This is a genomic window from Rugosimonospora acidiphila, assembly GCF_039543385.1.
Taxonomy (GTDB): domain Bacteria; phylum Actinomycetota; class Actinomycetes; order Mycobacteriales; family Micromonosporaceae; genus Rugosimonospora; species Rugosimonospora acidiphila.
Window position 1 is genome coordinate 229,042 of sequence record NZ_BAABJQ010000006.1, and the last position, 190,723, is coordinate 419,764.

Annotated in this window: 159 protein-coding genes, 2 tRNA genes, 1 rRNA gene, 3 pseudogenes and 1 riboswitch (1 of these 166 cut by a window edge); of the genes and pseudogenes, 60 read left to right on the top strand and 105 right to left on the bottom strand. The window is 72.0% G+C overall.

All coding sequences use genetic code 11. From position 1 onward, the window contains the following. A protein-coding gene (locus ABEA87_RS13205) for an NADP-dependent oxidoreductase (protein ID WP_345629291.1) crosses the window boundary here: on the top strand, positions 1 to 887 show its 3' portion. 124 nt of this gene lie to the left of the window's left edge; the window shows 887 of its 1,011 coding nt (coding positions 125–1,011); the start codon falls outside the window, past its left edge; it ends in the stop codon at positions 885 to 887. Positions 888 to 1,132: 245 nt separating this feature from the next. On the opposite strand, the gene ABEA87_RS13210 is transcribed toward ABEA87_RS13205, so the two are convergent. Continuing rightward, the gene (locus tag ABEA87_RS13210; protein WP_345629292.1) at positions 1,133 to 2,173 is read right to left on the bottom strand and encodes a Gfo/Idh/MocA family protein; all 1,041 of its coding nucleotides are present in this window, start codon (positions 2,171 to 2,173) and stop codon (positions 1,133 to 1,135) included. A 197-nt stretch (positions 2,174 to 2,370) separates the two neighbouring features. After that, a complete protein-coding gene (locus tag ABEA87_RS13215; protein ID WP_345629294.1) occupies positions 2,371 to 3,255 on the bottom strand; it encodes a PP2C family protein-serine/threonine phosphatase in 885 nt (294 codons plus the stop codon). A 63-nt stretch (positions 3,256 to 3,318) separates the two neighbouring features. On the opposite strand from ABEA87_RS13215, the gene ABEA87_RS13220 reads away from it, so the two are divergent. Further along, on the top strand, positions 3,319 to 4,284 hold the full coding sequence (locus ABEA87_RS13220; protein ID WP_345629296.1) for a LuxR C-terminal-related transcriptional regulator: 966 nt from the start codon (positions 3,319 to 3,321) through the stop codon (positions 4,282 to 4,284). Between the two features lie 16 nt (positions 4,285 to 4,300). Here ABEA87_RS13220 and ABEA87_RS13225 read toward each other — a convergent pair whose 3' ends face one another. The 6 genes from ABEA87_RS13225 to ABEA87_RS13250 form a co-directional block, all read right to left on the bottom strand. Beyond that, positions 4,301 to 5,023, bottom strand: coding sequence for an HAD-IB family phosphatase (locus ABEA87_RS13225; RefSeq protein WP_345629298.1), 723 nt, complete (start codon positions 5,021 to 5,023; stop codon positions 4,301 to 4,303). 88 nt (positions 5,024 to 5,111) lie between these two features. After that, the gene (locus ABEA87_RS13230; protein ID WP_425570877.1) at positions 5,112 to 6,233 is read right to left on the bottom strand and encodes an MBL fold metallo-hydrolase; all 1,122 of its coding nucleotides are present in this window, start codon (positions 6,231 to 6,233) and stop codon (positions 5,112 to 5,114) included. Between the two features lie 115 nt (positions 6,234 to 6,348). Then, positions 6,349 to 8,514: an amylo-alpha-1,6-glucosidase gene (locus ABEA87_RS13235; protein ID WP_345629300.1), complete on the bottom strand. Its 2,166-nt coding sequence runs from the start codon at positions 8,512 to 8,514 to the stop codon at positions 6,349 to 6,351. A gap of 126 nt (positions 8,515 to 8,640) precedes the next feature. Beyond that, positions 8,641 to 9,921 carry a hydroxyacid-oxoacid transhydrogenase gene (locus tag ABEA87_RS13240; RefSeq protein WP_345629302.1) on the bottom strand — a complete coding sequence of 427 codons (1,281 nt, stop codon included), beginning with the start codon at positions 9,919 to 9,921 and terminating at the stop codon, positions 8,641 to 8,643. 31 nt (positions 9,922 to 9,952) lie between these two features. After that, positions 9,953 to 10,414 carry an acyl-CoA thioesterase gene (locus tag ABEA87_RS13245; protein WP_345629304.1) on the bottom strand — a complete coding sequence of 154 codons (462 nt, stop codon included), beginning with the start codon at positions 10,412 to 10,414 and terminating at the stop codon, positions 9,953 to 9,955. A gap of 55 nt (positions 10,415 to 10,469) precedes the next feature. Then, the gene (locus tag ABEA87_RS13250) at positions 10,470 to 11,252 is read right to left on the bottom strand and encodes a polyprenol monophosphomannose synthase (RefSeq protein WP_345629306.1); all 783 of its coding nucleotides are present in this window, start codon (positions 11,250 to 11,252) and stop codon (positions 10,470 to 10,472) included. A 483-nt stretch (positions 11,253 to 11,735) separates the two neighbouring features. Between ABEA87_RS13250 and ABEA87_RS13255 the strand changes: the two genes are divergently transcribed. Both ABEA87_RS13255 and ABEA87_RS13260 read left to right on the top strand, forming a co-directional pair. Continuing rightward, positions 11,736 to 13,559, top strand: coding sequence for a sensor histidine kinase (locus ABEA87_RS13255; protein WP_345629308.1), 1,824 nt, complete (start codon positions 11,736 to 11,738; stop codon positions 13,557 to 13,559). Beyond that, entirely contained in the window at positions 13,544 to 14,242 is a 699-nt protein-coding gene (locus tag ABEA87_RS13260; protein ID WP_345629310.1) for a response regulator transcription factor, read from the top strand. The genes ABEA87_RS13255 and ABEA87_RS13260 overlap by 16 nt, the downstream gene beginning before the upstream one ends. Before the next feature lie 66 nt (positions 14,243 to 14,308). Here the strand turns inward: ABEA87_RS13260 and ABEA87_RS13265 are convergent, their stop codons facing one another. The 3 genes from ABEA87_RS13265 to ABEA87_RS13275 all read right to left on the bottom strand — a co-directional run bounded on the left by ABEA87_RS13265 (position 14,309) and on the right by ABEA87_RS13275 (position 18,457). Next, positions 14,309 to 15,157, bottom strand: coding sequence for an ABC transporter permease (locus ABEA87_RS13265; RefSeq protein ID WP_345629311.1), 849 nt, complete (start codon positions 15,155 to 15,157; stop codon positions 14,309 to 14,311). Beyond that, positions 15,154 to 16,083 (bottom strand): ABC transporter ATP-binding protein, encoded by a 930-nt coding sequence (locus tag ABEA87_RS13270; RefSeq protein WP_345629313.1) that lies wholly within the window; start codon positions 16,081 to 16,083, stop codon positions 15,154 to 15,156. The genes ABEA87_RS13265 and ABEA87_RS13270 overlap by 4 nt, the downstream gene beginning before the upstream one ends. Positions 16,084 to 16,471: 388 nt before the next feature. Then, complete coding sequence (locus tag ABEA87_RS13275; RefSeq protein WP_345629315.1) at positions 16,472 to 18,457, bottom strand: tetratricopeptide repeat protein; 1,986 nt, start codon at positions 18,455 to 18,457, stop codon at positions 16,472 to 16,474. Positions 18,458 to 18,622: 165 nt separating this feature from the next. Here ABEA87_RS13275 and ABEA87_RS13280 point away from each other — a divergent pair, with 165 nt between their 5' ends. Then, positions 18,623 to 19,840, top strand: coding sequence for a M23 family metallopeptidase (locus ABEA87_RS13280; protein ID WP_345629317.1), 1,218 nt, complete (start codon positions 18,623 to 18,625; stop codon positions 19,838 to 19,840). Positions 19,841 to 20,021: 181 nt separating this feature from the next. Here the strand turns inward: ABEA87_RS13280 and ABEA87_RS13285 are convergent, their stop codons facing one another. From ABEA87_RS13285 to ABEA87_RS13295, 3 genes are all read right to left on the bottom strand, one after another. Further along, positions 20,022 to 21,092 carry a MerR family transcriptional regulator gene (locus ABEA87_RS13285; protein WP_345629319.1) on the bottom strand — a complete coding sequence of 357 codons (1,071 nt, stop codon included), beginning with the start codon at positions 21,090 to 21,092 and terminating at the stop codon, positions 20,022 to 20,024. Between the two features lie 123 nt (positions 21,093 to 21,215). Next, entirely contained in the window at positions 21,216 to 21,824 is a 609-nt protein-coding gene (locus tag ABEA87_RS13290; protein ID WP_345629321.1) for a GNAT family N-acetyltransferase, read from the bottom strand. Positions 21,825 to 21,854: 30 nt separating this feature from the next. After that, positions 21,855 to 22,745 carry an alpha/beta fold hydrolase gene (locus tag ABEA87_RS13295; RefSeq protein WP_345629323.1) on the bottom strand — a complete coding sequence of 297 codons (891 nt, stop codon included), beginning with the start codon at positions 22,743 to 22,745 and terminating at the stop codon, positions 21,855 to 21,857. A gap of 142 nt (positions 22,746 to 22,887) precedes the next feature. Between ABEA87_RS13295 and ABEA87_RS13300 the strand changes: the two genes are divergently transcribed. The 5 genes from ABEA87_RS13300 (at position 22,888) to ABEA87_RS13320 (ending at position 27,459) form a co-directional block, all read left to right on the top strand. Next, positions 22,888 to 23,499: a TetR/AcrR family transcriptional regulator gene (locus ABEA87_RS13300; protein ID WP_345629324.1), complete on the top strand. Its 612-nt coding sequence runs from the start codon at positions 22,888 to 22,890 to the stop codon at positions 23,497 to 23,499. Between the two features lie 42 nt (positions 23,500 to 23,541). Next, complete coding sequence (locus ABEA87_RS13305) at positions 23,542 to 24,528, top strand: oxidoreductase (RefSeq protein ID WP_345629326.1); 987 nt, start codon at positions 23,542 to 23,544, stop codon at positions 24,526 to 24,528. 33 nt (positions 24,529 to 24,561) lie between these two features. Beyond that, on the top strand, positions 24,562 to 25,143 hold the full coding sequence (locus ABEA87_RS13310; RefSeq protein ID WP_345629328.1) for a TetR/AcrR family transcriptional regulator: 582 nt from the start codon (positions 24,562 to 24,564) through the stop codon (positions 25,141 to 25,143). Positions 25,144 to 25,234: 91 nt separating this feature from the next. Next, entirely contained in the window at positions 25,235 to 26,701 is a 1,467-nt protein-coding gene (locus ABEA87_RS13315) for an MFS transporter (RefSeq protein WP_345629330.1), read from the top strand. Continuing rightward, complete coding sequence (locus ABEA87_RS13320) at positions 26,698 to 27,459, top strand: SDR family NAD(P)-dependent oxidoreductase (protein ID WP_345629332.1); 762 nt, start codon at positions 26,698 to 26,700, stop codon at positions 27,457 to 27,459. The genes ABEA87_RS13315 and ABEA87_RS13320 overlap by 4 nt, the downstream gene beginning before the upstream one ends. 56 nt (positions 27,460 to 27,515) lie before the next feature. Here ABEA87_RS13320 and ABEA87_RS13325 read toward each other — a convergent pair whose 3' ends face one another. Both ABEA87_RS13325 and ABEA87_RS13330 read right to left on the bottom strand, forming a co-directional pair. Next, entirely contained in the window at positions 27,516 to 28,274 is a 759-nt protein-coding gene (locus ABEA87_RS13325) for an aminoglycoside adenylyltransferase family protein (RefSeq protein WP_345629334.1), read from the bottom strand. A gap of 140 nt (positions 28,275 to 28,414) precedes the next feature. Continuing rightward, positions 28,415 to 29,470: a saccharopine dehydrogenase family protein gene (locus ABEA87_RS13330; RefSeq protein WP_345629336.1), complete on the bottom strand. Its 1,056-nt coding sequence runs from the start codon at positions 29,468 to 29,470 to the stop codon at positions 28,415 to 28,417. A gap of 101 nt (positions 29,471 to 29,571) precedes the next feature. Here ABEA87_RS13330 and ABEA87_RS13335 point away from each other — a divergent pair, with 101 nt between their 5' ends. Beyond that, positions 29,572 to 30,519 carry a helix-turn-helix domain-containing protein gene (locus ABEA87_RS13335; protein WP_345629338.1) on the top strand — a complete coding sequence of 316 codons (948 nt, stop codon included), beginning with the start codon at positions 29,572 to 29,574 and terminating at the stop codon, positions 30,517 to 30,519. Positions 30,520 to 30,532: 13 nt separating this feature from the next. On the opposite strand, the gene ABEA87_RS13340 is transcribed toward ABEA87_RS13335, so the two are convergent. The 12 genes from ABEA87_RS13340 to ABEA87_RS13395 all read right to left on the bottom strand — a co-directional run bounded on the left by ABEA87_RS13340 (position 30,533) and on the right by ABEA87_RS13395 (position 46,615). After that, positions 30,533 to 31,396 carry a phosphate ABC transporter ATP-binding protein gene (locus tag ABEA87_RS13340; protein WP_425570878.1) on the bottom strand — a complete coding sequence of 288 codons (864 nt, stop codon included), beginning with the start codon at positions 31,394 to 31,396 and terminating at the stop codon, positions 30,533 to 30,535. Positions 31,397 to 31,453: 57 nt separating this feature from the next. After that, positions 31,454 to 32,545, bottom strand: a complete 1,092-nt coding sequence (locus tag ABEA87_RS13345; protein WP_345629340.1) for a sortase — start codon at positions 32,543 to 32,545, stop codon at positions 31,454 to 31,456. Continuing rightward, complete coding sequence (locus ABEA87_RS13350; RefSeq protein ID WP_345629342.1) at positions 32,542 to 33,861, bottom strand: WxL protein peptidoglycan domain-containing protein; 1,320 nt, start codon at positions 33,859 to 33,861, stop codon at positions 32,542 to 32,544. Before ABEA87_RS13350 ends, ABEA87_RS13345 begins: the two co-directional genes overlap by 4 nt. Before the next feature lie 169 nt (positions 33,862 to 34,030). Beyond that, positions 34,031 to 35,308, bottom strand: coding sequence for an Ig-like domain-containing protein (locus tag ABEA87_RS13355; RefSeq protein WP_345629344.1), 1,278 nt, complete (start codon positions 35,306 to 35,308; stop codon positions 34,031 to 34,033). Between the two features lie 153 nt (positions 35,309 to 35,461). Then, on the bottom strand, positions 35,462 to 36,655 hold the full coding sequence (locus tag ABEA87_RS13360) for a substrate-binding domain-containing protein (RefSeq protein ID WP_345629346.1): 1,194 nt from the start codon (positions 36,653 to 36,655) through the stop codon (positions 35,462 to 35,464). A gap of 203 nt (positions 36,656 to 36,858) precedes the next feature. Further along, complete coding sequence (locus ABEA87_RS13365) at positions 36,859 to 39,486, bottom strand: hypothetical protein (RefSeq protein WP_345629348.1); 2,628 nt, start codon at positions 39,484 to 39,486, stop codon at positions 36,859 to 36,861. Further along, on the bottom strand, positions 39,483 to 41,273 hold the full coding sequence (locus tag ABEA87_RS13370; RefSeq protein WP_345629349.1) for a phosphate ABC transporter substrate-binding protein PstS: 1,791 nt from the start codon (positions 41,271 to 41,273) through the stop codon (positions 39,483 to 39,485). Before ABEA87_RS13370 ends, ABEA87_RS13365 begins: the two co-directional genes overlap by 4 nt. Next, positions 41,270 to 42,553 (bottom strand): phosphate ABC transporter permease PstA, encoded by a 1,284-nt coding sequence (pstA, locus tag ABEA87_RS13375; protein WP_345629350.1) that lies wholly within the window; start codon positions 42,551 to 42,553, stop codon positions 41,270 to 41,272. The genes ABEA87_RS13370 and pstA overlap by 4 nt, the downstream gene beginning before the upstream one ends. Next, positions 42,550 to 43,584, bottom strand: coding sequence for a phosphate ABC transporter permease subunit PstC (gene pstC / locus ABEA87_RS13380; RefSeq protein WP_345629352.1), 1,035 nt, complete (start codon positions 43,582 to 43,584; stop codon positions 42,550 to 42,552). Before pstC ends, pstA begins: the two co-directional genes overlap by 4 nt. Beyond that, positions 43,581 to 44,039: a YegP family protein gene (locus tag ABEA87_RS13385; RefSeq protein ID WP_345629353.1), complete on the bottom strand. Its 459-nt coding sequence runs from the start codon at positions 44,037 to 44,039 to the stop codon at positions 43,581 to 43,583. The genes pstC and ABEA87_RS13385 overlap by 4 nt, the downstream gene beginning before the upstream one ends. Before the next feature lie 325 nt (positions 44,040 to 44,364). Beyond that, positions 44,365 to 44,739: a hypothetical protein gene (locus ABEA87_RS13390; RefSeq protein ID WP_345629355.1), complete on the bottom strand. Its 375-nt coding sequence runs from the start codon at positions 44,737 to 44,739 to the stop codon at positions 44,365 to 44,367. Between the two features lie 517 nt (positions 44,740 to 45,256). Continuing rightward, the gene (locus ABEA87_RS13395; RefSeq protein ID WP_345629357.1) at positions 45,257 to 46,615 is read right to left on the bottom strand and encodes a DUF2786 domain-containing protein; all 1,359 of its coding nucleotides are present in this window, start codon (positions 46,613 to 46,615) and stop codon (positions 45,257 to 45,259) included. 180 nt (positions 46,616 to 46,795) lie between these two features. Here ABEA87_RS13395 and ABEA87_RS13400 point away from each other — a divergent pair, with 180 nt between their 5' ends. Next, the gene (locus ABEA87_RS13400) at positions 46,796 to 47,047 is read left to right on the top strand and encodes a type II toxin-antitoxin system Phd/YefM family antitoxin (protein ID WP_345629358.1); all 252 of its coding nucleotides are present in this window, start codon (positions 46,796 to 46,798) and stop codon (positions 47,045 to 47,047) included. 2 nt (positions 47,048 to 47,049) lie between these two features. After that, the gene (locus ABEA87_RS13405) at positions 47,050 to 47,424 is read left to right on the top strand and encodes a type II toxin-antitoxin system VapC family toxin (protein WP_345629360.1); all 375 of its coding nucleotides are present in this window, start codon (positions 47,050 to 47,052) and stop codon (positions 47,422 to 47,424) included. A 396-nt stretch (positions 47,425 to 47,820) separates the two neighbouring features. On the opposite strand, the gene ABEA87_RS13410 is transcribed toward ABEA87_RS13405, so the two are convergent. Continuing rightward, positions 47,821 to 47,897 (bottom strand) — tRNA-Ile (locus ABEA87_RS13410). Between the two features lie 217 nt (positions 47,898 to 48,114). Then, a tRNA-Asn gene (locus ABEA87_RS13415) sits at positions 48,115 to 48,187 on the bottom strand. 316 nt (positions 48,188 to 48,503) lie between these two features. On the opposite strand from ABEA87_RS13415, the gene ABEA87_RS13420 reads away from it, so the two are divergent. Further along, positions 48,504 to 48,821: a hypothetical protein gene (locus ABEA87_RS13420; RefSeq protein WP_345629362.1), complete on the top strand. Its 318-nt coding sequence runs from the start codon at positions 48,504 to 48,506 to the stop codon at positions 48,819 to 48,821. Positions 48,822 to 48,929: 108 nt separating this feature from the next. Here ABEA87_RS13420 and ABEA87_RS13425 read toward each other — a convergent pair whose 3' ends face one another. The 6 genes from ABEA87_RS13425 to dnaG form a co-directional block, all read right to left on the bottom strand. Beyond that, the gene (locus ABEA87_RS13425) at positions 48,930 to 50,024 is read right to left on the bottom strand and encodes a ThuA domain-containing protein (RefSeq protein ID WP_345629364.1); all 1,095 of its coding nucleotides are present in this window, start codon (positions 50,022 to 50,024) and stop codon (positions 48,930 to 48,932) included. Further along, on the bottom strand, positions 50,021 to 50,839 hold the full coding sequence (locus ABEA87_RS13430; protein WP_345629366.1) for an ABC transporter permease: 819 nt from the start codon (positions 50,837 to 50,839) through the stop codon (positions 50,021 to 50,023). Before ABEA87_RS13430 ends, ABEA87_RS13425 begins: the two co-directional genes overlap by 4 nt. A gap of 13 nt (positions 50,840 to 50,852) precedes the next feature. Continuing rightward, positions 50,853 to 51,623 (bottom strand): ABC transporter permease, encoded by a 771-nt coding sequence (locus tag ABEA87_RS13435; RefSeq protein WP_345629368.1) that lies wholly within the window; start codon positions 51,621 to 51,623, stop codon positions 50,853 to 50,855. Beyond that, complete coding sequence (locus ABEA87_RS13440; protein ID WP_345629595.1) at positions 51,623 to 52,564, bottom strand: ABC transporter ATP-binding protein; 942 nt, start codon at positions 52,562 to 52,564, stop codon at positions 51,623 to 51,625. The genes ABEA87_RS13435 and ABEA87_RS13440 overlap by 1 nt, the downstream gene beginning before the upstream one ends. A gap of 132 nt (positions 52,565 to 52,696) precedes the next feature. Beyond that, entirely contained in the window at positions 52,697 to 53,227 is a 531-nt protein-coding gene (locus ABEA87_RS13445; protein ID WP_345629370.1) for a hypothetical protein, read from the bottom strand. Between the two features lie 5 nt (positions 53,228 to 53,232). Then, the gene (dnaG, locus tag ABEA87_RS13450) at positions 53,233 to 55,077 is read right to left on the bottom strand and encodes a DNA primase (RefSeq protein WP_345629372.1); all 1,845 of its coding nucleotides are present in this window, start codon (positions 55,075 to 55,077) and stop codon (positions 53,233 to 53,235) included. A 197-nt stretch (positions 55,078 to 55,274) separates the two neighbouring features. Here dnaG and ABEA87_RS13455 point away from each other — a divergent pair, with 197 nt between their 5' ends. Next, entirely contained in the window at positions 55,275 to 55,601 is a 327-nt protein-coding gene (locus ABEA87_RS13455) for a hypothetical protein (protein ID WP_345629374.1), read from the top strand. A 37-nt stretch (positions 55,602 to 55,638) separates the two neighbouring features. On the opposite strand, the gene ABEA87_RS13460 is transcribed toward ABEA87_RS13455, so the two are convergent. Further along, on the bottom strand, positions 55,639 to 56,358 hold the full coding sequence (locus ABEA87_RS13460) for a hypothetical protein (RefSeq protein ID WP_345629376.1): 720 nt from the start codon (positions 56,356 to 56,358) through the stop codon (positions 55,639 to 55,641). 283 nt (positions 56,359 to 56,641) lie between these two features. On the opposite strand from ABEA87_RS13460, the gene ABEA87_RS13465 reads away from it, so the two are divergent. Beyond that, positions 56,642 to 57,859, top strand: coding sequence for a hypothetical protein (locus tag ABEA87_RS13465; protein WP_345629378.1), 1,218 nt, complete (start codon positions 56,642 to 56,644; stop codon positions 57,857 to 57,859). A gap of 27 nt (positions 57,860 to 57,886) precedes the next feature. Here the strand turns inward: ABEA87_RS13465 and ABEA87_RS13470 are convergent, their stop codons facing one another. Next, positions 57,887 to 58,729, bottom strand: coding sequence for an alpha/beta hydrolase (locus ABEA87_RS13470; protein ID WP_345629379.1), 843 nt, complete (start codon positions 58,727 to 58,729; stop codon positions 57,887 to 57,889). A gap of 81 nt (positions 58,730 to 58,810) precedes the next feature. Then, on the bottom strand, positions 58,811 to 59,290 hold the full coding sequence (locus tag ABEA87_RS13475) for a MarR family winged helix-turn-helix transcriptional regulator (protein WP_345629381.1): 480 nt from the start codon (positions 59,288 to 59,290) through the stop codon (positions 58,811 to 58,813). Positions 59,291 to 59,386: 96 nt separating this feature from the next. On the opposite strand from ABEA87_RS13475, the gene ABEA87_RS13480 reads away from it, so the two are divergent. From ABEA87_RS13480 to ABEA87_RS13495, 4 genes are all read left to right on the top strand, one after another. Beyond that, on the top strand, positions 59,387 to 60,376 hold the full coding sequence (locus ABEA87_RS13480) for a pirin family protein (RefSeq protein ID WP_345629382.1): 990 nt from the start codon (positions 59,387 to 59,389) through the stop codon (positions 60,374 to 60,376). A gap of 203 nt (positions 60,377 to 60,579) precedes the next feature. Beyond that, positions 60,580 to 61,470, top strand: a complete 891-nt coding sequence (locus ABEA87_RS13485; protein WP_345629384.1) for a helix-turn-helix domain-containing protein — start codon at positions 60,580 to 60,582, stop codon at positions 61,468 to 61,470. Between the two features lie 178 nt (positions 61,471 to 61,648). After that, positions 61,649 to 63,574 carry a maleylacetate reductase and hydroxyquinol 1,2-dioxygenase domain-containing protein gene (locus ABEA87_RS13490; RefSeq protein ID WP_345629385.1) on the top strand — a complete coding sequence of 642 codons (1,926 nt, stop codon included), beginning with the start codon at positions 61,649 to 61,651 and terminating at the stop codon, positions 63,572 to 63,574. Between the two features lie 94 nt (positions 63,575 to 63,668). Next, positions 63,669 to 65,420 (top strand): FAD-dependent oxidoreductase, encoded by a 1,752-nt coding sequence (locus ABEA87_RS13495; RefSeq protein ID WP_345629387.1) that lies wholly within the window; start codon positions 63,669 to 63,671, stop codon positions 65,418 to 65,420. Positions 65,421 to 65,548: 128 nt separating this feature from the next. On the opposite strand, the gene ABEA87_RS13500 is transcribed toward ABEA87_RS13495, so the two are convergent. Beyond that, positions 65,549 to 66,796: an MFS transporter gene (locus ABEA87_RS13500; protein WP_345629389.1), complete on the bottom strand. Its 1,248-nt coding sequence runs from the start codon at positions 66,794 to 66,796 to the stop codon at positions 65,549 to 65,551. A gap of 104 nt (positions 66,797 to 66,900) precedes the next feature. On the opposite strand from ABEA87_RS13500, the gene ABEA87_RS13505 reads away from it, so the two are divergent. The 4 genes from ABEA87_RS13505 (at position 66,901) to ABEA87_RS13520 (ending at position 69,851) form a co-directional block, all read left to right on the top strand. Then, entirely contained in the window at positions 66,901 to 67,386 is a 486-nt protein-coding gene (locus tag ABEA87_RS13505; RefSeq protein WP_345629391.1) for an ArsR/SmtB family transcription factor, read from the top strand. Positions 67,387 to 67,960: 574 nt separating this feature from the next. Continuing rightward, positions 67,961 to 68,329, top strand: coding sequence for a PadR family transcriptional regulator (locus ABEA87_RS13510; RefSeq protein WP_345629393.1), 369 nt, complete (start codon positions 67,961 to 67,963; stop codon positions 68,327 to 68,329). Beyond that, on the top strand, positions 68,326 to 69,156 hold the full coding sequence (locus ABEA87_RS13515; RefSeq protein WP_345629395.1) for an ATP-binding cassette domain-containing protein: 831 nt from the start codon (positions 68,326 to 68,328) through the stop codon (positions 69,154 to 69,156). Before ABEA87_RS13510 ends, ABEA87_RS13515 begins: the two co-directional genes overlap by 4 nt. Continuing rightward, positions 69,156 to 69,851 carry a hypothetical protein gene (locus ABEA87_RS13520; protein WP_345629397.1) on the top strand — a complete coding sequence of 232 codons (696 nt, stop codon included), beginning with the start codon at positions 69,156 to 69,158 and terminating at the stop codon, positions 69,849 to 69,851. The genes ABEA87_RS13515 and ABEA87_RS13520 overlap by 1 nt, the downstream gene beginning before the upstream one ends. A gap of 51 nt (positions 69,852 to 69,902) precedes the next feature. Here the strand turns inward: ABEA87_RS13520 and ABEA87_RS13525 are convergent, their stop codons facing one another. Next, complete coding sequence (locus ABEA87_RS13525) at positions 69,903 to 73,754, bottom strand: glycoside hydrolase family 2 TIM barrel-domain containing protein (RefSeq protein WP_345629399.1); 3,852 nt, start codon at positions 73,752 to 73,754, stop codon at positions 69,903 to 69,905. A 155-nt stretch (positions 73,755 to 73,909) separates the two neighbouring features. Here ABEA87_RS13525 and ABEA87_RS13530 point away from each other — a divergent pair, with 155 nt between their 5' ends. Beyond that, entirely contained in the window at positions 73,910 to 76,726 is a 2,817-nt protein-coding gene (locus ABEA87_RS13530) for an AfsR/SARP family transcriptional regulator (protein WP_345629401.1), read from the top strand. 19 nt (positions 76,727 to 76,745) lie between these two features. On the opposite strand, the gene ABEA87_RS13535 is transcribed toward ABEA87_RS13530, so the two are convergent. Continuing rightward, the gene (locus ABEA87_RS13535; protein ID WP_345629403.1) at positions 76,746 to 77,234 is read right to left on the bottom strand and encodes a carboxymuconolactone decarboxylase family protein; all 489 of its coding nucleotides are present in this window, start codon (positions 77,232 to 77,234) and stop codon (positions 76,746 to 76,748) included. A gap of 46 nt (positions 77,235 to 77,280) precedes the next feature. Here ABEA87_RS13535 and pdxR point away from each other — a divergent pair, with 46 nt between their 5' ends. The 3 genes from pdxR (at position 77,281) to ABEA87_RS13550 (ending at position 81,903) form a co-directional block, all read left to right on the top strand. Next, on the top strand, positions 77,281 to 78,687 hold the full coding sequence (gene pdxR, locus ABEA87_RS13540; RefSeq protein WP_345629404.1) for a MocR-like pyridoxine biosynthesis transcription factor PdxR: 1,407 nt from the start codon (positions 77,281 to 77,283) through the stop codon (positions 78,685 to 78,687). A gap of 221 nt (positions 78,688 to 78,908) precedes the next feature. Further along, entirely contained in the window at positions 78,909 to 81,200 is a 2,292-nt protein-coding gene (locus tag ABEA87_RS13545; RefSeq protein ID WP_425570879.1) for a rhamnogalacturonan lyase family protein, read from the top strand. Positions 81,201 to 81,342: 142 nt separating this feature from the next. Continuing rightward, positions 81,343 to 81,903, top strand: a complete 561-nt coding sequence (locus tag ABEA87_RS13550; protein ID WP_345629406.1) for an AAA family ATPase — start codon at positions 81,343 to 81,345, stop codon at positions 81,901 to 81,903. Between the two features lie 258 nt (positions 81,904 to 82,161). Here ABEA87_RS13550 and ABEA87_RS13555 read toward each other — a convergent pair whose 3' ends face one another. The 4 genes from ABEA87_RS13555 to ABEA87_RS13570 form a co-directional block, all read right to left on the bottom strand. Continuing rightward, positions 82,162 to 83,904, bottom strand: coding sequence for a sensor histidine kinase (locus tag ABEA87_RS13555; RefSeq protein WP_345629407.1), 1,743 nt, complete (start codon positions 83,902 to 83,904; stop codon positions 82,162 to 82,164). After that, on the bottom strand, positions 83,901 to 84,614 hold the full coding sequence (locus ABEA87_RS13560; protein ID WP_345629409.1) for a response regulator transcription factor: 714 nt from the start codon (positions 84,612 to 84,614) through the stop codon (positions 83,901 to 83,903). Before ABEA87_RS13560 ends, ABEA87_RS13555 begins: the two co-directional genes overlap by 4 nt. 279 nt (positions 84,615 to 84,893) lie before the next feature. Then, a complete protein-coding gene (locus tag ABEA87_RS13565; RefSeq protein ID WP_345629410.1) occupies positions 84,894 to 86,480 on the bottom strand; it encodes an ankyrin repeat domain-containing protein in 1,587 nt (528 codons plus the stop codon). Between the two features lie 183 nt (positions 86,481 to 86,663). Next, positions 86,664 to 87,296, bottom strand: a complete 633-nt coding sequence (locus ABEA87_RS13570) for a TetR/AcrR family transcriptional regulator (protein ID WP_345629412.1) — start codon at positions 87,294 to 87,296, stop codon at positions 86,664 to 86,666. 287 nt (positions 87,297 to 87,583) lie between these two features. Here ABEA87_RS13570 and ABEA87_RS13575 point away from each other — a divergent pair, with 287 nt between their 5' ends. From ABEA87_RS13575 to ABEA87_RS13585, 3 genes are all read left to right on the top strand, one after another. Then, positions 87,584 to 88,291, top strand: a complete 708-nt coding sequence (locus ABEA87_RS13575) for an SDR family NAD(P)-dependent oxidoreductase (RefSeq protein WP_345629414.1) — start codon at positions 87,584 to 87,586, stop codon at positions 88,289 to 88,291. A gap of 10 nt (positions 88,292 to 88,301) precedes the next feature. Further along, entirely contained in the window at positions 88,302 to 88,811 is a 510-nt protein-coding gene (locus ABEA87_RS13580; RefSeq protein ID WP_345629416.1) for an HIT family protein, read from the top strand. A 103-nt stretch (positions 88,812 to 88,914) separates the two neighbouring features. Next, positions 88,915 to 89,547, top strand: a complete 633-nt coding sequence (locus ABEA87_RS13585; protein WP_345629418.1) for an alpha-ketoglutarate-dependent dioxygenase AlkB — start codon at positions 88,915 to 88,917, stop codon at positions 89,545 to 89,547. 28 nt (positions 89,548 to 89,575) lie between these two features. Here the strand turns inward: ABEA87_RS13585 and ABEA87_RS13590 are convergent, their stop codons facing one another. Continuing rightward, the gene (locus ABEA87_RS13590) at positions 89,576 to 90,361 is read right to left on the bottom strand and encodes an alpha/beta hydrolase (protein ID WP_345629599.1); all 786 of its coding nucleotides are present in this window, start codon (positions 90,359 to 90,361) and stop codon (positions 89,576 to 89,578) included. A gap of 118 nt (positions 90,362 to 90,479) precedes the next feature. Here ABEA87_RS13590 and ABEA87_RS13595 point away from each other — a divergent pair, with 118 nt between their 5' ends. Together ABEA87_RS13595 and ABEA87_RS13600 are read left to right on the top strand one after the other, a co-directional pair. Beyond that, positions 90,480 to 94,046, top strand: coding sequence for an AfsR/SARP family transcriptional regulator (locus tag ABEA87_RS13595; RefSeq protein ID WP_345629420.1), 3,567 nt, complete (start codon positions 90,480 to 90,482; stop codon positions 94,044 to 94,046). A 20-nt stretch (positions 94,047 to 94,066) separates the two neighbouring features. Next, positions 94,067 to 94,534, top strand: a complete 468-nt coding sequence (locus tag ABEA87_RS13600; protein WP_345629422.1) for an MmcQ/YjbR family DNA-binding protein — start codon at positions 94,067 to 94,069, stop codon at positions 94,532 to 94,534. Positions 94,535 to 94,603: 69 nt separating this feature from the next. On the opposite strand, the gene ABEA87_RS13605 is transcribed toward ABEA87_RS13600, so the two are convergent. From ABEA87_RS13605 to ppdK, 5 genes are all read right to left on the bottom strand, one after another. Next, positions 94,604 to 95,857 (bottom strand): NAD(P)/FAD-dependent oxidoreductase, encoded by a 1,254-nt coding sequence (locus ABEA87_RS13605; RefSeq protein ID WP_345629424.1) that lies wholly within the window; start codon positions 95,855 to 95,857, stop codon positions 94,604 to 94,606. A 35-nt stretch (positions 95,858 to 95,892) separates the two neighbouring features. Beyond that, positions 95,893 to 97,299 carry a deoxyguanosinetriphosphate triphosphohydrolase gene (locus ABEA87_RS13610; protein ID WP_345629425.1) on the bottom strand — a complete coding sequence of 469 codons (1,407 nt, stop codon included), beginning with the start codon at positions 97,297 to 97,299 and terminating at the stop codon, positions 95,893 to 95,895. Further along, entirely contained in the window at positions 97,286 to 98,431 is a 1,146-nt protein-coding gene (locus ABEA87_RS13615) for an AI-2E family transporter (RefSeq protein ID WP_345629427.1), read from the bottom strand. Before ABEA87_RS13615 ends, ABEA87_RS13610 begins: the two co-directional genes overlap by 14 nt. A gap of 162 nt (positions 98,432 to 98,593) precedes the next feature. Beyond that, positions 98,594 to 98,947, bottom strand: coding sequence for a VOC family protein (locus tag ABEA87_RS13620; RefSeq protein WP_345629428.1), 354 nt, complete (start codon positions 98,945 to 98,947; stop codon positions 98,594 to 98,596). A 99-nt stretch (positions 98,948 to 99,046) separates the two neighbouring features. Beyond that, on the bottom strand, positions 99,047 to 101,725 hold the full coding sequence (gene ppdK, locus ABEA87_RS13625) for a pyruvate, phosphate dikinase (RefSeq protein WP_345629430.1): 2,679 nt from the start codon (positions 101,723 to 101,725) through the stop codon (positions 99,047 to 99,049). A 530-nt stretch (positions 101,726 to 102,255) separates the two neighbouring features. On the opposite strand from ppdK, the gene dusB reads away from it, so the two are divergent. After that, entirely contained in the window at positions 102,256 to 103,386 is a 1,131-nt protein-coding gene (gene dusB / locus ABEA87_RS13630) for a tRNA dihydrouridine synthase DusB (protein WP_345629601.1), read from the top strand. A gap of 103 nt (positions 103,387 to 103,489) precedes the next feature. Here the strand turns inward: dusB and ABEA87_RS13635 are convergent, their stop codons facing one another. The 5 genes and pseudogenes from ABEA87_RS13635 to ABEA87_RS13655 all read right to left on the bottom strand — a co-directional run. Next, on the bottom strand, positions 103,490 to 105,115 hold the full coding sequence (locus ABEA87_RS13635; protein WP_345629431.1) for an asparagine synthetase B family protein: 1,626 nt from the start codon (positions 105,113 to 105,115) through the stop codon (positions 103,490 to 103,492). A 1-nt stretch (position 105,116) separates the two neighbouring features. Next, on the bottom strand, positions 105,117 to 106,058 hold the full coding sequence (locus tag ABEA87_RS13640) for a DUF5715 family protein (protein ID WP_345629433.1): 942 nt from the start codon (positions 106,056 to 106,058) through the stop codon (positions 105,117 to 105,119). 231 nt (positions 106,059 to 106,289) lie between these two features. Next, on the bottom strand, positions 106,290 to 106,814 hold the full coding sequence (locus ABEA87_RS13645) for a universal stress protein (protein WP_345629435.1): 525 nt from the start codon (positions 106,812 to 106,814) through the stop codon (positions 106,290 to 106,292). 75 nt (positions 106,815 to 106,889) lie between these two features. After that, positions 106,890 to 109,964: pseudogene (gene hrpA / locus ABEA87_RS13650) on the bottom strand (ATP-dependent RNA helicase HrpA); the annotation flags it as partial. Between the two features lie 354 nt (positions 109,965 to 110,318). Then, positions 110,319 to 110,921: pseudogene (locus tag ABEA87_RS13655) on the bottom strand (DEAD/DEAH box helicase); the annotation flags it as partial. 110 nt (positions 110,922 to 111,031) lie between these two features. Between ABEA87_RS13655 and ABEA87_RS13660 the strand changes: the two are divergent. Further along, positions 111,032 to 111,517, top strand: a complete 486-nt coding sequence (locus ABEA87_RS13660; RefSeq protein WP_345629437.1) for an XdhC family protein — start codon at positions 111,032 to 111,034, stop codon at positions 111,515 to 111,517. 150 nt (positions 111,518 to 111,667) lie between these two features. Here ABEA87_RS13660 and ABEA87_RS13665 read toward each other — a convergent pair whose 3' ends face one another. The 4 genes from ABEA87_RS13665 to ABEA87_RS13680 all read right to left on the bottom strand — a co-directional run bounded on the left by ABEA87_RS13665 (position 111,668) and on the right by ABEA87_RS13680 (position 115,377). Beyond that, on the bottom strand, positions 111,668 to 112,486 hold the full coding sequence (locus ABEA87_RS13665) for an SGNH/GDSL hydrolase family protein (RefSeq protein ID WP_345629439.1): 819 nt from the start codon (positions 112,484 to 112,486) through the stop codon (positions 111,668 to 111,670). A 170-nt stretch (positions 112,487 to 112,656) separates the two neighbouring features. Beyond that, positions 112,657 to 114,036 (bottom strand): glycine--tRNA ligase, encoded by a 1,380-nt coding sequence (locus tag ABEA87_RS13670; RefSeq protein ID WP_345629441.1) that lies wholly within the window; start codon positions 114,034 to 114,036, stop codon positions 112,657 to 112,659. A gap of 115 nt (positions 114,037 to 114,151) precedes the next feature. Further along, positions 114,152 to 114,832 (bottom strand): hypothetical protein, encoded by a 681-nt coding sequence (locus ABEA87_RS13675; RefSeq protein ID WP_345629443.1) that lies wholly within the window; start codon positions 114,830 to 114,832, stop codon positions 114,152 to 114,154. Positions 114,833 to 115,014: 182 nt separating this feature from the next. Next, positions 115,015 to 115,377 (bottom strand): antibiotic biosynthesis monooxygenase family protein, encoded by a 363-nt coding sequence (locus ABEA87_RS13680; protein ID WP_345629445.1) that lies wholly within the window; start codon positions 115,375 to 115,377, stop codon positions 115,015 to 115,017. A 67-nt stretch (positions 115,378 to 115,444) separates the two neighbouring features. On the opposite strand from ABEA87_RS13680, the gene ABEA87_RS13685 reads away from it, so the two are divergent. The 3 genes and pseudogenes from ABEA87_RS13685 to ABEA87_RS13695 all read left to right on the top strand — a co-directional run bounded on the left by ABEA87_RS13685 (position 115,445) and on the right by ABEA87_RS13695 (position 116,802). Beyond that, positions 115,445 to 115,690 (top strand): hypothetical protein, encoded by a 246-nt coding sequence (locus tag ABEA87_RS13685; RefSeq protein WP_345629447.1) that lies wholly within the window; start codon positions 115,445 to 115,447, stop codon positions 115,688 to 115,690. A 19-nt stretch (positions 115,691 to 115,709) separates the two neighbouring features. Further along, positions 115,710 to 115,991: pseudogene (locus tag ABEA87_RS13690) on the top strand (ArsR/SmtB family transcription factor); the annotation flags it as partial. A 178-nt stretch (positions 115,992 to 116,169) separates the two neighbouring features. Beyond that, positions 116,170 to 116,802 (top strand): hypothetical protein, encoded by a 633-nt coding sequence (locus ABEA87_RS13695; protein WP_345629448.1) that lies wholly within the window; start codon positions 116,170 to 116,172, stop codon positions 116,800 to 116,802. Between the two features lie 91 nt (positions 116,803 to 116,893). Here the strand turns inward: ABEA87_RS13695 and ABEA87_RS13700 are convergent, their stop codons facing one another. Further along, positions 116,894 to 119,023, bottom strand: coding sequence for an acyl-CoA dehydrogenase family protein (locus ABEA87_RS13700; protein WP_345629450.1), 2,130 nt, complete (start codon positions 119,021 to 119,023; stop codon positions 116,894 to 116,896). A 161-nt stretch (positions 119,024 to 119,184) separates the two neighbouring features. Further along, positions 119,185 to 119,291: riboswitch (TPP riboswitch) on the top strand. Positions 119,292 to 119,361: 70 nt separating this feature from the next. Between ABEA87_RS13700 and ABEA87_RS13705 the strand changes: the two genes are divergently transcribed. The 3 genes from ABEA87_RS13705 (at position 119,362) to ABEA87_RS13715 (ending at position 122,263) form a co-directional block, all read left to right on the top strand. Beyond that, the gene (locus tag ABEA87_RS13705; RefSeq protein WP_345629603.1) at positions 119,362 to 119,940 is read left to right on the top strand and encodes an ECF transporter S component; all 579 of its coding nucleotides are present in this window, start codon (positions 119,362 to 119,364) and stop codon (positions 119,938 to 119,940) included. Beyond that, positions 119,937 to 121,391, top strand: a complete 1,455-nt coding sequence (locus ABEA87_RS13710) for an ABC transporter ATP-binding protein (protein WP_345629451.1) — start codon at positions 119,937 to 119,939, stop codon at positions 121,389 to 121,391. Before ABEA87_RS13705 ends, ABEA87_RS13710 begins: the two co-directional genes overlap by 4 nt. A gap of 161 nt (positions 121,392 to 121,552) precedes the next feature. Then, positions 121,553 to 122,263 (top strand): energy-coupling factor transporter transmembrane component T family protein, encoded by a 711-nt coding sequence (locus ABEA87_RS13715; RefSeq protein WP_345629605.1) that lies wholly within the window; start codon positions 121,553 to 121,555, stop codon positions 122,261 to 122,263. Positions 122,264 to 122,409: 146 nt separating this feature from the next. Here ABEA87_RS13715 and ABEA87_RS13720 read toward each other — a convergent pair whose 3' ends face one another. From ABEA87_RS13720 to ABEA87_RS13730, 3 genes are all read right to left on the bottom strand, one after another. After that, the gene (locus ABEA87_RS13720) at positions 122,410 to 123,210 is read right to left on the bottom strand and encodes an isoprenyl transferase (RefSeq protein WP_345629453.1); all 801 of its coding nucleotides are present in this window, start codon (positions 123,208 to 123,210) and stop codon (positions 122,410 to 122,412) included. Next, positions 123,207 to 124,034: a DNA repair protein RecO gene (recO, locus tag ABEA87_RS13725; protein ID WP_345629454.1), complete on the bottom strand. Its 828-nt coding sequence runs from the start codon at positions 124,032 to 124,034 to the stop codon at positions 123,207 to 123,209. Before recO ends, ABEA87_RS13720 begins: the two co-directional genes overlap by 4 nt. A 64-nt stretch (positions 124,035 to 124,098) precedes the next feature. After that, the gene (locus ABEA87_RS13730) at positions 124,099 to 124,254 is read right to left on the bottom strand and encodes a hypothetical protein (RefSeq protein ID WP_345629456.1); all 156 of its coding nucleotides are present in this window, start codon (positions 124,252 to 124,254) and stop codon (positions 124,099 to 124,101) included. Positions 124,255 to 124,426: 172 nt separating this feature from the next. On the opposite strand from ABEA87_RS13730, the gene ABEA87_RS13735 reads away from it, so the two are divergent. Further along, positions 124,427 to 124,849 carry a hypothetical protein gene (locus tag ABEA87_RS13735; protein ID WP_345629458.1) on the top strand — a complete coding sequence of 141 codons (423 nt, stop codon included), beginning with the start codon at positions 124,427 to 124,429 and terminating at the stop codon, positions 124,847 to 124,849. An 18-nt stretch (positions 124,850 to 124,867) separates the two neighbouring features. Here the strand turns inward: ABEA87_RS13735 and era are convergent, their stop codons facing one another. Continuing rightward, positions 124,868 to 125,749 (bottom strand): GTPase Era, encoded by an 882-nt coding sequence (gene era / locus ABEA87_RS13740; RefSeq protein WP_345629460.1) that lies wholly within the window; start codon positions 125,747 to 125,749, stop codon positions 124,868 to 124,870. 232 nt (positions 125,750 to 125,981) lie between these two features. On the opposite strand from era, the gene ABEA87_RS13745 reads away from it, so the two are divergent. Beyond that, positions 125,982 to 126,701, top strand: coding sequence for a DUF4232 domain-containing protein (locus ABEA87_RS13745; protein WP_345629462.1), 720 nt, complete (start codon positions 125,982 to 125,984; stop codon positions 126,699 to 126,701). 28 nt (positions 126,702 to 126,729) lie between these two features. On the opposite strand, the gene ABEA87_RS13750 is transcribed toward ABEA87_RS13745, so the two are convergent. The 6 genes from ABEA87_RS13750 to ABEA87_RS13775 all read right to left on the bottom strand — a co-directional run bounded on the left by ABEA87_RS13750 (position 126,730) and on the right by ABEA87_RS13775 (position 132,069). Continuing rightward, positions 126,730 to 127,107: a cytidine deaminase gene (locus ABEA87_RS13750; protein ID WP_345629464.1), complete on the bottom strand. Its 378-nt coding sequence runs from the start codon at positions 127,105 to 127,107 to the stop codon at positions 126,730 to 126,732. Then, positions 127,100 to 128,383 carry a hemolysin family protein gene (locus ABEA87_RS13755; protein ID WP_345629466.1) on the bottom strand — a complete coding sequence of 428 codons (1,284 nt, stop codon included), beginning with the start codon at positions 128,381 to 128,383 and terminating at the stop codon, positions 127,100 to 127,102. The genes ABEA87_RS13750 and ABEA87_RS13755 overlap by 8 nt, the downstream gene beginning before the upstream one ends. A gap of 6 nt (positions 128,384 to 128,389) precedes the next feature. Further along, positions 128,390 to 128,896, bottom strand: coding sequence for an rRNA maturation RNase YbeY (ybeY, locus tag ABEA87_RS13760; protein ID WP_345629468.1), 507 nt, complete (start codon positions 128,894 to 128,896; stop codon positions 128,390 to 128,392). 279 nt (positions 128,897 to 129,175) lie between these two features. After that, positions 129,176 to 130,258 (bottom strand): PhoH family protein, encoded by a 1,083-nt coding sequence (locus tag ABEA87_RS13765; protein ID WP_345629469.1) that lies wholly within the window; start codon positions 130,256 to 130,258, stop codon positions 129,176 to 129,178. 123 nt (positions 130,259 to 130,381) lie between these two features. After that, entirely contained in the window at positions 130,382 to 131,722 is a 1,341-nt protein-coding gene (locus ABEA87_RS13770; protein WP_345629471.1) for a serine hydrolase domain-containing protein, read from the bottom strand. Further along, positions 131,719 to 132,069 carry a histidine triad nucleotide-binding protein gene (locus tag ABEA87_RS13775; protein ID WP_345629472.1) on the bottom strand — a complete coding sequence of 117 codons (351 nt, stop codon included), beginning with the start codon at positions 132,067 to 132,069 and terminating at the stop codon, positions 131,719 to 131,721. The genes ABEA87_RS13770 and ABEA87_RS13775 overlap by 4 nt, the downstream gene beginning before the upstream one ends. A gap of 111 nt (positions 132,070 to 132,180) precedes the next feature. On the opposite strand from ABEA87_RS13775, the gene ABEA87_RS13780 reads away from it, so the two are divergent. Further along, positions 132,181 to 132,606 carry a MarR family winged helix-turn-helix transcriptional regulator gene (locus ABEA87_RS13780; RefSeq protein ID WP_345629474.1) on the top strand — a complete coding sequence of 142 codons (426 nt, stop codon included), beginning with the start codon at positions 132,181 to 132,183 and terminating at the stop codon, positions 132,604 to 132,606. Next, the gene (locus tag ABEA87_RS13785) at positions 132,603 to 133,346 is read left to right on the top strand and encodes an SDR family NAD(P)-dependent oxidoreductase (protein ID WP_345629475.1); all 744 of its coding nucleotides are present in this window, start codon (positions 132,603 to 132,605) and stop codon (positions 133,344 to 133,346) included. The genes ABEA87_RS13780 and ABEA87_RS13785 overlap by 4 nt, the downstream gene beginning before the upstream one ends. Before the next feature lie 28 nt (positions 133,347 to 133,374). On the opposite strand, the gene ABEA87_RS13790 is transcribed toward ABEA87_RS13785, so the two are convergent. The 3 genes from ABEA87_RS13790 to hrcA are packed head-to-tail and all read right to left on the bottom strand — an operon-like array spanning position 133,375 to position 136,293. Continuing rightward, complete coding sequence (locus tag ABEA87_RS13790) at positions 133,375 to 134,082, bottom strand: 16S rRNA (uracil(1498)-N(3))-methyltransferase (RefSeq protein WP_345629477.1); 708 nt, start codon at positions 134,080 to 134,082, stop codon at positions 133,375 to 133,377. A 28-nt stretch (positions 134,083 to 134,110) separates the two neighbouring features. Beyond that, complete coding sequence (gene dnaJ, locus ABEA87_RS13795; RefSeq protein WP_345629607.1) at positions 134,111 to 135,247, bottom strand: molecular chaperone DnaJ; 1,137 nt, start codon at positions 135,245 to 135,247, stop codon at positions 134,111 to 134,113. Positions 135,248 to 135,264: 17 nt separating this feature from the next. After that, on the bottom strand, positions 135,265 to 136,293 hold the full coding sequence (hrcA, locus tag ABEA87_RS13800; protein ID WP_345629479.1) for a heat-inducible transcriptional repressor HrcA: 1,029 nt from the start codon (positions 136,291 to 136,293) through the stop codon (positions 135,265 to 135,267). A gap of 154 nt (positions 136,294 to 136,447) precedes the next feature. On the opposite strand from hrcA, the gene ABEA87_RS13805 reads away from it, so the two are divergent. Continuing rightward, positions 136,448 to 137,146 carry a DUF4870 domain-containing protein gene (locus ABEA87_RS13805; RefSeq protein WP_345629481.1) on the top strand — a complete coding sequence of 233 codons (699 nt, stop codon included), beginning with the start codon at positions 136,448 to 136,450 and terminating at the stop codon, positions 137,144 to 137,146. A gap of 106 nt (positions 137,147 to 137,252) precedes the next feature. After that, a complete protein-coding gene (locus ABEA87_RS13810; RefSeq protein WP_345629483.1) occupies positions 137,253 to 137,876 on the top strand; it encodes a DUF4870 domain-containing protein in 624 nt (207 codons plus the stop codon). A gap of 72 nt (positions 137,877 to 137,948) precedes the next feature. Here the strand turns inward: ABEA87_RS13810 and hemW are convergent, their stop codons facing one another. Beyond that, positions 137,949 to 139,160: a radical SAM family heme chaperone HemW gene (hemW, locus tag ABEA87_RS13815; protein ID WP_345629485.1), complete on the bottom strand. Its 1,212-nt coding sequence runs from the start codon at positions 139,158 to 139,160 to the stop codon at positions 137,949 to 137,951. Between the two features lie 18 nt (positions 139,161 to 139,178). Here hemW and ABEA87_RS13820 point away from each other — a divergent pair, with 18 nt between their 5' ends. The 3 genes from ABEA87_RS13820 to ABEA87_RS13830 all read left to right on the top strand — a co-directional run bounded on the left by ABEA87_RS13820 (position 139,179) and on the right by ABEA87_RS13830 (position 142,136). Further along, positions 139,179 to 140,063, top strand: coding sequence for an enoyl-CoA hydratase-related protein (locus ABEA87_RS13820; protein WP_345629486.1), 885 nt, complete (start codon positions 139,179 to 139,181; stop codon positions 140,061 to 140,063). A gap of 87 nt (positions 140,064 to 140,150) precedes the next feature. Continuing rightward, on the top strand, positions 140,151 to 141,017 hold the full coding sequence (locus tag ABEA87_RS13825; protein ID WP_425570880.1) for a hypothetical protein: 867 nt from the start codon (positions 140,151 to 140,153) through the stop codon (positions 141,015 to 141,017). A gap of 195 nt (positions 141,018 to 141,212) precedes the next feature. After that, a complete protein-coding gene (locus ABEA87_RS13830; RefSeq protein WP_345629490.1) occupies positions 141,213 to 142,136 on the top strand; it encodes a phytanoyl-CoA dioxygenase family protein in 924 nt (307 codons plus the stop codon). A gap of 112 nt (positions 142,137 to 142,248) precedes the next feature. Here ABEA87_RS13830 and ABEA87_RS13835 read toward each other — a convergent pair whose 3' ends face one another. From ABEA87_RS13835 to lepA, 3 genes are all read right to left on the bottom strand, one after another. Beyond that, the gene (locus ABEA87_RS13835; protein ID WP_345629491.1) at positions 142,249 to 142,530 is read right to left on the bottom strand and encodes a GlsB/YeaQ/YmgE family stress response membrane protein; all 282 of its coding nucleotides are present in this window, start codon (positions 142,528 to 142,530) and stop codon (positions 142,249 to 142,251) included. A gap of 69 nt (positions 142,531 to 142,599) precedes the next feature. Next, entirely contained in the window at positions 142,600 to 143,097 is a 498-nt protein-coding gene (locus tag ABEA87_RS13840; RefSeq protein WP_345629493.1) for an NUDIX domain-containing protein, read from the bottom strand. Beyond that, the gene (lepA, locus tag ABEA87_RS13845) at positions 143,094 to 144,962 is read right to left on the bottom strand and encodes a translation elongation factor 4 (protein WP_345629495.1); all 1,869 of its coding nucleotides are present in this window, start codon (positions 144,960 to 144,962) and stop codon (positions 143,094 to 143,096) included. Before lepA ends, ABEA87_RS13840 begins: the two co-directional genes overlap by 4 nt. A 350-nt stretch (positions 144,963 to 145,312) precedes the next feature. Between lepA and ABEA87_RS13850 the strand changes: the two genes are divergently transcribed. Both ABEA87_RS13850 and rpsT read left to right on the top strand, forming a co-directional pair. Continuing rightward, complete coding sequence (locus ABEA87_RS13850) at positions 145,313 to 146,050, top strand: lysozyme (RefSeq protein ID WP_345629497.1); 738 nt, start codon at positions 145,313 to 145,315, stop codon at positions 146,048 to 146,050. A gap of 154 nt (positions 146,051 to 146,204) precedes the next feature. After that, on the top strand, positions 146,205 to 146,471 hold the full coding sequence (rpsT, locus tag ABEA87_RS13855) for a 30S ribosomal protein S20 (RefSeq protein ID WP_345629499.1): 267 nt from the start codon (positions 146,205 to 146,207) through the stop codon (positions 146,469 to 146,471). Between the two features lie 95 nt (positions 146,472 to 146,566). Here rpsT and ABEA87_RS13860 read toward each other — a convergent pair whose 3' ends face one another. The 9 genes from ABEA87_RS13860 to nadD all read right to left on the bottom strand — a co-directional run bounded on the left by ABEA87_RS13860 (position 146,567) and on the right by nadD (position 156,189). Continuing rightward, positions 146,567 to 147,730 carry a collagen-like domain-containing protein gene (locus ABEA87_RS13860; RefSeq protein ID WP_345629615.1) on the bottom strand — a complete coding sequence of 388 codons (1,164 nt, stop codon included), beginning with the start codon at positions 147,728 to 147,730 and terminating at the stop codon, positions 146,567 to 146,569. 40 nt (positions 147,731 to 147,770) lie between these two features. Next, positions 147,771 to 148,742, bottom strand: coding sequence for a DNA polymerase III subunit delta (gene holA, locus ABEA87_RS13865; protein WP_345629501.1), 972 nt, complete (start codon positions 148,740 to 148,742; stop codon positions 147,771 to 147,773). Between the two features lie 156 nt (positions 148,743 to 148,898). Further along, a complete protein-coding gene (locus tag ABEA87_RS13870) occupies positions 148,899 to 151,289 on the bottom strand; it encodes a ComEC/Rec2 family competence protein (protein WP_345629502.1) in 2,391 nt (796 codons plus the stop codon). Further along, the gene (locus ABEA87_RS13875; protein ID WP_345629504.1) at positions 151,286 to 152,203 is read right to left on the bottom strand and encodes a ComEA family DNA-binding protein; all 918 of its coding nucleotides are present in this window, start codon (positions 152,201 to 152,203) and stop codon (positions 151,286 to 151,288) included. The genes ABEA87_RS13870 and ABEA87_RS13875 overlap by 4 nt, the downstream gene beginning before the upstream one ends. A 518-nt stretch (positions 152,204 to 152,721) precedes the next feature. Next, entirely contained in the window at positions 152,722 to 153,561 is an 840-nt protein-coding gene (locus ABEA87_RS13880) for a DegV family protein (protein ID WP_345629506.1), read from the bottom strand. 326 nt (positions 153,562 to 153,887) lie between these two features. Next, positions 153,888 to 154,397, bottom strand: coding sequence for a hypothetical protein (locus tag ABEA87_RS13885; protein ID WP_345629507.1), 510 nt, complete (start codon positions 154,395 to 154,397; stop codon positions 153,888 to 153,890). Between the two features lie 47 nt (positions 154,398 to 154,444). Further along, complete coding sequence (locus ABEA87_RS13890) at positions 154,445 to 155,047, bottom strand: histidine phosphatase family protein (RefSeq protein WP_345629509.1); 603 nt, start codon at positions 155,045 to 155,047, stop codon at positions 154,445 to 154,447. After that, positions 155,044 to 155,451 (bottom strand): ribosome silencing factor, encoded by a 408-nt coding sequence (gene rsfS / locus ABEA87_RS13895; RefSeq protein WP_345629510.1) that lies wholly within the window; start codon positions 155,449 to 155,451, stop codon positions 155,044 to 155,046. The genes ABEA87_RS13890 and rsfS overlap by 4 nt, the downstream gene beginning before the upstream one ends. A 144-nt stretch (positions 155,452 to 155,595) precedes the next feature. After that, positions 155,596 to 156,189 (bottom strand): nicotinate-nucleotide adenylyltransferase, encoded by a 594-nt coding sequence (gene nadD, locus ABEA87_RS13900; RefSeq protein WP_345629512.1) that lies wholly within the window; start codon positions 156,187 to 156,189, stop codon positions 155,596 to 155,598. A gap of 367 nt (positions 156,190 to 156,556) precedes the next feature. On the opposite strand from nadD, the gene ABEA87_RS13905 reads away from it, so the two are divergent. Continuing rightward, positions 156,557 to 158,050 (top strand): NCS2 family permease, encoded by a 1,494-nt coding sequence (locus ABEA87_RS13905; protein WP_345629514.1) that lies wholly within the window; start codon positions 156,557 to 156,559, stop codon positions 158,048 to 158,050. Positions 158,051 to 158,124: 74 nt separating this feature from the next. Here ABEA87_RS13905 and ABEA87_RS13910 read toward each other — a convergent pair whose 3' ends face one another. Together ABEA87_RS13910 and pepN are read right to left on the bottom strand one after the other, a co-directional pair. Beyond that, positions 158,125 to 159,435, bottom strand: a complete 1,311-nt coding sequence (locus ABEA87_RS13910) for a phenylacetate--CoA ligase family protein (protein ID WP_345629516.1) — start codon at positions 159,433 to 159,435, stop codon at positions 158,125 to 158,127. Positions 159,436 to 159,510: 75 nt separating this feature from the next. Further along, positions 159,511 to 161,949 (bottom strand): aminopeptidase N, encoded by a 2,439-nt coding sequence (gene pepN / locus ABEA87_RS13915; RefSeq protein ID WP_345629518.1) that lies wholly within the window; start codon positions 161,947 to 161,949, stop codon positions 159,511 to 159,513. Positions 161,950 to 162,160: 211 nt separating this feature from the next. Between pepN and ABEA87_RS13920 the strand changes: the two genes are divergently transcribed. From ABEA87_RS13920 to ABEA87_RS13940, 5 genes are all read left to right on the top strand, one after another. Next, entirely contained in the window at positions 162,161 to 164,362 is a 2,202-nt protein-coding gene (locus tag ABEA87_RS13920; RefSeq protein WP_345629519.1) for a serine/threonine-protein kinase, read from the top strand. A 45-nt stretch (positions 164,363 to 164,407) separates the two neighbouring features. Continuing rightward, positions 164,408 to 165,064 carry a JAB domain-containing protein gene (locus ABEA87_RS13925; protein WP_345629521.1) on the top strand — a complete coding sequence of 219 codons (657 nt, stop codon included), beginning with the start codon at positions 164,408 to 164,410 and terminating at the stop codon, positions 165,062 to 165,064. Positions 165,065 to 165,228: 164 nt separating this feature from the next. Further along, the gene (trpS, locus tag ABEA87_RS13930; protein WP_345629523.1) at positions 165,229 to 166,209 is read left to right on the top strand and encodes a tryptophan--tRNA ligase; all 981 of its coding nucleotides are present in this window, start codon (positions 165,229 to 165,231) and stop codon (positions 166,207 to 166,209) included. 83 nt (positions 166,210 to 166,292) lie between these two features. After that, the gene (locus ABEA87_RS13935; RefSeq protein WP_345629524.1) at positions 166,293 to 166,844 is read left to right on the top strand and encodes a PadR family transcriptional regulator; all 552 of its coding nucleotides are present in this window, start codon (positions 166,293 to 166,295) and stop codon (positions 166,842 to 166,844) included. Further along, positions 166,841 to 168,484, top strand: coding sequence for a DHA2 family efflux MFS transporter permease subunit (locus ABEA87_RS13940; RefSeq protein WP_345629526.1), 1,644 nt, complete (start codon positions 166,841 to 166,843; stop codon positions 168,482 to 168,484). The genes ABEA87_RS13935 and ABEA87_RS13940 overlap by 4 nt, the downstream gene beginning before the upstream one ends. A 60-nt stretch (positions 168,485 to 168,544) precedes the next feature. Here the strand turns inward: ABEA87_RS13940 and ABEA87_RS13945 are convergent, their stop codons facing one another. From ABEA87_RS13945 to ndk, 11 genes are all read right to left on the bottom strand, one after another. Then, positions 168,545 to 168,994 carry a GNAT family N-acetyltransferase gene (locus tag ABEA87_RS13945; RefSeq protein WP_345629528.1) on the bottom strand — a complete coding sequence of 150 codons (450 nt, stop codon included), beginning with the start codon at positions 168,992 to 168,994 and terminating at the stop codon, positions 168,545 to 168,547. A 72-nt stretch (positions 168,995 to 169,066) separates the two neighbouring features. After that, a complete protein-coding gene (gene obgE, locus ABEA87_RS13950; protein WP_345629530.1) occupies positions 169,067 to 170,503 on the bottom strand; it encodes a GTPase ObgE in 1,437 nt (478 codons plus the stop codon). Positions 170,504 to 170,724: 221 nt separating this feature from the next. Next, the gene (gene rpmA, locus ABEA87_RS13955) at positions 170,725 to 170,982 is read right to left on the bottom strand and encodes a 50S ribosomal protein L27 (RefSeq protein ID WP_345629531.1); all 258 of its coding nucleotides are present in this window, start codon (positions 170,980 to 170,982) and stop codon (positions 170,725 to 170,727) included. 9 nt (positions 170,983 to 170,991) lie between these two features. Next, complete coding sequence (gene rplU, locus ABEA87_RS13960; RefSeq protein WP_345629532.1) at positions 170,992 to 171,306, bottom strand: 50S ribosomal protein L21; 315 nt, start codon at positions 171,304 to 171,306, stop codon at positions 170,992 to 170,994. A gap of 245 nt (positions 171,307 to 171,551) precedes the next feature. Further along, on the bottom strand, positions 171,552 to 172,082 hold the full coding sequence (locus ABEA87_RS13965) for a hypothetical protein (RefSeq protein ID WP_345629534.1): 531 nt from the start codon (positions 172,080 to 172,082) through the stop codon (positions 171,552 to 171,554). 75 nt (positions 172,083 to 172,157) lie between these two features. Next, entirely contained in the window at positions 172,158 to 174,959 is a 2,802-nt protein-coding gene (locus tag ABEA87_RS13970; RefSeq protein ID WP_345629536.1) for an Rne/Rng family ribonuclease, read from the bottom strand. 116 nt (positions 174,960 to 175,075) lie between these two features. After that, the gene (locus ABEA87_RS13975) at positions 175,076 to 175,849 is read right to left on the bottom strand and encodes a TIGR03936 family radical SAM-associated protein (RefSeq protein ID WP_345629538.1); all 774 of its coding nucleotides are present in this window, start codon (positions 175,847 to 175,849) and stop codon (positions 175,076 to 175,078) included. Then, positions 175,846 to 177,837, bottom strand: a complete 1,992-nt coding sequence (locus tag ABEA87_RS13980) for a TIGR03960 family B12-binding radical SAM protein (RefSeq protein ID WP_345629540.1) — start codon at positions 177,835 to 177,837, stop codon at positions 175,846 to 175,848. The genes ABEA87_RS13975 and ABEA87_RS13980 overlap by 4 nt, the downstream gene beginning before the upstream one ends. 86 nt (positions 177,838 to 177,923) lie before the next feature. Further along, positions 177,924 to 178,625: a lysophospholipid acyltransferase family protein gene (locus tag ABEA87_RS13985; protein ID WP_345629609.1), complete on the bottom strand. Its 702-nt coding sequence runs from the start codon at positions 178,623 to 178,625 to the stop codon at positions 177,924 to 177,926. A 93-nt stretch (positions 178,626 to 178,718) separates the two neighbouring features. After that, positions 178,719 to 181,871: an isoleucine--tRNA ligase gene (ileS, locus tag ABEA87_RS13990; protein ID WP_345629543.1), complete on the bottom strand. Its 3,153-nt coding sequence runs from the start codon at positions 181,869 to 181,871 to the stop codon at positions 178,719 to 178,721. A 161-nt stretch (positions 181,872 to 182,032) separates the two neighbouring features. Next, complete coding sequence (gene ndk / locus ABEA87_RS13995) at positions 182,033 to 182,446, bottom strand: nucleoside-diphosphate kinase (protein ID WP_345629544.1); 414 nt, start codon at positions 182,444 to 182,446, stop codon at positions 182,033 to 182,035. A gap of 321 nt (positions 182,447 to 182,767) precedes the next feature. Here ndk and ABEA87_RS14000 point away from each other — a divergent pair, with 321 nt between their 5' ends. Continuing rightward, positions 182,768 to 185,059 (top strand): VOC family protein, encoded by a 2,292-nt coding sequence (locus tag ABEA87_RS14000; RefSeq protein WP_345629546.1) that lies wholly within the window; start codon positions 182,768 to 182,770, stop codon positions 185,057 to 185,059. A gap of 43 nt (positions 185,060 to 185,102) precedes the next feature. Here the strand turns inward: ABEA87_RS14000 and ABEA87_RS14005 are convergent, their stop codons facing one another. The 3 genes from ABEA87_RS14005 to ABEA87_RS14015 all read right to left on the bottom strand — a co-directional run bounded on the left by ABEA87_RS14005 (position 185,103) and on the right by ABEA87_RS14015 (position 189,718). After that, a complete protein-coding gene (locus ABEA87_RS14005; protein ID WP_345629548.1) occupies positions 185,103 to 185,564 on the bottom strand; it encodes a DUF4233 domain-containing protein in 462 nt (153 codons plus the stop codon). A 76-nt stretch (positions 185,565 to 185,640) separates the two neighbouring features. Next, complete coding sequence (locus ABEA87_RS14010) at positions 185,641 to 186,912, bottom strand: bifunctional folylpolyglutamate synthase/dihydrofolate synthase (RefSeq protein ID WP_345629611.1); 1,272 nt, start codon at positions 186,910 to 186,912, stop codon at positions 185,641 to 185,643. A gap of 115 nt (positions 186,913 to 187,027) precedes the next feature. Beyond that, the gene (locus ABEA87_RS14015) at positions 187,028 to 189,718 is read right to left on the bottom strand and encodes a valine--tRNA ligase (protein ID WP_345629613.1); all 2,691 of its coding nucleotides are present in this window, start codon (positions 189,716 to 189,718) and stop codon (positions 187,028 to 187,030) included. Between the two features lie 140 nt (positions 189,719 to 189,858). Between ABEA87_RS14015 and ABEA87_RS14020 the strand changes: the two genes are divergently transcribed. Next, positions 189,859 to 190,476 (top strand): hypothetical protein, encoded by a 618-nt coding sequence (locus ABEA87_RS14020; RefSeq protein ID WP_345629550.1) that lies wholly within the window; start codon positions 189,859 to 189,861, stop codon positions 190,474 to 190,476. 120 nt (positions 190,477 to 190,596) lie between these two features. Here the strand turns inward: ABEA87_RS14020 and rrf are convergent. Continuing rightward, positions 190,597 to 190,713, bottom strand: a 5S ribosomal RNA gene (rrf, locus tag ABEA87_RS14025). Positions 190,714 to 190,723 lie beyond the last annotated feature (10 nt).

The window sequence follows — 190,723 nt, forward strand, 5'->3', positions numbered from 1 at the left end:
GAAACCGATTCCTGTCCGTTGACCCGTACATGCGCGGACGGATGAAGGACGCCGAATCGTACGTTCCGCCATACCGGGTCGGGGAGGTGATGGACGGCGCCGCCGTGGGCGAAGTCATCGAGTCCGAGGCGCCCGAACTGACGGCCGGCGAGCTGGTGCTGCACAGCCGCGGCTGGCGCGAGTACGCGGTGCTGGAGGCGACCAAGGTCACCGCGCTGCGCCCGCAGGCCGGGCTGAGCCCGTCGGTGTACCTGGGCGCGCTGGGCGTGCCCGGGCTGACCGCGTACGTCGGCGTGCTGGACATCGCCGGCATGCAACCGGGCGAGCGGGTCTTCGTCTCGTCCGCCGCCGGCGCGGTCGGCAGCCTGGCCGGGCAGATCGCCAAGCTGCGCGGGGCGAGCCGGGTGATCGGCAGCGCCGGGTCGGCGGCCAAGGTCCGGTACCTGGAGGGGCTGGGCTTCGACGCGGCGTTCAACTACCAGGACGCCCCGGTCGGCGAGTCGCTGGCGCTGGCCGCCCCGGACGGGATCGACGTGTACTTCGACAACGTCGGCGGGGATCACCTCGCGGCCGCGATCGACCGGCTGCGCCGGGGCGGCCGGGTGGCGGTGTGCGGCGCGATCTCGGTGTACAACGCCGACTCGCCGGTGCCCGGCCCGAGCAACCTGTCGCTGTTGATCGGAAAGCGGCTGACCCTGCGCGGCTTTCTGGTTGGCGATCATTGGAATCGAATGCCGGAATTCGTCGCGGAAATGAGCGGATGGCTACGCGAGGGCAAAATCCGGTTCGATGAGACCGTGGTGGACGGCATCGAGCACGCCGCCGACGCGTTTCTCGGCGTTCTGCAGGGCGACAACACCGGAAAGATGATCGTCCGGCTCGACTGAGACGAGTCGTGTTTACAACACCGACACAGCCCCGCGACGCGCTGGCCATCCGACCTCTGTACCGTAGGTCGTGCGGTCGGTACAGGGGTGTGGCCGGTCGCGGGCGGGAAAGACAACAACCCGTCCGGGGGGCGCGAGCGCGTCCTCCGGACGGGTCCGTTCATTCCAGGCCCGGTTCGGCCGCCCGCCGGACGCGGCGAGGGCGGCCGGACCGCATCCGGCCCCCCGGTCCGGTCCCGGGTGGGCTACCCGAGCCGGACGATCTCTGTGTTGCGTGCCGAACGCCGGGCCGCGTCGATGACCTCCAGCGCCCGCACCGCGTCCATCGGATCCACCGGCATCGGGCCGCCGTCGCGTAGGGCCGAGCCCACCGTGGAGTAGAAGGAGTCCCAGCGACCCCGCTCCGGATCCACCGACTCGCGCTCCGCCCCGCGCACCAACCAGCCGACCTTCGGCGCGGCCTCGCCCGCCGGCGCACCGGCGCGCAGGGAGTCCTCCTGGCCGTCCACCTCGTCCACGACGTAGCCGGCCGCCGAGCCCAGCACGCGCAGCCGGGGCCCGGCCGTCGCCGCGACGGAACTGCACCACAGGTGGGAGCGGGTACCGTCGGCATGCTCCAGGGCGACGAACGCGTCATCGTCGCCGGAGGCCACGGACAGCTCCGGCGGTTGCCCGCCGCGGCGGGTCGCCACCTCCCCGTACACGCTGCGCACCGGCCCGAACAGGGTCAACGCCTGGTCGACGAGGTGGCTGCCGAGGTCGAGCAGCACCCCGCCGCCCTCCGCCGGCCCGTTGATGTCGCGCCACCTGGCCGGATCGACCAGCGGTCGCCAGCGCTCCAGCCGCGACTCGTACCGCAGCACGTGCCCCAGCCGGTCGTGCGAGAGCAGCCGGCGCAGGGTGAGCTGGTCGGCGTCCCACCGGCGGTTCTGGAACACGGTCAGCGGGGTGTCGCCCGCCGCCGCGACTATCCCGGCGGCGGCGCCCGCGTCGACGGCGAGCGGCTTGTCCACCACGGTGGCCACGCCGGCGGACAGGCACTCGATCGCGTTGTCCGGATGGGCCGAGGGGACCGTCGCGACCACGGCGAGGTCGAGCCGCGCGGTGGCGAGCATCTCCCCCACGGTGCGGAAGCAGGTCAAGCCGGGAAAATCCCGCTCGGCGGCGGCCTGCCGCTCGGGGTCGCGGGTGGTCACGGCGACGACCTCGGCCGCCTCGGTGTGCGCCAGCAGCCGCCCGTGAAAGACCCGCCCGGCCAGCCCGTACCCGATGATCCCTACGCGCATGAGGTCATCGTGTCACGAACGCGTCCCGCGCACCCCGACCTCGCCGGAGGCGTTGGCCGGGACACGGTCGCCGGGGCGCCGCGCTCCTCACCCGGAGCCGATCTCCGCTCCCGTGACGCCTCCCCTGCGCCCAGGTGTCCATGCGCCCATCCGCTCATCCGCCCTTGCGTCCACAGTGGACGACCGGTCGGGCGGCGTCACACCGCGATCGGAGTCTCACCCGTCGGGGGGTCCTCGGCCGCGAATACCGTCGAGGGCGGTGCCGCGTCGTCGATGACGGCCGCGTCACCGTTGGCGGCGGCGTACACGTCGGCCACGACGACCGTGATGTTGTCCGGGCCGCCACCGTCCAGCGCGAGCCGGACGAGCTCCCGGGCGCACTCGTCGCGATCAGGGACGGTACGCAGAGTGAAACCGATCTGCCCGTCCTCCACCACATCAGACAGGCCGTCACTGCACAGCAGGAACCGGTCGCCCGGGTCCGGCCGCAACACCGTGTACGCCGGGCGGGCCGGGTGATCCTGGAGGACCTGGCTGACCAGCGAGCGCTGCGGGTGCACCCGGGCCTGCTCGGGCGTTATCGCGCCCTCGTCGATGAGCATCTGCACGTAGCTGTCGTCCCGGGTCAACTGGCCGAGCACGCCGCCGCGCAGCAGGTATGCCCGCGAGTCTCCAATGTGGACCATCGTGATCCGGTCGGCCACCATCAGCATCCCGGTCAGCGTGGTGCTCATGCCGGTCAGCGACGGGTCGCTGACGCTCGCCTCGCCGATGCGCGCGCGGGCGACCTCGACCGCGGCCTGCAACGCGTCCAGCGCACCCTGGCCGGACGGCAATTGCCGGTCGAGCCCGCTGAGCGTCTCGACGGCTATCTGGCTGGCGACCTCGCCGCCGGGCAGCCCGCCGACACCGTCGGCGAGCACTATCAGCCGCTGGCCGGCGTAGGCGGCATCCTCGTTGGAGTCCCGACGCAGACCACGGTCGGTCAGCACGACGGCACGCAGAATCACGGACGGAGCGGGGCCGGCAAGGCCTGCGGCGCCGGCGGACTGTGCGGAGCCGGCGAGGTCGGCAGCGTTCATGATGGACAGCTTGTCAAACAATGCTCGGAGAAGTCTGTACGCAGTACTACGTATGGTAGAGCGATGATCCCGGTGCCCATGGTCGGTCGGGCGGACGAGCTGGCCGAACTGACCAGCGTCTGGTCACGACTGTACCCGGCAATGGATCCGCAGGTAAGACGCGGGATAGCGGTCATCACCGGCGAGGCGGGCTCGGGCAAGAGCCTGCTCGTACGATGTGCGATCGACGCCATGCGGCCACGCCCCGGTACGGTACTCGCCGGCGGGGCGCGCGTGCACTCCCCGGCGCCGTACGACTGGTTGGCCGCGGTGCTCAGCGGCCGGGGCACCGCACAGCTCGACATCCCGCCCGACGCCCTGGCCTGGCTGGCACAGCAGCCGTCGGCGCCGGCCCGCCGGTACGCCCCCGGTGCGCTGCTGCGCCTGGCGGTGCAGACGGTACGTGCCCTGGCCGGCCCGGGGCCCACCGTCATCGTGGTCGAGGACCTGCACGCGCTGGACCCGGCCAGCCTCAACCTGGTCGGCGAGCTGGCCGCCGCGCCGAACCTGCCGGCCCTGCTCCTGGTCACCAGCCGGCTGCCCGGCCAGGCGCTGGCCCCGCAGCTGGTCGCCCGTACCCTGGCCAGGCTCACCGGTGGGCCCGACGCGATCCGCCAGCACCTGCACCCGCTCACCGAGCCGGAGGTGTCCACGCTGCTCCGCCAGGCGTACGGCACGCCGGTGGCGGCGCACATGGTCGAGGCGGCGTACCGCAGCACCGGCGGGAACCCGTACCGGCTGACCGAGTTGCTGGCCACCGAGCCGCGCCCGGAGCTCGCCGGAGCGCTGACCGCCCGGGAGGTAGAGGTGCTCGCCTGCCTCGCCGCGGGCATGTCCAACAAGCAGGTGGCGCGCTCGCTGGGCATCTCGATCCGTACCGTGACCGTGCACGTGTCGAACCTGTTGCGCAAGACCCGGTCCTCCTCGCGCACCGAGGCCGCGCTCTGGGCGGTGCGCCACCGGGTGGCCGATCAGTCCCGCGTTCCCTGACCGGCGCGCGGGGCGCTCAGCCGGCGGGCAGCACGCCGGTTCCGCTGTCCGGCCCGGCCGCGCCGGCTCGGCTGTCCGCCCCGGCCTCGGCCGCGCGGGGACGGGGCAGCAGCAGCGACCGGCCCAGCGCGTACGCCTCGGTCAGGTCGTCGCCCTGGTAGCTGGCCGCGGCGATCCCGATGAGATGGTGGTCGGCGTTGACCGCCACGGTCGCGTCGAGGTGCCGGAACAGCGGGGCGTCGGACATCGAGTCGCCGTACGCGACGCAGCGCGACCTGGGGATCCCGTAGCGTGCCAGCAGCTCGTCGACGACCGTGACCTTGTCGGCCGGGGCGAGCAGCCCGGACGGGTCGAGCGGCGCGGTCGAGGGCAGCGGCGGAAACCGCGAGGCCACCACCTCATCGAAGCCGCGCTCCAGCAGCAGGGTGGCGAAGAAGTCGGGCGACAGAGTGATCACCACCGACCGCTCGCCGCGCCGCCGGATGTCCGCGCACACCTCGTCGATCCCGCCCACCCACGGGCTGGCGGCGAACGCGGCCGCCACCGGCTCGGCCGTCAGCCCCTGCCACAGCGCGTGGACGGTGGCCGCGTACCCGATCGCGTCGATCTCCCCGGTGCTGAACTGGGTCTCCAACGCGATCAGCTCGGCGACGTTACCCAGCTGGCGGGCCACCTGAAGGCTGGCCGTGGTGCCGCGCAGCAGCGTTCCGTCCATGTCGAAGACGTGCAAGATCCCCATAAGGAAATTGTCGCCGACCGGTCGATGCGACCCCAGCGGTTGAGACGACGAACACTCCGCGAGGTGGCCCGCGACGGGCCGGCGGCGGCTACGCGATCGCCTGCCACCAGCCGTCCACGGGCGGCGGGGAGTCCACGTCGACGCGCTCGCCGGGCCGGGGCACGGCCAGGGTCACACCGCGCGCCTTGGCCTCCTGCCAGAGCCGGTCGACCGGCTCGGACCAGGCGTGGAAAGCCAGCACGAAGGTCGCCCAGTGCACCGGGATGAGCAGGCCGCCGCGCAGCTCGAGGTGGGCCTGGACGGCCTCCTCGGGGGTCATGTGAATCTCCGGCCAGCGCGCGTCGTAGGCGCCGACCTGGATCAGGGTGGCGTCGAACGGCCCGTACGCCTCGGCTATTCCCGGGTAGCCGTCGAAGTAGCCGGTATCGCCCGTGTAGTAGACGCGCCGGGTGACGCCGCCCGGCACCGGGGCGGAAACCACCCATGAGCACCACAGCGTGTAGTTGCGCTTGGTCAGCAGGCGGCCGGAGAAGTGCCGGGCCGGCGTGGCGGTCAGCCGCAGCCCGCCGGCCAACTCGACCGACCCGTCCCAGTCCAGCTCGATGATCCGCTCGGGCGGTACGCCCCACCGGTCCAGGTGCGCACCGACCCCGAGCGGTACCACGAACGGTGCGGACTGCGTGCCCACCAGCAACTGCACGGTCGGCATGTCCAGGTGGTCGTAGTGATCATGGGAGATGAGGATCGCGTCCAGCTCCGGCAGCAGGTCCAGCGGCACCGGCACCGGGTGCAGCCGGCGCGGGCCGGCCAGCGGGGAGGGAGAGCAGCGCGGGCTCCAGACCGGGTCCACGAGCACCCGCCGGTCCCCGATCTCCAGCAGCGCGGAGGCGTGACCGTACCAGGTGACCTGCAGGCCGGCACGGGCCGGCGCGGCCGGCGGGGCCAGCACCGGGATGGGGCCGGACGGCTTGCGTCGCTGCCCGCCGAAGAGCAGCTCGCGCAGCGTGCTCTGGCCGGTTTCGGGCATCAGGGTGCGGGTCTGTTCCCGGTTGTGGAACACGTTGCCACGCAGCTGAGGCGAGTGCGGGAGCCGCGCGCGGACCTGCTCCGGGCTCGCGCCGTAGGCGGCCGACACGTCGCGCGCCACCCAGGCCGCCGCGAGCCCGGCCACACCAGCCGCCGCCGCGGCCGCGGCCGCCACGCCGAGCAGCCGACGCGGCCCGGCCGCTCGCCGGCCCCGACCGGCACCGCCGGTGGGGTCCCTCGTGCTCCAGTCGGCTGCGCCACGGTCGCTCACGTCACAAGGATGGCACGCCCGGCGGCTCTCAGCGGGCCGGGCGGATCTCGCCTGTGGTGCCGCTGGCGTCGACGTCCCACTGCTTACCGAAGGCGTGCAGCCCGGAGATGTGGATGTGCTCGATGCCGTCGGGCAGGCACGGGTCCACCTCGACCCGGCCCTGGGTGGTACGCAGACCGAGCATGGTGCGCACGAACAGCAGCGGGGCGCCGCTGGCCCACGCCTGTGGACTACAGGCCGTCGGGAACGGGACCGGGAAGATGGCGCGTGAGCGCGGGTACCCGGAAAGCACCTCGGGCAGCCGGTACTCGGAGAATTCGGAGGCCTCCAGCATCGCCATGATGATCCGGTTCGCCTCCTCCCGGAACCCGTACCGGCCCAGGCCGACCGCGATGATCGAGTTGTCGTGCGGCCACACCGTGCCGTGGTGGTATCCGATCGGGTTGTACCCGGTGTCGAGCGCGGACAGCGTGCGCACTCCCCAGCCGGAGAACATCGCATCCGACATCAGCCGGTCGGCCACCGCCCGCGCCCGGTCCTCGGGCACGATCCCCGACCAGAGCAGATGGCCGATGTTGGAGGTCAGCGAATCGATCTTGCGCTTGTCGCCGTCCAGCCCGATCGCGTAGTAGCCGCCCCGGTCGTCAATCCAGAAGTCCCGGTTGAACCGCTCGAACAGCTCGCCGGCATCCCGGCGCAGCCGGGCCGCGAGTTCGGCGTCCCGCAGCGGGCCGTCGGCCAGCTCGGCCAGCCGCAGCTTGGCGTCGTAGACATACCCCTGGGTCTCGCAGGTCGCGATCGGCAGCACCGGGATCGAACCGTCCGCCGACTGCACCCCCTCCCAGGAGTCGCGCCAGCACTGGTTGCCCAGGCCCTGCGGCGAGCGGGTCTGGTACTCGACGTAACCGTCGCCGTCCCGGTCACCGTACTCATCGATCCAGTTCAACGCGGCCAGCGCGGTGTCGCGCATGGACCGGACGAACTCCTCGTCGAGGGTCCACCGCCAGAACTCGGAGAGCAGGATCAGCCACAGCGCGGTGGTGTCGACCCCGCCGTAGTACGGGCTGTAGGGCAGCTGTCCGAGCTGGGTCAGCTCGCCGCTACGGATCTCGTGCGGCATCTTGCCCGGTTCCTCGTCCCGGAAGTCGTCGCAGAACTTGCCCTGCTTCGAGGCGAGCGCGAGCAGGCCGCCCTTCGCCAGGGTGGTGCCGAGGCTGGACGTCTGGTACGCGGTGATGAGGGTGTCCCGGCCGAACGTGGTGAGGTACCAGGGCAGGCCGGCGGCCGGCATCAGGATTTTCGTCTCGTCGGCGGTGGCCCGGATGCGCAGCGAGACCAGGTCCCGGGTGGCGGTCCGGGTCGCCCTCTTGACCAGCTCCGAGTCGCTGGAGATGTGGGGCAGTTCCTCCCGCCACTTGGTCACCGGGTCACCGGCGGATCGCTCCATCTCGTCGAGGTTGCGCACCGGCGGCTCCGATTGCCGGGGCGAGTGGCTCAGCGGCACGTCCAGGTCGCAGCGCCACTCCTTGCCGGGCTCGAGGCGCAGCCGCCAGACCAGGTCGTCACCGTCGATCAGGGTGGCCGCCGGGTACGCGTCGACGACCGTGTGCGCCTCGAACTGCTCGTTGCGGTAGCTCAGGTGTACCCGGCAGTTGTCGGGGGCGTGGTCGCGTTCGATCTGCGCGGACCGGTCGCGCACCCTGCTCTTCATCTCGAACAGGTCGGCGAAGTCATTGCCGATGGCGATCCGCAGCTCAAGGTCGAGCGGCTCCTCGGCGAAGGAGCGGATCTCGATCTCCTCCCGGAACCCGTCGCCCAGCAGCCGGCGACGGCGCACCCCCAGGGTGTTGGCGAGCAGGCCGGGCATCGGCGGATTGGTGAGCAGGAACGAGGCGCCGAAGTGCTCGACCACCCCCGAGCGCAGCGAGTACAGCGGGATCCCGTTGATGGTGAGGATCCATTTGTTGAGCAGCCTGGTGTCGGCGTGGACCAGGCCACCGATGGTGCCGGCCGGGATGTCACCGACGTGGTTGGAGTACATGAAGGTGCGCCCGGCGACCACCGCGATGGCGTCCGACCCCAGTTCGGGTGGCAGGTTGCGCGCGTCGCGCGGGGGCAGACTCTCGTCCTTGGAGACCCCCGGCATGGGATCGGCGGGCGTAGCGCGGCGAACCTGAGTCTGCTGCCCGGCCATACCACCCCTCCTGGCGTCGGCTCCAGTGTCGCCGGGCTGACGCCGTGAGGCGGTGAGAAGCCGCCGGGCTCATCCGATCCGGGTGAGCCCGGCCGGGTGTTTCTCACCCGGACCCGTGCTCGGGCGCTACCAGAGGGTGAGCGAGCGGCGGAAGATGCCGGCCAGATCGTCCTCGTTCGCGGCCCGGGGCGCGGTGGCCAGCAGCCGCTGCTGTTGCTGGGCCCCGCTCACCAGGGTGTCGATGTCGCCTTCCCGGTAGCCGACCGCACCGATCCCGTTCGGCATGCCGATGTCACGCATCAGGTTCAGCAGGATGGACGGCAACCGCTCAGCCGGATCGTCCACAGTAGACGAGTCCACAGTGGAGGCATCGACGAGCAGATCCGCGGCGTCCAGATGGCGGGCCGGATCGGCGCCGAAGGTGAAGCGCAGCGCCTCCGGTGCGGTCAGGGCCACCGCCATCCCGTGCGGCACCATCGGTTCGGCGTCCGGGTACCCACCCGGCCGAAACTCGCGCACCCCGCCGGCGATCGGGTACGCGTTGGCGTGCGGCAGGTGCACTCCGGCGTTGCCGAAGCCCATGCCGGCGAAGGTGGCCGCCATCGCCATGTCCGTGCGCGCGCCCACATCCGAGCCGTCGAGCACGGCCGTGCGCAGCGAGCGCGCCAGCAGCCGGAGCGCGCGCTCGGCCCACATGTCCGCCACCGGATTCGCCCCGCAGTACGGCACCCGCTGCTCCGGCCGCTTGCGCTCGAACGCGGTGTAGGGCTTGGCCGTCCAGCTCTCCAGCGCGTGGCACAGGATGTCCATGCCGCACGCGGCGGTCACCTCGGGCGGTTGGGTCAGGCTCAGCAGCGGGTCGACCACCGCCAGCGTGGGGCGCAGCCGCGCGTGGCTGATGCCCGTCTTCACCTTCAGGTGCAGCACGTCCAGCACGCAGATCGTGGTGCTCTCCGACCCCGTACCGGTGGTCGTCGGCACCGCCACCAGGGGGCGCAGCGGCTCGCTCGGCGCCCGGCCGGCCCCGACCGGTGGGTTCACGTAGTCCATCAACTCGCCCGGGTTCGTGGTGAGCAGGTTGACGGCCTTGGCCGTGTCGATGCTCGAGCCCCCGCCGACCGCGACGAACCCGTCCCAGGGCCCCTCCGCCCGGGCCGCCTCGATGGCATCGCGCAGCGACGCGTCGGTCGGCTCCACCCGCACGCCGGTGAACACCCGCGCGTCGATGCCGTGCTCACGGATGCCCGCCGCGACGCGGTCCGGCGCGCCGGTGGCCGCCACCCCCTCGTCGGTGATCACGAGGACCCGACGGCACCCGTACTGGCTCAGGTCGTGGCCCACCTCGTCCGCGGCGCCCGCGCCGAACTTCAGCTGTGGCGCCCCGTAGGTGAAGACGGTCTCATGCACCGGATTCTCCCTTGTTCAGTTGTCGGGCGATTCAGTCGTGGGCGTCGCGCCCCAGTTGGGTCAGCGCGGCGCGGATCGGGTCGGGGACCGGTACCGGCCGCCGCGAGGTGCGGTCCACGTAGACATGCACGAACCGGCCCGCCGCGGCGGGCTGCTCGGCGTGCTGCCCGAACAGCGCGAGCCGGTACACCACGCTGGTGTTACCGAGCCGTTCGAGCCCGATGCCCGCGGTCACCACCTCGGGGAAGCGCAGCTCGGCGAAGTACCGGCAGGAGGTCTCGACGACCAGCCCGATCGCGGGCAGCGACCGGATGTCGGTGCCGCTCGCCTCGATCAGCCAGCCGTTGACCGCGGTGTCGAACATCAAATAATGGACCACGTTGTTCACATGGCCATAGGTGTCGTCGTCGGACCAGCGGGTGGGCAGCTCACGCAGCACCGCGAAATCCGCCCTGCGCAGCGCGCGCGGGTCGGCGACATCCACCGGATCCATCACCGCAGCGTAGCGGTGATCACCCCCGGTGGGCCAAGGCGGTCGACCGGGACGGTCAGCGTTCGCGCTTGCCGAACCGCAACTGGAGCGGGATCTTCGCCGACTCGATCTTCACCTTGGTCGACATCTTGCTGGCTCCCGAGTGCCGCTCCTCGAAGTGGATCGGGATCTCGACCAGCGGGAAGCCGAGGTGCTTGCACTCGTAGTTCATCTCCACCTGGAAGCTGTAGCCATCGCTGCGCAGCTTTGCCAACGGGATCCGCTCCAGCACGTCGCGGCGCCACAGCTTGAACCCGGCAGTGGCATCTCTCACGCCCATGCCGAGGATCATGTTGACGTAGAAGTTGGCCCACCCCGACAGCAGCCGGCGGTGCAGCTTCCACTCGTCGGCCAGCGATCCGCCGGCCACGTAGCGGCTGCCGATGACGACCCCGGCCTCGGTGGACATCAGCACCCCGAGCATCTGCGGGATGTACTCCGGGGCGTGGCTGAGGTCGGCGTCGAGCTGCGCGACGAACTCCGCGCCCTGCTCCAGGGCCACCTTCATGCCCGCGATATATGCCCTGCCCAGACCATCTTTGCTGGTGCGGCGGACGACATGGAGCATGTCCTCGTGGGGCTTGCCCAGCCCGCGCACGATCTCCTCGGCGATGTCCGCGGTCCCATCCGGGGAGTTGTCATCGACGAGGATGACCCGGAGGTTAGGAAGCGGCAGGTCAGCCAGGCGCTTCAGCATCTCCTGCATATTCGCGGCCTCGTTGTAGGTCGGCACGACCGCGGTGACGCGGGCCTCCGACCACGGAGCCGGCAATCGCAGTGTTTGAGAAGTGTCCTGCACAGGCCGTGAGTCCTTCCTCGATCTTGCATGCTGGGAGACCCGAGGGTCTAATGTACGGCGGGGCGGTCGCCGCCCCCTGTTGACGCGCGTGGTCGCATCGCGCGTTCGTCACCGTGAGTATCGGCCCGAACCCCCGATCCGGGACCTCGCGGTGGCCGCCATCTTAAAGGACGTCCCTCGGAATCCGCAGCATGGCGGCCAAACGGCGCGCACTCGTGCCGCGCCGGATGACGCGCCGACCGCCGGATGGGTGCTATCGGCGCCGCTCGCCCCCTTGATCAGCCCGATCGGCGACCCAGAGGATCACCCGGCACCCCGGCCCGCGGGCGCAGCGCAGCATGATCCGAGTAGACCGGACGCTTACGTAAGGTAACCGCGGCCCTCCGTAGCGCGGCCATGTGCCCCCGGTACCCGGTCCGGCCCGGCTGACACCTGCCTTTCGGCAGTGCCGGCGCCGGCCGGGGCACTTGTACTCTCTGCACGGTGGTCGGTTGGACGGGTCTGAGCAGGTGGCGGCCGTGGCTGCCGGACGTACTGCTGTGGGTCGCGCTGTCGCTTCCGGTAGCGCTGGCCGCGATCTCGCCGCACGGAATCGACTCCGGCTGGCGCCCGGCCCTGTCCCTGCTGGTGATGGCTGTGGCGGTCGCGACCGGCCGGCGCTACCCGCTCGTCGCGCTCGTGATCATCGTGGGTTGGACGCTGCGGGACGGCAACTTCGCGTTCGCGATCCCGGTGATGGGTTACCTGGTGGGCGTGCGGATGCGCGGCGCTCGGGCCGCCGCCTGGGTGTTCGCGGGGATAGTGGCGGCGGGCACGCTGCTCAATCTCGTGGTCTTCGACACCGGCGCCGCGATGTGGTTCTTTCTCACTGCCACGCTGCTGTTCGCCGGCGTCCTGCCGTGGCTGGTCGGCCGGTACCGGCGCCAGCGTCAGGAATTGCTGCGTGCCGGCTGGGAGCGCGCTGAACGGCTGGAACGCGAACGCGAGTTCGTCGCCGAACAGTCGCGCCTGCGGGAGCGGTCGCGGATCGCGCAGGACATGCACGACTCCCTCGGTCACGAGCTGAGCCTGATCGCGCTGCGGGCCGGCGCGCTGGAGGTCAGCGCCGACCCGGATGACTTCCGGCGGGCGGCCGGCGACCTGCGGATCAGCGCTGGGGTGGCGATCGAGCGGTTGGGCGAGATCATCGGCGTGCTGCGCGACCAGTCCGACCCGGTGCCGCTGGATCCGGTCCGGGACAGCGTCACCGACCTGGTCGAACGCGCACACCGGTCGGGCCTTGCGGTGCGGCTGCGCCTGGACGGCGACCCGGTTGCCGGGGAGCCGATGGTCGACCGGGCCGTGTACCGGGTCGTCCAGGAGTCGCTGACCAACGCCGCGAAGCACGCGCCCGGCGCCGAGGTTACGGTGGTGCTCACGAACTCGGCCGGGCACACCGCCGTCTCGGTCACGAACGGCAGGCCGCCGGCCGGGCCGCTGCCCGGCCGGGGCCCGTCCTTCGGGCGCGGCCCGAGGTCGGGCGGCGGCACCGGGCTGGTGGGGCTCGCCGAGCGGGTACGGCTGGCCGGCGGGACGCTGCGGGCCGGCCCGTACGGCGGCGGCTTCCAGCTGACCGCCCGGCTGCCGAACGAGGCGCACGCCCGCGCCGCGATCACCGGAGCCGGCATGGACGGCACCACGACCGGCGACCCGGCGGCCGGCGGCCCCGGCGGCACGATCGCCGACGGGCCCGGCAGCCCGGCCAGCACGATCGCCGATGTCCTCGACGGCCCGGCCAGCGGAATCGTCGGCGGTCCGGACAGCACGATCGTCGGCGGCCCGGACGGGGCGAGCGGCGACGCCCCGGGTGGGGTGCACGGCGGCGCTCTGGGCGGGGTGGGCGGCGGCCGTCCGGGCCGGGTGGGCGGCGGCGGGCGCGGGCCGGCCGAGTCCGGTGCCGAGCAGCAGTGGCGGGCGGCCCGGCAACGGGTGCGGCGCAGCCTCGCCGTGGTGGTGGTCGCGCCGGTGGCGATCGCCGTGGTGCTCGGCTTGACCTACTACTCCTTCGCCACCTTCAACTCTGTGCTGGTGGCCGGCGACTACGCCAAGCTGCGGCTGGGCGAGAGCCGGGCGGACCTGGCGTCCCTGCTCCCGGCGCGCCAGGCGCTGCGGCGGCCCGCGTTCGCGGGACACCCGGCCCCAGCGGGAGCCAACTGCGAGTTCTACAGCGATGGCAATTTCCCGTTCGCGCAGGCGACCTACCGCCTGTGCTTCTCCGGCGGACGGCTGGTGGCAAAGGACAACGTGACCGGATGGATCGAGCAGTGAGCGTGGACGGCGACGGTGCCGGCAACCCGATCCGGGTGGTGCTGGCCGACGACGAGGCGGTGATCCGCGCCGGGGTGCGGGCCATCCTGTCGGCCGACCCGGAGATCGACATCGTCGCCGAGGCGGCGGACGGGCGGGAGGCGATCGAACTGGTCCGCCGGCACCGGCCGAGGGTGGCGCTGCTGGACATCAGGATGCCCCGGCTCGACGGGCTCACCGCCGCCGCGGAGATCCGCCGGCTGGTACCGGAGACGGCCGCGGTCATCCTGACCACCTTCGGCGAGGACGACTACATCGCGCGGGCGCTCGACGGCGGGGCGAGCGGCTTCCTGCTCAAGTCCGGCGACCCGCGAGAGTTGATCGCCGGGGTGCGGGCGGTCGCCGACGGGGCCGCCTACCTGTCGCCCCGGGTGGCGCACCGCGTCATCACCACGCTGCGGGCCGGGGGAATCTCCCGCGGCCGCGCCGCCCGTACCCAGATCGACACGCTCACCGACCGGGAGCGGGACGTGCTGGCGCTGCTGGGCGCCGGGCTGTCCAATGCGGAGATCGGCCGGCGGCTGTTCCTGGTGGAAGGCACGGTCAAGAGCTACGTCAGCGCCATTCTCACCCGGCTCGGCGTGCGCAACCGGGTACAGGCCGCCGTGATCGCGCACGAGGCCGGGCTGGTCGACGACGACTGAGCGGCGGGCGGCCCGGCACGGGCCACCCGCCGCTACGGGGTTGTCGGGAGTGATTCCGGGCGGTGGTCAGGCGTCGCGCCGACGCAGCACCGCGTACCCGGCGATCAGCGCGGCCACCGCCCAGCCCGCCAGCAGGAGCAGCCCGACCCCGGCCGGGTACGGCGAGTGGTCCCCGAGCATGAAGTGTTGGCCGGCCTCGGCCGGCATCAGGTCCGCCAGCCGCTTGACCGCGGCGATGTGGCTGACGTTGAAGAGCGTGGGAACCACCTCGATAATCATGAACACTGTTATGAGCGTTGCCACCGCGCTCCGCAGGGCCGCGCCGAGGCCGAGAGTGAAGACAGCGATCAGCGCCAGGTACCCGCCGATGGCCAGCGCGTCACCGGCGGTACCGGGCAGCGGAACGCTCCCCCACCGGCCCTGCACCGGCTTGGCCACCAGCGCGCCGAGGATCCCCAGCGCCGTGCCGAGCACGAAGGTCACGGGTACCACGACCGCCACCTTGGCCAGCAGCATCCGGCCGCGCCGGGGCACCCACTGCAGCGTGGCGCGCATCGTCCCGGCGGAGTACTCGCTGGTGATCATGAGCATGGCCAGCGCGACTATGGCGAACTCGGCCAACTCCAGCGCCCCGATGGCGGTCTGGCCCACCGCCACCACGCCCCGGTCGTCGGTGGGGTCGGTGTTGGTGTTGGAGTTCGCCACGTACAGGGCGAGCTGGAGGCTGGTGGCCGCCATCAGCACCACTCCGGCGAGCAGGCTCCACCAGGTCGACCGTACCGACCACAGCTTCGTCCACTCGGCGGCGATCGCCCCGCCGAGCCCGCCGCCGGTGCCGCCGGGCGAAGGTTCGCGGGTACGGGTGGATTCCGCGCGGCCGTCCGCCCACGCCGCATCGCCGATCGTGCGCGTCATGCCGCCTCCTCGTTCCGGCCGCCCGCGGCGAACTCGATGCTGCCGGCGGTCAGTTCCATGTACGCCTGCTCCAGGGACGCCTCCCGGGTGCACAGCTCGTGCAGGCGCAGGCCGAGCCCGTGCGCGAGGTCGCCGACCTCCTCGACCGTGGCGCCGGTGACGATCAGCTCGTCGTCACGCGACTCCACCCCGGCGCCGCGGGCCGCCAGCCGCTCCCGCAGCGCCGCGAGGCCGCTCGGTTCGGGGCTGCGTACCCGTACCGCCGTCAGCGAACTGGCGGCGATGACCTCCTCGATCGGGGCGTCGGCGATCAGCCTGCCCCTGCCGATCACGACCAGGTGATCGGCGGTCAGCTGCATCTCGCTCATCAGATGGCTCGACACGAACACCGTGCGGCCCTCCTCCGCCAGGGACCGCATGAGCTGGCGTACCCAGCGCACGCCGTCCGGGTCCAGCCCGTTGACCGGCTCGTCGAACATGAGCACCGGCGGGTCGCCGAGCAGGGCTCCGGCGATGCCCAGCCGCTGCCCCATGCCCAACGAGAAGCCGCCCGCCCGCCGGCCCGCGACCTCGGTCAGCCCCACGGTCGCCAGCACCTCGTCCACCCGCTCGCGATCGATACCGTTGCTGCGGGCCATGGCCAGCAGATGGTTGCGCGCCGTCCGCCCCGGATGCACGGCCTTGGCGTCCAGCAACGCGCCGATCTCCCGCAGCGGGTGCCGGAGCGCGGCGTACTGCCGGCCACCCACCAGCACCGAGCCCGAGGTGGGCCGGTCGAGCCCGAGAATCATCCGCATGGTCGTCGACTTGCCGGCGCCGTTGGGGCCGAGAAAGCCGGTGACGATGCCGGGTGAGATATCGAACGTCAGGTTGTCGACGGCCGTCGCCGCGCCGTAGCGCTTCGTCAGCCCTCGCAGCGTGATCATGTTGCCTCCCTGGGGTTCCCCCGTCGTGTCAGCACGACGGTAGGGAAACCAGGGGGCCGCGCGGACCGCTCGATCGTCGAGCGGCGCACCTGTCTTTCGTCAGTAATCGACGGTCGAAGGGGGCACCTCCGACCCGGAGGCGGCTGCCCGGCGGGCCGGCGACGCAGGATCGACGCGACCCCGCCGAGCGCGAGCGTGCCGAGCACTATCGGCAGACCGCTCGCCAGGTACCGCGCCGAGCCTGCCGCGTCCAACCTCCCGGCGTCGGGCCGCGCCTCCGACGATCACCGGTCGCCGCTCGCCATCGTGGCGCCCGCGAACCGACGCGTTCGAGTCGGGGTCAGCTCAGGTCGGGGTCAGCTCAGGTCGGGGTCAGCTCGGGTCGGGGTCAGCTCGGGTCGGGGTCAGCTCGGGTCGGGTCACCCGGCTTCGGCTTCGGGTCCTTGAGTCCGCCGCCCCGAAACAGCCGGCGCAGCACCGAACCCTTGTCCCGCGCCGAACCCTTGTCCCGCGCCGAGTTCTTGTCCCGCGCCGAGTTTTTGCCCTGCGGGCTCGAGGCACGCGCCGAATTCTGGGCCCGTGCGGCCGCCGGGCCGACCGGCCCGGCCGCCCGCTCGTCGGCGTCGTCCGATCGGCTCAGTACGGTCCCGGCCAGCTCTCTGACCTCCGGAGGCATGCCGGGAACGATCTGGACCAGCTCCGCCAACGACTCCAGGATGGTCACCGCGCGCTGCCGGCCCGCGTCGGCCGCCATCAGGAAGCGTTCGCCGACGACGCCGCGCACCTCCTCGCGGCAGGCCGGGTCGAGCCAGGCCGACACGGTGAGGGCGAACAGCGCCGCCTCGACCGCCCAGTCCTCGACGCCGAAGGCGATCTCGGTCAGCAGCGCGCGCTGGGCGCGGGTGTCGCCCGGGGTGCCCGAGCTCAGCTCCCGGCTGTGCAGGATGCCCAGGCAGGCGAACACCTGGACGCCACGTTCCCACCAGCCGTCGGGCAGCTCCGCGTAGTCCGGGTGCCGGGCGGGCGGGTACACCAGCAGGGAGAGCAGTTCGGCGACGGGCAGTTGGCCGAGCGGCATGGCGTGGTCGTACGCGGCGACCGGGTGCGGCCACGACGGGGCCGCGATTCCGGTCATCAGTTCGATGCTGGCCGCGGCGGGCGGCGGCACGGCGGGGTGCGCCATCATCCCGTCGTAGCGCCACAACGCCCGGCCCGGCCGCACGGCGGTGACCATGTCGGCCGGCGGCTGACCGTCGATGTTCACCCGGATGCCGGGGCAGGAGCGGCGCAGCAAGGCCAGCGCGCTGGGTACCTCCAGAGCCGACAGGGACATGGTGATCGCACCCTCGCGCTGCTCCGGTGGCAGCTTCGCGAGCACGTTCACGCAGGCCTCGGTGGGGCCGGTGAGCACGCCGAGCCAGTACCGGCCCCGGCAGCTGTCCTCCAGGTCGCTGTGTTCGTGAGAGTCCAGCGGGAACTCGCGGATGAAGTCGACCAGCGCGACCAGATGGTCGGCGTCTCCGTCGCGCTGGTACCGCAGCCGGTGCGCGGTGTGCACTATGCAGTCGTAGGAGGGGTCGACGCGCATGGCCTCCTCCAGCAGTTCCAGCGCCTCGTCGAGCCGGTCGAACTCGGTGAGCCAGTTGGCCATGTCCGCGCAGATGTCCAGGTCCAGCGGGTACCGCCGCCGGGTGTCGCGCATCACGGACAGGGCCCGGTCGAGCTGGCCGTCGGCCTTGAGCGCGTACGCGTACCAGACCGAGGTGAGCTTGCTGGGATCCAGGCTCACGGCCCGCTCGCCCCACCGCACCGCGAGCGCCGTCTGCCCGAACCGGCGCCCGATGCCCGCCGCGGCACCCTGCACCAGGGCGTGGTCCGGGTACGCGTCGACCGCCCGGCGGGCCAGGTCGAGGTACACGTCGTTGAGCGGGCGCAGCGGTTCGGGTACCGGGTCGGCGAGGCTGCGCATGGTCGTGACGAAGGCGCGTACCAGCAGATCGGCGTCGACCGTGCGGGGCTCCAGCGCGCGTACCCAGCTGACGTCGGCCCACGGCTTTCCCGGGTCGTGCGCCGTGCTGTCGGCCAGCAGCAGCAGGGCGCGGCCGGGGTCGCTGGGCGCCAGGAGGTGGGCGTGCGCCACGACAGCGCCGATGTAGGCGGGCCCATCGAGCGGGAACAGACTCAGCCCGCCGTCCGGGCAGCGCGCGGCCAGCGCGGCGAGCAGTTCGTGCACCTCGGGCAGATCGGGCGCGTACGCGATCGCGCCCGCGAGATGCTTCGCCGCGTGCCGCACATCGTCCTCGGCGAGTGCGACGCGGGCGAGGGACAGTTCCCCGTGTGCTTCCTGTGCGGCCGTCCGGGCGTCGTCTGTCACCCGGGCAACCTAGATCAGGTCAGGCCGGTACCGCCACCCGCCGACCGAATGACGGGCGGGCGGCGGACGCCGCGACGGGGGTGGGCTGGACGGACTGTGCGACAGTGACCCAGCGCAACCGGGCTCGACCGATGGAGCCCGGAACGGTAAGGAGGTCGTGGCCCGGTGGACCTTGTCGGAGATGGGACTGGCACCATGCCCGCGCCGCGGGACCTGCCCGAGCCCGAGTTCGGCGAGCGGCTGAGCCGGGCACTCCTGAGCGGCGGTCCGGCGGCCGGCTGCCCGCTGCTCGCCGCGGCCCTGCGGGAGCCCGCCCCGGCGAGCCGCCTCGACGCGGTCACCGGGCAGGTGTCCGCCGCGCTCGGTGACCCGTTCACGGTGATCGGCCAGGGCGACGGCGCCGCCGTGGCGTTCGGGCGGTCCCGCTTCGGCGTGTTCTACTCGCGGGACGCGGACGGTCTCGCCGACCGGATCGAGATCTACCCGCTCACCCTGCCGCGCTCGGCCCCCCGATTGCTGCGCACCGGGATCGCGCGCTGGCTGATCCTGGCCGTACCGGTATATCTGGCGTTCCTGCTCGCCGCCTCGCCGACCGTGACCGTGCGCGCCACGTGGACGGTGGCCGTGCTGGCCTACCTGCGCGGGCAGTGGACGAACCACCGGTGGGACCTGACCGGGGTGCGGCTGCGGCCGTGGTGGGCGGGAACCTCGGCGGTGGCGCTCGCGCTCGGCTGGTTGTCCGCCGGCCGGTTCGGTACCGCGTCGTTTCACCACTTGGAGGTGCTGGTCGCGCTGCTCACCGTCGCGACGAGCCTGCCCATCGCGCTGGCGGCCCGCCGGCCCAGGGCGGCGGCGCTGCCCGTGCGGCTGCCGCTGGGCCCCGGCCACGCCGGGTACGTGCTGCAGGGCGGCGCGTCCGGCTGGCTCAACCACCACCACCGCCATCCCCAGCAGCGCTGGGCGGTGGACATCCTTCCGGTGTCCGGGGCGCTGTGGCGCAACGCCCTGGCGGGTACCGGCCGCGTGGAGGTAGTCGCGCCGGTCGCCGGTACGGTCGTGGCGGCGGTGGACCGGTACCCGGACCGGCCGGCGCCGACGGTGGCGGTGCCGCCGTACGGCAACCACGTCGTCATCGAGCATCCGGGCCCCGACGGGCCGACCCGGGTCATCCTGTGCCATCTCGCCGAGGGGTCGGTGGCGGTCGCCGAGGGGCGGCCGGTGTCGGCGGGCGACCCGCTCGGGCTGGTGGGCAACTCGGGCCGCTCGACCGAACCACACCTGCACCTGCACGCGGTCGCAGCGGACGGCGTCCCCGTACCGCTGATGGTGGCGGGGAAGGCACCGTGGCGCGGCCGGCTGCTGGTCGACCGGGATCGGCGGTAGCGCCGGCCGCCAGGGCCGGCGCTACCGCCGTGGCTCAGCTCGGCTCCTGCTCGAAGCCGACCCTCCGGCGAACCAGGCCTTCGTCAGGGACGATGGGCCTCCTGGAATCGGTTCGTCTCACCGCATTACGCGGTGGCACGCGCCCACGGTTGCCAGCCGGATCCGGGTTCTTTCGACAGGGTCAGACCGCGACCACGTCGGCCACCACCGCCGCGATGTTGTCCGGCGCGCCGGCGTCGTGCGCCAGCCGGATCAGCTCGTCGACGGTGCTGTCCGGATCACCGGTGCCGCGCAGCGAGTCCCGCAGCGAGTCGTCCGGCACCACGGTGAACAGGCCGTCCGAGCACAGCAGGTAGCGGTCGCCGACCTCGGCCGGATGCGTCGAGACGTCCGGCCGGGCGGCCAGCGAGCCGGTCAGCGCGCGGACCAGCAGGGCCCGCTGGGGGTGCGCCTCGGCCTCCGCCGGGCTCAACTTGCCCTCGTCGACCAGGGACTGGACGTAGGTGTGGTCGTGCGTGAGCCGGCGCAGTTCGCCGCCGCGCAGCAGGTACGCCCGCGTGTCGCCGATGTGTACCAGCGCCAGTCGCACGCCCGACCACAGCATCGCGGTCAGGGTGGTGACCGCCTCGCCGGTTGGCACCGATTCGGCGATGGCGGCCACGGCCTGGTCCGCCCGGCGGGTCGCCTCGGCCAGCGCGTCGAGCAGGTCCTCGGTCGGTACGGCCAGCGCCTCCACCGATTTGAGCGCGTTGATCGCCGCCGCGCTGGCCTTCCCGCCCGGCCCGCGCATGCCGTCGGCGACGGCCAGCAGCCGCCCGCCCGCGTACGCGGTGTCCTCGTTGGTGGTGCGCACCGACCCGGTCTCCGAGCGTGCCGCGTAACGGATTCCGAGCGTGCCGTTCGTGTCGTCCATGGTGCTTCCCCTTCCCGACAGGTACTCGACGAGGAAGCCGGCCAGCCGCTCGCGTGCGGCGGTCTCGGCGGTGACGTCGGCCCAATAGCGGGTGACCTCCTCGGCGGCCGCGGCCGGCTCGAGGTCGCACACCTGACGCACCCGCGCCAGTGGCATGCCCAACCGTCGCAGCCGCACGATCAGCCGGGCGCGATCCAACTGCGCCGGGTCATAGAACCGGTACCCGGACTCGCCATCGACCGCGACCGGCCGCAGCAGCCCGAGCTGGTCGTAGCGCCGCAGTGCCTTGGGCGACAGCCGCGCCGCCCTGGCGAACGCCCCGATCGTCAGCAGTCCCACGTACGGCCTCCTCGTGCCGGCCGGATTGGCCGGTACGCCCATGCTGGGGCTTGCCCCATGGGGAAGGTCCAGCTCCTGCTGGGAGTGGTCGGCGGCGGACCGGCGGCCCCGATGGGCCGCCGGTCAGTCCTGCGCGGTCGATCGGCCGAGGTAGATCAGGTTGGGCGTGTCCGGCACGTCGATCTCGAAGAAGCCGAGCCGGTCGTAGAACTTCCGGGCGCCGGTGTTGTGCGCGACCATGCCGAGGTGCACCGCGGGCACACCCGCCGCCCGCAGGCCCGCCAGGAACCGCGTCATCAGCCGCCGGCCCCAGCCGCTGCCCTGCCACTCGGCCAGCAGGTCGATGTGCAGGTGGGCCGGGTACGCGGCGAGTTGCGGAACGAGCATCCGCTCCGGATGGTGGTGCAGGGCGAGCATGGCATCGTCCTGCGTCACGGGCGGATCGGGTGGTACGGGTCGCCGGGAGGCGGTACGCGGGATCCACTCCCGCCGGTACCAGCGGACGAAGGCCTCCGTGTCTGCGGTGCCGAGGATGTACCCCACCGCCGCCCCGGTGCCGTCGTCGAGCACGTAGGCGTGCTCCGGTTCCCGCTCGGTGTATGGGATCGCGAAGATGTCGCCGACCAGCGTCGGTGAGCGGTACTGGCTCCGGGCATCGGCACCCGCGTCCGCCGTGCGGATGCAGATGTCATACAGGGCATCGGTGTCGCCCGGCTCGAAGCGCCGAACCATCGGCCCATTCCCGGAACCGTCGGGCATCGCTTACCCCCTCATCGTCTCCGAAGCGATGCCCGTAACGCTACAGAGTTCCTCGACGATCGCGGGCCACAGGGGCTCGGGAAGGTAGTGGCCCATGCCGGGGTACTCGACGAACCGGGCACCGGGGATCGCCTCGGCGGTGGCCCGCCCGGCGGCGCGCGGCACCAGCCGGTCCCGGTCGCCGTGCAGCACCACGGCGGGCAGCCGCAGGCCGGCCAGCGCCGGGCGCAGATCCTCGCCGGTCCGGGAGACGACCGCCTGCCGGGCCCCGTTGCCCGGGTCGTGGTCGCGTTCCCAGCAGGCCCGCGCGACCGACCGCACCCATGGCTCGTCCACGCCGTACCGGGGCGTCGCGATGGCCCGGTAGATGCGCACCATCTTCTCCTCCGTGCCCTCAGGCGTGTCCGGGGCCCCGCGCAGTATCGCCAGGAGCGCGCGGGGGGAGGGGCGGTTTATCAGCCGCGGATCCGGCCACGACATGGCCGAGGTCAGCGACCGCACCCGCGGACCGTGGCGCAGCGCCAGCAACTGTGCGATGTACCCGCCCAGGGACACCCCGAACACGTGAGCGCCGGCCCAGCCCTGGGCGTCCATCACCGCCGCGGCGTCGTCGGCCAGGTCCGTCATCTGGTACGGCAGGGCCGAGCCGGGCCGCAGCATGCGCCACGTTCGCGGCGTACCGGCGGCGCAGAAGTGCGTGGACAGCCCGAAGTCACGGTTGTCGAACCGGGTCACGGCGAAACCGCGATCGGCCAACGCGCGGCACAGCCCGTCCGGCCACCACAACATCTGCAGCCCCAGACCCATGATCAGAAGTAGCGGCTCGCCGCCCGGTGACCCGAAGGTCTCGTACGCCAGCTCCACCTCGCCGTTGTGGGCCACTCCCGTTGCCATCACTCGCCCCTCCCTGGCCTGCCTGTCTGGTTGCCTTGCACGCTGCCGCGTCGACACCCCCGACGCGTTTACAATGCGATCGCATCGTAACGGTCCGCCACGGACCGTGGCAATGCATGTGCATTGCAAAAAGGGAGAGGGCATGCCGAAGCGAGTCGACCACCAGGCCCGGCGCGAACAGATCACCGAGGCGGTGTTCCGGCTCATCGCCGCGCACGGCATGGAGGCGATCAGCCTGCGCGACGTCGCCGCCGAGGCGGGCGTGTCGATGGGCCTGGTCCAGCACTACTTCAGGTCCAAGGACGAGATGCTCCACTTCGCCATGGACAGCCTCGGCCAGCGGGTCGCCCGGCGGTTCGCCGCACGCATCGCGCGGCTGCCCGCACCGCGCACCGTGCGCACGGTGCTGCGCACGGCGATGTTCGAGGTCATCCCGATGGACGAGGAGAGCCGGGCCGACGCGTGCGTATCCATGGCGTTCTTCGCCCGGGCCCTCGTCGAGCCCGGCTTCGCGGCCGTCCTGCGGGAGGCGTACCCGTCGATGCTCGGCGCCGTGAGCGAGCAGTTGCGGCGGGCCATCGGCGGCGGCGAACTGCCCCCGGAGACGGACCCGGAACAGGAGGCGATCAACCTCTACGCGCTCACCCAGGGGCTGCTCGGCCCGCTGCTCATCGGGCACTACGACCCGGCCGCCGCGGCCGCCGCCATCGACCACCACCTCGACCGGCTGTTCCGGACCTCATCAACTGGATAATGGTCGGAGGTACCCGCGTGAGACAGATCGTGAGGAGCGGCCGTGAGCCCGGCGACGACGAACGCGGATCGGTCGGCGATCACTAAGCACTGGGACGTGGGCGACATCCCCGATCAGCACGGGCGGCACGTGGTGGTGACCGGCGCCAGCGGCGGCCTGGGCGAGGCCACGGCGGCCGAGCTGGCGCGCCGCGGGGCCAGGGTGGTGATGGCGTGCCGGGACACCGGCAAGGGCGCCACCGCGGCGGCGGCGATCCGGGCCGGCGCGCCCGGCGCCGAGTTGGACGTCCGGCCGCTGGACCTGGCCGACCTGGGCTCGGTGCGGGCGTTCGCGGACGCCTTCGAGCGCGACTACGGCCGGCTGGACCTCCTGATCAACAACGCCGGGGTGATGGCCCCGCCCCGCCGGGAGACCGCCGACGGTTTCGAGTTGCAGTTGGGCACGAACCACCTGGGCCACTTCGCCCTCACCGGGCTGCTGCTGCCGGCCCTGCTGCGGGCTGGCCAGCCGAGGGTGGTGACGGTGAGCAGCATTCTGCACCTGTACGGGCGGATCAACCTCGACGATCCGCACCGCCGCCGCCGGTACCGCCGGTACGGCGCGTACGGCCAGTCCAAGCTGGCGAACCTGCTGTTCTCCTTCGAGCTCGCGCGCCGGGCCGAGGCGGCCGGCACCGCCCTGCTCAGCGTGGCCGCCCACCCCGGCTATGCCGCCACCAACCTTCAGGTCGCCGGGCTGCGCCCCGGCCCGCTGCGCTCGGGCATCGCCGCCGTCACCCGGCTCTTCGCCACCAGTGCGCGGACCGGCGCGCTGCCCACGCTGTGCGCCGCCACGGTGCCCAACCTGCCCGGCGCCTCCTACCTCGGGCCCGGCAAGCTCCTGCAGTTGCGGGGGCATCCGACGATCGTCCGCGCCGGCGCACGGGCATACGACCAGCCGACGGCGCGCCGCCTGTGGGAGGCGTCGGAGTCCTGGACCGGCGTGCGCTTCGACTTCGCGGCTACTCCCGCTGGCGATCTCAATTCTTGACTGATCATTCTAGTTACCGCTAGATTCCTCGGTGTGGCAAGGACCAAGGAGTTCGACCCCGACACCGCGCTGGGCGACGCGCTGGACCTGTTCTGGGAACGGGGCTACGAGGCGACCTCGATGGCAGACCTCGTCGAGCGCCTCGGGATCGCCCGGGCGAGCATCTATGCCACCTTCGGCGGCAAGCGCGAGCTGTATCTCAAGGCACTCGACCGGTACTCCGAACTGACCGACCCGACGCTGCTCACCGAGCTGTCGGGGCCCGGTCCGGCGCTGCCCGCGGTGCGCGCGCTCATCCGGCGGTACGCCGATCAGGCGGCGCAGGACGACCGGAAGCGCGGGTGTTTCGTGGTCAACACCGCGGTCGAGGTGGCCCCACGCGACCCGGGCGCGGCCCGCCGGGTGCAGGCGAGTTGGGACTGCGTGGAGACGGGCCTGACCACGGCACTGATGCGTGCGCAGGCACAGGGTGAGCTGACCGCCGACAAGGATCCACGGACCCTCGCCCGGTGCCTGTTGGTGTTCATGCAGGGGTTGCGGGTGATGGGCAAGGCGGCGACCGAACCGAAGCGACTGCGCGACGCCGCGGAACAGGCGCTGGTTCTACTGGACTGACCGGACGACCGGAACAGCCCCGACGCGGCGCGCCGGGGCAGGCAAACTCGTGCTCCTATAACAGAACGATCGATCTAGAATGGGAGCCGAGATGTCCGACACCCGGGCGCCGTGGTCGCGACCCGGGGCGCCCGCTCCGGCCCGCCCGGCTCGCGCCCTTGCCCTGCTCGGCACGGCACAGGTCACGTTGATATTCACCATCACGATGATCGGGGTACCGCTGCCCGCGATCGGGCGGCAGTTCGGTGTTGGCCGCCCGGAACTGGTACTGCTCAGCGCCGCCTACGGGCTCTCGTTCAGCGGCCTGCTGCTGTTCGGCGGCCGGCTGTCCACCCGGTACGGCGGGCGCCCCACGCTCACCGCCGGCCTGGCGGTGTTCGCTGCCGCCTCGGTGGCATCGGCGGTCGCACCCGGCTTCGGCGCGCTCGCCCTCGCCCGGTTCACGCAGGGCATCGGCGCGGCCCTCATCGCGCCGGCCGCCATGGTGCTGCTCCGCGAAGTCTTCCCCGGGCCGGGGCGGTACCGGCGCGCCATGGCGACCTGGGGCGGGCTGTCGGTGCTGGGCGCGACCGCCGGAGTCGTGCTGTCCGGCGCGGTGACGGCACTCGGGTCGTGGCGACTCGTGTTCGGAGTACCGGTGCTCGTCGCCGGGCTCGCGCTGCCGCTGGTACCCCGGTTGCTGCCCGCGGGACGGCCCGGTACCCGGACCCCGCTCGACCTGCCCGGCGCGGCGCTCGCCACCGGCGGCATCACGCTGCTCGACCTCGGCCTGGTGATGGCGGGCGACCGCGCCTGGTCGTCGCCGGCGGTCGCCGCCCCGCTCGGCTGCGGGCTGGCCGCGCTGGCGGGTTTCCTCGCGGTCGAGGCCCGGGGGCGCGATCCGCTGCTGCCGCCCGCGTTCCTCGCCGACCGGCGCCGCGCCGCGGCACTGATGGTCGCCGGCCTGTCCGCCGCGGCGACCACCGTGGCGTGCCTCTTCCTTCCGCTGTACCTGCAACAGATCCGGGGCTGGTCGGCGCCGCGTACCTCGCTGGCCTTCGTGCCCTACGCGGTGGCGCTCATCGCGGCCGGCCGGGCGGCCGGCCGCCTCGTCGAGCGGCTGCGCGCCCCCGCCGTCATCCTCGTCGGGCTCACGTTCGCGGCGTGCGGCTTGTTCCTGCTGGCGCCGCTCGACCCACACACGCCGTACCCGACCGGACTGCTGCCCGGCCTCCTGCTGCTGCCGGTCGGCGTCGCGCTGACCTTCTCCGCCTCGGCCGTGCTCGCCACGGCGGGCGTACCGCCGGCACAGACCGGCCTCGCCGGCGGCGTGTTCAACACCGCTATCGAACTCGGCCCCACCGCCGGCGTGGCGGTCGCGAGCGCGCTGGCCGCCGCCCGCACCGGGCACGTCGCGCCCGCGATGAGCCCGGCCGGCGCCACCAGCGACGGGTACGGCTGGAGCTTCGGCGCCACCGGCCTGGCGCTGGCACTGCTCGCCACGCTCATCGCCGTGGCCGTCCTTCCGCGCCGCCATACCTCCGTCACCACCCCTGAAACCGAAGGAGACCGCCCATGACCGCTCGATTCACCGGCAAGACCGTCCTCGTGACGGGCGCGGGTACCGGCATCGGCCGGCAGCTCGCCGTGGCCTTCGCCCGCGAGGGCGCCGCCGTGGTAGCCACCGGCCGCTCCCCCGAACCGCTCGCCCAGACCGTCAAGCTCATCGAGGCCGACGGCGGGCGGGCCACGGCGATCCCGGCCGATGTCACCCGGTCCGAGGACGTCGCCTCGCTCGTGGCGCGGACCGTGGCCGCGCACGACCGCCTCGACATCGCCATCAACAACGCCGGCGCCGCCACCGCGTTCGGCCCCGTCGGCGACATCGACGAGCAGCAGTGGAACGCCCTCGTGGCGGTCAACCTCACCGGCGTCCTGCTGTCGATGAAGCACGAGATCGCCCAGATGCGCCGCGACGGCGGCGGAGTCATCATCAACGTCGCCTCCTCGCTGGGCGCTCACACGCGCGTGGCGGGCATGGGCGCGTACGTCGCGACGAAGGCGGCGGTGAGCGCGCTGACCCGCAACGCGGCGCGCGACCACATCCGCGAGGGCATCAGGATCAACGCGATCAGCCCCGGGCCGATGGACACCCCGATGTCCTACCGCCCCGGTGAGACGCGGGCCGACCGCGACGCCCGGCTGAGCGCCGCGCTGCCGGCCGGCCGCGCCGGAAGCCTGACCGAACTCGCCGCCGCCGCGCTGTACCTTGCCTCGCCGGAGGCGAGCTTCGTGGTCGGTACGGACCTGGTCATCGACGGAGGCGCGACCGCGTAGGGGTCCTCGACGATCCGCGCCGGCCGGAGCGTCCGGCCGGCGTCCGCCGGAACCGGTCAGCGGTTCGACAGCCGGCCGATCGCGGCGAGAACCCAGTCGACGTACGCCCGTAGCTTCGCCGTCAGCTCGTCACCCCAGTTGTCCTCGGAGTACCGGCGGTTCAGGTACAGCTGCTTGGCATGTTCAAGAACCGGCCGGTGCTCCGGCGGAAGGTGGTCGAGGGCCCAGTCCGCGGCGGCGTCCTTCGACCTGATCTCACCGGTGGCGAGGGTGAGCCAGACCCGGGCAAGGGTCAGCACGACATTGCGGGTGTCGTTGTCGAGGTTGTCGAGCAGGTTCGGAATGCCCGCCACCGTCGCCGCGGCCACGTCGAGACGCGGGACGGGGTCGAGCACCTGAGCCGGTGGTGGCCCGCTGAGGGGATGGTCGGCCGCCAGCGTCACGGCGATCAGTAGAGCCAGGTCCGGCATCGGTCGCGGCGCAGGGGCACCGTCGATCGCGAGTTCCTCGCGCAGCCACTCGCCGTACTGGTAGTCCGCGACCGGCGGGAACCGCCATGGGCGAACCTCGGACTGGGCCACGACGACCAGTTCGACCGGGCGGGCGCCGGCAGGTTCCCCGGAGACGGCGAACAGTCCCTGGGTGAGCGCCCGCCGTTCCCGGTCGTCCATCCGCCGCCGGGACACGACGAGGACATCCAGGTCGCTGGCGGGTCTCACGCCGCCGAGCACCGACGAACCATGCAGATAGCTGCCGACCAACTCGCCGTCGAGGACGTCACCGACGAGCCGCACGACGCTCTGGACCTGCTCCATGGCACCACTCTCGTCGCTCGGCCGAAGAAGTGCAGCCCTGATCCGCGCCCGCCCCGGGCGGCCGCCTCGCCCAGGCCGACCGGGGCGGGCGCGTGGCGGCCGACTCGACCGCCCCGTTCAGTGCCGCCCGTGCCGGCCGATCATGCGGCGTTCCCCTGCGGAGCAACGATCTCCGGCAGGTCGAGGGCGAGATGAGGGGACAGCGAACGGAGGAAGTCGGGCGCGTCGAACATCGCGCCGGCCGAGGCCACGCCGGCCGCCCTGGTCTGTCCTGTCAGGATGCGGTGGACCGCCTCCACGGCGAGCGGCGCGCTGACCGCGTAGATGTCCCGGCCGTGCGCCGTCGCGCGGCGCTCGACGCCGCCGGCCCTGACCACGACGTCGACGAGGAAGGTCTGCGACGATCGTCCGCGCTCGTCGGCGGCCACCGGCGCGGGCGTGTCGGGGGCCGACAGGTCCCTGGCCGCCTCGACCGTCATGTAGGTCCCCACCTCGGGGATGGACAGGTGGCTGGGGATGGTGACGATGTCGGCCATCGAGAACTCCCCGAGGACCTCCCGGGTGCCCACCGGGGCGGGGAAGGTCCACCGGAGGGTCGGCAGGTCGTCGTCGCGGTACTCCAGGCGCCCCGCCGAGTAGCGCACGCGCCGGCCGCCGCGCCGCTGCCGGGACACCGCCCCGGCGGCGCGGGTGCCGGCCGTGGGGTGCCAGCCGCTCAGCCCGTACGCGACGTGCACCTCGTCCGCCACCGTCCAGTCGCCCATCGCCGCGGTGGCCAGCAGGTCCGCGAGGCCGCCGAAGAAGGCCATCGCGGGTACGACCACGGTGCCCGCGGCACCGGCCCGGTCGGCGAAATGAGCGAACGTGTCCAGGTTGGCCTCGATCTCGGCCGCCACGTCCACGTACGGGATCCCCGCGCGCAGCGCCGCCTCGATCACCGGAGCGGCGGTTTCGGCGAACGGCCCGGCGCAGTTGATGACGGCCGCCGCTCCGGCCAGCGCCCGGTCGAGCGAGGCCGGGGTGTCGACCGATGCCGGCCGGGCGGAAAGCCCCGTGCCGGCGGCCACCACCCGCAGCCGCTCTGGGTCGCGGCCGGCCAGAACCGGGACGTATCCGCGACTGACCAACTCCGCCACCACAAAACGCCCGGTGTGCCCGTAGGCACCGAACACCGCCACGGTACGACTCGTTTCCATCGGCTCTCCCGCCCCGCTCGAACGATCCACGGATGACATCGTGGCGCCGGCGGCCGCTCCGCACGAGTGTCTGGAACGCCGCCGTGCGTACAATTTCAGACATGGGTTCGGTAGCGCTGGCCATCAGCGACGGAATGCTGCACTTCGAGCTGGGTGTGGCGTACGAGGTCTTCGGCAACGCACCGCCCGACCTGGCCGACCGGTGGTACGACGTCCGCGTCTGCGGCTCGGGTACGGCGAGTGTCGGCCGGTTCCAGCTGGCGCCCGACGGCGGCCTGGACCGGCTCGCACACGCCGACACGGTGATCGTGCCGGCCTGCTCGGACGTCGACGAGGACCCACCCGCCGATCTCGTCGATGCGGTGCGGGCGGCCTACGACGGGGGCGCCCGGGTGGCCTCGCTGTGCACCGGCGCGTTCGTGCTGGCCGCCGCCGGACTGCTGGACGGGCGCCGGGCGACCACGCACTGGGCGCACACCGACGCGCTGGCGGCCCGGTACCCGCGGGTCGAGGTCGACCCGGACGTGCTGTACGTCGACAACGGCCGGGTGCTCACCTCCGCCGGCAAGGCCGCCGCGATGGACCTGTGCCTGCACCTGGTCCGCCTCGACCACGGTTCGGTCATCGCCAACGCGGTCGCGCGTCGCCTGGTCGTGCCGCCGCACCGGGCCGGCGGGCAGGCCCAGTTCGTCACCACCCCGATGCCCGCCCCGGACAACCATCCGCTCGCCGACCTGATCCCGTGGGTGATCGACCGGCTGGACCAACCCCTGACCGTCGAACAGCTGGCCCGTCAGGCGAACATGAGCTCACGCAACCTCGGCCGCCACTTCCGGTCGGTCACCGGCACCACCCCGCTGCGATGGCTGCTGACCCAGCGAATCCGCCGCGCTCAGGACCTCCTCGAGACCACCGACGACAACGTCGACACCATCGCGTCGGCCACCGGCATGGGCACCGCCACGACACTGCGCCGGCACTTCAACCGCACGGTCGGCGTGCCCCCGGACACGTACCGGCGCACGTTCCGCACCGCCCGTCCGAGCTGACGGCGGGCGCCGGTCAGCCGAACCGGCCGTGTACGTAGTCGGCGGTGCGCGGGTCCTGCGGACTGTCGAACATGGCGTCGGTCGCGCCGTGCTCCACGATGTACCCGGGAGTGCCCTGTTCGGCGAGGAAGAACGCGCACTGGTCGCTGATCCGCTGTGCCTGCTGCATGTTGTGGGTCACGATGACGATCGTGACCTCGGCCACCAGCTCCTGGATCGTCTCCTCGATCACCCGGGTCGAGGTCGGATCCAGCGCCGAGCACGGCTCGTCCATCAGCAGCACCCGGGGACGGATGGCCAGCGATCGCGCGATGCACAACCGCTGCTGCTGGCCGCCCGACAGCGCCCCGCCCGGCTGGCGCAGCCGGTCGCGCACCTCACGCCACAGCCCCGCCTTGATGAGGCACTCCTCGACCAGGATGTCCTTCTGCGCGCGGCTGGCCTTCTGGCCGGTGAGCCGTAGCCCGGCCACCACGTTGTCGTAGATGCTCATCGCCGGGAACGGGTTGGGTTTCTGGAACACCATGCCGACCTGCCGCCGGGCGTCGGTGAGCCGCCGCTCCGGGTCGTAGATGTCCGCGCCGTCGAGCAGCACCTCGCCCGCGAGGCTCGCCGAGGGCACCAGTTCGTGCATCCGGTTCAGGATTCGCAGGAACGTCGACTTGCCGCAGCCGGACGGGCCGATCAGCGCGGTCACCTGGCCGGCGGCCATGGTCAGCGATACCCGGTCCAGCACCTGGTGGTCACCGAACCACGCGCTGATCCGCCGGGCGACCAGCCCGGCGAGCCCGGGCTGCCGGACGACCGCGCGGTGCGCACCGCGAGCGGCCGAGACCTCGGAGGCGCCGGGGACGCTCAGGTCGGCCGGAATGTTGATCGTGGTGTCGTCGTTGGTGGCTCGGCTCACGGTCGCAGGCTCTCTCATCTCGTTCGTTCACATCAGGTTGGGCAGCAGCCGGGCCGCCTGATCGGCGGTGGCCAGGCCGAGGAAGCCGACCACCGGGATGGCGACCGCCCAGGCCTGCCACGCTCCCCAGGACAGCCGCAGCCAGGAGACCAGACCGATCGCGAGCACCAGCGCCTCGCCGATGAACACCATCGGGAACCACGCCCCGCTGTCGACCGCCATCGCGGACTCGGCGGGCGACAGCTGCGAGGCACCGATGACCAGCCGCGGGCTGGGCTGCACCTCGGAGGTCAGGTCCGCGTCCACGCGCAGCACGTCGGTGGGCACGATCGGGCCGCCGTACGCCGTCGTGAGCACCAGCCGGCTCGCACCGGGCGCCGGGGGCAGGGGCTGCGGCAGCCCGGGCTGCCGGATGTCGAGCACCCGGTACTTGTTCACCCCCAGCCCGGTGGTGACGGTGAACGTGTCGCCGGGCAGCAGCTGCGACAGGTGCCGGAAGGGCGCGCCGTAGGTGGCGGCCCGGCCCATGAGGTAGCTGGTGCCGGCCTGGCCCGGCAGCGGGGTGCTCCGCAGATGGCCGGGGCCGTCCTCCAGCACCGCGCCGGTCGTGCCCTCGAACACCACCTCCTTGAGTCCCAGCTTCGGGATCTGCAGGACCGCCACCGGAGCGCCGAGCTTGAGCAGTTGATGCGGGTGGCCCGGTACGGTCTGCCCGGTGGGCGCGGTGGCGAGCGCCAGCTCGCTGCGGAAGTTCGCGTACGCCACGAGTTGGGCCCGATCGTGGTGCAGCCGAGCCCCGAAGCCGAGGTACAGGGCGAACCCGAGCAGCGCGACCGAAAGCAGGGTGATCGAGGTGGAGATGATCTCAATGGCCGGCGGGGCGCGCCGGGGGCGCCTGCGCGGTGGCACCGCGGCCCGCGCCGGCTCCGCCAGGTCGAGGTCGTCCAGGTCGAGGTCGTCCAGGTCGAGGTCGTCCAGGTCGACGCCGTCCAGATCGACGCCGTCCAGGTACGCGTCATCGAGGTCGAGGTCGCTCAGGTCGACCTTGACCCGGTCGAGGTCGACGCCGTCGAGGCCGGCCCGGTCCGGATCCGGGCGCGCCGTCACGCTCCCGGTCATCCCGACCCCTCCGGGCCGCCGTCCCCGGTACCGCCGTCGCCACCACCGGTGGACGCGCGACCGCCGCCCGAACCTCCGGTACCGGCGCCGACCTTGGCCTTCGCCGCCGCCCTTCTGCGCAGCTGCTCCACGGTGTCCCGGCGGGCCTTCGCCATCGCGTCGGCCATCGCCTGATCGCGCCGGTCGCGGCGGGACCAGAGCAGCCACCGGGCGACGAAGAACCCGGCGCCGAGGATCACGATGATCAGCAGCATCAGCCACGGGGTGGCCCACATGTGCGTGCTGAACGCCGCGGACTTCAGCTTCGGCCCGGGCGGCATGCCCTTGACCTGACTCGGCTGGGCATGCACCTGGACGCTCATCGGCCCGAGCGGGAACACGTTCTTCAGGTGCACGGTGGTCTGGTAGCTGGCACCGGGCAGGAGGTCGGTCAGCGGTTTCGGGTGACTGCTGCGCAGTTTCAGCCCGAACAGACCGGTGGCGGCGACACTCTGGCTCAGGTTGAGCCGCGAGTTGCCGGTGTTGTGCAGCGTGTAGGTGACGTCGAGGTCACCGCCCCTGATGGGGTTGACCGTACCGTGGTAGACGCTGCTCACCGACTCGACCGCGATCGATGGCGTGAGCTTGCCGGCCACCCGCAACAGGAGCGGGTCCGCCAACCGTTGGTCGACCTGCACCATGGCGCCCTGCCCGTTGCGGGCCTGGGTGGTGATGGCCGCGATCACGCCGCCGGTGTGGTCTCCCGGCGAGGCCGTGCTCGGGATGCTCAACTTGAAACGCTCGTTCACCCGATCGTGCGGAGCGACCGTGACGCTGTTCTTCTCGAACGAGATCCACGAGCCGACGTCCGTCGGCTTCTGCTTCGCGGGCAGCAGATCCAGCGAGCCGGTCGAGGTGTTGAACGCGTCGGTGGCGTACAGCTTGAAGGTGACCGGCGTCGTGCTGAAGTTCGTCACGCCGACGTAGTCGGTGATGACGGTGCCGGGCTTGAGGTCGTTGTAGGCGAACGCGCTGCGACCGTCCGGCCCCGACAGGCTGGACGGCTGGACCGCCCAGGTGATCTCGCCGGGCTTCGCCGTGACACCGGGGGCGCTCACGCCGCCGCCCGGAGTGGCACCGCCGCCCGGAGTGGCACCGCCGCCCGGAGTGGCACCGCCGTCCGGCGTGGTACCGCCACCCGGCGTCTGACCCGTCGAGGGGGGCTGGGTGGGATCCGCCATCGCCGGTGCGCCGGCCACCGTGAGCAGCATCGCCGCCACCAGACCGACGGCCGCCATCGTCGCGCCGCGCCGGCGCGGAAGACGCAGAGTGGTCATCGAGCACGTCCGTTTCACCAGTACGGGCCGGCCGGTCACACCGGCCGGTCACGGGTAGGTCGCCGTCAAGAGTTGGTTTCGGGGAGGGGCGCCGCGGAGTGTGTCCGCGGACCCCTCCCCGGGAAACCGTCCCGGACCGGTCACGGCCCGGGGCGGCAACCCGTTGTCGTCAGCTGGCCGAGTCCACGGCGGTGACCGTCAGGGTGCCCTGGTACGTACCCGGCTGGGTGCTGGACGGCACCCTCAGGTCGAGGTCCGCACCGAGCACCGTGGTCCCCAGACCCTTGTGGGCTGCGGCGCTGGCCAGCCCGCCGCCCTGCTTCAGGCCCGGGTTGGCGTTCGCGGTGATGGCCGAACCGGCGGTGACATCGCTGCCGGCGTTGGGCGTGGTGATCGCCGGGCTCCAGCCGAGGCTGTTGCCGTCGATCGTGTGGGTGCCGTCGGTGAAGTCACCGACCTGGCCGGAGACGCTCCAGCCATCCTGGGTCTGGTTGCGGCCATCGCTGATGGTCACCGAGCCCAGCTCACCGGTCGACTCGAAGGTGGTGTTGTCGGCGCTGAGCTCGGCCTTGCTCAGCTCCACCGGGGTGTCGCTCACCGACATGGTGAAAACGCCCTGGTTCGCCGGGACCTGCACGTTGATCGACTCGCCCTGCACGTTACCGCTGGTGACGGTGACCGTGAACGCGCTCGACGTCGAGCCGCCGAACTTGGTCGAGTCGGACGGCGTGAACTTCGCGGTGATCGGGTGCGCGCCCGCGGTCAGCGCGGTGGTGGAGAAGAGAGCCGTACCGTTGTCGACCTGCACCGGCGCGCCCAGCGAGTTGCCGTTGTCGAAGAACGAAACGGAGCCCGCCGCCCCGGCCGGGGTCACCGTCGCGGTGAGGGTCGCGTTGCCGCCGACCTGCACCAGCTGGGGACCGCTGACCGTGGTCGTGGTGCTCGTCGCGCCGGCCGGCGGGGTGGCGCTGCTGGTCCAGCCGCTACCGTCGGCGTTGAACGAGACGAACACCGAGTCGGTGTACACACCGACCTGGCCCGCCTGCGTCTGGCAGTCCACCGCGAACTCGAACGTGTCAGCACCGGTGGCACCGGAGATGAGCCACAGGGTCTGCATGTCGGCGTTGAACGACCCCGGGAACGGCGCGGAGACCAGGCCGGAGTCGAACGGCAGCGACGCGAAGAACGACGAGGCCGGCCCGGTGGGGGTGATCATGTCGATCTGCCCCTGGACCGTGCCCGTCGGGCAGGCGTGGTCGGTCTGGAAGGTCGGGGTGACGGTGCCGTCGCCCGAGGTGGGGGTGAGGTGCAGGCCGCCCGGGAACTGACCCGTGGGCGGGTTCGACACCTCGGCCGACGCGGCGACCGGCAGCATCAGCGCCGCGATCGTGGTGGCACCGGCGACGCCGGCCACGGCGATCGACCGTTTGAGGTGGAGCTTCTTCATTGAGGAGTAGCCTCGCTTTCGGTGAGAGGGGTCGGGCCCGTATGCCCGCCCCCGCACAAACCCCTTGGAACCGGGGGTCTTGGGTCCGGTGCCTGCCGGCTGACTCCGGCAGGCACCGGATTCACTGGGGTTTGAAGCTGGCCGAGCTCGGCGTCAGACCGGGTCGCTGGCCGGGTCGAACGCCCGCAGGTCGTTGGCGACCTGGCCGCAGGTGTGGCCGAGCGGCGCGGTGTTGAGCAGGGCGAAGCCGAAGTTGATCAGGGTCGAGGCGCCACGGCAGATCGCCGACGAGGGGCCGTTGAAGATGCTGCGGAACGCCGCGTCGGCCGAAGCGGTGCTGGTCACCCGCGAGAACGACACGATGTTGTACACCTCACGGGTGATCGGGTACGCGGTGTTGAGCGCCCCGGCGGAGGTCAACGCCGCCGTGCCGTTCAGCGAGTGCAGCACCGCGTTGTGCCGACGCTCGTGGTGCCCGTTCTTCTGGGCGACCCACTGAGCGATCGAGAACGGGCCGAGCGCGTCGGCGTCGTTCGCGAACACCGTGCCGTCGTGCTCCTCGACCTGCACCGACTGGCCGTTGATCGTGACGTGGTCGTTGACGCACGGCGGCAGGCTGCCGGTGGTGCTGATGCCCAGCGTCTGCAGCCAGAAGTTACGGGTACCCGAGCCAGCCTGCGGCACGTAGAGGTGGATCGGCTGGTGCGTGGCGTCGGTGGTGGTGCCGTTCGGCGTGTAGGTCACGCCGCCCTCGGTGATCGGCGCGCAGTTGGCGTACAGCGTCTGCAGGTCGGTCAGGGTGAACTGGTCGGCGTGGGTGATGTTCGTCGCCACCGCCGGGTCGCTGCCCGTCACCGCCGTGGCCGGGCCGGTGGCGGGGGCCACCGCGTCCAGCGCGAACGGGACGTAGACCAGCGCGCCGTTGACCGACTTGTCGGCCGCGGCCGGGCCGCTGGAGGACCGGGCGAAGTCGACGCAGCCGGCCTCCGGCTTGTCGGCCAGCTGCCCGGCCGTGGTGTTCGGGTTGATCGAGGCGCGCAGCGCGTTGAGGCCCTGACCGGAACCGTTGGGCCGGGTCATGGTGCACCCGGACTTCGGCGCGATTTGCCCACCGGCGGCCGCGGTGACTGGGTCCACCGCGTCGTAGGAGCCGACGAGGCCGCCGCCCACGGTGGAGGCGAGCTGGTTCATCACGTCCTGGATGGTGTCCGATCCGACACCCACGAAGGTCGTGGTCGGGTCGGCGGAGGCCGGTCCGGCCACGCCGACGACGAACGCGCCACTGACCAGGGCGGCGGCCACGCCGCCGACCAGCCATGCACGCGCGCGCCCTGCTGTCTTCCTCATGTGCTTCCTTTCGGAAAGGAACCGGGGAGCTACCCGCCCAGGTATGGGCGGGCGATGTCATCGTGCGGAGAACAGGGGTGCGGCCAATACCGGAAATGCATGTAGCGTCGCGATACTTGTGTTCACGCCGTTGTGAAGGAGCAGTGAACACGATCTGGCACATTGGTGTCGCGCAGCGCGACGGCGATTGACTCGCGGCGCGGTCATGGCGAGATCCGGCGACTGGCTAGGACCCGTAGGAGTGGTCCTCCCCCGGCTCCGGCGACGCCAGCGGCCACGACCGACAGCAACGCCCAGCGCACCGGCCCGACCGGTACCGGCGGCGTGGGTTTTGTCGAGGGTGGCACGCTGGCCTGCTCGGTGGTGTAGGCGACCGCCGAGACGTTCGGCCTCGGCCCGGCCACCACGGGCGCGGCACCGCCGTTGGGAGCGTTGGCCCCGGTGGTCGGCAACGGCAGGTTCGCCCTGGGCGGCGGTGGCGTGGTTCTCGGGTGGGATGGCGTGGTCGTCGCCGCACCGCCGCCACCGCTGTGCCCGGGAGTCGGGCTCGGCGAGGTCGGGTTGGCCAGCGCGACCAGCGCCAGCGCCCCGGCCAGCGCCTGGGCGCGCAGCGTGTCGGGCAGCGGGAGGTACCCGTGCGGCAGCTGACCCGGGGCGACTCCGGGGGTCTGCCCGGCACCGGCCGCGTACGCGATGAACCCGGCGTAGTCCATCAGCGCGGACGGGTCCTGGTCGAGGCGCACCGCGGCGTACGTGATGTCGACCAGCGGGTACGCGCCCGAACCCACCGCGGTCGGATCCACCTGGTACATGCCGATGGAGTTCCGCTTCGCGACGTTCACCGCCGCGGCCACCGACGCCGACGTGGGCGAGACGCAGTGGCTGCCGTCGGCGTCGCACAGGTCGGCCGGGATGAGGCCGTAGTTGGCCAGGTTCCCGGAGTCGGAGATGGCCCACATCATCGTGCTGCCCGCGGTCTCGATGCCGCCGTTGCCCCACCAACCCAGATTGCCGCTGGGCGAAATCTTGTTGGGATCCCACGCCGCGCCCTCGGGGTTGTTCGCCGCCCGCACCCGGCTCGCCGCGTCGTCGTAGTTCTCCACGTACGGCAGCAGGTCCTCGGACGTCCGGGGCACGATCTGCCCGACGTCGGCCGAACTGGCGGCGCGCGGGAACGAGTCGATCGGCGCGCTGGCCAGGTCCAGCGCCTTGAACTCCGGGTTGATCTGCATGCCGTTCTCGTCGGGCGTGCCAGCCAACCAGTCGCGGGCCGTCGGGTCGTGCAGGATCCACGCCCAGATCTGCTGATTCACCGCGGAGTGGTCATTGGTCAGCAGCGGTGCCACCGGGTCGCCCAGCGCCCGGTTGCCGACCTCCGGGTTCAGCTTGACGAATTCGGGATCCTTATTGATCTCTGTCGGATTGTTCTTCGCCCAGTCGGGCGGCGTGGCGCTGTTGGGCAGATCGTTGATGTACGACTGGGTCAGCGCCTTGGCGACCAGCCGCGGCGTGAGCTTGACCGGCGCGCTGATGAACCCGTTGTCCATATTGATGTTGAAGCCGAAGGTGACCGCCGAGACCGATACCGGCGAGTACACGGCCGGTATCGGGTCAGGGGGCGGGTTGCCGGCGCGCACGGCCTCGCTGCCGAGCGGGATGGTGGTGAACGCGAGCCCGGCACCGCCCGGACTGCTCAGCTGGGTGGTGTTGGTCGGCTCGGGCGTCGACGCGTACGAGAACTGCGACTTGCACTTGTCCAGGTCGTTGATCGCGAACTGCCAGGAGAAGACCGCGCGCGAGACCAGTTCGGTGCCGACCATGCCCCGCGGGGTGGCCGAGCCGATCGGGCAGGTCGCCGCGACCGGGTCGTAGCCGAGGTGGATCTGGATGCGCTGGGCCCAGCTCGACGCGCCCAGCGGCGACTCCTGCATCGCGCCCGGGCCGCTCAGGCTGGAGTTGAGGTGCCAGCCGTTGGGTTCGTACTCGCCGCGCGGCACGATCACCAACCAGCAGGAGCGCGGCTTGCCGCTCGACTCCACCGCACCGCAGCCCAGGCCGGGGGCCTGCGTCGAGGTCAGGGTCTGGAAGAACGCCTGGCCGGTGCCGTCCGGCCCGGTGTTCGCCTGCTGAATCTCGTTGGTGTTGAACCGGTCGTAGAAGTCGGTGGTCGTACCGTAGATCTTGTCGGTGGTACCCACCGGAACGAACGGCACGCTGTACGTCAGCCCGTCGCCCTGCGGCGGGATGTGGTCGGAGTTGCTGCCCGGCTCCTTCGGGTCGCAGCCCAGGGAGGCCACGCTTCCGTCGGCGGCGATCGGCGGCGTGGTGGTGTTGGCCACCGCGCCCGCCACGCACGGCTTACCGGCCCGGCTGGCGATGAACGCGCCGCCGCTGTTGATCATCCCGGCGCTGCCATACTCGCAGTCCTCCGGCTGCGGCCCGGAGTCCTCGTCGCCGTAGCACTCCATCAGCTGCAGGAAGTCGGCCGAGAAGCCCGGTTGCTTCGTCGGCTTCCCGCCCGACCACGTCACCAGGACCGACTGGTGCACCAGGCTCTCGGTCTGCCCGACTGTGATCTTGAGGTTCTGGAAGTCCGGGTACATGAAGTTGGTCGGGTCTCGGGGCTGCACCACCGTCTTGTTGTCCGCGCCCAGGATCCCGGTCGCCCAGTCGACCGTGACGGCGGAATCGGTGATGCCGTTGCCGGTGATCTGGTCGACGGTGTCGGCCGCCCGCGCCGGGCCGACCGAACCGAGCGCCACCAGCCCGATGGTCGCCAGCAGGGCGGCGGCGCCGCTGGTCACTCGCAGCCACGTCACTCGACGGCTCATCGGGCACCTCCCTCGCCGTCGCGGGGGCCCCGGCGGCTCGCCGCGCTCCGCGCGACCAGCGGTGGCACCAGGCCCAGGCCGAGCAGCAGCGCGGCGCCCACCGCCATGAGCGCTATCTCGAACCCGTCGCCGAGCGCGGCCGAGGTGTCCACCGGTATCGCGTCGATGGTGTCCGGCCCGTCGGTGCCCGATCCACCGTCGCCAGCGGCGGAAACGCAGCTGATGTCGTCCGCCTCGCAGGTGGTGCCGCCACCGCCGGAGTTGGTACCGGCGGCGTTCGGGCCGGACGGCCCGTTGACGCCCCCGCCGCTCGCACCACCGCTGGCTCCGCCACCGCCGGAACCGCCCGAGCCACCAGAGCCACCCGAGGCACCAGAGCCACCAGAGCCGCCCGAGTCACCGCCGCCGGAACCGGAGCTGCCGGTGCCGCCGGCCGAACCGGCGCCTCTGGTCGGCGTGGTGGCTTTGGCCCCACCGGTACCGGTGTCGCACTGCACCGGGCCCTGCCGGTCGCAGGTCGGTGGGTTCGGGTCGTTCTTCGCGAGGGTGTTGGTGCCATCGGCGGAGAAGGTCGGGTTGTTACAGCCGCGGATGATGGCCGTCGTCGCGGTCTCCACCTGCGTCCCCGGCACGTGCTGCAGTTGCGCGAAGCCCGCCTCAACCAGGTTGATGGGTAGGGCCGAATAACCTAGTGCGTCCACAATGGACTGGCCCTGGCACAGGAAGTACTTGCCGAACTCGCCCACGGTATAGCCCTTGTTCGTGTTGAAACCGTAGAGCGAAGTGGTTGGCAAGATCATGTAGGAGTACGAGGACAGCTCGTAGGTGCGCGGATCCCGGTTGGTGTAGACCCCGGACAGGTCCTGGGTCAGATAGACCGCCGGGTTAGTCTTGTCCTGGTTGATTACCGCGGCAAGCAGCGACACCGCGACGTGCCCGGGGGTCGGCTCGGTGTAGTACCCGTCGGCGTTGAGCACCTTCGCCACCGGAAAACCGGCCGCGATCGCGTACGAGTACTCGACGTAGCCGATCGTGCCGACCGACTGCGCCTGGCTGACATACCCGGACACCCCGAGGTCGCCGGGCTGCCCGACCATCTTTGAGCCGTTGAGGAGCGGGTACGTCGAGGTCTGCGTACAGCCGCGGATGTTCACCTTGCCGCAGTACGCCGTCCAGTACTTGCCCTCGGTGGCGATCATCCACTGGGTGAACTGGGCGGTCGCGCCGGAGCCGTCGGATCGGACCACCGGAATGATCGGGATCGCCGGCAGCGTCAGGCCGGGATTGTCCTTGGCGATCGCCGGGTCATTCCATCTCGTGAGCACACCGGTGAAGATCTTCGCGAGGTTCTCGCCGGACAGCCGCAGGTTGGTGACCCGGTGGGTACCGATCTTCAGGTTGTACATGAACGTGGTGCCGCCGGCGGTGTCCGGGATGTAGACGTACGGGCGGTCGCTCGGCGGGTCGTCGGTGTTGGAACTGTTGCCGTCCACCACGCCGTACGGGATGTCGGACGCGGCCCAGTCCACGGTGTGCTGCTTGAAGCTCGCACGGCCGGCCGAGGAGCCCGTCTCGGCGTAGTTGATGTGGATGCCGTTCTGCTCGACGTTGCTGGCCCACGCGTGGATGGCGTTGTAGGACCAGGTCGAGCCGGCACCTGTGATCGGTACGAGGCTCGCCGCCGCGGCCGGATCGGCCGGGCCGGCGAGGCTCACCACGGCACCGAGCATCAACGCCGCGAGCGCCGCGAACGTGCGGCGCCTGCGCACGGATGGCGGATTGCTCATCGCGGCTCTTCCTTCCATTCTTCGGTCGACAGGAGCTCGGTCGACAGGTGTTCCTCGTGGTGGGTGAAGCGCCGCGCGGTGCGCAGCGAGGAGAGTTCGCGGCGGCGGATCTGCCGGCCGGACAGGTCGCCCGGTGCCCGACCGCCGATCGTGCGCGCCACGATGAACAGCACGAGCACGAGGATCAGCAGGACCGCCGCGGCACCGAAGCCTCGGGTGATCTCGTTGGGTTCGGGCGACGCCACCAGGGTGTAGGCCAGCAACGGCAGCGACATCATCGGTCCGTGCAACGGGTCGAGGTTGATGTAACCGGTGGCGCTCGCGGTCAGCAGCACCGGGCTGGTCTCGCCAATGGCCCGGGCCGCGCCGAGGATCACCGCGGTGGCCAACCCGGAACGTGCGGTCGGTAACAGGACGTGCCAGGTGGTGCGCCACTGCCCGCTGCCGAGCGCGTACGACGCCTCCTTCAGCGAGCCGGGCATCAGGCGCAGCACGACGTCGGCCGCGCGAATGATGATCGGCAGGATCGTGAGGCCGAGCGCCGCCCCGGCCGCCAGGCCCGACGGTCCGAGATGGAAGATGATGATCAGAGTCGCGTAGATGAACAGGCCGGCGATGATGTCCGGCAGCGCGGTCATCGCCTCCACCACGGTGCGCACGAACCGGGAGAAGCGGCCGGGCACCTCGTGCAGGTAGACCGCGGCGAGCAGGCCCAGCGGTACGGCGATGCCCAGCGCGATACCCAGTTCGATGAGGGTACCGGCGATGGCGTGCAGCACCCCGCCCTTGGTCAGCGCATCCTGAGGCCCGGTCGAGCGCAGGTCCTGGGTGTAGAAGTTCAGGTGCGGCAATGCGGGGCCGCCACGTTTGAACGTGTAGATGATGACGAACACCAGTGCGCCGAACAGCACGATGCCCAGCGAGTGCACGACGAACGCGGCGATCCGGTCCTTGACCACCGGCCGGTTCTCGTCGAACGAGACCAGCAGCGCGAACCACGCCACGGTCACCAGCCAGGTCACCACGACGTACCCGAGTATCCCGGTGAACGGGCCGAGTTGCGTCCACAGCACACCCGTGGTGGCGGCCCCGGCAGCCAGAGCGCCGAGGACGGCCAGCACGTCGGTGCGCCGCATCCCACCGATCCGGCGGCGCTGTTGCCCGGCCGGCGCGGTGGGGCGGCGAGGCACCACGGTGGCCGGCGGCGACGCGGCAGTGGTGGTCGTTCCCGCGCCGGTCGTCGTCCCGGGCGCGGCCGCCGGCTGCTCGATCGTCGTCATGCCTCGCTCACCGCACCCGACCGGGACCGAGCCACCACCTGGGCGGCGATGAAGTTGACCGCCAGGGTCAGGACGAACAACGACACCCCGGCGGCCATCAGCGCGGAGATGGAGAACGGGCTCGACTCGCCGTAGCGCAACGCGATCAGGGAGGAGACCGAACTGGTCCCGTTCTGCAGGATGTGCGGCTGGATGACGAAGCGCGGCGAGATAATCATGACGACGGCGATCGTCTCGCCGAGGGCCCGACCGAGCCCGAGCATCGTGCCGCCGATCACCGCTCCCCTGCCGAACGGCAGCACCACGCTGCGGATCATTCCCCATCGCGTCGCGCCCAGGGCGTAGGCGCCTTCCCGCTCGCCCGCCGGGGCCTGGCCGAATGCCTCGCGCATCACCGAACACGCGATCGGCGCCACCATCAACGACACCACCAGACCGGCGGCGAACGTGGACGACGTGTACGCCGTCGCGGTGGCCAGCGGGTCGTGCCGGGCGACGCCGTCCACCTTGAAGATGGGGATCCAGCCGAACCAGTCGGAAATCCACCGGGACAGCCCGACAACGCGCCATTGCAGCAGGAAGAATCCCCACAGGCCGTAAACCACACTCGGTACGGCGGCCATCAGGTCGACCATCGCGATCAGCGTGCGCCGCAGCCAACGCGGCGCGTACTCCGAGATGTACAGCGCCGTCCCGAGCGCCATCGGCACAGCCGTCGCGATAGCGACGATCGCGATGAGGATGGTGCCCACCATGATCGCGGCGATGCCGAAGGAACCGCCGCCCGGGCTCCACTCCTGGGTGGTGATGAAGCTGAAGCCCGCGGTACGCAACGCCAACCAGGCCCGGTACGTCAGGAAGCCGCCAACGAGCGCCATCAGGAGGAGTACCAGGATGCCGCCGCCTCGCGCGGTACCACGGAACAGCCGGTCCGCGGCGCCCGCGTTGACCGCGAGCCGGCGCCTCGGCTGCGCCGCCGCCACCGGCGGCTCGCCGCCCCGCGGCGCCCTATCGAGAAGATCGCTGCTCACCGCGCTCCCTCCACGAACGGCTCCCCGTGCCGGCTCGGCAGCCTCACCACGCCGTCGGTCAGCTCCGCGCCCGGCGCCAGCGTCACGAACTTGGCGGCGCCGAGCCGCCCGTGCAGTTCGCGCTCGTACCAGCGCCCGCTGACCGCCACCACGGCGCCGTCCAGATCGAACAACCAACCCCACCGCCTCGTCGACGGGTCCACAGTGGAGTGCTGGACCAGCCGGTCGATGCCCTGCTTCAGCTGCCCGATCCCGCGGCGCGCCAGCTGGTAGGACACGAACCCCAGCGCGCTGCGGCCGAGTTCGCGGTTGTTGGCGGCGATGAGCCGCCAGGCGTACCCGCCGGGAGTGGGGTCATCCGGGATCAGCCGCGCCGCGGCCCGACCGCCCATCAGCTGTGGCTGTGGCTGTGGCTGGAACGGACCGAACAGGACCTGGAAACGCACCTGGGACATCAGGCCGCCCCGTAGGTGTCCGGCCGGGCGCACGACGGCGCGTCCATCCGTGTCATCTCCCCCGTGCCCTTTCCTCGCCGGCGCGTAGCCGACCACCCGCACAGCGACAAGTTGTCAGAGCCCGACCGCGATCCGGCGGAGAACTCATGAACGCCAAACGAAACGCAGGTCGCCGAATCAGCCACACCGGCCCGATAAGCGATAGTGCTACGCGGCCACTCACCTGATCGGCGGATAGCGGTATCCGCCAAATAGTTCATGCCCTCGAAATACTCGTGGCGGGCCTTGGCAGGCCCGCCGACCCGGTCGAGTAATCGGGTCGCACTCATCGCGGACTCAATCGCGGCGCCCGGCTCTCCACCACGCGTACCGCGTCGACGAACTCGGTGGTGGGCAGCGCCTCCTGGAACCGACGCAGGTTGTACTCGCACTCCCGCTGGCGCAGGTAGGGACGGGTACACGTGGCCACCGGCCGGCCGTCGAGCTCGATGCGCCAACCCCAGTGCCCGCGTAGGTCGACGGCGACCGGAACGACCCGCAGCTCGCCGCGCCGGTCGCGCAGCTCCGCCGCGGCCGCGCGGCACTGCGCCGAGGAGGCGAATTCCCGGGTCGACTTGCCCAACGGCCTGTTATTACCGGAAAGCAGCATCCAGGATGTACCGCAGGTGGTTCGCTCTCCCGATTCCCCCACTTTGATCATGTCTAGGAGGATGAAACGCGCTCCATGCACTTCGCGACAACCCCCCTCGATCGTCCGCCATCACGGTGTGATTGACCGTAGACAGCAAAGGCCCATCGCCTTGACGAATGGCGCGCGCTAAGCGAACGCCAGACGAATGCGAGTTGATGAGGGACGCATTAACGGGTGTCATCGGGTTATACACACGTAACCCGATCAATCATCTAGGCAACCCACATTTGCCTCACCGCCGTTGATCCGACGACGGGTCCAGCCGTCCAGCGTCTGTCCTATGAGGAGCTCCCGTGACCGCTGACCCTGAGGCCGATCATGCTGGTACGCCGATGATGCCTCCGGTCCCGCGCCACGTCCACCAGCGACCACCAGGTGGCCGCACGCCTACCACTCGGAGGCGTCACCATGGACGTGTCTCGACTTTCAACCATAGACATGCCTGAGCGTAAATGAAATCGCCGCACCCGCATCGCCGCCGGCGATCGCCCGGACCCCAACTGTGCATCGCCGCGACGTCTCCCGGTCACTCGCGGGCGACCGCTTGACGCCCGTGTAGCGAAGCCCAGTCGGCCGCTGCCCGGCCCGATGCCCAGCCCTCCCGGTTGTTGACGTTCGCCACCCGCTGAGTCAGTTCGGGGAACTGCTTGTCGAAGGCATCGCGTACCGCGTCGTCCCGCGCGGCGAGGACCGGCAGCAGCGCGACGGCGCCCACCGACACGGTCAGCTCCTGACCCACCACCTCGGTGGCGGCCTTGAGCCGCTCCCCGATCCGCATCGCGTACGAGGTCAGGAATGACTGCCGGAACGAGCGGGTGGTGTTACGCCCGTACCGGTCCAGGCTCGGCTTGGTCTGCGTCATCGCCCTCGTCGCCTGCACGAGCAGCGAGGTGAACATCAGTTCGGTCGAGTCCAGGTCGGCGGGGAACCCGACGACCGTGCTGAAGCCGTATCGCTTCGCCCACACCGCTCGGCAGCTGTTGGCCTCCGCGACGACCTGCAACAGCAACGTCTTCGGCGCCTCGTACGGGTTGTCGATGCCAACCCTGCGGCTGACCGGCTGATCCTGTGCGCCCGTTGTGGCGGCGAGCACGACGTGATCGATACGGTGACGGGCCATCAACTCCTGCGCCTTCGCCGTGAGCGCGTCGGCCTCCTCCGGGAAGTCGGTGGACTCGGCCTTCGCCAGCAATGCCCGCACCCGATGGAGCATTCGCTGATCGAGGTCGGCGGGCGGCGTCGACGCGGCGGGAGTGGCACCGCCCGGCATCGGGCCGACCTGCTGGATCCGCGGCAGCGTCGCGAGGAGATGAAGCACCTCGATCGCGGTGGCGATCACCTCGGCTCGGTCGAGGCCCTGCCGCTCACCCCAGACGGTCGGGTAAAGGTCGTCATGCTCCCACCACACCCGCGCGTCGAGAGCGGTCAACTGCGACTGCCACGCCTGGTCGACGGTCGCCCTCGAATAGCCGCGCATCCGCGCCGCGATGGCATCGACCATCAGCCGACCGTGACGCGTGGTGTACTCGCGGCGTGCCGCCCGTACCAGGTCGGCAGGTTGCCAGCCGCGCAGCCAGGCGGACTCCACCTGAGCGAGCAGAGCGGTCAACAAGGCCCGGTTGACGACCTGGATGCCGGTTGCACCATCCGGAGCTGCGGCCAGCAGTGCGCGGCAGCGATCCAGCTCGGCCGCATTCCGGCGGTCCTGAGCGCGGACCGCCTGGTCGATGAGCTGTTCGGCGAGCTGGGGTTGAAACGGGGCGGGTGGCGGACCGAAGGAGCCCAGCGGGTCCTGGGAGCCGGGCGTCCAGGCAGCCCTCCGACGCGCAGCCCCCGCGTCGGCCTTCCGCTTGGCCTGGTGCCGTTCACGACTGTTCTTGCCCATCGTCTCCGCCCAACCGCCGCCAGGGAACCACACACGTTACCGGGCACAAGCAGTTTGGGCACGGCGCCGGCAATCGGATCCCGCCGAGTTCGCGCGGGTGAGAGTGGCGCCGGATCCCCGGAAGGGTGTCGGTCGACGCCGTGCGTCCTTACGGGCTAACCTCTTAGCTAAGGAGGGCACATGTCGAGCGAGGCGGCCAATCAATTCAACATCCACGACGCCAAGACCCATCTGTCGCGGATCATCGATCGCGTCGAGCACGGCGAGGAGATCATCATCAGCCGGGCGGGCACTCCCATCGCGAAGGTCATCCCCCTGATCCGTACCGTGAACCGGACCGGCCGAGGCTCACTGCGGGGCAGCCTGGTCATCGCCGAGGACTGGGACTCAGACGACGTCAATGACGCCATCGCGCGCGACTTCGGCATGTGATCATGAAACTTTTGATCGACACCCATGTGGTCATCTGGTGGCTGGCGGACGATCCGACCCTCTCGGATGACATCAAAGTTCGACTGGACCACGAACCCGATGTCTTCGTCAGCGCCGCAACCCTCTGGGAGGTTGCCATCAAGCAGGCGGTCGGCAAGCTCAAGGAGCCGGCCGACCTACCTGAGAGGATCCGCGACAGCGGATTCCGCGAGCTGACGATCACGTCCCAACACGCCGTGACCGCCGGCCGACTTCCGTTGATCCATCGGGATCCGTTCGACCGCATGCTCGTGGCGCAAGCGCAATGCGAGGACCTTACCCTGGTCACACGAGATCCGGAGATCCAGAAGTACGATGTGACGCTGCTCGAAGCGTGACAGATCGGGCTGCTCACTGCCGCCCAGCGAGGGCGTTGGAGTCGTGCCCTGGGAACATCGCGGTTGAGCCGAATTCTCGGTAGTAGCCATGCGATCGCCGAACCGTTGCCGGTGGACCGGCGGTGTCCCAACCCACCAGGTGCAGCCGACCGATTCCAACGGCGCAAACCCGTGGGTCAACTCCTGAAGCAGATGCAACTGAGCAGCACCTGGATGGGTGATGTGCCCGGGGGCTACGGAAGCCGCCCCGGGCACGCCGCTCAGGGGCAACCCTATGCCGCTACCACGGCCACGAGGACCGATCAACCGCCAGAACCCTGGCCAGTTCGGCGACCGTCCACACTGGCCAGGCGCCCTCACCGGGTGCCAGCCAGTGGCTAACGGCACCACACGACCTGGTGGGGCGGACGGGACTCGAACCCGTGACCGATGGATTATGAGTCCACTGCTCTAACCTGCTGAGCTACCGCCCCGGCGCCGCCAGCTTACCCAGCGGCCCTGGAAGATCCTCGGACCACCGGCGCGCGCCGCGCGAAGTAGAGGGTCACACACCCCGGTTGGCTCACACCGACAGCAGCTTTACCCACCAGCCGCCCGCCGTCCGGGCGGTTGCACCGGCCGCCTTGACGAGGGGCCGGACGACCCGGGAGACGGTAAGGCCCACCGCCGAGGCGGCGGGCCGCGACCAGGCTCCCCCGTTTGGACTCGAACCAAAAACCTACCGGTTAACAGCCGGTTGCTCTGCCAATTGAGCTACGGGGGACCGCATGCCTCTCCGGCGACCAACCTGTCGGAGCGACGCCGACAAGAATACAGGATCCCCGCCCCTTTCACGCCACCGGGTTTCCGCCCGGTTGGCGCCGGCGGCGGCCGGGGTCCGGCGCGGCGACCGGCGGGCCCGGCGCGGGGATTCGCGGAGTGCCGCGGAGCTGCCCGACCCCGGGCCAGAGAATCGACATACCTGCACGGTTTCGGCTGGGGCGCGGCAGGATACTTAGTGAGAGAGGACAACAGGGCATTGACAGGGACGTACGGGCGCGGGGCTGCCCACACGTCGAGTCCGATTGGAGGGGTCCGCGATGCGCGGAAAGTTGGTGTTCCTCGGCGGTCTCGCCGCGGGCTTCGTCCTTGGCAGCCGTGCCGGGCGCCAGACGTACGACTCGTTGGCCCGCACCGCCCGCAAGGTCAAGGACAGTCCGGGTATGCAGGAGGCCGCAGGCGTGGTCCAGGCCCAGGCGAGCAAGCTGTACGAGCAGGGCAAGGGCATGGCCGCCGACAAGATCAGTAGCACCCGTTTCGGCGACAAACTGCTGCACCCGAACGGCGACCACCTGACCGTCAACGGTGCTCGCGCGTCGAGTTCGGCCAGCGCCGGGTCGGCCGGTACCAGCGGCTGACCAGCGCCACCGTCGCCCGACGCGACAGATCCCGGGCCGGCCCCAGAGGGGACCGGCCCGGCGAAATGCGCTTAACGGACAGATGGACTCCGGCGGTGCGCCGGGCGGCTAGCCGTCGCGGCGGAGCCGGATGTCCCGGAGACGCTCGTCGCCGGCCGCGGATCCCTCGGCAGCGCCGAGCCAGACCCGTCCGGCCGGGAGCGGGCCCTCGACCCGAGCGGTCCGCAGCCCGTTCAGGTATGCCTCGGCGGCACCGTCCGCGATCGAAATCTCACCGGTATTCCACTGACCGGCCGGATTGGACGGGGCGGCCGGGTGGTCGAGCCGGAGCTCGATCCCACCCGAGCGCCCCGCGTCCACCGGATCCGCGCTGGCCGGCACGCCGATCCGCGCCACGACGCCGCCAGAGCCACCGCCAAGGTCACCGGCGGGCCCCGACCGCCAGCCGAACTTGATCGAGCACCGGCCGTACGCCTCGGGGCTGTACCACTCGGCCAGGTCGCCGTCCGCGACCGGCGCGTACCCGTGCTCCGGCCGGTCGTCCGCGTACGCCGTGCCGGCCGCGTACCGCAGCCCGCCCAGCAGCAACGCCCGGAACTCCGGCTCGTCGTAGGACTCGATGGTGTGCCCGGCTCCCGTGTAGAAGGCCCGGCCACCCTGGTACCGGTGGCACCACGTGATCGGATGGTCGGCGCCCATGGTGCCGCCCGAGTACGTCGACTCGTCGAGGGTGAGCAGCACGCGCACGTCCCGACGCGGGTTGGCACGGTAGTTGTACAGCTCGTCGACGCGCCGCCACCGGCGCGGCAGGTGTGCGGTCGCCGGGTGGGAGCGGTCCTCGACGTCGAAGGTGGCCGGCTGCACCTCCGGGTGGGCGTCGAACCGCGCACCGACCAGCCCGCCGTAGTACGGCCAGTCGTACTCGGTGCCGGCGGCCAGGTGCACGCCGACGTACCCGCCGCCCGAGCCGAGGTACCCGCGCAGCGCCGACCGACCCGAGTCGTCCAGTACGGTGCCGCTGCTGTTCATGAAGATCACGGCTGCGTAGCGGGCCAGGTTGTCCGGGGCGAACACGGCCGGATCCTCGGTGGCGTCGACGGTGAACCCGTCGGCGGTGCCCAGCTCCCGCGCGGCGGCGACCCCGGCCGCGATGCTGTCGTGCCGGAACCCGGTGGTGGCGGAGAAGACCAGGAGTTCGCTCATTTCAGCAGCAGCCGTCCCACCCGGCGGCCGGCCACGACCAGCCCAGCGGCGCCCATCGCGACCAGGTAGCCGATGTGGCCGATCAGGATCGGGTGGGGCGAGCCCGTGGTCAGCCCGCGGATCAGCTCGACGGCGTGGTACAGCGGGGTGGCCTCGATGAGCAGCCTGATCGGCTCCGGGAACGAATTCACCGGAGCGAAGGTACCCGAGAACAGGAAGAGCGCGAGCTGGATGCTGCCCAGCAGGTCGAAGTCCTGCCAGCTGGTCATGAACGTGCTCAGCGCCATGCCCAGCCCGCCGAACGCGAGGCCGACCAGGAGGCTGGCGGGGAACGCGAGCAGCGCCCAGCCGGCGGACGTGAGCCCCATCACCACCATGATCACAAGGAACGCGGCCGAGTACAGCGAGCCGCGGACCATCGCCCACGCCAGCTCGCCGAGCGCCACCTCCATCGGCCGCACGGGGGTGGCCAGCACCCCGTCGTACAGCTTCATGTACTTCATCTTCCCGAAGAAGTTGAAGGTGGTCTCGGACAGCGCCCCGGCCATCGCCGAGGAGGCGAGCATCGAGGGCGCGACGAAAACCGCGTAGCTGACCACCCTGCCGTCGGGCAGAGCCATGCCGTTGACCAGGCCGCCCACGCCGACGCCGATGGACAGCAGGTAGAGCAGGGGTTCGAAGAAGCCGGAGATGACCACCAGCCAGTACGCCGAGCGCAGCGCGGCGATGTTGCGGCGGGTGACCGCGCCGGACCGCTTGACGGCCGCATCCAGCCGTCCGTAGACGCCCGGACCGAATGACGCAGCGACGACCATGACCGCGCCCTCCTCAACCCGTCAGCCGGCGGCCGAACGACCGCAGGGCCAGCCAGAATCCGATCCCCGCCCAGGCCGCGAGGTAGGCCAGGTGGCCGGCGACGGCCCACCCGGAGACCCCGAAGCCGGGCAGGGTGGCCGCCCGGCACAGGGTGACCGCGTGCCACAGCGGTGACACGTACGCCAGCCAGCGCAGCACCTCGGGCAGCCGGGAGATCGGGAAGTACACGCCGGCGAACAGCGACATCGGGATGACCGCGAACCGCGTCAGCAGGGGGAAATACCCGTCCTGGTCGACCCGCGCGCTGAACGCGAACACCGGCGCGGCCACGGCCAGGCCGAGCAGCAGGGTCACCGGCAGCGCGGCAAGCGCCCACCAGGAGTGCACCGCGCCGAACGCCGTGGTCACACCGAGGAACACCACCGAGGTGGCGAGCAGCCGCAGGAGCAGGAACAGCAGGTCTCCGCCGACGATGTCGACGATGCGCAGCGGCGCCGCCGCCATGGCGTGGTAGGTGCGGATCCACTCGAACTTGCTGAACACCGGGAACGACGACTCGCCGAAGGTGAGCTGCATGGCGGCCGAGGCGAGCATGCCCGGCGCGATGAAGTCCAGGTAGTGCACCGATCCGAGCTGCCCGGCGCTGTCGACGAACTTGCCCACGCTGAACCCGAAGCCGATGACGAACAGCGTCGGCAGGATGAACGACGAGATCACCGAGGCCCGCCAGGTGCGCCGGTACGCGACGAGGTCGGTCTCCAGGACCGACAGGACGGCGGCCATCAGTCCACCAGCGTCCGGCCGGTGAGGTGCAGGAACACGTCCTCCAGGGAGCTGCGACGCACCAGGGTGCCGGACGGGACCAGCCCGCGCGCCAGGACTGCGTCGAGGGCGGCGTCTCCGTCGGCGGCATAGAGCAGGATGCGGTCGGGCAGCACCTCGACCCGCTCGCCCAGCCCGGCGAGCTTGCCGGCCAGGTCCTCCAGTGGATCGCCGCCGAAACGCAACTCCACCACTTCGCGGGTGGAGTATCGCTCGATCAGTGCCCGCGGCGAGTCCTCGGCCACTATCCGGCCGCCGTCCATCACCACGAGCCGGTCGCAGAGCTGCTCGGCCTCGTCCATGTAGTGGGTGGTCAGCACGAGCGTCACGCCTTGCTGCTTGAGCCGGAACAGCCGCTCCCAGACCAGGTGCCGGGCCTGCGGGTCCAGCCCGGTGGTGGGCTCGTCGAGCAGCACGATGTCCGGGTCGTTGACCAGCGCCCGGGCGATGGTCAGCCGCCGCTTCATGCCGCCGGACAGCGGGTCGACCTTGCTGTTCGCGCGCTCGGTCAGCTGGACGAACTCCAGCAGCTCGTCGGCCTTGGCCCTGGCCCGCCGGCGTGGAATGCCGAAATACCGGGCGTAGGTGATCAGGTTTTCCCGCACCGACAGCTCGGGGTCCAGGGAGTCCAGCTGCGGGCAGACCCCGAGCCGGGCCCGGATCGCGGTGCCCTGCCGGCGCGGGTCCATGCCGAGGATGCGCAGGGTGCCGCCGGTCGGCTGGGACACGCACCCGATCATGCGCATGGTCGAACTTTTCCCGGCGCCGTTGGGGCCGAGGAAGCCGAACGACTCGCCGCGGGCGACCTCGATGTCGATGCCGGCCACGGCGGTGAAGTCGCCGAATCGCTTCACCAGGCCGCGCGCCAGGATGAGCGGGCCGCCACCGGACTCATCGCCCAGGACGTGACCGTCCGGCAGGGCGCCGCCGTCGGCCGCAGCGGCCGGGTCGGCTAGGGCCCGGGCAGGTTTGGAGGCAGTCACCTCGCGACCCTAGCGGCCGGGTACGACGCTTTCCCAGCCATTTTGCCCGGGCTACGAGCCCACCTCGGCGCCGGCCCGCGCCTGGGCCACCAGTTGCTCGGTGACCTCACGGACGGCGGGATCGTCCGGGTCCACCCCGTCGTCGTACCGGACCGTCCAGTACAGGCCGTTGCGGCCCGGTACCCGGCGGGCCACCACCCGTGCCCCGCCGCCGTCCGGCAGCGGGTGGTGGGTGCTCGGCCCCACCGAGCGGGTCACCCGGGCCCGTACCTCGGCCGGCAGCTGGCCGGGCTGGGCCAGCGGGAACTCGACCGAGGGGAGGTCCTCGACGATCTCGTACCCGGGGCCCTCGCCGGCCACCCGGGCCGCGGTGACCTCCAGCTTCTCGCCGCTCCACGTGGCCTTGTGGATCTCGTGCCAGCCCAGCCTGGCCGGTGGCGTCAGCGGAAGCCACAGCCCCCGGTTGGTGGCCACCAGCGCCGCGTTGTCGCCCACCTCGGCCCAGGCCAGTACTCTCTCGTCCCGCTCCAGCTCCGGCCGGTATCGACCCGGGAGCCGGCGGTGACGTCCGAACAATGCCATGATCATTACCCCCCGGCGGCCTGCTCGCGCAGGGCCCGCGCGTGCTGCTCCAGCGGCACCAGCTCCCCGAACAGCCGCAGGTGCTCATCGACATGGGTGACCGGGTTGAGCCGCTGGAGCCTGGACTTCAACTCCATGATCCGCCCGTTCACGCTCGGCAACTGCAACCGGGCCAGGGTCACCGCCACGTACCTCGGGTCGGGCTCGCCGGACAGGTGCAGCGGGTCCACCGCCAGCTCGCCGACCAGCGCCTTGGCGGCCAGGTCGTCGCAGGCGTCGCGGATCTGCTCGACCCACCCCGCGCCGCCGACCGCCGACGACGCCCCGCCGGCCTCAAGGATCGCCTGCCGGACCACGGCGTGCACGGGATTCTGGTACGCCTCCGGCGGGATCGAGTCGAACATCGGGCCGGCCAGCACCGGTGCCTGCAGGGCCAGCTTCAGCGCCTCCCGCTCGACCCGGCCCTGCGGGCTGTCGGCGGCGTTGTCCATGGCCCGGGCCGGCGGGCTCGCGGTGCCGGCCCGGCCGGCCGCGGTGTTCACCGCCCGCAGCACCGGCTCGACGTCCATGCCCAGGTCGCCGGCGAGCTTGCGGGCGTACTCCGGCCGCTTCTCCCGGTCCTTGATCTTCGCTACCAGCGGTGCGGCCTGGCGCATCGCGTCGACCCGGCCCTCGACCGTGTTCAGGTCGAAGCGGGACAGCACCGAGCGCAGCGCGAAGTCGACCAGCGGCTCCCGGCGCGCCACCAGGTCGCGTACCGCCACGTCGCCCTTTGCCAGCCGTAGCTCGCACGGGTCCATGTTGTCCGGGCCGACCGCTATGAAGGTCCGGCCCACGAAGCGCTGATCGTCCTCGAACGCGCGCAGCGCCGCCTTCTGCCCGGCGGCGTCCCCGTCGAACGTGAAGATGATCTCACCGGCCACGCCGTCGGTGTCCATCAGCAGCCGGCGCAGCACCGAGATGTGATCGGAGCCGAACGCCGTACCGCAGGTGGCCACCGCCGTCGGCACCTGCGCCAGGTGGCAGGCCATCACGTCGGTGTACCCCTCGACCACCACCACCCGGCCCTGCTTGGCGATCTCCCGCTTGGCCCGGTCGATGCCGTAGAGCACGTGGGACTTCTTGTACAGCGGCGACTCGGGCGTGTTGAGGTATTTGGGGCCGTCGTCGTCATCGAACAGCTTGCGCGCGCCGAACCCGATCACATCGCCGGCCAGGTCCCTGATCGGCCACATCAGCCGGCGGCGGAACCGGTCGATCAGCGAGCCCGACCGGGCCGGCTTCGCCAGCCCGCCGGTGGTCAGCTCGGCCGCGCTGAACCCCCGCTGGCGCAGGTGCTTAGCCAGGGCGTCCCACGAGTCCGGGGCGAACCCGCAGCCGTAGGTCAGGGCGGTGTCCCGGTCGAAGCCCCGCGCGGCCAGGAACTCCCGGGCCGCCCGGGCGCCGGGGGTGGCCAGCTGCTCCGCGTAGAACTCGGCCGCGACCCGGTGCGCCTCGACCAGGCGCTGGCGCTGGCCCTGCTGGCGTACGGGGGCCGGGCCCGCGTCGACGTACCGGAGCTGGACGCCGGCCTTACCGGCCAGCCGCTCGATCGACTCGACGAAGCTGAGGTGCTCCGTCTCCATGACGAACCGGATCGCGTCCCCACCCGCGCCGCAGCCGTGGCAGAAGTAGACGTTGCGCGCGGAGGAGACCGTGAACGAGGGGGTCTTCTCGTCGTGGAACGGGCAGAGGCCCTTGAGGTTGCCGCCGCCCGCCGGCTTCAGCGTCACCTGCTCGGAGATCACGTCCACGATCGACGTCCGGTCGCGTACCAGCGCGATATCCTCGTCGCGGATCTTGCCTGCCATCCGGTCGGGTCACCTCCGGCATATATCCTGCCCTGCCCGCGCCGTCCGCGACGAGCGGCCCGGCGGACGCGCCGGTGCGCCCGAGCGACCCGCGTGGACGCCCGGGCCGGGCGGTGAACTTGGCCGGTGCGGCGCGAACGCCAGGACTCTGGCCGGATCCCGCACCGCGGGCGCGGGCGAGCGGAAGGATCGGTGGCATGGCGAGGGTGCGCGACGAGCGGCTGTGCTGGCTCGCGGTACGCGACCAGCTGGACCGGCGCAGCCGGCGGAGGTCCCTGCTGGGCAGGCTGGTGGGCAACTTCACGCCGACCGGGCGCGGGCTGGGCGTCGACCTGACCCGGGGTTCGGTCAAGGGCCGGATGATGCGGTACTCGTTCGCGGTCGAGGACGTGGCCCAGCGGCTGACGCCCGAGGAGCGGCAGGTGCTGCGCTCGACCGGACAGGTACCCGACTGGTTCCTCAACGCCGTCGAGCGGCGCTTCCACGAACTGCGCCGCCGCCCGCGGCGCGACGCCACCCCCTGAGCGACGCCACCCCCTGAGCACAGCCGCCGCTGTCGGCTCAGCTCAGCGCGCCGACCACCCGTTCGGCCAGGTCCTCGTGCCTGCGGTAGGCACTGGGGTACGCCGAGCGCTGCACCGCCTGGGCCGCCGCCGCGACGCTGATCGACTGCCAGCCGGGTACCCGTACCAGCCGGTCGAAGAACAGCCCGCTCGCGGTGGGCGGGTCCATCAGCTGCGCCACCGTGCCCCACCCCTGGCTCGGCCGCTGCTGGAACAGCCCCACGGAGTCGTGGTCCGAGCCGGTGCCCTGGTGCGCGAGGTTGAGCGATGCCGGCACCCGGCGGTTGGCCCGGTTGTACAGGCTGCTCTCCTGCAGGGCGGTCACGATGGCGACGACCATGGCGCGCCGTGGCAGTACGCGCCGCTGCGCGACCCACAGGATGATCGCGGCGTTGTCGGTCTGCGCCTGGCTCAGCCCGGGCACCGGAGCGTGCCGCCGCTGGACGTCCGGCACCTGCGGCGACGGTGAGGCCAGGCCGGCCGGCAACGACGGCGGCGGGGCACCTCGGGCCAGGTCCCGCGACACATCGTTGCCGGCGACCCGGCGTGGACCACTCGCGGCCAGCGTGGACGGGCCGGCCGGGCGCCCGGGGTGATCCAGGTCGTACGCGAACCCGCCGACCGCCCCGGCCGCGACCGCGCAGGCGGCCGAGGCCATCGCCACGCGGTAGCGGCGGCTCGCCGCCGCGTGCCGCGGATGGTGACCGGGACGGCCCATCACCCCGCTCCCCCGATATCGCGCCCGGCCAGCCCGCCCCGCGAGCCGGCACCGGATTGCCCCGTCTCGCCGCTTTGGCCGTGAATGGTCACGAATCAATAACGCGCGATATCGCGCAAGCCACGCGACACACGCGTATCGGACGGCCGACACGCCGTACGAGCCGCCATTTCTCACCCTCCCGGGTGACCCGCGCCCGGGAATCGGCGAGTTCGGCGGGCCCGGCCGCGCCGCCCGGGTCGCGTCGAGGCGAAGGGACGGGCGCAGGGCCTACAGTGCACCGGTGCGACTGTCTCGCGGTACCGCCGTGGCCGCCGGCCTGCTCCTGCTGGGCGCCGCCCTCACCGGTTGCGGATCGACGCCCGCCAACGCCAGCTGGCGCGCCGCCGCCCCGGCGCCCAGTCCCACCGTCAGCCCCACACCGCCCAGCCCGAGCCCGAGCCCGAGCCCCAGCCCGACGCCCAGCGCCGGCTCGCCCAGCCCGTCGGCCAGAGCCGACACGGTCGCGCGACCGTTCGTGGCCGGCAACCCGAACGGGCACGCGACCGTGCCGACCGCGGCCAAGGCGGTCGACACCAGCCACCCGACCCGGGTGATCGGCACCGGTACCGCGGCGAGCTGCACCTCGGCGGCCGTGGTGGCAGCGGTGGCCGCGGGCGGCATCATCACCTTCGACTGCGGGCCGGCGCCCGTGACGATCGCGATGAAGGCCACCGCGAAGGTGCGCAACACCAGTTCCAAGGTGGTGATCGACGGCGGCGGGCTGGTCACGCTCGACGGCGGCGGGGCGCGGCGAATCCTCTACCAGGACACCTGCGACCAGGCCCAGGTCTGGGCCACCGATCACTGCCAGGACCAGGCCACCCCGCAGTTGACCGTGCAGAACCTGACCTTCGCCGACGGGAACTCCACGGGCGAGGCGACCGACGGCGGGGGCGGCGGTGCCATCTTCGACCGGGGCGGCCGGCTCAAGGTGGTCAACTCCCGGTTCGTCCGCAACCGCTGCGACCGGACCGGTCCGGACCTCGGCGGCGCCGCGATCCGCGCGCTCGACCAGTCCCAGGGACTGCCGGTCTACGTGGTGGGCAGCACGTTCGGCGGGGCCGCCGGGCAGGGCGGGTCGTGCTCCAACGGCGGCGCGCTGAGCAGCATCGGGGTGTCCTGGACGGTGCTCAACAGCGTGCTGACCTATAACTCGGCGGTCGGCGACGGCGCCAACCCGGCCAAGTCCGGCACCCCGGGCGGGGGCAGCGGCGGCGCCATCTACAACGACGGCAACACGTACACGCTGACCATCGCCGGCTCGATCATCGAGCACAACCACGCGAACGAGGGCGGCGGCGCGGTCTTCTACGTCAGCAACGACCGGACCGGGACCATGAGCATCGACTCCTCGACGCTGCGCGACAACCCGAGCGACGGATTCGAGACCGCCGGCCTGCCCGGCATCTTCTTCCTGGGCAAGGGAAAGCCGACGGTGACCAACTCCACGCTCTCCTGACCAACCCCTACGCTCAACTCGCTGCGCTCAGGCGTTCTTGAGCGCGTGCTGGGCGCGCGCCTCCTCCAGCGACCAGTTCAGCGCGTAGTCCGCCACGTCCTCCCAACCCTGCTGCCCGAGGGTGAAGTGGCAGCGACCCGGGTACTCCTTGACGTCCGTGACCGCGGTGGACTTGCGGTAGTGGTTGGCGTTGTCGAAGTTGAGCTGCGGCGGGCTGACCCGGTCCTCGTCGCCGACGATGAACAGCAGCGGTGCCCGGTCGCTGCGGCCGAAGTTCACCTTCGTGTGGCGTCGCGGGTCGAAATTGGCCAGGTCGGCCTCGAACACGATCCGGCCGGCGGCCGGCACGTAGTACCGCTGGTAGGCCGCCATCGACTCCTGCTCCGGCAGCGCGTTGGCGACGGTCTGGTGGAACTCCTGCGCGGTCATCGAGACCGCCCGCTGGGTGTTCACCGGATTGCGCAGCACCGCGGCGACGGACTTGAGCATCGCCATCGGCTGGCGCAGCACGCCGAAGACCGAGGCGGAGTCGATGGCCACGCCCGCGGCGCCGAGGCCGTGGTCGAGGAGGATCTGGGTGAAGGTACCGCCGATGCCGTGGCCCATGATGATCGGCGGCCGGCGCATCGGTTCGATGATGCCGTGGTAGTGATCAACGATCTGCGGGATGTCCAGCCGCTCCAGCGGCGACGAGTCCTCCCGCAGCGCCTCGACCTCGACGTCCAGGCCGGGCCAGGCGGGCGCCAGCACCTCGAACCCGGCCGCCCGGTACCGGTCGACCCAGTGCTCCCAGCTCCGCGGGGTCAGCCAGAGCCCGTGGATCAGGACGATCGTGCCCGGATCGTCCCCGGTGTCCCGATTGCCGGCCATCACGCCCTCCGATCGCGCCACTGGATGGCTACTCGATCAGTCTGACGGTTTCGGCCGCCGGGTTTGCGCGATTGGTGGTGTTCAGCCGCCCCGGACGGTGGCCCCCGGCCGCGACAGCGACTCCGATACCCGCCCGAACATCCCGCCCAGCTGCCTGACCTGGTCGCCGGTGAGCCGGTCGAACAGGTGCGTGCGCACGGCCTCGACGTGGCCGGGCGCCGTCTCCGCCAGCTTCGCCGCGCCGGCCGGGGTCAGCTCGGCGTGCGTCCCGCGCCGGTCGTCCTCACACTCGACCCGGCGCACCCAGCCGAGGAGTTCGAGCCTGGTCACCGCCCGGGTGGTCCCGCTGCGGGTAGCCAGGGCGGCTTCGGCGAGATCCCGCATCCGCATCCGCCGGTCGGGCGCCTCGGAGAGGATCACCAGGGTCTCGTAGTCGGCGAACGAGATGTCGGCGTCGGCCTGTAGCTGCTGGTCCAGCGCCCTGATCAGGAGGCGGGTGGTGTCCAGGTAGGCCCGCCAGGCGCGCTGCTCCTCCGCGTCCAGCCATCGGGTCTTTTCCACGCCGCCGAGCCTACCCAAGACCGGGAATAGTTGACGACGCAACGACCTTTGGTAGAGTGACTTTGTTGACGCCGCAACTAAATGGGAGCTAAGACGATGCCCGCCGTAACCGTGGAGAACCCGCTGGCGCTGCCGCTGGTTCGTCGGACCGACCCAACCGCCGAACACGACCGTCCGGTCACCTCGGTGACCACCGCCCCGACCGGCTTCGAGGGCGAGGGCTTCCCGGTCCGTCGCGCCTTCGCCGGCGTTGACCTGCGCGCCCTCGACCCGTTCATCCATATGGATCAAATGGGCGAAGTACTGTACCAAGCGGGCGAGCCGAAGGGTACCCCGTGGCACCCGCACCGCGGCTTCGAGACCGTCACCTACATGATCGACGGTGAGTTTCAGCACTCCGACTCGAACGGCGGCGGTGGCCTGATCACCAACGGCGACACGCAGTGGATGACCGCTGGGGGTGGCATCCTTCACATCGAGGTGCCGCCGGAGCACCTGATCGCCTCGGGCGGCCTGTTCCACGGCTTCCAGCTGTGGGTCAACCTGCCGAAGGCGCAGAAGTTCGTCGCGCCGCGCTACCAGGACATCCGCGCCGGCAACGTGGCGCTGCTCGGCTCGCCGGACGGCGGCGCCCTGCTGCGGGTCATCGCCGGCGAGGTGGACGGGCACGCCGGGCCCGGCTCGACGTACACGCCGATCACGATGGTGCACGCGACGCTGAGCGCGGGTGCCTCGCTCACCCTGCCCTGGCGGCCGGACTTCAACGCCCTGGCGTACGTGATGAACGGCCGCGGCACCGTCGGCGCCGAGAAGCGGCCGATCCACCTCGGCCAGCTCGCGGTCTTCGGCGCAGGCGACACCATCACCATCACCGCCGACCCGACCCAGGAGTCCCGCAGCCCGAACCTGGACGTGCTCCTGCTCGGTGGCCGGCCGATCCGCGAGCCGGTCGCCGCCTACGGACCGTTCGTGATGAACACCCGCGCGGAGTTGACGCAGGCGTTCGAGGACTACCAGGCCGGCCGGCTGGGCTCGATCCCGGCCGCGCACCTGGGCGTCGACGCCAGCACCCCCGACGCCGAATAACCCTCACCCGCCGAGACCGCCCGGCAGGGCGCAAACAACCCTCCGGCTGGCGAACCGCTATCCGGGTCGAAAGGCACCCGTCGGCGACGAAACCGGCCCCGCCGACCCCGTCCAGGCAAGCGCTCCGGCCCGGTCTCCCACTAAGTGAGACCGGGCCGGAGGCCGGAGCAGAATGGCTACCTGGACGGCGAGGGGAGTCGGCCGTGAACGAGCTGACCGTGCGGGACACCAACGGGATACTGCGCCAGCCGTGGATACAGCCACGGCACACCAGCGCCGGGCTCGGCTGGGATCAGCTCTACGTCTCGACCCAGCACGAGCTGCCGTATGAGGCATCGTTCGACGCCGCGCCCACCCACGTCGTGATCCTGCACCTCAACGGGCCGGTACCGGTGCGCCGCGGCCACCTCGGCCTGGCCCAGGCCCGTACCGTCCCGCCGGGCGCGTTCTTCGTCCACCCCGCCGGCAAGGACCTCGACGTGGGGCTGGGCGGCGAGTTGGACACCGTGCACACCTACCTGACCGACGGCGCGCTGCAGCGCGCGCACGACGAGGACGCACCGGTGCGACTCGCCGAGGAGCTGGGCAGCGTCGATCCTCTGCTGGAACAGATAGTGCTCTCCCTCGACGGGGTGCTCAGGCACTGGGAGCCCTCGGCGCGCACCTACGTCGACCACCTCGCCGGCCTGCTGGCGGCGCAGCTGGTCCGGCGGCACTCCGGCGGCCGGCGCCGCACCGCCGGGCCGGTGCTGGAAGGGCCCACCCGTCCCGGGCTCGGTTGCCGCCAGTACTCGGCCGTGTGCGAGCTGATGCGGGAGCGGCTGAGCGACCCGGTACCGCTGGCCGCCATGGCCGCCGTCGCCGGGCTGTCCGTCAGCCAGTTCTCCCGCCAGTTCAAGGCGAGGACGGGCGTGGCGCCGCACCGGTTCCTGATGCGGCTGCGCGTCGACACCGCGCTGCGGATGCTGCGCGAGAGCCGCCTGCCCATCGCCCAGGTGGCCATGCGCTGCGGCTTCTCCCATCAGGAGCATCTGACCCGGGTGCTGATGACCCAACTCAAGACCACGCCGGCCGAGGTGCGCCGCCGGGGCTGACCGCCACCCGGGCGCCACCGCGCGGGGCTGGCGCGCGGGGGCTGGCGCGCGGGGGCTGGCGCGCGGGGGCTGGCGCGCTTTTCGTGCAGACGGCACAGCAGGAATGTGCAGGAAACGCCGGTCGGGCCCGGTGGAGACTGGGCGAGGCGGCCACCTGGCCGGCACGGAAGGCGGATCCATGCGGTCGTTCGCGTACTCCTCCCACCCGATCAGGGTGCTGTTCGGCGCCGGTACGCTGCGCCAGCTCCCCGACGAGGTACGGCGGCTGGGCGGCACGCGGGTGCTGCTGCTGGCCCGGTCGCAGCCGGGCGAGGCGGCCCGGGCGGCGTTGGGCGCGCTGTGCGTCGCTCAGTTCACCGACGCCACCATGCACACGCCGGTCGAGGTGACCGAGCGCGCGCTGGCGATGCTGCGCGAACACGGCGCCGACTGCCTGGTCTCGGTCGGCGGCGGCACGAGCACCGGCCTGGGCAAGGCGCTGTCGGTGCGCACCGGCCTGCCGCACCTCGCGGTACCCACCACGTACGCGGGTTCGGAGGTCACCCCGGTACTCGGCGAGACCGGCAACGGCGGAAAGACCACCCGTTCGGCGCCGGCCATCCTGCCGGAGACGGTGCTCTACGACGTCGAGCTGACCCTCGCGCTTCCGGTGCCGGTGTCGGTCACCAGCGGAGTCAACGCGATGGCACACGCCGTCGAGGCGCTGTACTCCCCCGACGCGAACCCGGTCATCGACGGCTTCGCGACGCGGGCCATCGCCGGCATGGCGGCCGCGCTTCCACGCATCGCGCAGAACCCGTCCGATGTGGACGCCCGCGCCGACGCGCTGATGGCCGCGTGGCTGGCCGGTACCTGCCTGGCCGGCGCCGGCATGGGCCTGCATCACAAGCTGTGCCACATCCTGGGTGGCACCTTCGACCTCCCGCACGCCCAGACGCACACGGTCGTGCTGCCGCACGCCATGGCGTACAACGCGCCGACCGCCCCGGACGCGATGCGGCGCATCGCCGAGGCGCTCGGTACCGGCGACGCCGCCGCTGGCATGTTCGACCTCATCGCGTCCCTGGGCGGGCCGACCTCACTGCGCGCGCTGGGCCTGCCGGAGGCCGAGCTGTCGCGCGCCGCGCTGCTTGCCAACGCCGGCGCCGAGTCGTCGCCGTACCCGAACCCGCGTGAGGTCACCGTCGAGGGTGTCGAGCGGCTGCTGCGCGACGCCTGGGCGGGGCAGCGCCCGGAGCCGGCCGCGGGCGCGGCGCCCGACCTGGGCTGGCTGACCCGCCAGGTGGTGGACAGCTTCGCCGGCTCGCCGAACGGCAGGGTGGGTGAGCTGCTGACCGACCTGGTGCGGCACCTGCACGAGTTCGTCCGGCACAACGACCTCACCGAGGAGGAATGGCTCTACGCCATCGACTTCCTCACCCGTACCGGTCAGATCTCAGGTCCCAAGCGGCAGGAGTTCGTGCTGCTGTCCGACACGCTCGGCGTGTCCAGCGTGGTGGACATGCTGACCAACTCGCGCACCCCGCAGACCACCCCGTCGGCGGTGCTCGGCCCGTTCTACGTTCCCGGGCCGCCCGCCGCACCGGCTGGCGCCGACATCTCCGCCGGGCTGCCCGGCACTCCACTGTGGGTGGACGTGCGTGTGGTGAACCCGGACGGCGAGCCGATCGAGGGCGCGACGGTGGACGTCTGGCAGTCCAATGAGGACGGTTTCTACGATGTGCAGCTGCCGGACCTCGAGGGGCCGGCGCTGCGCGCCCGGTTCGAAAGCGACGCCGAGGGCCGCATCCGGTTCTGGTCGATCCTGCCCTCGGAGTACCCGATCCCGAAGGACGGCCCGGTCGGCCAGATGCTGGACGCGGTGGGCCGCCACCCGTACCGGGCACCGCACCTGCACTTCATGATCTGGGCCGACGGGTACCGGCGGCTGGTGACCCAGCTGTTCGTCGCCGGCGGCGCGTACCTCGACTCCGACACCGTCTTCGGGGTGAAGAACGGCCTGGTGGTCGACTTCAAGCCGGGCAACGGACCGGCGCCCGATGGCCGCGAGGTGGACGGCCCGTGGCATCTGCTCGAGTTCACCTTCCGCATCGCACCCGCGTAGCGCACGCACCGCACCCGCACGCATCGCGAAGACATGCATCGCATAAGGCACGCATCGCATAAGGCACGCATCGCAAAAGGCATAGAGGAGCACGATGTCCGAGGTCGTCGAGACCGACGTTCTGGTGGTCGGCAGCGGCCCGGCCGGCGGTGCCGCGGCACTGCTACTCAGCACGTACGGCGTTCCCAACATCATGGTTACCAAGTACGGCCGGCTCGCCGACACCCCACGAGCGCACATCACCAACCAGCGCACCATGGAGGTGCTGCGCGACGCCGACGTCGAGAACCAGGTGATCGCCCAGGCCACCCCGCAGGAGCTGATGGGCGACACGGTGTTCTGCACCAGCCTGACCGGCGAGGAGCTGGGCCGGCTACGCACCTGGCACACGCACCCGTCCCGGCTCGCCGACCACAACCTGGCCTCCCCGTCGGCCATCTGCGACATGCCGCAGCATCTGATGGAGCCGGTGCTGGTGAACAACGCGATCGCCCGCGGCACCACCATGCGCTTCAACACCGAGTACCTGTCGCTGGAGCAGGACGCCGACGGGGTGACCGCGACCGTGCTGGACCGGGTGCGCGGCGACAAGTACGAGATCCGGGCGAAGTACCTCATCGGGGCCGACGGCGGCCGGAGCAAGGTGGCGCAGGACATCGACCTGCCGATGGTCGGGCAGATGGGGGTGGCCGGCAGCGTCAACATCCTGTTCGACGCGGACCTGTCCGGGCTCGTGGCGCACCGACCGAGCACTCTGTACTGGGTGCTGCAGACCGGATCCGAGGTCGGCGGCATCGGCATGGGGTTGGTGCGCTGCGTGCGGCCGTGGCACGAGTGGCTCATCGTCTGGGGGTACGACATCAACGGCGAGCCTCCGGAGCTGACCGAGCAGTACGCGCGCCAGGTTGTGCACCGGCTCATCGGCGACGACTCGATCCCGGTCAGCATCCGGTCGTCCTCGCTGTGGACGGTCAACCACATGTACGCCGAGCGCTATCACCAGGGCCGGGTGTTCTGTGCCGGCGACGCGGTGCACCGCCACCCGCCGTCGAACGGGCTCGGCTCGAACACCTCCATCCAGGACGCGTACAACCTCGCCTGGAAGCTCAAGCTGGTCCTCGACGGCACCGCCGACCCGTCGCTGCTGGAGACCTACTCGACCGAGCGGGCCCCGGTCGGCCAGCAGATCGTCAACCGGGCCAACCAGAGCATCGCCGAGACCGGGCGCATCTTCGACGCGCTGGGCCTTCTGTCCACAGAGGACCCCGAGCAGATGGTCAAGAACATCGAGGCGCGCAAGTCGGCCACGCCGGAGGGGCAGCGCCAGCGGCAACTGCTGCGCGAGGCCATCGACTTCAAGGACTACGAGTTCAACACCCTCGGGGTGGAGCTCAACCAGCGGTACCGGTCGGCGGCCGTGGTGCCGGACGGTACCGAGCCGACGTTCCCCCGCGACGAGCAGTTGTACCACCACCCGACCACCTGGCCCGGCGCCAAGCTACCGCACGCGTGGCTCGGTCACGACCGGCAACGTCTGTCCACTCTGGACCTTGGCGGCCACGGCCGGTTCACCCTGCTGACCGGCATCGGCGGCGAGCCATGGATCGACGCGGCCACCGAGGCCGGCGCGGCGCTGGGCCTGACCATCCAGGGGTACGTCATCGGCCCCGGCGCGCAGTACGAGGACCTGTACGGCGACTGGGCCCGGCTGCGTGAGGTCACCGACACCGGGTGCGTGCTGGTCCGGCCGGACAACCACGTCTGTTTCCGCCACCCGGAGGCCACCCCGGACGCCGGAAGCCTGCTGTCCGACGCGTTGCGGCGGGTACTGGGCCGGGCGGCCTGACGAAAGCCGGGCGGCCCGGACCGAACCGGGCGGCCCGGACCGAACCGGGCGGCCCGGACCGAGCCGCCGGCCCGGCTGAGCCCGCCGGGTGGACCGGCCCGTCGCTGGGCCCGCCCACCCGGCTCGCGTCACCGGCTCGCGGGTGCCGCGGTGATCCCGCCCCGGGCCGCCCGGCGTAGCGACGCGGGCAGTACGGCCAGCGCCAGCGCGATGACCACGGTGCCGTACGCCACCGCCGTTCCGAGCAGCCCCAGCGGCCCGACCAGCAGGCCGGCGATCACCGCCGGGACGCTGAAGGCCAGGTAGCTGACCACGTACACGGCGGCGATCAGCCCCGCCCGCTCGCTCGGCGCGGCCAGCGGCACCAGCGACCGGAACGCGCCCACGAAGCCGGCGCCGAAGCCGATCCCCGCGATCACCGTGCCGGCGAAGAACAGCGGCGTGGAGTGCAGCGCCAGGGCGACCAGGCTCAGCGCGGTGCCCACGATGAGCGCCGCGCATCCGGCGGCCATCACCCGCTCGGCGGGGCGGTCACGCAGCAGGAACGAGGTCAGCGAGCCGGCCGCGGTCAACGCGAACAGCAGCAGCCCGCTGAGCAGGTGGCTGTGCAGGTGCAGGACTCCGGCCGCGATCGACGGGCCGAGGGACAGGTAGAGCCCGCCGACCGCCCAGGTCGCGACGAGCACCGGGGCGGCCGCGAAGAACCGCCGGCGCACCGCCGCCGGTATCCCCACCCGGGGCCGCAGCGACCGCAGCGCGCCGGGCCGGCGCCCCGCCACCTCGGGCATGATCAAGATAGCGATCGTGAGCGCTGCGAGCCCGGCGGCCAGCAGCGCGAAGGTCAACGTGGTGGGTGCCGGCGCGTACTGCACGAGCGCCCCGGCCAGCAGTGCCCCGACGGCCAGCCCGGCGGTGGGCGCCGTGCTGTTGACCACGGCCGCGCGGTGCGGATGACCGGGTGGGGCCAGATCGACCAGCCCGGCGCCGATGGCACCGGTGGCGGCCCCCGTCGCTATCCCCTGCAGCACCCTGGCGAGCAGCAGTTCGCCGACCCCGTCGGCGGTCAGGAAGATCACCATGCTGACCGCGTCGAGGAACAGGCTGGCGGCCAGCACCGGCCGGCGGCCGATGTAGTCGGACAGCCCGCCGACGGTCACCAGGGCCAGCAGCAGAGCGAGGGCGTACACCGCGAACACGGCGGTCAGCGTGGTCGCCGAGAAGCCGAATCGCTGCTGGTAGACGACGTACAGCGGAGACGGGGCGCCAGACGCGGCAAGCAGGCCGAACAGGGCGGCCCCGAAGATCCAGAAGCCGGCCCGACGTGAGACACGCGGCGTCCGTGCCCCCGTGACGGTGCGGTTATCGGCGATAAGCATGCCGGCACCCCTTCTCCGGGCGCAGTACCCGGGCAACCGTTCCAAAAATTTCGAACGATTGGACTGTACTCGCCGCGAGCCGAAGGTTCCACTATTCTCGAACCATGAGCGGAGCATCGCCACGTGAGCTGGCCCACCCGGAGGCCGAGGACTTCGTCCTGACCGACGTGCTGTTCGCGCTGAGCGACCCCGCACGGCTGACCATCGCCCAGCGGCTGATCAACGGCCCGCTGGAGGTCGCCGACTGCCAGCCGGCGAACGGCGAGATCCCGAAGTCCACGCTGTCGCACCACCTCAAGACGCTGCGCGAGGCGGGCGTCGTCCGTAACCTGCCGAACGGCCGGCGCCGCTACCTCCACCTGCGCGGCGACGAGTTGGAGCGGCGCTTCCCCGGGCTGGTGGCGGCGGTGCTCGGCGTGCCCGCCGGACGCGACCGAGCCGCGAAGAGCGACCCGTTGACCGAGAGCGACGCGCTGACCGAGAGCGACGCGCCGACCGAGAGCGACGCGCTGACCGAGAGCGACGCGCTGACCGAGGGCGACTCGGCGACCGAGAGCGACGCGCTGACCGAGAGCGACTCGGCGGCCTAGGGCGACTCGGCGGCCTAGGGGCGAGCGCGGAGCGGCCGGTCTCGCGCGGGCAGGCCCCGGGCAGGACCGGGCTCGCGGGCAGGACCGGGCTCGCGGGCAGGACCGGGCTCGCGGGCAGGGCCGGCTGCGAGTTCTTTGCCCTGCTTGCCCCATTCATAGCCCTTGTTAGTTGCGGCTGTGAGCTGCGCCGGGGCGAAGACGCGCGAATAACTCTCAGATCTTGGTGGCTTTCCCCCGCTGGGCGGGCGGAAAGCCACCAAGATCTCACCATTTCCGCCGGTAAGCGGAGCGGGGCGGCCCGCCCCAGCCCGCCGGGCCCGGGCCGGCGGGCCGGGCCGCATCGGCGGGCCGGGCCCGCGCCGGGCGAGCGGGCCCGCGCCGGGCGAGCGGGCGGCCCGGGCGAGCGGGCTGGGCGAGGGGGCCCGGGCTGGGCGAGGGGGCCCGGGCTGGGCGAGGGGGCCCGGCGAGCGGGCTGGGCGAGCGGGCCGGGGCAGGCGGGCCGGGTGGGAGCATCCCGACGAATCGCCCGGTAGGTTGCACCGCAATCTAGATAGCTGTGCTAGCGTCCCCCGACGTGGATCAGGAACGGCGCAGCCAGTGGCTGCGGGGCGTGCTGGACATGTGTGTGTTGGCGATGGTCTCCAGCGGCGAGTCCTACGGGTACCGGCTGGTTCAGGCCATGGAACAGGCCGGCCTCGGTCCGATCAAGGGCGGGACGCTGTACCCCGTGCTGCTGCGGTTGGAGAGCACCGGCCTGGTCGCTACCGACTGGCGTCACGGGCCGTCGGGGCCGGCGCGCAAGTACTACCGGATCACCGGGGCGGGGCAGGCCGCGCTGCGCCAGGCGATGCTCGACTGGCAGGCGTTCAGCTCGGACGTGACCGCGATCCTGCGCAACGGCAACGCGATCCTGCAGAAGGGCGCAGAAGGGCAGAGCACGTGACGATCAATGACGGATGGCTGCGCGACCTCAACGTGGAACTGCGCCGCCGGGGCGTGCCGAGCGGCACGGCCGATCACGTCGTCGCCGAGGCGGCGGTCCACCTGCGCGACAGCGGCGAGCCGCCGATGGCGGCCTTCGGCCCGGCCGCCGCATACGCCGCGGTCGTTTCGGACAGCGTGGGCGCCGCGTACCAGCGGGCCCGCCGACCCCCGCCGGGGCCGGTACGGCTGCGGGCGCGGGACATCGGCAAGCGGTACCGGCGGCACGTGGTGCTGGACGGGGTGGACCTGACCGTGCACGCCGGCCAAGTCGCCGCCGTGATCGGCGCGAACGGCTGTGGCAAGAGCACCTTCCTGCGGATCTGCGCCGGCCTGATCAGTCCGGACAGCGGCACCGTGCAGATCGACGGGACGGTGGGCTACTGCCCTCAGGACGGCGGCACCATCGACTTCCTGCGACCCGAGGAGCACTTCGTGCTCGTCGGGGGCGGGCATGACTGGTCCCGGGAACGGTCCCGGGCGACGGGTCGCGCGGCGGCGGCGACCCTGGACTGGGACGCCTCCGCGCCGGTGCTGTCCCGTCACCTGTCGGGCGGAACCCGGCAAAAGCTGAACCTGGTCATGGCCGGGCTCGGCGAGCCCGACGTGCTCCTGCTGGACGAGCCGTACCAGGGCTTTGACCGGGGCACGTACGTGGACTTCTGGCAGCAGGTGTGGCGCTGGCGGGACAACGGCCGGGCGGTGGTGGTGGTGACCCACATGCTCAACCAGCTCGACCTGGTGGACGTGGTGCTGGACCTGACCGACGCGAGCGGGGGGAGGCGCTGATGAGGAGGCTGGGCGTCGTCACCGACATGACGCTGCGGGAGATGCTGCGCCGACGCGGCGTACTGATCCTGCTGCTCGCGCTGCCACTGGCGTTCTACGCGGTACGCCGCAACGACAGCGGCGAGGCGATCCGGGCCCTGTTCCTCGGGCTGAGCTGGGCGATCAGCGCGGCCGCCCTGTTCTCCGCGTCGGCGGGGAGGGCCGTCGAGCCGCGGCTGAGGCTGTCCGGGTACCGCAGCCACCACCTGTACCTCGGCCGGCTGGCCGCCCTGCTGGTCCTGGGTACCGGGATCGGGCTGCCGCTGCTCGCGCTGGTGGCCCTCGACCCGGCGCAGAGCAAGGTGCGGGCCGGCGGGGTGGCGCTGGCGATGCTGCTGTGCGTGACCGTGGCCGCCCCGTTCGGGCTGCTCATCGCCGCGATCGTGCCGCGCGAGCTGGAGGGCACGCTGGTCCTGCTGGTGATCGTCGGCATCCAGATGGTCGTCGACCCGGCGGGCTCGGCGGCGAAGGTGATGCCGTTCTGGAGCAGCCGGGAGATCGCGACGTACGCCGTGGACCACACCGGCTCCGGGTACCTCGACCGGGGGCTGGTGCACGGGGTGGCGTTCACCGTCGGGCTGGCCGTGCTCGTGGCGGTGCTGTCCACGGTCCGGCTGCGTACCCGCTCGCACATGCGGTTCGCCCCGGGCCGCTAGGACGCGTCCGCCGGCCGTCCGACGGGACGGCCGGCGGATCCCGGCGGGTGCTCAGTGGCCGGCCGCGTCCAGGCGGATCGAGTACGTCCGCTGGGTGAGCCCGTCCTCGGCGGTCACGATCACCGCCGCGGTGCCCGGCACGGCCGGCGGCGGCACGATGAGCAGCCGGGCGTTGTCCGCGACCTCGGCGCCGATGACCGGGGTATCCCCGTCCGCCTGCACCGTGTACGCGGTGGTGGACGGGTCGAACCCGGGCACCGGCCGGCCGTCCACGGTCAGCTTGATCAGCGCCGCCGTCGTCTGGTAGGTCACCGCCTCCCCGATGACGGACAGCTCGGTGATCTGGAAGAAGCCGTTGGTGGCGTCCGGGAACGCGGTGGTCAGCTCCACTCGCAGCTCGGTGGTGCCGACCGGCGCAAAGGTGAGAGTGGCCACCGTGCCGGCCCAGGTGACCGACAGCGCGTCGACCGGTACCAGGTTGTTGCCGCTGCGGTAGCTCACCGCGACAGCGCCCGGCAGGGTGTGCCGGGAGTCAACCGTGAAGCTCGCCGTCACGGTGCCGAAGCGCTGCGGGTTGGGCCAGCTCACCGATACCCAGTCGGACGGCCGGGCGGTGTTGAAGGTCGGCAGCAGCGCGGTGGCGGCCTTGCTGTACGCGTTGGACCAGCCGCCCGAGCCCACCGTGCCGTCCACCATCGCGGCCGGCAGCGTGTTCACGGCGCCCGAGTAGCTGGCGTCGGCGTGCGGGTGCGCGGGGCTGTTCGGGCCGGCCAGGTTCTGCCCGGCCACCGCGTCGCCGGTGACCCGCACGATGGCCCGCGCCGCCAGGCCGCCCGCCGCGGTGCCGGCGACGGTGAACTGACCCGGGCTCGCGTACTGCGACGGCGACACCTGCGCCCAGGCCACCGGCACCGCGAGGTCGATCCCGTCGGTGTACACCAGGCGCAGGGTGGCCGGCAGGACCGGGGGCGTGCCGGTGCCGACCGCGGTGGAGTAGGTCTCGACGGCGGCCGGGGCGTACACGGTCACGATCGCCTCGGCGGGCAGCGGGGTGTCGGCCACGCTGCCCTCGATCCGGTAGACGCCGGCCTGGTGGTGCGCCTCCGCCTGGTCGGACCATTGCACGGTCAGCGCGCGCTGGGTGCCGTCGGCGTACACGGCGTCGACCGTGCCGGGCAGCCGGGGCGTGGAGCCCACCGGGACCCGCTGGACGACGGGGTCCAGCGCGATGGGCCGGTCGGATGACGAGTCCGCGGCGAACCCGGTCCCGCTGGCGTACACCGTCGCGACGGCCGGCAGCAGGTCGGCGGCGGTGGCGGTCACCGTGATCTGGCCGGGCTGCCCGGTGCACCGGACGATGGCCAGCGCCCGGCCGCCCCAGGTCTCGCGGGTATCGGTGCCCTGATACCGCTCGGCGCTCTCCTGCCGGCCGTTGTCCAGGCCGGCCAGCACCGCGCCGTCGACCCGGAAGCTGACCGGATGCGCCGCACCGGGCACCACCACGCCGTGCGAGTCCACGATCTCGGCGGTGAGATATACCAGCGACCGGCCGTCCGCCGCCACCACCTTGCGGTCCGGGCTCAGCCGCACCGCGTGTGCCGGGCCGGCGGTGCGCAGTTCGTCCCGGGCCACCTCGGCGCCGCCGCGCCGGGCCACCGCGGTCAGGGTGCCGGCCGTGAACGGTACGGTCCAGGTCAGGTGCAGCTTGCCGGCGCTGCCGTTCGGGCTCGTGTAGCTGCCCGGGTACGGGCCGCCGGTGACCGTCTTGTCGTCGTGGGTCGCCTCGGTGGTCTCCAGGTACGCCAGGCCGTACCCGGTCGTCTTGCGGTCGAAGGTGCGCGTGCCCACGCTCTGCCCGTTGAGGAACAGCTCGACGCTGTCCACATTGGAGTATGCCCAGACCTCCACCGGCTCGCCCGGCTCGTGGTCGGTCCAGTCCATCGGCAACAGGTGCACCATCGGATCGGTGGTCCACTGGCTGCGGAACAGGTAATACATGTCCTTCGGGAAACCGGCGGTGTCGACCGCGCCGAAGAACGAGGCCTTGACCGGGAAGACGGAGTACGGCGTCGGCTCGCCGATGTAGTCCGTGCCCGACCAGAGGAACTCGCCGGCGAAGAACTCCCGGTCGCGGTCCTTCTTCAGCCCGTACTCGCCGCTCATCGTCCAGGACGCGAGGTTGTTGTCGTACGAGGAGGTGCCCCGCCGGCCGGGCGTGTAGTTCTCCCCCGTGTTGAGGTGCTCGGGCTCCTGGTACACGCCCCGGGTGGAGGTCTCCGAGGAGGACTCCGACTCGAACAGGAACAGGTGCGGGTAGCGCGCGTGCAGCGCGTCCACCGACGCCGCCGTGTTGTAGTTCAGGCCCAGCCCGTCCAGCTTGGCCAGCATCTGGTCGGCGGCGGAGCCGACCGCGGGCAGTCCGCGGTACTTGTCCGAGCCGATGACCACCGGCCGGGTGGCGTCGATCGCCTTGATGTCGTCGATCAGCCGCTGGCCCATGGCGAGCCCGGCGGTGGAGGTGGAGTCGGGGATCTCGTTGCCGATGGACCACATGATGACCGCCGGCGAGTTCTTCGCCGCGTTGACCATCTCGGAGATGTCCGCGTCGCTGTTGGCGTCGAAGAACCGGCCGTAGTCGTAGCGGTTCTTGCCGGTGTGCCAGCAGTCGAACGCCTCGACCATCATCAGGATGCCGAGCCGCTCGCAGGTCCGCAGCATCTCCGGGGAGGGCGGGTTGTGCGAGGTGCGGAACGCGTTGACGCCCATCGTCTTCATCAGCAGCATCTGCCGGGTCAGCGCGTCGGCGTGCACCGCCGAGCCCAGCGCGCCCTGGTCGTGGTGCAGGTCGACGCCGTGCAGCTTGAGGTGCTGCCCGTTGAGGAACACCCCGTGGTCGGGATCGATCCGCACGTACCGGATGCCGAACGTGGTCAGGTACGTGTCCACGGTGTGCCCGCCCACCGACAGCTCGGTGCGCAGCGTGTAGAGCCGCGGTTGGTCCACGGACCACAGCGCGGGCCGGACCACCGGTACCGTCACCGTGTCGGTGTGCCCGTCCGGCGGCACGGTGACGTCGCTGATCTTCCTGCCCACCTGCCGCCCCTGCGGGTCCAGCACGGTGGACACCACCAGCACCTGGGCGGCTTGGCCGGAGTCGTTGGCCACCTGGGTGCTGATCCGCACGTCGGCCCGGCCCGATCCGATCGTGTTCGCCAGGTCCGGCGTGCTGACGAAGGTGCCCCACCGGGCCACGTGCACCGGGTCGGTGACCACCAGCCGGACGTTGCGGTACAGCCCGCTGCCGGAGTACCAGCGGCTGCTGGGCAGCTGGTTGCGCACCTGTACGGCTATCACGTTCGGCGTGACCCCGTCGAGGTGCAGCAGGCCGGTCAGGTCGAAGGCGAACCCCGTGTACCCGTACGCGTGGCTGCCCACCAGGGTGCCGTTGACGTACACGGACGAGTCCATGTACACGCCGTCGAACTCGATCGACAGCCGCTTGCCGGCCAGGCTGGCGGGCAGCGTGAGGGACTTGCGGTACCAGCCGAGGCCGCCGTGGAAGTAGCCGGTGCCGCCGTTGGTGTCGCTCGCCTGCTCCGGCGCCAGCTCGATGCTCCAGTCGTGCGGCACGTCCACCAGCCGCCAGCCGGTGTCGTCGTAGCCGGGCGCGGCGGCGTCGGCGTACTGCCCGGTGGGGTCGGTGGCCGCCGCCGGGTTGGCCAGGACGAACCGCCACGACCGGCCGAGGTCGATGGTGCGGTCGCCCGCGTCGCCCGCCACCTGCTGCGGCCCGGTCGATGCGGTGCCGGTGGAGGCCAGCGCGGCGGCCGGGTCCAGCACGCCGGCCGCGACGAGCGGCCCGACGGCGCCGGCGATGAGCACGGATCTGCGTTTGAGGGTCACGTCGGCTCCTCGGGGGAATCACGAATATCGGATGCCGTCGATAGTCGACAAATTCAATCACGAATCCACATCGATTGTCATCGGTCAGAAACCGGTCTTGTCGGACGCCCAGCGCCGACGTGGGCGGCCAGCGGCGCGTGGGCAAGAATCAGACCGTGGAGTTTCGGCTGCTCGGCCCGCTGGCGGCGGTACACGACGGTCGGCCCGTCCAGCTGGGCCGGCGCCGGGAGCGCTGCCTGCTGGGCGTGCTCCTGTTGGAGCCCAACGCCGCGATCACCATCGAGCGGCTGACCGACCTGCTGTGGGACGGCCAGCCGCCGTCCACCGCCCGGGCCAGCCTGCACACCCACGTGTCGCGGCTGCGCTCCCGGCTGGACCCGGACGGCTCCGGCCTGCTCGGCGTGCGCCTGATCAGCCGGGACGGCGGATACGCCGTCGAGGTCGACCCCGAGCGGGTGGACGCGCACCGGTTCTCCGCAAGCGTGGCGCGGGCCGGGGCGGCCGGGCCGACCGGCCGGATCGACCTGCTGCGGGAGGCCCTGGCCCTGTGGCACGGCCCGGTACTGGCCGACGTGGCGACGCCCCTGCTGCGCGAGCGGATCGCGGCGCGGCTGACCGAGTTGCGGATGTCGGCCATCGAATCGTTGATCGACGCTGAGCTGACCGGCGACCAGGCCCGGGACCTGATCGGCGAGCTGTCCGCGCTGCGCGCCGAGCACCCGCACCGGGAGCGGCTGGCCGGGCAGCTGATGCTCGCCCTGTACCGGGCCGGTCGCCCGGCCGACGCGCTGCTCGCGTACCAGCAGCTGCGCGACCGGCTGGCCGAGGACCTCGGGGTGGACCCCGGCCCCGAGGTGTCCGAGCTGCACACCGCGATCCTGCGCCGCGACCCGGCGCTGGCCCACCCGCGGGCCACGGCCGCCCTGCCCCGGCAGCTGCCGGCGGCCACCAGGCTGTTCACCGGCCGGGTCGACGAGCTGGTGGCGCTGACCAGGGCGCTCGTCGACGGTGACGACCGGAGCGCGCCGATGGTGGTCACCGCCATCGGCGGGGCCGGGAAGACCTGGCTGGCGCTGCGCTGGGCACACCAGCACCTCGACCGGTTCCCGGACGGTCAGCTGTTCGTGAACCTGCGCGGCTTCGACCCCTCCGGTCAACCGACGGCGCCCGCCACGGCGGTACGCGGTTTCCTCGACGCCCTCGGGGTGCCGCCGGCCGCGGTACCGGTGGAGTTGGACGCACAGGTCGGCCTGTACCGCAGCCTGCTGGCCACCCGGCGGATGCTGGTCGTGCTGGACAACGCCCGCGACGCCAGCCAGGTGGTCCCGCTGCTGCCCGGCTCGGCGACCTGCACCGTCATCGTCACCAGCCGCGACCGGCTCACCGGTCTGATCACCGGCCACGGCGCGGTGCCGCTCGGGCTCGACGTGCTGAACGAGGCGGACTCCCGGGAATTGCTGGGCCGCCGGCTGGGCGAGGAGCGGATGACCGGCGAGCCCGACGCGGTGACGGCCCTGATCGGCGGCTGTGCCGGCTTGCCGCTGGCGCTCGGCGTCGCCGCGTCCCGGGCCGCGCTCGCCCCGCACCTCCCGCTGGCGAGCATCGCCGCGGAGCTGCGCGACGCGTCCACCCGGCTCGGCGCGCTCGACGAGGGCGACCCCCAGGCCAGCCTGCGGGCGGTGCTGTCCTGGTCGTACGCCGCGCTCACCCCGACACAGGCGCACGTGTTCGGGCTGCTGGGCTCGGCGGCCGGCCCGGACATCGGGCTGCCGGCCGCCGCCGCGCTGACCGGCCTGCCCGCCACCGAGGTGGCCGCGACCCTGCGCGCGCTGGAGCGCCAGTCGCTCGTGCAGCAGTCCGCGCCGGATCGCTGGCGCATGCACGACCTGATCCGCCTGTACGCCGCCGAGCGGGCCGGCTCCGACCAACCCGGGCAGCAGGACGCGGCGCTGCGCCGGCTGGTCGACTTCTACCTGCACAGCGCGTACGCGGCCGACCGGCTGCTGGACCCGAGCCGGCCGCCGCCGCCCCTGCCGCTGGCCGATCCGGCGCCCGGCGCCGTGCCCCATCGGCTGCCGGACCGCGCGGCGGCACTGGACTGGCTGGACCGGGAGCACCCGTGCGTGCGGGCCGCCCAGCGGCTGGCGCTCCAGCAGGGACGGCAGGCGGCGCGCTGGCAGCTGGCCTGGTCGCTGAACACCTTCTACGGGTGGCGGGGACACCTGCACGACCTGGTCGACGTGTGGCGCTGCGGGCTGGCCGCCGGCCAGCGGCTGGGCGATCCGGAGGTACAGGCGCTGGCCCACCGGTACCTCGGGCGGGCCTGCGTACTGGTGGGCCGGCTCACCGAGGCCGCCGAGCACCTGGACCGTTCCCTGGCGCTGGCGCGACGCTCGGACGACCTGCCGGGACAGGCCCGGGCGCACTGGACGCTGGCGTGGGCCTGGGAGCGGCGCGGCGACGACGAGCGCGCGCTGGAGCACGCCACCCGCGCACTGCACCTGTACCGGGCCTGTGGCGACCCGGTCGGCGAGGGCGGGGCGCTCAACGTGGTGGGCTGGTACGCCGCCCGGCTCGGTCGCTACGGGCCGGCCCGGGTTCACCTGGAGTCCGCCCTGACCCTGTCCCGCCGCGACGGCAACCGCGGGGGCGAGGCGGACACGCTGGACAGCCTGGGCCTGGTGGCCCACCACACCGGCCAGCACGCTCAGGCCGAGCGGTATTACCAGCAGGCCCTGGCGGTCTACCGGGACCTGGGCAACGCCTACGAGGAGGCGGACACCCTGGAGCGGTTGGGCGACACCCGCTCCGACGCGGGCGAGGCGGACCGGGCCCGGCACGCCTGGCGCCAGGCGCTGCGCCTGTACCAGGGCCAGTGCCGCACCGCCGACGCCGAGCGCGTCCAGCGGCGCATCGATCGGCTGGACCCGCCCGGCGAGGCGGCGGTCCGGTCGAGGACCGCCGCCGACTGACACCGGTGGTGCGGGCGGGTCACGTCAGCGCCCAGGGGCGGGCGGTGGCACCGAGCCGGTTCCACGCGTTGATGACCGTGATCGCCCAGATCAGCTCGGCCAGCTCCACGTCGGTGAACTCGGCCGCGGCCGCCTGGTAGACCGCGTCGCCGACCGGGCCGTCGGTCAGCCGGGTGGCCGCCTCCGTCAGGTCGAGGGCCGCGCGCTCGCGGGCGGTGAAGAACGGGGTCTCCCGCCAGACCGGCAGGGCGAACAGGCGCCGCTCGGTCTCCCCCGCCTTGCGCGCGTCCCGGTTGTGCAGGTCCACGCAGTAGGCGCAGCCGTTGAGCTGCGAGGCGCGGGCCCGCACCAGCTCCAGCAGTGCCGGCTCCAGAACGGTCTCGCGCGACGCGGCGTCCAGCGCGTTCATGGCCTTGTTGATGTGCGGGGCGAGTTCGTCCACGGCCAGCCGAGTGGGCGGGACGACAACGGTGGAAGTGCGGTCAGCGGTGATGGTGTCGCTCGTCATGGCACGAGACTAGGGCGGCACTGGCTCACTGCTAAGGTCCATTCCCGTGTCAGAAGATTGGGCCACTTTCGGGATCGACCTGCATCTGGACCTGGACGCCGCGACCGGGCGCCGGTCCGGCCTGGAGCGCGCGCTGCGCGACGCCGTCCGGGACGGCCGGCTCGCGGCGGGCGCGCGGCTGCCCTCCACCCGGGCGCTCGCGGCCGAGCTGGGGCTGTCCCGGGGCACCGTCAGCGCCGCGTACGACCAGCTGGTCGCCGAGGGGTACCTGACCGCCCGGCGGGGATCGGGTACCGAGGTGGCCGCGCTCACCGGGCAGGCCGGGGCGCCCACCGCGCCGCGCGGGGCGGTCGCGCCCGCCCGCCACAACCTGCGGCCCGGCAGCCCGGACCCGACGACCTTCCCGGTCACCGCCTGGCTGCGGGCCAGCCGCCGGGCGCTGCTGGCCGCGCCGGCCGAGGCCTACGGGTACGGCGACCCGCGCGGGCAGCAGGCGCTGCGCACCGTCCTCGCCGACTACCTCGGGCGCACCCGGGGGGTGCTCACCACGCCGGATCAGCTGGTGGTCACCTCCGGGTACGTGCAGGCGCTCGGCCTGCTGACCCAGGTGCTGCACCACGCCGGCACCGAGGCGGTCGCGATGGAGGACCCCGGGCTGGCGGTGCACCGCGAGGTGGTCCGTCGGGCCGGGCCGGCCGTGCTGCCGCTGCCGGTCGACCGGCACGGCGCCCGCACCGAGCTGCTGTCCACCCGGGACTTAGAGGCCGCCTCGGCGGCGGTGGTCACCCCCGCCCACCAGTACCCGATGGGCGACAGCCTGCACCCCGACCGCCGCCGAGCCCTGATCCAGTGGGCGCGCTCGCGCGACGGTCTGATCATCGAGGACGACTACGACGGCGAGTTCCGCTACGACCGCCAGCCGGTCGGCGCGCTGCAGGGCACCGCGCCGGACCACGTGGCCTACATCGGCACCGCGTCCAAGACCCTCGGGCCGGCCGTGCGGCTGGCCTGGCTGTGCCTGCCGGCGCGCCTGGTCGACCCCGTGGTCGACGCCAAGCTGCACGCCGACCACCACACCGAGTCGCTGGGCCAACTGGCCTTCGCCGACCTGATCGCGAGCCACGCGTACGACCGGCACCTGCGCGCCTGCCGGCTGCGCTACCGGCGCCGCCGCGACCTGCTGCTGGCCCGGCTGGCCGAGGGGAGATCGGCCGGCTACGCCATCACCGGGATCGCGGCCGGGCTGCACGCGCTGATCGGCCTGCCCGCCGGCGGGCCGACCGAGCCCGAGGTGCTGGCCCGCGCCGCCGCGTACGGAGTGGCCGTGGACGGCCTGGCGAACGAGTTCCACTCCCCCGGCGACCATCGGCCGGGCATCATCGTCGGGTACGGCACGCCGCCGGAGCACGCCTACCCTGCCGCCCTCGACGCGCTCGCCCGGGTGCTGGGCTGACGACCCTCCGCGGCACCACGGACTTCGGGGGCACTGCAAAAACGATGCAACGCCGCCGCCGCCGTCGATCGCGGGCCGCGCACAGACATTGACACTCACGCATGTGGCCGTTAACGTCACAGCGCCGGGAGCCTCTGCAGCAGCACCACGATCTCTGACCGTGTGGGCGGCTCCGCCGGGCGTGCCGCCGTCCTTGAAAGGATTGGACCGGCGTGAAACGCATCAATCAACGGCGCACCCGGTTTCGGCTGCTCGCCGCCGGTATCGTCGCCACCCTGAGCACCACCGGACTGGTCACGGCCGGCGCGCTGAACGCGCACGCGGCCAGCGCCGGATGCCGGGTCGACTACTCAGTGGCCTCGCAGTGGGCGGGCGGATTCGGCGCCAACGTCACCGTCACCAACCTCGGCGACCCCATCAACGGCTGGCACCTGACCTGGTCGTTCACCGCGGGACAGACAATCACCCAGGCCTGGAACGCGACGGTCACCCAGTCCGGCGCGGCGGTCACCGCCGTCGACGCCGGCTACAACGCCGCACTGGCCACCGGCGCGAACACGTCGTTCGGCTTCAACGGCACCTGGAACAACTCCAGCAACCCGGCGCCCACCTCCTTCGCCCTCAACGCAGTGGCCTGTACCGGCGCGGTCACCAGCCCGACGCCGAGCAGCACGCCCACCCGCAGCAGCCCGACGCCGACCCCGACCCGGACCACGAGCCCGACGCCCAGCCCGACCGGTGGCTCCACCCCGCCGCCCTCCGGGGCCCGCCAGATGGAGCGGCTGGGACGCGGCCTGATCTCGGTGCGCTCCGGCAGCGGCAACCTGGTCAGCTGGCGGCTGCTCGGCACCGACCCACAGAACGTGGCGTTCAACGTGTACCGGGGATCCACCAAGCTGAACTCGACCCCGATCACCGCGAGCACCAACTACTACGACTCCGGAGCCGCCGCGGGCTCGGCGTACACGGTGCGCGCCGTCGTCAACGGGACCGAGCAGTCCGCGTCCGAGGCCGCGCTGCAACTCACCAGCGGGTACCTGAACGTGCCGATTCAGCCGCCGTCCGGCGGCACCACCCCGGACGGGGTCGCGTACACGTACACCGCCAACGACGCCAGCGTCGGCGACCTGGACGGTGACGGCCAGTACGAAATCGTGCTCAAGTGGGACCCGACGAACTCGAAGGACAACTCGCAGTCCGGCTACACCGGTGACGTGTACGTCGACGCGTACCGGCTCAACGGCACCCGGCTGTGGCGCATCGACCTGGGCCGCAACATCCGGGCCGGCGCGCACTACACCCAGTTCCAGGTGTACAACTACGACGGCGACGGCCACGCCGAGGTCGCCATGAAGACCGCGGACGGCACGGTGGACGGCACCGGGCGGGTGATCGGCAGCGCGAGCGCCGACTACCGCAACTCCTCCGGGTACGTCCTGTCGGGTCCGGAGTACCTGACCATGTTCAACGGGCTCACCGGCGCCGCCATGTCCACAGTGAACTACGACCCTCCACGAGGGACGGTCTCGGACTGGGGCGACTCGTACGGCAACCGGGTCGACCGGTTCCTGGCCGGCACCGCGTACCTGGACGGCGTACACCCCAGCCTGATCGAGTCGCGCGGCTACTACACCCGTACCGTCATCGCCGCCTGGGACTTCCGCAACGGGCAGCTGACCGAGCGCTGGAAGTTCGACTCCAACTCCTCCGGCAGCCAGTACACCGACCAGGGCGACCATCAGCTGTCCATCGCGGACGTGGACCAGGACGGCAAGGACGAAATCGTCTTCGGCGCGATGGCCATCAACGACAACGGCGCTCCACTGTGGAACACCCGGCTCGGCCACGGTGACGCCGAGGACGTGGGCGACCTGGACCCCAGCCGGCCCGGCCTGGAGGTCTACAAGGTGGACGAGAACACGAGTTCGCCAGCGGGCTGGATGGCCGACGCCAAGACCGGCGCCATCATCTGGCAGTTCCCCAGCTGCGACTGCGACAACGGCCGCGGTCGCTCCGACGACATCTACGCCGGCAGCCCGGGAGCGGAGTCGTGGAGCGCGGCGACCACCGGCATCTACAACACGCACGGGCAGCAGGTCAGCAGCCGCAACCCGTCGTCGGACAACTTCACCATCTGGTGGGACGGGGATCCAGTACGGGAGTTGCTCGACGCGACGCACATCGACAAGTACGGCACCGGTGGCGACACCCGGCAGCTGACGGCCAGCGGGGTGCACTCGAACAACAGCACCAAGTCGACGCCGACGCTGACGGCCGACCTGTTCGGCGACTGGCGCGAAGAGGTGATCTGGCCGACCACCGACGACCACGCGCTGCGCATCTACTCCACCACGTACACCGCCGACCGGCGGATCGTCACCCTGATGCACAACCCGCAGTACCGCACCGGGGTCGCCTGGCAGAACACCGCCTACAACCAGCCGCCGCACCCGAGCTTCTTCATCGGCGACGGCATGGCCACCCCGCCCTGGCCGAACATCTATACACCGTAACGGCCTGATCCGATCGCCCCTCGGGGCACGGCTGGTTGAAAGCTCCATTCCAGCCCGCCTGCCCCGAGCGGGCGATAGCCCGGGCCACCCTCGTCGGGGTCGGTCGGGACCGCAGCGGGTTCGCACCGTGTCAGGATGAGCCGTGACGTCGCCGACTCTCATCGTTGTCAGCGGGCCGCCCGGCGCCGGCAAGACGACCCTCGCGCACCAGCTCGCCGCCGCCGTCGGTTGTCCCGCCATCTGCCGCGACGAGATCAAGGAAGGCATGGTCCACGCCACCCCCGGATACGACCCGAGTCACAGCGATGACCTCAACCGGCGAACGCTGGCAGCGTTCTTCGATCTGCTTCACCGCCTGGTCACGGCCGGGGTGACGACGGTCGCCGAGGCCGCATTCGCCGACCGGCTCTGGCGCCCGGGTCTCGAACCACTCCGTGATCTCGCGACGCTCCGCGTCATCCAGTGCGCCACCACCGACGCCGTCGCTCACGCGCGGATCGCGCGCCGGGTCGAGGAGAACGCGCATCGGGCGGCACACGACGACCGGGCCTGGCTTCGCACTCGGGCGCCCGGCGGCCGCTCGGCGAGCGGCTGGGTTCCGATCTCCCTCGCCGTGCCGACGCTGCGGGTGGACACGACGGCCGCCTACGACCCCGGCATGCCGGACATCCTCGCCTTCATCGACGGCCGGGCCAATCGTTAGCGCCCACGCGTCCACCGAGCGGACGGCCGGCACCCGACGAAAGTAAGGGCCCGCGGGCTAGCCGCACCCGGGCACACCATGGGTCGCGTGGTTCGGGCCGGGCATCCGCCCCGGCCTTGCCACGTGGTTCCGTCACATCGTCGACGCCAGCGCGCGTGCCCACGGCATCGACCCCGACACCGCCACCTGGCGTTAGCGCGCGGGGTCCGGCAGGCCCGCGATCTGGGGGCGTCCGACGCCTTGCCGCCCCACCGGAGGTCAGCCGGTGCGCTCGGGAAGGACGAGCCGGAACGTGGCGCCCGCCTCGGGCGCGGTGTCCAGCTCGACCCGGCCGCCGCTCGCGGCCATCAGCGACCATACGATCGCGAGCCCCAGCCCCGACCCGGATGCCGTCCCGGGGCCCGAATCGGCGGAGCCCGGGCCGGCCCCTGGCTCCGGGCCACCCGACGCCGGGTCGCCGGACGCCGGGTCGCCGGCCGCCGGACCATCGGGCGCCGTACCGTCGGAGGCCGGGCCGGTGTCTGGCTCCGGCTCGGGCCCGGCGGTCTCCGGCTCCGAGGCGGACCTGCGGCCGCGCGCCGGATCCGTGCGATAGAAGCGGTCGAAGACCCGGCGAGCCTGCTCCGCGTGCAGTCCCGGACCGCTGTCGGCGATCTCGAGGATCGCCTCCCCGCCGACCGCGCCGACCCCGATGCGCACCGGGCCGCCGGCCGGCGTGTGCGCGATGACGTTCCCCACGATGTTCGTGACCACCTGGCGCAGCCACGCCTCGTCCGCCACGACCGCCGCGGCCCCGGCCGGGCCGTCGCCGCCCGGCCCGGTCAGCCGCACGGACCGCTCTGGATCCAATGTGGACAGGTCGTACCGCGCGTCGGCCGCCAGCGCCCGCAGATCCATCGGCGCCGGACGGGGCGCGCGACCCATGCCGCCCGCGCCCTCGTCCGGGCGGGCCGAGCCGGCCGCCTCTGGGCCCTCGTCCAGCCGGGTGAGCAGCAGCAGATCCTCGACGAGCCGGACCAACCGGGCCGACTCCTGATCGATGCGGGCCATCCCCCGGTCGACGTCGGCCTTCTCGGGCAGGCCCCCCATCAGGTACAGCTGGACGAAGCCGCGGATGCCGAACAGCGGGGTACGCAGCTCGTGGCTGGCGTCGGCGACGAAGCGGCGCATCCGGTCCTCGGACGAGGCCAGCGACGCGAACGCCCGCTCGTTACGCGCCAGCATCTCGTTGAGCGCCAGGGCGAGCCGGCCCACCTCGGTACCCGGCGAGGCCAGCGCCGGTACCCGGTGGGACAGGTCGCCGGCCGCGATCGCCGCCGCCGTGCGCTCGACCCGGCGCAGTGGGCGCAGCCCCGCGCCCACCGCGAACCAGCCGACCAGGACGAGCAGCGCCAGCGTGGCGATGCCGGTGGCCAGGCACACCGCGCGCACCGCGCCGACAGTGGAGTCGACGTCGCCAAGCTCGGCCCCGACCACCACGGCGCCGCCGGAGACCGCGCCGCCGGAGACCCCGGCGAGCCCGCCCTCGAACCCAGCGCTCGGGGTGCGCGACGCGACGAGCACGCGCCAGGCATCGTCGCCACGCTTGGAAGGGACGGTGAAGGGCCGATCGGCCAACCGATCGACCGATGCCGCGTCCAGGTGCGGCACGGCCGGGCCGCTCTCGTCGGCGGAGTACAGCCGGAACTCGTGGGCGACGCCGCCGTCCGGGGTCAGGTAGACGACGTCCACCTCGTGGATGAGATCCAGCCCGGATGTCTGCCGCGGGAGCCGGGGCAGCTGGTCGCCGGACTCGTCGAGCACACTGTCGGGTATCCGGGACAGCGGCGCCGACAGCGTCTCCAGCTGTGCGTCCACCCGATTCACCAGCCAGGTGCGCAGCGATCCGAGCACCACGCCGCTGCTCGCCACCAGCCCCACCGCGAACAGCCCGGTCACGATCAGCAGGAGCCGTACCCGCAGCGACAGCCGGCCCGGACCGAGCCGGAGCGGCCGGTTCACGGGCGTGGGCGGCGCAGCAGGTACCCGACGCCGTGAACGGTGCTGATCAGGTCGGATGATCCAGTACCCAGCTTCCGGCGCAGGTAGCTGATGTACGTGTCGACGATGCTGGAGTCACCGTCGAAGTCGTAGCGCCACACCTCGTCGAGGATCTGAGTCTTGGACACCACCCGGCCGGCGTGGCACATCAGGTGCTGCAACAGCCGGAACTCGGTCGGCGACAGCCGCACCTGCCGGCCCTGCCAGGTCACCTGGTGCCCGTGCGGATCAAGCTCCAGATCGCCGACGCGCAGCAGCCCGTCCACCCCGTACCGCCCGGTGCGCCGCAGGATCGCCTGGATGCGCGCGATCAGCTCGTCGAGGTTGAACGGCTTGGTCACGTAGTCGTCCCCGCCCAGCCGCAGGCCCTGCACCTTGTCCTCCGGGCTCTCCCGCGCGGTGAGGAAGAGCACCGGCAGCGGACCGGAGCGCCGTTCTCCGCCCGGTACGGCCTGCTCGCGCAGCCGCCGGATCACCTCGAAGCCGTCCATGTCCGGCAGCATCACGTCGAGCAGCACCAGATCCGGTGGCTCCTGCACCGACCGGTGCAGCGCTTCGGCACCCGTGGCGGCGGCGGTCACCGTGTACCCGGCGAAGCGCAGCGTCGCGGCCAGCAGCTCGCGTACCGTCGGCTCATCGTCAACGACCAGCAGGCGTTCCGACGGTTGCATGGCATCGCTCCACGACATGATCGGCTGGATGGCGCTCTAACCGCACCGGGTGGGCTGGGCATCTTCGAGGATACGAGCGGCACGGCGGGGACGGGCGCGCCGCGCGAGGTGGGCGGCGAGACCCACGACGGCGAGCACCCCACTCGCACCACCAGATCCCCGAATCTCCTTCATTCGGGCAGACTCGCCGGCCCGGCTGGCGGTCCCGGGAAAGGTTCTGTGAGCTTCCTGTGCGCGGGTCGGCCCGGCCGCGACCGCGGCGGCACGGCCGCCGCAAACTCAGGGAGTACTCACAGCCGGGTCGCCGCCCGCGGTGACCGGTTCGAGCAGGGCGACGAGGTCGGAGCGCTCGAAGTGCCGTGCCCAGCCCAGCGGGGTCGTCCCGAACCGCAGGTCCGTGACGTTCGGGTCCGCGCCGAGCGCCAGCAGCGTGCTGGCCAGTTCGAGGTCGCCATCCGCCGCGGCGTGGTGCAGGGCGGTCGACCACGGCTGTTCGACCGGAGTGTCGCCCCGGCCCAGCGCGCTGACGTCGAAGCCAAGCTCGGCCAGCAGCCGCACCGCCTCGCGGCGACCACCCGCCGCCGCCCAGACGATGAGGCCGGGGCGCCGCGACCGGGCGCCCTCGGCCACGCCCGGGTGCGCGGCGACCAGAGCCCGCACGGCCGCGCGGTCCGCCGCCATCGCGGCGCCGATCAGGTCATCGACGGGGTCCGGCGCGGGTGCCGGGGCGCCGTGCGCGAGCAGGAGTTCGACGATGTCGCGGTTCGCGCTCAACCGGGCGCGCTCGACCGGCGTGCGCCGGTCATCGAACGGCGTGACGAGGTCCACCCCGTGCCGGGCCAGCAGCCGTACCCGTTCGGTGAACCCGTGGTCGATCGCCCAGGAGAGCTGGCCGCGAAGCATGTCGGCCGGCGAGTCCAGCGCGTCGCCCAGGCGGCGTTTCCACACCCCGCCGTCGCCGGTGCCGAGCCCGAACTCGAACAGCAGCCGCAGGTGGTCGTCGTCCTCCCGGAACATGCGGTTGTAGAGGGTCTGGCCGTCATTCGGGTTGGCACCGGCCTCGAGCAGCAACCGGGCGATCTGGACCGAGCGCGGGTGGCGGGGCTGCCGTACCGGGCCCTGCTCCCCCTCGCCGAAGGCTCCGGTGAGCAGGGTGAACGGCGTGGGCAGCCCGTTCCACAGGTACCCCTCGTCCGGGTCGGCACCGTGGCGCAGCAGCAGCCGCACGGCCTCCAGCACCCCGTCGCGTCCGCCGGCCGGTTCCAGACGGGAGTACACGAGGTAGTACAGGGGCCGCCAGCGGTACGGGCCGCCCCGGCGACGAACCAGCGACGGATCGGCGTCCACCTGGCGGCGCAGCGCGTCGACGTTGACCGCCGCCGCCGCGGCCCACACGCTGTCCCGGATCAGCTCGGGGTGCCGGGCCAGCAGCTCGGCCGCCCGCTGCCAGCGCGGCGGCCCGTCGTCGGAGTAGGTGAGGCAGGCCAGCCGGCAGAACTCGTCGGCGACGTCCGCGCCAACGCTGCCGACAGCCTCGTCGCCGGCAGCCTCGTCGCCGGCAGCCGCGCTGTCGGCAACCTCGCCGCCGGCCGGCTCGGTCACGGTGGACACATCCCACCGGTACTCGGCGACCACGTCAAGGTAGCGCCGCAGTCGGGGCCAGCTGGCGAAGCCATACTCGCGGGCCAGCACCAGTTGGGCGCCGTGCAGCGCGAACGATGTCGGGTCGGCGGGCAGGTCGACGCCCCGGTCGACCACCCGGCGCAGCGCGTCGGGGTCGGCGCGGCGCACCGCGCGTTGCAGCGCCCGCGCCTGATTGCGCAGGTGTTCGAGGTTGGGGTGGTCGGACAGCGATCTGGCCGGCATGGCGGCCTCCTCTCGTGCGCCTGAGGTCCGCGTCGTCAGGCCGAAAGGAGGTGAGGGCCGGGCATGAGCTTCGAGATCGGGTGGGCTGTGCCCTTTCCGCGGACCGGAGGCTTCCCGCTCGCCGAAACCGACTGTAGCCCTCGCCCGGCGACCCGCGCCAGGAAGCGCCCTGGGCTCACCGGTTCAGCAGTCGCGCATGATGCGGGCCACCTGGTCGGGAAGCATCGGCGGTTCGGGCAGCGGGTGCGCGGCCGGGGCCCGCAGGCCGTCGAGGATCAGGGCCAGGTGGCGCCGCCAGGCGGTGGGATTGACCTCCGCGGTGGCCTCGATGGTCCGGGTGATCGCCCAGGTCACGAAGGCCATGTCCTCGACCGTGAAGTCCGCCCGCAGCGCGCCGGCCCGCTGGGCACGGTCGAGGATGCGGGTCATCAGCTGGTACCCGTGCGCCTGGGCGGCCGTGGGTACGGCCTGCGGGATGCGCCGGGCGGCCAGGTCGTTGTATCCGCGGTCGGCGGCCTGCATCCGGCAGATCTGCTCCACGAAGTGCGTGAAGCCGTCCCACGCGTCGTCCATCGACAGGGCGTGTTCGGCGATCCGGGCGACCGCCTCGACCCGGTCGGCGAACACGGCCTCGACCAGGTCCGCGCGGGTCGGGAAGCGGTTGTACAGCGTGCCGATGCTCACCCCGGCCCGCCGGGCGACCTCGTCGAGGGCGACGTCGAGCCCGCGCTCGGCGAACACCTCACGGGCGGCGGCCACCAGTCGCTCGCGGTTGCGCCGCGCGTCCTTGCGCAGCGGCGCCGACCCGGTTGCCATCGCACCATCCTAATGAAGTTGACGACATCCTCAAGTTAGCGGTACCTTCAGTCAAACCTGAGGGGCTCCTCAACTTCGACCGCGGTACCTGCTCACGACGCCAGATCCGGGGCGCCCCAGCCGTCGACGATGCCAAGGAGTGACGATTCATGCCACGCTCGTCCACCGGCCCGGGTTCACCGGCCGATCTCGCGCCGCCGGAAGGATCAAGGTCGCCGAGGCGGTCCACGACACCGAAGGCCCTCAATTCACCGGAAGGCCCCGGCCCGTCCGGCAAGGTCATCGCCGTGCTCGGGGTCGGGCCGGGTCTCGGCCTGTCCATCGCCCACCGGTTCGGCCGCGAAGGCTTCGTCGCCGCCCTCGTGTCGCGCGATGACACCCGCCACCCGGGCTACCGCGCACGCCTCTCGAAGGCCGGCATCGAGTCGCGCGGCTACGTCGCCGACGTCACCGATCCGGCCGAGCTGTCCCGGGCGCTCGACCGCATCGCTGCCGATCTCGGCCGGATCGACACCGCGTACTTCGGCCCGGCGGATCCAAACGTCGGCGCCGGCATCGCGCCCCTGCCGGACGCCCGCGGGCCGGCCATCCGCAGCGCCCTGGAGGCGATGCTCATCCCACCGGTCAACCTCGTCGCCGCGCTGCTGCCGGCCATGCTGCGGCGCGGCGACGGCGCGCTGCTGTTCGCGGGCGGCCTCAGCGGCAAGCACCCGATGCCGATGCTAGGCAGCCTGGCGCCCGCCTCGGCGGCGCTGCGGATGTACGCGCTGACCCTGCACGAGGCGGTCAAGGATCGCGGCGTCTACGTGGGCACGCTGACCATCGGCGGCCTCATCGAGCGCGGCGACATCCACCGGACGGTCCAGGCCCGGCTGGAGCGCAGCGGCACGCCGGTGCCGGCCACCCTCGACCCCGACCGGATCGCCGATGCCGCCTGGAGCATGTACGTCAACCGTGGGCCGGCGGAGACCGAGTTCAACGCGCTCGGCGTCTAGGGTCGACGAGATGACGGCCCGGATCCCGATGGACCTCGACGCGTACGAGCGCCGGGCCCGCGGCGGTGAGTGCTTCATCTGCGCACTGGTCGCCGGCTCGCCCGGCAGCGAGCACGAGATCGTGCACGACGACGGCGAGCATCTCGCATTCCTGAGCCGCTACCCGACGCTCTACGGATACACGCTCGTCGCGCCGCGCCAGCATGCCGAGCTGATCCACCGGGACCTGGACCGCCCCGCGTACCTGCGGCTACAGGACGTCGTCTACCGCGTCGCACAGGCGCTCGAAGCGATGGTGCCGTGCGAGCGCATGTATGTGCTCAGCCTCGGCAGCCAGCAGGGCAACAGCCACATCCACTGGCACGTGGCCCCGTTGCCGCCGGGGACTCCCTACCGGCAGCAGCAGTATCGCGCGCTCATGGCCGAACACGGCATCATCGCCTGGGACGCCGCCCAGGCTGCCGCGCTCGGTGCGCGGCTACGAGCCGCCCTCGCGGACCTCGACCGGCCCGCGCGGTGAGGCTGGCCCGGGCACGGGCCGCCGCGTAAGCCGCGGAACCCGAAGATACTGGTCAGCGGCGGGCTATCGAACGCTTGTCCGAAGGATGGGTTACGCTGGCGGAATGACGGCCACCTTCCAAGCCTCGCTCCTGGACGCCGAGGAGGACATCCGGCCCGACCCGCTCGGCCCCACCGTGCGGCGCACCAGGCTGTGCCATGGCGCGTGGGTCGATGTCCGGCCGGGCTGGATGCGCGGCGCCGACGCACTGTTCGAGGAACTACTGACCGGGGTGCCCTGGCACGCCGAGCGCCGCCAGATGTATGAGCGCGTCGTGGACGTGCCGCGCCTGCTGAGCTTCTACGACGAGGGTCGGCCGCTGCCGCACCCCGCCCTGGCGGCGGCGCGCGACGCGCTCGACGCGCACTACGGCGCGGAGCTGGGCGAACGGTTCCGCACCGCCGGCCTATGCCTGTACCGCGACGGCCGGGACAGTGTCGCCTGGCACGGCGACAACATCGGGCGCGGCTCCACCTCCGACACCATGGTCGCGATCATCTCGGTCGGCGCTCCCCGGGCGCTGCTGCTGCGGCCCCGCTGCGGCGGCGGGCCGACGCTGCGCCACGACCTCGGGCACGGCGACCTGATCGTGATGGGCGGCAGCTGCCAGCGCACGTGGGAGCACGCGGTGCCCAAGACCGCCCGGGCGGCCGGCGCCCGGATCAGCATCCAGTTCCGCCCGCGCGGGGTGCGCTAACCGCTGATGGGACGGGCGCCGTCCGGCGTCATCCCGCCGCGCCGCTGGCCTCGTTGATCGCCATGAACCGTTCGATCATGGGATTGACCTGCTCGGGTACCTCAAGCTGGCAGAAGTGTCCGGCACCGACGGTACGGCCGAAGGCGAGGCCCGGACGGTCCCGCAGCGCCCGCTCTCCCCCACCGGCGGTGATGACCAGCAGCGGCACCGAGGCCCGGTCCAGCGCCCCGGCGCCGTCGAAGCGCCCCATCGCCCCGATCACCGCCGCGGCCACCGGCGCGGGCTGCGCGTTCGCCGCCGCCAGGGTCTCCTCGCGGCGCACGACGTCGGCCGGCTTGAACAGCCGCTCGAAGAACGCACGGCGCCAGGAGCCGTCGTGGTCCGCGGCCACGTCCGGCACCGAGAGCTCGTAGTGCTCCTTGCGCGGCCCGGGCAGCATCGCCGGGGGCTCGATCAGCACGGCCGCGCGCACCAGGTCGGGCCGCGCCGCGCAGGCCAGCGCCACCAGCGCGCCCAGGCTGTGCCCGACCACGACCGGGCGGTCAAGCCCGGCGGCTCGGGCGACCGTGAGCGCGTCGCCGGCCAGCGCGTCGACGTCGTACGTTCCGGGTTCCGGCTCGGGCCGCCCACTGCCGCCGTGCCCCCGCAGGTCCAGCGCGGCGACCGCGTGCCGCGCGGCGAAGTGGCGCACCTGCGGCGCCAGGTACGACCGGTCGCAGGACCAGCCGTGGACGAACAGCATGCCCGGCGCCCCGGTCCCGGCGGTCTCATACGCCAGCCGCACGCCGTCGGCCGCATCGGCGAACTGCACCATCACGGCCCCCAAACCCCGCCGGCCCGATCGGTCAGACCCGAGGATAGTGCCGCGCCGGCCACCCTGGCCGCAAAGGGCACGGCAGCCCGCCAAGGGGGCGCCGGGCAGAATCGGAGGCATGCAGGTCGGCATGCTGGGTCCGTTGGAGGTCCGCACCGGCACCGGCGAGCTGGTGCCGGTGGCCGGGGCCCGGCTGCGCGCGCTGCTGATCCTGCTCGCGCTCCAGCCGGCCGCGACCCTGAGCACCGACCGGCTGGTGGAGGCCCTCTGGGACGAGCGGCCACCGGCCGGAGCGGGCAACGCGCTGCAGGCACTGGTGTCCCGGCTGCGCCGGGCGGTACCGGGCATCGCCGTGTTGCCCCGGCACTCCGGGTACCTGCTCGACCTCGACCCGGACCGGGTGGACACCGTCCGGTTCGAGCGGCTCGCGTCGGCCGGGCGGGCCCGGCTGCGCGAGGATCCGGCCGGGGCGGCGGCCACTCTGCGCGACGCGCTGGCACTGTGGCGCGGACCGGCGCTGGCCGACGTGGCCCGCGCGGACTTCGCCCGGGGCACCATCGTGCGCCTCGACGAGTTGCGGCTGGCCGCCATCCAGGACCGGGTCGACGCCGACCTGCGGCTCGGGGCCGGCGCCTCGCTGATCCCCGAGCTGGAGGAGCTGGTGGCGACCCATCCGCTCCGGGAGCCCCTGGTCGCCCTGTTCATCCGGGCGCTGGACGCGGCCGGGCGACGGGCCGAGGCGCTGGAGCTGTACGAGCGCACCCGGCGTCGCATCGCCGAGCGGCTGGGCGCCGAGCCGTCGGCCGAGCTGGCCTCGCTGCACCTCGCGATGCTGCGGTCCGGACACGACGCCGCACCGGCGCCCGCCACCCAACCGACCGCGACCGCCACTCAACCGAGCGCCGCGCTGCCGACCACAGCACCGCCGACCCCACTGTTCCGGGCCGCACCGCATCGGGCGACAACCGATCAGGCCGCAGCAGACCGGCCCACAGCGGGCGGGACCGCGCCGGACCGGGCCGCCCCGATCCAGGCCGCCCCGATCCAGGCCGCCCCGATCCAGGCCGCGCCGATCCAGGCCGCGCCGATCCAGACGGCCGCGAGCCGGGCCGGCGGGTCCGCACCATCCGCGCCCCTCCCGGGCAGCGGCGCCGGCAGCGGGACCGGCAGCGCCGACGAGCCCGCCAGGTCCAACCTGCGCGCCGAGCGCACCAGCCTGATCGGGCGGGAGGAGGACCTGGCCCAGGTCGGGGAGCTGCTCGCCGCCCATCGGATGATCACGTTGACCGGGCCCGGTGGCGCGGGCAAGACCCGGCTGGTCGAGGCGGCCGCGCGTGCCGCGCTGCACGCCCAGCCGGACGGGGCGTGGCTGGTGGAGCTGGCGCCGATCACCGACCCCGCGCACGTGGCCGCCGCCGTCCTCGACGCGCTCGGGCTGCGGCAGACGGCCCTGGCCACGGGTGGGTCGCTGCTCATGACCGGCGACCCGGCCGGCCGGTTGGTCGGCGCCCTGTCCGACAAGCGAGCACTGCTCGTCCTGGACAACTGCGAGCACCTGATCGATGCGGCGGCGGCGCTGGCCGACCGCATCCTGTCCGCGTGCCCGGACGTCACCATCCTGGCGACCAGCCGGGAACCGCTGTGCATCGGCGGCGAGGCGCTCTGGCCGGTGCGGCCGCTGGCCCTGCCGCCCGAGGCCGCCGACCCCGTCGAGCCCGCGCTGATCGCCAACTGCGCCTCGGTGCGGCTACTGACCCAGCGGGCTCGCGCGGTGCGCCCCGACTTCGAGGTCAACGCCGGCAACGCGGGCGCGGTCGCCCACATCTGCCGCGCGCTGGACGGGATGCCGTTGGCGATCGAGCTGGCCGCCGCCCGGCTGCGGTCGATGAGCCCCGAGCAACTCGCGGCGCGCCTGGACGACCGGTTCACGCTGCTGACCGGCGGCAGCCGCACCGCGCTGGCCCGGCACCAGACGCTGGCGGCCGTGGTCGGGTGGAGCTGGGACCTGCTCGACGACGCGGAGCGGGCGCTGTGGCGACGGCTGTCGGTGTTCGCCGGCGGCGCCACGCTGGAGGCCGCCGAACGGGTCTGCGCGGGCGGGCTGATCGGCCGGGACCGGGTGCTCGATCTACTGGCCGCCCTGGTCGACAAGTCGCTGCTGGTCATGCGCGAGGACGCCGGGGCCGCGCGGTACCACATGCTGGAGATCATCAAGGCGTACGGCCAGCAGCGGCTGGACGAGGCCGGCGAGCGAGTCGCCCTGCGGCGGGCCCACGGCCGCTACTTCGTGCGGCTGGCCGAGACCGCCCAGTACGAGCTGGTGGGCGCGCGGCAACTGGAGTGGCTGGACCGGTTGAGCGCCGATCACGACAACCTGCACGCCGCGGTCCGCAACGCGGTCGGGGCCGGCGACACGATGCTGGCGGCCCGGCTCGTGGCCGCGCTCGGCTTCTACTGGTGGGCACACGGCCACAAGGTCGAGGGCACCGAACTCGTCAGCGCTGCGCTGTCCCTGCCGGTTCCGGCGAAGGAGGCCGGCGACGGGGTACCCGACGACGCGCGCGTGGTGGCGTACGCGATGGGCGGCCTGCTCGCCGTGGACAGCCGGCACAGCCCGGACCTGGCGGTGCCCTGGTTTCAGACGGCGGCGCGACTGGCGGCCCGGGTACCCGAGCCGAGGCACCCGATGGTCCGCCTGGTCACCCTGATCACCTTCGTGTTCGAGGCGTCCATGGCGGTCGACAAACCGGTGTCGCTGGCCTCCCTGGAGGAGGCGATGGATGACCCGTTCCCTTGGATGGCCGCAACCGCCCGGTTGATCCGCGCCCACGTCGGACTCAACTTCGGCCGCTCACCCGTCGGGGCCCGGGCCGACTTCCAGCTGGCCCTGGATCGGTACCGCGAGCTGGGCGAGCGCTGGGGCACCGCGTTCTCCCTCGCCTCGCTGGCCTCGCTCGAGCTCTGGCGGGGCGAGTTCGCCACCGCGGCGGCGAACTACCGCGAGGCGCTGCGGGCCTGCCAGGAGCTGGGCGGCCGGGACGACGAGGCGCAGTTCCGGGCCCAGCTGGCCCGGACGCTGTGGCTGCTCGGCGAGCGGGATCAGGCGCACGACCAGCTGGCCCAGGCGCGGCGGCTGGCCCAGCGCCTCGGCCTGCCCGAGCCGAGGGGCCAGACCGCGTACATCTCCGGCGACCTCGCCAGGCTCGAAGGGAACCTGGTGCTCGCCCGATCGGAGCTGACCGGCGCCGACGAGCTGGCCGCACAGTACGCGGTGGCCTCGCAGTTCCACGCGATCCTCAGCGCCTCGCTGGCCCAGGTCGCCATCGCCGCCGGCGACCTGGACACCGCCCGTTCCCACTACACGCATGCGGCCGAGGCCGCGCTCGTCTCAGTGGACGCGCCGGTCATCGGGCAGGTGCTGGTCGCCGGCGCCGATCTCGCGCTGCACGCCGGGGATCCGGCCGCCGCGGCGGCCCTGCTCGGTGCGAGCACCGCCGTGCGGGGCTCGCCGGACCTGTCCAACCTGGACGAGCCCAGGGTGGCGGCGGCGGCCCGGGCCGCGCTCGGCGCCGCCGCCTTCGACGAGGCGTACCGGCGCGGTGGGGCCGCCAACCTGATGACGTGGAGCGAGCTGCCGGGAGCCCGCCCCGCCGGAGACCCGGACTCGCTCGGGCCCGACGCCTGAACACCCGCACGGCCAGTGGCGTGACGACCGTCGGGAACCCGGCCGCGCCCCGGGTCGGCGATCGCACCCACGCGACCAGCCTCGACGCCTACAGTCAGGACATGGCCACCTGGGATGACGTGCGCCGGATCGCGCTGGCGCTGCCGGAGACGACCGAGCGGGAGTCGCGCGGCTGCGCCCAATGGCGGGTCGGGGACAAGGGGTTCGTGTGGGAGCGGCCGCTGACCGGACGGGACCTCACCGCGCTGGGCACGTCGGCACCGACCGGGCCGGTGCTGGCCGCTCGGGTGCCGGACCTCGGCGCCAAGGAGGCCCTGATCGCCGACGACGAGAACGTGTACTTCACCACGCCGCACTTCAACGGGTACCCGGTGGTGCTCGTGAGGCTGGATCGGATCCCGGCGGCGGAACTCAAGGAGCTGATCGTCGAGGCGTGGCTCGACCGTGCACCGAAGCGCCTGGCCACCGAGTACCTGCGCCCCGCCTAGTACCTGCGCCCCGCCTAGCCGATACCTCGCCGGTGACCGGCACCGTCCCCGGTCGGGCGTACCGCCCGGTCAGGCCACCAGGTCGGTCAGCGGCACGTCCGGGTCGGCGAGCTTCCCCAGGTCCACCGCTGTGCCGGCGTACCCGGCCCGGACCAGCGCCTGGATGTCGTCGGTCACGTCCCACACGTTGACGTTCATCCCGGCCAGCACCCGGCCCTGGTTGGTCCAGAACACGATGAACTCGGGCGCCTTTCCGTCCACGATGGACGCGTTGCCGCGGAACACCACCCGGTCGTAGCCGCCCGGCTCCACGTAGCCGGCGTACTCCATGCCCAGGTCGTACTGGTCGGTGAAGAAATACGGGACGTTGTCGTAGCTGATCTCCTGGCCCGCCATCGACCGGGCGGCGGCCTCGCCACCGGCCTGCGCGTTGTGCCAGTGCTCCACCCGGACCGACCGGCCCAGCAGCGGGCGGTGCGTGTTGGCCACATCCCCGGCCGCGTAGATGTCCGGATCCGAGGTGCGCATCGCCCCGTCCGTGACGATCCCGTTGTCGACGCTCAGGCCGGCGGTGTCCGCCAGCTCGGTCGCCGGGGCGATGCCCACGCCGATGACCGCCAGGTCGGCGGGCAGCTCGGTGCCGTCCTCCAGCACCACGCCGGTCAGCGCGCCGCCCTCGCCGCGGAACTCCCGCACCCCGGCGCCGAACCGGAACTCCACCCCGTTGGCCCGATGCAGGTCGGCGAAGATCGTGGCCACCTCGTCGCCGAGCACCCGCCGCAGCGGCAGCGCGTCCATCTCCACCACGGTCACCGAGGCGCCGTACCCGCGGGCCGCCGCGGCGGTCTCCAGGCCGATCCAGCCGGCCCCGATCACCACTACGTTGCCGCCCCTGCCCAGTCGGTCGCGCAGCTCATCGGACTCCATCAGGGTGCGCAAATACCGCACTCCGGACAGTTCAACGCCCGGCACCTTGAGCTGACGCACCCGGGAGCCGGTGGTCAGCAGCAGCTTGTCGTACCCGAGGGGTTCGAAGCCGTCGAGGGTCAGCGCGTGGGCGGCCGGGTCGAGGGCGGTGACCCGGACCCCGAGCCGCAGGGTCACGTCGTGCTCCGCGTACCAATCCTCGGAGTGCACATACGCCCCGTCCCGCGGGTCGTTGCCCTGCAGGTATCCCTTGGACAGCGGCGGCCGCTCGTAGGGGCGCTCGGTCTCCTCCCCGATCAGCACTATCTTGCCGGCGAAGCCGGACTCGCGCAGCGCCTCGGCCGCCTTCGCACCGGCGAACGACGCACCGACGATGACGAATACCCGCTCGTCCACCCGACACCTCCTACGAGAAGAACACCGACGCCAACTTAACCCGCCACGGTGCCGCCGGCATCCGCTTCCCGCCCGGGCCAGGGCGCCGGGCCGCCGACCAGGCGCCGGTGCCACGAGATCGCGGCCGGGTCGGTGAGGCTGGCCACCTGATCGATGATCACGCGCAGCCGGGCGGCGTCGTTCGGGGCGGCCAACCACAGCGGGGCGAACACCGGATCGAGCCCGTGCGGGGCGCGCCTCGCCAACGCGTCCACCAGACCGACGAGGATCTCCCGCTGCTGCTCGTACCACGGCGCCGCGCCCGGACGGCGCATCACGTACCGCAGCGCGAGTCCCTTGAGCAGCGCGCACTCGGCCCGGGTGCGGCGCGGCACCGCCAGGTCGGCGGCGTAGCGGCGCAGCCGACCCGGGCCGGCCGCCGCCCGGGTGGCGCCCACCGCGGCGGCCACGAACCGGCCGGTCAGCACGCTGGTCACCTGCTTGAGCGCGACCATCGAGGCGTGGCTGCCGTCGTAGCGGTAGAGCGGGGCGAAGACCGGATCGGAGAGGAGTTCGTCCAGCACGGCGGCCAGGTCCGAGGCGGACTCGCCGGAGTACGAGGCGGCCACGTCGGCGCACAGCGCGGCCCGCTCGACGTTGTCGTCGCGCAGGTTGCGCAGCGCGATGTACCCGCCGTGGATGCCGTCCTCGACGTCGTGCACCGAGTACGCGACGTCGTCGGCCCAGTCCATCACCTGGGCCTCCAGGCAGCGCCGGGTTCCCTCCGGCACACCTCCCGACCGGTCCGGCTCGGCGCGTCCGGCGCCGCGCGACGACCCAGACCAGTCGGAGCGCAGCCAACCGAAGACCGGCAGGTCGTCGGGGTACACGCCGAACTTGCGCGTCCCCTCGGAGCGGGGCCAGGGGTATTTGCAGCAGGCGTCGAGCGAGGCCCGGGTGAGGTTGAGGCCGGCCGAGGTGCCGTCGGGGCGCATCACCTTGGCCTCCAGCCTGGTCAGCACCCGCAGGGTCTGCGCGTTGCCCTCGAACCCGCCGCACGCCCCGGCCACCTCGTTGAGCGCGTCCTCCCCGTTGTGCCCGAACGGCGGGTGCCCCAGGTCGTGGGCGAGCCCGGCGGTGTCCACGACGTCCGGGTCGCAGCCCAACTGGGCGCCCATCTCCCGGCCGATCTGTGCCACCTCCAGCGAGTGGGTCAGCCGGGTGCGCAGGAAGTCGTCCGAGCCGGCCAGGTGGACCTGCGTCTTGGCGGCCAGCCGGCGGAACGCGGCCGAGTGCAGGACCCGGGCCCGGTCGCGCTGGAACTGGGTGCGCTGGCCGTCGACCGGCAGCGTGCGGGTGTCCTTCGGCGGCTCGTCGACGCAGCGCTCCTGCTCGTGCAGGGCCTCGGCCCGCTCCGCCTCGCGGTTCGGTCCGGCCAGGTCAACGTCATCATTCTGGTGCATCGGCGTCGAGCGTAGACCCGGCTCGCTCACCGGGCCCGGCTTGCTCGGCGTCTCGGGCGCGGAGCACCGGCGTCATGATCACCTTGACGGCCGCCGCCAGCGGGATGGCGATCAACGCGCCGATCAGGCCGAGGATGGTACCGCCGAGCAGCGCCGCCAGCAGCACCGCGAGCGCGGGTATCGCCACCGTGTTGCGCAGCACCCGGGGCGCGATCAGGTAGTTCTCCAGTTGCTGGTAGGCCAGGAAGAACAGGCCCAGCAGGACGGCGTGTGGCCACAGGTCGGTGGTGGCCAGCGCGACGATCACCCCCACCACCGCGCCGATCGCGGCGCCGACGAGCGGGATCAGGTCGGTGACCGCGACGAACACCGCCAGCGGCAGCGCGAACGGGATGCGCAAGATCTCCATCATGGCCAGCGACGACACGCCGGCGATCCCGGAGATGATCAGATTGCCGATCATGTACGAGCCGACCTTGTCGATGACCACGTCCACCGCGTCGTCGACCGGCCGCCGGTACCGGCGGGAGAACAGCCGGACCACGTTGCGGCGCAGCCTCGGCAGGTCCGCCATGAAGTAGATGGTCAGCACCAGAACCAGCAGCCCGGAGATCAGCGCCCCGAAGAACTTCCGGGTGAACCCGAGGGCCTGCGCGCCCAGCCGGGCCGGCAGGTTCCGGGCCAGGTCGTCGATGGCGTTCTGGAGGTGGAACCGGCTCTCCAGCTTGCGCAGGCCCGGCGTGCTGCTCCGCAGGTGATTCAGGTACTGGGGGAAGTTGCTGGTCAACCGGCCGCTCTGCTGCACCAGGGGCGGGATGAACAGCATCAGCAGCCCGGCCACCACTATGAAGACGATCACGAGAATGATGAGCACCGCGTACGACCGCTTGACCCCCCGCCGGACCAACAGCCGCACCGGCGGGTCGAGGCTGATCGCGATGAACGCGGCGATGAGGATCTCGACCAGCACGTCCCGGACGGCGTAGACGATGTGGTACCCGAGGTAGATCGCCACCACCGCGATCCCGGCGGCCACCGTCCAGCGGAAGATCGTGCGGGGGCTCACCGGCTCCGGTGACCGGGGCTCCTCCTCCGCCTCCACGGACCTGGTCAGATCCTCTTCGCTGGCCATGCGGGTAGCGTGACATGAACAGACAGTCGCCGCTGCTCACCTAGCGTAAGCGACCCGACCGGCAAGCGGGGCGCGCCACGGAACCGGCGGCTCGACACGCCGAACGGCCGAGGCCGGCCGGCGGTGGCCCACCCGCTCGGGCGGGGCCCGCCGGCCGGCCGATCAGCGTTCCGGCCTCGACAGGATGCAGAACTCGTTGCCCTCGGGGTCGGCCAGCACTATGCGGCTCGGCGCCCGGCCGGTCCGCCCCATGTCCACGTGCCGGGCACCCATGTCCAGCAGCCGCTCCAGCTCTGCGTCCCGGTCGTCCGGGTCGAGCTCGATGTGCAGCCGGCTGCTGTCCGGCTTCACGTTCGGCACCCGCGTGAACAGCAGCCTAGGGCTGTCGTCGCGGCCGATGACCACCTCACCGGACGCCTCACGTAGCAGTCGGAAGTCCAGCACCTGGGCCCACCAACGGGCTAGCCGGTTGGGGTCCATCGCATCGACGACGACGGTGCACCACCGGCTGCTCATGCGTACCTCCGCGTTGGCCTTCGATGTCCGGCTCAGGTTACGCGCCGGGCGCCCCGGCCACTCACCCGGACGGGCGGGGGCGCCCTGTGCCGCGCGGCCTCAGCGGCTGTCCGACCCGACCGCCTCGATCGCGGCACGGCCCGCCTCCAGCCGGGCAACCGGTACCCGGAACGGCGAACACGATACGTAGTCCAGCCCCACCTCGTGGAAGAAGTGCACCGAGTCCGGATCCCCGCCGTGCTCGCCGCACACGCCAATCTTGAGGTTGGGCCGGATCGCCCGGCTGTCCTGCACCGCGATCCTGATCAGCCGGCCCACCCCGTCCCGGTCGATCGACTCGAACGGGGAGACCCGGAAGATCCCCAGATCCAGGTACCGCGAGAAGAAGGATGCCTCCACGTCGTCCCGGGAGAAGCCCCAACCCATCTGGGTCAGGTCGTTGGTGCCGAAGGAGAAGAACTCCGCCGCCTGAGCGATCTCCCCTGCGGTCAGCGCCGCCCGGGGCACCTCGATCATCGTTCCGATCAGCGCCTCCGGGGCGTCGCTCACCTCGGCGAGTACGGTCAGCGCCTCGGCCCTGACGGTCTCCAGCTCCTGTACGGCGCCGACCAGCGGCACCATGATCTCCGGGTGCGGGTCGCCACCGGCAAGCCTGACCGACGCCGCCGCCTCGGCGATCGCCCGCACCTGCATGGCGAACAGCCCCGGAATGACCAGTCCCAGCCGCACGCCGCGCAGGCCGAGCATCGGGTTCTGCTCGTGCATCCGGCGCACCGCCGCGAGCAGCTTGCGGTCGCGCCTCGACTCCTCGCCGCGCTCCTGCGCCACCGCCACCCGCACGGACAGCTCCTCCAGCGACGGCAGGAACTCGTGCAGCGGCGGGTCGATCAGGCGGATCGTCACCGGCAGCCCCGCCATCTCGGTGAGGATCCCCTCGAAGTCCTTGCGCTGCAACGGAAGCAGCGCATCGAGCGCAAGCTGGCGATCCTCGTCGGTGTCGGCCAGGATCAGCGCCTCCACCAGCTCACGGCGCTCGCCGAGGAACATGTGCTCGGTGCGGCACAGCCCGATGCCCTGGGCGCCGAAGCGCCGTGACCGGGCCGCGTCCTCGGGGGTGTCCGCGTTGGCGCGCACCCGCAGCCGGCGCCGCTCGTCGGCGTGGGTCAGCAGCCGGTGCACCGCCGCCACCAGCGGGTCGTCGCCGATCTCGCCGGTCTCGAAGTACCGCACCACCGGCGAGTCCTGCACCGGCACCTCACCCAGGTAGATCTTCCCGGTGGTGCCGTCGATCGAGATGAGGTCGCCGTCGGCCACCGTCGTGCCGTCCACTGTGAACTGTCCACTCGGGACATCCACATCCAGCGAGTCGGCGCCGCACACGCACGTCTTGCCCATCCCCCGCGCCACCACCGCCGCGTGACTGGTCTTGCCGCCCCGCGAGGTCAGCACTCCACGGGCGGCGATGATGCCCGGCAGGTCGTCCGGGTTGGTCTCCCGCCGGACCAGGATCACCCGCTCGCCGTCGGCGGCCAGCCGCACGGCGCGGTCGGTGTCGAACACCGCCTTGCCCACCGCCGCGCCCGGCGACGCGCCCACGCCGCGGGCCAGCTGCTCGGGGGCGGCGGACAGGTCGAAGGTGGGGAACATGAGCTGCACCAGTTGGGCGCCGTTGACCCGCCGCACCGCCTCGTCGAGATCGATCACGCCCTCGTCGACCAGTTGGCTGGCGATGATGAACGCCGCCGCCGGGGTGCGCTTGCCCACCCGGGTCTGCAGCAGCCACAGCTTGCCGCGCTCGATGGTGAACTCGATGTCGCACAGGTCGCGGTAGTGGCCCTCAAGGGCCGCCATGGCCCGCATCAGGTCGTCGAAGCCCGCCTTGTCCAGGCGCTCCAAATCCTCTAGGGAGACCGTGTTGCGGATGCCGGCCACCACGTCCTCGCCCTGCGCGTTGGCCAGGTAGTCGCCGTACACGCCCTGGCGCCCGGTAGCCGGGTCGCGGGTGAACGCCACCCCGGTGCCCGAGTCCCCGCCCAGGTTGCCGAAGACCATCGCCACCACGTTGACCGCCGTACCCAGGTCGGACGGGATCCGCTCCTGCCGCCGGTACAGCACGGCACGCTCGGCGTTCCAGGACTCGAAGACCGCGCGGATGGCCAGCTCCAGCTGCTCGCGCGGGTCCTGCGGGAACTGGCGGCCGGCGTGGCGGGAGAACACCTCCTTGAAGGCGGTCACCAGCTCGCGCAGGTCGTCGGCGTCCAGGTCCAGGTCCGACCGCGTACCCCTGGCGCGCTTCGCCTCGTCCAGCACCTTCTCGAACGCCCCGGCGGGTACGTCGCACACGGTCCGGCCGAACATCTGGATGAGGCGCCGGTACGAGTCCCAGGCGAACCGCTCGCCGGCCTCGCCGGCCTGCGCGGCCAGCCCGCGCACCGACTCGTCGGTCAGACCGACGTTGAGCACGGTCTCCATCATGCCGGGCATGGAGAATTTCGCCCCGGAGCGCACCGAGACGAGCAGCGGATCGGACGGGTCACCGAGCCGCCGACCCATCGTGCCTTCCAGCTTCAAAAGGTGTTCGTCGATCTCGTCGGCCAATTTCGGAGGCTGACTGCCGGTCGCCAGGTACGCCCGGCAGGCGTCCGTCGTGATGGTGAATCCAGGTGGCACTGGCAAACCGAGATTGGTCATCTCGGCGAGGTTCGCACCCTTACCGCCGAGCAGGTCGTTGAGGCCTTTGTTGCCCTCTGAGAAGTCGTAGACGTATTTCTCGGTCATGCTGGCCCTACCCTCTCCCGGCAGGCGTCAAGCCCACCGCCTGTGGCGGTTTACCGGCTTACCGCACCCCCAACGCTGTGCGTTAGGTAAGTGGTACCCCGGATGTAGGGCCGGACACTAGGGCAGTTCTCACTACTGCAACACCTGGCGTGATTATTGGCACACGGACCCCACTAATCACGTCCGTACCATTCTGAGGGAGCGCTCCCATGCGCACTATTGCGCATGAGCACTCATTCCTTGCCTGCGTGATTGATTCGACAATTAAATTCGATTGACTTTTAGCGACCGGCGGTCATTCCCTGGCGGCGATCAAGGTTTTTGGCCGCACGACCCGACCCACCGGCCCCCAGCCGGGCTGGTCCGACCACGCCGACCGGGCGGGTCGGACCACCCCGACCGGGCGGGTCGGACACCGTGGCCGGCGGTCGCGCCGGGCCGGTCGCGGCCGGGTGACCGTCCGCACCATCGCCGATCGAGATGTGGCGTTGCCCGCCCGGCATGCGATCCTCGAAGGCGTGACCGCAACGCTGACCGAGCCGACCGCCGGCCTGAGCCTGGGCCGGTTCGGCGTCGACCCGCCCGTGGTGCTCGCCCCGATGGCGGGCGTTACCAACGTGGCGTTCCGCCGGCTGTGCCGCGAGCAGGGCGCGGGCATCTACGTCTGCGAGATGGTGATGACCCGGGCGCTGGTCGAGCGCAACCCCAAGACGCTGCGGATGATCGCGTTCGGCGCCGAGGAGCGGCCTCGCAGCCTCCAGCTCTACGGCGTGGACCCGGAGACCACCGCCGCGGCGGTGCGGATGATCGTGGACGAGGACCTGGCCGACCACATCGACCTCAACTTCGGCTGTTCGGTGCCCCGGGTCACCCGCAAGGGCGGCGGCGCCGCGCTGCCCTGGAAGCGGCGCCTGTTCGGGCGCCTCATCGCGGACGCGGTGACGGCCGCCGGGGACCTTCCGGTGACCGTGAAGATGCGCAAGGGCATCGACGACGACCACCTGACCTACGTGGAGGCCGGGCTGATCGCACAGGACGCCGGCGCGGCCTGGGTCGCGTTGCACGCCCGCACCGCGGCCGAGCGCTACTCCGGCTCGGCCGACTGGGACGCGATCGCCGCCCTGAAGCAGGCGCTGGACGTGCCGGTGCTGGGCAACGGGGACATCTGGGAAGCCGACGACGCGCTGCGGATGATGCGCACCACCGGCTGCGACGGGGTGGTGATCGGGCGCGGCTGCCTGGGCCGGCCCTGGCTGTTCGCGGATCTGGCCAGCGCCATGCGGGGCGGGACCGAGCGGGTCCTGCCCCGACTCGGTGAGGTGGCCGCGGTCATGAGCCGGCACGCGCGGCTGCTGGTCGAGTGGATGGGGGTCGAGGCCGACGGGGTGGTCGACTTCCGCAAGCACGTCGCCTGGTACCTCAAGGGCTTCCCGGTCGGCTCCGACCTGCGCCGATCGATGGCGGTGGCCTCGTCGCTGGCCGAACTCGACGGCCTGCTGGGCGAGCTGGACGCGGACGCGCCGTACCCGACGGCGATCCTGGGCCAGCCACGAGGGCGCACCAACTCCCCCGGTCGGGTGGTGCTGCCGGAGGGCTGGCTCGCCGACCGCGACGACGACGCGGTGCCCGAGGGCGCCGAGATCGAGGGGTCCGGCGGCTGAGCCGCCCCGGCGTTCGGGTGCGGGCGGCGAGCCCGACCCGAACGGCGCCGGCGCAACCCGGACGACGCAACCCGGACGACCCAGCCGGCGCGACCCGGACGGCTCAGCCCGCCGGCTCGACCACCCGCTCCGTGGGCTCCGCGGCCGGCGGCACCGCGGCCAGCTGCTTGCGCCGCAGCATTCCCCGTGCGTTCCAGCGCAGTGCGCCGGCCAGATCGCGGGCGTGCTCCAGCAGCGTGTAGTCCTGCCGGGCCGCGTTCTCGGCGATCGCCCGGTCCAGATCGTTGCCGCACCTCATCAGCACGCTGTCGAAGTCGCGACGCACCGGCTCCAGCAGGTCGTAGCCCAATTCCCGGTGCAGCCGGGCGAACCGCGGCTTATAGAGCCGGGCCCGATCGTGCAGGCCGGTGGAGTATGACATCGGGTTCTTCGGCCGCCGCCTGATGTAGTCCGGCAGCAGATCGGCGAACGCCTCGCGGACTATCCACTTCTCCTGGCCGTCGCGCAGCTTCAGGCTCAGCGGCAGGCGCATGGCCAGCTCGACGAGCGCCGGGTCGAGGAACGGTACCCTCGCCTCCACGCCCTGGCCCATGCTGGTCCGGTCCACCCGCTGCAGCTCGGTGCGGTACAGGTTGGCGATCTTGTGAAGGAACAGCCGGCGGGCCGAGTCCGGACCGACCTCGTGATACATCGGGTACCCGCCGAACAGCTCGTCCGAGCCGTCGCCGGTGAGCACCACCTTCACGCCCAGCTCGTGGACCCGCCGGAACAGCGGCACGGACACCACCGCGTTGATGATGTCGCCGTACTCGGTCAGCTCCGCCATCCGGATGGCCTCGCGGATCTCGTCCGCCCTTACGTCGCGCGGGCGCAGCTCGATGATCTCGTGAGGCACGCCCAGCTCCGCGGTCAGCCGCCGGGCGTAGGCCAGGTCGGGGCTGTCCGGCGTACCGACCGTGAACGCCACGCAGTCCGGGTGCTCGCGGTGCACGTTGAGCAGGGTCAGCGAGCTGTCCAGGCCGCCGGAGAGGATGACGCCCACGGTGAGGTCGGTGTCGACCCGGACCCGGATGGCGTCCTCGATGGCGGAGCGCACCAGCGCGGCGGCCTCGCCCGGATCCTCGATCCGCGGCTGCCCCTCACCCAACCGGGCCAGGTCGACGTACGGGCGCAGCGCCGGGTCGCCCCGTCCCGACCACCAGCCGTGGTGGCCCGGCGGTACCTCGTGGATGGCCGCGCCGACCGGTACCAGCGCCTTGGCCTCCGAGGCGACGTAGAGCCGACCGGCGGCCCGGGACCAGTACAGCGGCTTCACGCCGAGCGGGTCCCGGGCCAGGTAGACCCGCCCGCTGTCGCGGTCCGCGATGGCGAAGGCGAACTCGCCCCGGAACCGGCCGACCGCCCCCGGCCCCCACTGCCGGAACGCCTCCAGCACCACCTCGGTGTCGCCGTCCGAGCGGGCCGGGCCGCAGCCGGCCGCGAGCTCGGCCCGCAGCTGCTTGTGGTTGAAGACCTCGCCGTTGTAGCACAGGGTCAGCCGCCCGTCCCGGGACCGCCACGGCTGCGCCGCGCGATCCCGGTCGACGATGCGCAGCCGCTGGACCCCGGCCAGCAGCCCGTCCTCGATGAGCGTCTCCTCGACCTCGCCGCGCGGGCGCAGGCACGCCATCAGGTGCTCGAACTCGGCGCGCTGGCCCCCCGGCCCGGCGACGAGGACTATCCCGCACATGTCAGCCTGCCGGCGCGACGGCCTCGCGGCGCAGCCGCGCGGCGGTCTCGGGGCTCAGGCACACGTGCCAGACCTGGCCCTCGTCGATCACGTTGACGTCACCCGCCGCCCGGTGCTCGAACAGCAGCCGTTGCAGGGCCCCGTGTGCCTCGAACCGGCGCATCCAGGTCATCTCCAGGTCCATGGCGTACCCGACGCAGTGCGCGCTGGGCAGCACCGTCACGTAGCCGAGGCCGCGCAGGTGGTTCTGGTGCTCGACGCTGCGCGCCATGCTGTTGACCCACAACGGTGGCGCGTCGGCGCCACAGGCCGCGAGGAACTGCACGGCCAGCCCGTTGAGCCAGGCCACCGCCTCCGGCCGGGCGTATGGGAACCGCATCCCGGCGGTGTGCGGTGTGCGGTGCGGCCATACCCGCCGCTCCGCCCTGCGCAGCGCCCGGCCGGTCAGGCCGCGCGGCTGCCGGCGGTACCGGAACCGCAGCGCCCCGTCGCGACGCAGCGCGGCCAGGCTCACCAGGTCGGGCGAGTGCGTCACGTCGGCCCGGGTCAGGTACGGGTCGAGGTGTCCCCACCACGCGACGTCGACCTGCGACTGCAGGTACACCCGCATCCAGTTGCTCAGGTCCTCGATCGGGCGCTCTTCGGTCCGGAAGTTCCAGATCTCGCGCAGCAGGTTCTGGGCGACGGACTGCGGGCCGCCCGGCGTGCGCGACAGCACCGCGTCGCACTCCCGACCGGTGACCCGCTCGTGAATCGCGCCCGCCGTCTTGACCGCGCCGTCCGGCCCGGCATGGCCGTCGAGCACGGCGAGCAGGTCGGTGACCGCCTCGCGGTAGGTGGCGAGTTCGGCGACGGAGGCACCCGGGTCGGCGGACAGCACCGCCGCGGCCTCCACGCCGGCTGGGGTGGAACCAGATTGCAGATCCCGTCCAATGGTTGCCAAGGTCAAATCATCCCCAATCAACTGGTACGGGCACATCTGGGGCCAAGCTAGCATTCGGCTTAATTCACGATCGGCGAGTTCGCCGATTCACGGCACCATCGGGTACGAACAGACCAACGAGCCGCGGGCGATGCTGTCGCTCGCGGCTCGGGTCGAATCAGCCGTTATCGGCGCACTCTGCAGCCCGAGATGGGCCGTTACGCTCCCTTTATCACCGGAACGGCGGAGGGGTCATGGCCTGTCGAGGGGGCGTTCGCCCTTTGCCTCGTGGTCGGGCTTCGCGTCGTCGCGCACCACGAGTACCGGACATGACGCCTTTTGCAGGACATCACGGGATGTACTTCCCAGCAGCCTGCTGCTGATCGCGCCGCGGCTGTGCGCGCCCACCACGACCGCCTGGCCGTCCAACTCGCGCACCAGCCGGATCAGCGTGTCGGCCACCGTCTTGCGGTCGGTCACCGCCATCGCGTCCGCCTCCAGCCCGGCCTGCCTGGCCAGCTGCGCACCCCGCTCGGCGGTGCGCCGGGCCGCGTCGTGCATCGCCTCGTCGACCTGGAACGCGTCGCCCGAATCCAGCGGCGCGGCGGGCGCCTCGAACGCGCGCACCGGCAGCGCCGAGACCTGGAAGCCGATGCCCGCCTCCCATACGGACACCACGAGGGCGTGCCGCTTGGCGAAGATCGCGGCGCCCTCCCGCAGCGCGTGCTCGGCGGCTGGCGAGCCGTCGAAGGCGTAAATGACCGGACCGGAACGCATGACTACCTACGTTACGGGACGCACCGCCCAAAGCCGGCGCAACACGCAAAGCCCGCGCCCCGCGTGCCGCGCGGGTCACGCGGTCAGGTCGTCCAGCGCGCGGAGGACCCGCTTGTCGGAGATCGGGTACGGGGTGCCCAGCGCCTGCGCGAAGTAGTTGACCCTCAACTCCTCCAGCATCCACCGCACCTGGCGCAGCCCGTCGGGTACCGGGTGGCCGGGCGGCACCTGGGCGAGCAGTTGCCGGTACTCCCGCTCGAGCTGCTGGACCGAGCCCATCCGCTCCCGGTCCCGGGCCGGGCTGCCCGTCAGCCGGTCCAGCCGGCGCTGGATGCCGGTCAGGTACCGCGGCAGGTCGGCCAGGCGCTGCGCGCCGGTCGCCTCGACGAAGCCGGGGAACACCAGCGCGGCCAACTGCTCGCGCAGGTCGGTCAGCGACGCGACCAGCAGCAGGTTGTTGGTGCCGGCCAGCCGCCGGGACACCTCGTGCGCGGCAGTCAGCACCGGCCCGACCCGCTCCACCACCTCGACCAGCGTCCGGCCCAGCCCGGCGCGCACCCGCTCGCGCAGCGCCGCGTACCCGTCCGCGTCCCAGGCCGGCCCGCCCGCCTCGGCGATCAGCGCGTCCATGGCCGCGGCGACGCAGTCGTCCATCAACGCCGTCACGCTGCCGTGCGGGTTGCGGCTCAGCGCGAGCTTGGCCTCGTTGGACAGCCGCCCCTGCAACGCCTTCACCGGCGCCGGAACGGTCAGGGTGAGCAGCCGGCGGGTACCCCGCCACATCGCGTAGGCCGCCTCGTCCTCGGTGTCGAACAGCCGTACCGCGACCGAGTCACCCTCGTCCCGCAGCGCCGGGTACGCCTTGACCGGGTACCCGCCGCGTTGCTGGGCGAAGATCCGGGGCAGCGTACCGATCGTCCAGTCCCGCAGCCCCGTGCGCTCGATGTCGCCCGCCGCGTCCGCGAGCGCCGCCTGGATCCGGCCGCGCAGCTGCCGCTTGAGCGCGGCCAGATCCTTGCCCTCGGCGACGGCCTTGCCGTGCTCGTCGACCACCCGGAAGGTCAGCTTGAGGTGGTCCGGTACCCGGTCGAGCTGCCACGCCTCGCGCGGCACCACCACGCCGGTCAGCCGGTGCAGTTCCCGCTCCAGTCCGTCCAGCAACGGCTCCACGTAGGGCGTCAACCCGGCCAGTGCGGCGCGGGCGTGGTCCGGCGCGGGGGCGAACTCCCGGCGGATCGGCTTGGGCAGCCCCCGGATCAGCGCGGTGACCAGCTCCTCGCGCAACCCGGGCACCTGCCAGCCGAACGCGTCCGCACGCACCTGGTTGAGCGCCGCCAGCGGCAGGTGCGCGGTCACCCCGTCCGCGCCGGAGCCAGGCTCGAACTGGTACGTCAGCGGGATCTCCAGCCCGTCCTGGCGCCAGGCGTCCGGGTAGTCCCGGGGGTCCACAGTGGACGCCGTTTCGTTGACGAGCATGGATTCCGAGAACGACAGCAGGTTCGGCTGTTCGTGCCGGGCTTTCTTCCACCAGGTGTCGAAGTGCCGCCCGGAGACCACGTCGGCCGGGATCCGCCGGTCGTAGAACTCGAACAGCGCCTCGTCGTCGACCAGGATGTCGCGGCGCCGGGCCCGGTGCTCCAGGTCCTCCACGTCCTCGCGCAGCTCCCGGTTCTCGTGGAAGAACCGGTGGTGCGTGTCCCAGTCGCCCTCGACGAGCGCGTGCCGGATGAACAGCTCCCGGGACAGGGTGGGGTCGACCCGGCCGAAGTTCACCTTGCGACCCACCACGATCGGCAGGCCGTACAGGGTGACCCGCTCGTACGCGAGCACCGCGGCCTGCTTGCGCTCCCAGTGCGGCTCGCTGTAGTTGCGCCTGACCAGATGCCCGGCGTGCTCCTCTATCCACTGTGGATCGACACGCGCCACCATCCGCGCCCACAGTCGGGACGTCTCCACCAGTTCGGCCGCCATCACCCAGCGCGGCTGCTTCTTGAACAGCGCCGAACCCGGGAAGATGGCGAACTTCGCGTTGCGCGCGCCCACGTACTCGCGCGTCTCCGGGTCCTTCAGGCCCAGATGCGACAGCAGGCCGGGCAGCAGGGACTGGTGGATGCGCACGCTCTCCTCGGGAGCGCTGGACAGCGTCACACCCATGTCCTTGACCACCTGGCGCAGCTGGCTGTCCAGGTCCTGCCACTCCCGCACCCGCAGGTAGTTCAGGAACTCGGTGCGGCACAGCCGGCGGAACTGGTTGGACGACCGGTCCTGCTGCTGCTCGCGCAGGTAGTTCCACAGGTTCAGGTATGCCTGGAAGTCCGACTCGGGATCGGCGAAGCGCGCGTGCAGCTGGTCGGCGGCCTGCCGGTGCTCGACCGGCCGCTCCCTTGGGTCCTGAATGGACAGTGCGGCGGCGATGATCAGGACCTCGCGTACGCAACCGTTGCGTTCGGCCGCCAGGATCATCCGGCCCAGTCGCGGGTCGATCGGCAATCGCGCCAGCTTGCGCCCGATGCCGGTCAGCCGGCCGTCCGCCAGCGCGCCCAGCTCCGCCAGCAGTGCCAGCCCATCGGCGATGTTGCGCCGGTCCGGAGGATCGATGAACGGGAAGCCCGCCACGTCTCCCAGCCCGATAGCGGTCGCCTGAAGGATGACCGAGGCGAGATTGGTGCGCAGAATCTCCGGGTCGGTGAACTCCGGCCGGGACAGGAAGTCCGCCTCGGAGTAGAGCCGGATGCAGATCCCGTCCGAGGTACGGCCGCACCTGCCCTTGCGCTGGTTGGCCGACGCCTGTGAGATGGGCTCGATGGGCAGCCGCTGCACCTTGGTCCGGTAGCTGTACCGGGAGATCCGCGCCGTACCGGGATCGATGACGTACTTGATGCCCGGCACGGTCAGCGAGGTCTCCGCGACGTTCGTCGCCAGTACGATCCGCCGCCCCGTGTGCGCGCCGAACACCCGGTGCTGCTCGGCCGCCGACAGCCGGGCGTACAGCGGCAGGACCTCGGTCAGCGGCAACTCCCGCCGGCGCAGCGCCTCGGCGGTGTCCCGGATCTCCCGCTCGCCGGACAGGAAGACCAGGATGTCGCCGGGGCCCTCGGCGCACAGTTCGTCGACCGCGTCGAGGATCGCCTGGGTCTGGTCCCGGTCGTCGCGGTCGCCCCGCGCGGCGCCACCGCCTCCGCCGCCACCGGGGCCGCCGGTCCTGGCGCCGCCCCTCGCGGGCGGGCCCGTGCCCGTGCCGGTGTCGGCGTCGGTCTCGTCGTCGAATTCGTCGGACTCGGGCGAATCGTCGATGATGGGCCGGTAGCGCACCTCGACCGGGAAGGTGCGGCCGGACACCTCGATGATCGGCACCTGGCCAGCGCCGGAGCCGCCGCTACCGGGACCGCCGGAGCCGCCACCGGGACCGCCGGAGCCGGAGCCGTCACCGGGACCTGAGCCGCCACCGGAGCCGCCAGAGCCGGAGCCGCCAGAGCCGGAGCCGCCGGAGCCGGAGCCGCCGCCGGGGCCCGCCTCCGCCGGCCCGTCCGCCGCGGCGACGACGGCGGCCTCGCCGCCGAAGTGGCGGGCGAAGCGCTCCGGGTCGATGGTGGCCGAGGTGATGATCACCTTGAGGTCCGGCCGGCGCGGCAGCAGCCGCTTCAGGTACCCGAGGATGAAGTCAATGTTCAGGCTGCGTTCATGCGCCTCATCGATGATCAAGGTGTCGTACCGGCGCAGCTGCCGGTCCCGCTGGATCTCGGCCAGCAGGATGCCGTCGGTCATCACCTTCACCAGCGTGTCGTCGCCCACCTTGCCGGTGAACCTGACCTGGTAGCCGATGGCGCCGCCGAGCTGGGTGTCCAGTTCCTGGGCTATCCGCTCGGCGACGGTGCGGGCGGCCAGCCGCCGGGGCTGGGTGTGCCCGATCATCCCGTTGATCCCCCGGCCCAGCTCAAGGCAGATCTTGGGCAGCTGGGTGGTCTTGCCGGAGCCGGTCTCCCCCGCGACGATGACCACCTGGTGGTCCCTGATAGCCGCGAGGATGTCGTCCTTCTTCTGGCTGACCGGCAGCGCCTCGGGATAGGTGATCCCGGGTACGGCGGCCCGCCGCCGGTCCAGGCGGGCAGACGGGTCTGTGCGGGGATTGGTCATAGGCCAGTCAAGGATAGGCCGCCCGGCCCCCGATCCGGCCAGTGATTTACCTCCACCCGCCCGCTCTGGCATCCTCGACAGGTATGGAGCGCACCGACCTGGCCTGCGTGATGGCCCACGGCGACAAAGCCGCCCCGGCGACCGGCCGCACTCTGGTAGCGGTGTTCGCCTCGCCGGTGGCGAAGTACCTGCTGCACTTCGGGGCCGACCTCGGCCTCCGCACCGTGCTGATCGACCCCACCGGCGACCTGCCCAGCCTGGATAAATCCATTGTGGACGGCGATACCGACGTGGTGGTCACCGACCATGACCGGCCGGAACTGGGTGAGATGCTGCGCGACGCGCTCGCGCTGCCGGCCCGCTGGATCGGGGTCATGGGCAGCCCCCGCCACCCCGCGCCGCACCTCCCCGCGCTGCGCGCGCTCGGCGTCGACGAGGCCGACATCGCCCGGGTGCACCGGCCGATCGGGCTCAACATCGGTTCGCACACGCCGCCGGAGATCGCGATAGCCACGCTCGCCGGCCTGATCGCCGACCGCAACGGCCGGCCCGGCGGCTTCTACGGCTGACCTGCCGTAGCCGACGACAACGCGGACCGGCCGGCCCCGCGACGGGGCCGGCCGGTCCGGGCGCCGCGCGCGGGGCCGCCGTGCCGGCGTGGACTCACCTCAGCGGACTCAACCCAACGGGCTCACCTCAGCGGACTCAGCTCAGCGGGCTCAACTCAGCAGCGCGGCCTTGACCAGCGGCGCGTAGCCCTGTGCCTGCCCCGTCTGGTTCGGGTGGTACGACTCGCCGACCGGGTTGGACAGGCCGTTGATCCACTCGGTGCCGTCGCAGATGGCGTGGCCGGTGAATGCCGTACGGGGGTCCACGAAGGTAAAGCCGTGCGCGGTCGCCCGGGCCTTGATGGTGGTGTCCAGCAGGTCCGCGCCGCCGTTGAGCTCGCTCTGCTCGGTCGGGCTGATCCGGGCCAGCGACTGGCAGTCGGTCACGTTGAACAGCCTCGGGTAGCCGACCACCGCCACCTTCGCGGCCGGAGCCTTGCTCCGGATGGTGGTGTAGAGCTGGTCCAGCTCGCCCGGCAGGGTGTTCCTGATGAAGGTCTCGGCGGTGGAGATGTCGCCCTCACAGGTCCACGGCCACGGCAGCGCGCACTGCTCGATGACGCTGGAGAAGCCGGCGTCGTTGCCGCCGACCGACACCGTGACGTAGGTCGTGCTCGCGTTCAGGCTGGCGAGCTGACCCTGTACGTCGGCCACCTTGGCGCCGCCGCAGGCGGCGAAGGTGAGCTGCGCGCCGATGCTGGCCGCATCGAGTACCGGGTACGCGTACTGGGAACGCTGGCAGCTCCCGCTGTCGGAGTAGTAGGAGCGGGTACCGACGCCGGACGAGTACGAGTCGCCGAGGGCGGTGTAGGTCGCGTTGGCCGCGGTCGCGGGGAGAGCCCCCGCCACCAGCCCAACGGTGGTCACGAGAACGGTCGCGGCGGTCAGCACCGCGGCGCGGCGGCGCCGGGGCGGAACAGGACTTCGCATGGGGGCTCCCGCTGGCGTATTGACTCACGTCAAACAACCTGATCACTACATGGTGACCGGGGAGGGCATCACGATCAATACCTGTGGGTAGCCTGGCGGATAACGCCCGGAAACGCGAAACGGGCCGGGCCCGGCGAAGGGACCCGGCCCGTGTCACGGGCGGTGCGCGGTCAGCAGCCGGGCAGCCGCTCGATCAGGTACCGCTCGACCTGGTCGATGGAGACGCGCTCCTGGCCCATGGTGTCCCGGTCCCGTACCGTCACGGCGTTGTCCTGCAACGTGTCGAAGTCCACGGTCACGCAGAACGGCGTACCGATCTCGTCCTGGCGCCGGTACCGGCGGCCGATGCCCTGCGAGTCGTCGTACTCCACCGTCCAGCGCTGGCGCAGCGTGGCGGCCAGCTCCTTGGCCTTCGGGGACAGGTCGGTGTTGCGCGACAGCGGGAGCACCGCCACCTTCACCGGCGCCAGCCGCGGGTCGAAGCGCATGACGGTCCGCTTGTCCACGCCGCCCTTGGTGTTCGGCGCCTCGTCCTCGTCGTAGGCCTCCAGCAGGAAGGCGAGCACCGCGCGGGTCAGGCCGGCCGCCGGCTCGATGACGTAGGGCATCCAGCGCTCGCCCTTCTCCGAGTCGAAGTAGGACAGGTCGACGCCGGAGTGCTTGCTGTGCGTGGACAGGTCGAAGTCGGTGCGGTTCGCGACGCCCTCCAGCTCCGCGAACTCCGTGCCGCCGAAGCGGAACCGGTACTCGATGTCGACCGTGCGCTTCGAGTAGTGCGAGAGCTTCTCCTTGGGGTGCTCGTAGAAGCGCAGGTTCTCCTCGGACAGGCCCAGGCCGCGGTACCAGTTCCAGCGCTCGTTCAGCCAGTAATCGTGCCACTGCTCGTCGGTGCCGGGCTCGACGAAGAACTCCATCTCCATCTGCTCGAACTCGCGGGTACGGAAGATGAAGTTTCCGGGGGTGATCTCGTTGCGGAAGCTCTTACCCACCTGGGCGATGCCGAACGGCGGCTTCTTGCGCGCCGAGGTCTCCACGTTCTTGTAGTTGATGAAGATGCCCTGCGCGGTCTCGGGCCGCAGGTAGTGCAGGCCCTCCTCGCTCTCCACCGGGCCCAGGTAGGTCTTCATCAGACCGTTGAACATCTTGGGCTCGGTGAACGTGCCCTTGTTGCCGCAGTTGGGGCAGGAGATCTCGTCCAGCGATGTCGGCGGCCGGCCGTGCTTGGCCTCGAACGCCTCTTCGAGGTGGTCGGCGCGGAACCGCCGGTGGCAGAACTGACATTCGGTGAGCGGGTCGACGAACTCCGCAAGATGGCCAGAGGCGGCCCATACCTCGCGGGCGAGGATGACCGCGGAGTCCAGGCCGACGATGTCGTCGCGCTGCTGGACCATGGTCCGCCACCACTGGCGGCGCACGTTGTCCTTCAGCTCCACGCCCAGCGGGCCGTAGTCCCACGCGGACCGGGTGCCCCCGTAGATCTCACTGGACGGGTAGACGAAGCCGCGGCGCTTGGCCAGGCCGGTGACGGCGTCAACGCGATCGATGGGCATGCTTCCTCCAGATGGATGCCGCCGGCTGGCTGTCGGCGGAGGTCCGCCGGGTGCGGACTATGGAGCTGACGGATACCGCGAGCATACGGTCCAGGTCGGCTCCGGTCGCACCAGATTACCTGGGTCCGCCGCAGACCTTCAGGCCGCCGCCGCCCTGCCCGTCGGCGACCACGATGTACGTTTCGGTGCCGCTCGACTCCGGGGTCTGCACATTGGTGGGCACCTGAAATCTCGAGCCATCGGCCGCCGGCTGGCCGATCGAGAACCGCTCGATCGGCGGCAGCGACTGCTCGTGCTCGGTGAACTGGGCCAGGGTCTGGGAGCGGCGGCCGGTGCAGAGTTGGTTGTACGCGTCGCGGTAGTTGTGCCGCGCGAGCCCGTCGAGGTAGTCCCGGACCGTCGTGCGGGCCTCGGTCACGGTCGCCTTGGAGGTGGTCACCACCAGCGCACCGAAGCCGACGAGACCGCCCGCACAGCACAGCAGGAGCACCGCTCCGCCCACGCCCAGGCCGATCCACATCCGCTTGCGGTCGCGCTCGGTGGGCGGGGCGGCGAACGGCACCCGCACGCCCGGACCGCGCGGCGGGGCCGGTGGCCAGGCCCCCGGGGGGGCGGGCTGCGGGTATGCCGGCCGGAAGAACTGAGGGTCGGGCGACGGCTGCCCGGACGGCGCCGGCCCGGGCGGCGCCGGATACTGCGGCGCGAACGGCTGCCCCGGCGCCATCGGCTGTTCCGCCGCCAACGGCTGCCCCGGGGCCAACGGCTGCCCCGGCGCCATCGGCTGTTGGGCCGCCATCGGCTGCCACGGGGCCGCAGGCTGTTCCGCGGCCAACGGCGGCGGCGCCACGGGCTGTTCCGCGGCCAACGGCGGCGGCGCCGCGGGCTGTTCCGCGGCCAACGGCGGCGCCGCGGGCGACGGTGGCTGGAGCGGAGGCGGGGAGAACGGCGCCGGCTGAGGCTGCGACGGCGGCTCCTCGGTCATGATCGAGACTCCGGCAGCGGATCGGGTGCCCGATCGCTCGCCGCGCCCACCGCCGGACCCGCCGGCTGCGCGCTGGTCAGCACCTCGAACGCCGACGGCTCGTCCAGCGACTCCGCCAGCAGCGGGGTGGCCGCCACCTTGACCTCGAAGGCGCCCAGCGCCCGCCGGTACGCGCCGACCGACTCCCACTCGGTGACCAGGCTCCACCGGCTCGGGTCGTCGTACGCCCGGCCCAGTTGGCCACGCAGGTACCCCGGCCGGGCGGCCAGCGCCTCCACCGCCGCCCCTGCCCGTTCGGTGAAGGTCGCCACGGCCTCGTCGTCGTCGGCATCGATGACGAAGCGGTTGACCACCAGCACGTCGCCCTCCGTTAAAGGTCTAAGGTGCGGTTGAACACGACCGGTCCAGCCTATCGGGGGGACGCGCATGGCTAACCAACGGTTCGCTCCGGGCCGAGCCAAGGGCACGCAGGCGTTCCTGATCGCGCTGGTCGTTGTCCTGCTGGGGCTGTTCGCCCCGGGCTGGTTCGGCGCCGGCCTGCTGTTCGCGATCGTGGCCGTCCTGCTGGTCCTGCTGTCCGCCAACTGGCGAACGCAGCGGCCGCCCGTCATCGGAGTCCGGCTCGTGATCATCGCGGTCATCGTGATCCTCGCGATTTCGAAGATCTCCTGAAAACGATTATCGTGTGAGCATGACCGGTCCGGACGGGTACGAGACGGCCGGCGAGCTGCTCAGGGCGCTCGCCTCGCCGTTGCGGATCGCGATCGTGTCCGAATTGGGGGCCGGCGCCCGGTGCGTGCATGAGCTGGTGGACCTCCTGGAGGTGCCCCAGCCGCTGGTCTCCCAACACCTGCGGGTGCTGCGCGGAGCCGGCGTGGTGCGCGGCGCCCGGCGCGGCCGGGAGATCGTGTACTCGCTGACCGACCAGCACATCGCCCACATCGTCGCGGACGCGATCAGCCACGCCGGGGAGGCCCGGCCCGCCGCGGTCGACCCCGATTCCGCCAGCCCCGGCGACAGCGATGACGCCGCGAGTGCCGAGGCATTTCCGCCCTCCACCGGCCGGCCCGACAGGCGCGCCGGCTGAGGGCTGGCTGAGCCGACGCATCGATCAAGATGCGGGCCCCGCGATACCGCGGGACCCTGTCGATATGAAGGTCTACGCCGATGTGCCGGCGGTCCGGATACGGCAGCTGTTCACGGATCTGTTCATCGTCGTGTGGCTGTGGTTCTGGATCCGGCTGGCGGTCAAGCTCTACGACCTGGTGCTCAAACTCGCCGTACCGGGCCGGAAGCTGTCCGGCGCCGGCGACGGGATGGCCGGCGGGCTGTCCGACGCCGGCTCCACAGTGGACAAGGTGCCCGGCCTGGGCGGCGCCCTGTCCGCACCCTTCAACAAGGCCGCGGACGCCGCGCGGTCGCTGGCCGACGTCGGGCGCGAGCAGGTGAGCGTCGTGCACGACCTGGCCTGGGCGATGTCCCTGGCGCTGCTGGCCGGGCCGGTCATCGTCGTGGTCGCGATCTGGCTGCCGCTGCGCCTGCGCTGGATCCGCCGGGCGAGCTCCGCCGCTGGGCTGCGCTCCGACGCCGCCAGCCGGGATCTGCTCGCCCTGCGGGCCCTGGCCAACCAGCCGCTGCGTCGGCTCGGCAAGGTGAATCCCGATCCGGTGGCGGCGTGGCGCAGCGGCGACCCGGAGACGGTGGACGCCCTGGCCGCGCTGGAGCTTCGACGGCTCGGCGTGCGGATGCGTGCCGGGAGCCCTCCCGCGGTGGCCGCCCATTGATCGGCTGGGCCGGCCGGTGGCGGACCGGCCGGCCCCGCCGACGACCTAACCCCGCCGACGACCTGACGCCGGCCGCCGTCCGGCGCCACCCCTAGGCGGGCGAGTCCGACGCGGGTGGGTCCGGCGCGGGTAGGTCCGAGACCGGCGAGCCGACCGGTGCGAGCCGGCGGCGGACGTCCTGCTCGGTCGACGGGCCCGGGTGCCACCCGGTGACCCACTCGCCGTCGGCCGGTGGCGGCAGCACGCCGTCCTCCAGGAACGCGTACCGCCCCGCCACCACCCGAGCGGCCGCCACCGTGTCCAGCGCGTCGGTGTTGTCCCACAGCGCGGCGAACAGCGCCTCGGCGCGCTGCCTGGCCTGTCGGCAGAACAGGTCGGCCAACTCCAGCTCGGCGTCGCTCGCCGAGCGGGCCCGCACGCAGGTGGCCGACATCGCGAACAGTTCCGCGCCGATGTCCACCACCCGGCCCAGGAAGCCCTGCTTGCGCTCCAGCTTGCCCTGCCACCGGGCCATCGCGTAGAACGTCTCGCGGGCCAGCTTGCGGGAGGCCCGCTCCACGTAGCGCACGTGCGGGGCGAGCGCGCCGTACTCGGCGAAGGCACCCGGCGCCTGGCCCTTGCCGACGACCAGGGTCGGCAACCATCGGGCGTAGAACCCGCCGGCACGCGCCCCGGCCCGCGCCTTGCGACCCAGCGACGCGTCCGGGTCGATGATGTCGCCGGCCACGGACAGGTGGGCGTCCACCGCCTCCCGGGCGATGAACAGGTGCATGATCTCGGTGGAGCCCTCGAAGATGCGGTTGATCCGCAGGTCGCGCAGCATCTGCTCGGCGGCGATCGGGCGCTCGCCGCGGGCGGCCAGCGAGTCGGCGGTCTCGTATCCCCGGCCGCCCCGGATCTGGATCAGCTCGTCCGCCATCTGCCAGGACATCTCCGAGCCGTACAGCTTGATCAACGCCGCCTCGATGCGGATGTCGTTGCGGTCGTCGTCGGCCAGCATGCAGGCCAGTTCGAGCATGGACTCCAGCCCGTACGTGGTGGCCGCGATGAACGCGATCTTCTTGGCCACCGCCTCGTGCCTGGCGACCGGCAGGCCCCACTGCACCCGCTCGGCCGCCCACTGCCGGGCCACCGCGAGGCACCACTTGCCGGCGCCCACGCACATCGCGGGCAGCGACAGCCGGCCGGTGTTGAGGGTGGTCAGCGCGATCTTCAGGCCCTGCCCCTCGCGGGCGATCACATTCTCTGTCGGCACGAACACGTCGTGGAAGCGGGTGACGCTGTTCTCCAGGCCGCGCAGGCCCATGAAGGCGTTGCGCCGCTCGACGGTCACGCCGGGCGAGTCCGCCTCCACCACGAACGCGGTGATCCCGCCCCGGTGCCCTCCGGACTGTCGATCGCCGCCTTGCTGGTCCGGCCCACGAGCGGGCACCTGCGCCATCACCACCAGCAGCGTGGCGAGCGTGCCGTTGGTCGCCCACAGCTTGACCCCGTTCAGCCGGTAGCCGCCCTCGACCGGGGTCGCGGTGGTGGACAGCCGGGCCGGATCGGAGCCCACGTCCGACTCGGTGAGCAGGAACGCGGACACCTCCCCGGCCGCGAGCCGGGGCAGGAACCTCCGCTTCTGCTCGTCGTCACCGAACAGCTTGAGCGGCTGGGGCACGCCGATGGACTGGTGCGCGGACAGCAGGGCGCCGATCGCCGGGTTCGCCGACCCGACCAGTGCCAGCGCCCGGCAGTAGTGCAGGTTGGACAGGCCGAGGCCGCCGTACTTCTCATCGATCTTCATGCCGAACGCGCCCAGTTCGGCGAGGCCGCGGATGACTTCGTCGGGGATCCGCGCCTCACGCTCGATGCGGGCGCCGTCGATGCCGGCGGCGAACTCGCTGAGCCGGGCGAGGAACTCCTCGGCCTTGGCCGCGCGCGCCGGATCGGGCGCCGGCCACGGGTCGATCAGGTCCATCCTCAGCCGGCCGAGGTACAGCTCCTTTCCGAAGCTGGGCTTGCGCCACTCCGTCTCGCGGGCCGCCTCGGCGGTCTGTCGGGCCTGCCGCTCGTCGACGCCGGCCGACCCGTCGGTCGGACTCCGATCTGTCCGCGCGGTCACCGGCCCGGTCGCCGGATCAGGGTCGGTCCTCGCCGGCGGTTGCTGGGCGGTCGCCTCCGAGGGCTCACCGCCGTCCGGGCCGAACTGCGCGGAGCGTTGATCCATCGTCGTCATGGCCACCCCCCAGTGGTCTGGTCGGGCTTCCTGTGACCCACGCTACTCGCGGGTACTACCCGGCGGTAGCGTCTTGTCCGGTGCTACCCTCGGCGGCACAACTTCATGCGAAGACTTCGTTTCCCGTGATCCACGAGACACCGATCCACGGGGCCCGAGCCTTCGTCCGACAGGGGAGCGCGCAGCGCTGAGAGTGTGGCCGGGACGGTCACAGACCCTCGAACCTGATCTGGGTAATGCCAGCGCAGGGAGTTCGGTCGATCTCCAGCCGCGCCATGTCCATTGGGGGCATGGCGTGCGTCTTCTCCTGGTATGTCGTCTACCGGGAGGAATTGTCCATGGAAATCCGTCGCTGGCGGACCGTCGACATCGTGGTCGCCGCAGTGATCGCGGTCGCCTTCGGCGTCGTGTTCTACGCCTGGGATCAGATCTGGAACGGTCTCGACGGCGCGTTCCCCGGCTTCCCGCCGGCCCGCGCGGCCCTCAACGGGATCTGGTTCCTACCCGCCGTGGTCGGACCGCTGGTCATCCGCAAGCCCGGTGCCGGCCTGTTCGCCGAGCTGGTCGCGTCGACCATCGAGGCACTGCTCGGCGCCCAGTGGGGCCTGTCCACCATCCTGTACGGCCTGTTGCAGGGCTTCGGCGGAGAGCTGCCGTTCGCGGCCACCGGGTACCGCTCGAGCAAGCTACCCACCGCGCTGGTCGGCGGCCTGTTGGCCGGCGCGGCCGCCGGACTGCTGGACATCGTGCTCTACTACCCCGACTACTCGACCGCCTGGAAGATCGGTCAGGTCGCCGTCTCGGCCGGCAGCGGCCTGGTGATCACCGGCCTCGGCGGCTGGGCGCTGACCCGCGGGCTGGCCCAGACCGGGGTGCTGGACCGCTTTCCGGCCGGTCGGGAGCGGACCGCCGTTTGAACCGCACCGACGCCATCCGGCTGGACGGGTTCGGCTGGCGGCACGCCGGCCGCAAGGCCTGGGCCGTGCGCGGAGTCGATCTGCGCATCGAGCGCGGCGAACGGGTGTTGCTGCTGGGCCCCTCGGGGGCCGGCAAGAGCACCCTGCTCGCCGCGCTCGCCGGGCTGCTCGCCGAGGACTCGGGCGAGCGCGAGGGCACCATCGACCTCGGCGGCCTGACCCCGGGCATCGTCTTCCAGGATCCGCAGACCCAGTTGGTGATGTCTCGGGCCGGCGACGACGTCGCGTTCGGCCTGGAGAATCACGGCGTACCCGTGGCGGACATCTGGCCCCGGGTGGACGAGGCGCTCGCCACGGTCGGCTTCCGCTACGGCCGGGGCCGCGACACGGCCGCCCTCTCCGGCGGCGAGGCGCAGCGGCTGGCGCTGGCCGGCGCGCTCGCGCTGCGCCCGTCGCTGCTGCTGCTGGACGAGCCGACCGCGAACCTCGATCCGGCCGGCGCTGGGCAGATCCGTGCCGCCATCGCCCGGATCCTGGCCGCCCGCGACACCACCCTGATCCTGGTCGAGCACCGGGTGGCCGAGGTGCTGCCGCTGGTCGACCGGGTGGTGGTGCTGGAGGCCGGCGGCGGGGTCGTCGCCGACGGCGTACCCGAGGCGGTGTTCGCGACGCACGGTTCGTGGCTGGTCGAGCGGGGCGTGTGGGTACCGGGGCACCAGGTCACATTCGCCCGCGCGACGAATGCCGGATCGCTGGCTGGCCCGGTTCGGCCGGCCGGCTCCCCCGGCCCGGTGCTGCTGCGCGCCGAACGGGTGGCGGTACCCGACCGGCTGTCCACTATGGACATCACGGTACCGGCCGGCGAGGCGCTGGCCGTGGTGGGCCCGAACGGCGCCGGCAAGTCCACGCTCGCCCTGCTGCTGGGCGGCCTGCTCGCGCCCGGCTCCGGCACCGTGGCCGCGACCGAACGGCTGGCCGGCCCGCTCGCCGGTCGGCCGCCGCACCGGTGGCGGGCCGCGTCCCTGGCCCGGCACATCGGCTCGGTGTTCCAGAACCCGGAGCACCAGTTCGTCACCTCGCGCGTGCGGGACGAACTCGCGCTCGGGCCGCGCCGCACCGGGGCGAGCGAGGAATCCATCAAGTCCACTGTGGACAATCTGCTGGTACGGCTGCGCCTTGACCGGTTGGCGGCGGCCAACCCGTACACGCTGTCCGGCGGCGAGGCCCGCCGCCTGTCGGTGGCCACCGCCCTGGCCACCGCGCCCGGGCTGCTCATCCTCGACGAGCCGACCTTCGGTCAGGATCGGCGCACCTGGGTCGAACTGGTGGAGCTTCTGGCGAAGCTGCGCGACGAGGGCCGGGGGGTGGTCGCGGTGACCCACGACAGCGACTTCGCCACCGCGCTCGCCGACCGCACCGTCGCCCTGTCCGTCGAGGGAGGTCCCCGGTGACGCGCACGACCACGGGCCGGGACGCCGGCGCGACCGAGCCCGTGGCGGACCCCACGACCGTGGGCGCGAGCGCGAACACCGCGACCACGACCCCGGGCGCGACCACGACCCCGGGCGCGGGCTCGGGTACCGCTGGCGGGGGGCGGGCGCGCGGTGCCGTCCTGGCCCGGCGCAACCCACTGGCGAAGCTGGCCGCCGCGGCGCTGCTCGGCTTCGGCCTGCTGTTCACCCTCGACCCGTTGACCCCGGTGCTCGCGCTCGCCGTCGACCTCGCCGCCGCGCCGCTGTTCGGGGTGCGGCCGGTCCGGCTGGCCCGGCGCTACTGGCCGCTGCTGCTGTCCGCCGCCGGGATCGCGGGCGGGCAGCTGCTGTTCACCGACGCCGGTCCGGTCCGCGCGCTCGGGCTGGGGTTGCGGGTACTGGCGGTGGCGCTGCCGGGCATCATCTCGTTCGGTACCACGGACCCCACCGACCTGGCCGACGCTCTGGTGCAGAATGCGAAAGCACCGGCCCGGTTCGCGATCGGTGCTCTCGCCGCGTTCCGGTTGATGCCGCTGCTCGGCGAGGAGTGGCGGACGCTGCGCCAGGCCCGACGGGCCCGGGGCGTGGACGCCGGGCGCAACCCGATCGCCATGGTCGCCCTCGCCGCATCGCTGTCCTTTGGACTGCTGGTCGGCGCCATCCGGCGGGGCATCCGGCTGGCCACCGCCATGGACGCCCGAGGTTTCGACTCCGGCCGGCCGCGCACCAGCGCGCGCCCCAGCCGCTTCACCCGGGCCGACGCGGCGCTCATCGCCGCGGCCGCCCTCGCGGTGGCGCTGATCCTGACCATCAGCATCACGGCGGGCGCCTACCGCCCCGTCTTCACCTGACGGAGCGCGACCGGTCTGCGTCGTCGCGCGGCGTCAGTCGCGCCGAACCAGATCAGTCGCCAACGCCGCCGCCCGGCCGCCGGGCCGGCCCGAAGGTCGGGCCAGCCCGCGGTCGGGCCGGCCACGAAGTCGGGCCGGCGGCGGAATCAGGCCCGCGGGGGCGGGGGCGCGACCGGGTTCGGGATCGCGCCGCCGAACCGGCGGTCGCGCTGCGCGAACAGCTCGCAGGCGTACCACAGGTGCCGCCGGTCGAAGTCCGGCCACAGCGTGTCCAGCGCCACGTACTCCGCGTACGCGCTCTGCCACAGCAGGAAGTTGGACAGCCGCTGCTCACCCGAGGGGCGCAGCACCATGTCCACGTCGGGCACCTCGGGGCAGTACAGGTAGCGCCCGATGGTCTTCTCGCTGATCTTGTCGGGGTTCAGCCGGCCGGCCGCCACCTCGGCCGCCATCGCCGAGAACGCGTCCGCGAGCTCGGCCCGGCCGCCGTAGTTGACGCAGAACTGGAGGGTGAGCCGGTCGTTGTTCCTACTCGCCTGCTCGGCGAGCTCCAGCTCGTGGATCACCGAGCGCCACAGCCTCGGGCGCCGGCCCGCCCACCGGACCCGTACCCCCAGCTCCACGAACTGATCGACCCGCCGGTGGATGACCTCCCGGTTGAAGTTCATCAGCCAGCGCACCTCTTCCGGAGAGCGCCGCCAGTTCTCCGTCGAGAACGCGTACGCGGACAGGTACTTGACGCCCAGTTCGATGCAGCCCTCGATGACGTCGAACAGCGCGGCCTCGCCCATCTTGTGGCCCTCGGTGCGCGGCAGGCCACGCGCCTTGGCCCACCGGCCGTTGCCGTCCATGATGATGGCGACGTGCTTCGGGATCGCCTCACCGGGCAGCTTCGGCGGCTTGGCGCCGGACGGATGCGGGGACGGGGGAACGTAGCTGCGCTTCACACTCGGTCTCCATCGATGGTTCGTTGATCATCATCGGCCCCCCGGTCGGGGCCGGTCTGGGTACCGGAGCCAGCCCTCGGACCCCGGTCGACCAGCGGCAGCGAGCGCAGCCCGCGCTCGAGGTGCCACTGCAGGTGGGCCGCCACCAGGCCGGCGGCCTCGCGGCGCGGCCCCGCCTCGGCCGCGTCCGCGACCGGCCAGTCGCCGACCGCCAGGGCGGATAACAGCTCCAGGGTCGCGGGCGACGGGTGGGCCGAGCCCGGTGGGCGGCACTCCGGGCAGACACAGCCCCCGGCCGGCACCGAGAACGCCCGGTGCGGCCCCTCGGTGCCGCAGACCGCGCAGTCCGCGAGCGCCGGCGCCCAGCCGGCCAGGCCCATCGCCCGCAGCAGGTACGAGTCGAGCACCAGGGAGGTGGCGTGCGAGCCCTCGCTGAGCACCCGGAGCGCGCCCAGCGTCAGCAGGTACAGCCGCAGCGCCGGCTCCTCCTCGATCGGGGTCAGCCGCTCGGCGGTCTCCGCGATCGCGCTGGCCGTCGTGTAGCGCGGATAGTCGTCAGACAGCCGCTTACCGTACAGATCGATCGCCTCGACCTGAGAAACGGAGTGCAGCGAGCGCCCCTCCGCGATCTGGATGTCCACGTGCCCGAAGGGCTCCAGCCGGGCGCCGAACTTGGAGGTCGTCCGGCGGACTCCCCGGGCCACCGCGCGCACCCGACCGTGCCTGCGGGTGAACAGGGTGATGATGCGGTCCGACTCGCCCAGCTTCTGGCCACGCAGCACCACCGCGTCGTCGCGGTACAGCTTGGCCTGCCACCCGTTCACCCTTGCGATTCTGCCAGCCCTGGGGTGCGGGCCTGGCCGCCGATCCTTGCTCCGAGCTGGCCGTTCATGATCCTTCACGGACCGTGGCTACGGCCGGCCGGCGCCAGGCGGCCGCGTTCGCGAACGCGACGCCCAGCAGCACGAGCAGGCTGAGTTCCCCGACCGCCCTCGACCAGGACACCCGGGCGAACACGGAGTGGTCGAACAGCGCGCGGCCCACAGCGGGCGATCCCGCCGGCGCAGGGGTGCGGTCGCCTCGTCCGGTGACGAATCGCTCACCGGGCACGCCTACCCAGCGCCGGGCCGCCTACCCACCCATCCGTCGGGGCGAGCGCGCCTGTCCGGAGCCGGATGCGGGGATTGGCCGGCCCGCGCCCGGGTATGGCGCTGCCATGACGAGCATGGGCCGCTCGGGCGTCGTGTCGCGCCGGTTCCCGTTCGCGTTCGACCGGCGGTTCATCCCGCCACTGGCCCTGATGGGAGTGCTGCCGCAGACCGCCTCGGTCAGCGTGGATGTGAACGGCCTGGCCGTGCGGTTCGGGCCGTGGCGGATGCTGACCCCCACCGAGAACGTGATCGAGGCGAGGCGTACCGGCCCGTACCGGTGGTGGCGGGTGGTCGGCATGCACGTCTCGGCCGCCGATCGCGGGATCAGCTTCGGTACGAGCACGGCCAGCGGGGTCTGCCTACGGTTCGAGGAGCCGGTGAGCGGGGTCATCGCGCGCTTCCTGAGCCATCCGGCCATGACGGTCACGGTCGAGGACCCGGACGCGCTGATCGACGCGCTGGGCACGCCCACCCGTCCGGCCGCCTAGAGACCGGCCCGGCGCCGCTCAGAAACCCAGCCGGCGCAGCTGCTTGGGGTCGCGCTGCCAGTCCTTGGCGACCCGCACGTGCAGGTCCAGGTACACCCGGCGGCCCAGCAGGTCCTCGATGGCCGCCCGCGACCGGGTGCCGACGTGCTTGAGCCGGCTGCCGCCAGCCCCGATAACGATCGCCTTCTGGCTGGTCCGCTCCACGTACACGTCGGCGTAGATCTTGGTGAGGTCCCCCTCCGGGATCATCTCCTCGACCAGCACCGCTATCGAGTGCGGCAGCTCGTCGCGGACCCCCTCCAGGGCCGCCTCCCGGATCAGCTCGGCGATCAGCACCTGCTCCGGCTCGTCGGTGAGCATGTCGTCCGGGTACAGCTGCGGGGACTCGGGAAGATGGCCGCAGAGCACGTCGACCAGCTCGCCGACCTGCTCGCCGGAGACCGCGCTGACCGGCACCACATCGGCGAAGTCGGCCAGTTCGCTGACCTCGACCAGCTGCCTGGTCAGGTCCTTCTTCGACACCAGGTCGGTCTTGGTGACCACCGCGACCAGGGTGGCCTTGAGCCCCGCGATCTCGGACGTGATGAACCGGTCGCCTCGGCCGATCTCCTCGTCCGCCGGGATGCACAGGCCGATCACGTCGACCTCGCTCCACGCCTCGCGGACCAGGTCGTTGAGCCGCTCGCCGAGCAGGGTGCGGGGCCGGTGCAGGCCCGGCGTGTCGAGCAGCACCAGCTGGGACTCGGGTCGGTGCAGCACTCCCCGCACCACGTGCCGGGTGGTCTGCGGGCGGTTGGAGGTGATCGCGATCTTCTGACCGACGATCGCGTTGGTCAGCGTCGACTTGCCGGCATTGGGCCGGCCGACAAAGCACGCAAAACCAGCACGGTACGCCGTCACGGCGCCAGCTTACCGGTACCGGAGGCGGCGCTGCCCGGCCGGAGTCAACACCCGGGTCGCGGGGCTCGCGCCATTCGCACAATCGGCGCCGCCGACCCGCAACGCGACCCGCCTGGCCGGCGTGTACCTATCGATAGCGTTGCGCGCCGGCCCGCCGGTGGTCGCGGCCCGAGGCTCACGCCGACCGACCGCCCCTCCCCCGGTCCGGCCGCCCCCGGCGCAAGGAGGCGTCGTGACTACACATTCCTCGAAGCGGACCCGACCAGCGTCGCCCGTCCGCCTGACCATCCTCGCCGCGCTGAGCGGCCTCGCCGGAATCTCGGCAGTCGCCGGGATCGCCGGCTGCTCACACTCGCCCGCCGCACCACCGGCGGCCGCGCCCCCGTCCCAGGCCACCACGATCGCCGAGCCGACCACACCGATCGTCGGTCCGACCGGCTCCGGCCCGCAGCTGCCGGTACCCACGGGCGCGTCCCCGGCGCCCACCGGTCCTCAGCAGGTCCGCACCACCCACCGTCCGGCGCCCGGTCCCTCGTGCCGCGCGGGCGATCTCTCACTCGTCTCGATACAGGCCGACGGGGCGGCCGGCAGCTCGTACGAGACGGTAACCGTGGCCGACGACGGCCACCGGTCGTGCGGGCTGTCCGGCACACCGTCGCTGGTCTACACCGACTCGGTCGGCGTGACGCGCAACCTGCCGACCTCGCCGTCCCAGCCCGCGCAGCCCGGGATGACCGTCCGGCCCGGACAGCGTGCCCAGTTCACGTTGCGCACCGTCAACGGGTACGGCGGCTACGACCCGACGTCGCCGGCGTGCGCGCACCCGGTCAAGTACCAGCACATCGCCCTCCGGTTCGCCGACGGATCGCGGCTGGCGCTGACCGGCCTGGTCCTCGACGTGAAGTGTGAGGGCGTCCAGTCCACCGGCTGGCAATCGCCGCTGACCGACTGACCCGTGACGGGGCGGGTACGGCCGGACGTCAGTCGGTGATCGAGGCCAGCACCGCCCCGTTCGGTGCGACGAGGTGGATGGCCGCGTCCTTGGTCAGGTCCCGGACGGCAGCCCGCCCCAGATCGTCCAATGTGGACGCCTCGGTGACCACGGCGGCCGCCTCCAGCGTGCTGGCACCCGCGGCGACGGCCGAGGCGACCGCGTACTGCAGCGCGGTGAGGGTCAGCGACGGCAGCGCGATGCTGGCCCCCGCGTAGGTGCGGCCGTCCCCGTCCCGCACCGCCGCGCCCTCCACCGCGCCGATCCGGGCGCGCGCGGACCGGGCCAGGGTCACCAGCTTGTGGTCCTCCGCGGCCAGTTGCTCGGCCATCCGGGGGGCGTCGGCGGGGTTGGGCTCGTCAGGCATCGGCAGGCTGCCTCTCGTCTCTGTTCTCGGGCACCGGTTCCTCCTCGGCGGGGACCCGCCGCACCAGTACCGTATCGATCCGGTTGCGCCGGCCGGTGGTGCCCTCGGCGGTCATCTGCAGCCCACTGACCGTCGCGTCCGCGCCGGGGATCGGTACCCGCCCCAGCTCGTGCGCCATCAGCCCGGCCACCGTCTCCACCTCGTCGTTGGGCAGCTCGACGTCGAACAGCTCGGCGAGGTCCTCCACGGACAGTCGCGCGCTGACCCGGATCGAGCCGTCACCCAGCCGCTCCACCGGCGGCCGTTCGACATCGTACTCATCGGTGATCTCGCCGACGATCTCCTCGAGGATGTCCTCGATGGTGACCAGGCCGGCGGTGCCGCCGTACTCGTCGACGACGATGGCGATGTGGGAGCGGGCCGCCTGCATCTCGGAGAGCAGGTCGTCGACCGCCTTGAACTCGGGCACGAAGGACGCCGCGCGCATCAGGTCGCGGACCTCCTTGGTGTCCTGCGCCCGGACCACGTCCTTGAGGTACAGGATGCCGACCACGTCGTCGATGTTCTCCCCGATCACCGGGATCCGGGAGAAGCCGGAGCGCAGGAACAGCGCCAGCGCCTGGCGGCCGGTCTTGGTCGCCTCGATCCACACCATCTCGGTGCGCGGAACCATCACCTCGCGCACGATCGTGTCGCCGAGGGAGAAGACCGAGTGGATCATTTCGCGCTCACCGTGCTCCACCACGCCACGCGCCTCGGCCAGGTCGACCAGCTCGCGCAGTTCCACCGTGGTGGCGAACGGGCCCTGCCGGAAGCCACGGCCCGGGGTGAACGCGTTGCCGATGAGGATCAGCAACCCGGCCAGCGGCCCCAGCACCCGGCCCAGCCAGAGCACCGGCGGCGCGGCGAACCGGCCCACCGCGTACGCGTGCTGCCGGCCGAGGGTGCGTGGCGCCACCCCGACCACGACGAAGCTCACCACGAGCATGCCGCCGGCGGTCAGCGCGCCGGCCGCCCAGCCCGCGCCCCAGGCGTCGATGGTGACCAGCGCGACCAGCGTGGTGGCGGTCAGTTCGCAGGCCAGCCGCAGCAGGAGCAGCAGGTTGAGGTGGCGCACCACGTCGCCGGCGACGGCCTGCAGGGCCTTGGCCCCGCGGATTCCTTCCCTGGCCATCTCGGCGGCGCGCGCCGGGGAGATCCGAGACAGCGCGGCGTCGCTCATCGCGAACAGCCCCGCCAAAATGATCAACCCGGCGGCCACCAGGAGCAACATCATGCTCTCCTAGGTGGGGTCCGTGACGCCGGGGCGGTCTTCGGGCTCGCGGCCGGCCGCCCGCGCCTGCCAGCCCGACAGCAGCCGGGCCTGCAGACCGAACATCTCGCGCTCCTCCTCCGGCTCGGCGTGGTCGTAGCCGAGCAGGTGCAGCACGCCGTGCACGGTGAGCAGGTGCAGCTCGTCGGCGGTCGAGTGGCCCACGTTGGCGGCCTGTTTCGCGGCCACGTCCGGGCACAGCACGATGTCGCCGAGCAGCGTCGGCTCCGCCCCGGCGCCCTCGCCCGGGCCGTGATCCACGGTGCCCTCGTCCATGGGGAAGGCCAGCACGTCGGTCGGGCCGTCGCCACCCATCCAGCGGTGGTTCAGCTCGGTCATGTACTCCAGGTCGACGAGCAGGACGGACAGCTCGGCGAGCGGATTGACGCCCATCTCGTCCAGGGCGTGCCGGGCCACCGCCAGGATCGCGTCGGTGTCGGTGTCGACCCCTGACTCATTGGCGATTTCGATGGACACTGCCTGCTCCTCTTGTCCCCGCCGGCGATGTTCCGGCGGATGCTTCCTCCGCTCGACCGGTCCGGCTCGGCGCGGCTGACGCCGCCCGACCGGGACCAGTCGCTGCCCCTGTCCGGCCCGCTACCCGCGCGCCGCCGGTCGACACCATGCCGGCCCGGTGGCCCGGACCTACCGGCCCCAGCCGGCCCACCAGTCCCGGCGAGCCCGCCGATCCCGGCAGCCTCGTGGGCCCCGGCAACCTCACCGACCCCGCGGCCGTCCGGTGCCGCCGCGCCGGGACTAGCCGCGCCGCGCGGCACGCCCGTGCGCCGTACGGCTGGCCGGCAGCGTGTGCGGTGCCGGTGCCTCCTGCGCGGCGTCCCATTTGGCGTAGGCATCGACGATCTCGCCGACCAGTCGGTGCCGGACGACATCCGAGCTGGACAACCGCGCGAAGTGTACGTCCTCGACACCTTCCAGGATCTCCTGGACCACGCGCAGGCCGCTGCGGGTGCCGCCGGGCAGGTCCACCTGGGTGACGTCGCCGGTAACCACGATCTTGGAGCCGAAACCGAGCCGGGTCAGGAACATCTTCATCTGCTCCGGCGTGGTGTTCTGCGCCTCGTCCAGGATGATGAACGCGTCGTTGAGCGTCCGGCCGCGCATGTACGCCAGCGGCGCCACCTCGATCGTGCCGGCCTGCATCAGCCGCGGGATCGAGTCCGGGTCGAGCATGTCGTGCAGCGCGTCGTACAGCGGCCGCAGGTACGGATCGATCTTCTCGTACAGCGTGCCGGGCAGGAAGCCCAGCCGCTCGCCGGCCTCCACCGCGGGCCGGGTCAGGATGATCCGGTTGACCTGCTTGGCCTGCAGCGCCGCGACCGCCTTGGCCATGGCCAGGTAGGTCTTGCCGGTGCCGGCCGGACCGATGCCGAAGACGATGGTGTGCTTGTCGATCGCGTCGACATAACGCTTCTGACCGAGGGTCTTGGGCCGGATCGTGCGGCCCCGACGCGAGATGATGTTGAACGTGAGCACTTCGGCGGGCCGCTCGGCGGTGCCCTCCTGGAGCATCCCGACGGTCCGCCGCACGGCGTCTGCGGTCAGTGTCTCGCCCTTCTGGATCAGTTCGAGCAACTCGGCGAATACCCGCTCGGCGAGCGCGTTCTCGGCCGGGCGGCCGGAAATGGTGATCTCATTGCCCCGCACAAGGATGTCGCTGGTGAGGGACTTTTCGAGCAGTTTGAGAATTTCGTCACCCGCACCGAGCAGGCTGACCATCTGCTGAGGATCGGCGACCGAGATCTTGATCTGCGCCCGCGACGCCGCCGCGGTGGGGCCACTGCCGGCCGGGGCCGCGCTGGGGGGTGGGTCGCTTGTCATGGGTCGGCCTCGCGGGCCTGCTGCCACCTTCCGATCGGGCGAGTATCAGGGTTTCCATGGTATCGGCCCGTCGCCCGAACAGCCTCCCCCGGCGCGAGGATCATCGCGTCGCGACCAGGAATCTCAGGAGCCGAAGGTCTGCTGGTCCCGGGTGAACCGGTAGGTCGCCCAGTGCATCCGGATCACCGCGCCGGTGGCCGGGTCCCGGGTCAACCGGAGCAGCTCGCCGACCTCCCGGCCGGAGACGGTACGCAGCAGGTCCGGCTCCAGCTCCTCGAAGATCGCCGGCGGCCGGCCGGACTCGTCGCCGGCACCCCTGGCCCGCAGGGCACCCTCGTGCCAGGAGAAGACGTACTCGCTCCCCTCGCCCCACCAGTGGCCCAGCGCGGACCGGAAGCGCTCCGGGGCGGGGGCGCCCGGCCGCCACGGCTTGATCTCCACCGGATCGTGCTCGGCGGCCTCGGCCAGCAGGGCGTGCGGCAGCGTCAGGGTCTCGGTCGCGGTACCCGACGCGCCGAGCACCGCCACGCCGCAGGCCGGCGGCGCGTCCTTACCCCGCCGCCCGTACACGCCGGCAAGGAAGCCCGGCATGGCGCCGTCGTGCCCGACGTGCATGATCCGCTCTCCCCGCGGCACCAGGATCAGGCCCAGCCCGTACCCGATCCCCCACTGCGTCTCGTCGGTGACCGTGAGCGGCCAGCGCATCTCGTCCAGGGTGGCCGGCCGCAGTACCCGCCCATCGGGATCCATGGCCGCCGGGTCGGCCAGGAACGCCGCCCACCGCGCCAGGTCCGAGGCGGTGCCCCAGAGCTGGGCGGCCGGCCCGACCGCGCCGAAGTCGGTCGACGGCTCCGGGCGGGCCTCGTCGCTGTACGCGTCGACCAGGTACCCGGTGGCCGCCCGGTCGGTCGGGCGCACGGTGGTGCCGGACAGCCCCAGCGGGCCCAGGATCTCGTCGGCCAGCACCTCTTCCCAGGTGCCGCCGCGCAGCCGGCCGACCAGGTACCCGAGGATGGCCACGCTCAGGTTCGAGTAGTGGAACCGGCGGGCCGGCGGCAGTACGCGCTCGGCCCGGGCCAGGTCGGCGAGCAGCGCCTGGGTGTCCGGCGCGCGCATCGAGTCCCACACGTCCCCGAACGGCTCGCGCTGCAGGCCGGAGGTGTGCGAGAGCAGCCGGCGGATCGGCAGCTCGCCGTGGGCCGGCAGGTCCACGTGCCGGCCCACCGGGTCGTCGAGATCCAGCAGGCCGTCGTCCCGGCAGCGCATGACCAGCGCGGCGGTGAAGGTCTTGGTGACCGAGCCGATGCGGAACTGAGTGTCCGGTTCCGCACCGATCTCGTGGTGCCACAGCGGGCGGTCGGCGCGGTGCAGGGCCACCGCGAGGGCGGGAATGCGGCCGTCGCGCTGGGCCCGCTGGGCCAGCCGCGCGTACCGCTGGGTGGGTTCGGAGGGCTGGAAGGTCACGCGCAGAGCATAGGACCAAGCGGCTTGCCGCCCAGCACGTGCGCGTGCACGTGGGCCACCTCCTGGCCGCTGTCCGGCCCGGAGTTGAACATCACCCGGTACCCGCGCTCCTCGATTCCCTCGCCGCGGGCCACCTCGGCGGCCGCGCCGAGCACTTCGCCGGCCAGGGCCGGGTCGGCGGCGGCGACCGCCGCGACGTCCACGTGGTGCTCCTTGGTGATGACCAGCACGTGTACCGGCGCCTTCGGCGCGATGTCCCGGAAGGCGAGGGTGCCCGGCGTCTCGTGGACCACGGTGGCCGGGATCTCCCCGGCCACGATCCGGCAGAACAGGCAGTTGTCGACCATGGCAGGCAACTTACAGTGCGCCTCCATCGCGCACCCGGAACGGATCACACGTTAGCCAGCTAATGATACGGTTAGCCGGCTAACGGTGTGCGGTCAAGTAGCGTAGGGGCCGTGCAACGCGACGAGTTCCAGTCCGCGTTCTGGGCGACGAAGAAGGCCATGGCCGAGGCGGCCGAGGCCGCCTTCAATCAGCACGGGGTCCGGGCCGGCCAGCAGTTCATCCTGGAGTGCCTGTGGGAGGCCGACGGGCAGACCCCGGGCGAACTGGCCAAGCGACTCGAGCTGGCCACGCCGACGGTGACCCGGGCGGCCACCCGGATGGAGGCGGCCGGCCTGCTGCGCCGCGAGGCTCACCCGCACGACGCCCGGCTGGTGCGGCTCTGCCTCACCGAGCGGGGCCGCCACCTGGAGAAGACGCTCGAACAGGAGCGGCTCCGGCTGACCGACCGCGCCCTGAACGGCCTGTCGAACGAGCAGCGCGAGCAGCTGATCCGGCTGCTGGAGACCATCCACACCAACCTGGGAGGGCGCAAGTGAGCCGAGCGGTACTGATCACCGGAGCATCGCGGGGCATCGGGCGGGCCGCCGCCATCGCCTTCGCGGAGCTTGGCGACCGGGTGGCGGTACATCACCGGGACTCCGTCGGGCTGGCCGAGAAGCTCGTGGCCGACCTGCCCGGCACCGGCCACCTGGCGGTGCAGGCGGACGTGGCCGACCCCGAGGCGGTACGCGCCATGGTCGACACGGCCGCCGAGGCGCTGGGCGGGATCGACGTTCTGGTGAACAGCGCCGGCCAGTACACGCCGCACCGGATCACCGAGGTGACCTACGAGCAGTGGCAGGAGCAGTGGCGCCGTACCGTCGACGTCAACCTGATCGGCGCCGCCAACGTCACATACTGCGCGGTCAAGCACATGAAGTCGGGCGGCGCGATAGTCAACGTGTCCTCGCGCGGCGCGTTCCGGGGTGAGCCGGGCCAGCCGGCCTACGGCGCCACCAAGGCCGGGCTCAACGCGATGGGCCAGTCGCTCGCGGTGGCGCTGGGCCCGCTGGGCATCCAGGTGGCCACGGTGGCGCCCGGGTTCGTCGAGACGGACATGGGCAACGTGCACCTGAAGTCGCCGCGCGGGCCGGAGATCCGGGCGCAGAGCCCGTTCAACCGGGTGGCCCAGCCGGAGGAGATCGCCGCCGCGATCGTCTGGCTGGCCTCGCCGGAGGCGCAGTGGGCCAGCGGGACGGTCGTCGACCTCAACGGCGCCTCCTACCTGCGCACCTGACCGCCGCACCGGCCGCCCCTGCCCGGAGCTACCAGCGGCCGAGCCGCGCCGACAGGACGGCGAGGGCGGCCACCCCGGCCGTCGAGGTACGCAGCACCTCCGCGCCCAGCCGCACCGGTACCGCGCCGGCGGCGGCGAACGCCTCCAGTTCCTGCGGCGCGATGCCCCCCTCGGGCCCGACCACCAGCACGACGTCGCCGTGTCCGGGAAGCTCCACGGCCGACAGCGGCACCTGGGCGCCGGCGTCCAGCACGAGGGTGGCCCGGGCGGCCAGGGCCGGCGTGGACAGCGGCGCCGGTATCGACGGGATCCGGCTGCGACGGGCCTGCTTGGCCGCCTCCCGGGCGGTGGCCCGCCACCGGACCAGCGGCTTCTCGTCGCGCCAGATCGCCACCGAGCGGGCGGCCTGCCAGGGCACTATCTCGTCCACCCCGGCCTCGGTCATCGCCTGGACCGCCAGCTCGCCCCGCTCCCCCTTGGCGATGCCCTGCGCCACCACCAGCCTGGGGTCGGGCGGCTCGGCGTACCGGCGCGCTGCGATGGACAGGTCGAGGGCGCCGCGCCGGGCGGCCGTGACCTCCGCCCGCGCCGTACCGCCCCGGCCGTCGGCCAGCAGCAACTCCTCGCCCACGCGCAGCCGCGCCACGTCGGCGGCGTGGTGCCCCTCCGGCCCGTCGAGCGTGAACTCCCCGCCCTCCGGCAGCGCCTCGACCAGGAACAGCGCGAGGCTGCTCACCGCCGGCCCACCGGTCGGAGTCCGCGGCTCACGCGTGACCGTTGAACGCGTCACGCCAACGGGAGAAGAAGCCACCCTGCTTGCTCAGCTCGGCGACCTCCTCGCCCCGGGTCTTGGCGAAGTCGCGCAGCATCCGCTCCTGGTCAGGGGTGAGCTTGGTCGGGGTACGCACGTCGAGGTGCACGAACAGGTCGCCCCGGCCGGTGCCGCGCAGGTGCGGCACGCCCTTGCCCCGGATCCGCACGGTGGACGCCGGCTGGGTGCCCGCACGCAGGTCGAGGTTCTCCTCGCCGTCCAGGGTCTTGATGGTCAGCCGGGTGCCCAGGGCGGCGGCCGTCATCGGGACCGTGACCCGGCAGTGCAGGTCGTCGCCCTTGCGGGAGAACACGTCGTGCTGCCGCTCGTGGATCTCCACGTACAGGTCGCCGGGCGGGCCGCCACCGGGGCCCACCTCGCCCTGACCGGCCAGCCGGATGCGCATCTGGTCCTCGACCCCGGCCGGGATCTTCACGGTCAGCGTCCGGCGGCTGCGGACCCGGCCATCGCCGGCGCAGGTCGGGCACGGGTTCGGGATCACCGTGCCGTAGCCGCCGCAGTTGCCGCACGGCCGGGAGGAGACCACCTGGCCGAGGAAGGTCCGCTGCACCGACTGGACCTCGCCGCGCCCGCCGCACACGTCGCAGGTGGCGACGTGGGTGCCGGCCGCGGTACCCGCGCCCTGGCAGGTCTGGCAGGTCACCGCCGTGTCGACGGTGATCGGGGCCTCGACCCCGAACGCCGTCTCGTGCAGGTCGAGGGGCAGCGGCAGGATCGCGTCGGAGCCAGGCCGGGTGCGCGGACGCGGGCCGCGAGACCCGGTCGCACCGCCGAAGAAGGCGTCCATGATGTCCTGGAAGCCGACGAACGCGCCGCCCGCCCCGGGCCCACCGGGGCCGCCGCCGCCACCGGGCGCCAGCGGGTCCCCGCCGACGTCGACGATCTGGCGCTTCCGGTCGTCGGACAGCACCTCGTACGCGGCGTTGATCTCCTTGAACCGCTCGTGGGCCTCCGGGTCCGGATTCACGTCCGGGTGGTACTGCCGAGCCAGCTTGCGGTACGCCCGCTTGATCTCGTCGGCGGTGGCGTCCTTTGCCACACCGAGGATGCCGTAGTAGTCCTTGGCCACCGTTGTCATGCCCTCATTCAGTTCTGCGCCAGGATTTCACCGACGTATCGCGCCACGGCGCTGACCGTGGCGATCGTGCCCGGGTAGTCCATGCGGGTTGGACCCAACACGCCCATTCCGCCAACCACCGTGCTGCCCGGTCCGTAGCCGGTGCTGACCACCGACGTGGCCCGCAGATGCTCGATCTCGTTCTCGTCGCCGATCAGGACCCTCGTCGCGGTGATGTCCTGCTCGGCCGATCCGATCAGCTTGAGCAGCACGACCTCCTCCTCGAGGGCTTCGAGGATCGGCCGAAGCGATCCCTGAAAGTCCAGGATGCCACCACGCGTCAGGTTCGCCGTACCGGCCAGCGCGATCCGCTCCTCGGTCCGCTCCACCAGCGTCTCCAGGAGCACGCTGGCCAGGGTCGACATGGCCCTCCGCAGGCCCGAGTCGGTCTCCTCGACCAGGTCCTGCACCAGCGGCGGCGTATCGACCAGCCGCTCGCCGCCGAGCTTCTCGTTGATCGCCGTACGCAGCCGGAGCACGTCGGCCTCGGGCACCGGATCGGGCATCTCCACCAGGCGCTGCTCCACCCGTCCAGTATCGGCGATCATGACGAGCATGATCCGGGTGGTGGACACGGGCACCAGTTCCAGGTGGCGCACCGAGGAGCGGGACAGGCTCGGGAACTGCACGACCGCCACCTGACGGGTCAGCTGCGCCAGCAGCCGGACCGTGCGGTGCACCACGTCGTCCAGGTCGACCGCGCCGACCAGGAACCGCTCGATGGCCCGGCGCTCCGCCGGGGACAGCGGCTTGATCCGCGAGAGCTTGTCCACGAACAGCCGGTAGCCCCGGTCGGTGGGCACCCGGCCGGCGCTGGTGTGCGGCTGGCGGATATAGCCCTCGTCCTCCAGCACCGCCATGTCGTTGCGGATGGTGGCCGGCGACACCCGCAGGTGGTGCCGCTCGACGAGCGCCTTGCTGCCGACCGGCTCCTGGGTCGAGACATAGTCCTGGACAATCGCCCGCAGCACGTCAAGCTTCCGGTCGTCGAGACTCATCGACCACCCCTCTCCGCCCGTCGTCGGCTGCTGGCACTCGGCGTTTGTGAGTGCCAGTCTACTTCCGGTCGAGCGGCGCAGGGGATCGGCGCGTCGTCCGATTCCCGCATACCCCTCCTGGCGTCCCCCTTGCCGTACCCCTACCGTGACGCACATGACCCAACCACCCACCCCACCATGGGACGAAACGCAGGCCGGCGGGCAGCCGGGATCGGGCGCGCCGGCGGGGTCGGGCGCGCCGGGGTCCGGCGTGCCGCCCCAGCCGGGACCGGCCGGGCCGGGCCCCACTCAGCCGGGTTACGGCCAGCCGGGCCAGCCGGGCCAGTCCGGCCCGGGCGGCGCGCCGGGTTACGGGCAGTCCGGCCCGGGCGGAGCGCCGGGTTACGGGCAGCCCTACGGGTACCCCCCGCCCGGGTACTCGACCGGGCCCGGCCAGCAGCAGCCGGGCCCGCCACCACCCGGCTACCCCTCCTCCCAGGACAAGACCTGGGCGCTGGTCGCGCACTTTGGCGGGGCGGTCGGCGCGGTCGTCGGCGGCGGCCTGCTCGGCTTCGTCGCGCCGTTGATCGCGCTGCAGGGACGCGGCAACCAGTCCCCGGCCGTGCGGGCGCACGCGGCCGCGGCGCTGAACTTCTTCGGCCCGGCCAGCGCGGTCGCGCTGATCCTGATCGTGGTCCGCATTTGCGTGGGCGCGTCGGGCGGCTGGCTGTTCACCGGGGCCGCCCACGCGCTGCTGAACCTCGCCCTGGGGGCCGTGGTGGTGCTCAGCGCGATCTTCGGCGTGGTCGGCGGGCTGCGGGCCAACGACGGCGAGCTGTACAAGTACCCGGTCAGCTACCCGGTCGTCCGTTGACCTATCGCGCGCCGTCCGCTCTGTCCACCCCTGAGCGGCAACTGTCGACAACTGGTCATCCGGGCTGTCTGGCGCGCGGTTGATTGGGCCACCTACCGTGACGGACATGACCGAACCCCCCAGCCCCACCTGGGATCCCGGCGCCGCAGGCGGCCAGCCCCAGGATCCCTCCGCGCCCCCGCAAGGCTTCCAGCCGCCGCGCCAGCAGCCGCCCGGCCAACCGCAGGACGGCCCGGCGTGGGACGCCACCGCGCCCGGCGGTTACCCGCCGGGCGGCTATCCCCAGGGCGGCGGCGCGCCGGGCGGCTACCCGCCGGGCGGCATGCCCCCGGGCGGCTACCCGCCGCCGACGTACTACCCGCCCACGAGCCCGCCGCCGCTGGGCTACGCCACCGCCGACGACAAGACCTGGGCCCTGATCGCCCACTTCGGCGGCGCCGCCGGCATGTTCATCAGTGGCTTCCTCGGCTGGGTGGCTCCGCTGATCGCGCTGGTGAACAAGGGCAACCAGTCGCCGACCGTGCGCGCGCACGCGGTGGCCGCGCTGAACTTCCACCTGACCTGGACGATCGTCGCGGTGGTCGGCTACATCACGCTGTGCTTCTTCATCGGCTTCATCATCCTGCCGATCGCCTGGCTCGTCGGAGTCATCCTGGGCATCATCGGCGGGCTGCGCGCCAACGAAGGGCAGCTGTACCACTACCCGATGTCGATATCCATAGTGAAGTAGATCCGATCGTCCCCGGAGACCGGTGAGTCTTCCCGGCTGGGAACTCACCGGTATCACCCGCCCGGTGCCGGCTCACGGCAGCAGGTCACGCACCACCGCGTCGGCCAGCAGCCGGCCGCGCAGCGTCAGCACGGCCGCCCCGGCCGAGTAGCGTGCCGGGTCCAGCAGACCGTCCCCGAGTGCCCGCCCAGCCGCCTCCCGCCCCGCTACGTCCAATGTGGACAAGGGGAGCCCGCCGGCCAGCCGCAGCCGCAGCATGACCTCCTCGGTCTGGCGCTCGTCCTTGGTGAGCAGTTCCCGACCCTGCCCCGGCGACCCGCCCCGGGCCAGCCGGTCGGCGTACGCCGACGGATGCTTCACGTTCCACCAGCGGACCCCGCCGACGTGGCTGTGCGCACCCGGGCCCAGCCCCCACCAGTCCCCGCCGTCCCAGTAGATGAGATTGTGCCGGCAGCGCGCCGCCTCGCCGGCCGCCCAGTTGGACACCTCGTACCAGTCGAGCCCGGCCTCGGACAGCGTGTAGTCCGCCGCCAGGTACCGGTCGGCCGCCACGTCGTCGTCCGGGTACGGCAGCTCCCCCCGGCGCATCCGGGCCGCCATCCGGGTGCCGTCCTCCACTATCAGGGCGTACGCGCTGACGTGATCCACGCCCGCGTCGAGCACCGCCTGCAGGGAACCGGCGAAGTCCGCCGAGGTCTCCCCCGGCGTTCCGTAGATCAAGTCGAGGTTGACGTGCTCGAACCCGGCGTCGCGCGCCTCCCGCGCGGCCTGGATGGCCCGGCCCGGGGTGTGCCGGCGATCCAGCACCCGCAGCACGTGCGGGGCGGCGGACTGCATGCCCAGCGAGATCCGGGTGAACCCGGCCCGGCGCAGCCGCGCCAGGGAGTCGGGCGTGACCGATTCGGGATTGGCCTCGGTGGTCACCTCGGCGCCCGGGGCCAACCCCCAGGTCCGGTCGATCCCTTCCAGAATCCGGCCGAGTTCGGCGGGAGGGAGCAGGGTCGGGGTGCCGCCGCCGAAGAACACGGTGTCCACCCGGGGCACCGAGCCGTCGAGCGCCCGGGCCGCCAGGGCCAACTCCGACAGCACCGTGTCGGCGTACCCGGCGGAGTCCACCCCCTCGCCCGGCGCGTACGTGTTGAAGTCGCAGTACCCGCACCTGGACGCGCAGAACGGCACGTGCACGTACACGCCGAAACCGCGCGCGCCGACGTCGGCGGTGGCTGAGGCCGGCAACCCGCCGTCGAAAGGAACCGGCTCACCGTCCGGCAACGCTCCAGGCATACCTACTAGTGTGCCGTCATGGGTTCTGAAGCCTCGCCGGTCCAGGTCGACATCGAGCGCGGGGTGGCCCGCGTCACGATGAACAGCCCACACAACCGCAACGCCCTGTCCGGGGCCATGATCGACGGCTTGATCGACGCGGTGGAGGCGGCGGTCGCCGATCCCGCGGTCCGGGTCCTCGTGCTGACCCACACCGGCCCGGTGTTCTGCTCCGGAGCCGACCTCAAGGAGACCGCGGCCGCACTCGCGGGCCAGGGCGGTCCGGCCGACCCCGCGGCCCAGGGCGGTCCGGCCGACCCCGCGGCCCAGGGCGGGTCCATGATCGGCGGGCGGGGCGGCGCCGAGGGGCCCGGGCCGGTGCCGGCCGGCCGGCTCGGCGAGTTGATCGCCACTATCTGTGAGTGCCCGAAGCCGGTGCTCGCCCGGATCGCCGGGCCGGCCCGGGCCGGCGGCCTCGGCCTGATCGCCGCCGCCGACCTCGCGGTCTGCGCTACCGAGGCGAGTTTCGCGTTCACCGAGGTCCGGGTCGGCGTGATCCCGGCGGTGATCTCGGCGGTGGTGCTGCCGCGGCTCACCCCCCGGGCCGCGGCCGAGTTGTACCTGACCGGGGAGCCCTTCGACGGCGCCCGGGCGGAGCGGATCGGGCTGGTGACCGCCGCGGTACCGGCGGCCGAACTGGACGCCGCGACCGACCGGTACGTCGAGGCGCTGCGCCGCGGGGCTCCCGGCGCCATGGCCGGGGCGAAGAGCCTGCTCCTGCGGGAGGCGACTGCTACCCTCCGTGATGATCTGGCCGATCTCACCGAGCTGTCGATCGCCTATTTCGGGTCGGCCGAGGGTATCGAGGGCATGTTGGCCTTCCGGGAAAAGCGGGACCCAGGCTGGATTTCGCAGTCCTTATAGGTGATTACCGATCATCCCAGCTAATAGAGTCGCTGAGCGTAGCGTGTAATTCCGGCGTACTCTGACCGTGTCCGACCACTGTGGAGGATTACCGTGCGTATCCGGGTCGTTCTCGCGGTCTTCGCCGCGTTGGCCTTAATCGCCGGTGTCGGCATATACGTCGCGGTTCGAACCCTCGGCAGCGGAGCGCTGCACCTGATCACGCAGCAGTGCGTGGTCAACGCGAGCGGCAAGGCCACCCTGGAGCCGGCTCAGATGGCCAACGCCGCCACCATCGCCGCGGTCGGCCTCCGGCGCGGGCTGCCCACCCGGGCCGTGGTGATCGCCCTGGCCACCGCCATGCAGGAGTCGAAGCTGCAGAACCTGGCCGGCGGCGACCGCGACTCGATCGGCCTGTTCCAGCAGCGGCCCAGCCAGAACTGGGGGACCCCGCAGGAGATCGCCGACCCGCGCTACGCGGCCGGCGCCTTCTACGACGCTCTGCAGCGGGTGAACGACTGGCAGGAGGACTCGATCTCGGACGCCGCGCAGTCGGTGCAGCACTCCGCCGACGGCTCGGCCTACCAGCAGTGGGCCGACGAGGCCCAGGTGCTCGCCAACGCCCTGTCCGGCGACGCGGCCAGCGCCGTGGCCTGCACGATCACCGCTAAACCCGCGGTCCGCGGCACAGCCGCCCTGGGCGCGCTGGAGCAGAGCCTCGCGGCGGACTGGGGCGAGGTGGACAGCGTGACCGACGCCAGCCTGCCCGGGCTGGAGCTGAGCGTGAGCGAGACGCGCGACGGCTGGCAGTTGGCGCACTGGCTGGTTTCACACGCGGCTGACCAGAACGTTAAGAGTGTGCGGTTCGGCGGCGAGGAGTGGACCGCCAAGGCCGGCGCCTGGACCCACGCGTCGGGCAACCTCACGCTCGCCGCCGGTGACCAAGTCGTCGCCGAAGTTTATCCGCAGAGTTAGCTTACGAGTTCATTCTGTAAGCTCCTGGCGCCTTGCAGCCGTTATAGAGCAACGGAAACGGCGCTCATTCAACGATCAGCGCTCGCCGATGCCGGCGAGCCGGTCCAATTGCAGCGCGTTACCATCGGGAGTCTTCGTCGCCACCCGGGCGCGCGCCGGGGGGAGGCAGCATCGTTGAGGGAGGGCAGTAACACCATGGAGGCAGCCAAGCCTGCTGCGTTCGACTACGACGGCCGGACCGGTTACGAGCCGATCAGTGAGGTCGATCGCAAGGAGTTTTTGGAGCAGGGCTTCTTGCTGCTCCGCAATGTACTGACCGAGGACCACCGGGCGGCGCTGGAAGAGGCCGTCGACCGCGTGTACGCGGAGGAGAAGGCGGCGGGTCGCACCACCAAGGACGGCACCCTGCACCTGCTCGGCTTCCTGGACCGTGACGAGCTGTTCGGCGAGCTGCTCACGCACCCGATCGCGTTCCCGTACATGTGGGGCCTGGCCGGCTGGAACATCTACACCCACCACAACCACCTCGACGTGACCCCGCCGGCCCTGGAGCCGGAGAAGCCGTACTGGGGTTGGCACCAGGACGGGTACCGGCAGAACTCCGACCCGGAGACCATGGACCCGAACGTGCCCCGGCCGATGTTCTCGCTCAAGGTCGCCTACGTCCTGTCCGACCTTTCGGAGACGGGCCGCGGCGCCACCAAGGTGATCCCCGGCAGCCACCTGTGGAACTCGCTGCCCCGCCCGGCCGACCTGAGCGTTCACAACCCGGACCCCGAGGGCACCGTCGAGATCACCGCCAACCCCGGTGACGCGTTCATCTTCGACCGCCGGCAGTGGCACTCGCGCTCGACGAACCTGTCGAACATCACCCGCAAGATGCTGTTCGTCGGTTACACGTACCGGTGGATCCGCCCGCTCGACGAGCTGCACCCGGACCCGAACAGCCCCTGGTGGACCAACCGGACCCCGGTGCAGCGCCAGCTGCTGGGCGAGGGCACCCACACCGCCAACTACTGGGGCATCAACTGGGACGGGTACATCGACGACGAGATCCCGCTGCGCAAGGAGCTCAAGACCCGCGGCCTGCTCGACCGCAGCGTTCCCTGGCTGCGCTGAGCTCCTGGCCCGACGTCACCGAGGCCCGCTCCGGACTCCCGGAGCGGGCCTCGGTCGCATTTCCAGCTGATCGTTGGTGCGCTCGCGTTCCGGCCGGAGCCGGGGACGCTCGCTACCGGTGACTCAGAGTCCTCCGGCCTCCACCGATGCCGCTGACCAGCGCCACGCCCAGTGCCGCCACACCGATCTGGATGAAGAACTCGATCCAGTCGAAGCCCGAGGTGTCGGCCACGCCGACAGCCTTCGCCACGGCCGTGCCGATGAAGGCCGCGACGATACCGACAATGATGGTGAGCCAGATCGGGATGTTCTGCCGGCCCGGAATCACCAGGCGCCCCAGCGCGCCGATGACCAGACCGACCAGGATCGCTGAGATGATGCCTGCCACAGTCACGGGATCCTCCTCAACCCTCTTGTTCGGGGCAACGATCCAGAAATACCCGTGGCGTCGAATACCGAAACCTCAGTGACCGCGGACCAGCATCGCGGCGGCGTCAGGCAGGGCGCTGTCCATAGTGGAGAAGGCCATCGACGGCGGATCGCGCAGCGGCAGCCAGCCGTGGTCGGTCGCCTCGCTCGGGTCCGGGCGCAACTGCCCGTCCACGATCGTGGCGAGCCAGAACATGTCCAGCACCGGCAGCAGCTCGCCCTGGAACTGGTACTCGCCGAGGTACATGCCGACGAACTGGTCGAGGCGTACGGCGACCCCCAGCTCCTCCCGGGCCTCCCGCACCGCCGCGTCCCTCGGCAGCTCCCAACCGTCACAGAAGCCGCCCGGCAGGTCCCACCGCCCGGCATTGGGCTCCCGGGCCCGCATCAGGGCGAGGAACCGGTCGCCGTCAACGATGATGACCGACGCCGTCGGACGGGCGTTGAGGAACATCGCGTACCCGCACGCCGGGCACTCGACCGGCGGTGCCGAGGCGAGCGGCGCGCCGCAGCGGTGGCAGTGGTACGTCATTTCTTGCCGGCGCCGCGCTGGTCGGCGCCGTCGTCCGAAGTGGACAGCGCGGCGATGAACGCCTCCTGCGGCACCTCGACCCGGCCGACCATCTTCATCCGCTTCTTGCCTTCCTTCTGCTTCTCCAGCAGCTTGCGCTTGCGGGTGATGTCACCGCCGTAGCACTTGGCGAGCACGTCCTTACGGATCGCTCGGATGGTCTCCCGGGCGATCACCCGAGAGCCGATCGCCGCCTGGATGGGCACCTCGAACTGCTGGCGGGGGATCAACGAGCGCAGCTTGGCGGCGATCCCGACGCCGTAGTTGTACGCCTTGTCCTTGTGCACGATCGCGGAGAACGCGTCGACCGCCTCGCCGTGCAGCAGGATGTCCACCTTGACGAGGTCGGCCTGCTGCTCGCCGTTGGGCTCGTAGTCCAGCGACGCGTAGCCCTTGGTGCGCGACTTGAGCTGGTCGAAGAAGTCGAAGATGATTTCGGCGAGCGGCAGCGTGTATCGCAGCTCGACCCGGTCGGCGGACAGATAGTCCATGCCCTGCAGGCTGCCCCGGCGCCCCTGGCACAGCTCCATCACCGCGCCGACGTAGTCGTTGGGGGTCAGCACCGTGGCCCGCACGATCGGCTCGAAGACCTCGGCCACCTTGCCCGTCGGGTACTCGCTCGGGTTGGTGACGGTGAGCTCACCGCCGCCGTCCAGGTTGACCCGGTAGACCACGTTCGGCGAGGTCGAGATCAGGTCGAGGCCGAATTCGCGCTCCAGCCGCTCCCGGATAATCTCCAGGTGCAGCAGCCCGAGGAAGCCGCAGCGGAATCCGAAGCCGAGCGCCGCGCTGGTCTCCGGCTCGTAGGACAACGCGGCGTCGTTGAGCTTGAGCTTGTCGAGCGCGTCGCGCAGATCCGGGTAGTCCGAGCCGTCGATCGGGTACAGGCCGGAGTAGACCATCGGCTTGGGGTCCTTGTATCCCCCCAGCGCATCGGTGGCCGGCCGTGAATTGATGGTGACCGTGTCGCCGACGCGGGACTGCCGCACATCCTTCACGCCGGTCATCAGGTACCCGACCTCGCCGACGCCGAGCCCCTTCCCCTTGAGCGGCTCCGGCGAGATCACGCCTATCTCCAGCAGCTCGTGCACCGCCCCGGTGGACATCATCTTGATCCGGTCGCGGGCCTCGATCCGGCCATCGATAACCCGGACATAGGTGACCACACCGCGATAGACGTCGTACACCGAGTCAAAGATCATCGCGCGGGCCGGGGCATCGGCGACGCCGACCGGCGCCGGGATCTGCCGGACGATCTCGTCCAGCAGGTGCGACACACCTTCCCCGGTCTTCCCGGACACCCGCAGGCAGTCCTCGGGCTGGCAGCCGATCAGGTGCGCCAGCTCCTCGGCGTACTTCTCCGGCTGGGCGGCCGGCAAGTCGATCTTGTTGAGGACCGGGATGATCGTGAGGTCGTCCTCCAGGGCCAGGTACAGGTTGGCCAGGGTCTGCGCCTCGATCCCCTGGGCCGCGTCGACCAGCAGGACGGCGCCCTCGCAGGCGGCCAGACTCCGGCTGACCTCATAGGTGAAGTCGACGTGACCGGGCGTGTCGATCATGTTGAGGACGCTGTCCTCGCCGCTCAGGCCACCCTCCCGCACCCGCCAGGGCATCCGGACGGCCTGGCTCTTGATCGTGATGCCGCGCTCGCGCTCGATGTCCATCCGGTCGAGGTACTGCGCACGCATCTGCCGTGCGTCCACAACCTCAGTGAGCTGCAGCATCCGGTCGGCCAGGGTGGACTTCCCGTGGTCGATGTGGGCGATGATGCAGAAGTTGCGGATGCGCTCCGGAGCGGTAGCGCCCGCAGCTGGCGTCGATGGCACGGTCGTCCGTTCGTCGTCGGTTCTTCGTATTCGGTTGGTTGCTCGTCGGTGCTCGTGATCGAGTGCGGCGCGCCCAGCATGGCCCGGCGCGCCGCGGTCTCGCTTCTATCGTCCCATGCCCGGCCCGCGGGGCGCGGGGGCCGGCTGGCGGGTTCCGGGCGCCACAGCGGCCACCGAGCGGACGGACGGCGCCCGCCCCGCCGGCCCGGGTCCGGGGCGGCTTGTCGCTCGGTTACGCACAATTCGCGAAACAGATACCGCAAAGATCGTCAATGTGTCTGGAGATCCACCTTGAGGTGTGACATAAACATCGAAGGTCATCACGACCCCCATTACCCCGAGGAGCGCAAATGCCATCACCCCGCAAGCGGCTCGGCCTGCTGGCCGGACTCACCGTCGCGGCCACCGCCGCCGTGAGTATCCTCTTCGGCACCGGCGCCGTCGCGGCCCCGGCCGGAGTCCAGGGCCAGGACGTGTCCTCCTACCAGGGCAGCGTCAACTGGCAGGCGCAGTGGAACGCCGGCTCGAGGTTCGCCTACATCAAGGCCACCGAGGGCACGTACTACACCAATGCGTCCTTCGCCCAGCAGTACAACGGCTCGTACAACGTGGGCATGATCCGCGGCGCATACCACTTCGCCCGCCCGGACACCACCACCGGCGCGGTCCAGGCCGACTACTTCGTCAACCACGGCGGCGGCTGGTCGAAGGACGGCAAGACCCTCCCGGGCGCCCTGGACATCGAGTACAACCCGTACGGCGCGGAGTGCTACGGCCTGTCCCAGGCGTCGATGCGCAGCTGGATCACCTCGTTCTCGAACGAGTACCACGCCCGGACCACCCGGTGGCCGGTGCTCTACACGACCACGGACTGGTGGAACACCTGCATCGGCAACTCCAACCCGTGGGCGGCCAACTCGCCGCTGTGGATCGCCCGGTACGCCAGCACGGTGGGCGCGCTTCCGCCCGGGTACTCGGTCTACTCGTTCTGGCAGTGGAGCAGCGCGGCCACACTGGCCGGCGACTCCGACGTCTGGAACGGGACGCTGGACCGGCTGAAGGTACTCGCCTGCAACGGCGCCTGCTGAGCGACGCCGCGGGGCCGGCTGGGGCGTACCGTCGCCCCAGCCGGCCCGTTTTGGCCCGACAGCCGGTGACCTGGTACTCTGGCTGCTCGCGTGTGGCGACGTACAGTCATCCACGCCCAAGCAACCAACCGAGCTATCAGGACGAGGCTGTCGCGTGGCGAACATCAAGTCCCAGATCAAGCGCAACCGGCAGAACGAGAAGGCCCGGCTGCGGAACAAGGCGGTCAAGTCGTCGCTCAAGACGGCGATCCGCAAGTACAACGAGGCGGTCCAGGCCGGCGATGCCGCCTCGGCCGAGACCCTGCTGCGCGACGCGTCCCGCAAGCTGGACAAGGCCGTGAGCAAGGGCGTCATCCACAAGAACCAGGCGGCCAACCGCAAGTCGGCCATCGCCAAGCGCTACACGTCGCTGGCGGCCTGAGCGCCCTTTTCGCGTACCGCCGTCCGGGCCCTCCCGGGCGGCGTTTTCGCGTTCCTGGGCCCAGACTCCCCGCTGGGGCTGGACTCTGTCCGGGTCTAGCCACTGCCCGGGTCTAGCCACTGCCCGGGTCTAGACCGGGCGTCGAACCGCCGCTGGTTGGGCCGGACGGCGCGACGCATCGGCAGCGCCGGGTTCATCCCGCGACCGGGGTCCTCGGCCGGTCTCGGCGCGGCAGACGGAGGAATCGGCGTACCGGGGCCTCCGGGGCCACCGTCCGTGGCACCGCCGGCGAGATCGGCCGGCTTCCCCGATGCGCCCGACGTGCCTTGTTCGCCCATAGGTGCCGTTTCTTCGTGCCCGCTCCCTCGGATCGGATCGGCCGGTCCGGCCGACCCGCCGGCTATGGCCGATCCACCCACCTCGGCCGATCCACCCATCTTGGCTGATCGACCCATGTCGGGCGGTCCGCCCGTGCCACGCGCCCCGCTCGGTGCGGCCGGGCCAGCCTGGTCGCTCGATCCGCTCGCGGCCGGGTCGACCGGGCCACTATCCGACGGGGCGCCGCCACCGGCAGGAGCCCCGCCATTCCGGTCCGCACCGCTCGGCCCGCCCTCTCCACGCAGGCCGGTCGCACCGTCCGGGCCGGTCGCACCACTCTGGCCGGTCGCAGCACTCTGGCCGGTCGCACCATCCGGGCCAGGCTCGGCGTTCGAGCCGGCCGCCCCCGACCCGTTCGGAGGCCCGAAGGCACCCAACGCTCCCGGCACCACCGGGAAACCGCTCGCCAGCTGGTTCCGCCCGACCGGAAGTGCCTGTGCGACCGGGACGGCGGGGACCGGAACGGTAGGGGCGTGGACGGTAGAGGCCTGGACGGCGGGGGCCGCGGCCGTGCCCACGGCGCGCCCGACGGCACGGCCCACCGCCCGACTTGTCCGTTGCGACGACGCCCCGGCCGCCTTCAACTCGACCGTGGCGCTCCCCCGGGCAACCTCCGGAATCCGCCTCGGGAGCACCGTCTTCTCGCCGGGGTACGGGAAGGACAGCCCGGCGATGATGTCGTTGATCTTCACCATGGCCGCCACCGAGACGGGCAGAATGATCACGATCCACCAGGTCACCAGCTCGGCGAGCGCGAGCAGGATGGCGAGCAAAATCATGCCTTCGAAGAAGACGAAGCACAGCAGGCCGCCCGGGTGCATGTAACGCAGCCGCAGCACGCGGGCGTAGAGCGGCCGCTTGGCCGTCGCCCCGCCGCTCACCCGGCACGCTCCGCACCGCTCGCCCGGTGCACCGCGGTCTTCACCGGCCGTCCCCCGCGTTGCGCGCGGCGGTCACCGCAAAGATCGCGGACTCCAGCGCGTAACCCCGGTCGTCCGACCCGCCCTTGACCGCGGCATTACAGTCCGCGGCCGCCCGCATCGCATCGACCAGGCCCTCGGCCGTCCACCCACGCGCCTGCCGCTGCGCGCGCTCGATCTTCCAGGCCGGCATGCCCAACGTCGAGGCGAGCTGGTACGCGTTGCCCCGGCCAGCCGAGGCGACCCGGGCCACCGTACGCACCCCGTCGGCCAGCGCGTCGGCGATCGGCACCGGGTCGACGCCCACCTGCAGCGCCCAGCGCAGCGCCTCCAGCGCCCCCGGGACGTCGCCCACCATCGCCGCGTCGGCCACGGTGAACCCGCTGACCTCGGCCCGGCCGCGGTAGTACCGGTTGACCGTGTCGGCACCGATCCGCCCGTCGGTGTCGGCCATCAGCTGCGAGCACGCCGATGCCAGCTCACGCAGGTCGTGACCGACCGCGGCGAGCAGCGCCTCGGCGGCGTCCTCCGTGCACTTGCCACCCAGCCGGCGCACCTCGTCCCGGACGAAGTCCACCCGCTCCCGGGGCCGGGTCAGCTTCGCGGCCCCCAGGACCTTGGCGCCGGCCTCCCGCAGCCCCTCCGCGAAAGCCTTGCCCTTGGCTCCGCCGGCGTGCGTGACGACCAGGCTGACCTCGGGATCGGGGTCGCGGGCGTACCCGAGGAGCGCGGCGACGAGATCCTTCTTCGCGTCCTGCCCGTTGCGGACCACCAGCACCCGGCGGCCGCCGAACAGCGAGGGGCTCAGCAGCTCGGCCAGCTCGCCGGGGACGAGCGAGCCGGCGTCGAGTTCACGCACGTCGGTTTCGGGATCGCTGGCGCGCGACAGCGCGGTCACATCGGCTACCGCACGTGCGACAAGCAATTCTTCATCACCGCTGACGAGGCAGAGCACGGGAGGCGCCGTTGTCACCCTCACATCGTCCCACGTCGACCGCCGCTTCTGGAGAGGGTCAACCGCTCCAGTACTCCACATACACCCCCAGTACGCTGCTCCAACGCCTCCAGACGGGGTCGGACGGCGTATCCGGGCACCCGGAGCCGTCCGGGAACCGCCGACCCGGCGGCGTCACGGCGGCCGGCGGCCGGGGCTCGACCCGTGCCGTACCGTCGCCAGCCCACCCCGATCGAGCACCGCCGCCACGTCCCCGTCCTGATCCGTACGCAGCACCCGGGCACCGTTGCGCGCCAGGTGCGCGAGCATCGGCAGGTTCGGATGCCCGTATGGATTGCCGACCCCGACCGATACCAGCGCGATCGACGGGTGCACCGCGTCCAACAATTCTTGATCTTGATTTGCTGACCCGTGATGGGCGACTTTCAGCACGTCCGCCCGCAACGCGTCCCGGCCGTCCGTGGCCAGCACCTCGGTCTGCTCCTGCGCCTCGGCGTCGCCGGGCAGCAGCATCCGCACCCCGTCGGCGACCGCCATCACGATCAGCGAGTTGTTGTTCGGGTCGGAGTCGGTACCGGTGACCCGGCCGATCGGCCCGAGCACCGTGAGCGACAGCGGCCCCTGCGCCCACCGCCAGCCCAGGCCCGGTACCACCACCGGAATGTGGTGCCCGGCCGCCTCCCCCAGCACCTCCTGCCGCCCGGCGACCGGGTCCGGGAACGATCCGACCGCCACCTCGTCCACCCGCCGGCCGCGGAAGACCCCGTCCACGCCGCCCACATGATCGGCGTGGTAATGGCTGATGAGCAGCAGCGACACCTCCCGGATGCGCAGCTCGCGCAGGCACCGGTCGGTGGCCGCGGGCTCCGGGCCGGCATCGACGACGACGGCGCGGCCCGGCGCGATCGGGAGCACTATCGAGTCGCCCTGGCCCACGTCGCAGGCCACCATGAGCGCACCCGTCGGCGGCCAACCCGACACCACCACCGCCACCGGCACCCCGCCGAGCACCCCCGCCACCGCGCACACCGCCGCCACGACCCGTACCGCTGGCCGCCGGGCGGCCACCACCCCGACCAGCAGGATCAGCGCGAGCAGCAGTCCCCCGGTCGCGCCACCCGGCCAGGTCACCACCGCCGACGGCACCGACGCGCCGATCCTCGCCACGCCGACCAGCCAGCGCGCCGGCCACGAGGCGAGCCATGCGAGGAACGCCGCGCCCGCCGGCCAGACCGTGGACACCGACGCCGCCGCCACGCCCACCACGGTCGCCGGGGCGACGGCCGGGTCGGCGACCAGGTTGGCCGGCACGGCGACGAGGCTGACCGTGCCCGAGATAGCGGCGATCACCGGCGCGCAGGCCACCTCGGCGGCGGCCGGAATGGCCAGTGCCTCGGCCAGGCCGGCCGGCACCCGGCGCCGGCGCAGGGCGTCGCGCCAGCGGGGGGCGATGAGCAGCAGCCCAGCGGTGGCGAAGGCGGACAGCGCGAACCCGGGGTCACCCGCGAGCGCCGGTGAGACCAGGATCAGGATGACCACGGTGGCCGCCAGGCCCGGTACGGCGGCCCGGGGGCGGCCGGACACCAGCGCCAGCAGGCCCAGCCCGCCCATTGCCGCGGCCCGCAGCACGCTCGGCGACGGCCGCGCCAGGATCACGAAGCCGACCAGCGCGACCGTGCACAGGGCACCCGCGAGCCGCGGCCCGGCCCGGCACCACCGGGCCAGCAGGAGCACCGCACCCAACACGTAGGCGACGTTCGCCCCGGAGACGGCCACGAGGTGCGTCATTCCGGTCGCCCGGAAGTCGTCGGCGACGGCCAGATCGAGGCCCGCCGTGTCCCCATCCACCAGGCCGGGCAGCAGCCCGCCCGGCCCGCTCGGCAGCGGCTCGCACGCCCGGCGCAGGCCGGAGCGCAGCGCGCCGGCCGCCCGCTGCACCCATGGCGCCCTACCCGTCCGGTCCGGTGCCGCCGACGCCGACAGGACGGCGGCCGTCAGGTCGCCGGCGTCGGGCGGGGACAGCCGGCCCGAGGCGAGCACCGGCGTCCCCGGCAACAGGGCCCGCCAGGCCGGATCGTCGGCGAGCACCAGCACGCCCGCGTCGAGCCGGAAACGCCTGCCGTCCTCGGTGCGCACCGTCGAGGCCGACGCGGGCACCAGATAGAGCGGCGGCCTTCCCGCCGTGCCACCCACCAGTTTCGGATCGCCGGCAACCGTCAGTTCCAACTGCACACTCGCGTGCCGCCGGACGAGACCGGCGAGGGGCTGCGCGTCCCGGACGGCCAACCGGGCGGCGGTGGCCGTCGCGCCGCACACCGAGCCGAGCAGCACAGCCACCACGAGCCAACGCGCCGGACCGAGCCTCCTGACGAATCCGGCACCGGCAGCCAGCAGCGCGGCCGCCGCGGCCAGCTCGGCCGCGTGGACGGCGCTCACATACAGGCAGCCGAGCGCGGTCGACCAGGCGCCGACGGCGATGCCGGCCAGCCGGAGGTCGGGCAGGGCCCGCCGGGGTGGGGCCTGATCCCTCGCGGATCGCCGATCACGCTCCGGAGCGGCGCTCACACCGTCACCAGATCCTTGACGGAGGCGAACTTCGCGTCTCCGATGCCGGAGACCTGGCGCAGTTCGTCCACGCTGTGGAAGCCACCATGCTGGGTTCGGTAGTCGATGATGCGCTGCGCCAGCGCCGGGCCGATGCCGGGCAGGGTCTCCAGGGCGGTGAGCGAGGCGGCGTTGAGGTCGATCTTGGCACCCGCGGCCGGGTCCGACCCATCGGCCCCGTTCACCCCGTCGGCGCCCGTCCCCGGCGGAGGGGTCACCCCGATGACGATCAGCTCTCCGTCGGCGAGCTTGCGGGCCAGATTGACGTATGACACGTCAACCCCGGGCAACGGCCCGCCCGCTGCGGCGATGGCGTCGGCGACGCGGGCGCCGCCGGGCAGGCGCACCAGGCCGGGGTGGGTCACCTTGCCCTGCACCGCCACGACGATCGTGCTCGGGGACGGGGACGGCGCCGCGTCCAACGGGCCGGCGGTGTACGAGGAGACGGGGCTCACCGGCTCCGCGCGCGGCTGCGCCCGCCAGGCGAGAACCGCCGCGACCAGTACGACCAGGACGGCCACCACGATGAGCGCCCTGATCCCCCGCCGCCCGGGATCGAAGGCGCCCAGCACCCGGCGGCCCGATCCCCTCAGCGATCCCGGGCCGAGGTCGCCGCTCGCGGCACCGCTCGCCCAGTCGTTACCGTCCCAGCCGGCACCGGTCGAAGCGACGCCGGTCGAGCCGGCGCCCTCCCACCCGGCGCCCTCCCAGGCCGCACCGTTCGAGGCCGCACCGTTCGAGGCCGCACCGTTCGAGGCCGCACCGGCCAAGCCCTCGCCGCGCCAGCCCTCGCCACGCCAACCGTCGCCGCCCCAGCCATCGTTCCGAAGGCCGCCGCCGCGCACGGCGCCGCCGTCAACGATGCCGCCGCCCACGATGCCGTCGTTGACGGCTCCGCCATTAACCGCACCGTCGTCAACCGCACCGCCGTTTACCGCACTGCCGTCAACCGCACCGTCGTTTACCGCACCGGGGCCGACGGCCCCGTCCGGCGCGCCCGGACGGACCCGATGCCCGCCGCCCGGAATCCCCAGCGAGTTCGTGCCGGCCAGGGGCGGGCCGGCCAGGGGCGGGCCGGCCAGGGGCGGGCCAGCCGCGGGCGGGCCAGCCGCGGGCGGGCCAGCCGCGGGCGGGCCAGCCGCGGGCGGGCCAGCCGCGGGTGGGCCTGGCTCGAGGTCGTCCCTCGAGTCATGCCGCCGCCAGCCGTCGACGGCAGCCGGATTCCGCGGCGGCGTGGTCGGCCACACCGCGTCGAACCGGCGCCGAATCTCGTCCTCGTCCCGCTTCCGATCGCCTCTGCGCACGGCCGGAACGCTAGGCCGATCGCCCCCGGTGACGCCCAGGCCACATCATGATCTGTGGATGGCGAGGGTGGTTGTGGACGCCGGATCGATCAGACGGTCGATCTGGTATGCACGACCACCGACACCGTGCCGGGCCCGACGTGCGCGCCGATCGCCGCGCCTATCTCCGTCTGGTAGCGGGTCCGGATGCGGGTGCCCAGCCGATCGGTGAGCGCCGCCAGCAGCTCCGCGGCCCGCTCGGGCGCCGCCAGGTGGTGCACGGCAATGTCCACATCGGACAGACCGGCCGCCTCCGCCGCGAGGTCGACGAGCCGACCCATCGCCCTGGTCGCGGTGCGCACCTTGTCCCGCACCACGATCTCGCCGTCGACCATGTGCAGGATCGGCTTGACCGACAGCGCCGTGCCCAGCAGGGCGGAGGCGGGGCCGATCCGCCCGCCTCGACGCAGATATTCCAGCGTGTCCACATAGAACAACGTGGTGGTCCGGCCGACCGCGGCGAGCGCCGCGTCCCGGGCCTCCACCGGGTCGTCGCCGCGTGCGTGCAGCGCGGGAAAGCCCAGGCCCATCCCGGTGCTCCGGGAGTCCACCACCTCGACCCTGCCCGGGTGGCTGGCGGCGGCGAGCACCGCCGCGTCGTAGGTGCCGGACAGCTTGGCCGACAGGTGCACCGAAACGATCCCGGTCGCCCCGCCGGCCAGCAGCCCCTGGTACACCTCGGCAAGCTCGGCCGGCGACGGACGCGACGTGGTCACCGCCAGCCGTCGGGCGGTCAGCGCCCGCGCGACGTCAGCCGAGGACACGTCGATCCCCTCACGCCCCTGCATCCCGCCGATCGCCACGATCAGCGGCACCACGGTCAGCCCGTCGCGCGCGACCAGCTCCGCCGGCAGGCAGGCGGTCGAGTCGGTCACGACGGCAATGGACATGCCGGCACGGTATCCGATCCGGACCGGGACCGCCGCGACGGTCGCCGCCCGCCCGATCACCCGCCGCCAGGCGCCCAGCACCCCACCACCAAGCACCCAGCGACCCACGGGTAAGTGCCCGATGACCCACCGCCAACTACCCGACAACCCGCCTCGGAGGCGCTCGACAAGCCGCCGCCGACCGTCCGACCACCGCCGACCGTCCGACCACCGGCGACCGTCGGATCACCGGCGACCGGACCATCGGCCACCGGGCGCGGGTCACGCCGGACGGGCGCGGGTCACGCCGGACGGACGTCCGCGTGGCGGGGCCACGCACGCCCAGGTCAGCTGCGGTGCGCCTCGGTGATCTGGAACGGACGTCCCTGCATGCAGTAGCTCATCACGCCAGTGATCACGTGACCGGTGACCGAGACGTCGGCACCCGCGTACACGACCGTCGGGTCACCGCCCAGCAGCTGGTACACGCCCGTGGAGTCGCGCAAGATCAAGCAGCCCCGCTCGACGCCCTCCTCGACCTGCCCGGTCAGCGTCTGGTCCGCCATCGTCGGGGCCGGCCTGGTGGGCACCGAGATGGCCGGCGCGGAGGTCGTGAGGTCCGACGGCCCGGGGCTGGCGGGCGTGAGGTCCGACGGCGGAAGGCTGGCCGACGGCGTACCCACCGGGGACGGCAGCGGCATGGGCTGGATGGACGGTTCGGCGGACGCGGAGCCGGTGACCCCCACGGTCGTGCCCGACCCTGCCTGGTCGGCCGAGCAGCCGGCCAGCCCACCGGACGCGACCAGGCCGGCCGTCACCAGGCCGGCGCACAAGACGACAAGTCGACGCGTACCCATTTCCATGGGACGTTACCCCGGCCCGCCCGGTTCCCGTGCGCGGATAACTACGGCAGGTTGTATCCGCGCAGTTGCCAGCCCGGGACCGGATACGCACGCAGGTCGATCCAGTGGCAGTTGCTCAGCGCGCCGATCCCGCCCAGCACCGTGCTCGGCCAGCCGAGCAGGGCCACCATGCCGTACTTGGCGCTGCCGCCATGGCCGACCGCCACCACCGTGCCGCCCGGGGCCAGCTCGGCGGCCTCCCGCATCGCGCCGGACGCCCGTTTGCCGAGGTCGTCGACCTCCTCCACCCCGCAGCCGTCGATCGCCTGGCCGGCCCGCCAGCGGGCGTACTCCTGCGGGTAGCGCTCGGCGGCCTCGGCGTTGGTCAGGCCCTGCCAGTCACCGAAACAGCGCTCACGCAGCCGCTGGTCGTACTGGACGGTCAGGCCGGTGGCCGCCGCCAGGGCGGCCGCCGTGTCGGCGGCCCGGCGCAGGTCGCTGCTCACGATCGCGTCGGGTTTCAGCTCGGCGAGCCGGGAAGCGACGGCCTCGGCCTGCGCCAGCCCGACCGGGTTGAGCTCGATGTCGAGCTGCCCCTGGATCCGGTTGTCGACGTTCCACACGGTCTGGCCGTGCCGGAGCACGATCAGCCGGGTGGCGGTCATGACGCCTCGAAGGAACCATCGCGGTCAGCCGAGACCAGGTCTCGATCGACGAACGGGATGGTCGGGCAGTCCTTCCACAGCCGATCCAGCGCGTAGAACTCGCGCTCCTCGCTGTGCTGGACGTGGACCACAAGATCGACGTAGTCCAGCAGCACCCAACGGCCCGCGCGTTCGCCCTCGCGGCGCACCGGCTTGGCCTTCTCCGGCAGTTCGAGCAACGCCTCCTCGATGGCATCCACGATGGCCTGGACCTGGCGTTCGTTGGGGGCGGAGGCGACCAGGAACACATCTGTGATCACCAGTTGGTCGGCTACGTCGATGATGACGATGTCGTTGGCCTTCTTGTCGGCGGCCGCCTGGGCGGCGGCCAGCGCAAGCTCGATGGCGCGCTCGGTTGCGGGCACCTGGCTCCTCTCGGTTTTGCCGCTTCGACCGGTCTGGCTCGGCGCGCTCGGCGCGCCGCGACCCAGGCCGGTCGCCAGCTACCAGCCTCTCACAAACGGCGGCGAGGTCGCCGTCCAGCCACGACCGAGTGGGGCGAACGGCAATTAGAGGTACAAGTGGCGCTTTGCGATATATTGCACCACCCCGTCGGGTACCAGGTACCACACCGGTTGGCCGGCGGCGACCCGCTCACGGCAGTCCGTGGAGGAGATGGCCATGGCCGGCACCTGGATCAGACTGATCTCGTGGTCCGGCACGTGATCATCGGACAGGTCGAACCCGGGCCGGGTCACCCCCACGAAGTGGGCGAGTTCGAAGATCTCGTCCACTTCCTTCCAGGACAAGATCTTGTCCAGGGCGTCGGCGCCGGTGATGAAGAACAACTGGGCCGCCGAGCCGTACAGCGTCCGCAGGTCCCGGAGGGTGTCGATGGTGTACGTCGGCCCGCCCCGGTCGATGTCGACCCGGCTCACCGTGAAGCGCGGGTTCGACGCGGTGGCGATCACCGTCATCAGGTACCGGTCCTCGGCGGGGCTGACCTTGTCGTCCGCCTTCTGCCAGGGCTCTCCGGTGGGCACGAACACGACCTCGTCGAGATCGAAGCGCATGGCCACCTCGCTGGCCGCGACGAGGTGACCGTGGTGAATCGGATCGAAGGTCCCACCCATGATCCCGATCCGGCGTGTACGAGCCTCCATCGTCCCGATGCTACCCGCATGATCGACTGCTCGGTGGTGAGCGGGAAACCCGGCGGGCCCGATCGGGGTGGACGAGGGCATGAATCCGGGCCGCGAATACGGACCGGGAGTACGGACCGCGAATACCGCTACGGATGGGTAGGTATCGATCTGTGAGGCTGCCAGACATAGCCGGACCTCGCCGTATGCGGCAGCCGCCGGTAAGGTTGGCGCAGGAGCCAGCCCGGACCGGGTGGCTCCGCCGTATTTCCCGCTGTCCTACCCCTTCACCGTTCCGACGTTTTCCGGGCTAACCGAATCGGAGCGGCTGCCGCTTAGCCGTCGGTCATCGCCGGCGGCCAACCCGGAAAGAGGAGCCAACGGCGCCATGAGCGTGACGACCGTGACCCCCCCGCCCCAGCCATCGCAGACGCAGGACGCAACACCACCCCGCAACGCCTTCGACCGGTTCTTCGAGATCAGTCGGAGGGGCTCGACGGTCCGGCGCGAAATCCTCGCCGGCCTGACCACGTTCGCCACGATGGCCTACATCGTGGTACTCAATCCATTGATCATCGGTACCGCCCCCGACAAGGGCGGACATCTGCTCGGCATAGCCCCGGTAGCCGGGGTCACCGCCCTGGTCGCCGCCGTGATGACGATCCTCATGGGACTGATCGGCAAGGTACCGTTCGGGGTCGCCACCGGCCTCGGGCTCAACGCGTTCGTCGCGTACTCGGTGGCCTCGAGGATGAGTTGGCCGGAGGCCATGGGCCTGGTCGTCATCGAGGGTCTGCTCATCGCCGTACTGGTGATCACCGGCTTCCGCCAGGCCGTCTTCCAGGCGATTCCCCGTGAGCTCAAGGCCGCCATCGCGGTCGGCATCGGCCTGTTCATCTCGCTGATCGGTTTCGTGGACGGCGGTCTGGTGCGCCGGATACCGGACGCGGCCAACACCACGGTTCCGGTGCAGTTGGGCTCCGACGGGACCCTGCACGGCTGGACCAGCCTGGTGTTCGTGGTCGGCCTGCTGCTGACCGGCGTGCTGGTGGCCCGCAAGGTACGCGGCGGCATGCTGATCGGCATCATCGGCACCACGGTGTTCGCGGCCATCGTCAACGCGCTGGCCAAGCCGGGCCCCTCGGTCGTGAACGGCAAGCCGAACCCGACCGGTTGGCAGCTGTCCGTGCCCACCCTGCCGCACCCGCTGTTTCAGGCCCCGGACCTGCACCTGGTCGGGCACGTGTCGTTCGGCGCCTTCGCCAGCGTCGGCGTGCTGACCGCGATCCTGCTCGTCTTCACCCTCGTGCTCTCCGACTTCTTCGACGTGATGGGCACCACGGTCGGACTGGCCCGGCAGGCCGGGCTGGCCACGCCGAAGGGGGACATCCCGCGGCTGGGTCGGGTGCTGTTCGTCGACGGCATCGCGGCGGCGGCCGGCGGCGGCGCGAGCGCGTCGTCGGCGACCACGTACGTCGAGTCCTCCTCGGGCATCGCCGACGGCGGCCGCACCGGCCTGACCAGCGTGGTCACCGGCGTGCTGTTCCTGGCGGCACTCTTGCTGACCCCGCTGGTGCAGTTGGTGCCCAGCGAGGCGGCCGGACCGGCGCTGGTCATCGTGGGCGCGCTGATGATCCGTCAGGTGCGCGACATCGACTTCAGCGATCTCGGGGTGGCGATCCCAGCGTTCCTCACGATGGTGCTGATGCCGTTCACGTACTCGATCACCGACGGGATCGGCGCCGGGTTCATCAGCTGGGTGGCGATCCGCCTGGTACGGGGCAAGGGTCGCGAGATCCACCCGCTGATGTGGGGCGTGACCATCGTCTTCGTGATCTACTTCGGCATCAATGTGGTGAAATCCCTCACTGGCGTGAGCTGAGCCGGCGGCCGGCCCGCGCCGTGCGGGCCGGCCGCACCAAACAGCGCCGTCCAGGCCGGCCGCACCAACGACCGTCACTCCAGGCCGGGCAGCGGCGCCGGGCCGGCCTGCCACCGGATCACCCGGCGCGCCTTGCCGACCTCGGTACGCGGCAGGGCACCCGGCTCGACGATCCGGACGTCGCAGCCGAGACCGAGCCGGCGGGCCAGCGAGTCGCGCAGCCGGGCCCCGACCTCCAGGCCGTCGATGTCGGCCGACGACGGCTCGGCGCACACGAGCAGCCGGAGCAGCGCCCCGCGGGCGTCGACCACTATCGCGTACTGCGGCCCGATCGCCGCGTCGGCGAGCACCACCGCCTCCACCTCGCTCGGGTACACGTTGATCCCGCGGACCACCAGCATGTCGTCGGAGCGGCCGACCACCTTGCTCATCTTCACCGTGGTCCGGCCGTCCGGCGACGGCTTGCGCGACAGCCGCGCCAGGTCACCGGTCCGGTACCGCAGCAGCGGGAACGCCTCCTTGGTGAGCGTGGTGAAGGTCAGCTCCCCCAGCTCACCGTCCGGTACCGGCCGGCCGGACAGCGGATCGAGCGCCTCGACGAAGAAGTGGTCCTCCTGTACGTGCAGCCAGCCGCCGGAGTCCAGGCTCTCGCAGGCCACACCCGGCCCGATCACCTCGGACAGCCCGTAGATGTCCAGCGCCCGGATGCCCAGCAGCAGCTCGATCTGCTCGCGCATGGCGTCGGTCCACGGCTCCGCACCGTGCACCCCGACGCGCAGTCCCAGGCCGGTCGGGTCGATCCCCTCGGCGCGGGCCGCCTCGGCGAGGTAGATGGCGTACGACGGGGTGCAGGTCAGCACGTCCGGGTGCACGTCCTGGATCAGCCGCAGCTGCCGGGCGGTGTTGCCGCTGGACATCGGGATCACCGTGGCACCCAGCGCGCGGGCGCCGTGGTGCACGCCGAGGCCGCCGGTGAACAGCCCGTACCCGTACGCGTTGTGGATGATCGAGCCCCGGGTCGCGCCGGCGGCGGCCAGGCCGCGCGCCATCACGTGGGCCCACAGGTCGAGGTCGTTCGAGGTGTACGGGACCAGGGTCGGCCGGCCGCTGGTGCCCGAGGATCCGTGCACCGCGGCGCAGTCCTCCAGCGGCACGGCGAGCATGCCGAACGGGTAGGCCTGCCACAGGTCCGGCTTGCTCAGCGTGGGCAGGCCGGGCAGGTCATCGAGGGTCAGCCGGTCGCCGCGCTCGACGCCCGCCGCGCGCAGCGTCGCGGCCTGCGGGCCCCGGGCCGCCAGCAACCGGTCGACCAACGCGCGTAGTCGCCGGGTCTGTAGCGCGCCGCGTTCGTCCACCGACATGGTCTCGGCCAGATCGAAGATCACGAAGCACCTCCTCGGCCGCGATCCGTTGCCCCAGAATCGCGACTGTCGATCTACTCCTGCCCGGCTGACGCCGCCTTACCGACCCGGCTCGCGAGCCGCCAGCGAGCGGACCAGCTCGTCGGTGGCGTCGACCACCGCCCGCCGCAGCGTCGGGGTCAGGTCGTCGCGGGCGAGCAGCCGTCGCATAGTGTCCAGTGTGGCCGGTGCCACAACATACCGGGGGTACGCCGAACCGGCTAGCTTGCTGACCACCTGGGGGCTGCGCCGGGTCGCCATTTCGGGCATCTGGCCGGCGTAGCGGTCGACGTAGGGCTCGGCCAGCGACTCCTGACCGGGCTGCCAGATCCCGTCCGCGATGGCGAACAGCATCCGCTGGGACAGCTGCTCGTCGCGGACTATCGCCTGCCAGGCCGCGGCCTTCGCCGCCGGGTCCGGGCGGGCCGCCCGGCAGCGGGCCGCCTGCTCCGCGCCGGTGCCGCTGCGGTCGCGGTCGTACTCCGCGTCGATCTGCGCCGGCCCCAGCTCGCCGAGCGCGGCCAGCCGGTACAGCAGCAGCCAGCGCAGCTCCGGATCGACCCGCACCCCGAAGTCGGTGCGTTCCTCGGCCAGCCAGCCGCGCAGCTGCTCGGCCGCCGAGGCGTCCCCAGGCGGCGCGAACCGGGCCGCGCCCCGTGCGAAGGACAGCCGGCGCTCGGGCTCGCCGGCCAGCAGGGACAGGCACACGTCGCGCATGCCGGCCAGCGCCTCGACGCGCCGCCCCTCCGGCAGGTACCGGGTGGCCGCGGTCCACGCGTTGTCGAGCACGTCGTCGATGACCGGTACCCGCGTCTCGGTGGGCAGCCCGGCGGCGGCCAACTCCAGGTAGAACCCGGCCGGCAGCACGGCGTCGCGAACCGCTTCCCACGCCGCGTGCCACAGCAGGGCCCGGGTCAGCGAGTCGGTGATCCTGGGCAGCAGCCCGAGCAGCGGCCGCCAGTCGGCGAGCCGGACCTTGACGAAGCTCAGGTCGCCGTCGTTGGGCAGCACCAGCTCCGCCGGCGCCAGCTCGATCGGGGTACGCCGGGCGTCGAGGTCCACCTCGACCCGCTCCAGCAGCGAGCCGGACGCGTCGTAGCGCCCGATGCCGAGCCGGTGCGGCCGGGGCGGGTCGCCGTCCTGGACTATCACGCCGCCGTCCAGGCTGACCGTGTTGACCCCGGTGGTCTGCAGCCAGAGCCGCGCCCAGCCGGACAGGTCCCGGTCACCGGCCCGACCCAGCGCGTCGAGCAGGTCGGCGAGCGTGGCGTTGCCGTGGCGGTGGCGCGCGAAGTAGTCGCGCAGGCCGGCCAGGAACACCTCGTCGCCCAGCCACGCCACGAGCTGGCGCAGCACCGAGGCGCCCTTGGCGTAGCAGATTCCGTCGAACATCAGCGGGGCCGACTCGACGTCCGGCACGTCGCCGACCACGGGGTGGGTCGACGGGCGCTGGTCCGTCGCGTACCCCCAGGCCTTGCGCCCACTGGCGAAGCTCGCCCACGCCTCGCGGTACCGGGTCGCCTCGGCGGCCACCCGGTGGCCCATGTACTCGGCGAACGACTCGTTGAGCCACACGTCGTCCCACCAGCGCAGGGTGACCAGGTCACCGAACCACATGTGCGCCATCTCGTGCGCGATCACGACCGCCCGGGACTCAAGCTCGGTCTCGGTGGCGGCGGAGCGGAAGATGAACTCGTCGCGGAACGTCACCACGCCCGGGTTCTCCATGGCGCCCATCGTGAACTCCGGAACGAACACCTGGTCGTACTTGCCGAACGGGTACCGGATGCCGAAGTGCTCGTGGTACCAGTCCAGGCAGGAACGGGTGATCTCGAAGATCTCGGGCGCGTCCCGCTCCAGGTACTCGGCGAGGCTGCGCCGCGCGTACAGGCTCATCGGGATGCCGTCGTGCTCGGCGCCACGCACCTCGTGGTACGGCCCGGCGGCCAGCCCGACGAGGTAGGTGGACATCGGGGCGGTCGGCGCGAACTGCCACCGGCCCGGTTCGCGCGCGCGCAGGGCACCGTTGGCCACAACAGTCCACTGTGGATCCACCGTGACGTTCAGGGTCAGCGATGCCTTGAGGTCGGGCTGATCGAAGCAGGCGAACACGGTGCACGCGTCGTCGAGGAACATCCACGCGTAGATGTACAGTTCGCCGTCGGCCGGGTCGATGAACCGGTGCAGCCCGGTGCCGGTCTTCGTGTACGCCATCGTCGCCTCGACCACCAACTCGTTGTCGGCGGCCAGGTCGGGCAGCGGCAGCCGGCCGTCGGCGAGCCCGGCCACGTCCAGCGGCACGCCGTTGAGGGTGGCGGAGCGCAGCGTCCGCGGCTTGACGTCGAGAAAGCTGGGGCCGGGCGACTGCGCGGAGAACCGAATCCTGGAGATCGAGCCGAAGACCTCGTCGCCAAGGGTCAGGTCGAGATCCACGTCATATGAGTCGACGCGCAGCATCCGCGCTCGCTGCGACGCTTCGATCCTGGTCAAGCTCGGCATGCCGACCATACTGCCACCGATCTTGGTATGCGCGACCCCGTCCGCAACCCGCCGATGACCGACCGGTACCCGACGCGAGCACCGCGACCGCGCACCGTGCGGATAGATCGGGTGTCCGACAAGGCAGGAAAGCCGACACGTTGTCGCGATCTACCGAGCCGGGGCCGTCGTTACCATGCAGGAGACCGCCCCGGCATTAGCGGAAGTAGCCATGAAGCCACTTGGCGTCGCCGACCCCACGACCATCTCGTCGTACCGGCTGCTCGGTGTGTTGGGCAGCGGCGGGATGGGGCGGGTCTACCTGGCCCAGTCCGCCACCGGGCGCCGGCTGGCCATCAAGGTGATCCGCCATGAGCTGGCCGACAACCCGGTGTTCCGGCGCAGGTTCGCGCGCGAGGTCGCCGCGGTCCGCGCGGTCAGTCCGCTGTTCACCGCCGCCGTGGTGGACGCCGATCCCGACGCCGAGTCGCCCTGGCTGGCCACCACCTACATCGACGGACCGAGCCTGGAGCAGTGGGTCGCCGAGCACGGTCCGCTCGCGCCCGAGGCGGTGCTCACCCTGGCCGCCGGGCTCGCCGAGGCGCTCGGCTCGATCCACGGCGCCGGACTGGTGCATCGCGACCTCAAACCGGGCAACGTGCTGCTCGACGACGCCGGCCCGCACATCATCGACTTCGGCATCGCGCAGACCCCGGACTCCACCCGGCTGACCACGAGCCTGGTCGGCACCCCGGCCTACATGGCGCCGGAGCGCCTGCGCGGCGCGGAGGCCGCCGCGCCCGCCGACGTCTTCTCGCTAGGCGCCACCCTGGCGTTCGCCGCCACCGGCCGGCGGCTGGCCGACGGCGACAGCGTCTACGAGCAGGTCCTCAAGATGACCGCCGGGCGCTTCGACCTCTCCACGATCCCGCAGCCGGTGCGGCGGGTCGTCACCCGGTGCGTCAGCCGCCGGGCCCGGGAGCGGCCCACCGCCGCCGAGCTGACCCAACTGCTGTCCTCGACACCGGAGGTCCGCCCGGCCAGACCCGGCTGGTACCGCCACGCCGGGGCGCCGGCCGTGTCGCTGGCCCCGGAGCCGACGACGCTCCGGCTGCCCCGCCGCCAGGTGATCGCCCTGGGCAGCGCATTTGGCGTGGCGGCCGTCGTCGGCGGGGGGGCCGCGCTCGTCCACGGGCTCCTCGGCCGGACGCCGCCGGCCTCCGCCGGCGCGCTGCGGCCCGGCTCCGTGTTGTGGCAGGCGGCCTCCGGCGCCACCACGGTGACCGGTGAGCCGGGCTCCTCGGCGCCGAGCGAACGGATAGCGGTGGATCCGTCCGGCTGGACGGTCACCTCGGTAGGCGCGCGGGTGATCGCGATGGAGGCGGGCGGCCACCAGCGGTGGACCAGGACGCTGACCGGGGGGCCGTTCGACGTCCGGCTGTGGGGCGACGCGGTACTGGTCAGCGACGCGCGCCGAGTCTGGCTGCTGGACGGCGCCACCGGTGCGCAGCGGTCCTACGCCGACGTGGCCGGCGCCGAGGCCGCCGTACGGGGAGTCGACCCGAACCGGGTCGCGCTCCGGCAGGTGGCGCTGCTGCCCGACCGCGCCTTCCTGGATCTGAGCGGCACCACCGTCGCGCTCGACCGGGCCCTGCGCCGGCTGTGGCGCGCACCGTCCGGGTCGCCGGAGCGATCGGGGCAGCCCTCGACGGCGGCGCTGGCCGCCTCGGCGCCCCTGCTGGCCGCGGCGGACCGGTCCGGTTCGACGGTCCGGGCCGCCGTCTACGACGCGGGCACCGGCGGCCGGCGATGGTCACTGTCCTACGAACTGCCGGCGATGCAGTACCAGCAGATGCCGCCGCCACCGCCACCGGGAGACGGACCGCCGCTCGGCCCGCCGCCCGGGTTCGCGCCCGGTGGGCCACCGCCCAGCGGCCCGCCACCGCCGCCCGACGCCGCGTGGCAGCGCGGCGAGGTGAGGCTCGGCGGGAGCCTGGTGGCGCTGCGCAACGCCGGTTCGATCCAGGTCCGCCGCACCGGCGACGGCGGCCTCGCCTGGCAGTACACGTCGCCCATGCCGGTGGCCGGCATCGAGGTCTGCGGCGACCTGCTGCTGGTGGCCGCCGACGTGCTGACCGCGTACGCGCTGCCCACCGGCAGGCCGGTCTGGCACAGTGAGCTGCGCGGGGCACGGCTGGCCGCCCTGCCGGACGGACGCACCGTGGTGGCGGCGACCGGGCACGACATCTCGGCGTTCGACCCCAGCGGCGCGGTGCTGTGGCGCGCGGACCTGCCGGCCGTGGTGGATGACGCGCTACCGGATCGGCTGACCGTCCAGGGCCAGGTCGGGTACCTCACCCTGCAGCCGAGCGTGCCGCACGGCGCGCCGCTTCCGGTCGATGTGCTCGCCGTGCGGCTGAACGGCTCCCGGTAGCGTTCGATCGCCGTCGCTGTCGTACCCCGTCGATAGCGTGTGCGCATGCTCATCGCCGACCTCCCCCGCACCGAACGACCCCGCGAGCGCCTCTCCGCGCTCGGTCCCACCGCGCTGGCCGACCGCGAACTGCTGTCCATGCTGCTGGGCACCGGCGGACCCGGCACCGGAGCGCATGCCCTCGCCGAGCGGCTGCTGGCGACCTTCGGCTCCATTCCGGCGTTGGCCCGAGCCCACCCGACCGACCTGACCGCGCTGCCCGGCATCGGATGGGCGAAGGCCGCCACCCTGGTCTCCGCCTTCGAGCTGGCCCGCCGGGCCGGCTGCGTCGAGGCTCGACGCCAGGTGACCAGCACCCTCGACCTGGTGGACCTGGCCGCGCCGCTGCTGCGCGGGCGCACCCGGGAGCGCCTCGTCGTGGTCATCTGCGACACCGCCAACCGGGTGCTGCACTGCGAAGTGGTCAGCGAGGGTTCGGCCGAGCGCTCGCTGGTGCCGGTCCGCGAGGTGATCGTCTCGGTGCTGCGCCGCGATGGTCAGGCGTTCGCTCTGGCACACAACCACCCGGCTGGCGATCCCACACCGAGCCCGGCCGACCGCGAGGCGACCGACCGGATCGAGCAGGCCGCCGGCGCGGTGGGGCTGCGCTTTCTCGACCACGTGGTGCTCACCGACGCGGGCTGGGCACGGGTCTGCGATTGATCTCGGCTACGCTGGCCACATGCGGACAACGCCGAACCTCGGCTGGTGGGCGCCCTGACGGGCGGCCACCATCTCCGCGTACCCATGCCACACGCGGCCGCCCACTTCGGGCGGCCGCTGTTGTTTGCCCGAAGTGGTGGCCCTCCCAGTCAGGAGCCACCCACATGTCCCGTCAGATCACCGGCCTCAAGCCGACCGGCCACCTCCAACTCGGCAACTACCTGGGTGCGATCGCGCCCGCCGTGCGGGCCCAGCACCAGACCGACCTGTTGGTCTTCGTCGCCGATCTGCACGCGCTGACCGTCGACCACGACCCCGGGCAACTCTCCGGCCTGACCCGGGAGGTAGCCACACTGCTATTGGCGGCCGGCCTCGACCCGGCGCACTGCACGCTGTTCGTCCAGTCGCAGGTGCCCGAGCACGTTCAACTGCACTACCTGCTGGAGTGCGCGGCCACGTACGGCGAGGCGCACCGCATGATCCAGTTCAAGGAGAAGGCGAAGGCCCAGCAGCAGGTCCGGCTGTCGCTGCTCAGCTACCCGGTCCTGATGGCCTCGGACATCCTGCTGCACGACATCGACGAGGTGCCGGTCGGCGACGACCAGTCGCAGCACCTTGAGCTGACCAGGGACGTGGCCACCCGGTTCAACGCGAAATATGGGCATACCTTCGTGGTTCCCAAGATGGTCCATCAGGTATTCGCCGCACGGTTGATGGATCTGTCGGACCCCAGCGCGAAGATGGGGAAGACGGGGTCGTCCGGCGCTGGCGTGCTGTTCCTGCTCGATCCACCGGAGGCGTTGCGACGGAAGGTTATGCGTGCGACCACGGATGCCGGCCGCGAGGTGAGCTACGACCGAGCGGCTCGGCCCGGCGTGGCCAACCTGCTGGACCTCCTCGCCAGCCTCACCGATGGCTCGCCGCAGGCGCTGGCCGACCAGTTCTCGTCGTACGCGGAGTTGAAGGGTGCGGTCGCCGACGCGGTGATCGAGACCGTGCGGCCGATCCAGCGGCGCTATGCCGAGCTGACCGCCGATCCGGCGCAGGTCGACGCCGTGCTTCGCGAGGGTGCGAGCCGCGCCCGCGACCGGGCTTCGGCGACGGTGCGCCGAACCACGGAGGCCCTGGGCCTGCTCACGAGTTGAGGGTCGCGACCCCGGGTCATATACTCCGCGTGGAGTATATGATGAGGTCTAAGCCACACCGGACATTAACCCCACTCGCACTGGTGGCCCTGCGGCTCCTGCGCGAGCGCCCCATGCACCCCTATGAGATCCACCAGGTCATCCGGGATCGTGCGATCGACTATGCGATCAAGGTGCGGGCCGGGTCGCTCTACCACACCTTCGAGCGTCTCCACCGGCTCGGCTTCGTCGAGCCGGTGGAGACCGGTCGCGAGGGGCGCCGGCCCGAACGGACGATCTACGCCATCACCGAGGCTGGTCGGGACGAGTACCTCGACAACCTGCGTGACCTGGTGCGCTACCCCGAGGAGGAGTATCCGGTCTTCGCCGCCGCCGCGGAGATGATCCGCACTCTGGACCGCGATGAGGCCGAGCGGCTGCTGGAGCACCGCACCACCGCGCTGGAGGCGCGGCTGGCCGCCGACGAACAGGTGATCACCAGCCTGACCAAGCGGGGCCTGTCCAGGATGGCCATGCTCGACGTCGAGCTCCGCCAATCGACGCGCCGAGCCGAGCTGGCCTGGGTACGGCAACTGATCAGCGATATCCGGTCCGGCGCGCTGCCCTGGACCGACGAGACTGAGGAGTTGACATGACCGCACCGGCCGAGGTCGAGCGCCGGTACAACCCCTGGCTGGTGCTGATCGCACTGTGCCTGGGATTCTTCATGATCCTGCTGGACACCACGATCGTGAACGTCGCCATCCCCGCCCTGGCGACCGGGCTCAACGCCCAACTGTCCGACCTGCTGTGGATCCTCAACGCCTACATCCTGGTGTACGCCGTCCTGCTGATCACGGCCGGGCGCATCGGCGACCTGTACGGGCCCAAGCTGCTGTTCATGTCCGGCCTAGTGATCTTCACGGCGGCATCGGCGGCGTGCGGGTTCGCCCACAGCCCCACCCAGCTCATCGTCTTCCGGGTAATCCAGGGCCTCGGCGGTGCCCTGCTCACCCCACAGACCCTCTCCGTGATAACGATGATCTTTCCGCCCGAAAGGCGCGGCGCCGCCTTCGGCGTCTGGGGCTCGGTGGCCGGCGTGGCCACGGTCGCCGGACCCGTACTGGGCGGCTGGCTGGTGACCGATTACGGGTGGCGCTGGATCTTCTACGTCAACGTTCCGATCGGCATCATCGCCCTGGTGATGGCCGGCATCGTGATGCCCAACCTCAAGCTCAACCGCCGGCACCGGCTCGACGTCTCGGGCGTGCTGCTGTCCACGGCCGCGCTGTTCCTCATCGTGTACGGGCTGATCGAGGGCCAGTCGCACGACTGGGGCAAGGTCTGGGGGCCCATCACGATCGTGGAAATCGTCGCCGTCGGAGTGGTCATGCTCGCGGCCTTCATTTACCTGCAGTGGGCGGAGCGCCACGGCGAGCCGCTGGTGCCGTTCTCCATCTTCAAGGACCGCAACTTCTCCATCATGAACGGCGTGGTGTCCGCGATCAGCTTCGGCATGCTCGGGCTGTTCCTGCCGCTGACCATCTTCCTGCAGTCGGTGCTCGGCCTGACCGCCCTGCAGGCCGGTCTCACCACCGCGCCGATGTCGGTGATCTCGATGTTCATCGCGCCGCTGGCCGGCCGGTACGCCGACAAGATCGGCGGCAAGTGGATCCTGTCGCTGGGGGTGGCGCTCTTCGCCGGTGGCATGGCCATCCTGCTCTCCTCGTCGCAGCTGGGCGTGTCCCGGTGGCACCTGCTGCCCGGCCTGATCGTGGCCGGCTTCGGGCTGGGCATGACCTTCGCGCCGCTACAGACCATCGCCATGCGCAACATCGAACCGCGGATGGCCGGCGCGGCGTCCGGGCTCATCAACACCACCCGCCAGCTGGGCGGCGTGGTCGGTTCGGCGGCGGTCGGCGCGCTGCTGCAGGCCCAGCTGTCCAGCAAGCTGGGCACCGCCGCCACCGAGAACGCCGGCAAGCTGCCGGCGCAGTACCGCGAGTCGTTCATCAACGGCTTCAAGGACGCGGCCGGCAGCCTGGACGTCGGCGCGGGTCAGAACGCGATCAAACTGCCGGCCGGGGTACCCGCCAGCGCCGCTCACGCGCTCGACGCGATCGGCAAGACCGTGTTCGACACCGGTTTCACCAACGCGATGCGGGTCACGCTGTGGCTGCCGATCATCGTGATGGGGGTGGCCGCGGTATCGGTGACGCTGGTCAGGCACCGGCGCGCCGCCGGCCCCGGCGCCAGCCCCGAGCCGGTCGAAGATCCGGTGCCCGCCTCGCACTAGGCAGGCACCAGGCCGGCTCTGACCGACCTCGCCCCGCCGGCGATCCGCCGGCGGGGCGGGTCAGGCCAGGGCGGCGACCAGCGACTTCTCGAAGCAGACGCTCTGCGGGTTGCCGGCGTACTCACCGTAGGCGGGGATCGCCGCGAACCCCGCGGCACGGTAGAGGCCGATCGCCCGGTTCATCATGCGACCCGCCTCCAGCCGCAGGGTGTGGTAGCCCCGCTCGAAGGCGCGCTCCTCCAGCGCAGCCAGGATGAGCTTGGACAGCCCCTGGCCGCGGTACGCCGGGCGGACATACACCCGCCGCACCTCACCGATACCGGCAGTGATCGGCTGCAGCGCGCCGCAGCCGACCGGATGGCCATCGATCAGCCCGAGCATGAACTCGATGTCCGCGCGCAACCGGTACTCGACGTGCCCGGCCCCCTGGAGCACGGCAACCTCGGCCTGCTGCTCAAGGATCAACTGGCGGGCAATCGGATCGGTGGATTCGCGTGGTTCGATCAGCACCGGTCCATGCTAGCGAGCGCCCGTTTCACCCCGGTTGCCGGTCGGGGGCGAAGACTTGCACAGTTCGAGTCGTCAAGCACTCTCGGTATCGGCGGCGACCTCGTCGGCCGGGCGCTGCCGCCGGGCCTTGCGGGCGGCCAGCCGCTGCGAAGCGGACGGTCGGCTGATCGGCTCCTCCAGCCGGTAGTCGGTGCCCCGCACGCCGGGGACGAACTCCTGCTTCGCGAAGTGCGTGGGCCGCCAGTCGAACTCGCGAGTACCGATGCGCACCCCGCAGCCCGGCTCCGCACCGGCCTTGGCGAGCGCGTCCTCGACACCCAGCCGGGCCAGCCGATCGGCGAGGAAGCCGATCGCCTCGTCGTTGTCGAAGTTGGTCTGGCGCACCCAGCGCTCGGGCTTGGGCCCGCGCACCACGTACACGTCGTCCTCGAGCTCGATGGTGAACCCGTCGTCGTCGACGGCCGACGGCCGGATCACGATCCGGGTCGGCTCCGGCGCCGCCGCCGCGGCCCGGCGCTCGCGCACGATCTCGCCCAGCGCGTACGTCAGCTCGGGCAGTCCCTCGTGGGTCACAGCGCTGATCTCGAACGTGCGCAGTCCCCGCGCGTCCAGGTCGGGCCGGACGATCTCGGCGAGGTCCCGCCCGTCCGGTACGTCGATCTTGTTGAGCACCACCAGCCGGGGCCGGTCGGCCAGCCCGCCGTACGCCTCCAGCTCGTGCTCGATCGCGTCGATGTCGGCCACCGGATCGCGCCCGGGCTCCAGCGTCGCGGCGTCCACCACGTGCACGAGCACGGCGCAGCGCTCGATGTGGCGCAGGAACTCCAGCCCGAGCCCCTTGCCGGAGGCGGCGCCCGGGATCAGACCGGGTACGTCGGCGATGGTGAACGTCTCGTCGCCCGCCGCCACGACCCCCAGGTTGGGTACCAGCGTGGTGAACGGGTAGTCAGCGATCTTCGGTCGGGCCGCGGACAGCACGGAAATCAGCGAGGACTTGCCGGCGCTCGGGAAGCCGACCAGACCCACGTCCGCCACGCTCTTGAGCTCCAGCACCACCTCAAGCCGGTCGCCGGGCTCCCCCAGCTCGGCGAAGCCGGGCGCCTTGCGCCGGGTGTTGGCCAGCGCCGCGTTGCCCCGGCCGCCCCGGCCGCCCCGCGCGGCGGGGAAGCTGGTGCCCACGCCGACCAGGTCAGCCAGCACGTTCCCGGCGGTGTCCTGCACCACAGTGCCGTCGGGTACCCGCAGGATCAGGTCGGCACCGTTGGCGCCGTGCCGGTCGCCGCCCTGGCCACCCTTGCCGTTCTGCGCCTTGGCGTGCGGCCGGAAGTGGAAGTCCAGCAGGGTGTGCACGCCGGGATCGACGACCAGGGTGACGTCCCCGCCGTGCCCGCCGTTACCGCCGTCCGGACCGCCGAACGGCTTGAATTTCTCGCGCAGGATCGACACACAGCCGTGACCACCGTCGCCAGCCTGCACCTGCAGCACTACGCGATCGACGAATGAGGCCATCGCTACGCTCCCATCCCTGCTTCTATGAGGGAAACACCCGCCACCGGCGGTGGCTTCCCACTTCGCTCTTCTCGCGGAGCCTCACGCGGGCCGCCGAGAACACCGACCCGCCAAACCCAGCGACCCGCCAAAACCACCGACCCACCAAAAACCACCGACCCACCAAAAACCATCGAGGGCGGGCCGGGACTGACGTCCCAGCCCGCCCTCAGGCGGTTGTCTCAGCTCTCGACTGGAACGATGTTGACGACCTTGCGACCACGCTTGTGGCCGAACTGCACGTTGCCGTATGCCAGCGCGAACAGGGTGTCGTCGCTGCCCCGGCCGACCAGCTCGCCCGGGTGGAACTTGGTGCCGCGCTGGCGGACCAGGATCTCACCGGCGTTGACCAGCTGGCCACCGAACCGCTTGACGCCCAGCCGCTGCGCGTTCGAGTCGCGGCCGTTGCGGGAGCTGGATGCGCCCTTTTTGTGAGCCATTGTTGACGCCTACTTCCCGGTCGAGATGCCGGTCACCTTGACCTGGGTCAGCGGCTGGCGGTGACCCTGGCGCTTGTGGTAGCCGGTCTTGTTCTTGAACTTGTGGATCCGGATCTTCGGACCCTTCGTGTGCGCGACGACCTCACCGGTCACCGCGACGTCGGCGAGCTTGGTCGCATCGGTCACCAGGTCGCTGCCGTCAACGAGCAGCACGGCCGTGAGCGACACGTTGTCGCCGGGGGCGCCCGTCAGCTTCTCGACCTCGATCACGTCGCCCTCGGCGACCTTGTACTGCTTGCCGCCGGTCTTGACGATCGCGTACATCGGACGCGGACTCCTGTCGTAGCTGCGGGCGGATGGATCATGTTGGCGCGGTAGCCGGCTCGATGAGCCGGGTGAACACGCGACATCATTGCGCACGGAGGTGCGCCGCAGGAAAGCGTACGTCATGATGCCCTGGCGCCCCAAACCGGGGGCCGGCTCCGCCACCAGGCCAGCTACGCCACCAGGCCGGCTCCATGACCAGGCCGGCCTCGCCACCCCTGGCGGCCGGGCTACGGGTCGGCGGGCTACGGGTCGGCGGGATCCTGGACGCAGACCGCGGCCAGCGGGTAGGCGGTCGACGTGATCCGGTTGAGTACCAGATTCAGGTCGTCGGCCGTCTTCACCGCGGTCAGCAGGTCCGGATCCGCGGCGGTGTGGTCGAGGTTGTCCGCCGTACTGACGCCCGCGGCCCGCAGGGCCGGATCGAGGGCGGGCGCGGCGATCGTGCGCACCCTGCCGGACAGGGCGCCCAGCTCGCTCATGGCCGATCTCTTCGCCGCGTCCGCGCCCGCCCGGTTGCCGCCGGCCAGGTGCCCGACCATCGTGCCCAGGTCAGCACCGAACGCGGTGGCGCCCTGGGCGACCGCCTGGTTGATCGCGACGCACACCGTCCGGGTGTCGGCGGCGGTCGGATCGGGCGCCGGCGGGCCGCTCGACGCCGGGCCACCCGGTTGGGACGGCCGGACGGTGGCGCCGTCACGGCTACCGCTGCCGCACCCCGCGACCAGTGCGAGCGCGGCGCCGGCGGCGGCGCCGGCGGTCAGCCAGCGTCCCAACGCGTCACCTCCCGCGTGCCCACGACCAGGTCGGAGTCTACGCAGGAGGTGCCGCGCGAGGGCGGAAACGCCGGTCTAGGAGGCGGAACGGGCACGGCGGCGGGTACCGCCCCGGCGGCCGCGCCGTCGACCCTCCGCGTGCTGCTCGTCCTCGTCGTGGGCCGCCTCGAGCTCGTCCGGGCTCTCCGCCTGGTCCGAGGTCGCGGCCAGGGCCGGCTCCGCGTCCGGGTCCCAGGTGGTGGCGACCAACTCCTCCTCCTCGGCCACCGGCTCTGCCGGCGCGGCGGCCTCGGCGGCGGCGGCCGCCTTGCTGCGGGCCCGCCGGCGGCTCGATCCACCGGTAACCTCCGAGGCCGCGGCGACGGCCGCGGTGGCCTTGGCGGCCGGCTTCTTCTCCGATACCGGGTCGGTGTGCACGATCAGGCCGCGGCCCTTGCAGTGCTCGCAGGTCTCGCTGAACGCCTCCAGCAGGCCCAGCCCGATCCGCTTGCGGGTCATCTGCACCAGGCCCAGCGAGGTGATCTCGGTGACCTGGTGCTTGGTGCGGTCCCGGCCGAGGCACTCGGTCAGCCGGCGCAGCACCAGCTCACGGTTGGACTCCAGCACCATGTCGATGAAGTCGATGACGACGATCCCGCCCAGGTCGCGCAGGCGCAGCTGGCGGACGATCTCCTCGGCGGCCTCGAGGTTGTTGCGGGTGACCGTCTCCTCGAGGTTCCCGCCCGTGCCGGTGTACTTGCCGGTGTTCACGTCGATGACCGTCATGGCCTCGGTACGGTCGATCACCAGGGTTCCGCCCGAGGGCAGGAACACCTTGCGGTCCAGGCCCTTGAGGATCTGCTCGTCGATGCGCCGCTCGGCGAACACGTCGGACACCCCGGTGTACCGGTGCAGCCGGCCGAGCAGGTCCGGGGAGACGTGCTTGAGGTACATCTCCACCAGGTCGTAGGCCTCGCCGCCCTGGACGACGAGTTCCCGGAAGTCCTCGTTGAACAGGTCCCGGACGACCCGGATGACCAGGTCCGGCTCCTCGTAGAGCAGCACCGGCGCGCCGCCCTCGGCGGCCTTGGCCTGAATGTCCTCCCACTGCGCCTGCAGCCGGATCACGTCGCGGGACAACTCGTCCTCGGAGGCACCCTCGGCGGCGGTGCGCACGATCACGCCCGCGCCCTCCGGTACCAGCGACTTGAGCACGTCGCGCAGCCGCTTGCGCTCGTTGTCCGGCAGCTTACGGCTGATTCCCGACGCGTTGCCGTGCGGCACGTAGACCAGGTGCCGCCCGGACAGGGCGATGTGGCTGGTCAGACGGGCGCCCTTGTGGCCGATCGGGTCCTTGGTCACCTGCACCAGCACCGAGTCGCCGGACTTGAGCGCGTGCTCGATCGAGCGCGCCCGACCCTCCAGGCCGGTGGTGTCCCAGTTGACCTCGCCGGCGTACAGGACCGCGTTGCGGCCCCGGCCGATGTCGATGAACGCCGCCTCCATGCTGGGCAGCACGTTCTGCACCTTGCCGAGGTACACGTTGCCGACCATGGAGCCCGCGCTGGCCCGGGTGACGTAGTGCTCGACGAGGATGCCGTCCTCCAGCACCGCGACCTGGGTCCGGTCGCCCTTCTCGCGCACCACCATGGCGCGGTCGACCGACTCGCGACGGGCCAGGAACTCCGACTCGGACAGCACGGGCGGGCGGGTGCGCCGCTGCTCCCGGCCGTCCCGCCGGCGCTGGCGCTTGGCCTCCAGCCGGGTCGAGCCGCTGACACCCTGGACCTCGTCCCGCGGAGCGCGCGGCTGGCGGACCTTGACGACGGTGACCACACCGTCCTCGTTGGTCGACTCGCCGTCGCCGGTGCCTCCCCGGCGCCGGCGCCGCCGGCGGCGGGTGACCGGCTCGCCGGCCTCCGCCTCCTCGGACTCGGTCTCCTCCTCGGCGGCCTCGGCCTCCTCGGCGGCCTCCTCCTCGGACTCGGCCTCGTCGTCCTCGCCGTGCCCGCGGCCACGGCCACGGCCGCGACGGCCGCGGCGGCGACGGTGCCGGCCACCGCCCTCTTCGTCCTCTTCCCCGCCGGCCTCGGCGGGTTCGGCCTCGTCCGGCTCGGGCTCGGGCTCCGCGATCTCGGCGGCGACCTCGGCCGGCGCCTCGGCGATACGGCGGCCCCGCCGCCGCCTGCCGGCCCGGCCAGCCTCGGTCTCCTCCTCGGCGGCCTCCACGGCCTCCGTGGCTGCCGCGGCCGCCGCGGGCTCGGCCGGCTCCGGGGCGGCCTCGGGCGCCATGAACAGCACGGTGGCCGCCGCGCGGCGGCGGCGACCCGTGGTGGGCGCCGGCTCCGGCTCGGCCTCGGGGGCCTCGGCGGTCTCGGGGGGCGGTGCGGCCTCGCTGGTTGGCGCGGCCTCGCCGCCGGAGGTCCCCTCGGCGGCCTGCTTCGCCCTGGAACGCCGCGACCTGGAGGTCGCGGCCTTGGCCGGCTTGGTGCCCGCCTGTTCGGCCGGCTCCTCGATCGGGGTGGGGCCGCCCTCGCCGGCGGCGTCGCCGGTCCCGGACGGTGCCTCGGCCTCGGCCACCGGCTCGGCGGGCGCGGCCTTGGCCCGCCGGCGGCGGGTCGTCGCGGCGGGGGCTTCTGGCGCCTCTTGCACGGGTTCGACGGCTTCGTCGGTTTCGGCTGCTTTGCGGCGGGTACGGGTGTGGCGGGCGGGCGCCTCGGCGGCCGGCTCCGCGGCTGCTCCGGACGGCTCGCCAGCGGTACCGGCGGTCGTCGCCTCGGCCGCCTCGGCGGCGGCGCTTCGCCGACGCGTGGTGCGGGCGCGGCGGGTGGGTGCTGTGGTGGCCTCAGCCGGCTGCTCGCCGGTCGTGTCGCCACCCATAGGCTCGTCTTCGAGCATCCGGACGTTCTCCAGTTCTGGCCTCCCCGGGCGCGTAGGACGCTGCCACGCAGGGACGCCTCAGTGTTTCCCGGCACCCACGCCGGAGCGCGCGCACCGAAGTCTGCCAACCTCGCCTAAGCCGGCGAAGCGCCGCTGGCCGCCCCGTCCCGATCCGCCAGCAGCGGATCGACCAGTTCACCCTGCGCGGTCAGCGATCCCTGCGCCAGCCGGATCGCCCTCGGCGGGACCGGCAGCTCCAGATCGGCCACGACACGCAGGCCGGACAGGACGTCATCGGGTCGAACGGTAGGAGTGACCTGCCGTACAACAAGGTCGAGTATGGCACATGTTCCGGCGTCACCCACGCTGGGCGGCGCGGCGACCGTTATCCGGGTCACCGCGACCCGCGCGTCGAAGGTCCGATTGCCCTGTTTGGTCAGCCGCGTCACCAGCACCTCGTCGGCCGCCTCGAACGCCGCCACGGCCCGGTCCAGCGCCTCCGGCGCCACCCCGGGCAGCTCGATCCGCCAGTGCGAGGCGTCTATGCGGTCCGCCAGGCTGCCGCCGCGCGCCTCGACCGCGTCCAGCACGTCCAGCCCCGGCGAGAGGGCCGCATCCAGGGCCTTGACCAGGTCCTGAGGGTCGACCGGAGCGCGCAGGCCGATCTCCAGGTACTCCGCCTCGCTGGCCGTACCGGTCGGCGCCGCGCTCGCGTACGAGATCCGCGGGTGCGGGGTGAAGCCCTGCGAATAGGCGATCGGCACGCCGGCCCGCTGCACCCCCCGCTCGAAGGCCCGGGCGAAGTCACGGTGCGAGGTGAACCGCAGCGGGCCGCGCTTGGCGTACCGGATCCGGATTCGCTGGACCACCGGGGCCTGGTTGGACTCCGGCTGGCGCTTCGGCGTCATTGAGCGTCCACGGGGACGCGCAGGCCGGTACCGGACACCGGAGTCAGCGGGAGCATGGTGCGTCCGCTGGGGCCAATCTGGATCTCGGTGTCCATGCTGGGACACACGCCGCAATCGAAGCAGGAGGTCCACCGGCAGTCGTCCTGCTCATATTCGGACAGCGCGTCCTGCCAGTCCTTCCAGAGCCAGTCCTTGTCCAGCCCGGAGTCCAGGTGGTCCCAGGGCAGGACCTCCAGCTCCTCCCGCTCCCGGGTGGTGTACCAGTCGAGATCCACCCCGAAGCCGGGCAGCACCTCGGTGGCCGCCTCGATCCACCGTTGGTACGAGAAGTGCTCGGACCAGCCGTCGAACCGCGCGCCCAACTCCCAGACCCGGCGGATCACCGCGCCCACCCGGCGGTCGCCGCGCGCCAGCAGCCCCTCGATCAGCGAGGGCTCGCCGTCGTGGTACCGGTACCCGATCGCCCGCCCGAGCGAGCGGTCCGAGTTGATCGCCTGCTTGAGCAGCTTGAGCCGGTGGTCGATGACCTCGGGCCGGCTCATCGGCGCCCACTGGAACGGCGTGTGCGGCTTGGGCACGAACCCGCCGATCGACACCGTGCAGCGGATGTCCTTCGATCCGGTGGCGGCCCGGCCGGCCTTGATCACCTCGTGCGCGAGGCGGGCGATCTGCACCACGTCCTCGTCGGTCTCGGTGGGCAGGCCGCACATGAAGTACAGCTTCACCTGGCGCCAGCCGTGCGAGTAGGCGGTCACCACCGTGCGGATCAGGTCCTCTTCGGAGACCATCTTGTTGATCACGCGGCGGATCCGCTCCGAGCCACCCTCGGGTGCGAAGGTCAGGCCGGTGCGCCGGCCGCCCCGGGACAGTTCCTCGGCAAGGGTGATGTTGAACGCGTCCACCCGGGTACTGGGCAGCGACAGCGACACGTTGCTGCCCTCGTACGCCTGGGCCAGGCCCGAGCAGATGTCCCCGATCTCGGAGTGGTCCGCCGAGGACAGCGACAGCAGGCCGACCTCCCGGAATCCGGAGAACTCCAGCCCCTCGGCGACCATCTGGCCGACCGTGGTGATCGACCGCTCCCGGACCGGCCGGGTGATCATGCCCGCCTGGCAGAACCGGCAGCCCCGGGTGCAGCCCCGGAAGATCTCCACCGCGTACCGCTCGTGCACGGTCTCGGCGAGCGGCACCAGCGGCTTCTTCGGGTACGGCCAGGCGTCCAGGTCCATCGTCGTGCGCTTGTGCACCCGGAACGGCACATCCGGCCGGTTCGGCACCACGCGCTGGATGCGCCCGTCGGGCAGGTAGTCCACGTCGTAGAAGCGCGGCACATATACCGACTCGGTACGCGCCAGGCGCAGCAGCAACTCGTCGCGGCCGCCGGGCGCGCCCTCGGCCTTCCACCGCCGGACGATGTCGGTGATCTCCAGGACCGCCTCCTCGCCGTCGCCGAGCACCGCGGCGTCGATGAACTCGGCGATCGGCTCGGGGTTGAAGGCGGCGTGCCCCCCGGCCACGACGACCGGGTCGTCCTCGCCCCGGTCCCGGGCGGACAGCGCGACGCCGGCCAGGTCGAGCGCGGTGAGCAGGTTCGTGTAGCCGAGTTCGGTGGAGAACGAGACGCCGAGCAGGTCGAAGGCCCGCACCGGCCGGTGCGCGTCCACCGTGAACTGGCCGACGCCGTGCTCGCGCATCAGCTTCTCGAGGTCGGGCCAGACCGCGTAGGTGCGCTCGGCGAGCACGTCGGACTGCTCGTTGAGCACCTCGTAGAGGATCTGGACGCCCTGGTTCGGCAGGCCCACCTCGTACGCGTCCGGGTACATCAACGCCCAGCGCACCGCGGCCGTGCCCCAGTCCTTCACGCTCGCGCCCAGTTCGCCGCCCACATACTGGATGGGCTTGCTCACCAGGGGCAGCAGCCGCTCCAGCTGGGGCCAGACGCTCGGGGCCGGCTGCGGGCTCGTACCGGCATCAGACGCCACACTCATAACGGTCAGGGTACGCGGCGGGCCGGTCGCCGACCGCCGCGCATTCCGATCATGGAGCGCCGGGAGGTCCGCCGACCCCGTCCCGCTCAGCCGTTCGGGTCGGCCGCCGGGCCCACGGACTTGTCCCGGCTGGCGTACCGGTCCACGTAGTCCTGGCCGGACAGGCGCCGGATATGCGCCATGATGTCGTCGGTGATCTCTCGCAGCAGCTTCGGGTTTCGCGGCCCGTCCGCGTGCGCCGAGTAGTCCAACGGCGCACCCATTCGGATCCCGATGGCGTGGCCGAGGCGCGGCAGCCGGGCGCCGATCGGCTGAACCTTGTCGGTGTTGATCATGGCCACCGGGATCACCGGTACCCGAGCCTCGAGCACGATCCGGGCGATCCCGGTGTGGCCGCGGTGCAGCTTGCCGTCCGGCGACCGGGTGCCCTCCGGGTAGATGCCGAACAGGTTGCCCTCGCGCAGCACGGTCAGCGCGATGTCCAGCGCCGACAGCGCCGCCCGGCCGTTGCCCCGCTCGACCGGGATCTGCCGGATCCCGCGCATGAACGCGGCGGTGGCCCGCCCGCGCAGCCCGTCCCCGGTGAAGTACTCCGCCTTGGCCAGGAACGCGATCTCCCGGGGTGCCACCAGGGGCAGGAAGATCGAGTCGGCGACCGAGAGGTGATTGCTGGCCAGTACCGCCGGCCCCTCGGCGGGAAGGTGGGACAAACCGTCGGTCCAGGGCCGCCACAGGCCCCGCACGACCGGCCCTACCGTGTACCGCCCCAGCTTGTAGAGCGCCGACACACCCGCCTCCGGTCCCGCGAACAAGGGGGTTCACGGTAGCCGATCCTGGCCACCAAACGGCAATCTCCGGGGCCGATGGAGAGGTGAAACACGTCAGGCACGCGCGACCGACACCCGCACCGGCTCGCCGTCGCCCGCCTCGCCGGCGAAGGCGTCATCGCCGGCCGCGGCGAGCTCCAGCGACACCGCGAGGGTCTCCCTGGCCACGAAATCCCGGTGCCGGTCGACCGCGAGGGCGACCTCCGGGCCCGCCTCGATCCTCGCCCGGATCCGATCCGTGACGTCCAGACCCGCCTCCCGCCGGGCCTGCTGCACCGCCCGGACCACGTCGCGGGCCAGCCCCTCGGTGTACAGCTCGGGGGTGACCTCCGGGTCCAGCACCACCACGCCCTCGCCGCCGGACAGCGCAGCCGAGCGGTCCGCGTCGCGGGCGACCAGCCTCAGCTCGTACTCCCCCTCCTGGAGGGTGACGCCTCCGGCGATGACACCGGCGTCGGAGACGGCCCAGTCGCCGGCCTTGACCGCCCGGATCACGTGCTGCACCTGTCCGCCGAGGCGCGGGCCGAGGACCCGGGGCACCACGGTGAGCACCCGCTCGCTGTAGCCGGCCAGGTCTTCGGTGAACGTCACCGCCTTCACGTTGACCTCGTCCAGCAGCAGGTCGACGAACCGCCGCAGGGTCCCCGCGTCCGGCGCGGCCACGGTCAGCGACGCCAGCGGCAGCCGTACCCGCAACCCTCGCGCCTTGCGCAGCGACAACGCGGCCGAGGCCACCTCGCGCACTCTGTCCATTGCGGACACGAGCTCATGGTCGTCGGGAAGCTCGGCCGGGTTCGGCCAGTCGGTCAGGTGCACCGACCGGTCACCGGTCAGCCCGCGCCAGATCTCCTCGGCGGTCAGGGGCAGCAGCGGGGCGACCACCCGGCACAGCGTCTCCAGCACGGTGAACAGGGTGTCCAGCGCGTCCCGGTCGCCGGCCCAGAACCGGTCACGCGATCGGCGCACATACCAGTTGGTTAGTGCGTCCACATAGGACCGTATCGAGCGGCACGCCGCGCTGATGTCCTGCGCGTCCAGGTGTGCCCCGACCGCGCGAACCAGTTCCCCCGTCTTGGCCAGCAGGTACCGGTCGAGCGGGTGCGAGGAATCCACCCGGCGCGTCGCCTCGGACCCCTCCGCGTTGGCGTACAAGGAAAAGAAGTACCAGACGTTCCACAGTGGAAGCAGCACCTGACGTACCGCGTCCCGGATCACGGTCTCGGTCACCGGCATGTCGCCGCCGCGCAGCACCGGCGACGACATCAGCATCCAGCGCATCGCGTCGGCGCCGTAGGTGTCGAACACCTCGTACACGTCCGGGTAGTTGCGCAGGCTCTTGGACATCTTCCGGCCGTCGGCGCCCAGCAGGGTGCCGTGTACCAGAGCGTGGCGGAACGCCGGACGGTCGAACAGCGCGGTCGCCAGCACGTGCGTGGTGTAGAACCACCCGCGCACCTGCGGGACGTACTCCACGATGAAGTCGCCCGGGTAGTGGTTCTCGAACCATTCCCGGTTCTCGAACGGGTAGTGCACCTGCGCGAACGGCATCGACCCGGACTCGAACCAGCAGTCCAGCACCTCTGGCACGCGCCGCATCACAGACCCGCCGGTGGGGTCGTCGGGGTTGGGTCGGGTCAGCGCGTCGATCGCCGGACGGTGCAGGTCCGCCACCGCGACACCGAAGTCGCTCTCCAACTCCGCGATCGAGCCGTACACGTCGACCCTCGGGTAGTTCGGGTCGTCGGACTTCCACACCGGGATCGGTGAGCCCCAGAACCGGTTACGGCTGATCGACCAGTCCCGCGCGTTGGACAACCACTTGCCGAACGAGCCCTCCTTGAGGTGCCCCGGAGTCCACTCGATGCGCTGGTTCAGCTCGACCAGCCGGTCCCTGAACCCGCTGACCGCGACGAACCAGGACGACACCGCCTTGTACACCAACGGGGTGTCACATCGCCAGCAGTGCGGGTACGAGTGCACATAGGAGTCCTGGCGCACCAGCACACCCCGCTCGCGGAGTTCGCGCAGCAGCGGCCGGTTCGCCTCGAATACCTGCAACCCCTCGAACCGGGGCGCGATCGATGTGAACCGGGTGTGGTCGTCGACGGTCAGGATCGTCGGAATCCCGGCCGCCGTGCAGACGTTGAAGTCGTCCTCACCGTGGGACGGCGCGACCTGTACGATGCCGGTACCGTCCTGTGTGGACACAAAGTCACCGGACAGCACGGTGAACGCGGCCGGCACGTCGACCAGGCGGTCGACCAGGAAGTCGAACAGTGGCGTGTAGCCGCGGCCGACCAACTCGCTGCCCCTGACCGTACCCACCCGCAGCGCTCCGGCGAACTCCTTCTGGTACGCCGACAGCCGCGAGGAGGCCAGCACATACCGGTGCCCCTCGTACTCCAGCACGGCGTAGTCGATGTCCGGCCCGACCACCAGCGCGACGTTGGGCACCAGGGTCCACGGCATGGTGGTCCAGGCCAGGATCCGCACCGGACCGTCCGCCGGGCCGGCCCGCGCCCCGTCCGCCGGCCGCCGGGCCTCCAGCTCGAACCAGACCGTCGAGGCCGGATCGGTCCGGTCCCGGTACACATCGTCCATCCGGGTCTCGGTGTTGGACAGCGGAGTCTCGCATCGCCAGCAGTACGCGAGCACCCGGAAGCCCTCGTAGATCAGACCCTTGTCGTACAGGCTCTTGAAGGCCCACGCGACGCTCTCCATGTAGTCCCGGTCGAGCGTCTTGTAGTCGTTGGCGAAGTCGACCCAGCGGGCCTGCCGGCTGACGTAGCGTTCCCACTCCCGGGTATAGCGCAGCACCGAGGTGCGGCACACCTCGTTGAACCGGTCCACGCCCAGGTTCACGATTTCGGCCTTGGTGGTGATGCCGAGTTGCTTCTCCGCCTCGACCTCGGCGGGCAGGCCATGGCAGTCCCAGCCGAACCGGCGCTCCACCCGGCGCCCGCGCATCGTCTGGTAGCGCGGCACCACGTCCTTGACGTAACCGGTCAGCAGGTGGCCGTAGTGCGGCAGACCGTTGGCGAACGGCGGCCCGTCGTAGAAGACGTACTCGCTGCCGGCCGGCCGCGACCGCACCGAGGCCTCGAAGGTCTTGTCAGCGGCCCAGAATTCAAGAACGCCGCGCTCCAGCGCCGGCAGGTCGGGGCCGGCCGGAACCCCGGCCCGTGAAGAATTCTTCGGATAGCTCATGCCGGACCCTCGCTCCGCTGCGGTCGGCATGAGGCACACCCGCACTGCTGCTCACCGGTTGCTCACCAATGAGCGCCGGATCGACGCCGATATGACCCAGAATACCCGATCCGGTGGTCCCGAATCGTCGACGTTTTCGCAGCTGACCCGGCGAGTGCGGGTCAGTCAGCCAGCTCCGGGAACCACAGCCCGATCTCGCGCTTCGCGCTGTCCGTCGAGTCGGAGGCGTGCACCAGGTTCTCGCGGTTGGACAGCGAGAAGTCGCCCCGGATGGTGCCGGCCGCCGCGGCCCGACCGTCGGTCGCGCCGACCAGCTTGCGTACCACGTCGATGGCCTCGTCGCCGGAGAGCACGGCGGCGATCAGCGGGCCGCCGGTCATGAAGTCCTTCAGCGGCGGGTAGAACGGCTTGTCCACGTGCTCGGCGTAGTGTTGATCGGCCAGTTCGCTGTCCATGGTGCGCCGCACCATCGCCTCGATCACCAGGCCCTTGCGCTCGAACCGGCCGATAACCTCACCGACCAGCCCACGGCGCACCGCGTCCGGCTTGATCAATACCAGCGTCCGCTCGGACACGTTGACCTCCTTCGCCCAAGGATCAGCCTATCCGGCGCCATGAACCGGGACGCCGGAGGTCCCGAAGTGACCGCACGGTGATCGGCATAAATCGGACGGTGACCGGTGTCCCCACGGGCTCGCTCGAAGCCGGAGGGCGCCCCGACCGGCGGCCCGAGCGGCCGAGGCGACAGTCGGTACCCAGACTGTCCCCGATTGGGCCTTTCGCGGTTGGCCAAAGCCGCTTAGCCTGGCGAATTAGCCTGGCAATAACCGGGGAGGTTCTGCGTGCCAAGGACTCGCCGTTGGACGGTGTCCGACCGCCGTACCGTCGTCTCGGTCGTGTTGGTTGTCCTGTCGGTCTTCATGATCTGCGCTAGCGCCGGGGCCGGCAGCTGGGTGATGGCTGCGCTCGGCCTGGCGGTCCTGGCCGCGGGCCTGGGCCTGTACGTCGTCTCCGGGCTCAACAGCCGCGAGTTCGCGTACGTCCCCGGCACCGCGAACGTGCAAAGCTGCTCACCTCCGCCGGCTTCGGCCCTGTACGGGCGGTGCACCATGCAGCTGATCGTGCACTCACCCGGTACGGACGACGTGGCGGTCAAGATTCGCGAGACCGGGGTACCGGTGGCGAAGTGGCCGCACGAGGGCAGCACGCTGCCGATCCTGGTCGCGATCGGCGACCGGCGCCGGGTACGGGTGCTGTGGGACAACGTGCGCTCCCACGGCGACGTCGCCAGCACGATGGCCGGCGATGAGTTCGCGGAGGACGACCAGGACGCGGTCGAGGAGACGTACCTCGGCGACCTGCTCGACGAGGACTACCCGGTCGAGGTCGACGAGGGCTACCCGGTGGAGGAGAGCCCCGCCGCCGAGGCCGGCACGGCCGACCCGTCGGACCGGGTGATCGAGCTGGACCTCATGGACCCCACGGTCTTCCGCGTCTCCCCGGCCGAGGACGACCTCGCCGTCATCCCCGACCTGGTGTTCCCCGATGTGCTGGGGCCGGACTTCGACGACGAGTTCGCGCCCCCACCGGATGAGCCGGTGGCCGGCGAGCGGGTGCCGGGCTTCGCGGAGACCTCGACCGAGGACTACTGGGAGCCGGCCGAGGTCCAAGAGCCCCGCGACGTCCAGGGGTCCCCCGAGTTCCAAGACTCTCCCGACCTCCAAGACTTCCCCGAGGAGTTCCCCGACAGCCAAGACTTCCCTGACAACCAGGAGTTCCCCGACAGCCAAGACTTCCCTGAGGTTCAGGAGTTCAGGATCGAGGAGCCCGGGGTCGAGGAATTCGGGATCGAGGAGGCCCCAGGGATCCAGGAATCGCCCGACATCAGCGAGTCCCCGGACATTCAGGAGTCTCCGGGCATCCGCGAATCTCCCGGGGTGGACACCTCCGGTGCGGGAGGAGTCCCCTCCGGGCCGGGCCTGCCGCCCGACGGCACGCCCGGCGGCCCCGGACGGACCTCGGGCCGGCGGCGCCCGTCGCCGCGTCCGCGCCGGCCGGCCCGGGAGGAGATGCTGGAGCCGAACGAACCCGGTGCGGTGATGACCGCCGAGCCGCCAACGGACCGGCCAGTTCAGGTGGCCGACGAGACCGGGTTCGCCGGCCAGTCGACCATGACCGGCTCGATCACGGCACCTCCGGCGGACTACCTCGACGCGGTGGACTACCTCGACGCGGCGGACTACCTCGACGCGGGGGACGACCTCGACCCGGCGGACAGCCTCGACGCGCCGGACGGCTTCGTGGGGGCGGACGACTTCGACGCGGCGGACGACTTCGACCTGGCGCTCAGCCTCTTCTCGGCGCCCGAGGTCGACGCCCCCTCCGACCCGGCCCCGACGCCCGGCTCCGCTGCGGCCCCCGGCACGGCCCCGACCCAGGGGCTCGCCGAGACCCAGGGGCTCGTCCCGGCCCAGCGTCTGACCCCGACGCAGGGTCCCACCGAGACACCGGTCCCGGCCGACACCCGAACCCCGGCCGCCCCGCCCGCCGCCCAGGCGCCGGCCACCACTCAGGCGCCGGCCACCACTGAGGCGCCCGGCACGCCAGCCCCCGCGCAGGCGCCAGCCCCCGCGCAGGCGGCGCCCGTGGCTCCCCCTCGCCAGCGCGGCGGAGCGCTGCGGGTTGAGCACGTGCTGTCCGCCGCGCCCGCGGTGCGGGCCATGCCCCGCTCGTCGGTCGTCGGCGACCTCGCCGAGGACGGCGAGATATCCGACGCGTACCTGACCGTCACTCCGCCACCCGGGCAGCCCGAACCCAGCGGCGTACGGGGCGTGAGCGTCAGGCTGTTCGTGTCCCACCTGGGCCGGTCGGTCGCCTTCTACCGCGACACGCTGGGCTTCGTGCAGGTCGACATGGGATTGGGCAGCGCCGTACTGGAGTCCGGGGACTGCCGGGTGGAACTGCGCCGGGTGGCCGACATGGAGCCAGTCGATCGCAGGCTGGTGCACCTCATGCTGGAGGTACCCGACGTGCAGGGCGCGTACGAGGACCTGCGCGCCCGGGGGATCGACTTCGTCCACCGGCCCCGCGCGGTCAGCCGGTACGACCAGTTGGAGCTGTGGTCGGCGGCGTTCCGCGACCCGGACGGCCACGGCATCGCCCTGATCCGGTGGGACCTGCGCCGCTGAACCCGTGGCGCCGAATCGTGCCGCTCCGATCCGGGTACCGGCGCTAGCCGGTGATGCTGCGCCGCACGTAGAGCACGTACACCCACACGGCGCCGAACAGGACGCCCAGCACGGCCAGCGCCACGTGGAACAGCCCGCACGCGAACAGGGCGACCTGCAGGACGGTGGCGGCGTGCCACGCCCACCGGCGGCGCAGCATTCCGGCCAGCACCACGCACAGCGCCGCCAGGGCCAGCACCGACCCGATGGCCGCACCGGTCACGTGAGTACTGATCTTGGTCAGCGGCACGATCGCCAGCAGCAGGACGAGTGCCTCGAGGGCCAGGGCGCCCGCGCCCACCCCACGCACGGCCCCCGCCGGGTTGCGCAGCCCCGAGCGCGGCCCCTCGGCAACCGGCGCGCCATCGCTCCCCGCGCCGCTGGTCCCCGCGTCGCTGCTCTGCGGGCCGCCGCTGTCCGTAACGCCACCGGCCTGCTCGCCCACGTCGCCGTCCCGCGTGCTCATCGTGCCGCCTCGTTGGACCCGCCCGGGCCGCCGGATCCGGCGGCGTCGGGCTTCCTGACTCGCTCACCGCGCTCGATCATCGGCGCAGCAGCTTCCGCGCGTCGGCCACCGTGATCACCGAGCCCGTGATGATCACGCCCACCCCGCTGATGCCGGCGTCGACGTCCTCCTCGGCCAGGTTGACCGCCGCCTCGATCGCGTCCGGCAATTCCGGCTCCACGTGTACCCGATCCTCTCCGAACACCTCGACCGCCAACTCCGCCAACTGGGCCGGCGGCATCGCCCGGGGCGAGCTGTTGCGCGTCACCACCACCGCGTCCACCACCGGCTCAAGCAGGTCCAGCGCGCCGGACACGTCCTTGTCGGCGAGCATCGCGACGACCGCGACCAGCCGCCGGAACGCGAACTCCTCCTCCAGCGCGGTCACGGTCGCGGCCATCCCGTGCGGGTTGTGCGCGGCGTCCAGCAGGATCGTCGGCGCATTGCGCACCCGCTCCAGCCGTCCGGGCGACGTGGTACCCGCGAAGCCCGCCCGCACGTTCTCGCCGTCCAGCGTACGGGCCGTCCCGGCGCCCAGGAACGCCTCGACGGCGGCCAACGCGACGGCGGCGTTCTGCGCCTGGTGCGCGCCGTGCAGCGGAAGGAAGACATCCTCATAGATGCCGCCCAGCCCCTGCAGCGTGAGCAACTGCCCGCCCACCGCGAGATCCCTGTGTACCACGCCGAACTGGCTGCCCTCGCGGGCGACGGTCGCACCAACCTCGAGGCAGCGCTCCAGGATCGGCGCGGCGGCCTCCTCGTCCTGCAGCGCCAGGATCAGCGTCGCGCCCTCGTGGATGATCCCGGACTTGGCGGTCGCGATGTCGGTCAGCGTGTCGCCGAGCCACTCCGTGTGATCCAGCCCGATAGGCGTGATCACGCAGGTCTGCGCGTGCAGCACGTTGGTCGAGTCCTCAGCGCCGCCGAGCCCGACCTCGACCACTGCCACGTCGACCGGTGCGTCGGCGAACGCCGCGAACGCCATGGCCGTGGTCATGTCGAAGTAGGTCAGCTGTTCCCCGGTCTTCGCGTCGACCAACTCGGCGAGCGGCCGCACCTCGCGGTACACCTCGACGAAGCGCCGCTCGTCGATCGGCTCGCCCTCGATCGAGATGCGTTCCCGCACCGTCTCCAGGTGCGGGCTGGTGTACCGGCCGGTCCGCACGCCGTGGGCGCGCAGCAGGGAGTCGATCATCCGGGCCGTGGAGGTCTTGCCGTTGGTACCGGTGAGGTGGATCGACGGGTAGGCACGCTGCGGGCTGCCCAGCAGGTCCAGCAGTTCCTCGATCCGGTCGAGCTCGAAGACCATCCGGGTGAACCCGCGCGCCTCCAGCTCGGCGTTGACCTCGTTGAACTCGTCGCTCACCGGGTACCGCCCCGAGCACCGTACGGGCGCCGGCCGGCGCCCCTGCCCACCCGTACCGTCATGACCGCACCTCGGGATCGTCGGTGGCCACGCCGGCGCCGCCCAGCGCGACCAGCGCGGCGTTGGTGCGGGCCAGCTCGGCCTCGGCGGCGGCAAGCCGCGCCTTGATCTTGTTGACCACCGGCTCCGGCGCCTTCGCGAGGAACTCGGCGTTGCCGAGCTTGGCCTCGGCCCCGGCCCGCTCCTTCTCGGCGGCCGCCCGGTCCTTCTCCAGTCGGGCCCGCTCAGCGCCCAGATCGATGGCGCCACGGGTGTCCAGCGCGACGGCCACCCCGCCGGTGATCGGCAGGGTCGCGGTGGCGGTGAAGTCAGCGCCGTCCTGGTCCAGCCGCACCAGCGCCCGGATCAGCGGCTCGTGCTCGGCCAGGCTCAGGGCGGCCAGGCCGGACAGCCGGGCGGCGACCCGCTGCCCCGGCTTGAGCCCCTGGTCGGAACGGAACCGGCGGACCTCGGTGACCACCTTCTGGAGGCTCGCGATCTCCGCCTCGGCGGCGTCGTCGACGTAGGTCTTGTCCGGCACCGGCCACTCGGCGACCACAATGCTCGCCGGGCCGGCGGTGGCGTCCGTGGCGGCAGCGTCCGTGTTGGTGGCCTCGGCCGTACCGGGCTCGGTCGGCGTCTCGGCCGCCGGACTGGCCGCCCCGCTCAGGGCGAGCCAGAGCTCCTCGGTGACGAACGGAATGATCGGGTGCAGCAGGCGCAGTACCTGATCCAGCACGTGTCCGAGCACCCGCTGGGTGTTCGGGTCGCTGCCGATGACCGGCTTGGTCAGCTCCAGGTACCAGTCGCACACGTCGTCCCACGCGAAGTGGTACAGCGTGTCGCAGATCTTGCCGAACTCGTACCGCTCGAACTGCTCGTCGACCTCCTGCACGACGTGCTGTAGCCGGGACAGTATCCAGCGGTCGACGGTGGACAGCAGCTCGGCCGGCGGCAGCGGGCCCCGGTTGTGCGCGCCGTTCATCAACGCGAAGCGGGTGGCGTTCCAGAGCTTGTTGCAGAAGTTGCGGGAGCCCTGGGTCCACTCCTCCGACACCGGCACGTCCGCGCCCGGGTTGGCGCCGCGGGCCAGCGTGAAGCGCGTCGCGTCGGCGCCGAACCGCTCGATCCAGTCCAGTGGGTCCACCACGTTGCCGAACGACTTCGACATCTTCTTGCCGAACTGGTCGCGGACCATACCGTGCAGCGCGACGACGTCGAAGGGCTGCCGGCCCTCCATCGCGTACAGGCCGAACATCATCATCCGGGCCACCCAGAAGAACAGGATGTCGTACCCGGTGACCAGCACGCTGGTCGGGTAGAACTTGCGCAGTTCCGGGGTGTCGGCCGGCCAGCCCAGCGTGGAGAACGGCCACAGCGCCGAGGAGAACCAGGTGTCGAGCACGTCCTCGTCCTGCCGCCAGCCCTCGCCGCTCGGCGGCTGCTCGCCCGGTCCGACGCAGACGATCTCGCCGGCCGGCCCGTACCAGACCGGGATCCGGTGGCCCCACCACAGCTGGCGGGAGATGCACCAATCGTGCATGTTGTCGACCCAGGCGAAGTACCGCTTGGACAGCTCGGCCGGCTCGAACCGCACCCGTCCGTCGCGCACCGCGTCGCCGGCCGCCTTGGCCAGCGGGCCGGTGTTGACGAACCATTGCAGCGACAGCCGCGGCTCGACGGTGGTGCCACAGCGCGAGCAGTGCCCCACCGAGTGCAGGTACGGGCGGCGCTCCGCGACGATCAGACCCTGCTCGCGCAGGGCGGCCACGACCGCCGGCCGGGCCTCGAACCGGTCCAGCCCCTCGAACGGCCCGTGAGTGGTGATCACGCCGCGCTCGTCCATCATCGTGATGCTGGGCAGGTTGTGGCGCTGGCCGATTTCGAAGTCGTTCGGGTCGTGGGCGGGGGTGACCTTGACCGCGCCGGTACCGAACGAGGGGTCCACGTGCGCGTCGGCGACCACGGGGATGCGCCGCCCGGTCAGCGGCAGGGTCACCTCGGTGCCGACCAGATGGCGGTACCGCTCGTCGTCGGGGTGTACCGCGACCGCGGTGTCGCCGAGCATCGTCTCGGCCCGGGTGGTGGCGACCACTATCTCGTCGCTGTACCGGATCGAGATCAGCTCACCCTCGTCCTCGGAGTGCTCGACCTCGATGTCGGACAGCGCGGTGAGGCAGCGCGGGCACCAGTTGATGATGCGCTCGGCGCGGTAGATCAAGCCGTCGTCGTACAGCCGCTTGAAGATCGTCTGTACCGCCCGGGACAGGCCCTCGTCCATGGTGAACCGCTCGCGTGACCAGTCCACGGAGTCGCCCAGGCGGCGCATCTGTCCCAGGATCGAACCGCCGGAGCTGGCCTTCCACTCCCAGACCTTCTTGACGAAGGCTTCGCGACCGAGGTCGTGCCGGCTGGTGCCCTGCCCGGCGAGCTGGCGCTCCACCACGTTCTGGGTGGCGATCCCGGCGTGGTCCATGCCGGGCAACCACAGCGTCTCGTAGCCCTGCATGCGGCGCCGGCGAATGAGCGAGTCCTGGATCGTGTGGTCCAGGGCGTGGCCGATGTGCAGCGATCCGGTCACGTTGGGCGGCGGGATCACGATCGCGAAGGGCGGCCGGCCGCTGGCCGGGTCCGGGGTGAAGTAGCCGGCGGACACCCAGCGCTCGTACCTCGGCTGCTCGACCTCACCGGGCTGGTACTGCGCGGGCAGGTCGGTGCGGCCCTCGGGGAAAGCCCCGTCCCCCTGCTCGGCTGCCGTGGTAGTACCCGAAGGTTGCCGTCTCGTCGTCACGCACCGAGTTTACGGGCGCGCGCTGTTATGCTCCGACCGACCAGTCCAAGGGAGTACTAGTGTCCGAACTGCCGCTCCTTGAGCCTGTTGACGAGGCCGAGGAGCCGACATCCCCGCGCTGGTCCCGTCGCCACTGGATCACGCTCGGTACGGTCGGCGCCGTGCTGGTGGCGACGGTGGGCACGTTCGGCGTGATCGACTGGCGCCGGCACCACTCCGGCAGCACGCTGACCACTCCGCAGACGGTGGGCAAGCTGCACCACGACACCGCGGCGGACGCCGCGCAGACCGCGGACTACCTGCGCGACGCGCTGGGCGCCGACGTCAGTCTCCGGTCGACCCTGGGTGCGGTCTACAGCGATCCGGCCAACAAGGACGACCTGGTGCTGTTCTTCGGCGGTACCGGCGACCTCGCCTCGCCGGATCAGCAGCTGGCCAGCGCGCTGGCTCTGCTCGACGATGGGAGCGGGTCGATCACCGGCCTGCACGACGTGTCGGCGGGGTCGTTGGGTGGCACCATGCGGTGCGGCACCAGCAACGGCGACGGCGGCGCGATGTCGGTGTGCGGCTGGGCCGACCACGACAGCCTCGCGGTCGCGCTGTTCCCCGGCCGTTCGGTCGACGAATCCGCTGGCCTCATGCGCGAGCTGCGCACCGCAATGGAACACCAGAACTGACCGCGCCGACCGCATCAGAAGAACGGTCGGCGCTCACCCACGCTGTCTTTCGCCGGGGGTTTTGGCGGTAGAAACACTTCAGGGGCACCCCCAAAATTGGGGGCACCCCTGAAGAAAGAAGTCCGGCGGCGTCCTACTCTCCCACACCCTCACAAGTGCAGTACCATCGGCGCAGGTGAGCTTAGCTACCGGGTTCGGAATGTAACCGGGCGTTTCCCCACCGCTAAAACCGCCGTAACACTATGAA

What these genes read in the sequence shown, in the direction of transcription:
- ABEA87_RS13210 (WP_345629292.1), bottom strand. Translation starts at nt 2,173, where the DNA reads ATGCGCGTAGGGATCATCGGGTACGGGCTGGCCGGGCGGGTCTTTCAC.
- ABEA87_RS13215 (WP_345629294.1), bottom strand. Translation starts at nt 3,255, where the DNA reads ATGAACGCTGCCGACCTCGCCGGCTCCGCACAGTCCGCCGGCGCCGCA.
- ABEA87_RS13220 (WP_345629296.1), top strand. Translation starts at nt 3,319, where the DNA reads ATGATCCCGGTGCCCATGGTCGGTCGGGCGGACGAGCTGGCCGAACTG.
- ABEA87_RS13225 (WP_345629298.1), bottom strand. Translation starts at nt 5,023, where the DNA reads ATGGGGATCTTGCACGTCTTCGACATGGACGGAACGCTGCTGCGCGGC.
- ABEA87_RS13235 (WP_345629300.1), bottom strand. Translation starts at nt 8,514, where the DNA reads ATGGCCGGGCAGCAGACTCAGGTTCGCCGCGCTACGCCCGCCGATCCC.
- ABEA87_RS13245 (WP_345629304.1), bottom strand. Translation starts at nt 10,414, where the DNA reads ATGGATCCGGTGGATGTCGCCGACCCGCGCGCGCTGCGCAGGGCGGAT.
- ABEA87_RS13260 (WP_345629310.1), top strand. Translation starts at nt 13,544, where the DNA reads ATGGATCGAGCAGTGAGCGTGGACGGCGACGGTGCCGGCAACCCGATC.
- ABEA87_RS13265 (WP_345629311.1), bottom strand. Translation starts at nt 15,157, where the DNA reads ATGACGCGCACGATCGGCGATGCGGCGTGGGCGGACGGCCGCGCGGAA.
- ABEA87_RS13270 (WP_345629313.1), bottom strand. Translation starts at nt 16,083, where the DNA reads ATGATCACGCTGCGAGGGCTGACGAAGCGCTACGGCGCGGCGACGGCC.
- ABEA87_RS13290 (WP_345629321.1), bottom strand. Translation starts at nt 21,824, where the DNA reads ATGGTTCGGCGCTTCGAGCCGGGCGACACCGATGCCCTGTATGACATC.
- ABEA87_RS13295 (WP_345629323.1), bottom strand. Translation starts at nt 22,745, where the DNA reads ATGGCAACGGGAGTGGCCCACAACGGCGAGGTGGAGCTGGCGTACGAG.
- ABEA87_RS13300 (WP_345629324.1), top strand. Translation starts at nt 22,888, where the DNA reads ATGCCGAAGCGAGTCGACCACCAGGCCCGGCGCGAACAGATCACCGAG.
- ABEA87_RS13315 (WP_345629330.1), top strand. Translation starts at nt 25,235, where the DNA reads ATGTCCGACACCCGGGCGCCGTGGTCGCGACCCGGGGCGCCCGCTCCG.
- ABEA87_RS13320 (WP_345629332.1), top strand. Translation starts at nt 26,698, where the DNA reads ATGACCGCTCGATTCACCGGCAAGACCGTCCTCGTGACGGGCGCGGGT.
- ABEA87_RS13325 (WP_345629334.1), bottom strand. Translation starts at nt 28,274, where the DNA reads ATGGAGCAGGTCCAGAGCGTCGTGCGGCTCGTCGGTGACGTCCTCGAC.
- ABEA87_RS13330 (WP_345629336.1), bottom strand. Translation starts at nt 29,470, where the DNA reads ATGGAAACGAGTCGTACCGTGGCGGTGTTCGGTGCCTACGGGCACACC.
- ABEA87_RS13335 (WP_345629338.1), top strand. Translation starts at nt 29,572, where the DNA reads ATGGGTTCGGTAGCGCTGGCCATCAGCGACGGAATGCTGCACTTCGAG.
- ABEA87_RS13345 (WP_345629340.1), bottom strand. Translation starts at nt 32,545, where the DNA reads ATGACCGGGAGCGTGACGGCGCGCCCGGATCCGGACCGGGCCGGCCTC.
- ABEA87_RS13350 (WP_345629342.1), bottom strand. Translation starts at nt 33,861, where the DNA reads ATGACCACTCTGCGTCTTCCGCGCCGGCGCGGCGCGACGATGGCGGCC.
- ABEA87_RS13355 (WP_345629344.1), bottom strand. Translation starts at nt 35,308, where the DNA reads ATGAAGAAGCTCCACCTCAAACGGTCGATCGCCGTGGCCGGCGTCGCC.
- ABEA87_RS13360 (WP_345629346.1), bottom strand. Translation starts at nt 36,655, where the DNA reads ATGAGGAAGACAGCAGGGCGCGCGCGTGCATGGCTGGTCGGCGGCGTG.
- ABEA87_RS13365 (WP_345629348.1), bottom strand. Translation starts at nt 39,486, where the DNA reads ATGAGCCGTCGAGTGACGTGGCTGCGAGTGACCAGCGGCGCCGCCGCC.
- ABEA87_RS13370 (WP_345629349.1), bottom strand. Translation starts at nt 41,273, where the DNA reads ATGAGCAATCCGCCATCCGTGCGCAGGCGCCGCACGTTCGCGGCGCTC.
- pstA (WP_345629350.1), bottom strand. Translation starts at nt 42,553, where the DNA reads ATGACGACGATCGAGCAGCCGGCGGCCGCGCCCGGGACGACGACCGGC.
- ABEA87_RS13385 (WP_345629353.1), bottom strand. Translation starts at nt 44,039, where the DNA reads ATGTCCCAGGTGCGTTTCCAGGTCCTGTTCGGTCCGTTCCAGCCACAG.
- ABEA87_RS13390 (WP_345629355.1), bottom strand. Translation starts at nt 44,739, where the DNA reads ATGATCAAAGTGGGGGAATCGGGAGAGCGAACCACCTGCGGTACATCC.
- ABEA87_RS13395 (WP_345629357.1), bottom strand. Translation starts at nt 46,615, where the DNA reads ATGGGCAAGAACAGTCGTGAACGGCACCAGGCCAAGCGGAAGGCCGAC.
- ABEA87_RS13400 (WP_345629358.1), top strand. Translation starts at nt 46,796, where the DNA reads ATGTCGAGCGAGGCGGCCAATCAATTCAACATCCACGACGCCAAGACC.
- ABEA87_RS13405 (WP_345629360.1), top strand. Translation starts at nt 47,050, where the DNA reads ATGAAACTTTTGATCGACACCCATGTGGTCATCTGGTGGCTGGCGGAC.
- ABEA87_RS13420 (WP_345629362.1), top strand. Translation starts at nt 48,504, where the DNA reads ATGCGCGGAAAGTTGGTGTTCCTCGGCGGTCTCGCCGCGGGCTTCGTC.
- ABEA87_RS13425 (WP_345629364.1), bottom strand. Translation starts at nt 50,024, where the DNA reads ATGAGCGAACTCCTGGTCTTCTCCGCCACCACCGGGTTCCGGCACGAC.
- ABEA87_RS13430 (WP_345629366.1), bottom strand. Translation starts at nt 50,839, where the DNA reads ATGGTCGTCGCTGCGTCATTCGGTCCGGGCGTCTACGGACGGCTGGAT.
- ABEA87_RS13435 (WP_345629368.1), bottom strand. Translation starts at nt 51,623, where the DNA reads ATGGCCGCCGTCCTGTCGGTCCTGGAGACCGACCTCGTCGCGTACCGG.
- ABEA87_RS13445 (WP_345629370.1), bottom strand. Translation starts at nt 53,227, where the DNA reads ATGGCATTGTTCGGACGTCACCGCCGGCTCCCGGGTCGATACCGGCCG.
- dnaG (WP_345629372.1), bottom strand. Translation starts at nt 55,077, where the DNA reads ATGGCAGGCAAGATCCGCGACGAGGATATCGCGCTGGTACGCGACCGG.
- ABEA87_RS13455 (WP_345629374.1), top strand. Translation starts at nt 55,275, where the DNA reads ATGGCGAGGGTGCGCGACGAGCGGCTGTGCTGGCTCGCGGTACGCGAC.
- ABEA87_RS13460 (WP_345629376.1), bottom strand. Translation starts at nt 56,358, where the DNA reads ATGGGCCGTCCCGGTCACCATCCGCGGCACGCGGCGGCGAGCCGCCGC.
- ABEA87_RS13470 (WP_345629379.1), bottom strand. Translation starts at nt 58,729, where the DNA reads ATGGCCGGCAATCGGGACACCGGGGACGATCCGGGCACGATCGTCCTG.
- ABEA87_RS13480 (WP_345629382.1), top strand. Translation starts at nt 59,387, where the DNA reads ATGCCCGCCGTAACCGTGGAGAACCCGCTGGCGCTGCCGCTGGTTCGT.
- ABEA87_RS13490 (WP_345629385.1), top strand. Translation starts at nt 61,649, where the DNA reads ATGCGGTCGTTCGCGTACTCCTCCCACCCGATCAGGGTGCTGTTCGGC.
- ABEA87_RS13495 (WP_345629387.1), top strand. Translation starts at nt 63,669, where the DNA reads ATGTCCGAGGTCGTCGAGACCGACGTTCTGGTGGTCGGCAGCGGCCCG.
- ABEA87_RS13500 (WP_345629389.1), bottom strand. Translation starts at nt 66,796, where the DNA reads ATGCTTATCGCCGATAACCGCACCGTCACGGGGGCACGGACGCCGCGT.
- ABEA87_RS13505 (WP_345629391.1), top strand. Translation starts at nt 66,901, where the DNA reads ATGAGCGGAGCATCGCCACGTGAGCTGGCCCACCCGGAGGCCGAGGAC.
- ABEA87_RS13520 (WP_345629397.1), top strand. Translation starts at nt 69,156, where the DNA reads ATGAGGAGGCTGGGCGTCGTCACCGACATGACGCTGCGGGAGATGCTG.
- ABEA87_RS13535 (WP_345629403.1), bottom strand. Translation starts at nt 77,234, where the DNA reads ATGACGAGCGACACCATCACCGCTGACCGCACTTCCACCGTTGTCGTC.
- ABEA87_RS13560 (WP_345629409.1), bottom strand. Translation starts at nt 84,614, where the DNA reads ATGCAACCGTCGGAACGCCTGCTGGTCGTTGACGATGAGCCGACGGTA.
- ABEA87_RS13565 (WP_345629410.1), bottom strand. Translation starts at nt 86,480, where the DNA reads ATGCCGGCCAGATCGCTGTCCGACCACCCCAACCTCGAACACCTGCGC.
- ABEA87_RS13570 (WP_345629412.1), bottom strand. Translation starts at nt 87,296, where the DNA reads ATGGCAACCGGGTCGGCGCCGCTGCGCAAGGACGCGCGGCGCAACCGC.
- ABEA87_RS13580 (WP_345629416.1), top strand. Translation starts at nt 88,302, where the DNA reads ATGACGGCCCGGATCCCGATGGACCTCGACGCGTACGAGCGCCGGGCC.
- ABEA87_RS13585 (WP_345629418.1), top strand. Translation starts at nt 88,915, where the DNA reads ATGACGGCCACCTTCCAAGCCTCGCTCCTGGACGCCGAGGAGGACATC.
- ABEA87_RS13590 (WP_345629599.1), bottom strand. Translation starts at nt 90,361, where the DNA reads ATGGTGCAGTTCGCCGATGCGGCCGACGGCGTGCGGCTGGCGTATGAG.
- ABEA87_RS13595 (WP_345629420.1), top strand. Translation starts at nt 90,480, where the DNA reads ATGCAGGTCGGCATGCTGGGTCCGTTGGAGGTCCGCACCGGCACCGGC.
- ABEA87_RS13610 (WP_345629425.1), bottom strand. Translation starts at nt 97,299, where the DNA reads ATGCACCAGAATGATGACGTTGACCTGGCCGGACCGAACCGCGAGGCG.
- ABEA87_RS13615 (WP_345629427.1), bottom strand. Translation starts at nt 98,431, where the DNA reads ATGGCCAGCGAAGAGGATCTGACCAGGTCCGTGGAGGCGGAGGAGGAG.
- ABEA87_RS13620 (WP_345629428.1), bottom strand. Translation starts at nt 98,947, where the DNA reads ATGAGCAGCCGGTGGTGCACCGTCGTCGTCGATGCGATGGACCCCAAC.
- ppdK (WP_345629430.1), bottom strand. Translation starts at nt 101,725, where the DNA reads ATGACCGAGAAATACGTCTACGACTTCTCAGAGGGCAACAAAGGCCTC.
- ABEA87_RS13635 (WP_345629431.1), bottom strand. Translation starts at nt 105,115, where the DNA reads ATGTGCGGGATAGTCCTCGTCGCCGGGCCGGGGGGCCAGCGCGCCGAG.
- ABEA87_RS13645 (WP_345629435.1), bottom strand. Translation starts at nt 106,814, where the DNA reads ATGCGTTCCGGTCCGGTCATTTACGCCTTCGACGGCTCGCCAGCCGCC.
- ABEA87_RS13660 (WP_345629437.1), top strand. Translation starts at nt 111,032, where the DNA reads ATGGAGCGCACCGACCTGGCCTGCGTGATGGCCCACGGCGACAAAGCC.
- ABEA87_RS13665 (WP_345629439.1), bottom strand. Translation starts at nt 112,486, where the DNA reads ATGCGAAGTCCTGTTCCGCCCCGGCGCCGCCGCGCCGCGGTGCTGACC.
- ABEA87_RS13670 (WP_345629441.1), bottom strand. Translation starts at nt 114,036, where the DNA reads ATGCCCATCGATCGCGTTGACGCCGTCACCGGCCTGGCCAAGCGCCGC.
- ABEA87_RS13675 (WP_345629443.1), bottom strand. Translation starts at nt 114,832, where the DNA reads ATGGCGGCCCAACAGCCGATGGCGCCGGGGCAGCCGTTGGCCCCGGGG.
- ABEA87_RS13685 (WP_345629447.1), top strand. Translation starts at nt 115,445, where the DNA reads ATGGCTAACCAACGGTTCGCTCCGGGCCGAGCCAAGGGCACGCAGGCG.
- ABEA87_RS13695 (WP_345629448.1), top strand. Translation starts at nt 116,170, where the DNA reads ATGAAGGTCTACGCCGATGTGCCGGCGGTCCGGATACGGCAGCTGTTC.
- ABEA87_RS13700 (WP_345629450.1), bottom strand. Translation starts at nt 119,023, where the DNA reads ATGACGACGATGGATCAACGCTCCGCGCAGTTCGGCCCGGACGGCGGT.
- ABEA87_RS13705 (WP_345629603.1), top strand. Translation starts at nt 119,362, where the DNA reads ATGGAAATCCGTCGCTGGCGGACCGTCGACATCGTGGTCGCCGCAGTG.
- ABEA87_RS13735 (WP_345629458.1), top strand. Translation starts at nt 124,427, where the DNA reads ATGACGAGCATGGGCCGCTCGGGCGTCGTGTCGCGCCGGTTCCCGTTC.
- ABEA87_RS13750 (WP_345629464.1), bottom strand. Translation starts at nt 127,107, where the DNA reads ATGCCTGACGAGCCCAACCCCGCCGACGCCCCCCGGATGGCCGAGCAA.
- ABEA87_RS13755 (WP_345629466.1), bottom strand. Translation starts at nt 128,383, where the DNA reads ATGATGTTGCTCCTGGTGGCCGCCGGGTTGATCATTTTGGCGGGGCTG.
- ABEA87_RS13765 (WP_345629469.1), bottom strand. Translation starts at nt 130,258, where the DNA reads ATGACAAGCGACCCACCCCCCAGCGCGGCCCCGGCCGGCAGTGGCCCC.
- ABEA87_RS13775 (WP_345629472.1), bottom strand. Translation starts at nt 132,069, where the DNA reads ATGGTCGACAACTGCCTGTTCTGCCGGATCGTGGCCGGGGAGATCCCG.
- hrcA (WP_345629479.1), bottom strand. Translation starts at nt 136,293, where the DNA reads ATGAGTCTCGACGACCGGAAGCTTGACGTGCTGCGGGCGATTGTCCAG.
- ABEA87_RS13805 (WP_345629481.1), top strand. Translation starts at nt 136,448, where the DNA reads ATGACCCAACCACCCACCCCACCATGGGACGAAACGCAGGCCGGCGGG.
- ABEA87_RS13810 (WP_345629483.1), top strand. Translation starts at nt 137,253, where the DNA reads ATGACCGAACCCCCCAGCCCCACCTGGGATCCCGGCGCCGCAGGCGGC.
- hemW (WP_345629485.1), bottom strand. Translation starts at nt 139,160, where the DNA reads ATGCCTGGAGCGTTGCCGGACGGTGAGCCGGTTCCTTTCGACGGCGGG.
- ABEA87_RS13820 (WP_345629486.1), top strand. Translation starts at nt 139,179, where the DNA reads ATGGGTTCTGAAGCCTCGCCGGTCCAGGTCGACATCGAGCGCGGGGTG.
- ABEA87_RS13830 (WP_345629490.1), top strand. Translation starts at nt 141,213, where the DNA reads ATGGAGGCAGCCAAGCCTGCTGCGTTCGACTACGACGGCCGGACCGGT.
- ABEA87_RS13840 (WP_345629493.1), bottom strand. Translation starts at nt 143,097, where the DNA reads ATGACGTACCACTGCCACCGCTGCGGCGCGCCGCTCGCCTCGGCACCG.
- ABEA87_RS13850 (WP_345629497.1), top strand. Translation starts at nt 145,313, where the DNA reads ATGCCATCACCCCGCAAGCGGCTCGGCCTGCTGGCCGGACTCACCGTC.
- ABEA87_RS13880 (WP_345629506.1), bottom strand. Translation starts at nt 153,561, where the DNA reads ATGTCCATTGCCGTCGTGACCGACTCGACCGCCTGCCTGCCGGCGGAG.
- ABEA87_RS13885 (WP_345629507.1), bottom strand. Translation starts at nt 154,397, where the DNA reads ATGGGTACGCGTCGACTTGTCGTCTTGTGCGCCGGCCTGGTGACGGCC.
- ABEA87_RS13890 (WP_345629509.1), bottom strand. Translation starts at nt 155,047, where the DNA reads ATGACCGCCACCCGGCTGATCGTGCTCCGGCACGGCCAGACCGTGTGG.
- nadD (WP_345629512.1), bottom strand. Translation starts at nt 156,189, where the DNA reads ATGGAGGCTCGTACACGCCGGATCGGGATCATGGGTGGGACCTTCGAT.
- ABEA87_RS13905 (WP_345629514.1), top strand. Translation starts at nt 156,557, where the DNA reads ATGAGCGTGACGACCGTGACCCCCCCGCCCCAGCCATCGCAGACGCAG.
- pepN (WP_345629518.1), bottom strand. Translation starts at nt 161,949, where the DNA reads ATGCCGAGCTTGACCAGGATCGAAGCGTCGCAGCGAGCGCGGATGCTG.
- ABEA87_RS13920 (WP_345629519.1), top strand. Translation starts at nt 162,161, where the DNA reads ATGAAGCCACTTGGCGTCGCCGACCCCACGACCATCTCGTCGTACCGG.
- ABEA87_RS13925 (WP_345629521.1), top strand. Translation starts at nt 164,408, where the DNA reads ATGCTCATCGCCGACCTCCCCCGCACCGAACGACCCCGCGAGCGCCTC.
- trpS (WP_345629523.1), top strand. Translation starts at nt 165,229, where the DNA reads ATGTCCCGTCAGATCACCGGCCTCAAGCCGACCGGCCACCTCCAACTC.
- ABEA87_RS13940 (WP_345629526.1), top strand. Translation starts at nt 166,841, where the DNA reads ATGACCGCACCGGCCGAGGTCGAGCGCCGGTACAACCCCTGGCTGGTG.
- obgE (WP_345629530.1), bottom strand. Translation starts at nt 170,503, where the DNA reads ATGGCCTCATTCGTCGATCGCGTAGTGCTGCAGGTGCAGGCTGGCGAC.
- rpmA (WP_345629531.1), bottom strand. Translation starts at nt 170,982, where the DNA reads ATGGCTCACAAAAAGGGCGCATCCAGCTCCCGCAACGGCCGCGACTCG.
- rplU (WP_345629532.1), bottom strand. Translation starts at nt 171,306, where the DNA reads ATGTACGCGATCGTCAAGACCGGCGGCAAGCAGTACAAGGTCGCCGAG.
- ABEA87_RS13970 (WP_345629536.1), bottom strand. Translation starts at nt 174,959, where the DNA reads ATGCTCGAAGACGAGCCTATGGGTGGCGACACGACCGGCGAGCAGCCG.
- ABEA87_RS13975 (WP_345629538.1), bottom strand. Translation starts at nt 175,849, where the DNA reads ATGACGCCGAAGCGCCAGCCGGAGTCCAACCAGGCCCCGGTGGTCCAG.
- ABEA87_RS13980 (WP_345629540.1), bottom strand. Translation starts at nt 177,837, where the DNA reads ATGAGTGTGGCGTCTGATGCCGGTACGAGCCCGCAGCCGGCCCCGAGC.
- ileS (WP_345629543.1), bottom strand. Translation starts at nt 181,871, where the DNA reads ATGAGCTATCCGAAGAATTCTTCACGGGCCGGGGTTCCGGCCGGCCCC.
- ABEA87_RS14005 (WP_345629548.1), bottom strand. Translation starts at nt 185,564, where the DNA reads ATGAGCACGCGGGACGGCGACGTGGGCGAGCAGGCCGGTGGCGTTACG.
- ABEA87_RS14010 (WP_345629611.1), bottom strand. Translation starts at nt 186,912, where the DNA reads ATGGTCTTCGAGCTCGACCGGATCGAGGAACTGCTGGACCTGCTGGGC.